Source organism: Serratia sp. FGI94 (assembly GCF_000330865.1).
Classification (GTDB): Bacteria; Pseudomonadota; Gammaproteobacteria; order Enterobacterales; family Enterobacteriaceae; genus Serratia_B; species Serratia_B rubidaea.
This window is the reverse complement of record NC_020064.1, coordinates 1,952,741-2,183,426: the sequence shown is the minus strand read 5'-3', so window position 1 is coordinate 2,183,426 and position 230,686 is coordinate 1,952,741. Positions and strand designations below refer to the sequence as shown.

Here is a 230,686-nt window from a genome sequence, read left to right as displayed (position 1 = left end):
ACGCTGGTGATCCTGGTGGTCGGTGAGACCGCGCGGGCGGAAAACTTCTCGCTGGGCGGCTACGAGCGGGACACCAACCCGCGGCTGCGGCAGGACAACGTGATCTATTTTAAAAATGCCGCCTCCTGCGGCACCGAAACCGCGGTGTCGGTGCCCTGCATGTTTTCAAATATGACGCGCAGCGAGTATGACGCTACCCGCGCCGAGCATCAGGAGGGGCTGATGGACGTGCTGGCCCACGCCGGAGTCAATGTGCTGTGGCGCGATAACGATAACGGCTGCAAGGGCGCCTGCGACCGAATTCCCCACATCGATATGACCAAACTGCAACTGCCGCAGGATTGCGATGGCGACGTCTGTATGGATAACGTGCTGCTATATCGTCTGAAGGACTATATTGACGGCCTGAAAGACGACGGCGTGATCGTGCTGCACCAAATGGGCAGCCACGGGCCGGCCTACTACCGCCGTAGCACGCCGGCGTTCCGCCGCTTTACCCCGACCTGCGACAGCAACCAGATCCAGGACTGCAGCCACCAGCAGCTGGTCAATACCTATGACAATTCGCTGCTGTACACCGACGCCATGCTCGACAGCACCATCAAGCTGCTGCAGCAGTACAGCGGACGTTTTAATACCGCGCTGGTTTACCTGTCGGATCACGGCGAATCGCTGGGGGAAAACGGCATGTACCTGCACGGCACGCCGTACCTGTTCGCACCGAGCCAGCAGACCCACGTGCCGTTCCTGATGTGGATGTCGGCGGACTATCAGCGCAGCTTCGGCATCAACCGCCAGTGCCTGCAAAACCGGGCGCAACAGGACGCCGTATCGCAGGATAACCTGTTCCACACCCTGCTCGGCATGCTGAACGTGCAGACCCGGCAGTACCAGCCGCAGCTGGATATTCTGCAGCGCTGCCGCAGCGACGGCGCTTAACTTCCCCGCGCCGCTGAGGCACAATACCCACCGTCACGGCCGGCGCCCGCAGCGCCGGTTTTTTTCTTTCCCTCTTGATCTAGACCAACTGGTCTATTATGCTCACCCTCATGACGACGAAACATACGCACGGCAACATCGATACACGTGAACACCTGCTCGCCACCGGCGAGTCGCTCAGCCTGCGCCTGGGGTTTACCGGCATGGGGCTGAGCGAGCTGCTGGCCACCGCCGGGGTGCCGAAGGGCTCGTTTTATCACTACTTCCGCTCGAAGGAAGCCTTCGGCGAAGCGATGTTGCAGCGCTATTTCGCCAATTATGACGTCGCCATGCAGGCGCTGTTCAACGACAGCGGCAACGATGCCCGCCACCAACTGCTGAGCTATTACGCGCAGGCCATCAGTTTCCACTGCCGCAGCGAATGCCATAACTCCTGCCTGGCGGTAAAACTGTCTGCCGAAGTCAGCGACCTGTCGGAACCGATGCGCCATGCGCTGGAAACCGGCAGCGCACAGGTGATCGGCCGTCTGCAGGACGCCATTGAGCGCGGCATTCGCGAGGGATCGCTGGCGATAGCCATGAGCCCGGCGGCCACCGCCGAAACGCTGTACGCGCTGTGGCTCGGCGCTTCGCTGCGCGCCAAGATCCGCCGTTCGGTTGCGCCGCTCACCAGCGCGCTGGAAAGTATTGAACTGCTGCTGCGCCCGGCGCAGCCTTAAACCCGCCCCTGCGATGCGCCAAACGGCGCCACAGGGGTTTTATTTAACACGTTACTAGACGACCGGTCTATTCAAGATAGGATGCGCTATGAAAGCTGAAAAATTGTTCACCCCGCTGAAGGTTGGCGCGACCACGTTGCCCAACCGCATCTTTATGGCGCCGCTAACGCGTCTGCGCAGTATTGAGCCGGGCGATATCCCCACCCCGCTGATGGCGGAGTATTATGCTCAGCGCGCCAGCGCCGGCCTGTTGATTACCGAAGCCACGCAGGTTTCCTTCCAGGCGAAGGGCTATGCCGGCGCGCCGGGGCTGCATACCCCTGAGCAGATCGCCGCATGGAAGAAAATCACCCAGGCGGTGCATGAAAAGAACGGTCATATCGCCGTACAGCTGTGGCACGTTGGCCGTATCTCCCACACCAGTCTGCAGCCGGGCCAGCAGGCGCCGGTCGCCCCGTCCGCCATCAACGCCGACACCCGCACCACGGTGCGCGATGAAACCGGTGCCTGGGTGCGGGTGCCAACCTCCACGCCGCGCGCGCTGGAAACGGCGGAGATCCCCGGCATCATCAATGACTTCCGCCAGGCAACCGCCAACGCGCGCGAAGCCGGTTTTGATTACATTGAGCTGCACGCCGCGCACGGCTACCTGCTGCACCAGTTCATGTCGCCGGCCTCCAACCAGCGCAGCGACCAGTATGGCGGCAGCATCGAAAACCGCACCCGTCTGACGCTGGAAGTGGTCGACGCCAGCATTAAGGAATGGGGCGCCGAGCACGTCGGCATCCGTATTTCCCCGCTCGGCCCGTTCAACGGCCTGGATAACGGTGAAGATCAGGAAGAAGCGGCGCTGTATCTGGTGGAAGAGCTGAACAAGCGCAACATCGCCTTCCTGCATATTTCCGAGCCGGACTGGGCCGGTGGCAAGCCTTACTCCGACGCATTCCGCGATGCGGTGCGCGCACGCTTCAGCGGCATTATCGTCGGCGCCGGCGCCTATACGGCGGAAAAAGCCGAAGCGCTGATCGACAAAGGCTATATTGACGCCGTGGCCTTTGGCCGCAGCTATATCGCCAACCCGGATCTGGTTGAACGTCTGCAGCAGAACGCGGCGCTTAACGAACCCCAGCCGGAGAGCTTCTACGGCGGCGGCGCACAGGGCTATACCGACTATCCGTTCCTGACGAAGTAACCCGCAACGCCTGCAATAAGGGCCGGCACGCTGCCGGCCTTTAGTTTTTTATCAATAATGATGTGCGCGATTAAGTGACAGCGTCACCAGAGGTTCACCCCCGCTGCGCCATTTGAATTCCCTTCTGCGACAACGCTATACTGAACGTCGTTTCAATAACTCAGCCGTTAACCACGGCGAACACCTGCTATTAGAGGAAATTATGCGCTTACTCCATACCATGCTCCGCGTCGGTGATCTGCAACGCTCTATCGACTTCTACACCAAGGTATTAGGCATGCGCTTGCTGCGTACCAGTGAGAACCCGGAATATAAATACTCGCTGGCCTTCGTCGGCTATACCGAAGAGAGCGACGGTGCGGTCATTGAGCTGACCTACAACTGGGGCGTCGACAGCTACGAGATGGGCAGCGCCTTCGGCCATCTGGCGCTGGGCGTCGACGACGTCGCCGCCACCTGCGACGCTATCCGCCAGGCCGGCGGCAACGTCACCCGCGAAGCCGGCCCGGTCAAAGGCGGCACCACGGTGATCGCCTTTGTGGAAGATCCGGACGGCTATAAAATCGAACTGATCGAGAATAAACACGCCGGCCACGGCCTCGGCAACTAAGTTTCCGTCGGGCGCGTTCAGCGCCCGTTTTATTATCCGCCTGATAACCGCCTGCACGCGGCGGCAAAATTTGCCATAATGCGCGCTGCATTCGATGAAGATAAGAAACTGATGGCCGAGAAAAGTGATCTTAACGCCCTGAGTGGTCGTTTTCGTGGGTTTTATCCCGTAGTAATAGATGTAGAAACCGCCGGCTTTAACGCCCAGAGCGACGCGCTGCTGGAAATCGCCGCCGTAACGCTGAAAATGGATGAGGACGGCTGGCTGCAGCAGGATGAGACGCTGCATTTCCACGTTGAGCCGTTTGAAGGCGCAAACCTGCAGCCGGAAGCCCTGGCGTTCAACGGCATCGACCCGCACAACCCGCTGCGCGGCGCGGTCAGTGAATATGACGCATTGCACGCCATTTTCAAGGCGGTGCGCAAAGGCCTGAAAGAGCAAGGCTGCAACCGGGCGATTATCGTGGCGCACAACGCTAACTTCGACCACAGCTTCCTGATGGCGGCGGCTGAGCGCGCCGGCCTGAAGCGTAACCCGTTCCATCCGTTCGCCACCTTTGACACCGCCGCGCTCAGCGGGCTGGTGCTGGGGCAGACCGTGCTGGCCAAAGCCTGCATTGCCGCCGGCATGACCTTCGACAGCAGCCAGGCGCACTCCGCGCTGTATGATACCGAGCAGACCGCCCTGCTGTTCTGCGAGCTGGTCAACCGCTGGAAACGACTCGGCGGCTGGCCGCTCGCGCTTGACGCCGGCGACGACGAGTAACGCAAAAAAATGGGCGCAGCCGGTTTGTGCCGGCTGCGCCCATGTGCTTTACGTCAGAAACAGCGCCGTTACGACTGCTGATCTTCCTGCTTATACTTTGCCGCCGTCTCTTTGATCAGCGACTGCAGTTCGCCGCGCTGATACATTTCGATGATGATATCGCAGCCGCCGACCAGTTCGCCGTCAACCCACAGCTGCGGGAAAGTCGGCCAGTTGGCGTACTTCGGCAGCTCGGCGCGGATGTCCGGGTTCTGCAGAATATCTACGTAGGCAAAACGCTCGCCGCAGGCGGACAGCGCCTGCACGGCCTGGGCGGAGAAGCCGCAGTTCGGCAGCTTCGGCGAACCTTTCATGTACAGCAGAATCGGGTTTTCTGCGATTTGTTGCTGAATTCTTTCAATCGTCGTCATTATTGCTTCCTCAAGCCATCGGATGGCTACAACATGCGTTACACCGGGCTATTGTAGCGGCTGCGGCCGTTGCAAAAAAACGCCATCTTTTGCAAGGACATTCCGCCGGCGACTCCGGCAACGCCCCTGCGCGCTAAACATGCTCGCAGAATAACATTTTTAATCCGACCATTTCACTAATATATTTTCAGCGCCGTCCGGCGGCGGAATATTAACCGGTGCGGGCAAGGCGACGCTTTTTTACCCGCCCGGCGATTAAATTTCAGTCAGGGGAAATGTTATTAACGTTTTCTCACAATATGGATTACGCTTTATTAAGTTCCGCGCTGTTTTATATCGCGGATTTGGGGAATACTGTGTTTAATTCAATCTCTGACTCGGGACCAAGGTTGGTAACGTCGACATGCGTCTAATTGTTACGCTTTTTGTGCTGCTGTTTACCCAGCTGTTTTTCAATCTGGCGCACGCTGCGCCACAGTCGCGCGTGGCCGCCGAACCGCGCAAAAGCCACGTCAGCGACGCGCGCCCGGACGAGCGCCGGAAAAAGAAAGCGCTGAAGAGCAATAAAAAAAGCCGCACCGCCGCGACGCCGAAAACCACCAAGGTTAAAACGGTTAAAAGCACGACGATTAAAACCGCCAAGAAAACCACCCGCGTTAAATCCACGCGTAAAGCAACGCATCTGGCAAAAATTAAAGTTACCCCGCCGAAGAAAGGTTATAAAAAAGGCTACGGACGTCACCGCACTCACGGCCAGGCCACCAGCAAACTGCTGAGTGACGATAAACCGCTTAAACTGACCGCCGCGCATAAAAAACGCTACCAGCGGGCGAAACAGACCGCGATGGCCAAGCTGATGAATCAGATGGGCAAGCCCTATCGCTGGGGCGGCGCCTCGCCGCGCACCGGTTTTGACTGCAGCGGATTAATTTATTACGCCTATAAAGACGTGATGAAAATTAAAATGCCGCGTACGGCAAATGAAATGTATCACCTGCGCGATGCGGCGCCGATTAAGAAAAGCGAATTGGAAAAAGGCGATCTGGTATTTTTCCGCATTAACAACCGCGGCGCGGCCGACCACGTCGGCGTTTATCTCGGCGACGGCAAGTTTATTCAGTCGCCGCGCACCGGCAAGGATATCCGCATCAGCCAGCTGGATAATGACTACTGGCAAAATCACTACGTCGGCGCCCGCCGCGTGATGACGCCGAAAAACGTGCGTTAGTTCCCCCATGGCTGAGCCAGACTCAGCCATTTATCCCCCGCCGGCGTCACTGTCGACGCTTTAAGCAGTTGAACACTTAGCACGTTTTAAACCTTCCCTTCCCTTTGAAAGTCGTTAGAATTAATAACCTTAAAAAAAACATAACAACTCGATGCCCGGATATACCCGCAATAGTTCGCGTGGCGGACAGCGGCAAGGGAAGGCATCCCGAAGGACTTACTGCGGGATGACTGAACGCAGCCAACGTCTCTGCAGCCTGAAGTATGACGGGGATAAACAGCACGGTTTCGTCTGAGGGGTCACCCGCACCACCACATCCCGCAGGCGGCCATGGGCATCTGGCGCTATATCAATAAGGAGAAAGCAATGTCGTTTGAATTACCTGCATTACCGTACGCCAAAGACGCTCTCGAACCGCACATTTCCGCTGAAACACTGGAATACCACTACGGCAAGCACCACAACACCTACGTGGTGAACCTGAACAACCTGGTGAAAGGCAGCGAGTTCGAAGGCAAAACCCTGGAAGAGATCGTGAAAACCTCTACCGGCGGCGTGTTCAACAACGCGGCGCAGGTGTGGAACCACACCTTCTACTGGCACTGCCTGTCGCCGCAGGGCGGCGGCGAACCTACCGGCGCGGTGGCTGACGCCATCAACCAATCCTTCGGCTCTTTCGCCAAGTTCAAAGAAGAGTTCACCAAATCCGCCGTCGGCAACTTCGGCGCCGGCTGGACCTGGCTGGTGAAAAAGGCCGATGGCTCGCTGGCGATCGTCAACACCTCCAACGCGGCTACCCCGCTGACCGGTGACGACAAACCGCTGCTGACCGTGGACGTGTGGGAGCACGCTTATTACATCGATTACCGCAATGCGCGTCCTAACTACCTGGAAAACTTCTGGGCGTTGGTTAACTGGGCATTCGTGGCGGAAAACCTGGCGTAATCACCGGTTTCCTGTGACTAGTCCTGATATAGGTTGACACTTTTCAGCCGGATAACGCCCGATGAACCTCATCGGGCGTTTTGTATTTCAGCGACAGGTGCGGCCGCTGTGTGTTGTAGATGTTCACCGACTCCCTGACCATCTTTTTTGCCTGTACGATGTCTTCTGGCCTGCCGAGCAGATATTCCGTTTTAAGTATCCCATTTACCCGTTCCGCCAGCGCATTCTGGTAACAGTCATACCCGTCCGTCATCGAGCAAGTGACACCATACCTTTGATGTAACGCCTGATATTCCTGCGAACAGTACTGGATACCCCTATCCGAGTGGTGCACCAGCGGCAACGTCGTGCGTCTGCCGGCCAGCGCCATTTTGAACGCGCAGGCGACGTGTCGGGTATGCAGACTGTCATGTACATGATACCCCACGATTTTTCTCGACCAGGCATCCGTTATCAGGCTGACATACGCCGTTCCCGTCCTCAGCGGCAGGTAGGTGATATCCGCCACCCACACCTGTTCCGGACGGCTGGCTATTACTTGATTGTCTCCTGCTTTCAGCAGGTTGGGATGGCGATAAAAACGATGATGGCTGTGCGTCGTCTTGTGATATGCCCGTTTAGGCATCACCAGTAACCGCGCGCAGCGCAGGATACTGAACAGCCGGTCGCGGCCCACATGCAACGCCGGTTCCGGGCGTTGCCGCAACAGGTGATGCAACTTACGCGTCCCCAGTCGGGGCTGATGCAAGCGGATAGCCGTTACCTGTGCGACGAGATGCCGGGCCTGCTCCTCTCTGCCTGCCTCTCGCTGCAGAGACTGATACCACGCTTGTCGGCTGATGCCCATCCATCGGCAGGCCCGCGTTACTGTGAGTCCCGGTACTTGTGTTTGCGCGATAAGGCGGTTAACTGCTTTTTTGTCAGCGTAGCACCAAAGTCGGTATTCATCACTTTTACGACGGCTTCGAAGAACTGGGCTTTGACTTCAGATTCAGCCAGTTGCTGCTCAAGTTCTTTAATTCGCTGTTCGGGCGTCAGGGGAAGTTTGGGCATGTTGCCTCCGCACTTTTGGGGGGAAGGAGAAGTCCGCCAGTCAAGTTGACCGTATTTGCGCAGCCAGTTCATGACGGTTGCGTTGCCTTGGATACCATAACGGTCTGCGGCCTGACGACAAGTCATTTCACCTTTTTCGACCTGTTCGACAACGGCTAACTTAAAGGATAGAGAGTAATCGCGTTGTGTGCGTTTAACATACTGGTTCATCACATTTTCCTCTGTACGTGAGTAAAATGTGTCAACGTTATTTAGGACGGGTCACTGCAAACAGAAAAGGCGCAGTATTTACTGCGCCTTTTTATATTTCGCTGAACAATCAGTTCAGCGCAGCGGTAAAACTAAAAGCGATAATCATCACCAGCGCGCAGGCGGTGGTGAACAGTGACAATTTTAACTCGGTTTCCATCAGAAACTCCCTTATCTGTTTCGCGACGCCAGCATAAATCCCACAGGATTAATAGGTCAAATTATTTTCCCACAGTTCGCGGCAATCCCCAATTGATTTTGCGCAACGCCCGATAATGTTGCGGCAAAAAAGGGGCCAAGATTAAAATATTCTCCGTTTTCCCGACGGATTATGCTGATTTGCTCTTCCACTTTTGCGCAATATACGCCAAAATTCGCAGTTCACTACTGCGTACCGGCCAGGCGCCCCGCCAAACTAAGCAAGCGGCTTACGACTTCCAAACTAAAAACTACGTTTTCGAGATTTTGGAGCAGGATATACGCAGGCAAACGATTAACAACATGCTTACATACTGCAAACATGTGAGTTCAGGAGTCATCTTTACATGGCAACGATTAAAGATGTGGCCAAACGCGCGGGCGTTTCCACCACCACCGTTTCCCACGTCATCAATAAGACCCGTTTCGTCGCCGAAGAGACTAAAGCGGCGGTCTGGGCCGCCATTAAAGATCTGCACTACTCGCCGAGCGCGGTTGCCCGCAGCCTGAAGGTCAATCACACCAAATCCATCGGCCTGCTGGCAACCTCCAGCGAAGCGCCCTATTTTGCCGAAGTGATTGAGGCGGTGGAAAACAGCTGCTACAGCAAAGGCTACACTCTGATTCTGTGCAACTCGCACAATAATCTGGACAAGCAGCGCGCCTATCTGGCGATGCTGGCGCAAAAGCGCGTCGACGGCCTGCTGGTGATGTGTTCCGAATACCCCGATCAGCTGCTCGGCATGCTGGAAGACCACCGCAATATCCCGATGGTGGTGATGGACTGGGGCGTAGCGCGCAGCGACTTTACCGACACCATTATCGATAACGCCTTCGAAGGCGGCTATCTGGCGGGCCGCTATCTGATCGAACGCGGCCACCGCGAGATCGGCGCCATCCCCGGCCAGCTGTCGCGCAACACCGGCGGCGGCCGCCATCAGGGTTTCCTGAAGGCCCTGCAGGAAGCCAATATCGAGTTGCGCAACGAGTGGATCGTACAGGGCGACTTCGAACCGGAATCCGGCTATAAGGCAATGCACCAGATCCTGTCGCAAAAGCATCGCCCGACGGCGGTGTTCTGCGGCGGCGATATTATGGCGATGGGCGCCATTTGCGCCGCGGACGAGCTGGGCCTGCGCGTACCGCAGGATATTTCGGTGATCGGTTATGACAACGTGCGCAACGCGCGCTACTTCACCCCGGCCCTGACCACGGTGCACCAGCCGAAAGAGCGTCTGGGTGAAATGGCCTTCACCATGCTGCTGGACCGTATTATCAGCAAGCGTGAGGAGTCGCAGGTGATCGAAGTGCATCCTAAACTGATCGAGCGGCGTTCCGTGGCCGACGGTCCCTTTATCGATTACCGCCGCTAAACGCGGCAGGCCGGCGCGTTTACGCCTCCGCCGGCCCCTGCTCCTCACTCAGCCACTCCTGATTCAAGGTTTCACTGTCCCCCAGATAATCCAGCAGCCAGGCAATGGCCGGCGACTGGTTAGGCTGCTGCCAGGTCAGGCAGCAGGCGCTGGGGGGAAACGGCTCCTGCAGTTGCAGCACCGCCAGTTCACCGCTTGCCACCAGCGGCAGCACCCGGTGCGCCGGCGCCATGCCGACGCATAAGCCGCCGCGCAGGCAATCTACCGCCGACACCCAGTCCGGCACCACCAGCCGCCGCTGGTTATCCAGCGACCAGGTGACGCGCTTGGGCAGGCTGCGCGAGGTATCCTCCAGCAGCAGCGCCGGATAGGGGCGCAGCTGTTCATCGCTGAGCGCGCCGCGCAGCCCGGCCAGCGGATGCTCGGCGCTGACCACGCACAGCCAGTTCATAAAGCCCATATCGCGAAAGGCGAACCCGCCGCCGGCGGGCACCGCGCGCGTGGCGCCGATCGCCATTTCGGCGCGGCCGTCCACCAGCGCATCCCAGACGCCGTTAAACACCTCTGGCTGCAGCAGCAGTTCAACGTCAGGAAAGTGGCGATAAAAATCCAGCACCAGCTGCCGGCAGCGCTGCGGCTTGACGATCAGATCGACGGCGATCTTCACCTGCCCGCGCCAGCCGTTGGCGACCTGCTGGCACTGACGCCGCGTGTCGAGCATTTTTTTGATGACAGCGCGCGATTCCTGTACAAACAGCGCGCCGGCCGGCGTCAGCGTCACGTCGCGATGGCGCCGTTCAAACAGCGGCACCGCCAGCCACTGCTCCAGCTGGCGCACGGTATAGCTGACTGCGGAAGGCACGCGGTGCAACTCCTGCGCCGCCGCGCTGAAACTGCCGGTACGCGCCACGGCGTCGACCACATCCAGAGAATATTCAGACCACATGTGTTTGCCTGCAAAATTTTTCAAACCAGTATGCAAATATTACCGTTTCACAACCAGAGATCCAGCCGGATACACTGCGCGGCGTGAAAACCTGCATCACAAATAACGACTGAGAACGACTATGCGAAACTTTGGATTTATGTGTTATCTGGCCGGCCTGAGTATGCTCGGCTTTCTGGCCACGGATATGTACCTGCCGGCCTTCGGCATGATGCAGCACGACCTGCAAATTTCTCCCGGCGCGATCAGCGCCAGTCTGAGTATCTTTCTGGCCGGCTTTGCCTTTGCGCAACTGCTGTGGGGCCCGCTCTCCGATCGGCTGGGGCGTAAACCGGTGCTGCTGATTGGCCTGGCGCTGTTCGGCCTCGGCTGTCTTGGCATGCTGTGGGCCACTAATGCGCTGCAGCTGTGGACGCTGCGCTTTATCCAGGCGGTCGGCGTCTGCGCCGCCGCGGTGACCTGGCAGGCCATCGTCATCGACCGCTATCCCGGCAGCCGCGCCAACCAGGTGTTCGCCACCATTATGCCGCTGGTCGCCCTCTCCCCGGCGCTGGCGCCGCTGGTTGGCGCCTGGCTGCTGAACCACCTGAGCTGGCGCGCCATTTTCGCCGTGCTGCTGGCGATCACGCTGCTGCTGCTGCTGCCAACGCTGCTGCTGCGTGACAAGCCGCGCCCGCGCGCCAACGAAGGCACCGCACCCGGCATCGGTTTCCTGCAGCTGCTGAAGTCGCCGCTGTACAGCGGCAACGTGCTGGTGTACGCCGCCTGTTCAGCCGGCTTCTTCGCCTGGCTGACCGGTTCGCCGTTTATTCTGGGTAGTATGGGCTACAGCCCGAACGATATCGGCCTGAGCTACGTGCCGCAGACGCTGGCGTTTCTGCTCGGCGGCTTCGGCTGCCGCAGCGCATTAAGCCGTACGAACGGCAATACGTTGCTGCCGTGGCTGCTGGTGACGTACGCCGTCAGCATGGTGGCGCTGTATCTGGTCGCTACCCTGACCACGCCGACGCTGACCACGCTGCTGATCCCCTTCTGCCTGATGGCACTGGTTAACGGCGCCACCTACCCGATCGTGGTGGCGAATGCGCTGACGCCGTTCCCGGAAAGCACCGGTAAAGCGGCTGCGCTGCAAAATACCCTGCAGCTGGGCCTGTGTTTCGTCGCCAGTATGCTGGTGTCCGCCTATATCGCGCAGCCGCTGCTGGCGACGGTAACGGTGATGGTTGCCACGGTCGTCCTGGCCGCCGCCGGCTATCTGCTGCAGCGCGGCAGCGGCGCACAACAACAGGACGCCGAGCGCCGTCAGCATGCTAACTCTGCGTCATAATTACCCATAATAATATTCACTTAAATGACATTTCTGCCGGGCACGATTTACGGTTGAGTAAGCGTCTCGGCAGGCCTATACTCAGAAAAGCGCTAAAAATAACATAGCAATTTCTCGTATTAACCCGTGGCGTTTTGTGGTCGCCAATGGCGTCACTTTTTTACTTTATTGATGAGTTTACCCTGCCGGTCGGTACGGGCTTCTCTTTTGAGTTTTCCTCTGTTCATGTCGGATATCGGACGCCGCGGTGCAATCTTCCGCAGGTATACGTATGTGCCTACCAAAATTGGCTAAGCTTTTTGGGTGGCCATAAGTCAGAAGAAAGGTGATGGAGAAACTAAATGAGTTCATCGTGTTTAGAAGATCTGAGCATCCAGGATAACCCATGGTATCGTATCGCCCATGAAATGCTCAGCATGGCCGATATAGAAATAAACGGCACCCGACCTTTCGATATTCAGGTAAAAAACCCCGAATTTTTTAAACGCGTGCTGCAGGAAGGCTCTCTCGGGCTGGGTGAAAGTTATATGGACGGCTGGTGGGAATGCGAACGGCTGGACTGTTTCTTTCAGCGCGTGCTGACCGCCGGCCTGGAAAGAAGACTCCCCCACCATTTTAAAGACACGCTGCGCATTGCCGCCGCGCGCCTGACCAATCTGCAGTCCAAAAAACGCGCGTGGATCGTGGGGAAAGAGCATTACGATCTCGGCAACGATTTATTTACCCTGATGCTGGATCCTTATATGCAATATTCCTGCGGCTACTGGAAAAGCGCCGACACGCTGGAACAGGCGCAGGAAAATAAATTGCGTATGATCTGCGACAAGCTGCAATTACAGCCGGGCATGCGCCTGCTGGATATTGGCTGCGGCTGGGGCGGGCTGTCGGCGTTTGCGGCCAAAAATTACGGCGTGTCGGTGGTGGGCGTCACTATTTCCGCCGAACAGCAGAAACTGGCGCAGGCGCGCTGCGCCGGGCTGGACGTGGATATTCAGCTGCAGGATTACCGCGATCTGCATCAGCAGTTTGACCGCATCGTCTCGGTCGGCATGTTTGAACACGTCGGGCCGAAGAATTACCGCACCTATTTCGAGGTGGTTGAGCGCAATTTAAAACCCGACGGTTTATTCCTGCTGCATACCATCGGCTCAAACAGAACCGATATGAATGTCGATCCGTGGATCAATAAATATATCTTCCCTAACGGCTGCCTGCCCTCCGTGGCGCATATTGCCCAGACCAGCGAAGGCCGCTTCGTGATGGAAGACTGGCACAATTTCGGCGCCGACTACGATCGCACGCTGATGGCCTGGTATGAGCGCTTCCAACAGGCGTGGCCACAGCTGGCCGAACGCTATTCCGAGCGCTTTGAGCGGATGTTCAGCTACTATCTTAACGCCTGCGCCGGCGCCTTCCGCTCGCGCGATATTCAGCTGTGGCAGGTGCTGTTCAGCCCGAAAGGCGTTGAAGGCGGCATCCGTGTCCCGCGCTGAGTGCCGCAAGCCAGCAGATGACCGGGCAATATAATGAAAAGCCGCAATTCATTGCGGCTTGAGGTTGATGACAAAGTGGCCTGAGAGTCCGAGATACTCGGGCCTAGCGTAACGAGGGGCACTCCGGCGGCTTACGCCGCTACGACCCCATCGCCACGCTCTCCCTAATAACAGACTTTGTCAGCAGTCTGAGGCCGCAATTCATTGCGGCTTTTTCGTCGGTAGCCGTCCCATTTTAGCGAGCATGCTGCGTATGGCCGGCATAAAAAAATCCGTAACCCCTGCAGGTTACGGATAGTCTTCACAGCGCGGCGTCGTCCTGGCGCGGCCGCACGTCATTACGCCGCTATCAGCCGCAGTATACGCGCGTGATTTTATCGTCCCGATCGCCGAGGAAGTTCAGGCGGGTCAGGTTGAAATCCATGGTGACCGCTGCATTATAAGGAATAGTGCGCACCTGACGGGCGTCGATCTGCACGCCGTCCAGCGAAGAGAGCGGCTTGCCCACGTAGTTTTGATACTGCGACGCGCCGCAGGTGTCATCCGCATCGACCGACGACGCCGTCGCGCCGTTTTCTGACGTACTGCTACAGGCAGCCAGCGTCATCAGCGCCGCCAACATCAACGTTTTCCGATAAAACTTCACGTTTAGCTCCTCTTTTTTGCGTTCAAACCCGTCACGTCCGCTCAGGGGTTCGGCGTAGCCGCGCCAAGATTCTGCGCCAGCGTCGCTTCACGGCTGGCCAGGACGCGCTCTACGGTATCCACCACCGCCTGCGTTTGCGGATCGATTTCAATATTCACCTTGTCGCCCAGGCGCTTTTTGCCCAGCGTCGTGCGCTCCAGCGTTTCCGGGATCAGATGCACGCAGAAGCGGTTGTTCACCACTTCGCCGATGGTCAGGCTGATGCCGTCAATACCGACAAAGCCCTTATGCAGCACATATTTCATCAGGTCGGCACTCGGCATGCGCAACCAGACCTGGCGGTTGTTTTCCGAGGTAAAGATCTTGGCGATTTCCGCGGTGCAGATAATATGGCCGGACATCAGGTGGCCACCGATCTCATCATTGAACTTCGCCGCCCTTTCCACGTTGACCTTGTCGCCGACCGTCAGGCTGCCCAGATTGGTCAGGCGCAGGGTCTCTTTAATCAGGTCGAAGCTGACGCGGTTGCCCTCCACCGCCGTGACGGTCAAGCAGCAGCCGTTATGCGCCACCGACGCGCCCAGTTCCAGGCCGGGCAGCAGCTCATCGGGCATTTCAATCACGTGGGTACGGAAATTGGGTTTTTCTTCTACTGCAACCAGCGGCGCAATGCCTTGTACGATACCGGTAAACATGGATGCCTCTTTCTGAAAATTGATATACAGCGCTGGTAGGCAGTGTGCCCCAGATGGCGGAGAAAACCAAACCCGCAGCGGTAAAAAATCGCTGTCTGCGCACGAAATAGACCCGCAGCGGCGCCGTTAACGGTTATTGTGCACTACACTGCGCCAGTGGCTTAAATAAGTCCGAACGGTTACAATACGCCGGTAATAATTCCGCGATTAAATTGCTGTCCATTCGCGACGGCCGTTCTTTCATTGCTTAATACTCAAAAAGGTGTATGCGTGCAGAAGTACTTTATTGAAGCGCGTAGTTTATTAGCCCTCGCTATTCCGGTAATTATCGCGCAAATCGCCCAGACGGCGATGGGCGTGGTGGATACCATTATGGCGGGTGCGTACAGCGCCACGGATATGGCTGCGGTTGCAGTCGGCACATCTATCTGGCTACCGGCTATCCTGTTCGGCCACGGCCTGCTATTGGCCTTAACGCCGGTGATCGCCCAGCTTAACGGCTCCGGCCGTCGCGACCGCATCGCGCATCAGATAAGCCAGGGGTTCTGGCTGGCGAGCGGCGTCTCGCTGCTAATTATCGTCGTGCTGTACAACAGCAAATATCTGATCGATATGATGCACAATGTCGATCCGCAGCTGGCGGAAAAAGCCGTCGGCTATCTGCACGCCATTATGTGGGGCGCGCCGGGCTATTTATTCTTCCAGGTGATGCGCAACCAGTGTGAAGGGTTATCAAAAACCAAGCCGGGGATGGTTATTGGTTTTATCGGTCTGCTGGTTAATATTCCCATTAACTATATTTTCATTTACGGCAAATTCGGCATGCCGGAGCTGGGCGGCGTCGGCTGCGGCGTAGCAACCGGCAGCGTCTATTGGGTGATGTTCCTGTTGATGCGCTGGTACGTGCGCCGAGCGCCGTCACAGCGCGACATCAAACCGGAGCGCGCCTGGTCGCCGGTCGACTGGGGCACGCTGCGCCGCCTGGTCGGCATCGGCCTGCCGGTCGCCCTGGCGCTGTTCTTTGAAGTGACGCTGTTCGCCGTGGTGGCGCTGCTGGTGTCGCCGCTCGGCATCGTCGCCGTCGCCGGCCACCAGATCGCGCTGAACTTCAGCTCGCTGATGTTCGTGCTGCCGCTGTCCCTCGGCGTCGGCTCCACCATCCGCGTCGGCCACCGGTTGGGAGAAGGTAACGTCGACGGCGCGCGCGTTGCGGCCTACAGCGCCATCGGCGTCGGCATCGCCATGGCCTGCTGCACCGCGCTGTTCACCGCCCTGCTGCGCGAACCCATTGCCTTGCTGTACAACGACACGCCGGCGGTGGTCGCCATGGCCTCCCACCTGATGCTGCTGGCCGCGATCTACCAGATCTCGGACTCGATTCAGGTGATCGGCAGCGGCGTACTGCGCGGCTATAAAGATACACGTTCGATCTTCTTTATCACCTTTATCGCTTACTGGGTGTTAGGGCTGCCGAGCGGCTATCTGCTGGCGCTGACCGACTACATCGTGCCGGCGATGGGGCCAAGCGGTTTCTGGATCGGCTTTATTATCGGCCTGACCTTCGCCGCCATCATGATGGTGCTGCGCATGCGTTGGCTGCAGCGTCAGCCGGCCGCGCTGATTTTACAGCGCTCCACCCGCTGATTTTTCCGCCGGCCCCTCCCCGGGCCGGCCACTTCCCAGCCGCAATCTGCGGAAAAAACCGCCTCACTGCGCATAAGCGCAGCAGTCGCGCGAAATCGCGGATAAAATTACGTTTTTCCCCTTGCCAGCAGGCAGCTTGCTCGTTAATATTCGTCCCCGCTGTCAGCCATGACAGACAGGAAAACGATGCGTCCGTAGCTCAGTTGGTTAGAGCACCACCTTGACATGGTGGGGGTCGGTGGTTCGAGTCCACTCGGACGCACCAAATTCCTACAGCAGTTCAGTGCGTCCGTAGCTCAGTTGGTTAGAGCACCACCTTGACATGGTGGGGGTCGGTGGTTCGAGTCCACTCGGACGCACCAAATTACTGCAGCAGTTCAATGCGTCCGTAGCTCAGTTGGTTAGAGCACCACCTTGACATGGTGGGGGTCGGTGGTTCGAGTCCACTCGGACGCACCAAATCATCTCTCCTGATTTGGCGCCCAGAATTCTCCCTTTATTTTATCTCCCTGCTCTATTCTTCCTACTTTCCCGATGCTATGGTGCAACCCTATCTGGAAGAGAGCCAGTTGGTTGAGGTCCTGGCCGACTGGTGCCCCTACTTCGCCGGTTTCCACCTGTATTCCCCCAACAGGCGCAACGCTTCCCCCGCGTTTTCCGCGCTGGTTGAAGCGATCCGCTACCGCAGTTATCCCCCGCTCGCCCGCTGATACCTCAACCGTCGCCAAACGGACGGTGACGCATTAAACACCGTCCGGTTTCTCAGGCCATTTACACTTCCAGTCCCGCTCTGTACTGTCCCCATTTCAATACCGAATTCACCCCTATCGATAAAAAAGGCTCCTGTGGCGGCTTATTCGGACCGGGTGACGCCAGCAGAAAATCGATCAGCTCATTACGCTGACCGGCGATCATATCGGCTAACAGCGTGCCGGTGGCGGTGCCGCGGGTGATCCCCAGCCCGTTGCAACACAGCGCCCCGTAAACATTCGGTGCCAACTGGCCGAAAAAGCCCTCATGGTTTTCCGACAGGCAGATCGCCCCGCTCCATGAATAGTCAAATCCCACATCAGGCAACATGGGGAAACGGCGCGCGAAAGACTGGCGATGCGCAATGATACAGCGTTGCAAATATTTATCGCGCGGGCGGCCGTCCGGCTGAAAACTGAAGCCGTTGCGGATCAGAATCCGGTTATCCGCCGTACGACGTACGGTACTGCCGAAGGGATGTGCGGGGATCACGCCCCAGACGGCCTTTCCGCCCAGGCGCTGCTGTTCTTCCGCGCTCAGCGGACGGGTCAGGCTGCCGTACAGAAAGGTCGACAACAACCGTCCCTGTAAAAAACCAAAATGGGCGGCAAAGGCGTTATTGGTCAAAATCAGTTTATCACTGGTGATACTGCCCTGGTTATGCACCAGCGTGATTTTGTCGCCATAATGGATCTTCGTGACCGGGGTATACTCATACAGCGTCACATTCGCCGGCAGGCTTTCCGCCAGGCCTTTCACCAGCGCTGCCGGCTGCAGCAAGACGGTGCCCGGGATATACAGCGCCTTTTGATAATAGTCGGTGCCGATATGGGCGGGCAGATCCGCCGCGCCAATCATTTCCGTATCCCGGCCGATTTTCTCCAGTCCGCGGCGGTAGGCCTCCAGCACGGCAATGCCCGCCTTGCCGACCGCCGCCTGATATTTCCCCGCCTCGCTCAACTGACAGGCGATCTTATTTTCCGCCACGATAGCGCGCAGGGAGTCCAGACCGAGCGTATTAAGCTTTAGCACCAAATTGGCAGTTTTAATATCGCCGATATAGTCTTTGGCGCCGATATCATGAGGTACATCAATAGCAAAACCGGCATTGCGGCCGGAGGAGCCAAACCCGACTTCCTGCGCCTCCAGCAGCACCACCTCATCGTCAGGAAAATTCAGCGCCAGCTGGCGGGCGGCGGCCAGCCCGGTCAGCCCCGCCCCGACAATCGTCCAGCGCGTCTGTTTCTGCCCGATATGCGCCGGCCGCGGCGCCCGTATCGGGCTGGTGTGATACCAGCCGGCCAGGGCATCATCGCCAGGCAGAGATGTAATATTTCGCACTTTCATCACTCCAGTTCACGTTATTATCGGTGCCTGCCAACGCTGTCGGCAGACCATCGTCAATAAGTCTCTGGACGGTATCGGATGTTCGGATTAAGGAGGGAAATGCCTGCCTGAGCGGGCAACGCTGGCCCGCCGGAGAAATTAACCGCCGATATTCATACGGTCATCGACGTGCAGCCCGCGCGGGGCGATAAACATCTCCATATTTTCACGTGACAGCTCCCAGTGCTCAAACACCAGGTCCACTACCGCATCTTCATTCCGCGCTTCCAGCGCACGGATAAAGGCGTCGTGATGATCTGCCGACAGCCGCAGCCGTTGCGCCATATCCTCATCCTGCGGCCGGAAGAAAGTATGGCCGATACGGCTATGGTCAATCAGCAGGCGTCCCAGACTCGGCTGCAAATAAGGATTGGCCGCCATTTCCCCCATAATTTCATGGAAGCGGTTATTCTCCAGCACCAGCGCCAGCGGATCCTGACTCTGCACCGCTTTACGAAAGCGCTTTTGCGTATCTTTCAACGCCTTCAGCTGCGCCGGCCTGTAATTTTGCACCGCCAACCGACCGGTGGCGGCATAAATCATCGGCGCCACCAGGAAGAAATTACGCAGGGTGGCATGGTTCATCGGGATCACCCTCACGCCTCTTTTTTCGATAATTTCCAGGTAGCCTTCGCCGGCCAGACGCTGAAACACCTCCCTGACCGGGGTACGTGAAAGCCCATACTGATTGCCCAGGCCGCTTTCATCCAACACCTCATCGGGATCGAGCTCCATTGTCAAAATAAGGCGTTTTAAATCCTCATACAGCGCGACCTTACCTGTGCTCACCGTGACCTCCTGAAAAATGACCTATAGTGACGGACGATTATCCGCAGCTAGCCAGACTAGCGGGTCACATTTATTCTATCTACTAAATAATAAAAAAACTCCGCGGCCGATGACTACGTCAGAGACTTATCTTGTTAAAGAGCATCACATATCGCTATTTCAAACCGCACGGCGTTTGCAACGCACAGGTCGTGTGGTAAATAAAACGCAACATCGGTTCCGGGTCGTTATCCGGTCCGCTACGGCGTATTTTTGTTTTTAGCCAGGCGATTTCATCACCCGCCTGATGGCCGAACAGCCGCTTCTCACCGGCATTTTTCAGCCACTTAATAATAAAGGCGTGCTTCTGCCGCACCGTTTTCACTCTTCCCTGCTTTCTGGACAGGGCTAATGCAATCAGCAGGCAAAAATAAATATGCCCCCTACGTTCCAGGTCGATATTCAGCATGGTTGCGCACCACCGCGCTCAGGCACCGGGGAAATGGCGTCATACCCCGGCGCCTTGGTTTACATAGCTTTAGCCGGACACATCTATCCAGATAGTTTTCAGCTCGGTGTATTGATCGTGAGCGAACACTGACTTGTCCCTGCCGCCGAACCCTGATTCTTTGTAGCCGCCGAACGGCGTGGTGGCATCCCCTTCACCGAAGCAGTTAACGGTGACGGTGCCAGCGCGCACCGCGCGCGAAACCCGCACCGCCCTGCGCAGGTTATCGGTATACACCGACGCCGCCAGTCCATAGGCAGTATCGTTCGCCAGAGCGATTACCTCTTCTTCGTTGCGAAAGGCGGTGACGCACAGCACCGGGCCGAAAATCTCCTCACGGAACAGCGCGCTTTGCGGGGTTACCCCGTCAACGATGGTCGGCTGCACGTAGATCTGCGCTTCCGTATCGCCGCCGTGCAGAATCGTCAGCCCCTCCTGCCGCGCGATAGCCAGGTATTCGCTGACTTTGCGGAAATGCGCGGCGCCGATCATCGTTCCGAGACGGTTGGCGGGATCGAGCGGATTGCCCAACGTCCAGCCGTCGATTTGCCGCGCCATACAAGCCAGCAGCGGCGCCTTTACCGCCTCATGCACCAACAGGCGGGAAGTGGCGGAACAGTTCTCCCCCATATTCCAGAAGGCGCCATTGAGCACCTGCTCCGCCACCTTTTCCAGATCCTCCGCATCGTCAAATACGATCGCCGGGTTCTTCCCGCCGCACTCCAGCACGACTTTTTTCAGGTTAGAGTCCGCCGCATAGCGCAGAAAGCGACGGCCGGTCGCGGTAGAGCCGGTAAAACTCACCATATCAACATCAGCGTGCAAGCCAATCGGTTCTCCCACCGCCTGCCCGGTACCGGTGACGATATTCAGCACCCCGGCGGGTATGCCAGCCTGCTGCGCCAGTTCCGCTACCCGCAGCGCCGTCATGGAAGTCTGTTCCGCAGGCTTGACGATCACGGAACAACCGGCCGCCAACGCGGGGCCGATTTTCCACGCCAGCATCAGCAGCGGGAAATTCCACGGCAGCACACAGCCCACCACGCCGATCGGTTCTCTGACCACCAGCGCCAGCGTTTCATTGCCGGTCGGCGCGCTCTGGTCATACAGCTTATCGATCGCCTCAGCATGCCATCTCAACACATGGACGGTTTCCGGTACATCGACCGCCAGACATTCCCCCAGCGGTTTTCCACTGTCGAGGCTTTCCAGCAGCGCCAGCCGTTCACTCTGCTGTTCGATCAGCGCGGCCAGTCGCAACAGCACCGCCTTGCGCTCGGCCGGCGCCTGCTGACGCCAGACGCCCAGCTCAAATGCCGCCCGCGCGCTACGCACTGCGTCATCGACATCAGCGGCATTGCAAGCGGCGATCTGCGCCAACACCTCACCGGTGGCCGGGTTGGTGGTCGCCAAGGTCTGACCGCTGGCGGCAGACACCCAGCGTCCGTTAATAAAAGCCTGCTGCGGAAAATCGATTTCCCGCGCTAGGGCCGCATAATGTTCTACGCTGCGTATATCGCTCATGTTGACCTCCTCACACCACCGATATGGCGGCCACATTGCGTTTCACCTCGGCGATCACCGCCTGCAGCTGTGCTTTTTCCGCATCATCCAGCGGTTGCAGTGGCGCACGCACTGGCCCCACGGCCAGCCCCTTCAGTTCGCACCCCTGTTTAATCGACTGTACAAACTTGCCGGCATCGAGGAAATTCATCAGCGGCATCATCGCGGCCATGATTTTGCGTCCTTTATCGAAATCCTTCTCCACCACGCAGGCCTGATACAGCGCAACATGTTCGCGCGGAATAAAATTCGAACCGGCGCACACCCAGCTGCGGGCGCCCCAGGCAAAGAATTCCAGCGCCTGATCGTCCCAGCCGCAGGAGAGCGCAATACTCGGATACCGACATGCCAGCAGGTGCAGGTTATTCATATCACCGGAACTCTCTTTAATCGCCACTACGTTCGGCGAACGGCTCACGGCGGCAAAGTAGTCGTCCCCCATACTGATGCCCATCCGCCCCGGATAGTTGTACAGCATGATCGGCAGCTGCGCGGCACGGTCCACCGTCAGCGCATGGTGGGCATTTTCCTGCTCGGTCGGCAGCGCATAAGGCGGCGACGTCACTAAAATCGCATCCGCCTTGATTTCCCGCGCGTGTCGGGCGTAAACCACCGCATCCTCAGTGCGGATCGCGCCGGTGCCGACGATCAATGGCAGGCGGTTGCCAATCACCTGACGCGCCCGCTCGGCCAGCGCCAAACGCTCCTCCACCGTTTGCGCGTAATACTCGCCCGTCGAGCCACCGATGATAATGCCGTGCACCCGCGCTTCGATCAGCGACTCCAGCACCTGATCAAAACGGCCGTAGTCGATGGCGCCGTCTGCCGCATAAGGGGTGACCGCCGGGGTATAGATGCCTTCAAATTTAAACACGTGACCTCCAGAGTAAGGCGCGAAACCCTTCCGCGCCGATAGCATTTGTTAAAAATTTGCACACAGCAGCCGGCCGGTCAATGCGTCAATACATTTTGTATACATGAAAAATACAACAAAAACACAACTTAATAGGATAAAATGTCAAATGAAAAACAAATTAACCTTTAAAATCAATGACAAAATAAAGATATTCATTATGTTTATTTTTCTATTTGTTTTCAGATAATGATCACATTCTTAGATAAACACCGCTTTAAACGTATTTACAGCGGCGTTCGAGCAGCATAATTTTGCAGCTGTTTTTAACGTTGATTTAACAGGAACGCCCGTTGAAGATCTCCGGGCAACATTCTGTTTACATACAGAGGTGTCGGGTCATGACCCAGAAGAAAGCAACCTTGATCGGACTGATCGCCATCCTTTTGTGGAGCGCTATCGTCGGATTGATTAAAAGCGTCAGTGAAGGCTTCGGCCCGGTAGCCGGCGCAGCCATGATTTATACCTGTAGTTCCGTGTTGCTGCTATTTACTCTGGGGTTTCCCAACATACGCAAATTTCCGCTGAGCTACCTGGTCTTTGGCAGCATACTCTTCGTGTGCTATGAACTGTGTCTCTCGCTCTCACTCGGTTTCTCAAACACCGGCAGGCAGGCTATCGAGGTCGGCATGGTGAATTATCTCTGGCCCAGCATGACGATGCTGTTGGCATTGGTGGTTAACCGGCAAAAAATAAGCCTTATGATCATTCCCGGCATGATAATTTCTATCGTGGGAATATGCCGCGTTCTTGGCGGCGAACGGGGTATTGCTTTTGATGAAATTGCCAGAAACCTGCAGTCAAACCCGTTAAGTTACGGTCTGGCATTTAGCGGCGCCGTTATTTGGGCGATCTATTGCGTTGTGACTAAAAAGCTTGCCAACGGTAATAACGGTATTACGCCCTTCTTTATTTTGACGGCGCTGGTGCTGTGGGCAAAATATTTCATTTCACCGCAACCGGCTTTTGCGCTGAACGGCCAGGTTTGGCTTAGCCTGGCATTATCGGCTGCCGCCATGGGCTTTGGCTATGCCGCCTGGAATACCGGCATTCTGTACGGTAACGTCGCGGTTTTGGCCAGTATTTCCTACTTCATTCCCGTGCTCTCCGCCATGCTGGCCGCAGTCATACTGCGTTCCGAACTGGGTGCCCCCTTCTGGCAAGGCGCCGCGATGGTCAGCCTGGGATCGCTAATCTGCTGGCGGTTCAGCGGCACACGCACCAGCAGCCTGAAAAGCATCAAAAAGCGTGCGCCGGATACACCATAATAAATATATCGGCGGCGAAAGATAAAAATAATATTCCGCCGCAGTATTAACCACAGCGATGTTATTTTCATGTCGGCCATGCGCTCTATGGTCAGTTTTTCTCCGCACCGAGGTAATTATATTATGAATCACGTAAAACTCAGGTAAATATCAGAGCGTCATTCTCATGTTGCGAAAGTTTACTATGCCGAAATGTCGCCGGCAGGCGACCCATTGTTTATCACCATTATTTTTCGGCGCTGGAAATAAATAAAAAATAGAATTACTGCCGGTCAGCATCCCGCCAGAACAAGACTGCCGGCACTGCCGTGAGTTTTATTTTTTACCCGCAGCGCCATAAATAAAACAGGAGTGAAACATGTCAAATACCGTTTCTGTTGAAGATGTGCCGCTTAACCGCTTTCACCGCCTACTGACCGTACGTTCCGGCGGTGGTTCTTATGTCGACGGCTATGTGCTCAGTATTATCGGCATCGCCATGACCCAGGTCTCCCCGGCGCTGGGCCTGAGTGCGCTCTGGGAAGGACTGATCGCCGCCTCCGCGCTGATCGGGATCTTTTTCGGCGGTTTTATCGGCGGCGCGTTGACCGACCGTCTGGGCCGCAAACTGCTCTACTTCGTCGGCCCGACGCTGTTTGTCGTCACCTCTGCCGCCCAGTTTTGGGTACAAAGCGGCGAAACCCTCTTTATACTGCGCTTCCTCAGCGGTGTGGCGGTCGGCATTGAATACCCGGTCGCCACCGCATTTTTGGTGGAGTTTCTGCCTAAAAAACAGCGTGGCCCCTGTTTGGCGACGCTGACGATTCTGTGGTTCGCCGGGGCGGCTACCGCTTATCTGACGGGGGAGATCATTCTGCATGTCGGCGGGGAAAATGCTTGGCGCCTGTGCCTCGCCAGCACCGCCATTATCGGCGCGGCACTGTTTATCGTTCGTCTGGGCACCCCAGAATCCCCGCGCTGGCTGCTGAGCAAAGGGCGCACCGCCGAGGCCGAAGCCATTATCCGGCAGGTATACGGCCCAACTTTCGGCCTGCGCAATCTGCCGGAAAGCAACGAAAGCGGCAAACTGTCATTTATCAGCCTGCTACATGCCGGCTATGGTAAACGCATGGCCTTTGTCACCCTGTTCTGGACCTGCTCGGTCATTCCGGTATTCGCCGTCTACGCCTTTGCACCGAAAGTGCTGGATGCGCTGCATCTAAGCGGCAACTGGGCGTCCTATGGCTCCATCGCCATTACATTGCTGTTTGTCATCGGCTGCATTATCGCTACCCGCCTGGTCAACAGTATGGGGCGGCGTAAATTATTACTGCGCAGTTTTCTCTGGTCGGGCCTGGCGCTACTGCTGCTCGGCTTCCTGCGCGATGGGCCGTCGTGGCTGATTCTGCTGCTGTTCGGCGCCTATGCCCTGTTTATCGGCGGCGCGCAGGTGCTGCAGCTGGTCTATCCCAATGAGATCTTCCCTACTCGCATTCGCGCCGGCGCCGTAGGCGTCGGTACCTCGATGTCACGCATTGGCGCGGCGGTCGGCACCTATCTCGTGCCGCTGTCGTTACAGAACATCGGCATCGGCCACACCATGTATATCGCTGCAGCCATTACCTTCATCGGTCTCGCGGTATCCTGGCTGCTGGCGCCGGAAACCAACGCCAAAAATCTGGAAGAGGCGGCGGCGCTCGACGAATCACCCGTCGCCAAGCGCGTGTTAACCCCCAACCTGCCCAAACGTAACTCTTGGTAGACCATCCTCGGCGGGGCAAGTCCCCGCATTATCCTTCACGCTTAATCAGGTACTCGACCTTACGCCGACGCTTACGATAAGCGCTCGGCGTTTCGCCGTATTGCTTGCGAAACCAGGCAATCAAATGCGAAGCGTCAGAAAAGCCGCAGTTTTGCGCAATAGCATTAATACTGTGACTGGTGTCAGCCATCAGTTTACGCGCATGAGTCAGACGCATGTTGCGCCAGTATACTGCGGCAGAACAGCCCGTACTGCGGGTGAAAACAGCATTAAGTTGGCGGAAAGGTACGCCGACAAACGCGGCGACATCGCCAATCGGCAATGGCGCATCAAGATGGTGCTGCATAAAATCGACCGCTTTACGCACCAGCTCGTTATCGTAACCGTCCAGTTCACCGGCATTTTCTCGTTTACGCCCGCGCACGCCGTTTCCATCCGGTTCATCGACCAACAGGTACTGCAGCACTTTACGCATTCTCAGGGCACCGCAATGCTGGCGAATCAGATCGGCCGCCAGATCGATGCCGGTGCCGCCGGGACACGAGATCACCCCGCCGTCGCGAATATAAGTTTTATCAATCACCGGCGTGGCTTTGGGAAAGCGCCGGCGGAATTCTTCACGGGTGGTGAAATGAATGGCGCAGCGCCTCCCGTCCAGCAGCCCGGCGTTGCCGGCGATAAAGGCGCCGCTGCACAGCGTAATGATCGGCACGCCGCGACGGTGCAGATCGCGCACCGCCTCCCGTAGCCAGAGCGGCGGATCGCGCGTCTCTTCCAGCAAACCGCCGGCCAACACGAAATAATCCCACTTCTGGTTAAAATCCAGCGGCGCGGTGGGCGTAACCGGCAGGCCGCAGCTGGCGGTAACCGGCTGATTGTCGCAGGTCATCCACTCCCAACGGCACAATATTTGTCGGCTGTCGAAGGACTCATCGGCAGCAAACCTCAGCGATTCCACCAGTCCGGCAACCGACGCTAGCGTAAAGTGGTTAATCAGCAGGAAACCGATGGTCAAATCGGGGGCTGGCTGCGGGCCTGCATCGCTGCAGCTTGGGGGAGAAATGTGCATAGGCAAAATCCGTCGGTAACTGGCTATATCGAATGCAACGCCGGATGGCGACACGACAGCATAACATGCAGCAACGCGCCGCCGAGCGCACCAACGCGGAAAAACGGCGAAAAAGGAAAGTATTTTTGGCGCCGCCGCACCGATCGGCTATCATCGGCGGCCTGATTTGCCAAGAGGGTATTATGTTGAAATTTATTGCCGCATCGGCGTTTAGCACGCCCGATAATGGCCAGTCCCGCCGTGAGGGACAGCTGAGCGATGGCCGTGCCGCCGCGGAAGTCCGCTTTGACGCCGGTGCCTTCGGCCAGTTGCAAAAGCGTGATGACGCCGTGCAAATCCGGGTGATCGACGGCGAATTCGAATTTACCGTCGGCAGCGATATTCTTCTGCTGCAGGCTGGTGAAAGCGTGACGGTTGCGGCGCAGGTGCCCAGCGGCTGTTTCTGCCTGGCCGCCGGCACCCTGCTGGAAATCCGCATAGTAGGTTAACGCCCGCGACGTTTTATTTACACCGTGATAATTTGCGCAACAAATTCGCCGCACCAGCGCGCATTTGCGCCACATTTGCTCTCTTTTTGACTAAACCTGCGCCAGTCATCGGTTTTTTGTTTTGTTTCCCACCCTGATGGCCTTATAATGCGCGCGTCTTTCAGTTGAATGGTTTCAGCCCTTGATCTGTGAAAACGCAATAACAACAATCTTATTTTCCGCACGTTTTCGCCGTATCCCCGCACGCCGGCGCGGGCTGAATTTTTCCGCCCCATCTCAGCCGTGGTCACCTATTCTTAACTATGCTCTGCCCTATCAGGCTCGACTCAAATTCCATACCGACGGTCTGACCGCCGGTTTTATTCGTTTTATTATCCATCACAACTTGTAGAAAAAATCGTCATGAAAAAGACCAAAATTGTTTGTACTATCGGTCCCAAAACCGAATCGGAAGAGATGCTGACCCAGTTGCTGAACGCCGGCATGAACGTCATGCGCCTGAACTTCTCACACGGCGACTATGAAGAGCACGGCAACCGCATCAAAAACATGCGTGCGGTAATGGCCAAGACCGGCACCACCGCCGGCATCCTGCTGGACACCAAAGGCCCGGAAATCCGCACCATGAAGCTGGAAGGCGGTAAAGATGCGGCGCTGGTGGCCGGCCAGACCTTCACCTTCACCACCGATCAGAGCGTGATCGGCAACAGCGAACACGTTGCCGTCACCTACCCTGGCTTCGCCGCCGACCTGAAAATCGGCAACACCGTGCTGGTTGACGACGGCCTGATCGGCATGGAAGTGACCGATATCAGCGAAAGCGAAGTGGTGTGCAAGGTGCTGAACAACGGCGACCTCGGCGAAAACAAAGGCGTTAACCTGCCGGGCGTATCCATCCAACTGCCGGCGCTGGCGGAAAAAGACAAGCGCGACCTGATCTTCGGCTGCGAGCAAGGCGTGGACTTCGTCGCCGCCTCCTTCATCCGCAAACGTTCCGACGTGCTGGAAATCCGTGAACACCTGAAGGCCCACGGCGGCGAGCAGATCCAGATCATCTCCAAAATTGAAAACCAGGAAGGCCTGAACAACTTCGACGAAATCCTCGAAGCGTCAGACGGCATCATGGTAGCGCGCGGCGATCTGGGCGTGGAAATCCCGGTGGAAGAAGTGATCTTCGCGCAGAAGATGATGATTGAAAAATGTAATCGCGCGCGCAAAGTGGTCATCACCGCTACCCAGATGCTCGACTCGATGATCAAGAACCCGCGCCCTACCCGCGCGGAAGCCGGCGACGTCGCCAACGCCATTCTGGACGGCACCGACGCGGTTATGCTGTCCGGCGAGAGCGCCAAGGGCAAATACCCGCTGGAAGCGGTCAGCATCATGGCGACCATCTGCGAGCGCACCGATAAAGTGATGCCGAGCCGCATCGACAGCCTGAACGACACCCGCAAACTGCGCATCACCGAAGCGGTATGCCGCGGCGCGGTGGAAACCGCCGAGAAACTGGCGGCGCCGCTGATCGTGGTCGCCACCAGCGGCGGCAAGTCGGCCAAATCCGTGCGTAAATACTTCCCGGACGCCAACATCCTGGCGCTGACCACCAACGAAGTCACCTGCCACCAGCTGGCGCTGAGCAAGGGCGTGATCCCGCAGATGGTCAAAGAGATCGCCTCTACCGACGACTTCTACCGCATTGGTAAAGAAGCGGCGCTGGCCAGCGGCCTGGCGCAAAAAGGCGACATCGTGGTGATGGTTTCCGGCGCGCTGGTGCCAAGCGGCACCACCAATACCGCTTCCGTTCACGTGCTGTAATTTAAAAAGTGACAGAAATCTGCTGGACAAAACGCCGCTCTGCGGCGTTTTTTTTTACCTGAGTAAACGATATTTCCGAAAACGCAATAGCTGGCGCGTCATTATTAAGGCAATAATGAATAGGAGCAGTCTGATGGAATCCGGCTGTTTTGCTTCACTTTTTTAACTATTGTGTAAAACAAGATGCAAGTTTGAGCGAACGATCAAAATAAAGCCCTCCAACGCAAAAAATTTATTCTCTTTCGAAAAAAGTTTGTGTAATACTTGTAACGCTACATGGAGATTAACTCAATCTAGAGGGTGTTATAATGAATCGTACTAAACTGGTACTGGGCGCTGTAATCCTGGGTTCTACTCTGCTGGCTGGTTGCTCTAGCAACGCTAAAATCGATCAACTGTCTTCTGACGTTCAGACTCTGAACGCTAAAGTTGATCAACTGAGCAACGACGTGAACTCTATCCGTTCCGACGTTCAAGCAGCTAAAGACGACGCAGCACGTGCTAACCAGCGTCTGGACAACCAAGCTCATTCTTACAAAAAGTAAGAGAGTTTCGGTAACTGAAAACGGCGCACCCTGTGCGCCGTTTTTTTATGCCTGTCGTTCCCGCTTCGCCCGCCCTTTCCTGACATCCCCAGCCAATGAGATAAAAAAAGCCCAGCGCCTGGCTGAGCTTTACCGTTTACGCGCGCTGTACGCTACTGTGCCTGGCTGATCGGCGCCGCCTGTACATCGGCCTGCTTACTGCCGCCAAACAGCTGTACCGACGGCAGAGGGACGTCTGCGGGGTTCTGCCCGACGCTCACCAGCACCGGCATGCCGGAACGGCGCGTCATCGCGCTGTCAAACACCGTTTGATCCGTTTCTGCGCTATCGACGAATTTCTGCTGCGACTTGGACAGCGTAATCGGCATCGTCTGCGGATCGTCGCTTTCCACTTTCGACAGCGGCTGATGCACTTCCGCATAGCGCTTACCGTCCGGCTCCACCGATACCTTCACCGGCTCGTTGATAATCTGCACGCGGGTGCCCCTCGGCACGCTGTTGAACAGCGCTTCGATATCGTCAGGGCGCAGGCGGATACAGCCGGAGCTAACGCGCATGCCGATGCCGAAGTTGGCGTTGGTGCCGTGGATCAGATATTCCCCGTGTCCCATCGCCAGGCGCATGGCGAACAGCCCCATCGGGTTATTCGGCCCGGCCGGCACCACCGCCGGCAGCGTCTCACCCTTCGCCGCGTAGCGCTTGCGAATATTGGCGGTCGGCGTCCAGGTCGGATTCGGGATCTTCTGGCTGACCGAGGTGACCTTCAGCGGCGTATGCATGCCGGTCTGGCCGATGCCGATCGGGTAGACAATCACCTTGTCTTCCCCTTTCGGGTAGTAATACAGCCGCAGCTCCGCCAGGTTGACCACAATGCCTTCACGCTTGGTGTCCGGCAGCAGCATCTGCGTCGGAATGGTCAGCACCTTGCCCGGCTTGGGCAGGTAAGGATCGGTGCCGGGGTTGGCCTCCAGCATGCCCAGCAGGCCAATTTGGTATTTGGCGGCGATCGCCTCCAGCGAGAGGCCCTCATTCGGTACGGTATAGGTGGTGTTTTCACCAATCAGACGGCTGTTCGCCGGCGGCAACGGATATTCGGTCGCGTTAGCCGCCTGACTGCCGGCTAACACGGAGGCGAATAGTACGCCCATCAATGTCAACGCACGTTTCATACTCTTCCCTATTTTTCAGTACGGTTCGGCCACAAGGCTAACTGCCGCCGGTTTACGGGTAAATCAGACATTCACCTGTTTAATACTAGCAACGTTGGGTATAAAGGCAATAAGTCGCCTAAAAATCAAGGTGTTATAACCCAACCCCAGGCAGGATTTGTCAAGATAACGTCAACAACTAAGCATTTGAAAAAACGTTGATTTGCGATGGACGGGGCTATTTGGCGACGTTTTGTAAAGGCTCATTGACATAATCAATGAGCCGGAACGACGGGCGGGAAAAGTATTACAGCTGTGCGGCTTTTTGCCGAATGGCGCGGATCATCGCCTCCAGCCCCTGCGAGCGCGACGGCGTCAGATGCTGGCTGAGCGCCAGATCGGCAAAGAAAGGACGCACGTCCAGCTCGACGATCTGCTGCGGCGTCAGGTCGCGGTAGACAATAAACACCACCGTCAACAGACCTTTGACTATCGCGGCGTCGCTGTCGCCGCTGAACTCGACCTGGCCCTGCGCGTTTTTGCGCATCAGGATCCACACCTGGCTCTGGCAACCCGAAATCAGGTTTTCCGGACGGTGCGCCTCCTCCGCCAGCGGCGGCAGGCGGCCACCCAGCTCGATCACATACAGGTATTTCTCTTCCCAATTCAGGCAGCGTGAAAAATTACGCGCCAGTTTATCTTTATCCGGCAAGTTGGCCATCAGGCTTCCTATCGTTGTTCCGCCGCCGGGCGCTTAGCCCAGCAGCCGCTGAATTCGCTGCAGACCGGCCACCAGCCGATCCACTTCCTCGCGGGTATTGTACATCGCCAGCGAAGCGCGACACATGCTCGGCACCTGATAAAACGCCATCAGCGGCATGGCGCAGTGGTGACCGGTGCGAATGGCGATGCCGTACTGGTCCAGGAAACTGCCGACGTCATAGGCATGGTGCTCCCCCAGGTTGAAGGCGATCACCCCGGCGCGCTGCGCCGGCCCGTAGACGCGCAGCTGCGGCACCTGCTGCAGCGCCTCCTGCGCATACTGCATCAGCGCCTGCTCATACTGCTGAATCTGCGCCAGCCCCAGCTGCGATACGTAGCTCAGCGCCGCGCCCAGCCCCATAATGCCGGCGGTATTGGGCGAACCGGCCTCAAAGCGCCACGGCGCCTCGGCATAGGTGGTGCCCTGCGTCAGGCTGACCTGCTGGATCATCGAACCGCCGCCTTCCCACGGCGGCATCTGCTGCAGCAGATCGGCCTTGCCGTACAGAATGCCGATGCCCGACGGGCCGTACAGCTTATGGCCGGAGAATACGTAAAAATCGCAGTCCAGCGCCTGTACGTCCACCTGCTGATGCATCACCGCCTGCGCGCCGTCCACCAGCACTTTCACCCCGGCGGCGTGCGCCCGGGCGATAATGTCGTGCAGCGGGTTGACGGTGCCCAGCACGTTGGAGACCTGGGTAATCGCCAGCAGCCGGGTGCTGGCGTCGATCAGACCGGGCAGATCGGCCAAATCCAGCGTACCGTCCGGCTGCAGCGGCCAGACGCGCAGCGTCACGCCGCGCGCCTGCGCCAGCATCTGCCACGGCACGATATTGGCGTGGTGCTCCATCTCGGTGATGATGATGCTGTCGCCCGGCTGCAGCAGGCTGCCGTAGCTGTTGGCCACCAGATTGATGCCCTCGGTGGTGCCTTTGACGAACACAATTTCTTCCGCCGACGCGGCATTGATAAAGCGCGCCGCCTGTTCACGCACCGCCTCCATCTGCTGCGTCGCCTCGGCGCTCAGGCTGTGAATGCCGCGGTGCACCGCGGCGTAGCCGTGGCGGTAGAACGCCATTTCGCGATCAATCACCGACTGCGGCTTTTGCGCGCTGGCGGCGCTGTCGAGGTACGCCAGCGGCTGACCGTTGACCTCACGCGCCAACAGCGGAAAGTCCCGGCGCACCTGTTCAATCGGAAAACTCATACGGCCTCCCGCGGCAGGCGCTGTGCAATATGCGCCAACACCCGCTCGCGAATCACGTCATTGCCGATGCCTTCGGTCAGTTCGGCGGCGAAGGCGAAGATAATCATCTGCTGCGCATCATGCTTGGCGATGCCGCGCGACTGCAGATAGAACAGCTGCTCTTCGTCGATGCGGCCCACGGTGGCGCCGTGGCTGCACTTGACGTCGTCGGCGTAAATCTCCAGCTGCGGCTTGGTGTCCACCTCCGCCACCTTGCCCAGCAGCAGGTTGTGGTTGGTCATCTGGCCGTCAGTCTTGATGGCGTGCTGCGCCACCTTGATCATGCCGTTAAACACCGCCCTGGCGCGGTCGCTGACCACGGTTTTATGCAGCTGACGGCTCTCACAATAGCCTTTGTTATGCTCCAGATAGCTGCGGGTATCGCAGATCTCTTTCCCCACCGGCAGCACCAGGCTGTTGAGCTGCAGATTGGCGCCTTCGCCGTTCAGCTGCGCGCTGGTGTTGTGCCGCGTCAGGCCGGCGCCCAGCAGGAAGCTGTCGCTTTTCACCCGCGCGTCGCGGCCAATCTTCAGGTCGTTATGGGCAAAGTGGTAACTCGGCTGATTCTCAAACGCCAGCTTGCAGTGGTGCAGTTGGGCATTGTCGCCCACCGTCGCGGTCAGGCGCGCGCCGGTAAAGTGCGCGTGCTCGTTCAGGCTGACGTAATGTTCGATCACCTCCGCCTGCGCGCCGGCCGCCACCTCCAGATGGTGGCGATGGTGCACGCTGTTGATCTCGCCGGCGCCGCTGCGCCCGCTGCTGATATGCAGCAGATAGAGCGGACGGGCGGCCACTTTGCCGGCCGGCAGGCGAATCAGGCTGCTTTCCGGCGCCAGGCTCTCGGTCAGGTGCAGGAAGATCTCCGGCTGAATCGGCTCCGGCAGCTGATACCCGGTCAGTTCCAGCTGGTAGTCGCCGAGATCGGCGTCGCTCAGATCCGCCTGATAGCGGCCGTCGACAAACACCAGCCGGTAGGCGTCGAGGGGCAGCGCCAGCTCGGCGCAGCGCTCGGCGCTCACCGTCGCCGGCTGCGGCGCATGGAACTGCTGCGCCAGCAGGCCGTCCAGCGGCGTGTATTTCCAGTTTTCATGTTTGCGCGTCGGCCAGCCCAGCCGCAGCGCCTGCTGCCAGTTGGTCAGGGCATGCGGGGAGTGCTCACCGCCCTGCGCCTCAAACAGGCTGTAGAGCTGTTGCAGCGCGCGTGAATTATTGTTGGTCGGCAAGCCAGCCATAGCCCTGCTCCTCCAACTGTTTCACCAGAGAGAAATCACCGGATTTCACGATGCGCCCCTGGGAAAGTACGTGGACGTAATCCGGTTTGATGTAATCCAGAATACGCTGATAGTGGGTGACGATAATAAAGGCACGCTTGCCGTCGCGCAGCGAGTTCACGCCGTTGGCGACGATTTTCAGCGCGTCGATGTCCAGCCCGGAATCGGTCTCATCCAGAATGCACAAATCCGGCTCCAGCGCGGCCATCTGCAGAATATCGTTACGCTTCTTCTCACCGCCGGAGAAACCGACGTTCACCGAGCGGCTCAGCAGGTCGGCCGGCATATCCAGCAGCGCGATCTTCTCTTCGATAAAATCGGCGAAGTCAAAACGATCCAGCGCCTCCAGGCCGCGGTATTTGCGCACCGCATTGACCGAGGTCTGCAAAAAGAAATGGTTGCTGACGCCGGGGATCTCCACCGGGTATTGGAAGGCGAGAAAGACTCCTTCGCCGGCGCGATCTTCCGGATCCAGCTCCAGCAGGTCTTTGCCCTTAAAGGTGACGCTGCCGCCGCTGACCTCATACTCTTCACGCCCGGCCAGCGTCGCGGACAAGGTGCTCTTGCCGGAGCCGTTCGGCCCCATGATGGCATGCACTTCGCCCGGTTTAATCTCCAGACTCAGTCCTTTCAGGATCTCATTGTCTTCCGCGCTGACGCGTAAATCTTTAATACTTAACATGCTGTATCCTCAGGTGGCGTTGTCACGCCCAAAATCTTGTCGCTGCCGCCAAACCGGCAGGGTTAACCGACGCTGTGCTCCAGGCTGATGGCCAGCAGCTTTTGCGCTTCCACCGCGAATTCCAGCGGCAGTTCGGAGAAAACGTCCTTACAGAAACCGTTGACGATCATCGAGATGGCGTCATCTTCGCTGATGCCGCGCTGCAGGCAGTAAAATAGCTGGTCGTCACCGATTTTCGAGGTGGTGGCTTCGTGCTCCAGCTGCGCGCTGTTGTTGCGCGCCTCGACGTACGGGAAGGTGTGCGCCCCGCTGTCCGGGCCGATCAGCATCGAATCGCACTGGGTGAAGTTACGCGCGTTTTCCGCCCCCGGCAGGATTTTCACCAGTCCGCGGTAGGTATTCTGGCTGTGACCGGCGGAGATGCCCTTGGCAATAATGGTCGATTTGGTGTTTTTGCCGATATGGATCATCTTGGTGCCGGTATCCGCCTGCTGATGACCGCTGGTCAGCGCCACCGAGAAGAATTCGCCGATCGAATTGTCCCCTTGCAGGATGACGCTGGGGTATTTCCAGGTAATGGCCGAACCGGTTTCCGACTGGGTCCAGGACATTTTGGAATTAGCGCCTTCGCACAGCGCGCGCTTGGTGACGAAGTTCAGGATGCCGCCTTTGCTTTCGCCGCCGGCGAACCAGTTCTGCACCGTCGAGTACTTCACCTCGGCGTCTTTATGCAGGATCACCTCCACCACCGCCGCGTGCAGCTGGTAGCTGTCGCGCACCGGCGCGGAACAGCCCTCGATATAGCTGACGTAGCTGCCCTCATCGGCAATCAGAATGGTGCGTTCAAACTGGCCGGTTTTCGCCGCGTTAATGCGGAAATAGGTGGACAGCTCCATCGGGCAGCGCACGCCTTTCGGCACATAGACAAAGGTGCCGTCAGAGGCCACCGCGGCGTTCAGCGCCGCAAAGAAGTTATCGTTGGACGGCACCACCCGGCCGAGGTACTGACGCACCAGCTCCGGATGTTCCTGAATCGCTTCGCCGAACGAGCAGAAGATCACGCCGCTCTCCGCCAGTTTTTCCCGGTAGGTGGTGGCGACGGACACCGAGTCGAAAATGGCGTCGACCGCCACTTCACTGCCCTCGCGCACCGGCACGCCCAGCTGTTCGAACGCCTGCTCCACTTCGCTGGTCAGGTAGCCGTTGTCGTTCAGCGCGGCGCCCGCCTGCTGCTCGGCCCCCGGCTGGGAGCCGCAGGCGTCGTCGCAGCTGCCGCAGGACGGCGCCGAGTAATAGCTGTAATCCTGATAGTTCAGTTTGTCGTAATTGGCCTTCAGCCAGTGCGGCTCCTCCATCTGCAGCCAGGCGCGGTAAGCCTCGAGGCGGAACTCCAGCATCCACGCCGGTTCGTTGCGCTTGGCCGAAATCGCCCGCACCACCTCTTCGTTGATGCCTTTGGCAAGCTCATCGGTCTGCAGCTGGGTAAAGAAGCCTTCCTTATAGCGTCCCTCGCTGACCCAGGCCTGCACGTTATCAGGAACTTCTACATTTACATTGCTTCGTGTCATGGCGATCACATCACTCAAACGCCAAAGCTCTCGCCGCACCCGCAGGCGTGCTGAGCTTTGGGGTTATTGAACTTAAATATCTGATTCAGCCCTTCGCGGACGAAATCCACCGTGGTGCCGTCGATAAACGGCATCGCTTTAAGCGGCACGTACAGTCTGGCGCCGTCGCGCTCAAACAGCAGATCGTCGTCGGCCGGCTCGCGGGTCAGATCCAGCACGTAGCCAAAGCCGGCGCAGCCGGACTGTTTTACGCTCAGCTGCAGCCCTTTGACCTGCGGGTCCTGCTGCATCAGCTTGATGATTTGCTGCACGGCGCTGTCGCTGAGCGAAATGCCCTGCCAGGTCTGCTCGTCCAGCGAAAAAGTGCCGACATTTTCTGTTTGCATATGACCTACCTCTTACTGGTCTCTGACGAGACGCATCATCCTCTTCCCGTCGTGTTACACGCGACGCGCGCACGCTGCGCGGGATATCTGCCAGCCATGTTAGTGATAATGATTATCACTTCAACCGTTGGTTTTGCAGGGGTATCGCCCCAGCGCACCAATTTTCCCGCTTCCGGTCGGCAAGCTACGCGGACACCCGCCGCCATCGCGGTCGTCCCTCGGCGCAAGCTCATCGCTAATCAACTGAATAACATGAACTTTATTTACCTCTGCGCCGCCTGACGCGCTGTCCCGTTTTGCTGCCGTGCGCGCCCTGGGACGCTGCCTTAAACATTCATAGAAAATACCTATTTCTGCGTGCTGTCTGGTTTAAAAATGCCCTCGCACGCCAAAACGCCACCGGCATCACACCGGCGGTAAATTTCCCTCACTGGTTAAAGTTTAGTCGCTCACGGGCAAATGGATCGCCGTGCCCTGAATGCCGGCGCAGGAAAAAAATTTATCGCGGATGATTGATCGCCGCCGCGGCTGCAAATATGATAATGATTATCATTTACTTTATCAGGCGTAGGCGAATGAATATTTCAATGAATGCATGGCTGCTGGGCAAGATTGATGACTACAAATTCAGTATCCGCGACGCCACGGTGGATTTCTATATGGCGGAAGCGGCGCTCAAGCGGCCGACGTGCAACGTCGACCACCTGAAGCGTTATAACAGCGTCTGCCTGAATATGGCCAATCTGTGTCTGGAAAACGGCGACGACGACAGCTACCTGCACGCCCTCAGCAAGTTGCATAACCGGCTGATCGTCGAGATCAACAACCCGCAGCGCTGTCAGCTGTTTCGGGTGCAGAGCTACCATTTTGCGCGCCATACCCTGACGCTGATCTGTCAGAAATACGCGATGGAGGGAACCTGGGAAAAGGCTAACGCCTATCAGAAGGACTTCGTCAAACGCGTGCCCTTTCAGCTGTAAGGGCGCGGCATAAGGCCCGGCGTTGAGCCGGGCCGTGACGCATTATTCAATCACCGCCGTGGTCAGGCGGGAGATACAGCACAGCTTGTCGCGCTTGTCGAAAATCTCGATCTGCCAGACCTGGTTGCGCCGCCCGGCGTGCAGCGCGCGGCAGACGCCGCGCACCCGGCCATCGAACGCCGGCCGCAGGTGGTTGGCGTTAATCTCCACCCCCACCACCTGCTGGTCGCCGGTGGTGCACAGGTAGCCGGCCATCGAACCCAGCGACTCCGCCAGCACCACCGACGCGCCGCCGTGCAACAGGCCGAACGGCTGCGTGGTGCGCGGGTCCACCGGCATGGTGGCTTCCAGAAAATCATCGCCGATTTGGGTAAATTCAATCCCCACATGGCCCACCATGCAGCCCTCACCGGAACGGTTTAACTGTTCCAGCGTTGTCTCTCGTTTCCACAGCTTCACGCAATCATCTCCAGCAGCGCCTGTAATGGATGCCGCACGCCGTTGCCCTCAATCCGTTTGACCTGGCTGCGGCAGGAATAGCCGGTAGCCAGGCAACGTTGACGCGGCAACCGCTGCAGCGCCTGGTGCCATGATAACTCATAAATCCCGAGCGAATTTTGCAGGTTCTTGCTTTCATGGCCGTAGGTGCCGGCCATGCCGCAACAGCCCACGCTGACGTTTTCCAATTTGGCGCCGAAGCGGGCGAAGATCGACGCCCACTGCTGGCTGCTGGCCGGCAGCGCGGTGGTTTCGGTGCAGTGGCCGAACAGATACCAGGCTTCGCCGGTCGCCGGCTGCTCGGCCCGCTCCGCCAGCAGCGTCTGCAGCCATTCATGCACCAGCTGTACGCGGAAATCGCCGCGCGACTCGCCGAGGATCTCCTGGTACTCATCGCGGTAACACAGCACCAGCGCCGGATCGACCCCGACCAGCGGCATGCCCAGCCGGGCGACGCGGTTGAGGAAATCGGCGGTCTTGCGCGCCGTTTTGGCAAAGCGCGTCAGGAAGCCTTTCACGTGCTGCGCCTTGCCGTTCGGCGAGAACGGCAGCAGCACCGGCCGGTAGCCGAGTTTTTCCACCAGCCGGACAAAATCCGCCACCACCACGGCGTCGTAATAACTGGTGAACGGATCCTGCACGATCAGCACATACTGGTCGCGCGCGGCATGCGGCAGCGCCTCCAGCTGTTCAAGCGTCATATTGATCGCCTGATGGCCGGACAGCTGCTGGCGCAGCGTCGGGCTGGACAGCAGCGGCACATCGACCATGCCGATGGCGTTACGATTGAGATCGCGCAGCCACGGCTGCTTCAGGAAGAAGTTGAACACCTTCGGCGCCTTGGCCATCAGCGGCGCATAGCTCTCCACGCCGGCCACCACGTAGTCGCTGGCGGGGCGCAGATAGCGCGTGTGGTACAGCTGCAGGAAGCGCGAGCGGAACCCTGGCACGTCGATCTTGATCGGGCACTGGGTGGAGCAGGCTTTACAGGCCAGGCAGCCGGACATCGCCGCCTTCACCTCGTGCGAAAAGTCATACTCGCCCTTACCGGCGTACCAGCTGTTGCGCGTTTTTTCGATCAGGTTGCGGAAGCTCATGCGCTGCTGCGGCAGCTGCTGCTCCAGCTGCACCGGATCGACGCCCTGTTCGCTCAGCAGGCGCAGCCATTCGCGCACCAGCGCGGCGCGCCCCTTCGGCGAATGAATGCGGCTGCCGGTAATTTTCATCGACGGGCACATCGGGCTGCGCGCGTCAAAGTTAAAGCACAGGCCGTTGCCGTTGCACTCCATGGCGCCGCGGAAGGCGCTACGCACGGCGATCGGAATGCGGCGATCCAGCGTGCCGCGCTTTACCGCGTCCACCTTCATCATCGGCGCATCGACGCCGAGCGGCGGACAGATTTTGCCGGGGTTCAGACGATTGTCCGGATCGAACGCCGCCTTGATGCGGCGCAGCTCTTCATACAACGTCTCGCCGAAAAACGCCGGGCTGTATTCGGCGCGGAAGCCCTTGCCGTGCTCGCCCCACAGCAGACCGCCGTATTTGGCGGTGAGCTCCACCACCTCGTCGGAGATCTGCTTCATCAGCATCTCCTGCTGCGGGTCGCACATATCCAGCGCTGGTCGTACGTGCAGCACCCCGGCGTCAACGTGGCCGAACATGCCGTAGCTGAGGCCGTGGCCGTCGAGCAGCTGGCGGAATTCGGCGATATAGTCCGCCAGATGCTGCGGCGGCACGCAGGTGTCTTCCGCAAACGGAATCGGTTTGGCCTGCCCTTTGGCGTTGCCCAGCAGCCCGACCGCCTTTTTGCGCATGCCGTAGATCCGCTCGATGCCGGCCAGATCGCCGCACACCTGGTAGCCGATCACGCCGGCCTGCCGCTCCGCCATCAGCGCGTCCAGCCGCTGACACAACGAGTCCAGCTGCTGTTCAATCAGCGCTTCGTCATCGCCGGCGAACTCGACGATATTCAGCCCCAGCATCTCTTGGTCCGGCACGTCGGCGATCAGCTCGCTGACCGAGTGCCAGACAATATCTTCCCGCGCCAGGTTCAGCACCTTGGAGTCGATGGTCTCCACCGACAGCGCCTTGGCCTCCACCATAAACGGTGCGTTGCGCAGCGCCGAGTCGAACGAATCGTATTTGACGTTCACCAGCCGGCGCACTTTAGGCAGCGGCGTGATATCCAGCCGCGCTTCGGTGATAAACGCCAGCGTGCCTTCGGCGCCGGTCAGAATGCGCGTCAGGTCGAAGGTCTGCAGATCGTCGCTCAGCACGTGGCGCAGGTCATAACCGGTCAGAAAACGGTTGAGCCGAGGGAATTTCTCCAGGATTAGCGCGCGCTGGTCGCGGCAGCGGTTCAGCACGGTGTGGTAGATGCGCCCTTCGGCGGTTTGTTCCTGAGCAATCGTTTCCGCCAGCGTCGTCGGCATGGCGCGGGTGTCGATCATATCGCCGCCCAACAGCACCGCACGCAGGCCCAGAACGTGGTCGGAGGTTTTACCGTACACCAGCGAGCCCTGCCCGGAGGCGTCGGTATTGATCATGCCGCCCAGCGTGGCGCGGTTACTGGTGGAGAGTTCCGGCGAGAAGAAGTAGCCGAACGGCTTGAGGTATTGATTGAGCTGGTCCTTGATCACCCCGGCCTCAACCCGTACCCAGCCCTGCTCCAGATTAATATCCAGAATGCGGTTCATATGGCGCGACATATCCACCACGATACCGCTGCTGAGCGACTGGCCGTTGGTGCCGGTGCCGCCGCCGCGCGGGCTGAAGGTCAGCGTATTGAAACGCTCCTCGCCGGCCAGACGGGCGATCAGCGCCACATCGGCGGTTGAGCGCGGAAACAGCACCGCCTCCGGCAGCAGCTGATAAATACTGTTATCGGTCGCCATCGTCAGGCGATCGGCATAGCTGGTGGCGATATCGCCGTTAAATCCGTTGTGCTTTAACGCTTCCAAAAAATCCAGCACCCGCTGAACCAACCCGGGCGCCTGAGCTATTTGTGGGATCATTGCTTTTGTAGACCCTGTCCGTCTCGTTTTGATGCGCTGATAAACGCGGAATCAGGTCCGTCGCGGGCCTGCCCTAAATTTTTGTTATCGCTATCTATGCTCTGCATAGTTCGAGTTACAGGAAGGCGGCAAGAGAAGGAGTTCCGCTGAGCTTGCTGCGGCAAGCGATCGGCTGACTGAACGTAGCCAACACGTCTGTAACTGGAAGTATGACGGGCATACACGACATATTGAAATGGATATTCAGGAAAAACAAGCGGAACGGGCCACCTTTAAGCAAACCGCCGTCTGACCGAGGCCATACCCGTTGCGGTCCGGCGCAGTTTCATCCAACGAATAACGCGGATATCGGACGACGGCCGAAATGAAAATGCACGCGCTTTATCAGGCTCAATGAGCCAATAGACCATTTCGCCGTTTCAGCGCATTGAAACCACCCTCTTCATTGGTTATGTTACGAACAAATGTCGTTGAGGATGTGAGTATGGATACTATTGAAGAGTCAGGTGGGACTTACTTCTACGCAGGAAGATACAATTTAAGTGCCAGCGAGCTGTTTTTCATCATTTTCTGTGAAGAAACGGCCAACCAATTAGGCATCGATGACTTTGCGGCTATTGTCGCGATTTATTCAGGACGTAATATCTCCAAAACAAGGGCCAAACCTGCAGGAACTATTAAGGACACCTCCTATGCTTCCCGAGGAGCAAGGCGAATATTTGGTCTGGCTACCTTTCCATGGGGAATCAAACTTCCATCGATAATTGGCGGTTACCCTCCAAGTACCATGAAATTCCGAATGACAGCAAAGATAGGTACCTTTACTGGCAGAGCAGTGCCCGTTGTCGGATGGATAATTCTTGCCAAGGATGTAACCGAAATTTCGTTCAAAACTGTAACTAAATACAACATGATAGCGAGAGGCGCCGACAAATTATGGTAGATGAAATCGAGGAACGGATTTATGCGTTGGTCCGCAAACATGATGGTGTCTATCTGTTTAAGGAAAAAACGCTCACCCCAGACACTGACCTGGACACGGATCTACAACTTGAAGACGATGAAGCGAAAGCGTTGATGAACGAGTTTTTTGAACAATTTGGCGTTGACCGGGGAAACTTTGCTCTGGAAACCTACTACCCACCCGAACCGCCGCTGAGTGAGCTGTTAAATCCGTTCAAGAAGAGGGATATCCCTATAGTCCCTGACTTCACTATTAATATGCTCATCGAATCCGCTAAGGCAGGTCGCTGGTTGTACTCATAAAGATCTCCATCATCCATCACCCCCGGCTATGGCCGGGGGGGGCTGCTCGACGAAAACAGCTTTCCGTATCCGCTTTACCATTCTGACTGCCCCGGCACAGCAGCAGGATAAGCCGAACCAGCCGGTGCTCCCACTCCCTCTCATCAGTATTAATTATCTGTCTCTCTGTGAAATTTAACCAAAATGCATCATGATTAATGGGAACAACGGAATCTATCCCCCGCCAGGCGCTGGCGGGCGGGTACTACCAACCATAGGATGAGAGCCTTTCATGACACTCCCACAACCTCGTTACGATTTACCAAGGCTAATTTTTGGCGTGCTGTTTATTGCCATTATGATCATCGCCTGCTTCTGGGTGGTGCAGCCCTTTATACTCGGCTTTGCCTGGGCCGGCATGGTGGTGATCGCCACCTGGCCGGTGCTGCTGAAACTGCAGAAGCTGCTCTGGGGACGACGCTCGCTGGCGGTGCTGGTGATGACGCTGCTGCTGGTGCTGCTGTTCGTAATGCCGATTGCGCTGCTGGTTAACAGCGTGGTGGACAACAGCGCGCCGCTGGTCGCCTGGGCCAGCACGCCGGGCAAGGTACATATTCCCGATCTGGCCTGGCTGCATGCGGTGCCGATGATCGGCGACAAACTGTATGACAGCTACCACACGCTGATCCAAAGCGGCGGCGGCGCGCTGATCGCCAAGGTTCAACCCTACTTCGGCCGTACCGCGACCTGGTTCGCTTCGCAGGCGGCGCATATCGGCCGCTTCCTGATGCATTGTTCGCTGATGGTGCTGTTCAGCGCGCTGCTGTACGCCCGTGGTGAACAGGTGGCGCTGGGTATCCGCCACTTCGCCGTACGCCTGGGCGCCGAACGCGGCGACGCCGCCGTACTGCTGGGCGGCCAGGCGATCCGCGCCGTGGCGTTGGGCGTGGTGGTCACCGCGCTGGTACAGTCGGTGCTGGGCGGCATCGGGCTGGCGATCGCTGGCATTCCGGCGGCGGTGCTGCTGGCGGTGCTGATGTTTATCTTCTGCGTCGCACAGCTCGGCCCCCTGCCGGTGCTGGTGCCGGCCATTATCTGGCTCTACTGGAGCGGCGACACTACCTGGGGCACCGTGCTGCTGGTCTGGAGCTGCGTGGTAGGCACGCTGGACAACTTCCTGCGGCCGATCCTGATCCGTATGGGCGCCGATTTACCGATGGTGCTGATCCTGTCCGGCGTCATCGGCGGTCTGCTGGCCTTCGGCATGATCGGGCTGTTTATCGGTCCGGTGGTGCTGGCCGTCTCCTACCGTCTGCTCACCGCCTGGATGAACGAAACGCCGGAGCCGACCGCCGATTTAGAAGAAGTCGCCAAAGATTTGGAAGAGATGTAATTCAATCGCGCCTGCCCGCAATGGGCAGGCGCGTTGATACAATTAATCACATTCCCCGCTGCGCTAACCAGTATTAATATAAAACCTACTTCGTCACGCCGAATGTCACGTCAATAAACATGCTGAAAGAATACATGTTCTATTGCGCTAAATACGAAGAAAAATAATCATTTAATGATTCAAAATTCAATTATTAGGACAAATCTTAATGACTAAATCACGCTAAGTGCTTAGTATCATTGCCATATCTTGCTTTAACTCGCTGAAGCCAAGCAAGTTTACGAACAATGTAATGCCATACATATGAATTGCTGTGTGTAGTCTTTGCCCATCTTTAAGATGGGCTTTTTTTTATTCTATTTTTCAACGCTATTATTTTCTCCCGCCGCCAAGTTACATTCAGAAATAAAATAGCCGCAACAAGGTTGCGGCTATGGCATTATTCTTAGTTTAATTAAAATGGCTTATTTTTGTTGCGCCAGATTAATCCAGGTCTGCACCACGGTATCCGGGTTCAGCGACAGGCTGTCGATGCCCTGCTCCATTAACCACGCGGCAAAATCTTCATGGTCGGAAGGCCCCTGCCCGCAGATGCCGACGTATTTGCCGTGGCGTTTGGCCGCCTGAATCGCCATCGCCAGCAGCGCTTTCACCGCCTCGTTGCGCTCATCAAACAGTTCCGAAACCACGCCGGAGTCGCGGTCCAGTCCCAGAGCCAGCTGCGTCATGTCGTTGGAGCCGATGGAGAAGCCGTCGAAGTGCTCAAGGAACTGGTCCGCCAACAGGGCGTTGGACGGGATTTCGCACATCATGATCACTTTCAGGCCATTTTCGCCGCGCTTCAGCCCCTGCTGCGCCAGTTCGGCCACCACCGCTTCCGCCTGCGCCACGGTGCGGACGAACGGCACCATGATTTCGACGTTGGTCAGCCCCATGTCGTTACGCACGCGTTTCACCGCTTCACACTCCAGCGCAAAGCAGTCGCGGAAGCTGTCGGAAACATAGCGGCCCGCACCGCGGAAGCCCAGCATCGGGTTCTCTTCGTGCGGTTCGTATTTGTCGCCGCCGACCAGGTTGGCGTACTCATTGGATTTGAAGTCGGACAGGCGCACGATCACCCGCTTCGGCCAGAACGCGGCGCCCAGCGTCGCTATGCCTTCCACCAGGCGGCCGACGTAAAACTCGACCGGATCGTCGTAGCCCTGCATCATGCCGCGGATTTCCGCCTGCAGTTCCGGCGTCTGCTGATCAAACTCCAGCAGCGCGCGCGGGTGCACGCCAATCATGCGGTTGATGATAAATTCCAGACGCGCCAGGCCGACGCCTTCGTTCGGCAGGCAGGCGAAGTCGAACGCCCGATCCGGGTTGCCGACGTTCATCATGATTTTCAGCGGCAGCGCCGGCAGTTCGGTCACTTCAGAGCTCTGCACGCTGAATTCCAGCTCATCCTGATAGACATAGCCGGTGTCGCCTTCGGCGCAGGAAACGGTGACCTTCTGGCCGTCTTTCAGCAGATCGGTGGCGTGGCCGCAGCCCACCACCGCCGGGATGCCCAGCTCACGCGCGATAATCGCCGCGTGACAGGTGCGGCCGCCGCGGTTGGTGACGATCGCCGCCGCCTTCTTCATGATCGGCTCCCAGTCCGGGTCGGTCATATCGGTAACCAGCACGTCGCCCGGCAGAATGCGATCCATTTCGCTGATGTCGTGGATCACTTTCACCGGGCCGGCGCCGATACGGTGGCCGATAGCGCGCCCTTCCACCAACACGCTGCTGCTGCCGTTCAGCTGATAGCGTTCCATCACCTGGCCGTTTGAGCGCACGGTCTCCGGACGCGCCTGCACGATCAGCAGCTTGCCGGTATGGCCGTCTTTGGCCCACTCAATATCCATCGGGCGGCCGTAGTGTTTTTCAATCAGCATCGCCTGGTGCGCCAGCGCCTGCACTTCGTCGTCGCTGAGGGAGAAACGGTTGCGCTGCTCGTCCGGCACGTCTTCGATTTGCACCTGCTTGCCGTGATCCTGCGACGGCGCGTACACCATGCGGATTTTCTTCGAACCGAGGTTGCGGCGCACGATAGCCGGCTTGTTGTTCTGCAGCGTCGGCTTGTGCACGTAGAACTCATCCGGGTTCACCGCACCCTGCACCACCATTTCTCCCAGACCGAAGGCGGAGGTGATAAACACCACCTGATCGAAACCGGATTCGGTGTCGATGGTGAACATCACGCCGGAAGAAGCCAGATCCGAACGCACCATGCGCTGTACGCCGGCCGACAGCGCCACGCCGCGGTGATCGTAACCCTGATGCACGCGGTAAGAGATGGCGCGGTCGTTAAACAGTGAGGCAAACACGTGTTTAATCGCCACCATCACGGCGTCGATGCCCTGTACGTTAAGGAAGGTTTCCTGCTGGCCGGCAAACGAGGCGTCCGGCATATCCTCAGCGGTGGCGGAGGAACGGACGGCAAACGAGGCCTCCGCTTCGCCGTCGGCCAGCTGCTGGTAAGCCAGAGTGATTTCGCGCTCAAATTCCGGGTGGAACGGCGTATCAATAATCCATTGGCGGATCTGCGCGCCGGCCTGCGCCAGCTGCGTGACGTCGTCAACGTCGGTGTTATCCAGCAGCTGGTAAATGCGTTGGTTAACGCCGCTTTGTTCCAGGAAATCGTTAAACGCCTGTGCGGTGGTGGCAAAACCGTTTGGCACGGCCACGCCCAGATCGGAAAGATTGGTGATCATTTCACCGAGCGAGGCATTTTTGCCGCCAACGCGGTCAACATCGTTCATGCCAAGCTGGTTATACCAAAGCACATTACGCAAGTCTGGGCCATTGTTGGGCATCGAGACAATCCTTATTGCTATCAGTAGGGTATAGACGGACTTTAGGCTGCGCATCGGCTGAGCACCCTGCCGACATAAATGCCGGGCCGGTTATTTCGCGTTGCTCATCGCTTATGGGGCCTGAGCGCAGCCTACTTCAATTGCGTTAACTGCTCGTTGGTTTGAGCGCAACCAGACTAGCACAATCATCCATGAGAAATGGAAAGGTGAATCGTTCAACCCAATGAAGAAAATGGATTTTAAGAGTATTACCCAAGTGTAATATTGCGGGTGGTATCGTTCCCTTTTTGGTCAACCGCGTTTTATTTCAATAAATTACATAATATTTAAACTTTAAATTGAAAAACTGCCCCCGCCGGCGCGAGGAAGCACGCTTTCCCCCTCCCCGAGCCTTCTCTACAGCCAGGATTAATATTTCATAAAAACAGAAAAAGTGTTTCAGACGGCAATCGGCTGCCGATTATTCCTATTTTGCCCCACCGCTGCCCATTCCCTGAGCAAGCGTCTCTTGTCGTCACACTTTTTTTGTTAGCCTCTTTACCGCCGAATCATCTGGAGCCCATTATGCTTAACCTTCAGGCAGCGCTATTGCCGCAGCAGCAGGATTACTGTTTCTCAATTAAGGAGTCACGGGTGGAAAGAAGCGTTTTCTATATTTCGGACGGCACCGCCATTACCGCAGAGGTATTGGGCCATGCGGTGCTGTCGCAGTTTCCGGTCACGGCGACCACCTATTCGCTCCCGTTTGTCGAAACCGAAGCGCGGGCGCGCGCCGTCAGCCAGCAAATCAACGCCATTTACCAGCAGACCGGCGAACGCCCGCTGGTGTTCTATTCGATTATTTCGCCGGAAGTCCGTCAGGTGATCGTGCAGAGCGAAGGCTTTTGCCAAGATATCGTGCAAGCGCTGGTCGGCCCGCTGCAGCAGGAGCTGAATGTCGATCCGACGCCGGTGCCGAACCGCACCCACGGCCTGACCGCCAGCAACCTGGGCAAATATGACGCGCGCATCGCCGCCATCGACTACACCCTGGCGCACGACGACGGCATCTCGCTGCGCAATCTCGATCAGGCGCAGGTGATCCTGCTGGGCGTCTCCCGCTGCGGTAAAACCCCCACCAGCCTCTATCTGGCGATGCAGTTCGGCATCCGCGCCGCCAACTACCCGTTTATCGCCGACGATATGGACAACCTGCAGCTGCCGGCGGCGCTGAAACCCTTCCAGCACAAACTGTTCGGCCTGACCATCGATCCGGAACGGCTGGCCGCCATCCGCGAAGAGCGGCGGGAAAACAGCCGCTACGCCTCGCTGCGCCAGTGCCGGATGGAGATTGCCGAGGTGGAGGCGCTGTTCCGCAAAAACCAGATCCGCTACCTCAACAGCACCAACTATTCGGTGGAGGAGATTTCCACCAAAATCCTCGATATCCTCGGCATGAGCCGTCGCATGTTCTGATCGCCCCGCCTCGCTCACGCCGCGCGAGCGGCGTGACGGTACGCCCACATTTTTTTGCCGTGTCAGGTCAATAAATCTCGTTTTGTACGGTTGAAATCAGCCGCTTTTGCGTTATTGTGATCGTCATCACTTCCCGGTACTCCCGCCGTAGAAGAAAAACAGATTCAGAGAACGTCATGCACAAAACAGATGAACTGCGGACCACGCGCATCGACAGCCTGATTACGCCGCAAACGCTGGCGGACAAGCTGCCGATTTCCACGGCGGTCGCCGCTAACGTGACAGCGTCACGTAAACGTATCGAACGCATCCTGTCAGGCGAAGATAAACGCCTGCTGGTGGTGATCGGCCCCTGCTCGATTCACGACATCGACGCCGCGCTGGACTACGCCGGCCGCCTGAACGCCATGCGCGAACGCTACCAGGATCGGTTGGAAATCGTGATGCGCACCTACTTTGAGAAGCCGCGCACCGTAGTGGGCTGGAAAGGCCTGATCTCCGACCCGTCGCTGGACGGCAGCTACCAGGTCAACCGCGGCATTGAAATGGCGCGCAAACTACTGCTGGACGTCAACCAGCTCGGCCTGCCGACCGCCACCGAATTTCTCGATATGGTGATCGGCCAGTATATTGCCGACCTGATCAGTTGGGGCGCCATCGGTGCGCGCACCACCGAAAGCCAGATCCACCGTGAGATGGCCTCGGCGCTCTCCTGCCCGGTCGGCTTCAAAAACGGCACCGACGGCAACACCCGCATCGCCATCGACGCCATCCGCGCCTCGCGCGCAGGCCATATGTTCCTGTCGCCGGATAAAAGCGGCCAGATGACCATCTACCAGACCAGCGGCAACCCGTACGGCCATATCATTATGCGCGGCGGTAAAACGCCGAACTACCACGCCACGGATATCGCCGCCGCCTGCGACAGCCTGCGCGAGTTCGACCTGCCGGAGCAGCTGGTGATCGACTTCAGCCACGGCAACTGCCAGAAGCTGCACCGCCGCCAGCTGGACGTGGCCGAGGACGTCTGCCAACAGATCCGCGCCGGCTCCTCCGCCGTCGCCGGGGTGATGGCGGAAAGCTTCCTGCTGGAAGGCACGCAGAAAATCGTCGCCGGCCAGCCGCTGACCTACGGCCAGTCCATCACCGACCCATGCCTCAGCTGGTCGGACAGCGAACAGCTGCTGGCGATGCTGGCGGACGCAGTGGATACCCGCTTCTGACCCGCCCCCGGCCGGGGTTTAGCGCCCCGGCCTGCCGCGACAGCGTCTTGCTCCTTCCGCCGGCGCGGCGCATTTTTTTTCCCCGACCCCATTTTTACGATAAATCCCCCACCGAGGTTTAAGGCATACTGCGGACTGTTTCAATCAGCCTTGACAGCCGACATGACCGAACAACTTCATATAACACTTGTCGTGGAGCTCAGCCGTTGGATAGAAAACCATCTGGGCCGAGCCATTCAGTTACCCGAACTCGCCGCCTACTCCGGCTATTCGCTTTGGTATATGCAGAAGGTTTTTAAGGAGATTTCCGGCTATTCGCTGGGGCGTTACATCCGCGAACGCCGACTGATGGGCGCGCTGCGCAAACTGCGTTTTTCCGAGCAGAGCCTGTTTGATATCGCCATTGATTTTGGCTTCGGCTCGCAGTCGCACTTTTGCTATATGTTTAAAAAGCGCTTCGGCTGCACCCCGTCCGAGCTGCGCAGCACGCCGGCGCTGCCGATCGCGCTGACGCCGCCGCTGCATGAGCAGCTGCCGCAGGCCGCTTAACCGGGTTTTCATCCATACGTAAGTTATGTCAGTGCCGGGTGCCGTCAACGCCCGCTGCTGCTCTGTCACCTCAGTCAACGGCAATTGCCGGGGCCGTAGACGCGGCACCCGCATTTAGGCACGTTCTGCCTGTGCCACCTCAACCGGACATCCTTGTCCGGTTGCCCCTGGCTCAGGTTCCTTGTTCGACAGCCCGTGATGCGCGCTGAAGGTCAACACCCGAATCTGTCGCTACCGGGCCACCTAACCTACCGCACTGACGTTAAGCCCCCTTTCACCTTAAAACTCATAGCTTACCGACACTTTCACCGTGCGCGGATCGCCCTGGAACAGGTAGGTGCCGGTGTCTTCAACCCCTGACCAATACTTCTCATTGGTCACGTTATCCACCCCGACGCGCCACACCATCTCATGGCGATCCTGATTAAGCCGCTGCCGGTAGCGCACCCCGAGATCCAGCGTGGTATAGCTGTCAAGCTTCTTGCTGTTGGCGGCATCAGCATATTGCGAACCGGAGTGCCGCAGCCGCGCGGTGGCAGTCAGCCCCTCGACCGGCTTGATATCGTATTCGGCCCCCACCACCGCGTAGAAACGCGGTACGCCGATCGCATCATGGCCATCGTTGACGCCGCTCTGGGTTTTGCTCAGCGTCGGCTGCAGCCAGGTGGCACTGCCGTTCAGCCGCAGGCCGTACAGCGGCTCGCCGAACACGTTCAGCTCTACGCCGCGGTTGCGCTGTTCGCCGTCCAGCCCGTAGCGCCCGCTGTCATCCTGCAACGCCGACGGTTTTTTAATCTCAAACAGCGCCAGCGCGCCGCCGATACGGCCGAAATCTACCTTCACGCCCACTTCGTTCTGCTTCGAATGGGCCACGCCGGTGCTCTGGCCGTAGTTGCTGGCGCCCAGCGGCGCAATGCTGCCCGGCTGCAGGGCCTCGGTATGGTTGGCATACAGCGACAACTGACGCCATGGCTTGTACACCACGCCGTAGGTCGGCATCCAGCGGCTGGCGTTATAGCGCGAATCGGCCTGCTCCGCGCCGCTGGCGTTATCGTAATCGCGCACCACCACTTTCTGATGACGCGCCGCCACGGTCAGCAACAGCCGGTCGTCCAGCAGCCCCAACGTATCGCTGAACAGCCAACCCTGCGTGCGCGAACGGCTGGTGGTCAGCGGATCGTCGTAGTTGCCGCCGAAGTAGCTGTTCTCGGGGATCGCCACCTTATCGGTATGGTAAATATTGGTGGTCGGGTTATTGGTCGACATGCGCCAGGCGGTTTTATCGCGCTTGGTCAGCGCGGAGTAACCCACGTTGACCTGATGCGTGATCGGCCCGCTGGCGAACCTGCCGCGCACGCCGGCCATCCCGCTGAATGCGTCGATAATACGGTTGGTATCCAGCCGGCCGATGGTGGCGTTGCCGCTGGTGTCCAGCAGCTTCGGCGCGCCGTAGACGCCGGTTTCATGGCCGTGCTGGCCACCGACGCCGGCGTACGCCGTCCAGGCGGCGTTCAGATCGAATTCGGCGCGCGCCATACCGAACTGGTTGTCGATATCGCTGTAGGCCCACGGCTGGCTGTAGTTATGGCCGCTGTCCGGCACCGCCGGCACGCTGTCGATACCGCTGATATTGACGCCCATAGTGCCGCCGTGGAAGCTTTTCTTCTGGTAGCCCAGATCCAGCGAGGCCCGCAGCCGCTCGCCGCGGTAGTCCAGCCCCAGCGATAGCATGGTGGTGCGCAGTTTACTGTCGTCAACCGCGGCTTCCCCTTCGCGGTGCACCAGATTCATCCGCGCGCCGAAGCGGTCGTCGTCGCCAAAGCGGCGGCCGGCGTCCAGCGTACCGCCAAGCTGCGACGCCGAGGTATAATCGACGCCCACCCGCGTCAGCGGCGTCTCTTCCGCATGCTTCGGCTCCAGATTGATCATGCCGCCGACGCCGGACGAGGCGGCGCCGTTAACCAACGAATTAGCCCCTTTAAAGATCTCGACGCGGTCGATCATCGCCATATCCACCACCTGACGCGGCAGCACGCCGGCCAGACCGCCGAGAGTCAGATCGTCGCCGTCCAACTGGAAACCGCGGATGCGATAGCCTTCGGCAAAGTTGCCGTAGCCCTGCACCGGCTGCACGCCGGCGTCATTGCTGACCACCTCGCTGACGGTCTTCGCCTGCCGGTCCTGCGCCATTTTTGCGGTGTAGCTGATGACGTTGAACGGCACGTCCATCGCCCGCTGCTCGCCCAGCATCCCCAGACGACCGCCATAGGCCACCTGCCCATCCAGATAGGCCGGCAGCGGATCGTTACCGCCGGGGGTAAAGCCGTCGTCGCGCGCGCCCTGCACGACCAGCGTCTCTTCCTGCGGCTGCGCCGCCTGTACGCCCTGGGTCAGCGCGCCTATCGCCAGCGCCAACAGCGTTTTGCCCAAACATTGAGTGTATGTGGTGTTGTGCATAATAGTTTCAGCAAAGTAAGCAAAAAATGGCCCGCATCAGCGGGCCTGAAAGATTATTGATTCAGCGGCAGCCGCACGATGCGGTCCGGCCCCTGGGTGGAGCCGTCTTTGTTGAACGCCTGCTTCACCGTGACGTACAGGGTTTGTCCGTCGGCGGACAGCAGCAGGCTGTTCGGGTGCGGCGGCAGGCTGACGCTGCGTTTTGTCGCGTAGCTGTGCGCATCCAGGATCAGCAATTTGCCCGATTCGCGCTGGGTGAGGTACAGCTCCTGGCGCTGCGGGTTAAACTTGACCGCCAGCGAATCGCCGTTGTCCAACTGCTTCAGCAATTTGCCGCTGCGGATATCCAGCACCAGCGTGGTTTTGGCTTTCGAGTTGTCGGTAACGAACAGCCGACCGTCGTGCGCATCTTCCGCCAGATTAAGCAGCAGCGCCGGCTTCTCCCCCAGCGGCCGCCAGCGCTGCTCAATCGCGTAGCTGTGCGGGTTGATCACCAGAATTTCGCCGCCGCCGTTGGCGGCATACAAGCGCCCGGTCTGCGCCGAATAGTGCAGGCCGGTCACCCACTTCCCGGCGTTGTTAATGCGCTTTTTCAGCTTCAGCGTTTTGGCATCCACCACCCAGATCACACCGGGATCCGCCACGCCGCCGATAAACAGCTGGCCGTCGTGCCAGAGAATTTCACGCGCGCCGTACGGGAAGCCCTTGTCATTACGCTCGCTGAAAAGCAGGCGGCCAGTGATTTTGCCGCTGGCGATATCCAGCGCGCTGACGCCGCCGTCGAGCGAGTTGGTGACATACAGCGTCTTGCCCTGCGGATCCATCGCTACGCCGAAGTTTTTCAGATCGGTATGGGTGATCCCCAGCACCTTCAGCGTGGCGGGATCCAGCTTATAGATCGCGCCGCCCTGCACGTCCTTAAAGCCCTGCGCGCTGGCGACGTACATCGCCTGCCCGTCCGGCGTCAGGGCCATTTCATACAGCCCTTCGCCCAGCGCGTTGTTTTGCAGCGGCGCGCCCTGCGCGGCCGCCGGCGCGTCTGCCGCCGCGGCGGAAACGTGGCCGCCCTGCTGGGCGCTGCAGCCGGCCAGCGCCAGCCCGATCAACAACATCAGCGCAGATTTTTTCTTATTCATCGGAACCCTCTTTTTCAGCATAAAAATTAGAAACTGTAGTTGGCGGTCACGGACAGATTGCGCGGCGCGCCGTACACCACGTACTGACTCACGCTGGTGTCGTAGCGTTTATCAAACAGGTTGTTAAGGTTGGCCTGTAGCGTCAGCCGTTTGGTCAGCTGATAACGGCCGAACAGGTTGACCAACGCATAGCTGCCCTGCTCGGCGTGCAGGGTGCCGTTGCCTTCCGGCCCGGCCACGTCCTGCCAGGTGTGCGCCTGCCAGTTCACCCCGCCGCCGACGGTCAGCTGGCGCAGCGCCGGCGGGTTGTAGGCGGCGAACAGCTTCACGCTGGTGCGCGGCAGGGTCGGATTGACCGCCTCGCCCTCGCCGTCCTGCGCCACATAGCGGGTCGCGCCGAAGGTCATCTGCAGGTTGTCGGTCACCGCCCCGTTGACTTCAAACTCAATGCCTTTACTGACGGTGCCCTGCGCCGCGTAGTAGGCCGTTTCGCTAGTGCCGGGGATCACATGGCCGCTGCTTTGCGCCACGTTGTCCTGTTCAATGCGGAAGATCGCCAGCGAGGTGGTCAGGCGGCTGCTCAGCCAGTCGCCTTTCAGGCCGGCCTCGTAGTTTTTACCGGTGACCGGCGACAGATAGCGGCCGCTGCTGTCGCGGTAGGTCTGCGGCTTGAACACCGAGGTGTAGCTGGCGTAGGCGGACCAGGTGTCGTTGATGTCATACACCAGCCCGGCGTACGGGGAGACGTTGTTTTTCGCCATATTCTGCGTCAGCGTGCTGGTGCTCCATTGGGTATAGCGCGCGCCGGCGATCAGATGCAGCGGATCCGCCAGTGAAATGCGCGTCGCGGCATAGGCCGATTTCTGGTGGATGGTGTCCTGCTGCGCCACGCTCATCTCGCCCCAGTCGGTTTCCGGGAACTGGCCGTTCCAGTGATTGAAGTTGCCGACGTCATCGGCCGACAGGTTGGCGAAGGCATTCAGGTAGCGGTTGGTCTGCCGGCTGTAGCTGACCCCGGCCATCAGCTGATGCTGGCGGCCGAACAGCTGATACGGCCCGCTGGCGAAGGCGTCAACGGCATGCACCTTGCGCGTGCCGGTGTTGTAGCCGGTGCCGCCGACCACCGGATAATCCGGGTAGGCGCTGACGCCGATGCCGCTGTTACGGTCGAAGAAGCCGTCGATATACAGCATTTTGCTGTCGAGTTTGGTTTCGCTGTGGGTGCCGTTCAGGGTGAACTGCCAGCCGTTGCCGAAGCGCTGCTTCAGCGTGGCGAACAGTTTGCGCGACTGCTTGTCGTTATAGGCCCAGTCCGGCGCGGTGTTGAACGAACGTGAATAGTTGGTTTTACCGCCGTCGCGATACCAGCGCGGCACGCCGCCCCAGGGCGGGCTGTCGGCGTTGGTTTCCTGATACTCATAGCCCGCCGACAGCGTGGTGCTGTCGCTCAGGTCGGCGTCCACCACGCCGTACAGGAACTTCTTGTTGGCGCTGTAGCGCTCGATATAGCTGTCGTTATCCTGATAGCCGGCTACCATGCGGCCGCGTACATTGCCCGAGGCCGTCAGCGGCGCGGAGAGATCCAGCACATAGCGCTGTTTGTTCCAGCTGCCGTAGCTGGCGGAGAGATTGCCGGTAAAGGTTTTGCTGTCCGCATGCTTGCGCAACATATTCACCGCGGCGGACGGGTTGCCCGCACCGGTCATCAGGCCGGTTGCGCCGCGCACCACCTCAATGCGCTCATACAGCGCGGTGTCCGAGGCAGAATCCCCCAGGTTCCAGCGCTCCTCGAACACCGTGGGAATATCATCCACCATGTAGTTATCGATCAGGAAACCGCGCGAATAGAAGGTGCTGCGGTCAAAGTCGGCCACTTTCTCCGACACGCCGGTGGTGTTTTTCAGCACGTCGCCCAGCGTTTGCATCTGCTGGTCCTGCATGCGCTGCCGGCCGATCACGCTGACCGACTGCGGAATATCGCGGGCGGTCAGATTCATCTTGGTGCCCGCCCGGGTAATCGGCACGCTGTAGTCCTGCTGCGTGGTGTCGTCGTCGCCGGCGGCGGCTTCCACCAGGATGGTATCTTCCTGTTCCGTCGCCTGCGCGGCGGCCTGCGGCAGGTGCAGCGCGGCGCTCACCAGTACGGCAAGGGCTGACAGCGCCGGCATCCCCCGGCCGCCGACGATCAGGGTACGGACGCGGCCAGGCCGGCTACGGCGTTTAGCCAAAATCATTATTTTATCCTTACGGGTTTTATTATTGTCAGTGGGCGACATGCGCCGGCGTGATGGCCGCCGCGCGCTGGCGCCGATTTTCCCTGTGCCCGTGTTCAATCACCTGCAAGCGCGGCGATCCCGGTATTGATGTCTTTCCCTGCGGCATATTAATCACGCGATAGCACAAAGGCCTCGCGAAGTAATACGAATGAGAACTATAATTATTTGTATTGTTGATGTAAAAACATATTGCAAAAAATCGTTAGTCAGCTAGCTATCGCCCTGCAGCCTGACGCGATGTATCTTTCAGTTTCGCTATCAAGGAGTGACCGGCCGTGCAGCCCTCGCGTTTATTTCCGCTATTTTCCCCCCTACTGACCTGTCTGCTGCTGTCCGCCCCGGCGGGCTATGCCGCGGACGCCGCCTGGCCGCGCACCCTGCATACGCCGCAGGGCGACGTGATGCTGCAGCAGCCGCCGCAGCGCATCGTTTCCACCAGCGTGACGCTGACCGGTTCGCTGCTGGCGATTAACGCCCCGCTGGTCGGCACCGGCGCCACCGCGCGCAACTCGACGGTGGCCGACGGCCAGGGCTTTTTCACCCAGTGGAGCCAGGCCGCGCAGGCGCGCCGACTGAAGCCGTTGTATATCAGCGAGCCCAACGCCGAAGCGATCGCCGCCGAAGCGCCGGATCTGATCGTGATGTCCGCCACCGGCGGCGACTCCGCGCTGAAGCTGTACGACCAGCTGTCGGCCATCGCCCCGACGGTGGTGATTGATTACGGCAATATCAGCTGGCAGGGCCTGACGCAGCAGCTGGGCAAGATCACCGGCCATGAGGCGGATGCGCAGGCCGCCGTCGCGCGCTTCGAGCGGCGGGTGGCAACGCTGAAACAGCGTATCGCCCTGCCGCCGCAGCCCACTTCGGCGCTGGTGTATTACGAAGACGGACGCGGGATGAATATCTGGACGCCGGCGTCGGCGCAGGGACAGCTGCTGCAGGAGCTGGGCTTTACCCTCGCGTCGCTGCCGCCGGGCATCAGCGGCAACAGCGCGCAGGGCAAGCGCAACGATATTATTCAGCTCAGCGGGGAAAAAATGGCGCGGGCGATCACCGGCGCTACCGTCCTGCTGTTTTCCGCCGACGGCCGGACGGTGAATAAGTTTGCCGGCAACCCGTTTCTATCGCAGCTGCCGGCGGTGCGCCGGCAGCGGGTTTACGCGATGGGTCTGGATACTTTCAGGCTGGATTATTACAGCGCCAACAACCTGCTGGACGCCCTGGAGCAACAGTTCGTCAACGTGACACCGTAACTCAAAGCGTGCAACTCAGGGCCGGGAGTCCGCCGCCGCCGGTTCCCCGCCCGCCGATTCCTCCTCTTCCTCCTGCGGTGACGCAGGCAGCGCACAGTGGCGCAGCGTACGCACGCAGCACGCCAGCAGCACGCCGATCGCCGCGGCCGCTCCGCCGAAAGTCAGCACGCTGAGCAGTGGCGTCAGCACCCTGCCGACCACGCCCAGCCCCAGCGCCCCCAACGAGTCGCCGGTGACGTCCTGCGCGGTGCCGAGGCTGTTCACCCGCCCCAGCAGATGGTCCGGCGTGTTGCTCTGGATCAGCGTAAACTGCAGCAGCGAGGCAATGGCGTTGGCATAGCCGTAGCACACCAGCGCGATCAGCGCCGGCAGCAGGCTGCTGAACACCCCCAGCGAGGCGATGGCGACAAACGCACAGATCGCCGCGCTCAGCATCAGCACCCCCGGCCGCGGGAAGCGCGGCACCCAGCCGCTGGTAAAGGCTCCCAGCATCGCCCCCAGCGGCACCGCCGAATACATCAGGCCGACGGCCGAGGTGCCCACCTGATAGGTCTCCTGTGCCAGCGCCGGAAACAGAATGCGCACCGCGCCGACGATGCTCATCAGCATCCCCAGCAGCACCACCGATCCCACCACTTTGTGCCGCCAGACAAACTGTACGCCGCTGGCCAGCGCCCGCAGCGGATGTTCCGGCTCCTGCGCCTGCGGCCGCAGCGTCGGCAGCCGCGTCAGCGGGATCAGCGTGCCCAGGGTGCCGGCCGCCGCCACGGCAAACGCCGCCCCCACGCCGCCGGCGACGATAATCACGCCCCCCAGCGCCGGCGCCAGAATCGCCCCCAGACGCACGGTGATCATGCTGAGCGCGCCGGCGGCGGCCAGATTTTCCCGCCCCACCAGCAGCGGGATCACCGCCATCAGCGCGGTCATACCCAGCGCGCCGAAGAAGCCGTCCCAGGCGGCCAGCAGATACAGCGCCCACAGCGACGGCGCCGGGGCGAAGGCGTTCAGACTCAGCGCCACAAAGCCCAGACCGCAGGTGCCGCGCGCAAACAGGATCAGCTTACGGCGGTCGAAGCGATCGGCCAGCACGCCGCCCAGCATCAGGCCGATAAACATGCCGACGCCGTCCAGCGCCACCGCCACCCCGACCTGCAGCGTCGAACCGGTCATCGCCTGGATCTGAATCGGCACGCCGACCGCCAGCATCCCCAGCGAAAACACCGACAGCATGCGGGCGCAGAAAATCGCCCGGAAATGCGCATTGTTTTTCAGCAAACTGAAATCAAGCAAAAAAGAGGGTTTAGCCATAATGTCTCACATTCAACCTTGTCATTATTGTCCGCACTCGTTAGCTGAGGCCGGCGGCCGCGGCAGCCGCCGGCCCGTCGGTCAGGCCAGTCGGTACTGGCGGGTTAACAGCGAATGCAGCAGCGGCCCGAGCGTTTCCAGCGATGCCGGCGACAGAATATCCGCATGTTCACAGGCCTGCGGGTAGCAGATCAGCCGCTGCAGATACGGCGCCCAGGCGGCGTTGACGTCCATCTCCGCCGGCAGCGTCCTGCTGGCGACAAACAGCGTCGCCGTGCCGTCGAAGCGCGCGCTGCGGGCCGTGGACAGCAGGCGCACCGCGTCCTGGTAGTTGGCGACGATGTCGTTGAACATCGCCGTCTTCTCCGCCCGCAGCGCCGGATCGCCATCATCCTCCGCCATAAACTCCGCCTGCTCCTGCGCCACTTCCTGCTGCGCCTGTTCCTCGCTCGGCCCGCTCCAGTCCTGACCTTCCGGCGGATAGGTATCGAGCATGCCGAGGAACGCCACCTCTTCCCCCTGCTGCTGCAGGCGCGCCGCCATCGCATGGGCCAGCGTGCCGCCCAGCGAGTAGCCCAGCAGGTAGTACGGGCCGTGCGGCTGCAGGCGGCGCAGGTTCGCCAGATGGCGATCGACCATCTGCTCCAGCGTATCGCAGCGGGCGATCGCCCCGTCCGGCCGCGGCGACTGCAGGCCGATCAGCGGGAAGGCGCCCGGCAGATGGCGCAGCAGGCCGGCGTACTGCCAGGCGAAGCCGGAGGCCGGATGCAGGCAAAACAGCGCCGGGCCGTCGCCGTCGCGCAGCCGCAGGATTTCGCCGGCGCCGCGGCTTTCGGCGCTGCCGCCCGGCTGCGCCTCATCCAGCAGCGCCGCCATATTTTCCACGCTGCGGGCAAACATAATCTGCCCGACCGACAGCGAGCGCCCCGACTGCTGACGCAGCTCCGCCGCCAGCCGCATGGCGAGCAGCGAATGCCCGCCCAGCGTGAAGAAATCGTCCCCGGCGCAGATGCCGTCGCGCTGCAGAATACGGCTGAACAGCCCGGCCACCAGTATCTCGCTGTCGCCGTGCGGCGGCCGCCCCGTCGCCTGCCGGTACTGCGGCTGCGGCAAGGCTTTGCGGTCCAGTTTGCCGTTGGCGCTGAGCGGGAAACTGTCGGTCAGCACGTAGCTGACCGGCAGCATATGCGCCGGCAGACGCTGCGCCAGCGCCTGCCGCAGCGCGGCGGTATCCAACTCAACGCCCGGCTGCGGCACCAGCCAGGCCACCAGCTGGCGCATATCCGCGCCGCCGGCGGGCGCGGCCTGCGGCGACAGCACAATGGCATGCGCCGCCGCCTGCGCCACGCCGGGCTGGGCCAGCAGCGCCTGTTCGATCTCACCCAGTTCAATGCGCTGGCCGCGGATCTTCAGCTGGTCGTCGCTGCGTCCCAGATATTCGACGCTGCCGTCCTCCAGCCAGCGGGCGATATCGCCGGTGCGGTACATACGTTGGCCGTCCCCCGCTGGCGACGCCACAAAGCGCTGGGCGGTCAGGTCGGCGCGCTGCAGATAGCCTATCGCCAGCTGTACGCCGCTGAGGTACAGATCGCCCGCGCAGCCGACCGGCACCGGCCGCAGCAGCGCATCCAGAATGTGCAGCTGGGTATTCCACACCGGCCGGCCAATCGGCACGCCGGCGCCGTCGATCGCCGCCAGCGCCGCGCCAAAGGCCGGCTGATAGCTGACGTCCACCGCCGCTTCGGTCGGGCCGTACAGGTTATGCAACGGCGCGCCAACCTGGGCCTGGTAGCGGGCCGCCAGTTCACACGACAGCGCCTCACCGCTGCAGAACACCTGCTTCAGGCTACGCACGCCGCGCGGCGACGCCTGTTCGGCCAACGCCTCCACCCAGATGGCCAGCATCGACGGTACAAAGTGCAGCGTAGTGACGCCGTAGTCGTCGATCAGCGCCGTCAGCGCCTGCGGATCGCGGTGCGCCTCCGGCGGCGCCATCACCAGCCGCGCCCCCACCATCAGCGGCCAGAAGAATTCCCATACCGAGACGTCGAAACTGCACGGCGTTTTTTGCAGCACCACGTCGCGCCCGTCGAGCGGATAGGCATGCTGCATCCAGTACAGCCGGTTGATAATCGCCCGATGGCTGACCACCACCCCTTTCGGCCGCCCGGTCGAACCGGAGGTGTACAGCACATAGGCCGCGGCGTCGGGGTCGACCACCGGCTCCGCGTCGTCCGCCGGCAACGGTTCGCCAGACGGCGACACCTCATCAAACGTCAGCACCGACGCCAGCGCGGCGAAGCGCGGCTCCAGCGTGCTGTCGCTGATAATCAGCCGCGGCTGCGCGTCCGCCACCATATAGGCCAGCCGTTCATCCGGGTAGCCGGTATCCAGCGGCAGCCAGGCGGCGCCAAGCTGCACGATGGCGCTCAGGGCCAGACTCAGCCGCACCGAACGCGGCAGGGCGACGGCGACGATATCCCCCGGCCGGATGCCGGCCTGATGCAGACGCAGCGCCAACTGCCGCGTCTGCTGCTGCATCTCACGATAGCTGAGGCAGTGCTGCGCATCCTGCAGCGCCACGGCGTCCGGCGTGCGCGCCGCCTGCTGCGCCACCGCCTGCGGCAGCGTGGTCGCCGCCAGCGGCTGCGCGGTCTGGTTCACCGCCGCGATCAGCGCCTGCTCCGGCGGCGTTTGCAGCTGCCACTGCGCCAGCGGCCGGTCCGGCTGCTCGATCCACTGCGTCAGCAGCAGCATCAGCCGATCGGCAAAGCGCTGCGGCTGCGGCACCGACGCGCGGTACTCCATCAGCAGACGCAGACGCTCGCCCGGCAGCACCAGCAGCGTCAGCGGGTAGTGGGTATAGCCTTTGTTGGCGATGGCGTCGCAGCGCAGCGCCCGATCGCCCCCCAGCAGCGCGCCGTTGTCGGGATAGTTCTCCACCACCAGCAGCGTGTCGAACAGCGTGCCGGCCCCTGCCAGACGCTGAATTTCGCCCAGCCCCAGATCGTCATGCTCCAGCAGCGCGATCTGCTGCTGTTGCAGCTCCACCATCTGCTCACACAGCGAACGCTGACCGTCCAGCCGCACCCGCACCGGCAGCGTATTGCTGAACAGGCCGACGTGCTCCTCCACGCCGTCAATCTGGCCGAAACGGCCGGACACCGGCGAGCCGAACACCACGTCCTGCTGGCCGCTGTGGCTGGCCAGCTGCAGCGCCCAAATGCCCTGCATCACGCTGTTCAGCGTCAGGCCGCGCTCGCGGCACAGGCTCAGCAGCCGCTGCTCCAGCGCCGGCGGCAGCGTCATCGCCAGCTCGTGCACCGCCTCATCGTGCGGACGATCGCCGAACAGCAGCGTCGGCCGCGCGTCCTGCAGCGTCTGTCGCCAGATCTGTCGTGACGCCGAGGCGTCGCGCGCCGTCAGCTGCCGCACAATATCGCCGTAACGCGTGCGCAGCGGCGTCAGCGCCGTCGGCCCCTGATACAGCGCGGTCAGCAGATCTCCCAACACCACCGGCGTCGACCAGCCGTCCACAATCAGGTGGTGAGCGTTAAGGAACAGCGTATAGCGCGCCTCATCGCCGTGCCTGACCAGCAGCGCATGCAGCATCGCCCCGCCCTGATTGAACAGATCGCGCGTCAGCTCTTCCTGCTCCAGCGTGTGCAGCGCCTGCGCTTCCTGCTGCGCCGACAGCGCCGGCAACTGCTGCACGTCCAGCGGCCATGGGCTGTCGCCCTCCGCCAGCAGCGGCAACAGCTGCAGCGGCTCGCCCTCATTGGCAAAGCGCGCCGCCAGCTGCGGATGACGACGCACCACCGCATCCAGCGCCTGCTGCAGACGCTGTTCATTCAGCTCGCCGCTGAGGCTCAGACGGGTCAGCGAGTTATAGCTGCCGCCGACCGCCGCGGTCTGGGCATGGAACAGCAAGCCGTGCTGCAGCGGCAACAGCGGCAGCGCGTCCGCCAGCGGCCCGTGACGCTGCTGCCACTGCTGCAGCTGTCCGTCGCTGACCGTCAGCGGCGCCAGTTCGGCCGCCACCAGCGTCGCCGCCGCCTGCGCCGGCTGACGCGCGGCAAATGCCGTCAGCTGGCTCAGCGCCTGTCCGATACCGTCGTGCAGCGCCGCGATATCCTGCTCGCTGAAAATCGCCGGCAGCCAGCGCCAGTTCACCGCCAGACGCGGCAGCGCCCCCTCCTCGACAAAAATATTCACTTCCAGCGAGTGGCTCAGCGTCTGCTGCTCATCCTGCGCCACCGCAAAGACGTCGCGGAAACGCTGCTGCGTGCGCTGCGGCGTCCACAGCGCCTGTTCCTGAGCAAAACGCCCGAGATAGTTGAACAGGATCTCCGGCGCATTGCGCGCCGCCAGTTCGCTCAGCTCAGCCCGGTGCTGCGGATGCAGATAGCGCAGCTGGCCATAGCCGATACCGCGATCGCGCACCGCACGCAGCACGCCCTTCACCGCGCGCACCGCCTGATGCGCCGGCGCGTCGTCCAACGGGATCAACAGCGGATACTCCGCCGTCAGCCAGCCCAGGGTGCGCGCCAGATCGTTGGCGCCGACGTCGGCGCGGCCGTGCGACTCGACGCCGATGCGCAGCTGCGCGGCGCCGAAACGCTGACGGCAGGCCAGCGCCAGCGCGCTGAGGATGATCTCCTCCACGTTGGCGCGGTAGCTGTGCGGCAGCGTTGCCAACAGCGCGGCGGTCAGTTCACCGTCCAGCAGCATGCGTCGCTCACGCAGCGCCGCCGGGCGATCGTGCGCCACATCCAGCGCGCGCGTTCCCAGCCGCGGCGCGCCGTCCGCCAGCATCGCCCGCCAGAACGGCAGCTCCGCCGTACGCGCCGCGCTCTCACTCTCTTCCCGCAGCCAGCACGACCATTCATACAGCGAGGTCTCTTCCGCCGGCAGCGTCGGCGTTTCGCCGCGCATCGCCGCCTCCGCCAGCTGGCGCAGCTCCTCCAACAGGATGCGCCAGGAGACGCCATCGGTCGCCAGATGATGAATGGTCAGCACCAGCCCCTGCGACCGGCCGTCGCCCTGCAGCAGCACCGCCTGCATCATGACGCCGGCGGCGGGATCGAGCCGGCTCAGCGCCTGGTCGAACGCCTGCTCGGCGGCCGCTTCCAGTTCCCCTTCCGGCGTCTGCACCCGCAGGCAGTCGGCCCCGGCGCTTTCCCCCACCCACAGCTGCCCGGCGCGGGTGCGCGCGTCCAATACCGGGTGCGCCGTGCGCAGTTGCGTCAGCGTCTGGCGCAGTTGGCCAGCCTCCAGCGCCGCCGGCACGCGCAGAAATACCCCGTGGGCAAACAGGCGGTTGATATCGCCCTGTTCGCCGAACGCATGCAGAATCGGCAGGCCGTCGAGCGGCCCGTGCTGCACCGCACGCGCCGGCTGGCGCTGCGCCGCCAGCGGCTGCATCGCTTTCGCCATCCGCGCCGGCGTAGGCTGCGCAAAGATATCGCGCGGCCGCAACAGATAGCCGGCGCGCCGCAGCGCGGTGCCCAGCCCCATCGCCGAGATGCTGTCGCCCCCCAGCGCAAAGAAATCATCGTCGGCGCCGACGCGCTCCATACCCAGCAGCTGCGCCATCGCCTGGCAGATCAACCGCTCGGCGTCGTTGGCCGCGGCGCGGCTGACGCGACTCACCGCCTGCTGCGGCTGCGGCAGCGCCTGACGGTCGATTTTGCCGTTAACGTTCAGCGGCAGCTCGTCCATCACCACCAGCAGCGCCGGCACCATATAGTCCGGCAGGCGGCTCGCCAGCGCCGCCAGCAGATCGTGTTGCAGCGTCGGCGACGCCCGCAGCGCCGCATCCTGCACCGAGCAGTAGCCGATCAGCCGGTGGGTGGCGCCGATCGCTTCGGCAATCACCACCGCGCGTCCCACCTGCGGCAGCGCCGCCAGCGCGCTTTCCACCTCGCCCAGCTCCACGCGGAAACCGCGCACTTTTATCTGGTGATCGGTGCGGCCGATAAACACCAGCTGTCCGTCGCTGCTCCAGCGCATCAGGTCGCCGCTGCGGTACATCACCTCGCCGCGGCTGAACGGGTTGGCGACAAAGCGCGCCGCTGTCAGGTCCGGGCGGCGCAGATAGCCGCGGGCAATGCCTTTACCGGCGATATACAGCTCGCCGGCGACGCCGATCGGCACCGGCTGCAGCCGTTTATCCAGCAGCCACACCTCGGTATTGGCCACCGCGCGCCCCACCACCGGCTGGTCGGCGGCGGCAACCGGCGCGCCCAGCGTATCCACGGTGTACTCCGACGGCCCGTAATAGTTGTGGATCTCCACCTCCGGGTGCTGCTGCATCAGGTTCCACAGCGTCGGCGTCGCCGCCTCGCCGCCGATCATCACAAACGACGGCAGCGGGAACTCGCCCTGCAGCAGCCCGCAGTCCACCATCTGCGAGAAGAAGGACGGCGTGATATCCAGCAGATCCACCGGCGTCCGGCGGGTCTGCTCCAGCAGCGCCCAGGCGTCGCGCCGCAGCTCTTCGTCGAAGATATACAGCTCGCAGCCCATGATCATGCAGAACAGCGGCTCCCAGGAGGAGTCGAACGAGAACGAAGCGGTGTGTCCGGCGCGCATGCGCCGCCCGTGGCGGGCCTGATACTTGGCAATCGCCGGGCCGAACAAATAGGCCTGATGGGACAGGAACAGATTCAGCAGGCCGCGGTGGGTCGACATCACCCCTTTCGGCCGACCGGTCGAGCCGGAGGTGTAGATCATATAGGCCAGATGGGCCTCATGCAGCGGTTCGCGGCGTTCGGCATCGTCAAGCGGATGAGACGCCGCCGCGGCGCACTGCGCACGGCAGTGCGCGTCATCCAGACACCACACCTGCGGCAGCTCCGGCATCTGCGGCAGCGTGCCGCGCTGCGTCAGCAGCAGCGCCGGCTTGGCGTCGTCACACATCAGCGCCAGACGCTCACGCGGGTAGTCCAGATCGAGCGGCATATAGGCCGCGCCGCTGGCCAGCACCGCAAACAGCGCCACCAGCGTGTCGACCGAGCGCGGAATGCCGATCGCCACCACGTCTTCCGCGCCGATGCCGTGGTCAATCAGCACCCGCGCCAGCTGCATCACCCGCTCCGACAGCTGACGATAGCTGAGGCTCTGGCCGTCGCACGCCACCGCCGTTTCCTCCGGCTGCTGCGCCACCCGCTGCAGCAGTGCGTCAACGATCGAGGTCATGCCGGCGGGAGCCGCCAGTTCGCGCCCCCGCCCCCAGGCGGCCAGCCGCTGCAGCTCCGCCTCGCCAATCAGCGGCAGTTCGCCGTTCGGCTGGTGCGGCTGACGCGCCAGCTGCTGCAACAGATGACCGATGCGCTCGGCATGCTGACGCAGCGTGGCGGCGGAATATTTCTGCGGGTTGGCCACCAGCGAGACGTACAGCGCCTCGTTGCGGAAACCCAGCTCAAACTCCAGATCGTCCACCGGCCCCATCGCCAACGTATGCGTCACCGCCGGCTGGCCGTCAAAGGATAAGGCGCTGTGATACACCTTGACGTTGATCACCGGGCCGTACAGCTCCTGCTGCTGCCCCACCAGCCCCAAATCCCGCCGGATCTGCTCCGCCTCATAGCGCTGATGGCGGCGCACCTGTTTGATCTCCGCCACCACCGCCCGACAGGTTTCCGCCAGCGACATCTGCGGCGTAACCGTCAGCTGCAGCGGCAACACATTCACCACCGGCCCGATCGCCGCCAGCGCCTGCGATCCCATGCGGCGCATAAACGGGAAGCCCACCGACAGGCGGCTTTCGCCGCTGATGCGCGCCAGATACACCACCAGCGCCGCGGTGACGATGTCCGCCGGCTGCGCCTGCTGCAACGCGTCATCCGCCTGCAGCGCGTCGAACAGCGCCGCCGGCAACACCAGCGACTGCTTGAGCGGCCGCGCATCGTCTGCCACGGCGCAGCTTTCGTGCGACAGCGACAGCGTCGGCGGCAGATCGCTCAGCCGCTGCTGCCAGAACAGCGCCGCCCGCTCCGCCGCCGGCGAGCTTTCCCACTGGCGGTACTCCGCCACCACCTCGCCGAACGGGGTAAACGGCGACGGCGACGGCGCTTCCCCCTGACGCAGCGCGCGATAAATATCGGCGATACGCCGGGTCACGGCGTCAAAGCTGAAGCCGTCCAGCATGATATGGTGGAAACGCTGATACCAGAACCAGCGCCCGGCGCCGACGCGGATCACCGCCTGACGATACAGCGGCCGCTCGCCGTCGGCGGGCAGCGGCTGCGCCAGATCGTCCTCCATCAGCGCCAGCGCGGCCTGCTCCGCGTCCGGCCGCTGGCTGAAGTCCAGCCACTCGGCAGGCGCGACCTGAGCCGGATCGGCCCGCAGCGGCAGGCGCTGCTGCGGCACGCCGTCCGCCGACTCATAGAACTGCGCCTGCACGGTGTCGGCCTCCGCCAGCCCCTGGCGGATGGCGCGCTCCAGGCACGAACGGTCAATCTCGCCGCGCAGTTCGGTGTAGTGCGCCACGGCAAAGCTGTTGCGCCGCTGCGCAATCTGATCGGCGATCCAGATGCCCGGCTGCGCCGCAACCAGCGGACAGGTTTGATAATCGAGCCGGGTTTCAGGCAGTGAAAGGGTTTCTGACATGCTTGCTATCCTTTTCCTTAAACGGAATCTATCGGAACTTGAGCGCGCGGGTTACTGCGCCGGCGTCACGCTGTTTTTCAGCGCCGCGGGGCGCATGTCCTGCCAATGCGCTTCGATAAACGCGATGCACTCGGCGCGCGTCGCCGGCCCCATCACCTCGTGCCAGCCTGCCGGCACGGCGGCAAACTGCGGCCACAGCGAATACTGCTGTTGCTGATTGATCAGCACCAAAAACGGCAGGCTTTCATCATCAAAAGGGTTTTGTTGTTCCTGAGTCATTTCCATCACCTGTTAGTCGAAATGTATGTCGTCCATAGCGGAGAGCAGCCAGTGCAATCCGTCCAGCAGCCCGCCACGCCAGCACAGCGCGTCGTGGCCGCCGGAAAATACCCGGTAGTTGACCCGATGCCCGGCGGCCTTCAGCGCCTGCTGCATCTGTTGATTAACGAATTCAATATCCTCTTCCCGGCTGCCGGCCTCCTGAAACACCGTCAGCGTGCCGGCGGCCACCCGGCCCTGGCGCACCTGCTGCGTCAGCCAGCCTTCGTCAAACTCCGCCCGCCGGGCGAAATCGGTGACGTACTGCACCGTCGGCCACCAGAACGAGCCGGACTGGCTCAGCACCCGGCCGAAACGCTGCGGCCAGTGCAGCCCGGCGTACATCGCCGCCAGACCGCCGTAACTCTGCCCCGCCACCACGGTGCGCGCGCCGCTGTCGCTGAATGCCATGCGTTGCCGCACCAGCGGCAGCAGTTCCGCCTGCAGCGCCAGCCAGAAGTCGGCATTGCAGGGCAGCTCCCGCTCGCGGTGCTGCCCGTCAATCACGTCAACCAGCAGATAACAGGCGGCCGGCAGGCGGCCCGCCGCCGTTTCACGCGCCAGCACCGGCAGCAGCGGCTGGCCGTCAACCCAGTTCTGGCCGTCCAGCAGGATCACCAGCGGCCGCTCCGCCGCAGCGGCGCCCTCGCCGCTGGCGTAGGCCCAGATGCGGCGCTGATTGCCCAGCGCTTCGCTGCGCCAGAGGAACGGGTGTATATGCGCCGGATCCAACGGCGGCGGCGCGGTCAGCCAGGCGCGCTGATCGGCGGCGTCCGGCCCCTGCGCCAGCGACAGCGGTTGACCGATGCGGGTCGACGCGGCGGGATACGGGTTTAACGGGTCGGCAATCGCCAGCGGGAAAAGGGAGACCCACCAGGCGCGCTGCTGCTGGCGGCACTGCGCCCGATCGGCGCTGAAAAGCGGAGGAAGCTGCGCGTCCTGCACCGGGATCAGGCTGTAACTGCCGCGCCAGTCGCGCGGCAGCAGGAATGAGCCGTGCCAGATATCCGTACCCGCCAGGCGCTGTAACGTGCTTGGCTCGGTACTGTGGTGGTCGGTCACGCCGTTGATATCGAGATAGACCCGCCGGATCGGCGAGCGGCGTTCGTCCCCGTGCGGATCGCGCCACAGCCAGGTAAAACGCACCTGTTGCCGGTCATGCTCTTCGACCATCGGTGTTCCCCGCTGGGCAACCTGTCGCCACCACGCCGGCTGCCCGGCCGTCTCGGCCTGCAGCCAGCGGCTGACCGTCCCTGCCGCTACCGTGCTCTGTGCGCTTACTGCCGCTCCCTGCCGGGCGGCTGGCAAAATATGCATGTAATTCCTTACGGTAAAATGAGCTACTTTTACGAAGATTTACAATCGTATTGATAATCATTCTTATTTTCAATATCATTTGCGAGCTTTTTTGCTGTGGCGGAAATGACAGCAAATCAGCGACGGCCAACGGGTGGGATAAACGGGGCCGCAGCAGGCGGCGTGGACAGCCACATACGCCTCCATACAGCAAAAAATTGACTCAGGGGTTAAAATGAGATTGAAAAACAAAGGGATAATTAGAAAACAACCGGCCGCGCCCGGGCAGCTGTTCTATTTGTTATTTTCACCTTCCCTCATCCTGTTGCCGGCGCTGCCGGGCCATGCGGCGGACGAAGAGAACATCATCGTGACCGCGCAAAGCGTCACCGCGCCGCTGAAAGGACCGGTAGCCAAAGACAGCGCCGCCGGCACCAAAACCGCCACGCCGCTGCGCAAAACGCCGCAGGCGATTTCCGTGATCACCCGCCAGCAGATGGACGACCAGGCCGCCCTCTCCGTTTCCGACGCGCTGAACTACACCAGCGGCCTGCTGACCAACTACCGCGGCGGCTCCAACCGCAACGACGAGGTGATCGCCCGCGGCTTTCGCTATATGCCCAAGTTTCTTGACGGTCTGAGCTACGGCCTGTCCGGCCAGGCCGGCGCGGCGGGCCAGATCGATCCCTGGCTGCTGGAACGCGTTGAGGTGGTGCACGGCCCGGCCTCCGTGCTGTACGGTCAGGTAAACCCGGGGGGCATTATCAGCATGACCAGCAAGCGCCCTACCGCCGAGAGCATTCATAAAATCCGCCTCAGCGGCGGCAACCGCCACTACGGCGAGGCGGCGTTTGACTTCGGCGGTCGGCTGAACGATGACAATACGCTGTTCTACCGGCTGAACGGCGTCGCCAGCACCCAGCACCAGTCGATGAAAGACAACAAGCAGCAGCGTCTGGCCATCGCCCCGGCGCTCACCTGGCTGCCCAATGCCGACACCAGCTTCACGCTGCTGACCAGCTACCAGAATGAGCCGAAGGCCGGCTTCCGCAACTTCCTGCCCGCCAACGGCACGGTGTTTTCCACCAGCGCGGGGCGGATCCCCTACGACTTTAACGTCAGCGACCCGAGCTACAACCAGGCGAAGCGCGAGCAAACCTCGGTGGGCTATATTTTCGACCACAGCCTCAGCGACGCGCTCACCTTCCAGCAGAACCTGCGCTACACCAATATGGATGAGTCCTACAAATATCTGGTGTATACCTTCGACGCCGACGACCGTAACGACCACTCCATCAACCGCCGGCCGCAGCACGATAAAATCGAGTCGCAGGAGCTGGGCATCGACAACCAGCTGAAGGCCGAATTCGCCACCGCCGACGTCAGCCACACGCTGCTGGGCGGGCTGGATTACAAATGGAGCGACGTGGACAGCAAGCTGTGGCGCGACAGCGGCGACCAATACATTCTCGACTGGGCGCACCCGACCCCGGTGCATATCGATGAAAGTACCTTCAGCCTGGCCACCAGCAGCCGCAAAAAGCTGGATCAGTTGGGGATTTACCTGCAGGATCAGCTGGAGTGGCAGCGCTGGAACCTGCTGCTGTCCGGTCGGCAGGACTGGTCGGAAGTCCGCACCCAGGATCGCGTGGCGGACAGCGACGTGCAGCAGAACGACAGCAAGTTCAGCGGCCGCGCCGGCCTGCTGTACGCGTTTGATAACGGGCTGTCGCCGTACGTCAGCTACAGCACCTCCTTCGAACCCAACCTGAGCAGCGGCGCGCCGGGCAGCGATCCGTTCAAGCCCACCACCGGCGAGCAAACCGAAATCGGCCTGAAATATCAGCCGCCGGGCAGCAACACGCTGCTGACCCTGTCGGCCTTTGATATCACCCAGAAAAACATCACCGCCTACAACAGCGTAACCGGCTATAACGAGCAGGTCGGCAAGGTGCGTTCCAAAGGGATTGAGGCCGAAGCGCACGCCCAACTGACGCCGTCCATCAACCTGATCGCCGCCTACAGCTACACCGATGCGGTGACCAAGGAGAGCGCCATCAGCGGCCAGGTCGGCCATACGCCCGCCAGCATTCCGCGCCACGCCGCCTCCGCCTGGGGCAGCTACCGCTTCCGCCACGGCGCGCTGCAGGGGCTGACGCTCGGCAGCGGCGTACGCTATACCGGCACCAGTTGGGGGGATTCTGAAGGTGGGTTTAAAATTCCGCACTACACGCTGTACGACCTGATGGCGAAATATGAGTTGGAACAGGCCAGCCCGGCGCTGCGCGGCGCCACGCTGCAGCTGAACGTCAACAACGTGGCGGACAAACACTACGTCGCCTCCTGCGGCAACACCTCCGCCTGCTTTTACGGCAGCGGCCGCAGCGTTATCGCTTCGCTGGCTTACAGCTGGTAAGCGCCACGCCGGCGGCCGTGATAACGCGGCCGCCGGCGTTTTGGCTTGAGAGAGGGGGAATATGAGGGCAAGACACAGTGTGCCTGACGATGATGGGCGTTAACGGGTGAGTTATGGCTTACAGATCCCTATCCCTGCGGGGAAAATAACGTAGTCGCAAATTTACACCTGGCGTAGCAAGCGGCAGCAACAGGCAACCTCCTCTGAACGTGAGAGCGAACTCGCCGCTGAGAATGCCCGCCTCAAACGCCAACGGGCTGAACGGGACGAGGAGCTGGTGTTCTTACCCACATAATGTGGACACGGCCCTAAGCGAGGTTTTGGTTTTCAAACTGTTCCGGGCTAAGACCGCCACAGGCACTGTGACGACACCAGCGATTGTGTTCGGCGCATACTGGTACAGATTCAGTCCGCCCTGCAGCCCTATCGGATCCTGGATAGTAAAGCGACCTACCTCCGGCTCGTAGTAGCGGAACAGATTATAGTATAGTCCGCTCTCGCTATCCTGGTACTGTCCGGCGTAGCGCAGCGGCTGCTCATAGGCCGCGCCCCGGCGCTGCAGGATACCCGCCGCCGTCTGCCCCTTCAGCCTGCCGAAGGTGTCGTAATCCCCCGACCAGAGCAGCCCGCCCTCGCCGTCCGTCACCTCCAGCGGCGCGCCGTTCTGCTCGCTGTGCAGCCAGAAGATATCCGCCTGCCGGCTCTCCCCTGCCTGTTCGATGGCCGCCAGCGGCGTCCACGGGTTGTCCGGCTCGTAGCTCCAGCTGCGGCGCGTGCCATCGTCCCGCTGCTCCTGCAACAGCCGGTAGCCCTGCCACAGGAAACGCGTGCTCTGCGCCGCCTTGCCCTTGTAGTCCACCTGCTTGCGCGTGCGCCTGCCCAGCGCATCGTAGTGATACTGCGCCCAGAACTCGCCCTGCGGGCCACGGCCGTGCGCCGCCGTCAGCTGGTTATCCCCCAGCGGCGCCGGCGGCAGTTGCTCCTCCAGCCCGCGGCTGGCGCTCTGCGCGCCCAGCAGGTTGTCCGCCATGTCGTACTGCAGGCGGTGGCCCGGCTTGCCCTGCTGCGCCTCGCGGTGCTGCAGCAGGCGTCCTTCCGCATCGTAGCCGTAGCGGATTTCTCCGCGCAGTTCATAGAACCAGAAAGAGCTGAAAAGATCTTTCTGGCGTTATACAATTAAGAACGGTTTAATTCTATTATTCATTCTTTAAAAACCCCCTAAGCATATAAATGTTTTATATCCGAGAATAGATAAATCTATCGCATCCAATGCCTCCAGAAAACTAGACATCAATGGTTCCAACATCCTTAAATAACCTTCTATATTGATTCACCATAAAAATAAATAGCATATTCATCTTCGTTGAAGGCTAACATCTGAGATGGCGATTCAATAAAAACAACCAGATCCCTATTACCACTTTCAAGATAAAGACTTACCAAAAAATCAAACACATTGAATAATTTCAATCTTACAAAAAAATAATCATTAATCTCAAATAACAAACTCTTTCCTATAACACTCTTTAGACAATCCGATTGCCATTGAACAATAGCATCATTAGAGTTATCTAAAGAAAAATCAGCTATTGGCTCAAGGTCACTATCATAACTGAAAATCTCTTTTTGTTTAGCACGATACGCCACTAAATCCAGCACATCAACGTCAATGACTTCAACGTTACTGACACCATTAATTTTTCTCAAAAAAACCTTTGTTTTCTGTAAGGCAATCTTTTTCTTAAGAGCTTCATTTTTAGTCATAATCATAATATATGTGATGGTCTCCTGAACTATCCGCCGGAACCTTACCATACCTTTCGGTCTTAAAATCATAAGTGTGCGGTGATGTTTTTGCTCTGCCGGCATGGAAATGTGCATCACCAATCTTGTTTCTCGGATCGCTCGTATGTTCTACCACTACAACTTTATGTCCCTCAGCATTTCTATATTGGTAAAATTTCCCATGCTCTGCCGGGTTTTCAGAATAAATATAATTACTATACCCCTGCTTTCTACGATCATTACCTATCTGCCAATGACTTTCATGTTGCTGTGATCTAGGAATTCCAGCCGTATCCTTCGCTTTATTCATCGCCATTCGGCGATTACGTCCGGCCTTAATAGAACAAGCAGTCAACCCCAACGGATCCACCCACCCATACGGGTTCGGCGCATACTGGTACAGGTTCAGCCCACCCTGCAGCCCTATCGGATCCTGGGTAGTAAAGCGACCTACCTCCGGCTCGTAGTAGCGGAACAGATTATAGTGTAGTCCGCTCTCGCTATCCTGATACTGCCCGGCGTAGCGCAGCGGCTGCTCATAGGCCGCCCCCCGACGCTGCATGATGCCCGCCGCCGTCTGCCCCTTCAGCCTGCCGAAGGTGTCGTAATCCCCCGACCAGCGCAGCCCGCCTTCACCGTCCGTCACCTCCAGCGGCGCGCCGTTCTGCTCGCTGTGCAGCCAGAAGATATCCGCCTGCCGGCTCTCCCCCGCCTGCTCAATGGCCGCCAGCGGCGTCCACGGGCTGTCCGGCTCATAGCTCCAGCTGCGGCGCGTGCCATCGTCCCGCTGCTCCTGCAACAGCCGGTAGCCCTGCCACAGGAAACGCGCGCTCTGCGCCGCCTTGCCCTTGTAGTCCACCTGCTTGCGCGTGCGCCTGCCCAGCGCATCGTAGTGATACTGCGCCCGGAACTCGCCCTGCGGGCCGCGACCGTGCGCTGCCGTCAGCCGGTTGTCCGCATCGTAGACATAGTGCTGCTCGTACAGCCCGTTGCGCCGGCTTATCAGGTTGCCCCAGCCGTCGTAACGGTAGAACAGCTGCTGCCAGTGCGTCAGCCGGTTATCCCCCAGCGGCGCCGGCGGCAGCTGCTCCTCCAGCGCGCGGCTGGCGCTCTGCGCGCCCAGCAGGTTGTCCGCCATGTCGTACTGCAGGCGGTGGCCCGGCTTGCCCTGCTGCGCCTCGCGGTGCTGCAGCAGGCGTCCTTCCGCATCGTAGCCGTAGCGGACTTCTCCGCGCAGCGCGTCGTCGACGCCGGCTATCTCGCCGCGGCCGCTGTAGTGGTACACCCGACACAGCACGCCGTCTTCCGGCTTCGTCAGTTGCCCGTGGCTGAAGCCGCTGCTCTGCCAGCTGCGGCGGCCCAGCGCATCGTACTGCCGCCGCTGGTGCAGCGCCCCCTGCGTACGTCCGGTCTCCCGGTGCAGCCGGTCGCGGCTGAACTCGCTCACCAGCTGCTGATTGAACCTGATGGCGCTGGCGTGGCCGGAACCGTAATAGAGCCACTGCAGCCGGTCGCCCTGCGGCAGCGTCAGCGCCTGCAGGTTGCCCAGCGCGTCCCACTGATACTGCAGCTCGCCGTTAACGCCTTGCTCGCTCAGCAGGTTGCCGGCGCGGTCGTAGCGCAGCCGGATACTGTCCGGCTCGATGCCCAGCGCCGCACCGGCGGCGGTCGGCGTGCGCGTCAGCGTCGTCAGCCGTCCGCCGGCGTCGTAGTCGTAGCGCCATTCGGCGCTGTCGGTGGTGCGCGCCGTCAGCTGGCCCGCCTCATCAAAGCGGAAGTGCTGCCGCCGCTCTGCCACCGCGCCATCGGCGACCGGTGCGCCGGTTTCCAGCAGCGTCGTCGGCAGCCCGTCGGCGCCGTAATGGTAGTAACGGCGCTGCCCGTCCGGCCGCTGTTCCACCTGCAGGCGGCCTGCCGCGTCGTAGCTGAACTGGTAGTCGGCGCCGTTGCCGTTCTCCAGCCGCATCAGCCAGCCGCGCGGGCCGTAGTGATAACGACGCGTGCGGTTGATGCGGTCGGTGATGCTGTCCGGCAGGCCCAGCGGGGTGTACTGCCAGCGCGTCTCGCTGCCGAGCGGGTCCCGGTGCGCGGCCAGCTGGCCCTGCGCGTTCCAGTCAAACTGCTCGTCGCTGCCGTCCGGATGGCGCAGCTGCTGCAGCCGGCCGGCGGCGTCCCAGCGGTAGCGGGTCAGGTGGCCTTCCGCATCGGTGCGGTGCGTCAGCTGGCCCAGCGCGTCATAGGTGTAGGCGGTGACGCTGCCGGAACAGTCGGTATGGCGCGTCAGCTGCCCCTGTGCGTTCCACACCAGCTGCACTTCACCGCCCAGCGCGTCGGTGATGCGCTCCGGCAGGCTCTCTTCCGGGTCCGGGTAGTGGTAATGCGTGCTCTGCCCCTGCGCGTCCGTCTGTCTGACCAGACGCCCCTGCTCGTCCCAGTGCTGGAACGCCTGGCTACCGTCAGGCCCGGTGACCGAGAACAGGCGGCCGCTGTTGCGGGAATATTGGTAGGTGGTGGTGCGGCCCAGCGGGTCGGTCTCGCTCAGCATGCGGCCGTACGGGTCCCACTCGCTCTGCCGCTGCGCACCGCCCGGCAGCACCACGCTGCACAGTTCGCCGCGCGCGTAGATAAGGCCGTAGCGACGGCTGTCATAGTCGGTGAACTGCGCGACGTTGTCGTCATCATCCAGCTGCCACAGCGCCTGTTTGCCGTCGTCACGCACCGCCCGGCGCGTCCCGTTGGCGAAATCATAATAGACGGACAGCTGCTCGCCGGCGCTGTTGCGGTAGGCCACCACCCGCGGCAGGCCGTCAATCTCCTGCCAGCGGTATTCGTTCAGCAGGCCGTTCTGGTCCTGATGGCTGACCATCAGCCCGTCCTGCCAGCCAAAACGCCGCGTCACCTCGCCGGCGCGGTTGCGGACGGTGACCAGCTGCCCCGCGTCGTCGTAGCCGTAACTCGCCAGCACCTGCTCATCCTGGCCGTTTTGCCACGCTACCGCCGCCAGCCGCAACGCACCGTTGGCCGTCGTCAGGTAGCGGCAGACCAGACGCTGCCCGGCGCTGTCCACCAGCTCACTCAGTTGCCCCGCGTCGTTATAGAACAGCGAGGTGGCGTTGCCGACGGCGTCGGTCATCATGCTCAGCCGGCTCGGCTGCTGCGCCTCCAGCCGCGGATAGTGCCACGCCTGTTCGCTGACGTCGAACACCTGCCAGCTGCCGTCGGCGTTATGCATCAGCCAGCATTTTTCCGCTTCGCAGTAGGTCTTGTGGCCACGCGGCACCATCGGGAAGGAGACATAATCGCCGGACGGCGCGCGCCACACCAGCCCCTCCTGCCAGATTTGCAGGCTGCTCTCCCAGAACAGGCTCCAGCCGCGCCCCAGCACGCCCTCCGCCGGGTTGCCGCTGCGCCAGTAGCGCTGCCACGCCACCGGCAGGCGCGACGGCAGCACAAAGTCCAGCTCGTCGTCGCCGTCGAGAAATTTCTGGCCGCTGACCACGTCCAGCGGACGGGCGATAATGCCCGTCGCCGCGGTGGCGGTCATCAATGCACCGGCGCGGCAGGCCACGCGGCCAAGCTTGTTGATGCCCGGCGCCTTGCTGAGCATGCGCCCGAGCGCCCCCAGCTTGCTGGCCGCGCCGCCGACGCCGCCTATCAGGCCGGCGAACAGCAGCGTCAGGTCAGAGATTTTATACAGCCAGTCGGGCACTTCCGGTTTGATGGGCAGCGTGGTGACGGTGCCGCCGCCGATGCGCACATCGGGCGAGCCGGCCATCACCTGCGCGTCGCAGTTGGTCTTGTCCCCGCTGCGCACCGCCGGGTAGCCGTTGATAAACACCTTGTCCGAGCCCTGCGCCATCTGCATGCTCGGGCCGTCATCCTCGCAGACCACGCGGCTGACGGTGGCGATGGCCGCCGGTTTGCCGTTGATAAACACGTTGCCGGAGCCGGTCAGTATCGTGCCCTTGGGCGACAGACTGCCGGCGCCGGCGGCGGCAATGCCGTCGCGCGCCTGGGTGGCCAGCTCGCCGGAGAGGTAGCCCACCGCCAGGCTGGCGCCAATCAGCAGCACGCCGACGCCCACGCAGGAGGCCGCCAGCCCGGCGACAAACAGGGCGCCCGCCGCCACCGCACCGGCGGCGGCAATCAGGCCGCCGATAAGCGTGCCGCCAATCATCCCTGCCAGCGCATGGGAATGGCCGATGCTGTCCCCGACGCGCGCTGCTTCACCCATGTTCCTGCTCCTTTACGCAACATCCTTTTGCTTAACCGCGGGCAAGAATGACATAAGCGACTGCGGATGGAAATATGAGTTAAGGCTGCCGAGGATTCATATTAGAAATAACCGAATCCCCCAGCGCATAAATCCGGCAACATTGCGTAAAAATCCAGCTTAATCATAAGATTGATAGAGAATTAACCTGGATGATATTTTCTCTGTCAGCCACCCATCGCCTATCGACACCGGACGGATGCCGACCATTTTGATCCATCAGAAATTCAGCAAACATGACCGGAACGCCGCACTTTGCTGCGGAGGCCATCATCTCCTACCGCAACAATCCCCACAAACTTTCCGGAAAAATTGCCTACGCTTTATGTGATTGCGGATACGCAAAACCCGTAGCCGCCGCCATGGCGAACCACTAAATGACAAAGAAAGCGGCTATCGAATCCGTAGGCCAATTCAAATATCTCTTACTAAAACCAAAGGATATCTTAACGGTATTCATCGAGTGCAAAGGGAGTAAGAAATGAGCAATCCAACCGACAAATCAACGTCTTCACCGACCGCGAAATGCCCTTTCCATGCCGACGTGCCTGAGCAGTACGCCGGCGGCGGCACCACCAATCAGGACTGGTGGCCCGACCAACTGCGTGTGGATCTGCTGAACCAGCACTCCAACCGCTCTAACCCGTTGGGCGAGGATTTCAACTACCGCGAAGAGTTCAAAAAGCTGGACTACGCCGCGTTAAAAGCGGATATCCACCATCTGCTGACCGATTCACAGTCGTGGTGGCCGGCGGACTGGGGCAGCTATATCGGCCTGTTTATCCGCATGGCCTGGCACGGCGCCGGCACCTACCGCGCCGTTGACGGTCGCGGCGGCTCCGGCCGCGGACAGCAGCGCTTCTCGCCGGTCAACTCCTGGCCGGATAACGTTAGCCTCGATAAGGCGCGCCGCCTGCTGTGGCCGATCAAACAGAAATACGGCCAGAAAATCTCCTGGGCGGATCTGTATATTCTGGCCGGCAACGTGGCGCTGGAAAAATCCAGCTTCCGCACCTTCGGCTTTGGCGCCGGCCGCGAGGACGTCTGGGAACCGGATCTCGACGTCGACTGGGGCAATGAAAAAACCTGGCTGGCGCACCGCCACCCGGAAAGTCTGGCGCACCAGGCGCTGGGCGCCACCGAAATGGGGCTAATCTACGTCAACCCGGAAGGCCCGGAAGCCAGCGGTGAACCGCTGTCGGCCGCCGCCGCCATCCGCGCCACCTTCGGCAATATGAGCATGGACGATGAAGAGACCGTCGCGCTGATCGCCGGCGGCCACACGCTGGGTAAAACCCACGGTGCGGCGTCCGGCGACCTCCTCGGCCCGGAACCGGCCGCGGCGCCGCTGGAGCGTCAGGGTCTCGGCTGGGCCAGCAGCTACGGCAGCGGCTCCGGTCCCGACGCCATCACCTCCGGTCTGGAAGTGATCTGGTCGCAAACCCCGACCCAGTGGAGCAACAACTTCTTCGAAAACCTGTTCAAATATGAGTGGGTGCAGACGCGCAGCCCGGGCGGCGCCATCCAGTTTGAAGCCAAAGACGGACCGGACATTATTCCCGATCCGTTTAACCCGGGAGTGAAACGTAAGCCGACCATGCTGGTGACCGACGTTACGCTGCGCCTCGACCCCGAGTTTGAGAAGATCTCGCGTCGCTTCCTGAATGACCCGCAGGCGTTTAACGAAGCCTTCGCCCGCGCCTGGTTCAAACTGACCCACCGCGATATGGGGCCGAAAGCGCGCTACCTGGGGCCGGAAGTACCGAACGAAGATCTGATCTGGCAGGATCCGCTGCCGCCGGCGGTGCACCAGCCAAGCGCTGCCGATATCGACAGCCTGAAGACGGCGATCAAAGCCTCCGATCTCAGCGTCAGCCAGCTGGTCTCGGTCGCCTGGGCGTCGGCCGCCACCTTCCGCGGCGGCGATAAGCGCGGCGGCGCCAACGGTGCACGACTGGCGCTGGCGCCGCAGCGGGACTGGGAGGTCAACGCCATTCCGGTCAGCGTGCTGCCGACCCTGAAGGCGATTCAGCAGGCCTCCGGCAAAGCGTCGCTGGCGGACGTGATCGTGCTGGCCGGCGTGGTGGGCATTGAACAGGCCGCCGCCGCCGCAGGCGTACAGGTCAAGGTGCCGTTCACCCCGGGCCGCGTCGATGCGCGTCAGGATCAGACCGACGTTGAAGCGTTCAACCTGCTGGAACCGCTGGCCGACGGCTTCCGTAACTACCGCCGCTCGCCGAACGGCCCAACCACCGAAGAGCTGCTGATTGACCGGGCGCAGCTGCTGACGCTGACCGCGCCGGAAATGACCGTTCTGGTCGGCGGCCTGCGCGTACTGGGCGCCAACTTCGACGGCAGCCAGCACGGCGTCTTTACCGACCGCGTCGGCGTACTCAGCAACGACTTCTTCGTCAATCTGCTGGATATGCGCACCGAATGGCAGGCCACCGACGACAGCGCAGAGCTGTACGAGAGCCGCGACCGCCAGAGCGGGGAGGTGAAATACACCGGCACCCGCGCCGATCTGGTGTTCGGCTCTCACTCGGTGCTGCGCGCGCTGGCGGAAGTTTACGGCAGCAGCGACGGGCAGGAGAAATTCGTCCGCGACTTCGTCGCCGCCTGGACCAAGGTGATGAACCTGGATCGCTTCGATCTGGCGTAACTGAACGATAACGGCAATACTCAAGCCTCCGCATGCGGAGGCTTTTTTATTTGCTGTTATTACGCCGCGACTAAGGCTAACTGGCCGGCAGAGGATACGAAGGACCATCAGGGAGCAGCATATGGGATTTCTGGGATTTATCAGCCAACGGGCCTGTCGGCGCTGGCAAGAGGCGTCGCCATTTCTGCCGGCGTTCAGCTTTTACGAAAGGCACCAATCGGCGCCGATCGACGCCGCGCCGCAGGCCATTATTCACGCGGTGCAGACGCTGGACATGATGGAGGATCCGCCGATCCGGCGTCGCACCCTGAGTGCGGTCCGGCGTAAGCTGGCGGCAAACGCCTCATCGTTCCAGCCGTAGAACACTCTGACTTACTCTCGCCAACTACCTGCCTTTACCCGCCTGAGCTAAGGTTATCAACAGAGCGCGGCAGCGGGTCGCGCCCTCCCTGCCGGCGGCGTTTGCGCCGGCGTCCTGCACCAATATCGTCATCATTAAAGGAGTAAATTATGGGCAAGCCTTATGTCAGACTGGATAAAGAGCAGGCGGCGGTACTGTTGGTCGATCATCAAACCGGGCTGCTGTCCCTGGTGCGCGATATCGACCCGGATAAATTTAAAAACAACGTGCTGGCGCTGGCCGATCTGGCCGCCTATTTCAACTTACCCACCATCCTGACCACCAGCTTTGAAACCGGACCCAACGGCCCGCTGGTGCCGGAGCTGAAGGCGCAGTTTGCCGACGCGCCCTATATCGCCCGTCCCGGCAATATCAACGCCTGGGATAACGAGGATTTCGTCAAAGCGGTGGAGGCCACCGGCAGAAAACAGCTGATTATCGCCGGCGTGGTGACCGAAGTGTGCGTGGCATTTCCGGCGCTGTCGGCGATTGAAGCGGGCTATGAGGTGTTTGTGGTGACCGACGCCTCCGGCACCTTTAACCCCATCACCCGCGATGCCGCCTGGCAGCGCATGACCCAGGCCGGCGTGCAGCTGATGAACTGGTTTGGCGTGGCCTGTGAGCTGCACCGAGACTGGCGCAACGATGTCGAAGGGCTGGGTAAACTGTTCAGCGAGCATATTCCCGATTACCGCAACCTGATGAGTAACTTTGATTACCTGATGCAGAAATAATCCCCCCTGCGGCAGACGCCGGGCGTCTGCCGTTTTTACTGCGAATCCGTGACCTGATACGGGCGCTTGCTCTACACTATGGAGGCCATTTACCGAGACAGGATCCGCCGCATGCTCCCATCGCTGTTATCCATTCCCTGCACCACCTTACAGGGCGAAGCCAAAACCCTGGGCGACTTCCCGGCGCGCGCCTATCTGGTGGTGAACACCGCCAGCAAATGCGGCTTTACCCCGCAATACCGCGGGCTGGAAAATCTGTGGCGCTACTATCGCGATCGCGGCCTGGTGGTGATGGGCTTTCCCTGCAACCAGTTCGGCGCGCAGGAGCCGGGCGACGCGCAGGAAATCGCCAGCTTCTGCAGCCTCAACTACGGCGTCAGCTTTCCGCTGTTCGCCAAGATAGCGGTCAACGGCCCGGAAGCGCATCCGCTGTTTAACGAGCTGAAGCGCCGCGCGCCCGGGCTGCTGGGCAGCCAGCGCATCAAATGGAACTTCACCAAATTCCTGCTTACCGCCGACGGCCAGCGCGTCACGCGCTTTGCACCGCTGACCAAGCCGGAACGCCTGTTCGAGCGTATTGAGACGCTGCTGAAATAACCCTTCCGCCGGGCGGCCGCCCTTGCCCGCCGCCCCCGCTTATCACGTTAAAACCCCGATCGCGCCGGTAAGCAAATTTTCCTTGCTGTAACCGAATGTTCACATGATAATGATTATCACTACGATAAACATTATCAGTTAACCCCTTATTTTTCAGACGGCCATTATGGACAATAAACAGCACGCAGCGCCCGTCGCACCTGCCGCTCCCCGGCAGGAAACGGCCACCCTACCCAGCTATGACAGCCAACAGCTGCTCGGCCGCGACGGCGTGGCGATTATTACGCATCAGGGTCAACGCTATCAGCTGCGCCAGACCAAAGCGGGCAAGCTGATTCTGACCAAGTAACACCCACAGTTCCCATGCCAGCCACCCCGATCGGGCACGATCCAGGCAGCCAGCAAATCATTTGATATGTTGTAAAACATACGGAGAGTTGCACTATGCCTGCTATTTTCGCCACCCCGCGGCGTCTGTCCGCCCTGAGCCTGGCCATTGCCTGCGCCCTGCCTACGGTGGCTTTTGCCGACGCCAGCACAGTTTCCCACGCCGAACCGCAGCCCGCGGCCGACGACACCATGACGGTGGTCGCCACCGGCAACCCACGCAACAGCTTCAGCGCGCCGATGATGGTCACGGTGATCGACGGCGCATCGCCGCAGGCGCAGACCGCCGGCAGCGCTGCCGATCTGCTGCGTCAGGTGCCGGGCATTACCGTCACCGGCACCGGCCGCAGCAACGGCCAGGATATCATGCTGCGCGGCTATGACCGCCGCGGCGTGCTGACCCTGGTGGACGGCGTGCGTCAGGGCACCGATACCGGTCACCTTAACGGCACCTTCCTCGATCCGGCGCTGATCAAACGGGTGGAAGTGGTACGCGGCCCGTCGGCCCTGCTGTACGGCAGCGGCGCGCTGGGCGGCGTGATCGCCTATGAAACCGTCGACGCCGCCGATCTGCTGCTGCCGGGGCGCAACAGCGGCTTCCGGGTGTACGGCAGCGCCGCCAGCGGCGATCACAGCCTCGGCATGGGCGCCAGCGCCTACGGCCGCAGCGACAGCCTGGACGGCCTGCTGTCGTTCGGCACCCGCGACGTCGGCAACCTGCGTCAGGGCAACGGCTTTGACGCACCGAACGATGAAAATATCAATAATCTGCTGGCCAAAGGCACCTGGACCATTGATGAAAACCAGTCCCTGAGCGGCAACCTGCGCTATTACAACAACCGCGCGCAGGAGCCGAAAAACCCGCAGACGCCGGCCGCCTCCGCCAGTAATCTGCAGACCGATCGCTCCACCATTCAGCGCGACGGGCAGCTGACCTACAAATTGAAACCAACGGGCCAAGCGTGGCTGGACGCGCAGGCGCAGCTGTATTACTCCGAAGTGCAGATCAACGCCCACCGCGACGGCAGCGAGGACGAGGCGCGCAAGCAAACCACCCGCGGCGCCAAACTGGAAAACCGCACCCGGCTGTTCAGCGACAGCGCGGCGGCGCACCTGTTCACCTACGGCGGTGAGGCGTACAAGCAGGAACAGACGCCGGGCGGCGCCACCGAAAGTTTCCCGCAGGCCAAGATCGACTTCACCTCCGCCTGGCTGCAGGATGAGATCACCCTGCGCGATCTGCCGGTGACGATCCTCGCCGGGACGCGCTACGACAACTATAAGGGCAGCAGCGACGGCTACGACGACGTCAACGCCGATAAGTGGTCGTCGCGCGGGGCGGTCAGCATTACCCCCACCGACTGGCTGATGCTGTTCGGCTCCTATGCGCAGGCGTTCCGCGCGCCGACCATGGGGGAAATGTACAATGACGACAAACACTTCTCGATCCCGATGGGTCCCACCACCATCACCAACAACTGGGTGCCGAACCCGAACCTGAAGCCGGAAACCAACGCCACTCAGGAGTATGGTTTCGGCCTGCGCTTCGACGACCTGCTGCTGGCCGACGACAGCCTGCAGTTCAAGGCCAGCTACTTTGACACCAAAGCCAAAGACTATATCTCCACCGCCGTCACCATGGAGATCGGCGCCGGCCCGCGCGGGCCTTATTGCATCAGCTGTACCACCTACTCCACCAATATCGACCGCGCCAAAATCTGGGGCTGGGACGCCGCGCTGAACTATAAAACCCGCTGGTTCGGCTGGGATCTGGCCTATAACCGCACCCGCGGCAAAGATGAAACCAGCGGCGATTGGATCGCCAGCATCAACCCGGACACCGTCACCAGCGTACTGGACGTGCCGCTGGGGGAAAGCGGCTTCGCCACCGGCTGGGTCGCCACCTTCACCCAGCGCTCGACCCACGTGCCCAGCGGCACCGCCGAACAGGCCGGCTACGGCGTCAACGATTTTTACCTCAGCTACAAAGGCCGCGCCGGGCTGCAGGGGCTGACCACCACCGTGGTGCTGGGCAACGCCTTCGATAAAGAATATTACTCGCCGCAAGGCATTCCGCAGGACGGACGTAACGCCAAACTGCTGGTCAGCTATCAGTGGTAACGACAGGAGAATAGCCATGAACAACGATCTCTATGCCCGCTATCAGCAGGCGAAACAGGATCACCCCGGTAAATACGCGCGCGATCTGGCGGCGCTGCTCGGCGTCAGCGAAGCGGAGCTGACCCACGCCCGCGTCGGCCACGATGCGCGCCGTCTGCAGGCCGACGCCCGTACGCTGCTCGCCGGACTGGAGCAGGTCGGCGTCGCCAAAGCGCTCACCCGCAATGACTATGCAGTGCATGAGCAGATGGGCCGCTATTGCAACCAGCGGTTAGACGGTCACGCGGGGCTGATCCTCAACCCGCGCGAACTGGATCTGCGGCTGTTTCTCGGCCAGTGGGCCAGCGCCTTCAGCCTGAGCGAAAGCAACCAGCGCGGCGTACGCCACAGCATTCAGTTTTTCGATCGTCAGGGCGATGCGCTGCATAAGGTGTACAGCAGCGATGAAACGGACCTCAGCGCCTGGCTGGCGCTGGTGGAACGCCACGCCGCGCCGGACAATCCGCCGCTGGCGCTGCAGCCGGCAGAGCCAGCCCGGGCGGAAAAGCGCGACGCCGACGCCGCGCGCATTGACGGCGAATGGCGCGCCATGACCGACGTGCATCAGTTTTTCCAGCTGCTGAGCCGCCATCAGATTGGCCGTCAGCAGGCGTTCCGCGCCGTCGGCGACGATCTGGCCTACCGGGTCGATAACGGCGCGCTGGCGCAGCTGCTGAACGCCGCGCAGCAGGCGCAGAACGAAATCATGATCTTCGTCAGCAACCGCGGCTGCGTGCAGATCTTTACCGGCCAGATTGAACGCCTGCTGCCGCAAAACGGCTGGCTTAACGTGTTCAACCGGCGCTTTACCCTGCACCTGATTGCAGACGCCATCGCCGAAAGCTGGATCACCCGCAAACCGACCAAAGACGGCATCGTCACCAGTCTGGAGCTGTTCGCCGCCGACGGCACGCAGATCGCCCAGCTGTACGGCCAGCGCAGCGAGGGCCAGCCGGAACAGACCCTGTGGCGCGAACAGATCGCCGCCCTGCAGACGCGGGGCATCGCCGCATGACGCGCTCACTCTCGCGGGCGCTGGCGCTGTGCGCGGCGCTGATAACGCCGCTGGCCGGGGCGGCGGAACGCATCGTCTCCATCGGCGGCGACGTCAGCGAAATCGTCTATGCGCTCGGCGCCGGCGATGAGCTGGTGGCGCGCGACAGCACCAGCCTCTCCCCCGCCGCGCTGCAGAGCCTGCCGGACGTCGGCTATATGCGTCAGCTGAACGCCGAGGGCATTCTGGCGCTGCGGCCAACGCTGGTGCTGGCGAGCGATCTGGCGCAGCCGGCGCTGGTGTTCCGCCAGTTGGCCGACAGCGGCGTGCGCGTGGTGCATATCCCGGCCGACAGCGCGCCGGAGGCGGTCAGCGAAAAAATCACCGCCGTGGCCGCCGCGCTGGATCGTAAACCACAGGGCAAACGGCTGATCGCGCACTATCGTCAGCAGCTGGCGGCGCTCAACGCCCGACCGCTGCCGGTCAAGGTGCTGTTTATCATGAGCCACGGCGGCATGACGCCGATGGCCGCCGGGCAGGACACCGCCGCCGACGCCGCCATCCGCGCCGCCGGGCTGCGCAATGCGATGCAGGGCTTCAGCCACTACCGGCCGCTGTCGCAGGAAGGGGTGATCGCCAGCGCGCCGGACCTGCTGCTGGTAGGCCGCGACGGCGTGAAAACCCTCGGCGGCGTGCAGCAGCTGTGGCAACTGCCCGGCGTCGCGCTGACGCCGGCGGGGAAAAAACGACGCGTGCTGGTGGTCGATGATATGGCGCTGTTGGGATTCGGCCTGCAGACGCCGGACGCCCTGATTAAACTGCGCCGTGCCGCGGAGCAGCCGTAATGCCGTGCCGTCGCTCACCACGGCTGGCGCTGGCGACATTACTGGCTCTGCTGACCGTGCTGTCGCTGGCTGCCGCCAACTACGGCGCGCTGACGCTGTCGCTGCGCACCCTGTGGCAGCAGCCGTTCAGCGACGCCGCCTGGCATATCTGGCTGAATATCCGCCTGCCGCGGGTGCTGCTGGCCGTGCTGATCGGCTGCGCGCTGGCGCTGGCCGGCGCGGTGATGCAGGGGCTGTTCCGCAACCCGCTGGCGGATCCCAGCCTGCTGGGGATCAGCAGCGGCGGCGCGCTGCTGGTGGCGCTGTCGATCGTGATGCCGTTCACCCTGCCGGCGGTGCTGGCGCTGTACGGCCAGATGCTGGCGGCGTTTATCGGCAGCCTGCTGGTGTCGGTGCTGATTTACGCCATCAGCCGCGGCGGCCACGGCAGCCTGTCGCGGCTGCTGCTGGCCGGCATCGCCATTAACGCGCTGTGTATGGCGGCGGTCGGCGTGCTGTCATACCTCAGCAACGACCAGCAGCTGCGTCAGTTTTCCCTGTGGATGATGGGCAGCCTGAACCAGTCGCAATGGCCGACGCTGGCGGTGGCGGCCTCGCTGATCCTGCCCGCCGGCCTGCTGACGCTGCTGCAGGCGCGCCGCCTCAACCTGCTGCAGCTGGGGGATGAGGAAGCACACTATCTGGGGGTGAACGTGGCGCGGGTCAAGCTTCAGCTGCTGCTGCTCAGCGCCCTGCTGACCGGCGCGGCGGTCGCCGTCAGCGGTGTGATCGGCTTTATCGGCCTGGTGGTGCCACACCTGATGCGGCTGCGGCTGGGCGGCGATCACCGCTGGCTGCTGCCCGCCTCGGCGCTGGGCGGCGCCTGCCTGCTGCTGGTCAGCGATACGCTGGCGCGCACGCTGGTGGCGCCGGCGGAGATGCCGGTCGGCCTGATGACCAGCCTGCTGGGCGGCCCCTATTTTTTATGGCTGGTGATGCGCCAGCAGGAGCGTAACCGTGGCTAAACCCGCCAGCCTGACGGCGCAGCAGCTGCGCTATCGCCTGGGCGAACGCCGACTGATTCATGATGTGTCGCTGAGCATCGCCAGCGGCGAAATGGTGGCGATTATCGGCCCCAACGGCGCCGGCAAATCAACCCTGCTGCGCCTGCTGACCGGCTATCTGCAGCCGGACTGCGGCGAATGCCGCCTGCTGGAGCGGCCGCTGGAGCTGTGGACGCCCGAGCAGCTGGCCAGAGTGCGCGCGGTAATGCGCCAGCACAGCGAGCTGGCCTTTCCGTTCAGCGTCGAGGAGGTGGTGGCCATGGGGCGCGCGCCGCACGGCATGCGCGACGCGGCGCAGGCGGTGCAGGCGGTGATGGCGCAGACCGACTGTCTCAGCCTGGCGGCGCGGGATTACCGCCAGCTCTCCGGCGGCGAACAGCAGCGGGTGCAGCTGGCGCGGGTATTGGCGCAGCTGTGGCAGCCGCAGCCGGCGGCGCGCTGGCTGTTTCTCGACGAGCCGACCTCGGCGCTGGACCTCTACCACCAGCAGCATACGCTGCGCCTGCTGCATGACCTGACGCGGCGGCAGCCGCTGGCGGTATGCTGCGTACTGCACGATCTCAACCTGGCGGCGCTGTACGCCGACCGCATCCTGCTGCTGCATCAGGGACGGCTGGTGGCCGACGGCACGCCGGCCGAGGTGCTGCAGGCCGAGACCCTCACTCGCTGGTATCAGGCGGATCTCGGCGTGATGGCGCACCCGGAATCCGCCACGCCGCAGGTGTATCTGCGCCGCTGAACCGCCATCAGCTGGAGCAGGAGATCTCCAGGTGCTTGCCCCACTCCGGCGGCAGCGCCGCCAGCGCGTCATAGCGCGCGTCGTCGTCATACGGCTTCAGCAATGCCTGGTGCAGATGCGCCAGCTTGCTGGCGTCGTCCTGCTCCGCCGCGGCGATCGCCTCCTGCGCCAGGTAGTTGCGCAGGATCAGCTTCGGGTTCACCGCCTGCATCGCCTGCCGGCGCTGCGCATCGCCCACCTGCTCCTGCTGCAGCCGCTCGCGGTAGCGGCGGTACCAACCGTCAAACGCCTCGCGGTCGATAAACTCATCGCGCAGCGGCGTCTGCGCCTGCTGCTGTTCCACCTCGCTCAGCAGGCGGAAGGTGCGGGTATAGTCGCGCCCCTCCTGCGCCATCAGGCTCAGCAGCTCGGTAAGCAGATCGTTATCCTGCCGCTGCTGGCTGAAGAAGCCCAGCTTGGCGCGCATGCGGTCGCCATAGGCGCGCATCAGCGCCGGCTCATACGCCGTCAGCGCCTGCTGCAGCTGCTGCGGGGTCATCAGCGGCGACAGCGCCTGCGCCAGGCGGTGCAGATTCCACAGCGCCACCGCCGGCTGGTTGTCAAAGGCATAGCGCCCCTGATGATCCGAGTGGTTGCAGATATAGCCCGGCTGATAGTCGTCGAGAAAACCGTAAGGGCCGTAGTCGATGGTCAGGCCGAGAATCGACATATTGTCGGTATTCATCACGCCGTGGGCGAAGCCGACCGTCTGCCAGTCCGCCATCAGCCGTGCGGTGCGCTCCGCCACGTCGGTGAACCAGAGCAGATATTTATCCTGCTGGTCGGCCAGCTGCGGCCAGTGACGTTCAATGACAAAGTCGGCCAGTTGCCGCACCTGATCCGGCTGCTGGCGGTAGTAGAAATGTTCGAAATGGCCGAAGCGCACGTGGCTTTCCGCCACCCGCAGCAGCATCGCGCCGCGCTCGGGCTGCTCGCGGTAGACCGGCTGGTCGCTGGTGACCACCGTCAGCGCACGCGTGGTGGCGATGCCCAGGTGGTGCATCGCCTCCGACGCCAGAAACTCGCGGATCGCCGAACGCAGCACCGCGCGGCCGTCGCCCATGCGGGAATACGGCGTCAGGCCGGCGCCCTTCAGGTGCCAGTCGAGGTGCGTGCCGTCCGGCAGGCGCTGTTCCCCCAGTAAAATACCGCGCCCGTCGCCCAGCTGTCCGGCCCAGACGCCAAACTGATGGCCGCTGTAGACCTGCGCCAGCGGCTGCATGCCCGGCAGCAGGCGCTCTCCGCTCCAGACCGGAGTATTTTCCGCGTTAAACCAACTGTCATCCAGCCCCAGCTGCTGCGCCAGCGGCGCACTGTGGTACAGCAGGCGCGCCCCTTCCAGCGGGGTGGGCGTCAGGGCGGTATAGAAACCGGGTAGCTGTCGGTAATAGGCGTTATCAAACTGCGGCATAGGATCTCCGTGGCAACGGGACGCGCCGCCTCTGACGGCGGTGCGCGGGCATTCCGCCTACTCTACTGCCTGCGACGGCGGATTAACACGGAGTAATTGCAAGGAGATAAGGAATAGCCAGGAAAAGCCGGCGGGTTTTCAGCGTGCGTCACGACTATCCGCGGTTAAATTAACGCCGGTTACGCACTTTATTTATGTGGATATATTGACGGTATTAAATACTTTTAGGGCTATTTATTATCCGGTGAACCGGCGGTAATAAATTCTGTCGGTATTATACGCAGCGTATCCAACCGTTCTGCATCGACGGCCGGCCATAAGAAACCTTGCAGGCCTAAAACACCGGCGCGATCCAGGTGATTAAAATAGGCTTTGTTTTCTATACCGCTGACGATAATGCCCTTACACAGCAAATTGATATTTCTTAACAGCGAATCCAGCACCGTATCGGAACCGGGGTGGGAAAACAGCCGCCAGTAAAAACGTTTGTCTATTTTTACATAGCGGAACAGGCCGTCGTACAGCGGCGTCAGCGTAGCCTGTCCGGAGCCGAAATCATCCAACCACAGCGTGAAATTCTCGCTGAGACGGCGGATAGTCTCATTGTTTTTCCCGTCCGACAGCCGGGGAAAGCTTTCGCTGATTTCAATCACAATAAACGGCTGCCGCCGCAGGCGCTGACGCAGTTCATTATCCTGCAGCAGTAATCTCGCCTGCGCATCGTCAACATTAATCGTTAATAACACCTGGTGCATAATAAACCAGTCTGCCCTGGCCTCTATCAGCGCCAGCTGCTCATAAAATAACGCGGCCTTCTGCGCGGCAGACAATAAATTAACGCCAATCTCCGTCGGCATCGCTAAAGCGCCGTCCTGGCTATTGAAACGGCTTTGCATGTCTACCGCCAGCAGTCGTCCTCCGAGGGTATAGACAGGCTGAAACACGTGGCGAATGATAAAGTCGGTTTCAAATTGGATTTTCATTTTAATGCCGGAATAAAAATGGCGAGCACCTCATCGTATATCAATAATTTTTATCGATCAATCACCGGTGTATTGATCGGAAATAACGATGCGCATACCAATAAATAAGTATTAGATTGATAGCTTTAAACGATAAGAAAGTCACGCACGCGGCCGAAAAATGAGAAAAAACTGAGAGTAATAATAGTTTACAGTACGCAACTCTGCGCTATATCCCAGTTAACGCCTCGCAGTATGCTAACAATTTGAGTTAATTATTTTAATTAACCAGAAACACCCGTCACCACCAAGAAATATCTTATCTTTTGTTTTTTCACGCACGCCGATTTGCGTTACGTCGGATTTAATCTGATTAGAGAACAATTATCGCCGTTATTCGCGGCATTGAATGACGGGGAAAATGCTCGTCTGTTTTTTGCCGCGGCGCAACCCGCAACAGGCGATAAATCACGGGCAACGGCGGACAAGATGCGCCGTCGCCCGGCCTGAACGACGATTATTTGATGGTTTCACTGAGCCAGTCGCACAGCTGCGTCAGCTCCGCCCGCTGGGCCGGATACTCATCAGCCAACTGCCGGCAGCACGCCGCCACCGCGTCGCTGCGGTAGGCGCAGCCCACCAGCAGTTCAGCCAGCCGCTGCAATGCCGCCGGCTGCAGGCTGTCGGTAAAAATCTGCGAGCGGCTGATCGCACCCTGCTCAACGTCAAAAAAGATATCCACTCCGCCCCAGCTGAAACGCTCGTTCAGCAGATGGCTGAAGGCCGGCGCCTTGCCGAAATTCCACGCCCAGCTGCTCTGTTTGGCAAACTGTTCGGCAAAATTAGGCAGGTCGGGATACACATCGGGCGAGATCACTTCCGCCACGGCGCTGCCGCCGTAATAGGCGAAAAACGCCTGCACGATGGCGTCACACACCTGCTGGTGGCCGATCGTCGGTAAAAACTCCGCCAGGTTGGCCACCCGTGAACGCACCGAGGTAATGCCTTTGGCCTGCAGTTTTTTCTCATCGGGGTTCAGGTAGTCCGCCAGGCGGTTCAGATCGGCGTTCAGCAGCAGCGTGCCGTGGTGGAAGCCGCGATCCTGCGTTTCACGGTAGGCGGAGCCGGAGATCTTGCGCGGGCCTGCGGCGGTGTCGATCACCAGATCGTTGCGCCCGGACGCCGTAGCCCGGATGCCCAGCGTCGCCAGCGCCTGCAGGATAATCTGCGTCGATACGCTTTTATCGTAGCCCGGCTTGCCGGCCATAAAGGTAAAGCAGGTGTTGCCCAAATCATGGAACACCGCCCCGCCGCCGCTGCTGCGGCGCGCCAGCCGGATGCCGTCCTGCTCCATACGCCGGGTGTTGCACTCTTTCCACGGGTTTTGCGACTGGCCGATCACCACCGTTTCCGCATTGCGCCACAGAAACAGGATTTTTTGCGTGCTCATCTCGCGGAAGATGCACTCTTCCACCGCCAGATTGAACCAGGGATCGTAAGAATCAGAAATCAATACGCGCAGGGTCGTCATTGCCGTTACCAGTCAGAACATCATGCCGCCATGATAACGGAATACGACATTTTCGCTTACCGAAAAAAGCGGGCGCCTAGATGCGGCGCGCCTGCCAGTACACTTTTTTCCAATACACGTTGTTCAGCGAGGAGCGGATCACCCCGCGGCTGGTAGAGGCGTGAATAAACTGATCGTTGGTGTCATAAATCCCGACGTGCAGGCCGTTTTCTCCGTGGCCGGTTTTGAAGAACACCAGATCGCCCGGCATCAGTTCATCGCGCGAGACTTTATTGCCGATTGAGGTCTGATCTTCCGTCGAGCGCGGCAGCTGCATATCGAAACGGTCGCGGAAGGTGCGGTAGACAAAGCCGGAGCAGTCAACGCCGCCGCGATCCAGCCCGCCGTAACGGTAAGGCGTGCCGTGCCACTGCTGCAGCTGTTCGTTCAGCTGCGCTACCACCACGATGGAATCCGCCAGCCGGCCGCTCGGCGGCGGCGCGTGGCTGCTGCAGCCGGCCAGCACCAGGCTGAGCAGTAAGAACCAGGTACGCATTGTTATCATCCCTTGCTTGCCTAGATTGCCGCATTGCCCGCGCGGCGGGAAGTCACGGCGCCATGCGGCTAATTTATCCTCGCCGGCGTAAAAAAGGCAAGTTTCAACCGGGATAATTCTGATATCACGCCAATTTTTAGCGCTGCCGCGCCTTCCGCCGCGTAATCAGCCAGACCCCCAGCAGAATCAGCAGCGTCCCCAGGCTTTTTGACAGGCTGGCGGATTCGTTAAACCACGGCAACGCCACCGCCGCCAGATACACCAGCGCGTAGCTGATGCTCAACAGCGGATAGGCGCGGCTCAGCGCCAGGGTGCGCAGCGCCATCAGCCAGCACAGCATCGACAGCCCGTAGCCGGCGATGCCGGCGGCCACCGCCAGCAGCGGCGTCAGGCTCTCCGCCGTCGGCAGCGTCATGCTCAGCGACAGCGGCGGCAATTGCATCATGCCCCACTTCATCAGCAGCTGCGCGACGCTGACCAGCAGCACGCTGGCGATGCCCCAAACGTAGCCCTTGCTCATAGCGGCAGGCTCATCAGCACAATCCCCGCGACAATCGTCACCACGCCGCACCAGTGGCGCGGCGTAATCGACTCCTTAAACACACGACGCGACGCCAGCGTCACCAGCACAAAATTCAGGCTGAGCATCGGATAGGCCTGGCTGAGCGGCAGCCGCTGCAGCACCGCCAGCCAGACCGCCATCCCCGCCGCCAGCAGCGTCAGCGCCAGCGCCAGCCAGCGCAGCAGGTAGCGACGGCGCACCGCGGCCGGCAGCCGCCAGCCGCGCGCCGCCTGTTTCTGACACAGCTGTCCGCCACAGGTCAGCAGACACGCCAGCAGCACCAGCAGATAGCCGCTCATGGCCGCTGCTGATACCAGTACAGTACGTAGCGGTTCATGCGCTGCACCTTATCCGGCGGCGGCAACCGATCGGACAGCTGCTCCCCGCGCGACAGCTGCAGCGCCAGCGATACGCTGCCCTGCCGGCGCGCCTGTGCCAGCCACGCGGCGAATTCGTCGCCGCCGATAAACCGCTCACGCGCATCGGCATAGCCCAGCCCATACCCCACCTCGCCCTGTTCGTTGTACATCAGCACGTCGCTGCGCTTTAGCTGCCAGGATAAACCGGCGGCCAGCCCGACGCTGTCGCTCAACACGTAGCGGCTGTGCGTCAGCAGAACCTGATTGGCGCGGATAAAGTTCTGCGGCTGTTTGGCGTCGATCACCTGCTGCGGAATGGCATAGCCGATCAGCAGACACAGCAGCAGCGGACAGGCTGCCGCCCACGGCCAGCGGCGGGCGCCGTTGCCGAGCGACAGCACGGCGAACAGCAGCCAGCCGGCAAACGCCGTCGCCCCCAGCGCCAGTTTTATCCCCTCGTGCGTGCCGTATAACGGCGTGCCCGGCAGCAGGCCGCTGCCGAGCAGCAACAGCGCCATCAGCCCCAGCGCGCCGAACAGGCCGTTCAGCAGCGCGTTCACCCGGAATACCCGGTTGCGCAGCGCGCTCAGCCGCTCTTCGGCATACTCCGCCATCAGCAGCGCCAGCGGCGCCATACAGGGCAGAATATAGGTCGGCAGTTTACCCTTGGCGATGCTGAAAAACAGCAGCGGCATCAGCACCCAGCTGAGCAGGAAAAACAGCTCCGGCCGCGCGGCACGCTCGCGCCAACCCTTCAGCAGCGAACCCGGCAACAGCGCCAGCCACGGCAGCACGCCGGCCATCAGCACCGGCAGGTAATACCAGAACGGCGCCTTATGCTGCGCATTATCCTCGGCAAAGCGCTGGATATGCTCAATCCAGAAAAAGTAGTGCCAGAAGTCCGGCTCACGTTCGGCGATCGCCAGCGCCCACGGCAGGCTGAGTAGCGCCGCCGTAACGATCGCCAGCGGGCCGTAGATCAGCAGATCGCGCACGCGCCGCTGCGCTATCGCGATCGGCAGCACCGCGATCACCGGCACCGCCAAAGCCAGAAAGCCTTTGGTCATAAACCCCATGCCGCAGGCCAGACCGAGCAGCGCATAAGCGCCCAGCTTGCCGCGCACCGAGGCCGCCTGCAGCGCCAGATAGTAACTGACCATCGCCGCCGTCATCCACAGCGCGATCATCGGGTCGAGCACGCTGTAGGTGCCGATGCTGAACACCAGCACCATCGACAGGAATATCAGCGCCGCCAGGCCGGCGCGGCGCGCGTTGCGCCACATCAGCAGCGCCAGCGCAAACACCAGCAGCGCACTGACGCCGCTGCAAAACGCCGAGCCGAAGCGCACGGCAAAGTTGGAGTCGCCAAACAGCCACTGGCTGATATTGTTAATCCAGTAGCCCGCCACCGGTTTTTCAAAGTAGCGCAGCCCCAGCAGATGCGGCACCACCCAGTCGCCGCGCTGCAGCATTTCACGGCTGATTTCCGCATAGCGGGTTTCATCCGGCTGCCACAGCAGACGACCGTTCAGCGGCAGCAGATACGCCAGCGCAAAAAACAGCGCGGCAACGATGGCCCAGGCGTGTTTTAACGACTTCATGCAACGTCCTTCACTTCAGTTTGACGGCCCAGCCAACCTTCACGGCCGGGAAACGGCGCGCGCTCAATGTCGCCGACCGGCAGCGACGCCACATCCGCAGGCAACAGCGCGCTCAGCGGGCAGAATTCAATGCCCTGCCGCTGCGCCCGCTGCAGTAGCTGCTCAAACATCACCGCCTGCGACATGCCTTCCACCTCGGTGTGGATGGTGTACACCGGCACGCCGGCGTCCCGTTCTATCGCCTGCAGAATGTAATCATTAAAGCCCGCCATACTGACTTCGCGGCCGATCGCCTCATCAAAGGTCGGCAGCGTCACCGGGATTTGCACCGTCCCCAGCGAACCGTCGTCAAGACGCGGACGGAACGGCCGCGTACCGCGGCAGTCGCTGTTGTAGTCAAAGCCGAAGCGCTCTTTCACCGTCAGCACGCGCCGGTCGGCGCGCCAGCCGGCGACTGCCGAACAGCGCACCGGCTGGCCGATGGCGGCGCTCAGCGCATCAACGCCCAACTGCACCTGCCGCGCCAGCTGCGCTTCGGACCAGCGGCCGGCGTTGGCCTGCCAGCCCTGGTGATCCCAGGCGTGCAGCCCGACCTCATGGCCGGCGGCGGCGGTCTGCTGCATCAGCGGCGCCAGCGTGCGCGCAATATGGCGGCCGGGCCAGGCGGTGCCCGCCAGCAAAATATCCCAGCCGTAAAGTGAGGCGGCGTTGGAGCGCAGCATCTTCCACAGAAACTGCGGCCGCAGCAGGCGCCATAAATGGCGCCCCATATTGTCCGGCCCGACGCTGAAGAAGAAGCTGGCGCGGATACCGTACTGCTCAAACAGCGCCAGTAGGCGCGGCACCCCGCCCCGGGTGCCGCTGAAGGTGTCAACATCCACCCGCAGGCCGACTTTCCTCATGCCTCCTCGCTCTCCTGCACGGTGGTGCGCAGGAAGTAGTCCAGCGTTTCGGCGACGGTCTGCTGCATGGCGATGGTCGGCTGCCAGTCCAGCAGGCGGCGGGCGTTGCGGATACTCGGCTTACGGTGTTCCACATCCTGATAGCCCTGGCCGTAATAGCTGCTGCTTTCCACGTTTTTAAAGCCGGCAAACGGCGGGAAACGGTCGCGCAGCGGGTGGTCGTTAAAGCTGGCCAGCAACATCTCCGCCAGTTCACGAATGCTCGCCTCGTTGGTGGGATTGCCGATATTGACAATCTGGCCGTCGCACAGCCCGTCGCGGTTTTCAATAATGCGGTACAGCGCCTCGACCCCGTCGTTAATATCGGTGAAGCAGCGCTTCTGCGCCCCGCCGTCCATCAGTTTGATCGGCGAGCCTTCCACCAGGTTGAGGATCAGCTGGGTGATGGCGCGCGAGGAACCGATACGCGCGGCGTCCAGGTTGTCCAGCCGCGGCCCCATCCAGTTGAACGGCCGGAACAGCGTGAACTTCAGCCCCTCTTTAGCCCCGTAGGCCCAGATCACCCGGTCGAGCAGCTGCTTGGATACCGAATAGATCCAGCGCTGTTTGTTGATCGGCCCGACGATCAGGCGGGAGCGATCTTCGTCGAACTCCTTATCGTCGCACATGCCGTACACTTCCGACGTGGACGGGAAGATGATGCGTTTGTTGTACTTCACGCAGTCGCGCACGATCTTCAGGTTCTCTTCAAAATCCAGTTCGAACACCCGCAGCGGATTGCGGGTATATTCGATCGGCGTGGCGATCGCCACCAGCGGCAGCACCACGTCGCATTTCTTGATGTGATATTCGATCCACTCGGAGTGAATGCTGATATCGCCCTCGACAAAGTGGAAGCGCGGATTGTCCAGAAAACGGCTGATGGCGTCGGAGCCGATATCCAGCCCGTAGATCTCATAGCGGTCTTCCCGCAGCAGACGCTCGGTCAGGTGGTTGCCGATAAAACCGTTCACCCCCAGGATCAGCACGCGGGTGCGACGCTTCAGCGCCGACTGCGGTTTGGCCAGCAGGCGCACATCGGCCACGATGCCCATCTCCTGCGCCAGCCGGCTGCCCTGCACGTACAGGCCGGCCTCATTCTGCCCGGCGATAATCTCCAGCGCGCCTTCGCCGCAGGCCACCACCAGCGGCGCGATACTGAGCACCGTGCCGGGCTGTTTGTCATGCTCAATCGCCAGCGGACGCGAGCGCCAGACGATCAGTTTGCGCTGCCCCAGATAGCTGAACGCGCCGGGATACGGCTCGGTCACCGCCCGCACCAGGTTATGGATGGCGCCGGCGCTGTGGTGCCACTGGATTTCACCATCGGCGGCGCTGCGGCGGCCGAAATAGCTGGCCTGAGATTCATCCTGCGGGCTGAAGGTTGCGCTGCCGTTTTTCAGCTTCGGCAGTTGCTCTTCCAACAGGTGCGCGGCCGCCGCCAGCACTTTTTTGTGCAGCGTCAGCGCGCTGTCCTCCTCGGCGATCGCCACCCGCTGCTGGCCGACGATATCGCCGGCGTCCGGCCGTTTGACCATTTTATGCAGCGTAACGCCGGTTTCGCTTTCGCCGTTGACCAGCACCCAGTTCACCGGCGCGCGGCCGCGGTAGCGCGGCAGCAGCGAACCGTGCAGGTTGAAGCCGCCCAGCGGCGCCAGCGACAGCACCTCGTCGCTCAGCAGGTTACGGTAGTAGAACGAGAAAATAATCTCCGGCTGCAGCTCGCGGATACGCTCGACCCACAGCGGGTGGTTGACGTCCTCCGGCGCATAGACCGGCAGACCCAGCTCGGCCCCCAGGCGCGCAACCGAAGAGAAAAAGTGGTTTTCGCCAGGCGCGTCGGTATGGGTAAACACCGCCTGAATGTCGTAACCTGCGTCAGTCAGCGCCTGCAGACCGGCGCAGCCAATATCATGGTAAGCAAATACAATCGCTTTCATCGTTCTTCTTCCTGAGTCTTTGGGTCTGACCGTTTGCCGACCACTTTCTGAACAAAATAACGCGGGCGCGCACGCACGTCGGTGTAGATACGCCCGATGTACTCACCGAGCAGCCCCATGCCGACAAACTGCGCGCCGATAAAGGTGAACAGCACGGCAAACAGCGTGAAGACCCCGCCCTCCGCCCACTCCGGCCCCAGCACCAGACGCAGCGTGAACAGCAGCAGCGCCAGGACAAACCCGCACAGCGCCACCACGCTGCCGACCACGCTGAGCAGACGCAGCGGCGTGGTGGTCAGACAGGTGAGCAGGTCGTACATCAGGTTAATCAGCTTCATCAGGCTGTATTTGGAGTCGCCGAACTCGCGCTCGGCGTGCCGCACGTCTATTTCCGTCGTGCGGCGGGCGAAGGTGTTCGCCAGAATCGGAATAAAGGTGCTGCGTTCGTGGCAGTGCAGCATCGCCTCGACGATATGACGCCGATAGGCACGCAGCATGCAGCCGTAATCGCCCATCGATTTGCCGGTGGCGCGCTGGATCATCAGATTGATCACTTTGGAGGCGCTTTTACGGAACCAGGAGTCCTGCCGGTTGGCGCGCACGGTGCCCACCACGTCGTACCCCTGCTCCGCCACGCTGACCAGCCGCGGGATCTCTTCCGGCGGGTTTTGCAGATCGGCGTCCAGCGTGATCACCAGATCGCCGCTCACCTGATTAAAACCGGCCATAATCGCCGAATGCTGGCCGTAGTTGCGGTTCAGCAGCACCGCGATGACATGGCTGTCCGGCCGCTCGGCCGCCGCGGTCAGCATATCGGCGGAGGCGTCGCTGCTGCCGTCGTCCACCAGAATGATTTCATACGCCTGCGTCAGCTGATGACAGGCCGCCGTGGTGCGTTCCAGCAGCGCCGGCAGGCTCTCCTGTTCGTTATAAACCGGGATGACGACTGAGACTTTGTTGATCGGTTCAACCTGCGACACGGGACGCCTCCAGTAAGCTGAACAGCGCGCTGACCACGCGGTCGACGTCCGCCTCGCTCATATCCGGGAACAGCGGCAGCGTACACAGCCGCGCCGAGTTCCATTCGGTATGCGGCAGGCGCAGCTGCGGATAGCGCTCACGGTAGAATTTTTGCGTGTGCGCAGCGCGAAAATGCAGCCCGGTGCCGATGCCCAGCGCCTTCAGGCGCGCCATCAGCGTATCGCGGTCGAAACCGCAGCGTTCGGCGTCCACCCGCACCATAAACAGGTGCCAGGCGTGGTCGTGCGGATAGTCCGGCAGCCCCAGCGGCAGGAACGGCGTACCCTGCAGCGCCTGCAGGTAGCGCTCGGCCAGCGCCTTGCGGCGCGCGTTCAGCTGCGGCAGCCGCGCCAGCTGCACCACGGCGATCGCCGCATGAATGTCGGACAGGTTGTATTTGTAGCCGGGCTCCACCACTTCCGCCTGCGGCGTGCGTCCCTGGGTCTGGCGGTCGAACGCATCCACCCCCAGACCGTGAAACTTCAGACGCCGCACGCGCTCGGCCAGTTCCGCGTCGTCGGTGGCGATCAGGCCACCTTCGGCACAGGTCAGGTTTTTTATCGCATGGAAGGAGAAAATTGCCGTGCCGCGCGCGCCGACCCACTCGCCCTGATAGCGGGCGCCCACCGCGTGTGCGGCGTCCTCAATCAGCGGCAGCTGGTGTCGCTGCGCCACCTCGCGCAGTGCATCCAGCGGCAGCGGCGCGCCGGCGTAATGCACCGGCACAATGGCTTTGGTCCGGGGGGTTATCGCAGCCTCCACCGCGGCGGCGCTGACCATCAGCGTCTCGCGGTCAACGTCAATCATCACCGGCGTTGCGCCCAGTAATTCGATCATATTGAGGGTCGATACCCAGGTTTGCGACGGGGTAATCACCTCATCGCCCGGGCCGATGCCGAGCGCCATCAGCGTAATATGCATGCCCGCCGTGGCGGAACTGACCGCTACCGCATGCCGGCAGCCAAAGGTGCGGCAAAAATCCGCTTCCAGCTGCTGATTTTGCGGCCCGGTGGTGATCCAGCCGGACGTCAGCACCTTGCCTACCGCCGCAATTTCTTCATCGCCAATTGCCGGACGAGAGAAAGGCAAGAATTGATCCATAGTAAACCTCAAAGATTGCAACGTGATTTCAATTACAATGTAAGGCGTTTTTATTTAACGGATAGTAAACGCCGGAGAAAGTCGTTTCCGGTTGTTCCATGGTCAATGTACGGCGACAAGCTTAACTGAACCTTAAGATGAAATTCATTTTCTGCGGAAGTTTTGACGGCGGACTCGCCGAAGGGGAAAGTGCAAATCCACCAAAAAACAATAAGTTATAATTATTAACAATTATCCCTTAAAATAAGTGAACTTATTTAGCCTAGCACGCGAGGCGTGTTTTTCAAGGAAATGGGTGTATTTAAGTCAAATATAAACCGGCGCTGCGCCGGTAATTAGCCGGCTATTTTATCCAGTCTGTTGATATTTCGTTTATACAGAAGAGACGGCAAGAGAAGGAATCGCAACGCGCTTACTCCGGTCGATGGTTCGGCTGACTGTGCGCAGTTGCAGCCTGCGGTATGACCGACCGGAATAATACGCTCAGGCGGTGGTCGTCATAATCCAGCGCCGGTCGCCCACCGCCTGCATATGAAACTCCACGTCATAAATCTGCGACAGCAGCGCCGGCTCCATCACCTCACGCGTGGCGCCCTGCCGCAGCACCTGCCCGGCCTGCAGCAGCCAGACGCGATCCGCCTGCTGCAGCGTATGGTTAAGATCGTGCGCGCACACCAGCGCGCTGCGCCCGCTGCGGCAAAACTCATGCAGCAGGCGATCCAACGCCACTTTCTGCGCCACGTCGAGCGCGCTGGTCGGTTCGTCCAGCAGCAGCAGCCGGCCGTGCGGATTAATGCTGGGCCATACCTGCAGCAGCGCCGCCGCCAGCCGCACCCGCTGCCACTCGCCGCCGGAAAGCTGCTGCAGCATGCGCGACAGCTTATCGCTCAGTTTCAGCTGCTGACACAGGTAAAAAATCGCGTTTTCCACCGCCTGCGGCGCAGCGCCCGCCGGCTGGTGCAACGCCAGGTACTGAAATACCGGCATCAGCGCCGCCGGCGGCTGTTGCTGGCTCAGATAGGCGCGCCGCCGCGCCAGCTCTGCGGCCTGATAGTCGTCCAGCGGCCGACCGTCCAGCGCGATCGCGCCTTCTCCCGGCAGCAGCCCCGCCAAGCGCGCCAGCAGGCTGCTCTTGCCGGCACCGTTCGGGCCGATCAAATGCACCTGCCATCCCGCCTCGACCTGCGCGTTAAACGGGGCCAGACGCCCCGCGACCCCAACCTGGCTGAGCTGCAGCATCGTCATCCGCTTCCTTAACGGCCCAGCGCCTGCTCAACCGCCGCCGTCAGCTGCGGATCTTCCGGCGTCATATCCGGCGCAAAGCGCTGGATCACCTGGCCGTCGCGGCTAATCAGGAATTTTTCAAAGTTCCACAGGATATCGCCGGGCTGTTTCGGCCCCTGATCCTTACTGATGCGTCGCGCCATAAACTCGCTGCCCTGCGGCGCCAGCGCAACGGGCTGCGCGGCAATCAGCGCCTGGTACAGCGGATGGCGGTTGGCGCCGTTCACCTCAATCTTGCTAAACAGCGGGAACTGCACGCCGAAGGTGGTCTGGCAAAACGCCTGGATCTGTTCATTGCTGCCCGGCTCCTGCGCCAGGAACTGATTGCACGGGAAGCCCAGCACCGTCAGTCCCTGTTGGCGATAGGTTTCGTACAGCGTTTCCAGCCCGGCGTACTGTTTGGTCAGCCCGCACTCAGAAGCCACATTGACCACCAGCAGCACATCGCCCTGATACGCCTGCAGCGTGGTCTGGCGATTGTCGATCGTGGTCAGCGGAATGTCATAAATAGCCTGCGTCATCATCGTTATCCTGTCAGTTTGCGAGTCGTTATGGGTAAAAGTCCGGCGTCGGGGCCGGATGTCAGCCCCAGCTTACGCCCTCACCCGGGTCAGTAGCCAGATAAACAGCGGCGCGCCGAGGGTGGCGGTCACCACGCCGATCGGCAACTCCGCCGACAGCAGCGTAATACGCGCCAGCACATCGGCGGCCAGCAGCACGCCGGCGCCGGCCAGCGCGCAGCCCGGCAGCAGATAGCGCTGATCGGTCAGGCCGCTCAGCCGCAGCATATGCGGGATCACCAGGCCAACAAAGCCGATGACCCCCGCCAGCGCGACGCTGACGCCCACCAGCCAGCCAACGGCCAGCACCAGCAGGTTGCGCCACAGATGCAGCGGCAGACCCAGCTGACGCGCCTGGGTTTCCCCCAGCGTCATCAGGTTAAGCGCCTTGCCCTGCCGGCACAGCCACAGCACCGCCGGCAGCAGCGCCAGAATCAGCCACTTCTGCCGCCAGTCGACGCCGCCAAAGCCGCCCATCATCCAGTACATCAGCTGGCGCAGATCCAGACTGGAGCTGAAGTAGACCGCCCAGGTCATCACGGCGCTGCAGACGATGCCCAGCGCCACCCCCACCAGCAGCAGACGCGCATTGGTCAGACGCCGCCGACGGGCAAAGCCGAGCAGTAAAAAGGTCATCGCCAGCGCGCCGACAATCGCGCTGAGGCTCATCCACGCCACCGGCAGCAGGCCGTGGCTCAGTAAGACCGTCAGCACCAGGGCTACGCCGGCGCCGTTGGCCACTCCCAGCAGCCCCGGCTCCGCCAGCGGGTTTTCAAACAGCGCCTGCATCACCGCGCCGGCCACCGCCAGGCTGGCGCCCACCAGCATCACCGCCAGCGCGCGCGGCAGGCGCAGCTGCCAGACAAATAGCTTGGCGGCATCGCCAAACCACTGGTTCGGCCACAACCAAAGATCGCCGGCGCTCAGGCTGAACATCAGCGCCACCGCCATACCCAGGGCCAACAGTGTCAGGTAGCGCCGGTCGCGCCGGCGCTGGTGGTTAAGTAAAAGTGTGAAGGTCTGGCTGGTCGGCATAAACGCGGCAATTCCCTGTGGGCCGAAGGCGTCGGCCGAACGTTAACATCTGTAGTTAAATATTAGGGGGTTAACGTCGTCAGGGAAAGCCTTTGTCGCCCGGCGGCGGGGAAAAGGCGGCGGCAGGCGCGTACCTGCCGTGCAACGGACGGGCGCGCCTGCCCGCTGGAGTGAAAAGCAATCAGCGCTGTTCATCGCCTCGCGCCGGATACGGCCGAGCGTCGTGTTGCGCGCCGCGGCCGCCATCATGACCATCGCGGCGCTCGTGCGACGACGTCTGCCGTTCTGGCGCACCGTGCCGGCCGCGTTCGCCGTCGGCATGATGCGCATCACCGTGGAACGGGTTGTCGCCGCGGCGCCCTTCCCCATGCGGCGCCGAAGGCCGCCAGCGGCCGCCGTCCCAGTAATCACCGCGCTCGTTGCGTTCACCAATGCCACGCCCCTGATGCGCATGCCACCACTGCGGCGGACGCCAGTCATAGCCGTCCCAGTAGTAGCCTCGATTATCCCGATCGCCCAGATGCAGCGACACGCCGGGCACATTGATATCAATAGACACGTCCGCCTGCGCCGCCACCGGCAGCAGTAAACACATCAGCAACAGCATTTTATTCATGGGATAGTCTCGGGTTATTTTTAGTCGGCGCTGTTATAGCAGGCCGGTTATTTATCGACTATCGCAACGGCTCCTATTTGCAGATTGTTTTCGTCATCCTTACGCCATACTGACATTTCACTGCCAGCGTCAACATAAATATGGCTGCTAACAGCGCTTAACGATTTACTGACGGACGCCGCCGCCGGCCGCGATTTATAATTCGTTAAACCTTGCAACCGGGAAATTGATTATGACTAAACGTATTGTCGCTCTGGCCGGCGTCGTCCTGCTCACCACCCTGCTGAGCGCCTGCTGCTTCGGCCCGCATGGCGGCGGTGGACCGCACGACGGAGGCCACGGCGGCCCGCGTGGGGACTATCGCCACCGCTAATATCAGGGGCTGCGGCCCCGTTTTTTAGTCTATTTATGAAGGTTAATTAACGTCACCCTCTTATTTTAACGCTACGCGTGGAAATACATATTATCGCCCCATGTGGATTAAGATATTAATTTACTACCAATCTGCACATCCCACGGGAGGATTTTACGGTTCAGCGCTCACCTCTGACATAACTGCATACGCCAACAGTGACTATGACCAGCGCCATAAAAAACGCAGCGCTTAAAACCCGTTGCCACCAGTCATCGAACCAAAAGAATGAGACAAACACGCCAATAGAGAAAATTCCGCCAACAATAGCCTCAATGAGATGCAAAGCCCCTTTCCCCGCAACCATTCCTTTGGCTATTGATTTTACATCCATGTATTCCTCTGCAACTTGTTGAATTTCTCCTAACAATACAAACAACTTGAAGAAAAATCCACCTATCTCCTAACCAGCACCGGCCCGACACGTCCTTCTTGTTAAATTAAAAGAGCCGCTATGCAAGACATGAAAAAGGCCGCATCAGCGGCCTTTTTAGTGTTACTACCCGTGTCAGCTTTTCGGGCTCGCGTTTTCCACCCGGCTTTTTAACTTCTGCCCCGGACGGAAGGTCACCACGCGGCGCGCCGTAATTGGGATGTCTTCGCCGGTTTTTGGGTTACGCCCCGGACGTTGATTCTTGTCGCGCAGGTCGAAATTGCCGAAACCGGACAGTTTGACCTGTTCACCGTTTTCCAGAGCCCGTCGGACTTCTTCAAAAAACAGTTCTACCAAATCTTTCGCATCCCGTTTGCTAAGCCCCAGCTTTTCAAACAGGTGTTCAGACATTTCAGCTTTAGTAAGCGCCATAGGTTCAATCCCTCAAGGATGCTTGGAATCGCTGTTTTAGAGCCTCTACGCATTTTGCAACGGTAGCGGCGATCTCCTCTTCTTCCAGTGTACGGGCGGTATCCTGCAATACCAGACTGATAGCCAGGCTCTTATAACCCTCTGCTACGCCCTTGCCGCGGTACACATCAAACAAGTTTACGCCAACTATCTGATTTGCGCCAACTTTCTTACACTCCGCCAAAATATCTTCTGCCGGCACGTTTTCAGCCACCAGAACGGCGATATCACGACGGTTTGCCGGGAAGCGAGAAATCTCCCGCGCCTGAGGCACGACGCGGCTTGCGACCTTATCCCACTCCAGTTCAAACACCACGGTGCGACCGTTAAGATCCAGTTTACGCTCAAGTTCCGGGTGAACCACACCGATGAAACCAATGCGCTCGCCGTGTAAATAAATGGCCGCACTCTGCCCCGGGTGCAACGCCGGATTGGCCTCCGCCTTGAACTGAATGTCGGACAATTTACCGGTCAGCTCCAGGACAGATTCCAGATCCCCTTTTAAATCATAGAAGTCCACCGGCTTTCTTGCCAGATCCCAGTGTTCATCATGGGTATGGCCGGCGATCACCCCTGCCAGCATGACATCCTGACGGATACCCAGATCTGCTGAACTATCAGGAACAAAGCGCAGGCCGCTTTCAAACAGACGCAGACGCGTCTGCTGACGGTTCTGGTTGTAGACCACCGCCGACAGCAGGCCGGTCCACAGCGACAGACGCATCGCCGACATCTCGACCGAGATTGGGCTTGGCAGGATCAGCGCCTCTTCGTTCGGGTGCAGCAGCGCCTGAACTTTAGGATCGACAAAGCTGTAGGTGATCGCTTCCTGGAAGCCGTGATCGACCAGCAGGGTTTTCACCCGCTTCAGCGTCAGGTCGGCCTCGCGGTGACGGGTCATCACCAGGTCGGCGCGCACCGGCACGTCAGGAATATTGTTGTAACCGTAGACGCGGGCCACTTCTTCCACCAGGTCTTCTTCGATTTCCATATCGAAACGCCAGCTCGGCGCTACCGCCTGCCAGTCGTCGCCCTGCTCGGTCACTTCACAGCCCAGACGACGCAGAATATCGCTCACCTGTGCGCTCGGCACCACGTGGCCAATCAGGCGGTCCAGCTTCTCGCGGCGCAGCGTGATGGTCGCGCGCTGCGGCAGTTCGCCTTCGTGCGTCACGTCGATCACCGGGCCGGCCTGGCCGCCGCAGATATCCAGCAGCAGACGGGTGGCGCGTTCCATCGCCTGGTACTGCAGCGCCGGATCCACGCCGCGCTCGTAGCGGTGGGAGGCATCGGTATGCAAACCGTGACGACGCGCGCGGCCGGTAATGGCCAGCGGGCTGAAGAATGCGCACTCCAGCAGCACGTCCTGCGTTTCTTCATTCACGCCGGAATATTCGCCGCCGAAGATACCGCCCATCGCCAGCGCTTTTTGCTCGTCGGCAATCACCAGGGTATCGGCCTGCAGTTTGGCTTCATTGCCGTCCAGCAGCGTAATGGTTTCCCCTTCGCTCGCCATGCGCACGTTGATGCCGCCGCTGATGCGGTTGAGATCGAAGGCGTGCATCGGCTGGCCCAGTTCCATCAGCACGTAGTTGGTGATGTCCACCACCGCGTCAATGGAGCGAATGCCGCAGCGACGCAGCTTTTCGCGCAGCCACAGCGGGCTTGGCGCCTTAACGTTGATGCCTTTTACCACGCGGCCCAGATAGCGCGGGCACGCCTGCGGCGCGGAAACGCGGATCGGCAGGGTCGCGTCGATGGTGGCGGCGACCGGCGTCATATCCGGCACGTTCAGCGCCAGTTGGTTCAGGACGCCGACGTCGCGCGCCACGCCGATGATGCCCAGGCAGTCGGCGCGGTTCGGCGTCACGCTGATTTCGATCGCATTGTCGTCCAGCTGCAGGTATGCACGGATATCGGTGCCGACCGGCGCATCCGCCGGCAGTTCGATAATGCCGTCGTGATCGTCGGAAACGCCCAGCTCGGAGAAGGAGCACAGCATGCCTTCGGACGGCTCGCCGCGCAGCTTGGCCGCCTTGATTTTAAAATCGCCCGGCAGCACGGCACCCACGGTCGCGACCGCCACTTTCAGGCCGGCGCGGCAGTTAGGCGCGCCGCAGACGATGTCCAACAGACGGTCGCCGCCAACGTTGACCTTGGTGACGCGCAGTTTATCGGCGTTAGGGTGCTGGCCGCACTCGACCACCTCGCCCACCACCACGCCGGTAAACGCGCCGGCAACCGGCTCCACGCCGTCCACTTCCAGACCGGCCATGGTGATTTGTTCGGATAATGCTTCGCTGCTGATGGCCGGGTTTACCCACTCGCGCAACCAGAGTTCACTGAATTTCATGTGATATTCCCGCCTTACTTAAACTGTTTGAGGAAACGCAGATCGTTTTCGAAGAATGCGCGCAGATCGGTAACGCCATAGCGCAACATCGTCAGACGCTCCATGCCCATGCCGAAGGCGAAGCCGGAATACACTTCAGGGTCGATGCCCACGTTACGCAATACGTTCGGGTGCACCATGCCGCAGCCCAGTACTTCCAGCCATTTGCCGTTCTTGCCCATCACGTCGACTTCGGCGGAAGGCTCGGTGAACGGGAAGTAGGACGGACGGAAACGCACCTGCAGATCTTCTTCAAAGAAGTTGTTCAGGAAGTCGTGCAGCGTGCCCTTCAGGTTGGTGAAGCTGATGTCTTTATCGACGATCAGGCCTTCCATCTGGTGGAACATCGGGGTGTGGGTCTGATCGTAGTCGTTACGATAGACGCGGCCCGGCGCGATGATGCGGATCGGCGGCTGCTGGTTTTTCATGGTGCGGATCTGCACGCCGGAGGTTTGGGTGCGCAGCAGACGCTTGGCGTCGAACCAGAAGGTATCGTGGTCGGCGCGCGCCGGGTGGTGGCCCGGGATATTCAGCGCATCGAAGTTGTGGTAGTCATCTTCAATTTCCGGCCCGGTCGCCACGGAAAAGCCCAGCTCGCCGAAGAAGGTTTCGATGCGGTCAATGGTGCGGGTGACCGGGTGCAGGCCACCGTTTTCCATGCGACGGCCCGGCAGGGAAACGTCGATGGTTTCCGCCGCCAGACGCTCGTTCAGCGCCGCGCTCTCCAACGCGTTTTTGCGTGCGTTAAGCGCTTCCTGAACCTGCTGTTTCGCCTGGTTGATCACCGCCCCTGCGGCCGGACGCTCTTCCGCCGGCAGTTCACGCAGCGACTGCATCTGCAGGGTAAAATGGCCTTTTTTGCCTAAATATTCGACGCGCACCAAATCTAACGCGGCAACATCCTGGGCATCTTCTACGGCTGCCTTGGCATTGGCAACCAGCTCTGCGAGATGTGGCATTGCTTTCCTCTTCCTCTGGCCGGTGTGGCCCGCTAAATAGTCGTTAAGGGATTACCGTTTAATAATACCTTGATAAATAAGTAGTTATCTATCTTTTCGTCCGCCTTTTGGGCAAAAAATCACGTTTTCTTTCGCCCAAAACAAAAAAAGCCTCCACAGGGGAGGCTTAGGCGCTACTTTCCGTTTCTTTTCTTACGCGCAAAGCCTCCTGAAGTCAGGCGCTAAAGTAAAAAAAGAAACGGAAAATAGCAGCGTGCATGCTTGCATTACCTTGTTGGTTGCGGTTGACCACATTGATAAAACGCGGGTCAATAAAAGTCAACATCTGCCCGACGGGCAAAGATTAAAAGAGGGAGCAAGCTCCCTCTTCCACTGACTTACGCCAGAGCTGCTTTCGCTTTTTCAACCAGTGCGCCGAAGGCCACTTTGTCGAATACTGCGATGTCAGCCAGGATCTTACGGTCAATTTCAATAGAGGCTTTTTTCAGGCCGTTAATGAATTTGCTGTAAGACAGACCGTTCTGACGAGCAGCTGCGTTGATACGTGCAATCCACAGCTGACGGAACTGACGCTTACGCTGACGACGGTCGCGGTAAGCATACTGACCTGCTTTGATTACTGCCTGGAAGGCAACACGATATACGCGCGAACGGGCACCGTAGTAGCCTTTCGCCTGCTTCATGATTTTCTTGTGACGTGCGCGTGCAATTACACCACGTTTTACGCGAGCCATATGCTCTCTCCTAAAGTCTTATTCTTGAATCAAAAAATGTGGCTTATGCGTACGGCAGGCACGCGGTAACCAGGACCAGATCGTTTTTAGACACCATGCCTTTCGGACGCAGGTGACGTTTACGCTTGGTTGCTTTTTTGGTCAGAATATGACGCAGGTTAGCATGTTTACGCTTAAAACCACCGCTGCCGGTTTTTTTGAAGCGCTTGGCTGCACCACGTACAGTTTTAATTTTTGGCATTTTAATTAAATCCACTTCGCATTGTTAAACAACGAATCAGTGAGGCGAATAAAACCCACACAACGCAAGCGCTGCGCGGGTTCGATTACTTGGAAGCCTTACTGTTTCTTCTTGGGTGCGAGCACCATGATCATCTGGCGGCCTTCGATCTTCGTAGGGAAGGACTCGACCACTGCCAGATCCATATCTTCACACAGGTCTTTACGGACGCGGTTAAGCACTTCCATGCCGATCTGCTGGTGCGCCATTTCACGCCCGCGGAAACGCAGGGTGATTTTGGCTTTATCGCCGTCTTCCAGAAAGCGAATCAGGTTGCGTAGTTTGACCTGATAGTCGCCATCATCGGTACCAGGCCGGAATTTGATTTCCTTGACCTGAATAACTTTTTGTTTCTTCTTCTGCTCTTTCGTCGACTTGCTCTTCTCGTAGAGGAATTTGCCGTAATCCATGATTCGGCAAACCGGCGGTTCGGCGTTAGGACTGATCTCGACTAGATCGACGCCAGCTTCCTCAGCCTTTTCAAGAGCTTCTCTCAGACTGACAATACCAATCTGCTCGCCATCCAAACCTGTCAAGCGAACCTCTTGGGCGCGAATCTCTCCGTTGATGCGATTAGGGCGCGCCGGTTGAACTCGTTTTCCGCCTTTAATACTTTATTCCTCCAGTTGATGAAGACTACGGCTGCGAATCTCGTGCAGCAGCTTGTCTACGACTTCACTTACGTCCAGGCTTCCCAGGTCTTTGCCACGGCGGGTACGAACGGCAACTTTGCCTGCTTCGACCTCTTTGTCGCCGCACACCAGCATATAGGGAACCCGACGTAAAGTATGTTCGCGAATTTTAAAGCCAATCTTCTCATTTCTCAAGTCCGCTTTAACACGAATACCTGCATCTTGCAGTTTTTTGGTTAATTGCTGGACGTAATCAGACTGACCGTCGGTGATATTCATCACCACCACCTGCACAGGGGCGATCCAGGTTGGGTAGAACCCGGCGTACTCCTCGGTCAGAATACCGATGAAGCGCTCCATGGAGCCCAGAATAGCGCGGTGAATCATTACCGGCACCACGCGTTCGTTGTTTTCGCCAACGTACGACGCGCCTAAACGGCCCGGTAAGAAGAAATCGAGCTGCACGGTACCACATTGCCATGCACGATCCAAACAATCATGCAGAGTAAATTCAATTTTTGGTCCGTAGAACGCGCCCTCACCCGGCTGATATTCAAACGGAATGCCGTTCTCAGTCAGCGCGGCCGCCAGGTCGTCTTCCGCTCGGGTCCACATTTCGTCGGTGCCGATGCGTTTCTCCGGACGGGTGGATAATTTCACCGCAATCTTTTCGAAGCCAAAGGTGCCGTACATATCGTAGACCATTTTGATGCAGTCGTTCACTTCGGCGCGCACCTGATCTTCAGTACAGAAGATATGGGCGTCGTCCTGGGTGAAGCCGCGCACGCGCATCAGGCCGTGCAGCGAGCCTGACGGCTCATTACGGTGGCAGCTGCCGAACTCGCCCATGCGCAGCGGCAGGTCGCGGTAGGACTTCAGGCCCTGGTTAAAGATCTGCACGTGGCCCGGGCAGTTCATCGGCTTGATGCAGTATTCACGGTTCTCCGAAGAGGTGGTGAACATCGCGTCCTTGTAGTTATCCCAGTGGCCGGTTTTTTCCCACAGCACGCGGTCCATCATAAACGGACCTTTCACTTCCTGATACTGGTACTCTTTGAGCTTCACGCGCACAAAGGCTTCCAGCTCGCGGAAGATCGTCCAGCCGTCGTTATGCCAGAACACCATGCCCGGCGCCTCTTCCTGCATGTGGTACAGGTCGAGCTGCTTGCCGATTTTACGGTGGTCGCGCTTGGCCGCTTCTTCCAGACGCTTCAGGTAGGCGTTCAGCTGCTTTTTGTCCGCCCAGGCGGTGCCGTATACGCGCTGCAGCATTTTATTTTTGCTGTCGCCGCGCCAGTAAGCGCCGGAGGTCTTCTGCAGCTTGAAGTGGTGGCAGAAACGCATGTTCGGCACGTGCGGACCGCGGCACATGTCGATATATTCTTCGTGGTGATACAGGCCCGGATGGTCATCGCGGCTGATGTTTTCATCCAGAATCGCCACTTTGTAGCTTTCGCCGCGGGCGGCGAAGGTGTCGCGGGCCTCTTGCCAGCTGACCTTTTTCTTGATGACGTCATAATCCTTGTCAGCCAACTCATGCATCCGCTTTTCCAGCAGATCCAGGTCTTCCTGCGTCAGGGTATGGTCCAGGTCAACGTCATAATAGAAACCGTTGTCGATCACCGGGCCGATGGCCATTTTGGTGTCCGGCCACAGCTGTTTGATGGCATGGCCCAGCAGGTGCGCGCAGGAGTGGCGCAGAATCTCCAGCCCCTCTTCGTCCTTGGCGGTGATGATCGCCAGTTGCGCATCGGATTCAATCAGATCGCAGGCGTCGACCAGTTCGCCGTTCACACGGCCGGCAATGCAGGCTTTCGCCAGGCCAGGGCCGATATCGCGGGCAACGTCCAGGGGGGATACGGCGTGGTCGTAATGACGCTGACTGCCGTCAGGAAGCGTAATAACAGGCATTAATCATTCCTTATCTACAGTGGTGACCCACACGACAGATCACATATAGAAAAACATTTTTGTTTAACATCGATGCGTTATTGGCGCTATTTAGCTTCACTCTGCCAAATATATACACGCACCGGCACAGAATTTGCGATGTGCCGAGGGTGTGACGCGATAACGGCGCACAGTGTAGCACCTTGCACGGGCGGACGGCTACCCGCGGCTTTCTCATCCAGGCCTGTTGACCGCGGATAAAAACGCAACCATGCCCGGACGCAGGCTCCGGGCATGGACAGCGTTCAATCACGCGCGTCGTTTACAGCGTCCCCCACTCACGCCGCTTGATTTCGCCCTGGTAGTTCTGGTCCAGATAGCTGCGATAGTCGCCATCCGCATACTGCCCGCCATCCCAACGCTTCAGCCTTCTTTGCGTCGCGGTATGCCCCGCCTCCACCAGGTACGTCTCCCCGTTAATCAGCAGATATTCGCCCGGCGCCGCCGTGGCCAGAATTTCCGTATAGCCGTCGCCGCGGTAATTATATAAGGCGTAGCCTTTCCAGTCCGGGTGGTACTGCAGCACCAGGCTGCCGCGCGTGAAGTTGATTTCTCCCGCGCCGTTTAAGTCAGAATAATGCCCGCGTTCGCAGGTGCCGATCGAGAAACGACTCGGGAAGTTGCCCGGGCTGCCCAGCGGCGATATCAGCGCCGGGAAGCCGTTTTTCTGCCCACCCATAATAAACTGCCGGCCGACCAGGCTTCTGAGCGCGGCGATCGGATAGTCCGCCGTCGCCCCCAGCTCAATGATAAAACGTTCAATCGCGGCGTGGGTATTTTCGCCAATACAGACCCGCGTCGCCATGCCGTTAAGCTTGATAGCGCTCTGCAGGCTGGAGAAAAAGTTGCCCTGAATCAGACAGTTGCCGGAGCTGTTAATCACCCTCAGGCCATAGGCCGTTTTACCGGCCGTACCGGCAATTTTGTTGTTGGTAATCACGTTATTGAATGAGCCGGAATGAATCCGGTTGCTGACAATGCCGATCCCCGCCACCTCGGCAATATCATTGCCGTTGATAACGGCGCCCGAACAGGACTCGATAAATATGCCGTTCTTGTTATTTCTTAAAATATTGCCGCTGATATTCATTTGGCGGGCGGTGCCTGACGCATTCTCCGGCGTATTACCTTCAATATCGATGCCATTATCCCCCGTATTCATCACGTAGTTCCCCGCGATGATAATCCCGTCGGGGCGCTCGGCCTGAATACCGATAAAGGCGACATCCTGAACATAACACGCGGTAACCTGGCTCTCTTTACAGCCATACGCCGACGTTGAACTGCCGCTGCGGCGTAAATAAATACCGCCGGCCTGGCCGACATTATTGTTATGCACCCGAACCTGATGAATGCGCACGCGTTGGGAATCGACGATATTGATCGCCACCATACTGGCAGCGGTGACCTGGGAGGCATTGCCGTCAAGGGTGATGCCTTCAATGCTGATATCGGTGCAGGCGCCGCTCCAGTTGGTCACGAGCGCGCCGGGGACGTTTCCTGCCGTACCGGGCATCAGTTTAATCGTCCCGTTGCCGCACAGCGTCACGCCCGAACGCATATTCAGGCAGCCAAAACCGGCGGCCACCTCACCGGCGATCACGGTTGAAGCCGGATTTTTCGACACCATGTACGTTCTCGCCCCCAGCGTGACGCAACAGGGCGTTCCGTACGACAGATAAGACTGATGCGCCGCATCGATCGCCGCCTGAATTGCTGTGCGATCATCGGTCGCGCCGTCACCGGCGGCGCCGAACATTTCCGGGGTGTAATTCCCCTCGCCCACGGCGGCATACCTTTCCTGGTTCCCAGTCTGAACATGTTCCATATTGACTCTCCTCGTCGATATTGCTCTGTATAAACCTCATGCCCGGCTCACGAACCGGGCAGCGCCAGAGTATTTAAGAGGAAAGAGGAGAAAAAACAGAGTCAATCGGGGCTGGTGAGTCACCACACAACATGCGCTATCGCGCCGTTAACGCCCCCACCGCCAGCAAAGTCCGCCCAGCATCACCAGGAAAACCAGCAGGGAAATCAACAGCCGCCGCCACAGCTGCCCTTTCAGGCAGGAGAAAACCAGATCGGTAATATCAAAGATGAACGTCAGTAGCACGCCGATAATATTGATAATGACGTTTGCAATTATCTCAATCATGTCCCGGCTCATCGCTGCGCTGCGGGAAATCCGGCCATCTATAGGATGCCGGGAAAGCACGGCGCTTTCCCGTTTTTCCGGTGATGTTACTTGCCGCCCGGCGCCTGCGCGCCGAGAACGCCCTTGCCTTCGGGCACTTCGGTAAAGTTCTTCAGGATTTCGCTGTAGGTTTGCGCCGGATCCAGCGTTTTAAACTGCGCCGGGTAGATAAATTTCGCCAAATACTCCAGCCCGACGATATTGTACGGATGGTTGTAGAAGTTATGGTAGATACCGTAGAAGCGCCCCTGTTTCACCGCGTCAATCTGAGCAAAGCCCGGGCGCTGCTTCATCCGCGTAAAGGCGTCGTCCACCTGCTTTTGCGTGACACCGTAACCAAACGGCACCGCGGCGTTGGTTTTACTCGCCCACTGCGAACCGGACACAATATACACCTGCGGCTTCATGCTGATAACTTTCTCCAGCGAAACGTCACCGGTAGCGCCGGGCAGCAGCTCAGAGCCGATATTACGGGCGCCGACCGCCTCCACCAGCCCGCCCCAGCCGACATGCGCATGGGTAAAGCAGCAGGACTCCAGACCGTTCAGCCCGGCTTTCGCTTCAATAAACACCAGCGGCTTGGGTTCAATCGCCTGGGTTTTCGCCACGATATTCTGATAGTGCTGCTGATAATAATCGGTGTACTGCTTGGCTTCTGGTTCGCGATCCAGCGCCTCTCCCAGCAAGGTCACGCTTTTCGGCGTGTTCTCCACCGGTTTGAGCATGGTGTCGATAAACAGTACCGGCACCCCCAGCGCTTTCAGCTGTTTGAGCACGCCGGTCTGTTCCAGCGACGGCTTGGAGCGCAGCTGGGCGATCATCAGGTCCGGCTGTTTGGCGATCACGCTTTCCAGGTTCACCTCGCCATGGTCGCTAAAGCCCATATCGAGGATGTTATTGGCCGCCGGCCATTTGCTTTTCAGGATGTCCCAGGTTGCTCCGTCGCTCTTTTTCAGCAGGTTATTCCAGGCCACCAGGCGGCTGAACGGATCGGCGCGGTCCAGCAGCGCCAGCGTCAGAATATCACGGCCGTCCTGCACCACGACGCGTTTAGGCTCCTGCTTCAGCGTTACGCGCTGGCCGGAAGTGTCGGTTAAGGTTAACGGATATTGGGTCGCCAGGGCCTGGGCGGAGAAAACGCTGGCGCAGGCTAACACCAGCGGGATAATTCGACGGGACACACGCTGCTCCTTAGTAAAATATCAACCAGGAAAGCATAATGAGAATTACTTTTATTATCAAAATCCAACGGTGCTTTTCAGCGCCTTAATTGCAAACAGGTGTTAACCGGCAGCGGAAAGCGGCGCATCCTGACGATGCGCCGGCGGTGTTACATCAGGCCGTAAATCAACGCCGACAGGGCAATCAGCCCCATCACCAGAACAAAAACATTGCTCAGGGCGCGGTACTTATGCATCGACGGCACGGCCCGCACCGCGTACATCGGCAGGATAAACAGGATCACCGCGATCAGCGGGCCGCTGATGGTCTCGATGATATGCAGCGCGCTCGGGTTCCATACCGTCGCCGCCCAGGTGAGCAGGAACAGCACCAGCGCAGAGACACGGTGCGTAGTGCGTGAGCTCAGCGGCTTACCCAGCGCCCGGGTGACGCCGTCAATCAGGCTGGTCGCCCCTTCGGTAACCCCCAGCGAGGTGCCGAGGTAGGATTTCGCCATCGCCAGCATCGCCATGACCGGCCCCAGATAGGCGATCAGCGGGTTGGAGAACTTGTTCGCCAGCGTGGTCAGCACGGTAATGTTCTGCGCTTTGGCCTGCTCCATATCCTGGTAAGACAGGCTCAGCACGCAACTGAAGACGAAGAACAGCACGGTAACGCAGATCAGCACATAGCTATAGCGCATAATCCGCGCGCAGCGGCGCTCCGCCCTGTCGCCGTACAGGCTTTTCTGCGTCGAGGCGAAGGAAGAAATGATCGGCGCATGGCTGAAGGAGAACACCATCACCGGCACCGCCAGCCACAGCGAATGCCACAGCGACGGGCTGTCAAACTGCGTGCTCATCAGCCCCTGGGTGAAATGCGCGGTATTCCAGCTCGGGACCAGATACAGCGAAATGCCCATCAGGAACACCAGCAGCGGGAAGACCAGCATGCCCATGGCGGCGACAATGCCGTCCTTGCCGCGCAGCAGCACCAGATTCAGCACCACCACCACCGCCAGGCTCAGCCACAGGCGCGGCGGCGGCGCGACGTGGAACTGGTGAATCAGGAAGCTGTCCAGCGCATTGGTGATCGAAATGCTGTACACCAACACAATCGGGAAAAATGCCAGCAGATAAAGCACCATGATAATTTTGCCGGCCAGCACGCCAAAGTGCTCCACCACCACATCATGGATATTGCCGTCGCGGCTGGAGCCGGACAGCACAAACCGGCTCAGGGCGCGATGCGGCAGATAGGTCAGCGGAAAGGCGAACAGCGCCATCAGCAGCAAGACCAGCGGGCCGTTCAGGCCGGCGTTAATTGGCAGAAACAGCGTGCCGGCGCCCACCGCCGTAGCATATAACCCGAACATCCATACGGTGTCCGTTTTGTTCCAACGCGACGATGGCGGGGTCGCCAGCGCGCCGGTATCCGGAGAAATAGAACTCATGAGACAGCTTACCTTAATCTGTAACGACAACGATTGCGCTCAACGGAACTTCCCTCTCCGTGATATTTTATTTTATAATTCAATTGGTTAACAAGAAGAACCATCTGATTGCCTGTTGAAAGGACGGCAAAGGATAATTAAAAATGCAGGATGGGTCTATGTTTATGCGGTTAACTGCGCGCTTCGTGAACGATTAATCCATAGTTACCGCGTGGGTTCAGCATAATCATGCACGGTTAGCGCAAAAAACAGGGAAAGTATCAGGGAGGGGTGACGAGGGTTGATATGCGGTTTTTTACGCCGACGCTAAACCCTTAGAACGCGCAGGAGCAGGCGTCGCGGCTTAGTCGTTGACGCCCATGCCGCCGCATGCGGGCATTAAGAGTGCCGGGTGGCTATATAAAAAAGGCCCCTTGCGGGGCCTGTACGTTCATCGATAAGCAATCGTCGTTATTTATGCGCGTCCGGATGATCCGGCACCGCGGCGCTGCCCATCTCTTTCTCGTCGCGGATCATTGAGCGGTCCTTACGCACCGCGGCAACGTCCGCCGCGCTGACCGCGTCGGCCTTGTTGCCCCAACTGGTGCGGATAAAGTTCACCACGTCCGCCACCTGCTGGTCGTTGAGACGCCAGCCGAACGGCGGCATGGTGATGTTGGATACCGCCCCTTTCACCGCCGGCGTGGTGTTGCCGGTCAGCACGATGTGGATCAGCGAGGTGGCGTCCTCGGTCTGCACGACCGGGTTGCCCTTCAGCGCCGGGAAGGCGCGTTTATAGCCCACGCCGTCGGTGCGGTGGCAGGCCGCGCAGTTATCCACGTACAGCGCCGCACCCGGCTTGCTGTCGTCGCCACGCCACAGATCTTTAGCGACGCTGTCTTCCACTGGCGCCGCCTGCTGCTTACCACCCTTCGGCGGCAGCGTTTTCAGGTAGCGGGCGATGGCGGTCAGGTCCTCGTCGCTCAGATACTGCAGGCTGTGCTCTACCACGTCGCTCATGCCGCCAAATACGATCGCCTTGTCGTTACGGCCGGTTTTCAGGAACTCGGTCAGCTCGGCTTCGCTCCAACTGCCCAGGCCGTCGCGGTTCTCACCGCGCAGGCTGGAGGCGACCCAGCCGTCAATCGGCGCATTGCTGCCGGACAGGTAGTCGTCGCCCTCTTTCTCGTTCAGCGCCTTTTCCTGCATGGTGATGCTGCGCGGCGTGTGGCAGGCGCCGCAGTGGCCCAGCCCTTCAACCAGATAACGACCGCGCTCCGTCACCGGATCGGCTTGCGCATCCGCCACGAAATCGGCCGGCGCCGGCGCAAACATGCCGCGCCAGATGCTCAGCGGCCAGCGCATTGACAGCGGCCACGGAATATCGGAGTCCTTGTTGGCCTCTTCCACCGGCTGTACGCCGTGCATAAAGTAGGCGTACATGGCGCGCATATCGTCTTCTTTGATCACCGCAAACGACGGGAACGGCATCGCCGGGTACAGCGTGCTGCCATTTTTGGCGACGCCCTTGCGTACCGCGTTGTCGAAGTCTTCGAAGCTGTAATCACCGATGCCGGTTTTCTTGTCCGGCGTAATGTTGGTGGAGTAAATGGTGCCGATCGGCGTCTCCATCGCCAGACCGCCGGCAAACTCTTTGCCGCTTTTGCCGTTGGTATGGCAGGCCACGCAGTCGCCGGCGCGCGCCAGATACTCGCCCCGTTTGATCAGCTCGCTGCTGACCGTGGCGTCCTGCGCGAACGCAGAGAAACTCAGAGCACTGGCGACCAGTGCGGGAATTATTGCTTTCATCATCAGCCGTCCTTATGCCTGCACCAGTGGGCCCGGGTTCTTCAGATACTGCTCGCGGATCGCGCGCGCAGACCAGTACGCCAGCGCCGCAACGGTGCCGGTCGGGTTGTAGCCCAGCCCCTGCGGGAAGGCCGACGCGCCGATAGAGAACACATTGTGTACATCCCAGCTCTGCAGGTAACGGTTCACCGCGCTGGTCTTCGGATCTTCCCCCATCACCGCGCCGCCGTTCATATGGGTGGTCTGGTAACTGGTGGTATCGAAGTGGCTGTCGGCATTTTTCGGGCTGCCGATGATATGTTTCGGGTTCATCGCCTTGGCAATCGGTTCCATCTTATTGAACATGAACTGCGCCATCTTGATGTCGTTTTCCTGCCAGTCGAAGGTCATGCGCAGCAGCGGCTGACCGAACACGTTTTTGTAGTTCGGGTCCAGATCCAGATAGTTGTTGCGATAGGACTGGTGCGCGCCGTGGGCGTCCATCGACACGTGGTGGGTGTAGGCATCCGCCACCGCCGCTTTCCACTCACTGCCCCAGTTTGGCGTGCCCGCCGGCGTTGGTACGCCGGAGATCGGTTTGGTGCCCGCCTGGTTGACCCAGAACGGCGAACCGCCGACGAAGCCCTCTTTCGCATGGTCGAAGTTGTCGGCGTTGAAGTCATCCACCCCGACGCCGTTGCCGCCGGCGCCGATAAACGGGTTGGTGTGCACATTCTTGTCGAAGAACGCCTTGATGGTGGTCATGTTCTGGTAGGCGAAGTTACGCCCGACCACGCCTTCGCCGGTCACCGGATCGTACGGTTTGCCGATGCCGGACAGCAGCATCAGGTGCACGTTGTGGAACTGGAAGGCGCCGAGGATCACCAGATCGGCCGGCTGTTCCACTTCACGCCCCTGCGCGTCGACATAGGTCACGCCGGTGGCGCGCGATTTATCGTCGGTCAGGTTCACTTTCAGCACGTTGGCGTTGGTGCGCAGCTCAAAGCGTTTTTCCATCCGCAGCGCCGGCAGAATGTTTACGTTCGGCGAGGCTTTGGAATACATATAGCAGGCGTAGCCGCTGCAGAAACCACAGAAGTTGCACGGCCCCATCTGCGCGCCGTACGGGTTGGTGTAGGAATCTGAGGTGTTGGCGGACGGCAGGTTATACGGGTGATAGCCCACTTCGCGTGCAGCCTTTTCAAACAGCTGCGCGGAATAGGTGTTTTTCTGCGCCGGCAGTGGGAAGTCGTCGGAACGATCCGGCGCAAAGCGGTTGCCGCCCTTGCCTTCGCCGACCACTTTACCCTTGATCGACCAAGCGGTGCCGGAGGTGCCGAACACCTTCTCCGCCTTATCGAAGTACGGCTCCAGTTCGTCGTAGGTCACGCCGAAATCCTGGATGGTCATATCCTTCGGAATAAAGTTCTTGCCGTAGCGCTCTTCATAGTGACTGCGCATCCGCAGTTCGATCGGATCGACACGGAAATGGACGCCCGACCAGTGCAGACCGGCCCCGCCGACGCCGGTGCCCGGCAGGAACGCCGCCAGCTGACGGTACGGCACCGCGGTCTGGCTGCTGTTGTGACGGATAGTAACCGTGCTTTTCGACAGGTCCTGGAACAGTTTACGGCGAATATTGTAGGTCAGCTCGTCGATCACCTGCGGGTAAGAGCCGTCCGGATAGGTATCGCGCATCGGGCCGCGCTCCAGCGCCACCACATTCAACCCGGCTTCGGTCAGCTCTTTCGCCATAATGGCGCCGACCCAGCCGAACCCGACGATTACCACGTCCTTTTTCTTCATTAGCGTTGCCATTGTTATCCCCTTTCCCCACGAATTGATACCGGCGGGAAGGGATAACGTTCCCCTCGCTCAACCCAGTCCATAAAGTCGGCGCGAGCGCCCGGAAAATTAATCAGCTTCCAGCCGACCATGTCTTTGTTGCCGCCATGGATCGGATCGCTGAAGAAGCCTTCACGGGTGTTTTGCAGCAGGTAGGAGAAAAACAGTTTGGACGGCAGCTGCTCGAACGCCGCTTTACCGGCCTCCATATCCTGCAGCAGCGCATCTTTCTGCGCATCCGTCAGCTCGGCAAACACTTTACCGTGCTGTTTTTTACTGTAGGCGTCCGCCTCGGCGATGCCCAGGTTATAAATCTGCTTCGGCACCAGCGGCAGCTGGTAGCCCATCTCTTTCGGCACGTCAGGGTTGAATGGCCCCTGCATATACCAGATGGAGCCGGTAGCGTACGGCGTATTCATCTGACGATCGATAAACTCCGGCACGCCGGCTTCCAGCGCCCCCGGGCCGCGATCGTCAGCCGGAATCAAACGCGCCACCGCGGCGTTGATGAAGGCCCACTCTTCAGGTGTGAAGAAGGTCGGTTGGTAATCATGGTTTTTTGGTGCGTCATCAGCGGCAACGGCCGGTGCGGGGGCCGTCAGCGCGCCAACGCTGCTGCCACCAATCACCGCTGCAGGAATCAAGGTCACCGATTTCAGTAAGAAATCGCGCCGAGAATTGTTAGTTTTATTGTCCGACATATCACATTCCATCCAAATATAATCACAACTATTTAACCTCAACCGTGCGGTTGATGCGGGTTTTAAAAATATTTTGTAACCTTTTTGTCTATTTATTGAAGGCCAAAAAGTAAACTTTAGCAAAAATGTTACCGGTAACTTATTGAATGAACGCAAAGAATTGCCTTGCCGACCCGCATGAACTTTTCGTGCGGTTTTTTCATAATTCTCGGCAAGAATGATTAGAAATGGGAGCTTGGTCGCTTTTTTTAGCTACTAAAGGGAGAAAAACCGGTCAATTTGCAACCGGTTTGTAACATTTATCACAGACTATTCCATCGCCTGATAGGCGGTGGTCACTTTCCACAGGTAACGCGGTGCCTGCGGCGCCGGATGCTTCTTTTGAATATGTTGGTAAAACTCGTCCGGGGTCAGCTGATTAATGCGGTTGACCGCCACGCGCCGGTCCGAGGAAAACGTACGCAGCATAGCGCCCGCACCGTTGGCGTAAGAGACGATGGTGGCGTATTGCCGCGTTTTCGGATCGTTGATCCCGGCCAGCTGCGCCTGGAGGATATTGATATAGGCCGCGCCCAGATCGATATTCACCGCCGGATCTTTCAGCTCCCGCGAACTTGGCTGCCCACGTCGCCCTTTCATCCGGTAGGCGTCGCGCCCGGCCGTCGACGCCTTGAGCTGCATCAGCCCTACCGCGTTCGACTTGCTCACCGCCAGAGGATTAAAACCGGATTCCACCTGAATAATGGCCTTAATCAGGTTTTCATCCACGCCGTAATTGCTGGCGGCCTGGCGAATATAGTCGCTGTACGCCACCGGCGTACCGGTGTGGTTGCTCGCTGTCTGCCGCGGCGACGGCGGCTGCAGCCAGCCCCCGGAAGGGGTGCCGCCAGCGCCCGTTGTGCTGCTGGTGGTCTGCGGGTCTTTCGCACAGCCCGCTAAAAGCGTAATTGCCATCAGGCAACCAATCTTGGTTCTCACGGAATCCTTCACTCCTTTCAATGAGTTGCGTCGCATAGACAACGGTTAAGGACGCCTGCATCACTTTTTTGGTCTATTCTCAAGCTATCCATATACCAAGAGGTGATTTATGAGTCAATCGGCAACCATGTGTTTTGTGGTGACTTTTCACTATCAGGAGGCCGGATTAACCGATTTGGCGAAGCTCACCGGCCAGCTGACCCGCGAGGGTTTCACCACCACCGTGGTAGATGAAAACGGGGTTTCTCACGAGCTGGGCAGCAATAGCTATGCGATTATTACTGCGCTAAATCAACAGGATGTCGAAAGGCTGGCGCAGGGAATGGGACAGGTTGCGTTGGGAAAAACGCCGCAGGTCACGCTGATCGCCTGGGATGAATATGTCAGACAGTTACATGAGGATACATAAAACCGCCGCCGTTAATCCGATGAAAATAATTCGCCACCAGCGACATGTGACGCTTGACCTGCGCCCAATTGATATTGATAATCATTTTCATTTAACCTCTAGGGAGTCACCATGCCGCTGAAACACCACGTGTTACCGCCGTTGCGCCGGTTAGTCCGCGCCGCCCGTCCGCTTACCCTGTGCGCCCTGCTGTGCGCCGGCGCCCTGCTCAGCCCCACCGCCTTGGCGGAAAAGAAGCTGCACGTGGTGACCACCTTCACCATTATTCAGGATATTGCGCAAAATGTGGCGGGCGACGCCGCGGTGGTGGAATCCATCACCAAGCCCGGCGCGGAAATCCACGATTACCAGCCCACCCCGCGCGATATCGTCAAGGCGCAGCACGCCGATTTGATCCTGTGGAACGGCATGAATCTGGAACGCTGGTTCCAGCGCTTCTTTGAAAATATCAAACAGGTGCCCGCCGCCGTCGTCACCGAAGGCATTACCCCGCTGCCGATCCGCGAAGGGCCTTACAACGGCAACCCTAACCCGCACGCCTGGATGTCGCCCACCAACGCGCTGGTCTACATCGAAAATATCCGCCAGGCGCTGGTCAAACACGATCCGGCCAATGCGCAGGTCTACAACCGCAACGCCAAGGCCTACAGCGCAAAGATCGCCGCGCTCGACGCGCCGCTGCGTGAGCGCCTGGCGCGTATTCCCGCCGCGCAGCGCTGGCTGGTCACCAGCGAAGGCGCCTTCAGCTATCTGGCGAAGGATTATCAGTTGAAAGAGATCTATCTGTGGCCGATCAACGCCGATGAACAGGGCACGCCGCAGCAGGTGCGCCGGGTGATTGACGCGGTGCGCAGCCACCATATCCCGGTCGTGTTCAGCGAAAGCACCATTTCCGATAAGCCGGCCAAACAGGTCGCCAAAGAGACCGGCGCACAGTACGGCGGCGTGCTGTATGTCGATTCGCTCTCCGCCGCCGGCGGGCCGGTGCCGACCTACATCGATCTGCTGAATGTCACCGTGCAGACCATCGCCAAAGGATTTAAACAATGAGCGCCGAGACCTTTATCCGGCCGGCGCTGCGCGTCGACGATGTCACCGTGACCTATAACAACGGCCACACCGCCATTTTCGACGCCAGTTTTACCCTCGACGGCGGCGCCATCTGCGCGCTGGTCGGCGTCAACGGCAGCGGCAAGTCAACGCTGTTTAAAACCATTATGGGGCTGGTGCGCCCCACCCGCGGCCAGGTGGCGCTGAACGATAAACCGATCGCCGCCGCGCTGAAGAAAAACCTGATCGCCTACGTGCCGCAAACCGAAGACGTGGACTGGAACTTCCCGGTGCTGGTGGAGGACGTGGTGATGATGGGGCGCTACGGCAAAATGAACTTCCTGCGTATCCCCACGCGTGAGGATCGCGAGCGGGTCGCCGCCGCGCTGGAGCGCGTGGGGCTGACCGCCCTGCGCCACCGGCAGATCGGCGAGCTGTCCGGCGGCCAGAAAAAGCGGGTGTTCCTGGCGCGCGCGCTGGCGCAGCAGGGCACGGTGCTGCTGCTGGACGAACCCTTTACCGGCGTGGATGTGAAAACCGAGAACGCCATTATCGACCTGCTGCGGGCGCTGCGCGATGAAGGGCATCTGATCCTGGTGTCCACCCATAACCTCGGCAGCGTGCCCGAGTTCTGCGACCGGGTGATCCTGATCAACCGCACCGTGCTGGCCGCCGGGCCGACGGCCACCACCTTCACCCAGAGCAATCTGGAGCAGGCCTTTGGCGGCGTACTGCGCCATATCAATCTCTCCGGCACCGACCTGCACGATGATAACGACCCGCGCACCCTGACGGTGCTGACCGATGACGAGCGTCCGGCGGTGTTCTACGGCCACAGCAAAAGCGATCCGCCGGCCAAAAGCCAGCCGCAAGGGAAAAAGGAGCAACGGTCCTGATGGTGGAAATCCTGCTGCAGCCCTTTAACTACAACTACATGGTGAAGGCCATCTGGGTCAGCGCCATCGTCGGCGCGGCCTGCGCCTTCCTCTCCGCCTACCTGATGCTGAAGGGCTGGTCGCTGATGGGCGACGCGCTGTCGCACTCGGTGGTGCCCGGCGTGGCCGGCGCCTACGCGCTGGGGCTGCCCTACGCCGCCGGCGCCTTCTTCACCGGCATGCTGGCGGCGCTGGCGATGACGCTGGTGCGCCATATCACCCGCCTGCGCGAAGACGCGATTATCGGCTTTATCTTCTCCACCTTTTTCGCCGCCGGCCTGCTGATCGTCTCCCTGAACCCGACCTCGGTCAACGTCCAGTCGATTATCTTCGGCAATATTCTCGGCATCGCCGATGAAGACGTGCTGCAGGTGGAAATTATCATCGGCGTTTCGCTGCTGATCCTCTGCCTGTTGTGGAAAGATCTGCTGGCGGTGTTTTTCGACGAAAGCCACGCCGTCTCCATCGGTCTGTCGCCGCTGCGGCTGAAAATTCTGTTTTTCACCCTGCTCAGCGCCTGTACCGTCGCGGCGCTGCAAACCGTCGGGGCGATACTGGTGATCGCCATGGTGATCACTCCCGGCGCTACCGCCTATCTGCTGACCGACCGCTTCAGCCGGCTGATCGTCATCGCCCTGTGCATCGGCGCGCTGACCAGCGCCGCCGGCGCCTACCTGAGCTTCTTCCTTGACGGCGCCACCGGCGGCGTGATCGTTACGCTGCAAACCCTGGTGTTTCTGCTGGCGTTCGTCCTTGCGCCCAAACATGGCCTGCTGGCGTCCCGACGCCGGGCCGCACACCACGCCGGCCCGCAGGAGGAAGAGTGATGGAGCTGCTGTATCAATGGCTGAGTGAGCCGTTCGCCTACCTGTTTATGCAGCGGGCGATTATTGCCGCCATCGTCACCGGCGTCGTCTGCGCAGTGCTCTCCTGCTATCTGGTGCTCAAAGGCTGGTCGCTGATGGGCGACGCCATCTCACACGCGGTGCTGCCCGGCATCGTGGTGGCGTTTGTCACCGGTATTCCGCTGGCCATCGGCGCCTTTCTGTCCGGAATTTTCTGCGCGCTGGCTACCGGCTATCTGAAAGAGCACAGCCGGGTCAAAGAAGACACCGTGATGGGCATCGTCTTTTCCGGCATGTTCGCCTTCGGCCTGGTGCTGTTTTCTCGGGTGGATACCGACCAGCACCTCAGCCATATCCTGTTCGGCAATATGCTCGGCATTACCGACGGCGAGCTGCGGCAAACGCTGTGGATTGCCGGCATTACGCTGGCGGTGGTGCTGCTCAAGCGCAAAGACTTCATGCTGTACTGCTTTGATCCCAGCCACGCGCGCGCCGTCGGCCTGCCGGTCAAACTGCTGCACTACGGCCTGCTGTGCCTGCTGGCGCTGACCATCGTCGCCGCGCTGCAGGCGGTGGGGGTGATACTGGTGATCGCCATGCTGATCGCGCCGGGCATTATCGCTTTCCTGCTGTGCCGTAGTTTTGATCGCATGCTGCTGGTCGCCATCGTGGCGTCGGTCTTCTCCTGTGTGCTTGGTACGCTGATCAGTTTCCAGATAGACGGCGCCACCGGCCCCTGCATCGTCCTGGTGCAGGCGGTGCTGTTCGTGCTGGCGCTGCTGTACAGCCGCTGGCGCACGTTACGCCGTCACGCCACCGCGACGTTGGAAACCGCCGCGCGCCGCTGATAATGGACCAATAAAAATGGTGGTAACCGGCTCTTTCTTTAGGCCGGTTACGCCGCAAAATGGTGCCAATTACGGTTTTCGCCCATCGTATGGAGCACCATCGCATGAACACACCTACCCGCTCAGTTGCTGCCGCGCGTCCGGCGTAGAAAATCGCCCGCGACCGCCGAGCTGTACTTAAATTAATCAATAGCGTATATACTTTGAGCGATGGCGGGCGGTAAAAAAACCGGCAAATGATTAATGCCGGCTGTGCGCCACATCGAGTTTTCACGCCGTTAAAGACGCTAAGCTATTCAAACAGCAGGCAACACAGAGGGGGAATACCATGTGGCAAGCCGTTAGCCGTCTGTTAAGTGAACATCTTGGCAGCGCAGAAATCCGCGAAAGGACTGAACTGCCCGGTGGCGAAATCCACCCGGCATGGCGCGTGAGTTACGGTGACAACGCGGTGTTCGTGAAAAACGACGCCCGGGAGTTACTGCCTGTTTTTACCGCAGAAGCCGATCAGCTGGCATTGTTGGCCCGCAGCAAAACGGTGCGCGTGCCGGAGGTGTACGGCGTGGGCAGCGATCGCGACTACAGTTTTTTACTGTTGGAGCATCTGGAACTCAAACCGCTGGATGCGCACGGCGCCTACTGCCTGGGACAGCAGCTGGCGCATCTGCACCGCTGGAGCGAACAGCCGCAGTTCGGCCTCGACTTTGACAACCATCTGGCCACCACGCCGCAGCCCAATGCCTGGCAGCGCCGCTGGGCGGAATTCTTCGCCGAACAGCGCATCGGCTGGCAGCTGCAGCTGGCGGCGGAGAAAGGCATGTCCTTCGGCGATATCGATGAGCTGGTGGATATTGTCTACCTGCGTCTGCAGCACCACCAGCCGCAGCCTTCGCTGCTGCACGGCGATCTCTGGCCGGGCAACTGCGCCATGACCCGCGACGGGCCGCTACTGTTCGACCCCGCCTGTTACTGGGGCGACCGGGAGTGCGATCTGGCGATGCTGCCGCTCTACCCGGAGCTGCCGCCGCAAATCTACGACGGCTATCAAAGCGTCTGGCCGCTGCCGACAAACTTTATCGAGCGCCAGCCGCTGTACCAGCTCTATTATCTGCTCAACCGCAGCAACCTGTTCGGCGGGCAGCATCTGGTGGCGGCGCAGCAGGCCATCGACGCTCTGTTGCACCCGCAGGGCGCCTAAAGCAAAACGGGGCCGTTAAGGCCCCGTCACGTCCAGCTGTCTCCGCCTCGCCCGCTAGGCGCCCGCGGCCAGCTTGCCCAGCAGGCTAATCACGAAGTAGGCCACCACCGCAATCGTCACCGGCAGCACATACAGCGGGAAATACTGCAGGAAAATGCTGTGATGCGGCAGCGAAATACGCGACTCCAGCTGTTCGCGCGTCAGGCCTTCCGTCCCTTTCGCCTGTTCCAGAATCAGCTGGTCTTCCAGACGTTCGCGGATAAACTTCACCTGCCGCGTCATCCGCGCGCCGGAAGCGCGCAGCGCCAGGCCGACGAAAATCAGCAGATAGATAATAATAAACATCAGGTTGCCGCCGCTGAACAGGCTCTTATCCAGCCCCGGCACCGGCGAGTTATACCAGAACAGGTTGAGGAATGGCGTATTAAAGCGCACCATATCGACGATGACATGTACGAAGTCGATCACCACCGCGTTGATGCCTTTGGTTTTTTCACTGTATTGGTAAACAAAATTCAGCAATGAAATCAGCGTCGACAGCAGCGCCAGAATAAACAGCACCCACCCCAGAATTTGTTTAATAATGCCAATACGCCCTGCCTGTTGATACGTCATGTGTTCCCCTTGTTAACGACGCAGCGGTAATAAACCGCGAGTTTACCCGTAGTTGCCCGGCCAAGCCCACCGTTTTCTTTGCGCCGGCGCCTCACCCGGCCGGGCTATTTTGGTCGCGGCGCAGGCAATGGTAGAGTAACGCAGAGATTCCATCCACCGCTGCGGCAGGAGTTAACGCACCCATGGCTTATTCACAACGCATTGAAAGCGCAATTTTTGATATGGACGGCTTGCTGATTGATTCAGAACCTTTATGGTTGCAGGCCGAACTGGATATTTTCGGTTCGCTCGGTCTGGATCTTTCCGACCGTGACAAACTGCCGGATACCCTGGGGCTGCGCATCGATCTGGTGGTGGAGATGTGGTATCAGGCCATGCCGTGGCAGGGCACCTCGCGGGAGCAGGTTTCCGCCCGCATTATCGAACGCGCCATTGAGCTGGTGCAGGAACGTCGCCCACTGCTGCCCGGCGTGCGGCAGGCGCTGGAACTGTGCCGCAGCCTCGATCTGCATATCGGCCTGGCGTCCGCCTCGCCGCTGCATATGCAGCAGCATGTGCTGAACATGTTCGGCCTGGAACACTATTTTGACCAGTTGGTCTCCGCAGAATATCTGCCGTACAGCAAACCTCACCCGGAAGTGTACCTGATTGCCGCCGAACGGCTGGGCAGCAACCCGCTGCGCTGCATCACGCTGGAAGACTCGTTCAACGGCATGATCGCCACGAAGGCGGCGCGCATGCGCTCCATCGTGGTGCCGGCCGCCGAGTATCGTCAGGACCCGCGCTGGGCGCTGGCTGACCATCAGCTGACGTCGCTGGAGCAGCTGACGCCGTCCCACCTTGCCTGAGCCTCTCCCGCCTTCTCCGCCCCGCCCCTGCACGTCGCGCTGACGTGGCAGGCGGGGCGTCTGGTTTAAAAAACGTCGACGCACGTCAAAAAATAAATAAAACGCAATTTCATTTTTATTGAATTCATATGCCGTGCGCTCTATGCTGTCAACACCACAGAAAACGCCGGGCGGCGGCTTTGCTGTCACTGCCACGCGGCACGTCAGCCGCCCGGCTTTTTCTTCCCTCTCACCACAGCGAGGCCCTGAGATGGACGTCCGTCAAAGCATTCACAGCGATCATGCCAAGCAGCTCGACACCGCCGGATTACGCCGCGAATTTCTGATAGAGAAGATTTTCGAGGACGACCGGTACACCATGACCTACAGCCATATTGACCGCATTATCATCGGCGGCATCCAGCCGCGCCTGCGCAGCGTCACTATCGGCGATGAGGTCGGCAAACAGCTGGGCGTCGGTTACTTTCTCGAGCGGCGGGAGATGGGCATTATCAATATCGGCGGCGCCGGGCTGATCGAGGCCGACGGGCAGCGCTACGAGATCGGTACGGAAGAAGCGCTGTATATCGGCCAGGGCGCCAGACAGCTGACCTTCAGCAGCGTCGACGCCGAGCGGCCGGCCAAGTTCTATTACAACAGCGCACCGGCGCATACCCGCTACCCCAATAAGAAAATCACCCTGGCCGAGGCCGCACCGCAAACCCTCGGCGACGACGCCACCAGCAACCGGCGCACCATCAACAAATTTATCGTGCCCGACGTGTTGCCGACCTGCCAGCTGACGATGGGGCTGACCAAACTGGCCGCTGGCAGCCTGTGGAACACCATGCCGTGCCACACCCATGAACGGCGTATGGAGGTCTATTTCTACTTCGATATGGCGGAAGAGAGCGCGGTGTTCCATATGATGGGGCAGCCGCAGGAGACCCGCCACCTGCTGGTGCACAACGAGCAGGCGGTCATTTCACCCAGTTGGTCGATCCACGCCGGCGTCGGCACCAGTCGCTACACCTTTATCTGGGGCATGGTGGGCGAAAATCAGGTGTTCGGCGATATGGATCACCTGGCCGTCAGCGAACTGCGCTGACCCTCGTCGCCGGCTGCGCGCCGGCCGTCAAGCAGCAACCCTGTCCGTGCGGCCGGCCCGCACGGCGCGAGAATATGTCTATGACCATCAACCCTTTTGATTTAACCGGCAAAGTCGCCATGGTGACCGGCTGCGACACCGGGCTTGGACAAGGTATGGCGATCGGGCTGGCGCAGGCCGGCTGCGATATTGTCGGCGTCAACCGCAGCGATCCCGCACACACCAGCGCACAGGTCAGCGCGCTGGGGCGGCGCTTTCTCAAACTGCATGCCGATCTCGGGCGTACCGAAGCCATCCCGGCGCTGATTGACAGCGCCGTCGCCGAGTTCGGCCATATTGATATTCTGGTGAACAACGCCGGCATTATCCGCCGGCAAGACGCGATCGATTTCAGCGAGCAGGACTGGGACGACGTGATGAATATCAACGCCAAGACGCTGTTTTTCCTGTCACAGGCGGTGGCCAGGCAGTTTATGCTGCAGGGCGGCGGCGGCAAGATTATCAACATTGCCTCCATGCTGTCGTACCAGGGCGGCATCCGCGTGCCGTCTTACACCGCCTCCAAAAGCGCGGTAATGGGCCTGACCCGCCTGCTGGCCAACGAGTGGGCCAAACACGGTATTAACGTCAACGCGCTGGCGCCCGGCTATATGGCGACCAACAATACGCAGCAGCTGCGGGCCGACGAGGCGCGTAATCAGGAGATACTGGAACGCATTCCCGCCGGCCGCTGGGGCGTGCCGCAGGACATGATGGGGCCGGTGGTCTTTTTGGCGTCGGCGGCCTCCGACTATGTTAACGGCTACACGTTGGCGGTCGACGGCGGTTGGCTGGCGCGCTGAGCAATCCGCCCCCGGCTGCGGTGCGCTGCCGGGGGCGACATGGCGGACAATTCTGGCGCAATGTGCGAAAAATAACTCAACCCTTTGTAAAGCAGAGTAAAACACACAATTAGTTACAGCGTCACCTATTCCATTACTGGGAAAATCCCCATATACTGGATAAATTACCAGTTTACCAGTCGGAATAGCAACCAGCATGACCGCGGAAGGACACCTTATTTTTTCTGTCGCTTGCGCGATCTTCGCCAAGAAAGCGGAAGTGACGCCGGTTCTCGCCGGCGGCGACTGGTGGCATATCATCCCCGCCGCCCTGCTGACGTCGCTGCTGCCCGATATCGATCACCCCAAGTCGGTGCTCGGCCAGCGCCTGAGCTGGATCGCCAAACCGATCGCCCGCGCCTTCGGCCACCGCGGCTTTACCCACAGCCTGCTGGCCATTGCCGGCGGCATGATGCTGTTCCAGCTGGACGTGCCGCGCAGCTGGCCCATCCCCGCCGATGCGCTGCACGCCATGATTATCGGCTATTTCAGCCATCTGCTGGCCGATATGCTCACCCCGTCCGGCGTGCCGCTGCTCTGGCCCTGCCGCTGGCGCTTTCGTCTGCCGCTGCTCAATGCCCAGCAGGGCAATCAGCTGGAGCGCGTACTGTGCCTCGCGCTGGTCGCCTTCGCCATCTACTGGCCGGGCGGCTGCACCATCCCGGTGCAGTCATATTTTGAACAGCTGAAAAATATCAGATGGTGATCACAAAAAAACGCGCGTTTTATCACCCGATCGCTCAGATTACAGACAAAAACAAAATAAAAGTTATATGACATTCCATTTGGGTATAAGTGGGTGCCCCGGCAAACTGTTACGATATTTACATCGCTACACACTGGTGCGTAGCCATTTTTATATAAGAAAAGATTTGGAGACACGGGGATGAATTTACCGCTCGTCATTAACGTGGTGGTTTTTGTCGCCCTCCTTTTGCTGTTGGCGCAAACCCGCCATAAGCAATGGAGCCTGGCGAAAAAAGTACTGGTAGGTCTGGTGCTCGGCGTAGTGTTTGGCCTGGCGCTGCAGCTGATCTACGGTGCGGAAAACCCACTGCTGAAAGAATCCATTAGCTGGTTCAATATCGTCGGCAACGGCTATGTGCAGCTGCTGCAAATGATCGTCATGCCATTGGTGTTCGTCTCTATTCTGAGCGCGGTCGCCAAACTGCATAACGCCTCATCGCTCGGCAAGATCAGCTTCCTGTCCATCGGCACGCTGCTGTTCACCACGCTGATCGCCGCGCTGGTGGGGGTGCTGGTCACCAACCTGTTCGGCCTGAGCGCGGAAGGCCTGGTGCAGGGCACGCAGGAAAGCGCGCGTCTGGCGGCGATTCAGAGCAACTATGTCGGTAAAGTCGCCGACCTGACGGTGCCGCAGCTGGTGCTGTCGTTCGTACCGAAAAACCCGTTTGCCGATCTGACCGGCGCCAGCCCGACCTCGATCATCAGCGTGGTGATCTTCGCCGCCTTCCTCGGCGTGGCCGCGCTGCAGCTGCTGAAGGACGATCAGGCGAAAGGCCAGCGCGTGCTGACCGCCATCGATACCCTGCAGTCCTGGGTGATGAAGCTGGTGCGTCTGGTGATGAAGCTGACGCCATACGGCGTGATGGCGCTGATGACCAAAGTGGTCGCCGGCTCCAACATTCATGAAATCATCAAGCTGGGCAGCTTTGTTGTCGCCTCTTACCTCGGCCTGGCGATTATGTTCGGGGTACACGCCCTGCTGCTGAGCTTTACCGGCGTTAATCCGGTGAAATTCTTCCGCAAAGTGTGGCCGGTTATCACCTTCGCCTTTACCAGCCGCTCCAGCGCCGCCAGCATTCCGCTGAATGTGGAAGCGCAGACCCGTCGTCTGGGCGTGCCGGAGTCAATCGCCAGCTTCTCGGCATCGTTCGGCGCCACCATTGGCCAGAACGGCTGTGCCGGCCTGTATCCAGCGATGCTGGCGGTGATGGTTGCGCCAACCGTCGGCATCAACCCGCTGGATCCGGTGTGGATTGCCACGCTGGTGGGGATTGTCACCGTCAGTTCCGCAGGCGTTGCCGGCGTGGGCGGCGGCGCCACCTTCGCCGCGCTGATCGTGCTGCCGGCCCTCGGCCTGCCGGTCACGCTGGTCGCCCTGCTGATCTCCGTCGAACCGCTGATCGATATGGGGCGCACCGCGCTGAACGTCAGCGGCTCCATGACCGCCGGCACCGTCACCAGCCAGCTGATGAAGCAAACCGACAAGTCCGTGATGGACAGCGAAGACGACGTGGAGCTGGCTCACCAGTAACTCCCCTTCGTCACCACAAAAAACCGGCGCCAAGACGCCGGTTTTTTTATGCCCGCCGCGCTACGGCCGCTCCCCCGCCGCCAACCGTCGGTTAATCGCCGCTACCACTCCGGGCAGCTCCGCCAGCGTATCAATCACGTAATGCGCGCCGGCGGCATAGAGCTTCTCCGTCGCCCGCGTCCGCCGGCGCTCTACCTCGGCGTCATCCATCCGCTGGTACTCCTGCCACTGGGCGCCGAACTCATTGCCCGACAGCGCCAGCCCCACGCTCCACATGCCGGCGTTCAGCCCTTCGGCAATGCCCGGTACGGCATCATCCACCTTTACGCAATGGGCAACGGCGTCAATCCCCAGCGCAATCACATTCTGCAGCGCCATCCACGGCCCCGGACGGCCGCCGGCCGCCAGATCGTCCGTCGCCACCCAATAATCCGGCGCGTAGCCGCGTGCGGCGGCGGCCGGCGCCAGCACCTCCATCACCGCGCGCGGGTAGCCGGAGCAGGAACCGATCCTGATCCCCTGCCGTCGCAGTTCGGCAATCGCCTCCGGCACGCCGGCAATCGGCTCGGCGAAATCCACCACCTTGGCAATCTGCAGCGGCATAAACGCCGCGTACAGCGCATCAATATCCTGCGGGCTCATGGCGCGCCCCAGCGTTGCCCGCCAGCGCGCATCAACCGCCGGCAGTTTACCCAGCGCCTCGATATGCTGCCATTTGCCCAGCCCCATCGGAATACGCGCCTCCTCCAGACTGATGGCGATGCCAAAGGCCTGCTGGAAGGCCTCGACGAAAATCTGCGTCGGCGCAAAGGAGCCAAAATCCACCGTGGTGCCGGCCCAGTCGAGAATAACGGCGTTAATCTGTGGCATGCTGCCCTCCTAATGTTGCCAGTACATGGCGCGGCTAACGGCGTCCAGCAGACGATCGATATCCTGCGGATAGACCTCGCCGATATTGCCGATGCGGAAACAGTCGCTGTGCGACACCTTGCCGGGATAGATAACAAATCCCTGACGTTTGAGCCGCTGGTAAAACTCGCCGAAGCGGTAGTTTTCCGCCTGCGGCGAGTAGAACGCGGTGATAATCGGCGAGTGCAGCCCATCATCCAGCAGGGTGTCAAACCCCAGCGCGCGCATCCCCGCCACCAACCGGCGCTGATTCTCGCCATAGCGCGCATAGCGTGCGGCGATGCCGCCCTCCAGATCCAGCTCGCGCAGCGCCTGCGCAAAGGCCAGCACGCTGTGGGTCGGCGAGGTAAAGCGCCATTTCCCGGCGTGCTCTTCCATACAGCGCCATTGGGCATACAGATCCAGCGACAACGAGCGCGAACGACCGGCGCATTTTTCCAGTTCGCTGCGCCGGGCGATCACGAAGGCAAAGCCCGGCACGCCCTGAATGCATTTGTTGGCCGAGCTGATCAGAAAATCAATGCCCAGCTGGTCAACATCCAGCGGAATGCCGCCGAAACTGCTCATCGCATCCACAATCAAGGTCTTTCCCCGGCGCGCCGCCAGCGCCGCCACCTGCGCCAGCGGATTCAGCATGCCGGTGGTGGTTTCACAATGCACCAGCGCGATATGGCTGATACGCGCGTCGGCCAGCAGCAGCGCCTCCATCGCCGTTATGTCCGGCGCCGCCGTCTCACCGCAGTCATAGCAGTGGTGATCGATGCCCATCAACGCCGCCATCTCCGCCATCCGCGCGCCATAGGCGCCGTTGCTGACGATCAGCAGCTTATCCTGCGCGCCGAGCGCCGTGCCCAGCACCGCTTCCACCGCATAGCTGCCGCTGCCCTGCAACAGTACCGAGGTGTAGCCGGATGTCGCGCTGGCCAACGCCTCCAGGCGGGTGCGAATCGCCTGAACGACGCCGATGTTGTAATCCTCATCCCAGGTACAGCTGTCGAACAGCATCGCCTGCTTCACCGTATCCGAGGTGGTCAGTGGGCCGGGCGTCAACAGCAGGTAATCACGATCGTTCATCTTTTTTACCCTTTTCCAATTGGTCTATACCAGATGCGCGCATTGTGACGGCTAACCGCACGGCAGGTCAAACGCCAACCGGCGGTGAAACAAAAAATTCATCCGGACATGTATAATGGAGCCAGCCGACATGCCATAGCGAGACAACATGAAACACCCTCAGGGCGATCTTCCCCACTATCTGCAGATCAAAGCGCAGCTACAGTCACGGATTACCAGCGGAGCGCTGAAGGCCGGGGATAAACTGCCCTCCGAACGGGAGCTGTGCGCCGCCTTCGCCACGACGCGCATCACCATTCGCGAAAGCCTGGCGCAGCTGGAAGCCAGCGGCGCCATCTACCGCGCCGATCGCCGCGGCTGGTTTGTCACCCCCGCACGGCTATGGCTGGATCCGACGCAGAACACCAACTTCCACCGTTTGTGTCAGGAACAGGGGCGGCAGGCGCGCACCGCGCTGCTGGCGGCCGAACACACCGCCGCGCCGCCGGACGTGGCGCAGGCGCTGCAGCTGGAGCCGGAGGCGCAGATCTACCTGCTGCGCCGCGTGCGCTATGCCGATGAGCGGGCGATCTGTTATTGCGAGAACCACTGCTTGCCGCAGCGGGTGCCGGGACTGCTGCAGCACGATCTGGGCGGCAGCCTGACCGAGATTTATCAGCAGCACTATCAGCTGATCTACAGCAGCATGCACCTGACGTTTTACCCGACCGCGCTGCCGCCCGAGGCCGCCGCCGCGCTGGGGGCGATGGTCGGCCTGCCCGCCCTGCTGCTGCGCCGTCTCAATTACGATCGGCAAGGGCGTATACTTGATTTTGATATTGAGTACTGGCGTCACGACAGCCTGCGCATTGAGGTTGATACGCAGTGAACGCCGCATAGGGCGGGAATGGGCGCAGGATAACCGCGCCACGGCGGGGATGTGGCGTCAGTTAATCATACAGCCAGCGCCCGGCTTTGGCAGAAGCGATCAACATATTGATAGTCAGCGGCAGTGGGTCGTTGTGGTCGGTTTGCATATGCTTTGGCAAAAGGCAATTTGGGATAAAGGGAATGCCCGCTTGGGGAAAGTAGTTATTCCATTGCATATCCTTAAAACTAACGTTGAATACTTTTGAAAATTTCGCAAGAATCTCATCGGCATCGTCTGAATACAGTGCACGTTCTCCGGTACTCAACGAGTAATCATGGCTGATAATTTCCTTCGAATATCCTACCTTGTTGAATATTTCTATTTGAAAAAAATGCAAGACATCGACTGCTATATCGTCACTCATCACAATCTATCCTCTGGCCTCACTAGCAGGTTATAGCGCTTCAGCGACCTTGTTCCAATCATCGTAAGATCATATGCAGTAATAAATACCCCAATCCAAGGAAGCCAACGGCCGACAAATGCCCCTAAACTCTTTGTCGGCGTCCATTTTCCTTTTAGCATCTTCTTCCAGGTTAATGTTTTCCAAGAACTATTTAGCTGATAGGTGATAAGTTTTCTCGAGGCCAGAGATAAATAAGATGTCCCTTTGGTTGTTCGTTTGGCATCTAGTTTGCCGGGAACAGGCACCAGAGGTAAACCACCAATAATCAGCGCAAGTGACAAGATATCACTCACGCCAAGCTGCTTCCTGGCTTCATCGACCACTATCCAAAATGCTAATTCACTCGCAGACAATCCAATCATCCCATCAAAAAAATAGCTGCCACCTAACTCTTCAACCGTATCCATTTGTCGCCTCAGTCCTTTACCGTACTCCTTGCAAGGATACTAGCGTGCAGAAAAGCGGCCGACAATCAGAGGGTTCTCGGGCGGATCGCCGATGGCGCAGGGGAACGGCAAATACAAAAAAACCTGCCGTAAAGGCAGGTTGTTGGGCATTCGCGTCGTGCAGGGCGTGACTATCAGAACGGGTAGTCGTGATAGCCCTGCTGCTCGGAAATAATACGCGCCGCATGATGCAGCTGGCGCACGTAGTCGGCCTTGGCCTCCTCCGAGAAACGGATGGTCGGGAACGAGATGCTCAACCCGGCGATCACCACGCCGAAGCGGTCAAACACCGGCACCGCGATACAGCGCAGCCCCTCTTCCTGCTCCTCCACGTCTTCGCCAAATCCCTGCTGACGCACCTGCGCCAGCACCGGCAGCAGCTGCGCCGCGCTGGTGAGGGTATGTGCCGTGCTGCGGGTGAATTCCAGCTGCGACAGGATATCGTCCACCTCGGCCTCATCGCGCCACGCCAACAGCACCTTGCCGATCGCCGTGCTGTGCAGCGGGTTGCGGCGGCCGATACGGGAATACATGCGCAGGTTGTATAAAGAATCGATTTTATGGATGTAAACGATACTGTCTTCATCCAACGCGCCCAGGTGGATCGTCTCACGGGTCAGCTGCGACAGCTCGCGCATCTGGATATCCGCACTGCGGATCAGATCCACATTCTGCAGCGATTTGGCGCCCAGTTCGAACAGCTTCAGCGTCAGGGCGTATTTTTCCGACTCCCCTTCCTGCGCCACATAGCCGAGCGATTTCATGGTTTGCAGAAAACGGTAAACGGTGCTTTTGGACATCATCACCCGCTGAGAAAGCTCGGTAATGCCGATTTCACGTTCCTCGCCCAGCGCCTGCAAAATACCAAACACTTTCAGCACCGATGAAACCGCGTCCGGTTGCTTATCTAGATCCGTATTCGCCATCAACAATCCCAGCCTGTTTCCGTTTTAAGAAATTTAAACAAGGGTTTCAGTATAAGCGGAACGTTTCGCCCTGCGCAATGCACAACCCGCAGAACACGCGTTCCCCCTCACTGCTGTTTACAATTGCTCGCGATCGAACGGATACAAGGCGCGAAAAAATTGTTAGCATGCTCACATTCCGCACGTTGACCTATGATTTCACTATGACGCTCTCCAATTCCGACGGCTTGCCCGTGCCGCAGCGCTACGGCGCCATTCTGGCGATTGCCCTCGGCCTTACCGTTTCCGTGCTCGACGGGGCCATCGCCAACGTCGCGCTGCCCACCATCGCCCGCGACCTGAACGCCAGCGCGGCCAACTCCATCTGGGTGATTAATGCGTATCAGTTGGCGATTACCATTTCGCTGCTGTCGCTGGCCTCGCTGGGGGATTTGCTCGGCTACCGCAGGATCTATCTGTGGGGGCTGATGGTCTTCAGCCTGACGTCGCTGTTTTGCGCCCTGTCCGACAGCCTGACCACCCTGACCATCGCCCGCGTGCTGCAGGGCTTCGGCGCCGCGGCGGTTATGAGCGTCAATACCGCGCTGATCCGCATTATCTATCCGTCGCGCCATCTCGGCCGCGGCCTGGCTATTAACGCGCTGATCGTCGCCTTCTCGTCCGCCGCCGGCCCCACGGTCGCCGCGGGGATTCTGTCGTTCGCCTCCTGGCCGTGGCTGTTCGCAATTAACCTGCCGATCGGTCTGGCGGCGTGGCTGCTGGGCATGCGCTACCTGCCGGCCAACGGACAGAAAAGCCGCGGACGCTTTGACCCGCTCAGCGCCGTGATGAATGCGCTGACCTTCGGCCTGTTGATCGCCGCCCTCAGCGGCTTCGCGCAGGGGCAAAGCCCGACGCTGGTGGCGGCGGAACTGGCCGCCCTGCTGGTGATTGGCTGGTTCTTCGTGCGCCGTCAGCTGCAGCAGAGCGCGCCGCTACTGCCGGTCGATCTGCTGCGTATCCCGATCTTTGCGCTATCGATGGGCACCTCGGTCTGCTCGTTCGCCGCCCAGATGTTGGCGATGGTGTCGCTGCCGTTCTTTTTGCAGCAGGTGCTGGGGCGTGACGAGGTCGCCACCGGTCTGCTGCTGACGCCCTGGCCGCTGGCGATCGTGGTGGTGGCGCCGCTCGCCGGCCGGCTGATTGAACACGTTCACGCCGGGCTGCTAGGCGCGCTGGGCCTTGGCCTGTTCGCCCTCGGGCTATTCCTGCTGGCGACGCTGCCGCATAACCCGGCCGATCTGGACATCATCTGGCGCATGGCGCTGTGCGGCGTCGGTTTCGGCCTGTTTCAATCGCCGAACAACCACACCATTATCTCTTCGGCGCCGCGTCACCGCAGCGGCGGCGCCAGCGGCATGCTGGGTACCGCACGTCTGCTGGGCCAGACTTCCGGCGCGGCGCTGGTGGCGCTGATGTTCAACCTGTTTCCGGACCACGGCACGCACGCCTCGCTGCTGCTGGCCGGCAGCTGCGCCGCCTGCGCCGCGCTGGTCAGCGCCCTGCGCATCAGCCAGCCGCGCGCGGAGGCATAAAAAAACCCCGGCAGGCCGGGGTTTTTGGTGATTCGCTCGCGCTTACTTCAGATACTGACCGGAACGCAGCGCTTCAATACGCTTGTCCAACGGCGGGTGCGACATAAACAGCTCGCTGAAGGTCTTGGATTTGCCGTTGATGCAGAATGCCATCATGCTGCCCGCTTCCTGCGGTTCGTAGCTGGTTTTCAGACGCTGCAGCGCGGCAATCATCTTCTCACGACCCACCAGCTTGGCGGAACCGGCATCCGCATGGAACTCACGGTGACGCGAGAACCACATGGTGATGATGCTCGCCAGAATGCCGAACACCAGTTCCAGCACCATGGAAACCGCAAAGTAGATCATCGGGTTGCCGTTACCTTCCCCTTCACCTTCGCCGTCACGGTTGCCCAGGAAGCCGGCGGCCACCTGCGCCAGCAGGCGCGAGATAAAGATAACGAAGGTGTTCACCACCCCCTGAATCAGGGTCATGGTCACCATATCGCCGTTGGCGACGTGGCTGATTTCGTGGGCGATGACCGCTTCCGCTTCATCGCGGCTCATGCTTTGCAGCAAACCGGTACTGACCGCCACCAGCGATGCGTCACGTCGCGCGCCGGTAGCGAAGGCGTTGATATCCGGCGCGTGGTAAATCGCCACCTGCGGCATAGCAATGCCCGCCTGCTGGGACTGGCGGCGCACGGTTTCCAGCAGCCAGTTTTCGGTTTCATTACGCGGCTGTTCAATCACTTCCCCGCCAACGGAGCGCAGCGCCATCCATTTGGACATCAGCAGAGAGACAAACGCACCGCCGAAACCGAACAGACCGGCCATAATCATCAGGCCCTGAACGCTACTGGATTGAATTCCTGTCAGGCTGAGCACCAGCCCGAAAACCAACATCACCGCCAGGTTGGTGAGCAGGAACAGAGCTATACGCATCATAAAATGTTTACTTCCTCATAAAATGTTAACAAGACGCTGCTGTAGATACCTTTAACAAGTATGGGCATCCGGCACAGTTTCAAGCCGGAACCGCCATTAACCCACTAAAAATACGAAACTTTACAAAAACGGCGCTTTGCGCCGGATTGTCGAATTGTAAACGATTGTTGCGAACGCCGGGAAGGTTTTCGGGTATTGTCACGGCAACTGCCGGTTTTTCATGCAGGAATACAGCACTTACCGCTTGATGCCAAGGCGGTATAACATGATAAGGTGAAGTCAAACGGCATATTGCATGAATCATGCGCCGCTTCGTGAAGTATTATCACGGGAAGATATTTAATAACAGCAGGAAATGCCCAACAATAATGATGGCGGCGCAGGTTAAACGAAAGAGGCGCATGTTGCTTCACTCACCCTGGAAGATACGTCGATATTTACAGCTAACCGATAAGAAAACAACTGGAAAAAGTCTGATAAGACCCACCATCATAATGGATTGAAAGAGTATATTTATGACGTTTAACAAAGGATTTATACGGCTAGCGGGTGTGATATCCATCGTCTCCGTTGTCAGCGGTTTTACCCGCTGGCCTGACGTGATGTTTATCTCCAGCTGCGCGATGATCGCGATCTGGCTCCATGCCGAATGGGACTGGCGCCGGAAGGATAAACCCTGATCGCCCGTGCGCAGCGGGTCGTGTGGTATTGGCTTCTCCGGCACAAGACGAACGTCGTTTGTGTTCGCCAAGCGCGCCGCTGGCGGGCAGGTTTTAACTGGTCGACGGCTCACCTTGCAGCGTCTGTAAGCGCCGATCGTTCTCTGAAGCCTGACAGAGATCCGACTGCAGCTTAAAAGCGCTGCTGCGCCGGTCCATCCCCGTTGTCAGATAGGCGCAATAGTCCGTTTTATAACGCTCCCAAGAGGTCTGTGCGGTTTCACAAGCGGCGCTATATTCGGCATCGCCAAGGTTCGCCAAATCCTTCCTTATCTCCGCCAGTCGCACATCGAGCCTCTGCGCCGAACGTGCAGATAAACGCGTAACGCACGTCAGCAACACCGGATAGTTTTTATCAATCTTTATCGCCTGGCATGCCGCCGGATCTCTGGACATCAACCCTTCAACGTCTGAAGCGGTCTGTGCTGCGGAAAAAAATGGCGCGCAGGCCAAAACGATAACGCCGTATCTTTTCATTCTTCCTCCCTCCCGTGAGCGCCCCTGCGAGGAGACCAGGCATTCCTGCCCTATGTCGCCAGGCAATTTAACCGATAACCGTTAGCCTGTCTGCACTCCCGCTCACCGGCTGCTGTTTCAAACACGCCCATAAAAAAACGCACCTTCTTTCAGGTGCGTTTTTCACGTTTATCAACCGGAGGCCGTTATTTGCCGGCGGTGGGCTGCTGCGCCGGCTGCCCCTGCTCCAGATGGGCCAGATCCAGCGCGATATGCACGCTTTCATCCAGATACGGATCCGGTTCCTTGTAGTCTTTCGGCAGGTTGTCGAGCGACTTCAGCGGCTTTTTACCGGCGCGCTGCAGGCGTTCGTTAATCCGCTTCAGGCGCGTGGCGTCATCGTCGTGGTTCTCTTTCTCGCGCTGGGCCAGATTGAGCGAGACAATGTTGCGCTTGTCTTTCAGCGCCTTGTAGTGAGCGATATCCTGCGCAATGTACTGGAACTCCGGATCCTTGGCGATGCGCTGCTCGTGGTCCTTCAGCAGTTGCGGTTCAAACGGTTTCAGATCGCCAACCCGGCTGTAGGTGGCAGCGTTAATGCTGTCCCACGGCATCGCATTGTCTTCGAAGCTTTCACCGGTTTCCGCCGGATCGACGCCGGTCGGCATCAGGATATCCGGCGTCACGCCCTTACGCTGGGTACTGCCGCCGTTGACCCGGTAGAATTTCTGAATGGTGTACTGCACCGATCCCAGCGCCGGCCACTCAGGGCGCAGCATCTGATCGTAGATACGGCTCAGCGAACGGTATTGCTGCACGGTGCCTTTACCGAAGGTCGGCTCGCCGACGATCAGCGCACGGCCGTAGTCCTGCATCGCGGCGGCGAAGATTTCCGACGCCGAGGCGCTGAAGCGGTCAACCATCACCACCAGCGGCCCTTTGTAATAGGTCACGCCGTCGGTATCCGCATCTTCACGGATTTTGCCGTTGTTATCACGCACCTGCACCACCGGGCCGCTCGGGATAAACAGGCCGGACAGCGATACCGCCTCGGTCAGCGCGCCACCGCCGTTGGTGCGCAGGTCGATAACCACGCTCTTGACGTGCTGTTTGGCCATCTTCTGCAGCTGCACCTTGACGTCATCGGTCAGGCCAACGTAGAAACCGGGAATGTCCAGCACCGCGACTTTCTCTTTGCCGACGGTCTTGATGGTCATTTTCACCGCGCGGTCTTCCAGGCGGATGCGTTCACGCGTCAGGGTCACCACGCGGGTTTTGCTGCCCTTGCCGGCCGGCAGAATTTCCAGCCGCACCTTGCTGCCCTTCGGCCCCTTAATCAGGGAAACCACATCGTCCAGGCGCCAGCCGATCACATCGACAATCGGCTTGCCGGTCTGGCCGACGCCGACGATGCGGTCGCCGACGGTAATCGACTTGCTTTTCGCCGCCGGGCCGCCCGGCACCATCGAATTAATCAGGGTGTAATCGTCGTCCATCTGCAGTACCGCGCCGATGCCTTCCAGCGACAGGCTCATTTCAGTGTTGAACTGCTCGGTATTGCGCGGCGAGAGGTAGTTGGTATGCGGGTCGATTTCATGCGCAAAGGCATTCATCGCCAGCTGGAACACGTCTTCGCTGTTGCTCTGCGTCAGCCGCTTGATCGCGAACTGATAGCGCTTGGTCAGCGTTTCACGAATTTCCTTATCATTTTTGCCGGCCAGTTTCAGGCTCAGCTCATCGTACTTGACCTTGGCGTCCCACAGGCGGTCAAGTTCGGCGGTATCTTTCGGCCACGGCGCTTTGCTGCGGTCGACGTCGATCGTATCGTTGCCGGTGAAATTCATCGGTTTGTTCAGCAACGACAGCGCGTAGGTGTAACGCTCGAAGCGGCGTTTCTGCGCCAGGTTGAACAACGCGTATGGCGTGGTCAGCTTGCCGGTCTTCAGCTCTTCGCCGAAGGCGGTGCGCTTATCGGCAAACTGCGCGACATCGGAGGCCAGCAGAACGTTGTGGTTGTAGTCGAGCATGTTCAGGTAGCGATCGAAGATCTTGCCTGAAAACGCCGCGTCCAACGCGAACTGACGATAATGAGAGCGAGTGAAGCGCGCCGTAACGCGCTCACTCACCGTAGCATGCTGCGGTTCCTGATGCAGCTGCGGCAGTTGGTCGATGCGGATGTTGGCGGTATCCGCACCGTAACTGACGCCAGCCCACATCAAGGCAGCGACTGCCGTTAATCTGACAAATTTGTTCATGCCTTAGTTGGCCTCCGTATCAGAACTGCAAGTGTTCTGCGCGCACAATCATCGCCAGACCGGAAGAGAGCTGTACACGTACGCCATCTTTAGCGATTTCGAGTACGGTAGCATCCATCGCGCTCTTGCCTGCTCTGACCTTGATTTCCTGGCCGATCTGCAGTGCGGAGATATCCGTGACGGGCACATGACGCTGCTGACTTTCTTCTTTGGCAGCGCGAGGCTTGCGGGCCTGCTGAGGACGCGGCTTGCGGTTTTCCGGCGCAGCGCCTTCACGACGTGCGGCCGGTTTTTTGCCGGCGGGACGCGGACGGCGCGGCGCAGCGGCATCGCCGGCGGCTTCACGCTTCTTGGCATTCTGTTCGGCACGCTGGGCCTGAACGCGCGCTTTCGCTTCTTCAAGCTGCTGACGCGCGTGGTCGACGTGCTGCTGTTCCAGCTCGCCGCACGGGTTGCCGTCCAGGTCAACGCGCTGCGCGCCGACTTTAACGCCGTACAGATAACGCCAGCTGGAGGTATACAAGCGCAGTGCAGAACGCAGTTGCGTTTTGCTCAGGTTTTCTTCCCCCTGTACGCGCTCCACCAGATCCTGAAAAATACCGATTTTGAGCGGACGTGCTTCGCCCTCGGCGCTAAAGCAGAGCGGAAAACGCTCGGCAAGAAAAGCAATAACTTCTTTACTAGAGTTCAACTTAGGTTGATTTTCCATGAAATTTCCTGATTACAACGGTGTTGCCAACAAGCCGCAGGCATGAACAGGCGTCATTATAATGACGCCATCGCTAAATGCCACGTTAACCGTAGATCAACTTGCCGCTACAGTGACGTATTTCGCACAATCGCACTGTTCCAACTGTGCGCAAAGCCCCGCCACCACTGCTTTCAGGCCTGCTTCGTCCTGTTCGTCGAAGCGTTGATAAACTGTGCTGTCGATATCGAGAACGCCGATAACCTGACCGCCGACTTCCAGCGGCAGCACGATTTCAGCGTTGCTGGCGGCGTCACAGGCGATGTGTCCGGGGAACGCATGCACATCGCCGACGCGCTGCACGGCGTTTTCCGACACCGCGGTGCCGCATACGCCCTTACCTACGGGGATCCGCACGCAGGCGATTTTGCCCTGGAACGGCCCCAGCACCAGCTGCTGACCGTCCATCAGGTAGAAACCGGCCCAGTTCACCGACTCCAGGCGTTCGTTAATCAACGCGCTGGCGTTGGAAAGCGCGGCGATAAAGTTGGTTTCACCATCCAGCAACGCACAGAGATCGCGTTTGAATTCCGCGTAGAATTGTTCTTTTGTCATGTCATAACCATTAAAACGCTGTAGATAACTTTAAGCCCGGGGCTTAACCCCTATAAAATAAGCATTAAATGCGTATAGTCACAAGGTTAATCATCTGTTACTTCACAAAACCCCGTCCGGCAGGGTATGTTTGCCTCGCATAAACCGCGCTTTGCCGCGCTTTTTTATCCCCCGGGCGAAGACAGGGTAATTTTCCAGCTACGCTAAGTAAACCGGCGGGCTTCAGAGCTATTGTTAACGATGAAAATACAGGCAATCACCGCCCCCCTTTCCAAGGCGCGCTACCAGCGCTGTTGCGAATGCGATCTGCTGTTCAGGCTGCCGGCGCTGAACGGCAGACAGGCGGCCTATTGCCCGCGCTGCAACGCCAAGGTGGTCAACGGGCGCGACTGGTCGATGGCGCGGCTGACGGCCATGGCGGTCACCATGCTGCTGCTGATGCCGTTCGCCTTTGCCGAACCGCTGATCAATATCCGCCTGCTCGGCACCGCGATTCACGCCAGCCTGCTGGAGGGCATCTGGCAGATGAGCCGCCAGGGCGACCCCATTACCGCCAGCATGGTGGCGTTCTGCACCATCGGCGCGCCGTTGACGCTGTCGCTGTCGCTGTTGTACCTGCGCATCGGCCACCGGCTGGGGATGAACCTGCGCCCGGTGCTGCTGATGCTGGAGCGGTTAAAAGAGTGGGTGATGCTAGATATTTATCTGATCGGCATGGCGGTGGCGGCGATTAAAGTCAAAGAGTACGCCGATATCGAAGCCGGCAACGCGCTGCTGGCCTATCTGGCGCTGACGCTGCTCAGCATCCTGACGCTGATTCATATGAATCTGGAGCAGCTGTGGGAGCGTTACTACCCGCAGCAGCAGCCGGAAGGCGCGCCGAGCGCGCTGCACGTCTGCCTCTCCTGCCATTTCACCGGCTATCCGGATGCGCGCGGCCGCTGCCCGCGCTGCCATATTCCGATGTGCCGTCGCCAGCCCTACAGCCTGCAGAAGACCTGGGCGGCGCTGATCGCCGCGATGATCCTGCTGCTGCCGGCCAACCTGCTGCCGATCTCCATTATTTACGCCAACGGCGCACGCATGGAAGACACCATCTTCTCCGGCGTAGTATCGCTGGCCACCTCCGGCAATATGCCCATCGCCGCGATCGTCTTTATCGCCAGCGTGCTGGTGCCGTTTACCAAGGTGATTGTGCTGATTACGCTGCTGTTCAGCGTACACTTCAAAACCTGCCACAGCCTGAAGACCCGTATTCGCCTGCTGCGGCTGGTGAGGTGGATCGGCCGCTGGTCGATGCTCGATCTGTTTGTTATCGCGTTGATGATGTCGCTGGTCAACCGCGAGCAGTTATTGTCATTTACTATGGGACCGGCAGCCTTTTACTTTGGCTCTGCGGTTATTTTAACTATTCTTGCCGTTGAGTGGCTGGATAGCCGACTGATTTGGGATGCACATGCAACAGGAAACGCCGAATACGCCGACTGAAGCGCGGGTTAAAAACAAACGCCGCATTTCACCCTTTTGGTTACTGCCGTTTATCGCTCTGCTGATCGCCGGCTGGCTGGTGTACAACAATTTTCAGGAGCGCGGCACCACCATCACCATCGATTTCCAATCGGCGGCGGGCATCGTCGCCGGCCGTACGCCGGTGCGTTATCAGGGGGTGGACGTCGGCACCGTCCAGTCAATCCGCCTGAGCGAAGATCTGGGCAAAATCGTGGTTGAGGCCAGCATCAAAAGCGAGCTGGAAGACTCCCTGCGCGACGGCACCCAGTTCTGGTTGGTGACGCCGAAAGCCTCGCTGGCCGGCGTTTCCGGGCTGGATGCGCTGGTCGGCGGCAACTATATCGGCATGATGCCGGGCAGCGGCAAGGCGCAGACCCACTTCTCGGCGCTCGATACGCAGCCCAAATATCGCCTCAACACCGGCGAACTGATGATTCACCTGCATGCGGAAGACCTCGGTTCGCTGAACACCGGCTCGCTGGTGTACTACCGCAAGATCCCGGTCGGCAAGGTGTATGACTACACCATCGCCGACGGCAATAAGGGTGTCACCATCGACGTGCTGATCGACCGCCGCTTCGCCAATCTGGTGAAAACCGACAGCCGCTTCTGGAACGTTTCCGGCTTTAAGGGCGACTTCAACCTGTCGGGTGCTTCGGTGCAGATGGAGAGCCTGGCGGCGCTGGTCAACGGCGCCATCGCCTTCGACTCGCCGGAAAAAGGCCAGCAGGCCAAGGCCGACCAGAGTTATCAGCTGTACCCCGATCTGGCCCGCAGCCAGCGCGGCGTCAGCATTACGCTGGATCTGCCGAGCGGCAGCAACCTGAGCGCCAACCATACGCCGCTGATCTATCAGGGGCTGCAGGTCGGCACCCTGACCAAGCTGACGCTGCAGCCGGACAATAAGGTGACCGGCGAGCTGACCATCGACCCGTCGGTGGTGGATCTGATGCGCAGCGGCACGCGCATCGCCATGCGCAGCCCGAAAATCAGCCTTAACGACGCCAAACTCAGCCAGCTGCTGACCGGCAATACGCTGGAGCTGATCCCGGGCGACGGCGAGCCGCAGCACCACTTCAACGTGCTCGACAGCAGCGAAACGCTGCTGCAGCAGCCGGGCGTGCTGACCCTGTCGCTGCAGGCGCCGCAAAGTTACGGCATCGACGTCGGCCAGCCGGTGATTATCCACGGCATCAAGGTCGGCCAGGTGCTGAGCCGCAGCCTGACCAACAGCGGCGTCACCTTCCGCGTTGCCGTCGACGCGCAGTACCGCGCGCTGGTGCATAAGGACAGCAAGTTTGTGGTCAACAGCCGACTGGACGTGAAGCTGGGGCTGGACGGGATGGAAGTGGTCGGCGCCAGCGCGCAGGAGTGGCTGGACGGCGGCATCCGCATTATGCCCGGCAGCCAGGGGGCACCGGCGGCACAGTACCCGCTGTACGCTAACAGCGAGCGAGCCAAGGCCGGCATCACCGGCAACACGCCGACGCCGACCCTGACGCTCACCGCCTCCAGCCTGCCGGACGTGCAAACCGGCTCGGTGGTGCTGTACCGCAAATTCCAGGTCGGCGAAATTCTCGATATCCGCCCGAAGGCCAATGCGTTTGAGGTCGATGTGTATATCGATCCGCAGTACCGCAAACTGCTGGGCAAACAGACCATTTTCTGGGCCGAAGGCGGCGCCAAAGTCCAGCTGAACGGCAGCGGCCTGACGGTGCAGGCGTCACCGCTGAACCGGGCGCTGAAAGGCGCGATCAGCTTCGACAACCTGCAGGGCGTGGTGCCGGGCAAAGGCGACAAGCGGGTGCTGTACAGCAACGAAACCGCCGCCCGCGCGGTCGGCAGCCAAATCACCCTGCGCACCTACAACGCCAGCAAACTGGCCGCCGGCATGCCGATCCGCTATCTGGGCATTGATATCGGCCAGGTGGAGTCGATGCAGCTGTCGCCTGACCGCACCCAGGTGCTGGCGAAAGCCGTTCTGTATCCGGAATACGTGGAGAACTTCGCCCGCTTCGGCACCCGCTTCTCCATCGTGTCGCCGGAAATTTCCGCCGCCGGGGTCAATAACCTCGATACCCTGCTGCAGCCGTACATCAACGTCGAACCGGGCCGCAGCAGCCGCCCGTTGCGCAGCTTTGAACTGCAGGAAGCCAGCATTACCGATTCACGCTATCAGGACGGGCTGAGCGTGGTGCTCGACGCCGCCGAAACCGGCTCGCTGCAGATTGGCACGCCGGTGCTGTTCCGCGGCGTGGAGGTCGGCACCGTCACCGGATTCTACCTGGGCGCAATGTCCGACCGGGTGCATGTCGCCCTGCGCGTCAGCAAGAAATATCAGCATCTGGTACGCAACAACAGCGTGTTCTGGCTGGCCTCCGGCTATAACCTGCAGTTCGGCCTGACCGGCGGTGTCATCAAGAGCGGCACCTTCCAACAGTTTATCCGCGGCGGCATCGCCTTCGCCACGCCGCCGACCATCCCGCTGGCGCCGAAAGCCACCGCCGGCAAGCACTTTATGCTGAACGCGGAAGAGCCGAAGGGTTGGCAAGAATGGGGCACCGCCATTCCGCGCGATTGACCCTGTCTCACGCATTTAACCATAACGGGGCCTGTACTATCAGGCCCGTTTTTTTAGCGCGCTGTGCTACAATTCCCCTTCCTTCTTATTTCTCGCAAGAGTTTTCTGTGGTTAAACCTGCTTCCGTAGTTCTGCCGCCGGCGTTTCTCGACGCCACGCGCGCCATCATGCCCGCCGAATTGTCAATGGACGACTTTATCGCCGCCTGTCAACGCCCGTTACGCCGCAGTCTGCGCGTCAATACGCTGAAAATCAGCGTCGCCGATTTTCTGGCTCGGGTAAAAGAGTACGACTGGCAGTTGGAGCCTATCCCTTGGTGCGCCGAGGGCTTCTGGATCGCCCGTGACGATGAAAGCCTGCGGCTGGGCAGCGCGGCCGAACACCTCAGCGGCCTGTTTTATATCCAGGAAGCCAGCTCAATGTTGCCGGTCAGCGCGCTGTTTGCCGGCGGCGATGCACCGACGCGGGTGCTGGACGTCGCCGCCGCGCCGGGCTCAAAAACCACCCAAATCGCCGCGCTGATGCATAATCAGGGCGGCATCGTCGCCAATGAATACGCCGCCAGCCGGGTTAAAGTGCTGCATGCCAATATCAGCCGCTGCGGAGTCAGCAACTGCGCGCTGACCCATTTTGACGGCCGAGTATTCGGCGCTGCGCTGCCGGAAGCCTTTGACGCCATCCTGCTGGACGCCCCCTGCTCCGGCGAAGGCGTGGTGCGTAAAGATCCCGATGCCATGAGCAACTGGTCGCCGGAGAGCGTCACCAGCATCGCCGACACGCAGCGCGAGTTGATCGACAGCGCTTTCCACGCGTTAGCGCCGGGCGGCATGCTGGTCTACTCCACCTGCACCCTGAATGAACAGGAGAACCAGGCGGTGATCCGCAGCCTGCTGGCCAGCTATGGCGATGCGGTCAGCATCGAGCCGCTGGGCGAACTGTTCCCCGATGCGCAACGGGCGCTGACGGCGGAAGGTTTTCTGCACGTGTTCCCGCAAATCTACGACAGCGAAGGTTTTTTCGTCGCCCGCCTGCGCAAACACCGTTCGGTGCCGCCGCTGGCAAAGCCGAGCTATAAGGTGGGCAAGTTCCCCTTCACGCCGATGTCGCGCAAAGACGGCGCACTGGTGCGTCAGGCCGCCAACGCCGCCGGCTTGAGTTGGGATGACGCCGCCCACGCCCTGTGGACGCGCGACAAAGAGATCTGGCTGTTCCCGACCGCGCTGGAAGCGCTGATCGGCAAAGTGCGCTTTTCACGCATCGGTGTGAAACTGGCCGAGCGCTTCCCCAAAGGCTATCGCTGGCAGCATGAGGCGGCGATCGCGCTGGCGGACGGCCAAGGGTCGCAGGCGTTCGAGCTGGATGCCGCGCTGGCGCAGGAGTGGTATCACGGCCGCGATCTGTACCCGGCGGAGCCGCCGCAGGGTGAAGAGTGCATCGTCACCTACCAGCAGCAGCCGCTGGGCATCGCCAAACGCATCGGCAGCCGGATTAAAAACAATCTGCCGCGTGAACTGGTGCGCGACGGCGCGCTCGACTTCCACCAATAGTTCCCTTCCCCAAACCGATGGCGGCCAGCCCGCCGCCATCGCTGCACGCACGCGGATAAAATTTTTCGGTGACATTTTGTTCACCCTTGTCTATGCTCATTGATGACGAGCCAACTGGTCGTACCTCCTGCATTTGGCTGAAAAGGAGCATTCATGAGCGTATCCGTAGTGAAAATTGGTAGTTTTGAGGTCGATGACGCCATCCATTCCGCCGCCGAACAGGCGGAAAGCGATGGCTTACTGACCATTCCGTGCAAGTCGGACCCGGATTTGTGCATGCAACTGGATGGCTGGGACGAACACACCAGCATTCCCGCCACCCTGAACGGTAAACAGCTGTTGCTGTATAAGCAGCATTATGATCGTCAGCAGGACGCCTGGATTATGCGTATCGGCTGAACGGCGGTAAGGAGCGTTAAAAACGCGCTGTGCAATCATGCAGCGCGTTTTTATTTCACCGTGATGGCGCGCCCGGCAAAGAAGCGGCTAAACGTCTCGGGTGACATTGTCACGTCCTCCTGCGTCGCCGGACGATCGCCGGACGGGTTATGGAATTGCAGCTGCCCCGCCGGTGCCGCGGTGATCAGCACCAGATGCCCGCCGCGCTGCGGCGGCGTCTGCAGCGGCTGGCGAATGGAAGGATGCACCGACGCGATGATATAGCGCCATTCGGCCAGCAGCGCCGGCAGCTGCTCGGCCGTAATATCGACCTGCACCGCCGCCTGCAGCGCAAACTGTTCGCCCACGTAACGGACAAAAGGCGCGTAAATCAGCCCCTTGATCCCGCCGTCATCCTGCCGCACATAGGCGCCGTAAGGCAGACTGCGGCGCGCCAGCGCCAGCAGTGATGGCGCGCTGCCGTCGCGGTGGCGCAGAATCATGCGCAGGCAGGCCATGCCGCACACGTGGTTGGCCCACTCCAGGTATTCCGCCTGCGTCAACGCGCCGCTGGCCGCCCAGTTCGGGTCATCCGCCAATGCGGCGCGGCCGGCGATCAGATCGGCCGCCAGCTCCGGCGTGGCCCACTGGCAGCAATAGGGCACCGTGCGCATCGGCCTAAAACGCCTCTACCACGGCAAAATGCATCAGGATCAGCGTCATATCCGGCGTAAACAGATCGTATGCCTCAAAGAAGCGCCGGTGTTCGCGGCGCCAATAGGCCAGCGTGCGGTCGCCTTCCCCTTCAGCAAAGGCATGCGCCTCGTCCACCCGATCGTAGCTGCGCACGTCGACCGAGGTCAGCCTGATCGCGCAGGCCGGCTCTCCCCGCCCGTCCACCACCACAAAAATATCGCCGGCCTGCGGGATGCCGTCTTCATCCAGATTGGAGCAGGTGGCGGTTTTAGTGCCGTTGAGAATCAGCTGCACCAGCTCATCCGCCAGCGCTTCGTTATCGCCGAACGCCCAGCGCTCCGCATGTTCATATTGTGCCGGTATTGTCTTGGCCATGGTTATCTGCCTGTCAGAAAAGAAGTTAATACGGAGAGCATACTACAAAGCCGCCGGAGCGTCGCCGACCAATCTTTACCTGATATTTACCGAACGCCCCTGTGACTGCCGGCTGATGACAGGCATACTGGGGCCTCATTCACGGCCGGCGAATAGCCTAGGCGAGCAGTACCATGAAAGAGTATGACAAAGATCCCGACGATACCTTCAGCGACCTGTTGCAGGCCGTCACGCTGGTTGTACTGGTAGTGGCCGGGCTGGGCATCGGTCTTCTCAGCGTCTGAACTCCGGGAGGCGCCATTGGTCACCAAACGTATGCGCGCCAAGCATGGGAAAGTCCTGCTGGTGCTATTGGGCATCTGTCTGGCCCTGCTGCTACTGCGCTGGGCGGCGATCGCCTTCGGCTAAGCGGCCGGCAGGCCGGCCGCCTGGTTACTTAGCGCCGTGCAGCGGACGATCCAGCCGCCGGCTCCAGCAGTTCACGTAAATAGGCCACCCGCGCCTCTCCCTGCGGCAGCCACCAGCGGCAAATCGGATGCCGGACTTCCGCCGCGTTTGATGCACGGTAATACTCCATCAGTTGCTCCACCAGACTCATCATTTCACCCTCCGCGGTTTGACCCTTTAAGTATTAAGCGGCGAAAGCAGAAGAAATACGGATGGCCTGTTTTTTATACTTCCGGTTTTACGGTTGCCCGTGAGCAGCGCTGGCGTCCTCGTCGGCCAACTGCTACATTGAGCAAAAAATCACCGACCGAGGTAAGCGATGAAGTTCTCGGAGCAGGAGATAAAACCCGTTTGGGACGAAGTCGCCCGCCTGATTGGCGACGGCGTGATGCAGCTGCGCCATCGCGGCGAAGCACTGTCGGTGGAAAGCCTGGCCCAACAGCTGGCACGTCAGTCGGCAGACAGTCAGGACATTGAGCAGCGTATTCTGCTGGGAGCGGCGATCAATATGCTCAAAGGGGGAAAATGAATCGCCAACCGTATGGCTGGCGACTCGGCAGGCGTCCAAGGTATGCAAGCCCAGACGCCTGACAAAAATTATCTCATGAACAATCTGAAAATTTAATCAGAATTATCAGCATTAAGCAGAAAAGCTGGTTTTTTCCTGATTTTACCTCAGCGTGTCAGCCAGCCCAGTAGCAGCGTCGCGCCAATGACCGTCGACGCCCCGCCGATGCGCGTAGCGATCTGCGCAAACGGCATCAGCCCCATGCGGTTCGACGCCGACAAAATTGCCACGTCGCCGGTGCCGCCCAGCCCGCTGTGGCAACAGGTGACGATCGCCGCCTCCACCGGAAACATCTTCAGCCGTGGCGCAATCAGGAAACTCACCAACCCCATCGACAGCACCACCGAGCCGCAGACGACAACGTAGCCGACGGAGAACACCGCCACCACGTTCTCCAGCGGCACGTACAGCATGCCCAGGCCGATCATCAGCGGCCACACCAGCGCGGCGGAAACGAATTTATAAAAACTGTGCGCGCCATTCTCCATGCTGGCGGGAATAATGCGGCAGTATTTGCACAATACCGCAAACAGGATCATCAGCACCGGGCCGGGAATATGCACCAGATGCTCAAACAGCCCGCCGACGATAAAAAAGGCGCAAATCACCAGCAGCCCACCGCCCATCCAGTGAAAATTCACCGCGCCGCCGCCCTCCTGACGTGTAAACAGCGCGTTGTCCTGCGCAGAGCGAATCAGCATCCCGTCGCCGCTCAGCGTACGGCGCTGCATGCCGATGCGCGCCAGCACCCCGGCGCTGACGATGGCGAAAATGTTCCCCAGCACCGCCGCCGGCGCCAGCTGCGCCACGTACAGGTCCGGCGTGCCGCCCAGGATCGCCGAGTAGGCCAGCGACAGCGGTAAAATCCCCTCACCGATACCGCCGCCGATAATCGGCACGATAATAAAGAAGAAGGTGTGATAGACGCCGTAGCCGAACAGCTGCCCCACCAGCAGGCCGGTCGCCACCGCGCTCAGCGTCCCTGCCAGCAGCGGCACAAACATGCGAATCATCCCCTGGATCAGGATCACCCGGTTCATGCCGAGAATACTGCCGACCACCAGGCTGGCGATCACGAAGTACAGCAGGTTGGCCTCTTTCATCAGCAGATTAACCGTCGCCAGCACATTCGGCTGGAAGGCATTAAAATAGACCAGCACCGACGGCACCATCAGGCATAAAATCGCCGGCCCGCCAATTTCCCGCAATAGCGGAATAGACTTTCCCAAATGCGCCAGCGCAAAACCCAGCGTCATGATCACCGCCAGGCCACCGATCATATTTTTCGGTAAAAAGTTGGCATAGGCCGAAATGGCAACGATGGCGCAAATAGTGATAAACAGCGCGATCGGCACCGCACCGATATCCATTCTGCGTATTTTTTGTATTATTCCGGAAGAATCTGATGGTGACGTTTGTCGTTGGTAACCGAGTTGTGCATTTATCTGTTTCATTATTCACCCTGTCCGCAAGTGTCTGATAAACCACGGGCGCACTTCGCCCGCAGGAAAATAATTAATAATTAAAAACATGAGATTACCGCCCGGAACAGCGCGAGGATCCGGGTTATTGGAGGCAGATAAAACAGTAGACAAGGCCGAAGATATGATAAAAAATAAAAAAGCAGAACAAAATTAACCCGGCTTAATTAAATAGTGTGACACCCCGCTAAGGTTGGCTTTAATTAATTATCGTCAGCATTTTGTAATTAAATTAATCGGGATAATTTTTGCCGTCATGCTATAGGCAACGGCAAACATCTGCGGACTTGCAGAAATAAGAACCGGAAATAGCCCGGCTGAATCCGGTCAGCAAAATAAAACGTCCGCTGTCGTTACGCGCGCAGCCGGACACACTATCACGATACCCCAGGCAGTTGACCCGGCGGTTTACACAACGGCGGCGTCGCACCGAAAGGTATGATAAGGACGTAGACTATGTCTTCAACCGCTGTAACCCCGCAAACCCTTGCCCGCTACGGTATCCATCAGGCCAGCGATATCGTTTACAACCCTGACTATGACCTGCTGTTTAACGAAGAAACCCGCGCCGACCTGCCGCCGCTGGAGCGCGGCACCCTAACCAACCTCGGCGCGGTCGCCGTCGATACCGGCGAGTTTACCGGCCGTTCGCCGAAGGATAAGTATATTGTGCGTGACGACGTCACGCGCGACACCGTCTGGTGGTCAGACAGCGGCACCGGCAAAAACGACAACCAGCCGATGTCGCCGGCGGTCTGGCAGCAGTTGAAAACCCGCGTGGGCGATCAGCTGTCCGGCAAGCGTCTGTTTGTGGTTGACGCCTTCTGCGGCGCCAACGCCGACACGCGCCTCAAGGTGCGCTTTATCACCGAGGTCGCCTGGCAGGCGCACTTCGTGAAAAACATGTTTATCCGCCCGAGCGATGCCGAGCTGGCGGACTTTGAGCCGGACTTCGTGGTGCTGAACGGCGCCAAATGCACCAATCCGGACTGGCAGCAACAGGGGCTGCACTCGGAAAACTTCGTCGCCTTCAACCTGACGGAGCGTATGCAGCTGATCGGCGGCACCTGGTACGGCGGCGAAATGAAAAAGGGCATGTTCTCGATTATGAACTACCTGCTGCCGCTGAAGGGCATTGCCTCCATGCACTGCTCGGCCAACGTCGGCGAACAGGGCGACGTGGCGGTCTTCTTCGGCCTGTCCGGCACCGGCAAGACCACGCTGTCCACCGACCCGAAACGCCAGCTGATCGGCGATGACGAACACGGCTGGGACGACGACGGCGTGTTCAACTTCGAAGGCGGCTGCTACGCCAAGACCATCAAGCTGTCGCCGCAGGCCGAGCCGGAAATTTATCAGGCCATTCGCCGCGACGCGCTGCTGGAAAACGTCACGGTGCGCGCCGACGGCAGCATTGATTTCGACGACGGCGCCAAAACCGAGAACACCCGCGTCTCCTACCCGATTTATCATATCGACAATATCGTCACGCCGGTATCCAAGGCCGGTCACGCGCAGAAGATCATCTTCCTGACCGCCGACGCCTTCGGCGTGCTGCCGCCGGTATCGCGCCTGACGCCGGAGCAGACGCAGTATCACTTCCTGTCTGGCTTCACCGCCAAACTGGCGGGCACCGAGCGCGGCATCACCGAACCGACGCCGACCTTCTCCGCCTGCTTCGGCGCCGCCTTCCTGACGCTGCACCCGACACAGTACGCCGAAGTGCTGGTGAAACGCATGCAGGCCGCCGGCGCACAGGCCTATCTGGTGAATACCGGCTGGAACGGCAGCGGCAAGCGTATTTCCATCAAGGATACGCGCGGCATTATCGACGCCATCCTCAACGGCGAGATTGAGCAGGCCGATACCTTCACCCTGCCGATCTTCGGCCTGGCGGTGCCAACCGCGCTACCGGGCGTCGACCCGGCGATCCTCGACCCGCGCAAAACCTACGCCGACGCGTCATTGTGGCAGGAAAAAGCGCAGGATCTGGCGCAGCGTTTTATCGACAACTTCGCCAAATATACCGTCACCCCGGCGGGAGAACGCCTGCTGGCCGCCGGCCCGCAGCGCTAACGCCGCAGACCTCCACAAGGGCGCAGCCACTGCGCCCTTTTTTATCCCCGTCCGCCAGACAAATAAATAAAACTCATACCTCGTTAATCATTTTCCGGCAGACAACCCGCGGCGCACTCCCTAACGTGGTTAACGAGGCGTCAGCAACATTCAACATAATTTATTGATACACATCAATTTAATGCTATAAACATTTAAAACACATCGGCTGACGCTCATCCAATACGTTTCCGGCCTGCGGCCAAAGTTTTAATCCGATCACATATTAATAAAAAAAACAGAGAGCGTACCCGATGAGCAACCACAACATTGTTGACGTCAAAGCGTGGATCGATTCGCGCCCCATCTCCGGCTATCAGTGGCTGGTATTACTCCTGTGCTTCATCATTATCATGTTCGACGGTTACGACGCCGCGGTCATGGGGTTTATCGCGCCGGCGCTGATCGAGGACTGGGGCATTTCACGGGGTGAAATGGGGCCGATCCTCGGCGCGGCGATGCTCGGCGTTGCCCTCGGCGCGTTAATCGCCGGCCCCTACTCCGACCGCTTCGGCCGCAAAAAGGTGCTGCTGCTGTCGATCCTCTGTTTCTCGCTGTTCAGCCTGCTCAGCACCTTTGCCCGCACCCCGCTGGAAATGGCGGTGCTGCGCTTCCTGACCGGCCTCGGGCTGGGGGCGGTGATGCCCAACTGCGTGACGCTGGTGTCCGAATATATGCCGGAGCGCCGCCGCAGCCTGATGATTACCCTGATGTACAGCGGCTTTAATATCGGCTCCGGCGCCGGTGGCTTTATCGCCGCCGGCATGCTGCCGAGCCTGGGCTGGAAAGCGGTGCTGTTTCTCGGCGGCCTGCTGCCGCTGCTGATGCTGCCGCTGCTGATGTGGATCCTGCCGGAATCCACCCTGTATATGGTGGTGCGCAACCAGCATAAGGACAAAATCGCCCGCATCCTGCGGCGCGCCGGCGGCGTCTTCAGCGCCGGCACCACCTTCGTGTTAAAAACACCGGTGATCGCCAAAAAGGCCCGGGTGCTGCAGCTGTTCAGCAACGGCTACGCCAAAGGCACGCTGGTGCTGTGGCTCACCTATTTTATGGGGCTGTTCGTGATTTATCTGCTCAACGGCTGGCTGCCGACCATCGTGCGCGGCGCCGGTTTTTCGCTGGAGCGAGCAGCGATTATCGCCGGTTTATTCCAGCTGGGCGGCACCATCGGCGGGCTGCTGGTGGGCAATCTGATGGACCGTTTCGTCGCCAAACGGGTGATCGCCCTGTTCTATCTGATGGGCATGTGCTGCCTATTGGCGCAGGGCATCTGGGGCTTCGGCCCGACGGCGCTGGCGGTGCTGGTGTTTATCAGCGGCGTCTGCATCAACGGTGCGCAGACCGGTCTGCAGGCATTCTCCCCGGCGTTCTACCCGACGGAAATGCGCGCCACCGGCGTCAGCTGGATGCACGGCATCGGCCGCAGCGGCGCGATTATCAGCTCGTCGCTCGGCGGCGTGCTGCTGGGGATGTTCCCCGGCGCCACCAGTATTTTTATTATCCTCGCCACCCCGGCTCTGCTGGCGGCGATTACCATTATCAATCATCAGCATGCGCGCCCGGCGGAAAGGATAAAAGGCATCGGCCTTAACGATCTGCCCGCACTGTCGCGCACGATGAATAACCGCTAAACACTTTCAGACAGAGGTATCAGGATGGCAACGATTATTGGCGGACTGGCCGTGTCCCACACCCCCACCATCGGCTTTGCGGTGGATCATAATAAACAGCAGGAGAGCGCCTGGGCGCCGATTTTCGACGGTTTCGCCCCGATGCAGCAGTGGCTGGCGGAGAAAAAGCCCGACGTACTGCTGTACGTGTTCAACGACCACGTCACCTCATTCTTCTTCGACCATTATTCGGCGTTTGCGCTGGGGATTGACGACAGCTACGCCGTCGCCGACGAAGGCGGCGGCCCGCGCGATCTGCCGCCCGTCGCCGGCCATGCGGCGCTGTCGCAGCATATCGGCGCCAGCCTGATGGCGGACGAATTCGACATGGCGTTCTTCCAGGATAAACCGCTGGACCACGGCCTGTTTTCACCGCTGTCCGCCCTGCTGCCGTGGCAGGACGGCGGCTGGCCGACCCGGGTGGTGCCGCTGCAGGTCGGCGTGCTGCAGTTCCCGATCCCGTCCGCCCGCCGCTGTTACAAGCTGGGCCAGGCGCTGCGGCGGGCGATCGAAAGCTTCCCGGAGGACCTGAAAGTGGCGGTGGTCGCCACCGGCGGCGTTTCGCATCAGGTGCACGGCGAACGCTGCGGCTTCAATAACCCGGAGTGGGATGCTCAGTTCGTCGATATGCTGGTGAACGACCCGCAGCGTCTGACCGACATCACCCTGGCGGAATACGCCACCCTCGGCGGCCTGGAGGGCGCGGAGGTGATTATGTGGCTGATTATGCGCGGCGCGCTCTCCGCCAACGTGGAAAAGCTGCATGAGGCCTATTACCTGCCCTCGATGACCGGCATCTCCACGCTGATTCTGGAAAACCGCGCGCGCGAAGCGCCGGTCGACGTGCAGCAGCGCCAGCACGATAAAATTAACCAGCAGCTGGCCGGGGTGGAAAAACTGGCGGGCACCTACCCGTTCACCCATGCCCGCAGCCTGAAGGCGCTGCGTATCAACCGCTTCCTGCACCGGCTGATCCAACCGGACTGGCGCGCCCGCTTCCTGGAGCAGCAGCAGGCGCTGTTTGACCAGGCGGCGCTGAGCGACGAGGAGCAACGCATGCTGCGCGAACTCGACTGGCGGGCGATGATCCGCTACGGCGTCAGCTTCTTCCTGCTGGAGAAGCTCGGCGCGGTGGTCGGCTGCTCCAACCTGCATATCTACGCCGCCATGCGCGGCGAAACCCTGGAGGAATTCCAGAAGACGCGTAACCAGCAGGTGCTGTACTCCGTAGCGGGGAAAAACGCATGACGACGCTATTTACCCAGCCGAAAATCGACTGCCACCACCACCTGTTCGACCCGGCCAATTTCCCCTATGCGCCGGACAGCGCCTATAACCCGGCCGGCCATGAGCTGGCGACCCCGGCGCACTATCGCGCGGTGATGCGGGCCTATGGCATTCGCCATTCGCTGATTGTCGGCCCCACCTCGGGCTACAACACCGACAACCGCTGTCTGCTGGCGGCGCTGGCCGCCGGTGAAGGCCGCCACAAAGGCATCGCGGTGGTGCCGTTCGACAGCAGCAGCGAAACGCTGGCGCAGCTGCAGGCGCAGGGCGTGGTCGGCATCGCCCTTAACGTCGCCATGCTCGGCGTCGCGCCGTTTCTGCAGCTTGACCGGCTGATGGCCCAACTGACGGAGCTGGGGCTGTACGCGCAAATTCAGGTGCAGGACGACCAACTGCCGGCGCTGCTGCCGCTGCTGCAGCGCAGCCGCGCCAAACTGCTGTTTGACCATTGCGGCCGACCCGATGTCGACGCCGGGCTGACACAGCCGGCCTTTCAGGCGCTGCTGCGGCTGGCGGAGCGTGAACACGTCTATATGAAACTGTCCGGGCTGGCGAAGTTTTCCCGCCGGCACTACCCGTTCAGCGACGCGCAGCCCTACCTGCAGGCGCTGCTGAGCGCCTACGGTGCGGAGAAGTGCATGTGGGGATCGGACTGGCCGTTCCTGCGCGCCACCGAACGGATGGACATGGGCACACTGCTGATGCTATGCGAAAGCCTGTTCCCCGACGAACAGACGCGTCGGCACATTCTGTGGCAAACGCCGCAGCGCCTGTTTGGCTTTGCTGATTAACGGAGAGATGATGAAAACCATTTACGTGCTCAACGGCCCCAACCTCAACCTGCTGGGCAGCCGTGAACCGGACACCTACGGCCGCGACACCCTGGCCACCATCGAAGCGCTGTGCCATCGGACGGCGGCGGAGCTGGATATCGGGATCGTATTTCTGCAGACCAACCATGAAGGGCAGATGATCGACTGGATCCAGGAGACGCGCGCCAAGGCGCAGGCGCTGGTGATCAACCCGGCGGCCTGGACGCACACCTCGGTGGCCATTCGTGATGCGGTGACCGCCGTCGCCCTGCCGCTGTTTGAGGTGCATATCACTAATGTGCACAAACGCGAACCGTTCCGCCATCACTCCTACCTGTCCGACGTGGCGCACGGCGTGATCTGCGGCTTTGGCATTCAGGGCTACCGCTACGCGCTGATGCAGGCCGCCAGCCTGCTTTAAGCGATATTGGCGCACTGCGCGCGCAGGCTGTCGATCAGCGCCTGCGCCGCCGGCGAATGCAGGCTGCCGGTGCGGAACGTCAGGCCGATGGCGCGGCCGGTATTGGGCAGCGCCAGCGGCAACTGCACCAGCTCCCCCGATGCCAGCTCATGTTCCAGCTGGTGCGCCGACACCGCCGCCAGCATATCGGAATTCAGCAACAGCCCGCGCACCAACGCCAGATCGCCGCTCTCCACCACCGGCGACGGCGGCGGCATCGCCATTGCCTGAAAACAGTCGTCCAGCAGGCGGCGCGCCGGAGTGGCCGAACGCGGCAGCACCCAGCGCGCGCTTTTCAGCTGTGACGGCTGCAACCCGGCCTGCGCCAGCGGATGGCCACGGCGCGCCAGCAGCACCATCTCCTCGGTAAACAGCGTTTCGCTGTACACATCCGCCGCATAGTCGCTGTCGCGCAGCGCGCCGAAAATAAAGTCGATATCGCCGGAGCGCAGTTCAGACGCCAACACGGAAAATGCGCTCTCGTTAGTCACCACGCTGACGCCGGGATAGCGCGCGGTCAGCTGGACGATCGCCTGCGGCAGCAGCCGGGTGCGCCCCAGCGGCAGCGCGCCGACCCGCACCGCGCCGGTCAGCACCCCGCGCCGGGCGGCGATATCCGCCGGAATATGCTGCAGCTCATTCAGCGCGCGCCGGATGCTGGCTTCAATCTCCCGCCCGGCCAGCGATGGCACCATGCCGTGCGGCGTGCGTTCCAGCAGCGGCGCGCCGGCACCGTTTTCCAGCACCTTCAACGCCGCGCTGATCGCCGGCTGGCTCAGGCCCAGCAGCGTCGCCACGGTCTGCATATGCCGCGTTTCGCACAGGCAGACGAAAATCTGCAGCCGGCGCACGTTAAACAGGTACAGCGGTTCGCTGTCGGCGCGCGCCGCCCCTTTCCCCTGCAGACGGGCCAGCAGCGCCGGCACCTGATGCAGCTCCGCAATCGCCCGCCGCGCGCGCGGCAGCACGCACTTGCCGAAATCGGTCAGCAGCATGCCGCTGGCATGGCGCTCAAACAGCGGCACCGCCAGTTTTTGCTCCAGATCGCGAATCGAGCGGGTGATGGCCGACTGCGTTCTGAATAACTCATCGGCGGCGCGCGAAACGCTGCCCTGCGCAACAACCTGGCTGAATGCTCTGATTTGCATCAGGTTTGTCAGCCCGTCTTCTTCATAGTCCATGCTCAGTCTCCCGGACGGCGGTCGAGGCAATATAAATAAAACGCATACCTGCTGCAATCAAATGAATTATCCGCCGCAGCGGGAAACTGACAGCATGAGGTCATTCTAACCAGCCAAGGAATCCGAACATGAGTGAGATAACCGCAAACAAAACCGCCCTGGTGGTCAGCGCCCATTCCGCCGACTTCGTCTGGCGCGCCGGCGGCGCCATTGCGCTGCACGGCCAGCAGGGTTATCAGGTGCATATCGTCTGCCTGTCGTTCGGCGAACGCGGCGAATCCGCCAAACTGTGGCGCAAAGGCGCGATGACCGAGCAGAAAGTGAAGGCCGCCCGCCAGGAAGAGGCCTGCGCCGCTGCCGAGATCCTCGGCGCCAGCATTGAGTTCTTCGATCTGGGCGACTACCCGCTGCGCGCCGATAAAGAGCAGCTGTTCCGCCTGGCGGACGTATTCCGCCGGGTACAGCCGCACTTTGTGCTGACCCATTCACAAAAAGACCCGTACAACTACGACCACCCGCTGGCCTGCAACCTGACTCAGGAGGCGCGCATCATCGCGCAGGCGGAAGGCTACCGCCCGGGCGAACCGATCGTCGCCGCGCCGCCGGTGTATCTGTTTGAGCCGCACCAGCCGGAACAGTGCGAATGGAAACCGGACGTGCTGCTGGATATCACTTCGGTGTGGGATAAAAAGTATCAGGCCATTCAGTGCATGGCCGGTCAGGAACACCTGTGGGAATACTACACCCGCGTCGCCCAGCAGCGCGGCGTGCAGGCCAAGCGCAACGTCGGCATCGCCAGCGGTAAAAACATCGTGTATGGCGAAGGCTATCAGAGCATCTTCCCGCGGGTGACGGAGGATCTGGCATGAGCATCATCGGCAAGAAAGGCGTGGTGGTGCGCAATATTCCCCGCAGCAGCGACGACACGCTGACGGCGCTGGCGACGTTCGGCGTCGCGACGGTGCATGAGGCGCAGGGGCGCAAAGGGCTGCTCGACCCGGCCATCCGGCCGATTCAGCAGGACCGCGCCATCGCCGGCAACGCGGTCACCGTGCTGACGGCGCCGGGCGACAACTGGATGTTCCACGTGGCGGTGGAGCAGTGCCGGCCGGGGGATATCCTGGTGGTGGCGCCGACCTCGCCCTGCGTCGACGGCTACTTCGGCGATCTGCTGGCCACCTCGCTGCAGGCGTACGGCGTGCGCGGGCTGGTGGCGGACCTCGGGGTGCGCGACACCCGCACGCTGCGCGAAATGGGCTTTCCGGTCTGGTCGCGGGCGGTGTACGCACAGGGCACGGTCAAAGAGACGCTGGGCTCGGTCAACGTGCCGCTGGTGTGCGCCGGGCAGCTGATTTACCCGGGGGACGCGGTGATCGCCGACGATGACGGCGTGGTGGTCGTGCGCCATGCTGACGCCGAAGCGACGCTGGCGGCCAGCCGCCGCCGCGCCGATCTGGAGGAGAGCAAACGCCTGCGGATGGCCAGCGGTGAGCTGGGGCTGGATATCTACCAGATGCGCCCGCGGCTGGCGGAAAAGGGTCTGACCTACTACGACTCGCTGGATCAGCTGGAGGAGTAATATGCGTCAACGCCGAATCCCCTGCCTGCTGATGCGCGGCGGCACCTCAAAAGGCGCATTCTTTCTGGCGGACGACCTGCCGTCGCAACCGGCGGCGCGCGACCGCGCCCTGCTGGCGGCGATGGGTTCGCCGGATATCCGTCAGATCGACGGCCTCGGCGGCGGCGACCCGCTGACCAGCAAAGTGGCGATCGTCAGCCGCTCGCAGCGCGCGGACGCCGACGTCGACTATCTGTTCGCCCAGGTTAACGTTGACCGGCCGCTGGTGGATTACGGCCAGAACTGCGGCAATATTCTGGCGGCGGTCGGGCCGTTCGCCATCGAGCGCGGCCTGGTGGCCGCCGGCGCAGAATTTACCGAGGTGCGCATCTTTATGCAGAACACCGGCCAGGTGGCGGTGGCTCGCATCCCCACCCCGGACGGCGAGGTGCGCTACGACGGCGATCTGTCCATCGACGGCGTACCCGGCAGCGCCGCCGAAATCGTGCTGACCTTCCGCGATATCGCCGGCTCCAGCTGCGGCGCCCTGCTGCCCAGCGGCCGGGCCAGCGATCTGATTGACGGCGTGGCGGTCACCTGTATCGACAACGGCATGCCGGTGGTACTGCTGCGCGCCGCCGACCTCGGCCGCAGCGGCTACGAAAGCCGTGAACAGCTGGATGCCGATCAACAGCTCAAACAGCGGCTGGAGAGCATTCGCCTGCAGGCCGGCCCGCTGATGAACCTTGGCGACGTCAGCCAGCGCAGCGTGCCGAAGATGACCCTGCTGGCCGCGCCACGCGCCGGCGGCGCCATCAGCAGCCGCACCTTTATCCCCCACCGCTGCCACGCGTCGATCGGCGTGCTGGGCGCGGTCAGCGTCGCCAGCGGCTGCCTGCTGGCGGGCAGCGTGGCGCAGCCGCTGGCGCAGGTCGGCGACGGTGAGCAACAGCGCGTCAGCGTGGAGCATCCCAGCGGCGAATTCAGCGTGCTGCTGAGCCGCACGCCGGACGGTGAGCTGACGCAGGCCGGCCTGTTGCGCAGCGCCCGGCTGATTTTTGCCGGCGAAGTGTGCATTCCCGGCGCGGTCTGGCCGGCTTAAAATGGAGAACCCAATGACAACCTTTTCCCCACGGGTAGCGCTGATCGGCTTTGGCGAGGTCGGCGGCATTCTGGCCCAGGAACTTGGCGCCCAGGGCGCGCGCGTGACCGCCCATGACCGACAGATAACGCCGGCGATGATTGCCGCCGCCGAGCGCTGCGGCTGCCGGTTGGCCGAACGGCTACCGACGGCGCTGGCCGACGCCGAACTGATTTTTTCCGTCGTCACCGCCGGCAATACGCTGGCGGTCGCCGAGCAGTGCGCCCCGCTGTTGCACGCCGGCCAGTACTTTTTCGATCTGAACTCCGCCGCGCCCCATACCAAACGCGCCGCGGCGCAGGTCATCCAACGCGCCGGCGACGCGCGCTATGTCGAGGTGGCGGTGATGGCGCCGGTGCCGCCCAAACGGCTGCAAACGCCGCTGCTGCTTGGCGGTCCGGCGGCGGCCGAGGGCGGCGAACGGCTGCAGCGGCTGGGGTTTAACGCCAGCGTCTACAGCGAGCGCATCGGCGAAGCCTCGGCGATCAAAATGTGCCGCAGCGTGATGATCAAGGGGCTGGAGGCGCTGACCGTCGAATGCCTGCATGCCGCTCGGCGCTACGGCGTCGAACAGCCGGTGCTGGATTCACTGCATGCCAGCTTCCCGTCGCTGGGCTGGGACGACCGGCTGCCGCACTACCTGATTAGTCGGGTGGCGGAACACGGGCGACGCCGCGCCGAAGAGATGGGCGAAGTGGTGAAAACGCTGCAGGACGTCGGCGTGGAGCCGCACCAGAGCCGCGCCACGGTGCTCTCGCAGTTGGGGCTGGTTGAGGCGATGAAAGCGCAAGAAATCGGCTATTCGCAACTGGAACCTTTCGTTTGGCAACAGGCACTTGAGGCGATCTACGGCAAATTGTGATCGGTCTCTAATAACGGTTGGTTTTCGTTAACTTCACATTGTTAACAAACATGCAACGGAGTAAATTGAACCAAAAGGTACATAAAGCAGAGCGCGCGGGAAAATCACACCAGACGGCTACGCCCGCGCGCTCAGGTTGATTCTCTATCAGCACTGGAAAAACACCGTAATGAAAAAAATGCTTCTGTTAACCGCCGCGCTGCTCACTGTCAGCGCCGGCCACGCCGTGGCGGCTGCCGCCGCGCCGCTGACCAACCAGCAGGCCAATCAGCTGATCGACAACGTGCGCCACAGCCTGCAGGCGCAGCACAGCACCGGCTGCATCGCCGTGGTGGACCGCGCCGGCCTGCTGCTGGCCTTCCAGCGTTTCGACGGCGCACCGCTCGGCTGCGTGGACGCCGCGCTCGGCAAAGCACGCACCTCCGCCCTGTACCGCACGCCTTCACTGAAATTTATGCAACGCCTGCAAAACGGCGAAACCACCGTCCTCGCCATCCCGCATGCGCTGGCGCTCGGCGGCGGCTACCCGCTGACGCGTGACGACGACGTGGTCGGCGCAATCGGCGTCAGCACGCCAAAGCAAGAGCTGGATAATCAGGCGTCGCAAACCGCCGCCGCTACCCTGCAGTAACCCCCTGCCAGAAGGAATTTTTATGTTCGCTATTTCACGCCGCCGGCTGGTGCTCGGCTCGGCGGGGTTGCTGGCGGCCGGCGCCCTCGCTCAGAACCTGTTGGGGCGCGCCGCGCTGGCGGCCCCTGACGCCGCGCCGACGCCGGGTAATTTCTTCGCCGTTTCCCGCGCCCTGACCGGTATGCCGCTGCCCGACCCGCAGCTGGCGCAGCGGCTGTATCAGGCCCTGCTGCCGCGTTTCCCGCAGCTCAACCCGCTGCTTGACGCGCTGGCGACGCTGCTGCAACGGCATGACGTCCAGGACGGCGCGGCCCTGCAGCGGCAGCTGGCCCAGCACGCCGCCCCGCTGACGCAGCTGTATCACGCGTTAATCAGCGGCTGGTATCTCGGCGTGATCGGCGATGCCGACCACCCCGAGTGCATCGCCTTCGAAAATATCGTCAGCTATCAACTGGTGCACGATTCGTTAATGCCCCCCAGCTATTGTCCGGGTGAGCCCAACTTCTGGGTCCGGCCGCCGCAGAAGGAGAGTAACCATGTCTGATTCATTAAGCGCCGATGTGGTGGTGATCGGCGCCGGCATCGCCGGTTCGCTGGCGGCGCTAAAGATGGCGCAGGCCGGCGCCTCGGTGCTGATGCTGGAGTCCGGCCCGGAGATCAAGCGCGATCACGCGGTGGCGCTGTTTCGCGATTCGCCGTTTAAAGGCGACTTTACCGAACCGTTTCCGCCGCAGCCCTGGGCGCCGCAGCCCAAGTTCATCCCGCACGATAACAACTACCTGATCCAGAAAGGGCCGGATCCCTATCGCGCCCAGTATCTGCGCGGCATCGGCGGCACCACCTGGCACTGGGCCGGCCAGGCGTTCCGCCTGCTGCCGAACGATATGCGCCTGCAGAGCCTGTACGGCGTCGGGCGCGACTGGCCGATCGGCTACGCCGATCTGGAGCCTTATTACTGCGAAGCCGAATACCAGATGGGGGTTTCCGGCGACAGCGATCTGGATTCGCCGCGTTCGCGCCCTTACCCGCTACCGGGGATCCCGCTACCCTACGGGTTTGAGCGGATTAAACAGCGCGTCGCCGGGCTGGGCTACGAGGTCGGCATCGGCCCGCAGGCGCGCAACAGCATAGCCTACGACGGCCGCCCGGCCTGCTGCGGCAATAACAACTGTATGCCGGTCTGCCCGATCGACGCCCAGTATCACGGCGGCATCTCCGCACGCAAGGCGCTGGAAGCCGGCGTGCGCATCGTCGCTAATGCGGTGGTGTACCGCATTGAGGCCGATGACAAAGGCAACATCGTGGCGGTGCACTATCTGGACCGTAATAAACACAGCCACCGGGTCAGCGGCAAACGCTTTGTTCTGACCGCCAACGGTATTGAAAGCCCGAAAATCCTGCTGCTGTCGAGCAGCGAGCGCTATCGCCACGGCATCGCCAACAGCTCCGGCATGGTGGGCCGCAATCTGATGGACCATCCGGGCAGTTCGGTGGAGTTCTACGCCGACGAGCCGGTGTGGTTCGGCCGCGGGCCGATGCGCCCCGGCAGCATCAACAACCTGCGCGACGGCGCGTTCCGGGCGCAGCGTTCGGCGCTGCGGGTCGATCTGGCCAACACCTCGCCGGTACGCTACCTCACCGAACGTCTGATCCGTCAGGGCTATTACGGCAAGGCGCTGAATGACAAGCTGGCGTTCCAGTCTGCGCACTATGTACAGCTGAAATGCCTGCTGGAGATGCTGCCCGAGCCGGAAAACCGCGTGCAGCTGAGCACTACCGAGAAAGACGCCTGGGGCATTCCCAAACTGGAGGTCTACTACCGCTTCCCGGAGTATGTGCACCGCGGTTACGACCAGTCGATGCTCGACTTCCGGCACATCGTTAAACAGATGGGCGGCAGCGAGGCGGTATACAGCCAGCGCGGCGTCTATGACAACAATCAGCACATCACCGGCACGATGATTATGGGGCGCGACCCGCGTGATTCGGTGGTTGACGGCGACTGCCGCAGCCACGATCACCCCAACCTGTTTATCGCCGGCACCGGTATTATGCCCTCCGCCTCAACGGTCAACTCGACGCTGACCGGCGTGGCGCTGGCGCTGCGCATGGCGGACAGCGTTCTGGGCAGTCTGCAGGGGGGCATGGCATGAACAAGAAAACGCTACTGGCGCTGATGCTGACCGCCGCGCCGCTGTGGGCGCACGGCGACCAAGCGCTGATCAAACGCGGAGAATATCTGGCGCGCGCCGCCGACTGCACCGCCTGCCATACCGCGCCGGGCGGCCCGGCGTTTGGCGGCGGCTATCCGGTCAGCACGCCGTTCGGCGTGATTTACGGCAGCAATATCTCCTCCGACCGGCAGTTCGGCATCGGCAACTGGAGCGACGATGAATTTGTCGCGGCGGTGCGCGACGGCGTGGGTAAAAACGGTCAGCAACTCTACCCGGCGATGCCGTACGACGCCTTTACCAAAATGAAGCGCGACGACGTGCTGGCCATCAAGGCCTACCTGCTGGCGCAGCCGGCGGTGCACCAGGCGACGCCGCGCACCGATCTGGCTTTCCCGTTCAACCAGCGCTGGGGCATGCGGCTGTGGAAGCTGTTTAACTTCAGCGCCGGCGAACTGCAGCCGGATCCAGCCAAAAGCGACCAATGGAACCGCGGCCGTTACCTGGTGGAGGCGCTGGCGCACTGCGGTACCTGTCATACGCCGCGCACCCTCACCATGGGGATGGACGAGGACAACGCCTTTGCCGGCGGCGATCTCGGCGGCTGGACGGCGTACAACATCACGCCGGATCAACGCGCCGGCATCGGCAGCTGGTCGCAGCAGGAGTTGGTCGATTACCTGAAAACCGGCAACGTTGCCGGCCGCGCCTCGGCCGCCGGGCCGATGGCGGAGGCTATCGAGCATAGCCTGCAATACCTGCCGGACGGCGATCTGCACGCCATGGCGAGCTATCTGCGCAGCGTGAAGCCCATCGCCGACGACGCGCAGAGCAAGGCCCGCGACGCCTGGGGGCGGCCGACGCAGGACTACCTGGCGCTGCGCGGCGCCAGCGCTGAGGACGCCTCTGGCGCGGCGCTGTTCAACCGCCACTGCGCCAGCTGCCACGGCGCCGACGGCGCCGGCAAGGGAAACGGCTTTAATGCCTATCCGTCGCTGCTGCGCCACGGCAGCACCGGCGCGGCGGACAATAAAAATCTGGTGGCGGTGATCCTCGGCGGCGTACGGCGCCATATGCAGCAGGGTGAGATCCTGATGCCGGCCTTCGCCGGCGAACTGAAGGACGACGAAGTGGCAACGCTGAGCAACTACGTCAACCGCCAGTTCGGCAACCCGGCGGCGGCCAACGCCAGCGCCAAACAGGTCGCGCGCCAGCGGCAGGACGCCGGGCTGCCGCAGCCGCCGACGGTGCTGCAGGGCGACCGGCCATAACCCCTGCATTTCTGCGCCCCCTCAACCGGAGGGGGCCAGAATTACCGTGGCGATCGCCATCCATGCCATGTTGCATGCCCTACACATTCAAAGTATGAAGGCCTCTTGCGTCAGTTCTTGCGTCACGCCGACAAGTTGAATTTGAAACAGCTCCGCACTCGGTTCAACGAAGGGATCCACTTCAACGTTGGTGCCTTCTGCCGTATGCTCCAGCCGCACTTCCTTGCCATTGCCGCTGAACGGCTGATAGCCGATAAAGGTCAGGTCGCTGTCTACCTCCCAGCCGATCAAGTTGTCATAGTATTCATAACCGCTCTCATTGAGCTCACGGAGGTTAATCTTATCTTGTTCCTGCTCGTTGAAGGTGAAATCGGTGATAATGTCGGGATCTTTAGCGCTGGTTGCGCCAACCCACTCATATAAAAAGACATCATTGCCGCTACCGCCGGTCAGCGTATCACCACCGGACGAGGAAGAGAGCAGCAAATCATTGCCGGCCCCGCCGTCGAGATTAAAATGGGTGCCTAACTGGCCAATGTTATAGCCGGGGAACGGCTCATTCACGATATAAATTTTATCGTCCCCGTCATCACCGTATAAACGCCCGTTATCCGTGGGTGTCTGCAGCAAGAGTTCGACGCTAATCAGATCGTTGCCTTCATCGCCATGCACCAGATTGTTCTCACCCATCGGCTTTATCCAATCATCGCCGGCGCCGCCGTAGATGACATCGTCTTCCGGCATAATCTCTCTTGGGGGATCGTCGATGCCATAATGAATCCCCCAGTATATGTTGTAGTTAAAATCGATGCGGTCATTGCCATCGCCGCCAAACACCGTGTTGTGCCCATGAACATCCAGCCCGGCGTCGACCCGGTCATCCCCGTCGCCCATAAAGATCGTGCTGCTCTCGGTCATGCGCAGAGAGTCGTTGCCCGCGCCGGCAAAAACCGTTGCGTTATCGCCGGTGTAAATTTCATCGTCACCGTCGCCGGCAAATACCGTATCGGCATCATTTTCCGGCGTATTAAGTTTGATAATGTCATTCCCGGCAAAACCAAACACCCAATCCTTACCGTTACTTCCTTTCAGGAGATCATCGCCTCCGGTACCCAGGATAATATTGGGTAGTTGCGGTAATAATGCGCCGATACCCTGGCTGAGCGCATTATTCTCCTGCCAGGGCAAGGTGGTTAATTTCAGATTATTCATACCGATACCTTTATGCATTCAGATAAGGTTATGAGGTATTCTCCCGCATGGCGCACTGGCCCAAGCACGCCCCACAGCATGCAGGTGGATCCTCTGCTCACGCTTCTCCATAGAGATAGGGTATAACCCAATCTGTACACAAAATAAACTAACCGCCCTGCCAGTTTGCCACCCCGAGCACATCATCACTCCTTAACTGCCGCTGTTTGCTCTACTTTTCCGCGGCTACCGTTTCCTTGATCACGATCCGGACAATCCATTGTCAGCCTGCCGACAAAACGTGCAATCATTGAGTCATAGCGTTTCCCCCGATGATTCAGGTTAAGGAACAGCATGACAGCACACTCCGCCGTGATAGACAGCCGCCGTTCACGTCAGGCGCTGCTGGCCGGTTCGGTCGGCAACTTTATTGAGTGGTACGAATTTGGCGTCTACGGCTTTCTGGCCACGGTGATCGCCGCCAACTTCTTCACCCTGCAGGGCGAAAACGCCGTCACCAGCCTGATCCTGGCCTACGCCGCCTTTGCGCTGGCGTTTTTCTGCCGCCCCATCGGCGCGGTGATCTTTGGCCGCATCGGCGACCGGATTGGCCGACGGCCGACGCTGATCGTGGTGGTGTTGCTGATGACGCTGACCACCGCGCTGATCGGCGTGATGCCGACCTACGCCTCGATCGGCGTCGCCGCCCCGCTGCTGCTGACGCTGCTGCGCATGCTGCAGGGGCTGTCCGCCGGCGGCGAGTTCGGCGGTGCGGTGGCGCTGATGACCGAGTTCGCTCCGCCCGGCAAGCGCGGCCGCTTCGGCGCCTGGCAGTCGCTGACCGTCGCGTTCGGACTGCTGGCGGGCGCCGGGCTGGTGGCGCTGCTCAGCGCGCTGCTCACCGTCGAGCAGCTGCACGACTGGGGCTGGCGCATCCCGTTCCTGCTGGCGCTGCCGCTCGGCGCACTGGCGCTGTGGCTGCGGCTGAAACTGGAGGAGACGCCCAGCTTCACTCAGGCGCAGCAGCAGCCTGCCGCCGCTGAACGTCCGGCCGCGGCCGCACCGCTCGCCGTGGCCAAAACCATTGCCGTCGGCATTGGCCGGATGATGGGCTGGTCGGCCGCCGGCTACACCTTTCTGGTGGTGATGCCCGCCTACCTGCAAACCTCGCTGCACGCCACGCTGCAACAGGCGCTGGCGGCCACCGTGCTGGCCAACGTCGGCTTTGCCCTGACCATTCTGCCCGCCGGCATCCTCAGCGATCGGCTGGGGCGCAAAACGGTGATGGTCGGCGCAATCAGCGCGGTGATCCTGTTTACCTTCCCGCTGTTGCATCTGCTGCAGGACGCCGAGGCGGCGCTGTGGCAAAAAGGCGCGGCGGTGCTGGTGGCCGGGGCGGTGGTCGGGCTGCTGGCCGGCCCCGGGCCGGCGATGCTGGCGGAAATGTTCCCCACCAGGGTGCGCTATACCGGGCTGGGGCTGGCCTATTCGCTCTCCAATGCGGTGTTCTCCGGCTCCGCCGGGCTGATTATTACCGGCCTGATCCGCGAAACCGGCAATATCGATATGCCGGCCTATTACGTGGTGGCCGCTTCGCTGGTCAGCCTGCTGGCGCTGATGACGCTGCGGCGCGACGACCATCTGCGGCCGCTCGACGCGGCCTGACCTCCCCGCCCGACGCACGTGATAGCGATCACAGCGTCAAAATGTTAACGTTAACTTTTGTGATTAACATCGCAATCATCACCGAAGGTGACTTCCAACCGGCAAAAGTTAACGTTAACAATCAGGCTATCTTCCTCTACCAGGGCATCATCGTGAACCGCAAAACAAAAAAATATTACCTTCTGCTGAGTGGCCTGCTGTTCTTCTTTTTCTTTACCTGGTCATCCAGCTTTTCGCTGATTTCGCTGTGGCTGAACCAAAAGATCGGCCTGAAAGGCGCAGAAACCGGGCTGATCTTCTCTGCAATCTCACTGGTGGCGCTGTGCGCCCAGCCGCTGTACGGGTTTATTCAGGATAAGCTCGGCCTGCGCAAACATCTGCTGCAGTACCTCGGCGTGATGCTGCTGCTGACCGGCCCGTTCTTTATCTATGTCTACGCCCCGCTGCTGGCGAGCAACCTGCTGCTGGGGGCGCTGGTCGGCGGCGTGTTTATCGGCGCCACCTTCTTCGCCGGCATCGGCGCGCTGGAGTCCTATACCGAGCGCGTCAGCCGCATCGTCGGCTTCGAATTCGGCCGCGCCCGCATGTGGGGCTCGCTCGGCTGGGCCAGCGCCACCTTTCTGGCCGGCTTTCTTTTTAATATCAACCCGAACATCAATTTCTGGTTGGCGTCGGCGTCCGCGGTGGTGTTCCTGCTGCTGCTCAGCCAGGTACGCGAGCTGAAGGCCAACGCCATGGCCGAGCTGGAGTACGGTAAAGCAGAAAACCTGCGGCTGCAGGACGCCGTGGCGCTGCTGCGCCTGCCCGGCTTCTGGGCGCTGGTGATTTTCGTTCTCGGCATCAGCGTATATAACGTATTCGACCAGCAGTTTTCGGTCTACTTCGCCGCCCAGTTCGCCACGCCGCAGCAGGGCAATGAGATGTACGGTTTTCTTAACTCGCTGCAGGTGTTTCTGGAGGCCGGCGGCATGTTTTTAGCGCCGCTGCTGGTTAACCGCATCGGCGCCAAACAGGGGCTGCTGCTGGCGGGCGCCGTCATGGCGCTGCGCATGGTCGGCTCCGGCCTGGTCAGCGGCGCGCTGCTGATCTCGCTGATGAAGCTGCTGCACGCCGTTGAGCTGCCGATCCTGCTGATCGCCATTTTCAAATATATCGCCACGCGTTTCGACAGCCGCCTCTCCTCCACGCTGTATCTGGTGGGGTTCCAGTTTATTACCCAGGTGATGGCCAGCTTCCTGTCGCCGCTGGCCGGTTACGGCTATGACCGCATCGGCTTTGCCGATACCTATCTGCTGATGGGCTGTGCGGTGGCGGCCACCACCCTGCTCTCCTGCTGGCTGCTGCGCGGCGAAACTGCCGGCGGCAAGCACAACATTCATCCTTTAAGCGAGCCAAGCCAATGAAAGAACTTTTAGCCCAGGCCGACCACGCCGTAGAAAAGCTGCGCGCCGCGCGTCAGGACGACCTGTACCCGCGTTTCCACCTGGCCGCGCAGGCCGGCTGGATTAACGACCCCAACGGACTGATTTGCATCGACGGGGTGTACCACGCGTTTTATCAGCACCACCCCTTCGATGAGCACTGGGGGCCGATGCACTGGGGGCACGCCACCAGCCGCGATCTGGTGCACTGGCAGCATCAGCCGATCGCGCTGGCGCCCGGCGACGCCGACGACCGCGACGGCTGTTTCTCCGGCTGCGCGGTCGATGATTACGGCGTGCTGACGCTGCTGTATACCGGCCACGTCTGGCTCGGCGAGCCGGGCGACGACTCGCAGCTGCGCGAGGTGCAGTGTCTGGCCACCAGCGAGGACGGCATCCATTTCACCAAGCATGGTGCGGTACTGACGCCGCCGGAAGGCATTATGCACTTCCGCGATCCGAAAGTGTGGCAACAGGACGGGCAGTGGTGGATGGTCATCGGCGCCAAAGAGGACGATCTGGGTCAGGTGCGGCTGTACCGTTCCGACGATCTGCGTAACTGGCGCTTTGAACGGGTGCTGGCCGCCGCCGAGCACGCCCGGCAGGGCTATATGTGGGAGTGCCCGGACTTCTTCCCGCTGGGGGAACGCCAACTGCTGGTCTTTTCGCCGCAGGGGCTGGCGGCGCAGGGCTACCGCTATCGCAACCGCTTCCAGAGCGGCTACCTGCTCGGCAACTGGCAGCCGGACGGCGCATTCACGGTCACCCAGCCGTTTAGCGAGCTGGACGCCGGGCATGATTTTTACGCGCCGCAGACCTTCACCGCCGCCGACGGCCGTCGCCTGCTGTTCGGCTGGATGGATATGTGGGAGTCGCCGATGCCCAGCAAGGCGCACGGCTGGGCCGGTGCGCTGACGCTGCCGCGTGAACTGTCGCTCGGCGCCGACGGCCAGGTGCGTATGCAGCCGGCGCGCGAACTGACGGCGCTGCGCGGCGCCGTACGCCAGTTTGACGCCGTGCGCTGCCGCAACCAGCGGCTGCCGCTGGGGGATGAGCTGCACGAACTGCAGCTGACGCTGGATACGGCCGACAGCGACGCCGAACGCTACGGCATCAGCCTGGGCGGCGCGGCACGGCTGTATGTGGATAATCAGGCGCACCGGCTGGTGCTTGAGCGGTTCAGCGACGATCCGGCGCTGTGCGGTTGCCGCAGCGTGCCGCTGCCCGCCGGCGTATCTTTGCAGCTGCGGCTGTTTATCGATCGTTCTTCACTGGAGGTGTTCGTCAACGACGGCGAGGCCTGCCTGACCAGCCGCATCTACCCGCTGGACGGCGACCGCCGGCTGAACCTGTTTGCCGAAGGCGGCGCGGCGTACTTCAGCGCGATCGCCGGCTGGACGCTGGACAGCATCTGGCGCTAACCCTTACGGCCCGGTGCGCCGGGCCGCACAGCCAACCTACAGCGACGCGCGCAGCAGCAGGGGACACGGCACCTTGACGCTCTCAAGGTGCTCGCGCTGTTCGATCAGGTGCAGCGCCGCCTGACGGCCCAGCTCGTAATGCGGCAGTTGCACGGTGGTGAGCGGCGGCTGGAACAGATCGCCAATCCCCACCATGTTGTCATACCCCAGCACCGCCACCTGCTGCGGGATGCGCCACCCCTGCGCCAGCAGCGTCTGATACACCAGAAACGCCACCCGGTCGTTACCGCACACCACCACATCGCACTCCTGCCGCCCGGGCGAAAAATGGCGCGCCAGCAGCTCGACGCAGTCGCGGTAATGCTCATCGCCGCCGCTCAGGTTGAGGTGATACTGGCGCAGCTGCGCGATGTCGCCGCCGCCGTCCCGCCAGGCGCGCTCCAGCCCGCGCCGGCGCAGCACCGCCGCCGGCACGTCTTCCGGCAGGTAGATGCACAGCGGCGCGCGGTAGCCTTTGGCGATCAGCGCGCGCGCCGCGTCATACTGCCCTTGCTCATCATCAGGGATATAGCTGGCGATGCGCTGCGTGCGGCTGAAACAGTTGGCCAGCACCAGCCGCTTATCCAGCAGCTTGGCCGGCAGCGTGACCTGACGCAGCCCCATGGCGGTGAAAATCACGCCGTCCGGCCGGTGCGCCAGCAGCAGATCCACCGTATGCTCCGCCGATTCATCGTCAAACAGGTTGACGACAAAGCTGTTCCAGCCGTGTTCGCGCGCGGTTTTTTCTATCGACAGGATCATTTCGACCGAGAACGGCGTGGTGGCGGTATCCAGCGCCAGCACGCCGATGGTCTGCACCCGGCCGCCGTCGCCGCGGATACGGCGGGCGGCCAGATCCGGCACATAGTCCAGTTGATCGATAGCCTGCTTTACCCGGCGGTAGGTTTCCGCCCGCAGTTTATCGGGTTCGTTGATGGCGCGGGACACCGTCATCAACGACACCCCGGCCAATTTTGCAACGTCTTTCAGCGAAGCCATGTATCCTTCTCTGTCCTGACGGGGAACATCCCCCCAAGACCCCGCATAATCCCATAACTCAGCCGCAGAGACTACCGGCGTTTACAGCCGGCTGAGATCGGCCCACAGCGCCAGCGCATCGTCGCTCTGCGGCACCGCCGACCCGCCCTGGGCGCCCTCCGGCCACCAGCCGCCCTGCCGGACGCCGAGCCGGACATCCGCCGGCAGCCGCCAGTCGCCGCGCAGCACGTACCAGACGCCGGCCTGGCCGGCCGGCAGCTCGCACGCCGCCGTCTGCCGACGCACCGTGGCGCGCCAGCGTCCGCGCCGGGTCATAATATTGAAATCCTGGCTGACGCCCCCCAGCAGCTGCGCCTGCAGCGCCACATCGCCGGAGAAGGCGAAGGGTTCGCCCGGCATCACCAGCCGGTGGTCGATGCCGTCGCCGACCAGCCGCACGCCGTCGCCCTCCAGCAGGGTAATCGAGCGGTCGATACCGTCGAAGGCGGAAAATGGCCCGTCCTGTGCGATGGTGGCGATGCTGGCCCGCCAGTCGAAGTTCGCGCCCTCCGCCGGCTGGCAGACAATTTCACGCGTCTCGCCGCCGCCGTTGCGCCACGGGCTGACCGGCAGCGAGGCAAAATCAAAACGGTTAATCTGCATCACGCCTCCTGCTGGAAGGTTTTCAGCACCTGCATAAACGCGGCGCGGCTCTGCTGCTGCAGCGCATGGCACCCCTGCTCAATCACCTGTTTGCCGGCGACAAACACGTCGCGGATCTGCGCCTTGCCGCCGGCAAACAGCCAGCGGTTGAGGATTGCCGCGTCCGGCGCCGCCGCCAGATAGGGATCGTCGCCGTCCAACACCAGCCAGTCGGCGCGGTAGCCGCTCTGCAGACGGCCGATCGGCGCGCCGCAGGCCTGAGCGCCCCCTTGCAGCGCCTGCTGATACAGCACATCGCCCACCGACGACTGAGCCGCCGTGGTCAGGCGGTTGCGGCGCTGGTCGCGCAGCCGCTGGCCATATTCAAACCAGCGCAGCTCTTCCACCACGTTCAGCGAGACGTGGCTGTCCGAGCCGATGCCCCAGCGCCCCTGACGCTGCAGATAGGCGTCGCCGGGGAAGATGCCGTCGCCCAGGTTGGCCTCGGTGGTCAGGCACAGCCCCGCCACCGCCCGGCTGTGCGCCAGCTGCTCCAGCTCGGCGTTATCCAGATGGGTGGCGTGCACCAGACACCAGCGGCTGTCGACCGGCAGGTGTTCATACAGCCACGCCACCGGACGCTGGCCGCTCCACTGCAGACAGTCGTTCACTTCTTTTTGCTGTTCGGCGATATGAATATGCACCGGCAGCGTGCGGTCGGCCTGCGCCAGCACCTGCTGCATCTGCGTCAGCTCCACCGCGCGCAGCGAATGGAAGCACACCCCCTGATTCTGCAGCGGCATCTCCGCCAGCTGGCGGGCGATGATCTGCTGCTGGGCCAGGTAGCCGTCCACATCCTGGATAAAGCGCCGCTGCCCCGCCTGCGCCGGCTGCGCGCCGAAGCCGGCGTAGCTGTACAGCACCGGCAGCAGCGTCATGCCGATGCCCGCCTGCTGCGCGGCGCGGCTGAGGCGGCCGGTCATTTCGCCGCGGTCGGCGTACGGCTTGCCGTCGGCGTCATGATGCAGATAATGGAACTCCGCCACTTGGGTGTAGCCGCCCTGCAACATTTCGATATACAGTTGGCGGGCGATGATTTCGACCTGCTCCGGCGTCAGGAGCTGCACCAGGCGGTACATCAGATCGCGCCAGGTCCAGAAACTGTCCTGCGGATCGCCCGCCACTTCGGCCAGCCCCGCCATCACCCGCTGAAACGCGTGCGAGTGCAGGTTCGGCATGCCGGGCACCACGTCGCCATGCAGCAGCGCGCAGCCTTCTGGGCTGGCATCCGGGGTAACCTGGGTAAGAAAACCGTGAGCGTCGACGTCCAGCCGGACGGCGTGCGCCCAGCCGGTGGGAAGCAGTGCGCGTTTAGCGTAGTAAGCAGGCATAGCAGTATTCCAACGTTGGTGTGACGGCGAAAGCGCGCGGCGCGCGCACAGGTAAATGTTTCAAGCCGGTAACATTATTCTGGAGAATCGGCTATTACTTGTATATACATATACAGATGCCCTAATCAACAGTAAACTGATGTTAGTATTTTTTTATTTGACGAGGTTAACGTCGTGGTTGATCAACAGAGCGTGTTACAACTGGCTACGGCCATGAGCGATACCCCCGCCCCCATCTACCAGCGGGTGAAACAGGCGATCGTGGATCAAATCCGCGCCGGCCACTGGCAGCCGCACCAGCGCGTCCCGTCGGAGAGCGAAATGGTGGCGGAGCTGGGCGTCAGCCGCATGACCATCAACCGTGCGCTGCGCGAACTGACCAGCGAAGGCTTTCTGGTGCGCATGCAGGGCGTCGGCACCTTCGTCGCCGAAGCCAAGGCGCACACCGCACTGCTGGAAGTGCATAACATCGCTGACGAAATCGCCGCCCGCGGCCACCGCCACAGCAGTAAGGTGCTGCAGGTAACGGCGCGCACCGCCAGCGACGAAGAGGCCACCGCGCTGGGCATGGCGCCGGGCCAGCAGCTGTTCTATTCGCAGATCGTCCACTATGAAAACGAGATGCCGGTGCAGTTGGAAAACCGCTGCGTCAACCCGCTGGCCGCCCCCGACTATCTCCAGCAGGATTTCGACCGGGTGACGCCCTATACCTACCTGACGCAGGCCGCCCCCATGACCGCTGGCGAGCATATCGTCGAGGCGGTGGTCGCCAGCAAACAGGAACGCGAGCTGCTGCAACTGGAAGAGCGCGAACCCTGCCTGCTGATCCATCGCCGCACCTGGTCGGGCAAAACCGTGGTCACCTCGGCGCGGCTGCTGTATCCCGGCAGCCGCTATCAACTGTTCGGCCGCTTCGACGTCTAATCCTGCCTGCGGGGTGCCGCGCCGCCCCGCCGCTTATGCCCGCCATAGCGCAAATTCCATCATCCAAATCACTTACCGCGGGATCCCTGCATTTGCCGCCTCCTTCTATTTGAATGATTTCGGCTATGGCGATCACATTTCAGTAACAAATTATCCCTTCCGCCTCTTGCCCGCCGCCGATGAATGCGCTAGCTTGTGTTTAATTGTATATACAAGCAAGCGGAGCGGGAAAAGATGACCAGCGAGATTCACTGCGACAGCCTGTGGCACGGGGCGGATATCGTCACCATGCGCGAGGGCAAATACCATATTCTGCACGACGGCGCGCTGGCGGTGCGCGACGGTAAAATCGTCTGGATCGGCGAATACGCCGCGCGTCCGGCGATTACCGCAGATGAAACGGTGAAATTCGAGGGCGGCATCATCACTCCCGGCCTGGTGGATTGCCATACCCATCTGGTGTTCGGCGGCGACCGCAGCGCGGAATTTGAACAGCGGCTGAACGGCGTCAGCTACGCCGAGATCGCCGCGCAGGGCGGCGGGATTATCTCCACCGTCAACGCCACCCGCAACGCGCCGGAAGAGCAGCTGCTGGCGCAGGCGCAGTTCCGCCTGCGGCCGCTGCTGGCGGAAGGCGTAACCTGCGTGGAGGTCAAGTCCGGCTATGGGCTGACGCCGCAAAGCGAGCTGAAAATGCTGCGGGTGGCGCGCCGGCTGGCCGAGACGCTGCCGGTCGAGGTGAAAACCACCTGTCTGGCCGCCCACGCCCTGCCACCGGAATATGCCGGCCGCGCCGATGACTATATCGATCTGGTGTGTGACACCATTATTCCCGAAGCCGCCGGCGCCGGCCTGGCCGACGCGGTCGACGCCTTTTGCGAACATCTGGCCTTTTCGCCGCAGCAGGTGGAAAAAGTGTTTACCGCCGCCGAGCGCGCCGGGCTGCCGGTGAAACTGCACGCCGAGCAGCTGTCCGCATTGGGCGGCAGCGCGCTGGCGGCGCGCCACCGTGCGCTCTCCGCCGACCATCTGGAGTACGCCACCGAGCAGGATGCGCAGGCGATGGGCGCCGCCGGCACCGTCGCGGTACTGCTGCCGGGCGCTTACTACCTGCTGCGCGAAACCCAGTGTCCGCCGGTCGAGCTGTTCCGCAAGCATCGGGTGCCGATGGCAATCGCCAGCGACGCCAACCCCGGCACCTCGCCGGCGCTGTCGCTGCGGCTGATGATGAATATGGCCTGCACCCTGTTCCGCCTGACGCCGGAGGAGGCGCTGGCCGGCGTTACGCTGCACGCCGCCAGAGCGCTGGGGCTGCAGGAGAGCCACGGCTCGCTGGAGAGCGGCAAGGTGGCGGACTTCGTCCACTGGCCGCTGTCGCGACCGGCTGAACTGACTTATTGGCTGGGCGGACAGCTGCCCTGTACGGTGATTTTCCGAGGAGAGGTACGTTAATGACCATTCGCGATCCGTTTCATTTCCAAACCGGCAGCCTGCCGCTGCTGATCAGCATTCCCCATGCTGGCACGCAGCTAACGCCAGCCGTTGAGGCCGGGCTGACGCCCGATGCGCACGCGCTGCCGGATACCGACTGGCACATTCCCCAGCTGTATGATTTTGCCCGCGACCTCGGTGCCAGCATACTGGTGGGCAACTACTCGCGTTTCGTTATCGATCTCAACCGCCCGGCGGACGATAAGCCGCTCTACAGCACCGCCACCACCGGGCTGTATCCCGACGTGCTGTTTAACGGCGACCCCAGCTTCCTGCCCGGCAAAGCGCCGGACAAGCAGGAGCGCGCCGGCTATCTGCAGCAGATCTGGCAGCCGTATCACCAGCAGTTGCAGGATGAACTAACCCGGTTGAAGGCGCAGCACGGCTATGCGCTGCTGTTTGACGCCCACTCCATCGCCTCGGTGATCCCACGCCTGTTCGACGGCAAGCTGCCGGATCTTAACCTCGGCACCAACGACGGCGCCAGCTGCGCCGCCGCGCTCAGCGACCGGCTGGTGGCCTGCTGCGAACGGCAGCAGCAGTTCAGCCACGTGCTGAACGGACGCTTTAAAGGCGGCTATATCACCCGCGCCTACGGCAAGCCGGCGGAAAATCAGCATGCGGTGCAGCTGGAGCTGGCGCAGGTCAATTATATGTCCGAACGGTATCCGTTCGCCTTCGACGCCGCGCGCGCCGCGCCGCTGCAGCGTCTGCTGAGCCAGATGATCGACAGCATGGTCGACTGGGGCGCGCAGCAGCGCTGAGCCGTCCCTCCAGCCCGGAGAACCGCAGCCGGGCTGGCACTCTCCCCCGCCTCTGCACGGCGTAATCTGCGCTCTGTATCGCAAATTTCGACAAACTTCTCCGATCTGCCGCCAACACCGCACAAAACGGCGGATGCCGTGCGGATGGCTGCGCCACAATCGAAGCAAAAGCGCCGCTGACGCGGCGAGATAACAGACCGGCCGACGCCTTTGCCTGCGCGTACGGACCGGCGGTGGCGGCGTTTTGCGCCCTGTTTGACACAACTCTGGAGGATAACTATGTCTGACACCCAGCTACGCTGGCGTGACGCCCGGGCTACGGCCGAGCGATTGCTGGCCGACTGGCGCCTGCCGGGCGAACCCGGCGGCGCCATTACCCTGTTCGATACGCAGCGTACGCAGGCGGTGGTGTGCGCCGGTCAGGCCGATCTGGCGCGCGGCGAACCCTTTACCGCCGACAGCGTGGTGCGCTACGCCTCGCTGACCAAGCATATCTTCGCCGCGCTGGCGCTGAATGCGACCGAAGGCACGCTGCGCCTTGACCAGCCGTTGGGAGAACTGCTGCCGCAGCTGCGCGGTGAGCCGGCCGCGGTCAGCGTCGGCCAGGCGCTGGACATGACCGGCGGCCTGCCCGACGTGCGTGAAACGCTCGGGCTGCTCGGCATTTCCGGCTACAGCGTCAGCCACGCGGAGCCGGTGATGACGTTTATCCAGGGACTGAACCGCCTGAACTTTCCGGCGGGCAGCGAAGTCAGCTACAGCAATACCGGTTACCGGCTGGTGGAGGCGGCGCTGCAACAGCGGGGCTATCGCTTTGCGCAACTGGTTCAGCAGCATATTTCGCAGCCGCTGCAGCTGGGCTGGCAGGCGCCGGAAAGCTGGTTCGATATCGTCCCCGGCCTGTCGCCCGGCTACTGGCGCGCGCCGCAGGGCTGGCAGCAGAGCAGCGCCGGTCTGCATCTTTCCGCTTCGGGCAGCCTGACCGGCAGCATCGGCGATCTGACCCGTTGGCTGCAGGCGCTGCTTGGCGACCGCGACGTGGCCGCCGGCGTCCTGCAACAGCTGAGCGCACCGCGCTATCTGACCAACGGCCAGCCCAGCGCCTACGGGCTGGGGTTGGCGCGCACTCCGCTCGGCCCGCATCTGTTATTGGGCCACGGCGGCTCACTCGCCGGTTATAAAACCTATTTTCTGCTGGCGCCGGAGCGGCAGGTTGGTATGGCGCTGGTCGCCAACCGCGAAGACTGCGACAGCACCAGCATCGCCCTGCAGGTGATGGCCGCCCTGCTGGGGGAAGCGCTGCCGCCGCGCAGCCGCGCCATTCCGGACGGCATCTACGCAACGCTGGCGGATCCCTACTGGCTGGAGGTCAGCAACGGCAACGTCGCCTACCTCGGCTGTGCGGAGACCTTGTATCAGGCGGAGGATGGCTATGCGGTTTCGCTCCGCGCCCAGCGGCCGATGCGGCTGAAATGGAACGGTGAAAGCATTGACGGTGAAGTGGGCCACGTCGCCCGCACCTTCTGGCCGGTGCAGACCAGCGGCCGCTGTTTGCAGCACGTGCAAGGCACCTGGTACCACCCGCACTACCGCACCGCCTTTGAAATCCGCGGCGACCAGGTGCATATCGGCGTCGGCCCGGCGGCGCATATCGGCACCCTCAGCCCGCTGGGCGACGGCCGCATGCTGGTTGAAAGCCGCGACGGGCCGTGGTTAAAACGTTTTTGTCTCTACTTCCGCGGTTACAGCGTCGATCTGATCGCCGAGGGCAGCCGGGTGCTGACCTTCAGGCGCGGTAGCGGCAGCCACGCGGCATAACGCGCCCTGCTTAACGGCCATTGAGCCTGACCATCAACAGCGCATCAAACAGCCGCTGCTTATCCGCAGCGGTTAAATTCACTTGCTGAATCGCTTGAATAAAGGCCTGACGCTCGCTCTCGGCGATCGGCCCCTGCCGCAAGCGCTGCGCCAAGCGCTGCAGAATCTTGTCGCTCAGACGGGCAATCTCTGGCCGGACCTTCTCCAGCGGCTGCGGCTGCCAATCCGTTTCCGGCTGCGCCAGCCAGTCAGCCCGGTAGCGATACTGGATGGCCTTGGCCGCATCCATCTGCGCGACGATAAACGGCTTCACCGACTGCGGCTCCAGCCCCAGCTTTTCCGCCTGCGCCTGCGTGTTGGCCAGCACCTTGCTTTCCTGCGCCAGATCCTCAATCGGCAAATGCTGCTGCGCCTTATAACCGGCCACGTCTTTCATCAGCGCCAGACGCTGGTTCACCACGTCGGCGATCGACGCGCTATTATCGGCAAGCGCGGAAAAGCTGCACAGCAGCCCCGCCATCAGACAGATTTTCAGCATAATTCCTCGTTTATCCTCATTGTTCGTCCGGCAAATATAATCCACCGCCTGCGACGGGTCACATCATTTATTGAACCGCAGAAAAAAGCCCCGCGCGAGAGCTGAAAACGTTAACTCACTGACGGCTCACCTTTCAATGTTGCAAGACGTTTGTAATTTTCCGATGCGCTGCACAACGCGATGCGATAGGCGTAATGATTGCTCTGCTCATCCACCCCAATAGCCACATAAGCACAACGGTTTTTACGGTATGCCTCCCAGGATTGCTGGTCACGCTCGAAAGCGTCCTGGTAAAGGCCGGCGTGGGTTTTCTTTAATTCAGCCCGGATTTGCGCAACTCGCGTGGTTAATTTCGTCTCAGAATCGTCAAGCAGACGCCCGGCACATTCCATATCGCCGTAATAGCCATCTTCTTGTTTGATATCCTGGCACATGCTGGGATGATCCGTTTTCAACTCATCCAGAGATTGCGCCGCGAATGAAAACATTGGCAAGACCGCTAAGACTAACAGGTATTTTTTCACTTACCGCTTCTCCCTCGGTTCAATTCCAAATGCCCTATCCGATTTCTGTTCTTCTCATCGGTAATCAGCTCACTACTTTTTATAAATTGAATAAAATAATCGATATCGTTTTTAGCCGCCGCAGGCATCGTTGTTACACCTTTGTACCCTTGATATACCACATCAACCAGAACGTCACGAATAGCGGGGTGAAGATCCTTCCACGCCGCGCGGCCTTCAATGTGTACCGTCTTGGCGTTATAAACCGCTTCAGCACGTCGTTCATAAACAGGATAAGTCGAATTAAATAAATTAACTTGCTGCTGCTCCGTTATCTCACCAATTCTGTTCCTGTTCCGTTTTACAAAATCATCAGCCTGCTTCCCTCTAAGCCCTACACCTAATGATATTGCCTGTGCTTGAGCCGGAGCGATCCCCGCACGGGTTAAATCGACAAACACTTCCTGCTGTGAACGACTGCCGATATCATACCCACGCCCGATGGTAACGCCTGAGATCCCCATCCGTGGAAAATGAATAACCCGGCTATAGAACAATGATTCCCTTATATTATTACCTTCCGCGTTAAACGTTAACAAACCACGATTAACGCCGATACTTGCCGTATCCGCCACCATTAACCTCCTTATTCACATGGTTTTAGGCAATTTATGTCTCTTCCCGGTCATTGGCAAGTCATGTCATTAAATTCAAAAGGTTAAACCATGTAAGTGCGAATGGGCCGGTCAAAATCCGCCCAATAACATACTTAATAGCCTTTAAACCGGAGCCGGCTTATGCAGAGTGCCAAATAGGCGTTAACAGGCTGAGGGACAGGTATGACGGAGCACGTCATTAGGGAAAGAGAAAGCGATAGCAGGCAGGGATTTTCAAGCATCAATAAAGCCGCAGCTCAATACGTTGTTCAACGTTTCAGCTGCGGCTTGGGAAAGCGATTACGGCAAACGGCTTAGTCAAATACACCGTTAATCACCGAGGCGACCAGCGCGGTGCTCAGAGCGATCAGCACCAGGTTGTCGCCCACTACGCGCCACTCATAGCCCGGGTATTGCGGCAGCTGACCCAGCAGTGAGGCCGGTACGGTTTTCTTGGCGATGCCCGGAGGCAGCGGCTTGCCGCGCGCCAGGTTTTTCGCAATCCCCGGCGGCAGTGACTGATAGCCGGTCAGGCCGTAGTTCAGCGCCAGCGCGCGGGCGCGGTCATAGGACAGATCGACATGCACCAGGCCACGGTCATCCGCGTAGTTGCCGCGTTTGCCTTTGTTGCCATGCTCGTCGCTAAAGCCTTTACCATTGCCTTTACCGTTACCGTGCGGGTTATCGAACCCTTTGTTGCCATGGTTACCGCCGTTACCGTGGTTACCGCTGTTGCCGTGGCCGTTACCGCCGTTGCCGTTTCCGCCCTTATCGGCGAACACCGGTGCGCTGCTGACGCCCAGAGAAGCGATCAGCGCCAATGCCGTGATGGTCATACGACGTTTTTTCATGTTGTAACATCCTCGTTTGGGGAATTGTGCTGACTATAAGTATAATTTACCCCACAAAGAATGAGGAAAACTCTTATATTTGCACTATTGCTTTCCTAATCATCCATGCATCGGCGTTAATCATCCGTCTGACGGAGGATTATCCCGCCATCCGCTGATAATAGCGTATCAACGCATAATTATTCAGCGCTGCTGACGTCATAACTAAAATGTACTTGCGACGCCGCCGGTGTTCCAGTAGTTTGAATCATGCGCCGCTGGAGGGAGCCATCCTTACCGTCATGGCGCGCCTCACACAGCGTCATTTCATCTATACAGTCTATTAATCATCCGTTTCCCGCGCGGTATGCGGGATCTTTTTTCTATGGTAATCAATACCCTTAGCAAAACTAAGTGTTGAGATTTTGTTGTCGATATCTTAAATTTGTTCTCGGAGAAACCTTACCTCCCGTAACGCGCTGACAGGCCGTTCTCGGGCGCTCAGGAGCAAAAGCAATGCAAATGACACTCATGGAATACATCACGCGGCATTTCAACGGCGACCTTAATCGTTATGCACAAGCGGAAGGCGTAAGCTGTGAACAAATCATCAAGTGGATTGACAACGAATGCTATGTCATTAAAGGGCGGCTCTTTATGCCGGTCAAACACTTGCCCAGCCAGAAAGCCTAAGTGATAAACAAAAAACCCCGCTGTGCGGGGTTTTTTATTGCGCGGGATCAGAAGTTGTAGCCCACCACCAGGTAGTAACCCCAGCCGGTTGACTTGATCGGCCCCTGCGGCGTGCCGATGTCCACGCCATCCTGCCACTGACCGCCGTTATGGAAGTAACGCGCCACGACCGAGTAGTGCCAGTGGTCATAGTTCAGCGCCAGAATATGGCTGGAGGCGATGGAGTTGCTGGTGCGCGCCTGACGGCCGTTCACCGTAAAGTCATCCTTGCCCAGATCGGAGCCAAAATCGAAGTTGGTGAAACCGATATAGCTCAGGTTACCGCCCCAGACCTGGGTCAGCGGCACGAAGTACTTAATCTTGAAGCGGTAGCCGTCCCAGCTGTTTTCATTGGCCGCACCGTAGTTCTGCCACTGGTATTTGGCATAGATGTTCATCGACAGGCTCATCGGCAGGCCGGTATCGATATCGGTGCCCAGACCCATATACCAGGTGTTCTGACGCGACGCCTTGTTGCGGCCCATATCGTAGATATAGTTGTTGGCGAAGTACCACTCTTTAAACGGCCCAAACGCCAGGCTGGTGCCGGTCAGCTTGTCGATGGAGAAACGCGGTTCGATCTCCATAAACATCGGCGAACCTTTATCCCAGATGCCGCGGTCCGGAGTGTTGCCGACGCCGAAGAATTTCGGCACGTCAATGTAGCCGTAGAAATCGAACCATTCGTGCTTGGCGAAAGCTTCATATTCCAGGTAAACGTCGTTGTTAAGCTGTGGTCCGAAGCGGGTATGGTAACTCCCCACCACGTTCACACTCTGGTGCCACCAGTCTGAAACAAACTCGCTGTCTTTGCTATCCGCCATTGATGATGCGCTGTAAGACGTCGCAAGAAGTACGCCTGCTGCGAGAGCTATTTTTTTCATTTCATTACCACATGCTTAAAGGGCTATTCGCTGCCCGTTAGAAAAAGATGACAAATAAGTCTGAACCCTACAGGGTGTAAACAAGCGTTAACCACTCAGCTCACCGGCGCATTATAGAAATCTCCGGCGGTAGGAATCTGTGATCCAGGCACCTGTTTTGCGAATAGGTAATCGATTGCGTTCACATTTGTCAAATTATGTTTCACGAAAATTCATAATCAATGTGATTTTTATCATCAGTGGCGTTTTTTCAGACAAAAACATGGTTCTGACAGCCAGGCAGGCGGAGGACGCGTCAAGGATAAGCAACGTTTATGGAGAGCATCTGAAGTTTCGTCGGCCGGCCTGCGCCGCCGACGAAAAGAGAAGAGTGACACAGAGCGCCGCACGCGCTGAGCAAACTGCCTCAGCGTGCGCCCGGCACCGCCTTGGCGATATTTTCTTCGCGGAAGACCACCTCGTCGCCGCGCGCTATCTCCCACTCCTGCGGCGGGATATCTATTTTCGGCGCGGCGGCCACCACCGCGCCATAAATCTGCCGGCCTTCGCGACGCAGGATGTTTACATCAAGTTGATATTCATGCCGTAAATTGGCCGTCGTCAGCCGTACGGTGTCGCCGTACATAAACGTCTGATCGTCAATCGCCGGCTGGGGAAGAAACTGGATATCACTGCGCATGGTTCACGTTCCTTCAACAAGAAGACGTTCTATGAGCTTAGCCTAATTTTTCCGCCAGGACGCTGTTTGCGGACGAAAATCGCTCGCTTTGCGCACCGGCGTACGGCGCGCTCGGCAAACAATTACGGCAGCGGCTGACGCTCAAACTGCGGCGGCGGCTGGCGGAAGCGTCGGGTCAGATAGGCCAGATACGCCACGCCCATGCCGGCCCAGCACAGCCCCATGGTCAGCGAGCTTTTCTCCAGGTTCAGCCACAGCACGCCGACGGTCAGCGCCCCCACCAGCGGCAGGAACAGAAACTGGAAGCGGTCCTTCCAGGTTTTGTTACGCCCTTCGCGGATAAAGAAGTGGCTGATCACCGACAGGTTAACAAAGGTGAAAGCCACCAGCGCGCCGAAGTTGATCAGCGCGGTGGCGGTGACCAGGTCGAACGACAGTGCAGAAAGCGCCACCGCGCCGACCATCAGCACATTCAGCGCCGGGGTGCGCCATTTCGGGTGCACATAGCCAAACAGCTTTTCCGGGAAGACGTTGTCGCGCCCCATCACATACAGCAGACGCGAGACGCTGGCGTGCGACGCCAGTCCGGAGGCCAGGGTGTTGATAAAGGTGGTGCAGAGAAAAATCGACTGGAACAGCTTGCCGCCCACGTACAGCGCAATTTCCGGCAGCGCCGCGTCCGGCTCCTTGAAGCGCTCGATAGTGGGGAAGAACAGCTGGATAAAGAACGATACGCTGATAAAGATTACGCCGCCGTACAGCGCGGTGAGGAAAATGGCGCGCGGGATCACCCGGGCGGCATCGGGCGTCTCTTCGCTCAGGGTGGTGACCGCATCAAAGCCCAGAAATGAAAAACAGAGGATGGTGGCGCCGGTAATAATCGGCAGCAGGTGCGCATTTTCGCTGATAAAGGGCTGCAGACTCCAGACGGTGCCGACCCCTTCCCCCTTATGCAGCCCGTGTACCACCAGCACAATAAACACCACGATGATCATCACCTGCGCCAGGACGAACAGCGTATTAAAGTTCGCCACGATATTGACGCTCTTCAGGTTGATGGTGGTCATGATCGCCACAAAGCCGACCACCCATACCCACGGAGGGACTTCCGGGAACAGCGCGGTCAGGTAGATTTTCGCCAACAGGGTGTTAATCATCGGCAGGAACAGGTAGTCCAATAGCGACGACCAGCCGACCAGAAAGCCGACGTGCGGGTTGATCGCCTTTTGCGCGTAGGTGTAGGCCGAACCGGCGGTGGGAAACTGACGCACCAGCTTGCCGTAGCTGATGGCGGTAAACAGCACCCCGGCCAGCGCAAACAGATACGACGCCGGCACGTGGCCGTCGGTAACGCCGGACACAATGCCAAAGGTATCAAACACCGTCATCGGCGTCAGATATGCCAGCCCCATCATTACCACTTGCCATAGCTTCAGCGATTTACGCAGTTGCGGTTTGCCCGCGCCGTTACAGTCGATGGCCTCTGCCGTCATGGGTCGTTCCTCGTCGGCGTCCTGTACGCCTGATTAGGAATAGTACCGGGCGCGCGGCCTCGCCGGCCACAGGAGAGCCGGCGAAATGCGCCAGACGCGCGCGGTGCGTGACATTGAGCGGATCAGGCGTTTTTCAGCATCCACTCAATCTCGGTTTCGGTGATCAGACGCTCAAACTGCAGCAGCTCATCGTTTTTACAGGCCAGATACACATGGCTGAAGCGCTCGCCCAGCAGCGTTTTCCACAGCGGCTGTTGGGCAAAGGCGCTGAGGGCCGTCGCTCTGGCGGATCGGGAACGGCAGCCCTTCCTGCTCGAGGCCGTTGCCGGTAACCGGTTCAGGCAGCGGCAGCGGGTTTTCCAGGCCGTATACAATCCCCGCCAGCAGCGCCGCCATCACCAGATACGGGTTGGCGTCCGCGCCGGCCACGCGGTATTCCACCCGGTGGCTGTCGCGGTCGCCGCAGGGAATGCGCAGCGCCACGGTGCGGTTGTTATGCCCCCAGGACGCCTGAGTCGGCACGTACATGCCCGGCTGGAAACGGCGATAGGCGTTAACGTTCGGCGCCAGCAGCGCCATCGAGGACGGCATCAGCGCGATCATCCCCGCCAGCGCCTGCTTCAGCAGCGCGGAATCTTCGCCCTGCTCATCGGCAAACACGTTCTCGCCGTCGGCATCCAGCATGCTGATATGGATATGCATGCCGCTGCCGGCGTGTTCTTCATAGGGCTTGGCCATAAAGGTGGCCTGCATCTCATGCTTTTCCGCCACCGTGCGGATCAGACGCTTAAGCGCCAGCGCATGGTCGCAGGCCTGCAGGACGTCGCCGGTATGATGCAGATTCACCTCAAACTGACCGGGCGAGGCTTCCGCCACCGCGCCGTCCGCCGGAATGCCCTGCAGCCGCGCCAGCTCATCGATCTCACTCAGCACGTCGGCAAAGTGGTTCAGGTTATCCACCGAATACACCTGGCTCTGGGTGTTGCGCTCCTGGGTGCCCGGCGCACACGGCGGCTGCAGATAACCTTCCGCATCGCGCTGGCGATCGATGAGATAGAACTCCAACTCTACCGCTACCACGGGCGACAACCCGCGCTGCCGCAGGCGCTGCCAAATCCGGTTCAGCACATTGCGTGGTTCAACGTCAAAGGGAGTGCCATCTTCATCCAGCATGGTGAGCTGCACCTGGGCGATATACTCCGGGTCGCTGGCGGAGGGCGTCAGCGTGCCCGGCACCGGCACGCAGACCCGATCCGGCTCGCCCAGCTCCTGCCCCAGCCCGCTCTCTTCCACCACATTGCCCAGAATATCCATGGCGAACACCGAAGCCGGGAAATAGCAGCCCTTCTCCAACTTGTTCAGGCCCGCCACCGGAATGCGTTTACCACGGAAGCCGCCGTTCAGGTCGGTCAGCAGGACATCAATATGCTGGGTCAAAGGATAACGTTCCAGATAGTGATTCACCTCCCGCTGGAAGGTGGTACTTCGCCGTTCTTCGTTGTGCTGCACAAAGTTTTCCACTGTTACGATATTGGTCTGCATGAGTCACCCGCCGTTGTTGAGATTGCTATCGATGATTACGACCGTACTGCTCAATATAATTTCCACTCAATGAAACATAGATGCAACAAAAATGTTTTTCAAGTGTTAATTATGGTTTGAATATTGTCCACCCCACTGCTAGATTTAGTTAATATTGAACAAAAAGGCCATTTTTACGCCATCTCGTTCATAATTTCGAACAGGCCAAGGGGAAAACAATGGGCAATATATTTAACAGACCAGTCATCGGCGTGGTGATGTGTCGCCACAGGATAAAGCAGCATCCCACGCAGACCTTGCAAGAAAAGTACCTGAATGCGGTATTGGCCGCCGGCGGTCTGCCGATCGCCCTGCCGCACGCGCTGGCGGAGCCGGAGATTCTGGCGGACCTGCTGCCGCGCCTCGACGGCATTATGCTGCCGGGCAGCCCCAGCAATGTGCAACCGCACCTTTATGGTGAAAACGGCGATGAGCCTGATGCCGACCCCGGACGTGACGCCTTGAGCCTGGCGTTGATTCGTCTGGCGCTCGACAGGCGCATTCCCCTTTTCGCCATCTGCCGCGGCATGCAGGAAATGGTGGTGGCCACCGGCGGCACGCTGCATCGCCGGCTGTATGAGCTGCCGGAACTGCAGGAACACCGCGAAGACCACGACCTGCCGCTGGAGCAACAGTACGCCCCCGCCCATGAAGTCATCGTGCGCGAAGGCGGGATGCTGTCGCAGCTGATCCCGGACTGTAACCGCTTCTGGGTCAACTCGCTGCACGGCCAGGGTGCCAAAACCCTCGGCCCCAGCGTGCGTATCGAAGCGCACGCCGCCGACGGGTTGGTCGAGGCGATCAGCATCCGCGACCAGCCGTTCGCGCTGGGGGTGCAGTGGCATCCGGAGTGGAACAGCGACGAATACGCGCTGTCGCGCCTGCTGTTTGCCGGTTTTATCAACGCCTGCCGGGAGTATCACAAGGAACCACGCCCATGAGCGAAATCAGTCTGGCGCCGGGAAAACGGCTGTCGCAAATCCGTCAGCAGCTCGGCCTGTCGCAGCGCCGCGTAGCGGAACTGTCCGGACTGACGCACAGCGCGATCAGCACCATCGAACAGGACAAGGTCAGCCCGGCCATCAGCACGCTGCAGAAGCTGCTGACGGTATACGGCCTGTCGCTGTCGGCATTTTTTGCCGAACCGGAAAAGCCGGCTGAACCGCAGATTGTGATCGAACAGGAAAACCTGATTGAAATCGGCAGCCAGGGCGTCTCGATGAAACTGATCCATAACGGCGACCCCAACCGCACGCTGGCGATGATGATAGAAACCTACGAGCCGGGCACCACCACCGGCGAACGCATTAAACACCAGGGGGAAGAGATCGGCACACTGTTGGAAGGCGACGTGGTGCTGCAGGTCAACGGCCAGAACTACTACCTGACCGCCGGCCAAAGCTACGCCATCAACACCGGCATTCCCCACAGTTTCAGCAACACCTCGACGCGCATTTGCCGCATCGTCAGCGCGCATACGCCGACGACATTCTGATTAACGGAGCAAGGTATGGATTTCCACCACTTGCAGTACTGGCAACAACGGGCGCAGGCCCTGACTATTGAGAACCGACTGTTTATTAATGGCCGCTATCAGCCGGCCGCTGAGGGAGGCACCTTTGCGGTGGAAGATCCTGCCGGGCAGCGTGAGCTGACGCAGGTGGCCCGCGCCGGCGACGCCGATATCGAGCTGGCGGTCAGCGCCGCGCGCGCCGCCTTTGAGCGTGGCGACTGGTCGCGCGCCGCCCCGTCCCGGCGCAAAGCCGTGCTGCTGGCGCTGGCGGAGCAGATAGAGCTGCATGCGGAAACGCTGGCGCTGCTGGAGACGCTGGACACCGGCAAACCCATTCGCCACAGCCTGCGGGATGATATTCCGGGCGCCGCCCGCTGCCTGCGCTGGTACGCCGAAGCCATTGATAAGGTATACGGCGAGATCGCCCCAACGGGCGCCGATGCCCTGGCGCTGATCGAGCGTGAGCCGGTCGGCGTCGTCGGCGCCATCACGCCGTGGAACTTCCCGTTGCTGCTGGCCTGCTGGAAGCTCGGCCCGGCGCTGGCAACGGGCAACAGCGTAGTGCTGAAGCCGTCGGAAAAATCGCCGCTGAGCGCGATTTACCTCGGCCGGCTGGCGCAGCAGGCCGGGCTGCCGGACGGCGTACTCAATATCGTCAGCGGCTTCGGCCATGACGCCGGCAAGGCGCTGGCGCTGCATCACGATGTGGATGCCCTGACCTTTACCGGCTCGACGCTGGTGGCCAAACAGCTGATGGTGTACGCCGGCGAATCCAATATGAAGCGTGTCTGGCTGGAAGCCGGCGGCAAAAGTGCCAATATCATTTTCGCCGACTGCCCGGATATTGATAAAGCGGCGCAAGCCGCCGCGGCCGGCATTTTCTACAACCAGGGGCAGGTCTGCATCGCCGGCACGCGCCTGCTGGTGGAAGAGAGCATCCAGCAGACCTTCCTGCAGGCGCTGCGCAAACACGCCGCCGCCTTTGCGCCCGGTAACCCGCTGGATCCCGACACGCAGATGGGCACGCTGATTGACCGCGGGCACAGCGCTAAGGTTGTCGGCTTTATCGACAACGGGCTTGAACAGGGGGCAACGCTGTTTCTTGACGGGCGCGGCAACGGCCCGCACGACGCCTACCTTGGCCCGACCGTGCTGACCCAGGTGGATAACGCCATGCAGGTGGCGCGTGAGGAGATCTTCGGCCCGGTGCTGGCCGTCACCCCGTTCAACGGCGAGCAGCAGGCCGTCGCGCTGGCCAACGACAGCGATTACGGCCTCGGTGCCGCGCTGTGGACCCGCGACCTGTCGCGCGCGCACCGCCTGGCGCGTCAGTTGCGCGCCGGCTCGGTGTTTATCAACAACTACAACGACGGCGATATGACGGTGCCCTTCGGCGGCTATAAGCAGAGCGGCAACGGCCGCGACAAATCGCTCCACGCGCTGGATAAATTTACCGAACTGAAAACCACCTGGATTTCGCTGGAATAAGGATTAACACGATGACTGAACATGTAAAAAGCTACTATGCGGCCAGCGCCAACCCGCACCAGCCCTATCCGCAACTGAATGAGTCCATCGAGTGCGACGTCTGTATCGTCGGCGGCGGCTATACCGGCCTTTCTTCGGCGCTGTTTCTGGTGGAGGCCGGCTATGACGTGGTAGTGCTGGAATCCGCGCGTATCGGCTTCGGCGCCAGCGGCCGCAACGGCGGCCAGCTGGTCAACTCTTACAGCCGCGATATCGACGTGATTGAACAGCGCTACGGCACCGACAGCGCCCGCCTGCTCGGCAGCATGATGTTTGAAGGGGCGGAGATTATCCGCAGCCGCATCAAACGCTATGCCATCGAGTGCGATTACCGTCCCGGCGGCATTTTCGCCGCGCTGAACAATAAGCAGTATCACACGCTGATCGAACAGAAAGGCCACTGGGAGCGCTACGGCAATAGCCAGCTGGAGCTGCTGGATGCCGACCGCATCCGCCAGGAGGTGGCCAGCGATCGTTACGTCGGCGCCCTGCTCGACCACAGCGGCGGGCATATCCACCCGCTGAACCTGGCGCTCGGCGAAGCGGAAGCCATCCGCCTGCAGGGCGGACGGATCTTTGAACAGTCGGCGGTCACCCATATTCGCCACGGCGACCCGGCGCGGGTCAGCACCGCCCACGGCCAGGTCAGCGCCCGCTATGTGATCGTCGCCGGCAACGCCTACCTCGGCGACAAACTGGAGCCGCGGCTGGCCAAACGCAGCATGCCCTGCGGCACTCAGGTGGTCGCCACCGAACCGCTGGCGCCGGAGGTGGCCCAGTCGCTGATCCCGCGCAATTACTGCGTGGAGGACTGTAACTACCTGCTGGATTATTACCGCATCACCGCCGACCACCGGCTGCTGTACGGCGGCGGCGTGGTCTACGGCGCACGCGATCCGGATGATATCGACAACCTGATCCGCCCCAAACTGCTGAAAACCTTCCCGCAGCTGAAAGGGGTACGCATCGACTACCGCTGGACCGGCAACTTCCTGCTAACGCTGTCGCGTATGCCGCAGTTCGGCCGTCTGGAGAATAACGTCTATTACATGCAGGGCTACAGCGGCCACGGCGTGACCTGCACCCATCTGGCGGGCAAGCTGATCGCAGAGCTGCTGCGCGGCGATGCGGAACGTTTCGACGCCTTTGCCAAGCTGCCGCATCTGCCGTTTTTCGGCGGCCGCAACCTACAGATCCCGTTTACCGCTATCGGCGCGGCCTATTACACGCTGCGCGATCGGATCGGCGTTTAACAAAAACAGGCCCGGCAAGCCGGGCCATGATAACCAATCAGACGATTTTCGGCTGGCCGTCGGAGGCGGTCGCCCCGCCGTCAACCGGGATGTTGGCGCCGTTGATAAAGCTGGCATCCTCGCTGGCGAGAAACGCCATCACCGCCGCCACTTCTTCCGGCTCCGCCGCGCGTCCCAGCGCGATACGCTCATTAAACTTATCGCGGATCGCCTGCGGCCAGCCGTTGGTCATATTGGTTTTCACCAGGCTCGGGCACACGGCATTCACCCGCACGCCGTCGCCGCCGTGGTCCAGCGCCATGGCGCGCGTCAGGTTGACCACCGCCCCCTTCGCCGCGCAGTAGTAAGCCGCGCCCCAGTCGCCGCCCAGGCCGGAGACCGACGCGGTATTGACGATGCAGCCTTTGCTTTTCAGCAGATAAGGCAGCGCGAATTTGGAGCAGAACACCACGCCGTCGATATCCACCCCGGCGATGCGCCGCCAGTCGGCGACGCTGGTCTCCAGCACGCTGCCGGCAACATGCACCCCGGCGTTATTCAACAGCACATCGATATGGCCGAAGCGCGCGGCGATCTCATTCATCATGGTTTCTACCGCGTCGGCGTCGGAGACATCAATATGCACCGCGTGAGCCTTGCCGGCCGGCAGCGAGGCCGCCACCGCATCCACCGCCTCCTTGGCCCAGTCCGCCAACACCACCGTTGCGCCTTCCGCAGCAAAACGGCGCGCCGCCGCTTCCCCCATGCCGTTTCCCGCCCCGGTAATGATCACTACTTTGTCATCAAAACGCATAGAACCTCCTCCGTGTGAATTAATTTGTATTAATCATAAAAATTAATAATCAATCACAGGGTAATTCCGTGCATCGTCCTCAGGAAAGACAAAATGTGCGCTTTTATAACCAAAAAGAGGTAATCGTGATTTTCTATGATCTCGATAAACAAAAGGGCTTATTTGGTCACGGCCTGTCGGCAAGCGGTTATTATCCCAAGGGGAAATTAAAAGCCGGCATGTAGTTACCTGGCGGGAATAAATGGCATCACCGCCGGCGTATGCTGCCCGCGGCGGTGATGGTAATCAGTCCTCGATGGGGATAACCAATACGTCGATCTGCAGGTTGTTGATCGCCTGACGCGTGGCGGAAAATAAACGGCTCCAGAGATCGTGATGATGGCCGAAAATAATCAGGTCAAATCCCTTCTCCTGCGCCGCGTTGTTTAATTCCTCGCTTAATTCACCGCGGCCAATCACCACCTCCGTAATAGGATGCGGCGACTGGTTTTTGAACGACGCCAGGATGCTCGCCGCCCGTTCGGAGAATTTTTGATCGGTGTAGTTATAAGCGCCAATCCCCAGCTCGGCGTAATAACCGGTGTGGTGGATATCGATATAGATCAGAGAGAGTTTGGCCTGTAGCGTGCTGGCCAACTCGGCGCCCTTTTTCAGCAACTGCGCCGCGTTTTCTCCCAGGTCCGTTGCTACCACAATATGTTGATATGCCATGATTGTCTGCCCTCCGCATTGCCCTGACAAACCGCAGCGGCCCTCCAGCCCCAGTGTTTCAGCATGCCATGCCGATAGCTTAAGTGTAGGCTAGCCCTGACCGGCATTCCTGTTTATCGCACGCCCGGCACACGGGTAATATCGGCAAAAAACCATCGCTGATTTTATAACAATTTAGCTATTAACACCGATAGTTATAATCACCAGGTGAATTATATAACTTATTTTCTCACGTTAAATTAGCCATTGTGTCTTTGCTCCCGATCAAGAAACAGCAAAAAGAAATCCAATAAGATTATTCCTATCATAATTCCAATAAGTTTTCAGGGAGAACCCATGAGATGAGTCGAGTGATTTATCGCATTGAAGAGATCGTTATCTTTAGTCCTGAAGATACGGGACTTTACCACCCTAATCAGACGGATAACGTCGTCGCCATTTCCAGCGCTGCCACCAGGCTGTTTACCCTGTTGATCAAAAACAGAGGGAATATCGTTGAACGGGATATCATTCTGGAAAAGGTCTGGGATGAATACGGGCTGCAGGCCAGTAATAATAATCTCAATCAATGCCTAAGTACATTGCGTCGTATTATCAAAAAAATGGGCATTGATAAAAATATTATTGAAACTATTCCCAAAGTTGGGCTGAGGATCTCCCATACCATTCAGATAGAAGAGATTAATCTACAGCCGCCCACGCTGCCGGCGCCGGACAACGTGCCGGCCGTCAGCGAACGCGCCAGGAAAAAAATCAAAAAGAAGCTCTTTTACTCCGCGCTATTGGTTGGCCTGCTGCTGATGCTATCCCTCTTTTTTAACGTTTTTCATCTCTATAACAACCGCCAGGACACGCAAACGTCACTGTCACACATTCATTCCCCTCTGTGCGCCACGCCGCCGGCGGAGATGCCGCTGCTGTCGACACTCTCTTTTCACTAGTTTCGCCGGCCCGGTATCTGCCGGGCCGTCTGCGGACAGCTCCCCCTTCTCCTGTCTGATTTCATTCTCTGGCTAACCAATATAGATTCATTATCATGAAGCATTTATGCATCGTTAAGATGAATTTATGCATCAATTAAATTATTGAAACTCATGTCTCAAAAGACCTATAATTTTTGAAGGTAATCTAATTACCTTTTCCCTGGTGTTGTTGTATTTTTGCCCTTCATGTGAAGGGCTTTTTTCTTTTCCGCTGCCGGTCCCTCCCTCCTGCGCCACGACGCCACGCCCGTTTACGCCGCTCTCCGATATCACGCATCATCCTGCCGTCATTCGCCGGCGAGCAATCTTTACACGCTCTGCTATTCTCAGTGTTGGGCCTACAATCACAAGGAGCGAAATATGTTTGGTAAAGCTGAAGATAAAGCAAAAGAAGTTGCCGGTGCTGCGCAAGAAGCGTTTGGTGAAGCCACGGGTTCACCGGAGCATGAGATAAAAGGTGCGGCCCGTAAATATGCCTCACAGGCCAGTTACGCGGTCCGCGATGGCGCTGAGGTTGTCAAACACCGGGTGGAATCAAATCCGCTGGCCGGCGTGGCGGTTGCCGCTGCCGTCGGCATCGTCTTTGGTTACCTGCTTGGGCGCAAGTAACGGCGATTACGCCTGATTAACAAGGCCTGCGGGCCTTTTTTTCTCGGAGATAAGCAATGGAATCACTGGACTATCTGACATATTTACCGGTCGCCATCGTGCTTAACCTGGTGGCGATTGTCGCCGTCGCCGGCATTTCTCTGTGGAAAATCTGGCGCAGAAAACTCCGCGCCTGACCACGCCTGCATCGCTGCCGTTCCCCCCACTATTGCCTCATAACGCCACCGCTGCTGCGACCTTCAACGTCTCTGCGGCTGGCGTTTAACGCCGTGCCATATCTGCCTCGTCCATCCTCGTTTACAGTTTCTACGCCCTTCGCTGCACGGCACCGCTCCGTCGCGTCGGCACAAAATTGATCTGCCAGAATGGTCGTCTACAATTTAAACGGAATACCTCCCTACAACGTCAGTATTACTTCACATCTGAGGTGATTATGTTACCTGGACACGAGAATGTAGTAAGTATGACTACTCTTAGCCATCAAGCTACGCAGCAATTAATGCCGTCGTTTTCCGCTTTACCCCATACCCAGCATGCGGATGGCAAATACCGCCTGCGTCGCTATTCCGTCGTGGCCTTCCGTAATAACCAGATCGAAGATATCGGGCAGCATGATTTCGTACAGTCGGATGAGTTCAACCACTTTCAGGGCAACGTGATGCGCCACTTCGAGCCGATTGACAGCGCCGTATTGCAAAGCGACGGCATGGCTGAGCTGTGCGCCCTGTTCGCCGAAGCCAACGCCCTGCCCGACGGCGCGAAGATAGAGATCCACCAGATGCGCGTGGTAGCAATTTACGATGAGACCCAGGTGGCGCCGGAAGGTATCCATCAGGATGGCTTCGACCATATCGCCATGACCTCCATCAGCCGGCACAATATTGTCGGCGGTGAAATCATGCTGTATGACGACAATCACAGCATGCCGTTCTTCAGGCGTATACTGGCCGATGGCGAAACCGTATTGCTGGCAGACAATAGGCTGTGGCATAACGCCACGCCGATCACCGCCGTGGCGCCGGGAGAAGAAGGACACCTGGATCTGTTTGTCCTGACCGCACGGAGAGAACAGGCATGACGTTTACCCCCGAGCGCGCCCGCGCGCAATTCGGCGCGCTGGTGCAGCACTATCAGGATAAGCCGGTGATATTTTTCGACGGCCCCGGCGGTTCCCAGGTTTCCCGCGGCGTGCTGGAAAAAATGACCGGCTATCTCGGCCGCTATAACGCCAACCTGGGTGGGCACTACTTTTCCAGCAAGGTAACGGAACAGGTGATGCATAACGCGCGCGAATCGGTACGCGCGCTGTTAAACGCCCCTGCACCCGATAATATCGTCTTCGGCATGAACATGACGTCGCTGACCTTCCACCTGAGCCGCATCATCAGCCGGGACTGGCAGCCCGGCGATGAGATGATCGTCACCGCGCTGGACCACTACGCCAATGTCTCCAGCTGGCAGCAGGCGGCGGAGGATAAGCAGGCCATCGTGCACCATATTCCGCTGCGCCCGGAGGACTGCTCGCTGGACACCGAACGGCTGTGCGCGCAGATTACCGACAAAACCCGGCTGGTGGCGGTGACGCACGCCTCCAACGTGACCGGCAGCGTAGTGGATATCCGAGCCATTACCGCCGCCGCGCGGCGGGTCGGCGCGCAGGTCTACGTCGACGCCGTGCACTATGCGCCGCATAACCTGATCGACGTCCAGACGCTGGGCTGCGACTTTCTGGTCTGCTCCGCCTATAAGTTTTTCGGCCCGCATATCGGCATGGCCTATATCGCCCCGCAGTGGTTACAGCGTCTGCGTCCGTATAAGGTAGAGCCGGCGACCGATAGCGGCCCGGGGCGCTTTGAAACCGGCACGCAAAGCTTTGAGGGACTGGCCGGCGTCACTGCCGCCATTGACTATCTGGCGCAGTGGGGCACGCCGGACGCGCCGCTCAGGCAGCGTTTGGAGGAGAGTTTCGCCGCCTACCGCCGACATGAAGAAGATCTGTGCCGCTATTTTCTGCAGCGTCTGCGGCAGCTGGACGGCGTCCGGCTTTACGGCCATCCCGACGCGGACAGCACGCGCCGCACGCCGACCTTTGCCTTAACCTTTACCGACTTCTCGCCGGAGCAGATTGCCATGCTGTTAGGTCAGCGCAATATCTGCGCCGGCAGCGGGCATTTTTACGCGCAGGGTCTGATACGGCAGCTCAACCTGCAGGAGCACGGCGGCGTGCTGCGCATCGGCATGATGCACTACAACACCCGCCAGGAGATCGACCGCCTGTTTGAAGTATTGGAGGATGTGCTGGCCGCGGCGGGCAGCCCGGCCGTCGTGGGCGGGCGCTGACGCTTCTGCAGCAACGATGGCTCATCGGCAACGGGAACCTTGAGGTTCCCGTTGTTTATGCGGCTTGCCGGAATGGTCAAAGGCGCGCTTTATTTAATCTGACCGTTTATCGTTTTCGTTAAACCAAACGATACACCACCCCATCAGCCGAAATAAATTAAGAAAGCCCAGCAGAACAATCCCCGACAGGAAAACATCCATCAGTGAGTTGTTTGCTCCCATAATCTTCAGTGATGAGAACGACACACACAGTAGGGTTAACGGTAAACTTAGAATAGCGGATAGTCTATTTAACATTTCCACTCCCTATGCAATTCTTCATATCAATGATTTTTTTACAGGCCCCATAGGACACGAAACCTCTGTTAGTTTGTCTGCTTCAAACTTAAAGCCCGCCTTCTCGCCCAATCGAGTTGTGATATAGTATTCACCACCAATTCTTGCCACAATAGATAATTTCACGATATCGATTCGAATGGTTTGATACACCATATCCTGCGGTATGTCATACCTCGTCAGATCTTTGGCATAAAAACACTCATTTAAATTACCGAACCCTATGACTGAGGACACTCTCGGCGCAATAAAATCTGACAGCAAAAAAGGGCTAGCAAATATACCTTCTGCTACGATAAGAACAATAGCCATACTTCTAACAGCATGTCTATTCTTTTTCATGATGTTTTTTGTTTTAACAGTACCCTTCCCTTTGAATGGCCCAGAAGGCATAGATAACGTGATAAAAACCGCCATCACTATAAATGCTTTCAATACATTATTAATGCTTTTTATTTCTGCAGGAAAAAGAAGGTAAATAGTAATTAGAATAGAAAAACATATCAGAGTATCTATCGTATAATAGAACAAAAATGAAACAACAGACCTGGTCCTCTCCTCTTTAAAATCTTTAAATGTAATAATGGCCGCAACTACGCTTAAGACAAAGACAATCGAAGAATAAAAATAAACTGGCAAAGAGTCAAAGTACAAACATAATCCGAATGATGAGAACTGAAATATTTTAATAAAGAAATAGACCAGCAATTCTTTATCTCGGAAAATACACTGTGTCAAACCACTGACCAAACGATCATGTTCTTTCTCCGCAAGAAACTCCCCACTGAAAGTCAATATGATAGGTAAAACTAAAACGGACATGATAATTACAAGGGACAATATACCAAAAACCAGCATATAATTTGCAGTGTAGACATTTATGAACGGAACGCTGTAATCCACACAATAATTAAACAACAATAAAGAGCCGTACAATGTAGAAAATACCACCAATACAGGGAAATATTTTTTTACCATATCAACCATAAAGTCCAAACTTTCACGTATACTCGTAGTCCTTTTTTTCCTATACTTCATACCTATGATCCATCGCACATTAACCAAAAATTCAAAGTGTAGCACTTCGTAATGGATCGGCTAGTTAATTTTAAAGCTAAAAAACCAGCCAGTGATAGATAAAAATACCGATTATTCATCGAGAGTAGCACATTTATCTCTTCGCATTTATCAGTTAATTCACACCTACTGTACTGTGCAAAATTATCAGGTCTTATATCAATGGCATGTACGGCAGTGAACGCCCAGCCTTTTTTTATCGACTCCCAAACATTTTTCTAAGCTGCCTGTACGGCAGTGAACCTTTTCCCCGGGGTGATTGGCGTCATCCAGCAATTTCTAAGCTGCCTGTACGGCAGTGAACGTACGCCTGCGCCAGTAGCGGGTATGTCGCCGTTTCTAAGCTGCCTGTACGGCAGTGAACGCTACCGAGCGCCGCGAACTGGATATCGACGATTTCTAAGCTGCCTGTACGGCAGTGAACTAACCATCGCGAAGCATGGCTGGTGGGTTTTCTTTCTAAGCTGCCTGTACGGCAGTGAACCGCGCCTGGGCAATATCATTAAGCGGATACTGCTTTCTAAGCTGCCTGTACGGCAGTGAACCTGTTAGAGTTTAAGGCCAGCGGCTTAATAATTAAAGCTTTTTCCCCTTTTCAGCCGCTGACACCCTTTTTTTACGCCCGCTCAGACGCCCATTAAATATCAATAGGTTACGCATAGTGCTAAAAAAAGGGTTATTGGCGCAGCCCTACATTGCCGCGCTCTGGCGCGGAGCCCTCCTCGCTTAGCACACTATTTATTGTTACCTCCACTTGTAAATTTCTGTAAGCGTGTCATTATCCGCACTCTTTACATTGATTAATTAAAAGGGAATTGAAAATAATGAAAAAATTACTCGCCACCGTAGTGCTTGCCATGACGGTTACCGGCTGTGCGCAGCAGACGTTCACCATGAAAAACCAAACGGTTGCCGCACCTAAGCAGACCACCACGCATCACTTCTTTGTCGCCGGTATTGGCCAAAAGAAAACCATTGATGCCGCAGCGGTCTGCGGTGGCGCAGATAAAGTGGTACGCACCGAAGTGCAGCAAACCTTCCCGAATATCCTGCTGGGCGTAGTGACCTTCGGCATCTACACCCCGCGCGAAGCCCGTATTTATTGCGCCCAATAAATCACTGCGGCACATAAACCAACGGCCCGCTTATCGCGGGCTGTTTCTCATCTAAACGTTATCCGCTGCCGACGACTGCCTCAAACCGCGAAGCGGCGTAGGAGCATCAAAGAATAAACGCCTCTTGCGTCAGCTCCTGTGTCACACCGGCTAACTGGATAATCACCGGATCGTAGAAAGAGGTGCCTGGAATAACCTCAACGTTAGTCCCCTCTTCGGTATGAACCAACCGTACTTCTGAACCATGACGGCTAAATTCGTTATAGCCAATAAACGTCAGATTTGAGAACTTGCCGTCATAGTCATAGGCGCAGAGATCGTCCATCTTTGATAAATCTATTTTGTCCTGTTCCTGGTCATTGAAGGTGAAATCGGTAATCACATCGGGGTCGTCAGCTGAGCTTACCCGCTCCCATTCATAAAAGAAGGTGTCGTTACCTGCACCGCCGGTCAGCGTATCACCGCCCATTGACGAGGAAATAATCATGTCGTTCCCGGCGCCGCCGTCAATCTCAAAATGCGTTCCTTCCTGACCAACCACCTGATACGCGTCATTATTGGCAATAAAGATAAAATCGTCACCGTCGCCGCCGTCAATTTTGCCGTTATCACTCGGCGCCAACAGCATCAGGCGAACCATAATATCATCGTTGCCGGCGTCCCCCTTCACCCGGAAGTTCTGCCCCATGACATCGATGCGATCGTCGCCATCACCGCCATAAATAACATCGTTGACCGGCACGACGCTGACGCCATCCGGCGGATTGTTGAGGTCAACCGGATGGAGCGTGCTGATGGTGTCATTACCATCACCGCCCAGAATAATATTATGGCCATCGGTAAAACGTTCACTTTGCAGAACGTCGTCACCGGCCCCCAGATCGACAAAACTGTTGTTGGTAATATAAGCCGCATCGTTATCATTACCGGCAAAAATCACCGCGCCGCTGCCGGTGTAAATCGTATCCTCACCGCTGCCGGCAAACACAATGTCGGCATTATTGCCCTCGGTATTCAGCTTGATGGTATCATTACCCGTATAGCCAAAGACCAGATCCTTGCCGATAGTGCCATTCAACAAATCGTCCCCTGCCGTGCCGGTGATAATGTTCGGCACCAAAGGTAACAACACATCCCAATCCTCCTGCACGGCCGCCTTTTCGGGCAGATATGCGGCGGTCAGCCTGTTGTTATTCATAACCCTATCCTCTTGATATTTATCATCCGGCGGCATCGTTCATCGCCGGTTTATCCTGCACCATCTTCTGTCACAACATCGTTTATGGTATGCAGGCCCATAGCCATCTCGATGGACCGTGATAAATAGGGTATAGCCAAAGGTGGCGAATAAATAAACGACGGAAGGATTTATCTGGCTGTGGAGCGCTGCCGTGGCAGGGAATCGTGTGGTTGGTATTTAATTTAACCTCCCCCTGAAATCAGAGGAGGTTTTCTACCTGTTTACCGCTTGGCAAACTCCGCCTTGGCTTTGGCCAACGCATCGTTAAAGCCTTGATTGCCGTGCAGCGCGGCTACCACCGCAGCCCCCATCAAACGCCCGTTATCCACATCGCTTTGCCAGTGGGCGCCGCACACCACGCGGCTCTGACCAAAGTCATAACCCCGTTTCAGGATCTCGGTTTCACGCGCCGGGTTAATCTCCGTCAGCACCAGCGCCGTCGCCCAGCCAAACGAGGCGTGTCCGGAAGGATAGGAGCCCGTTTTTGCCATAGACTTATCCTTTTCCGGCGTACAGGTGCTGTCCTTGTACACCACAAAAGGCCGCATGCGCATATAGTGATCTTTGGCCGCCCTCATCGCATAGTCGTGGCTGTCCTGCAGTACGCCCTGCAGCAGCGCATAGAGGGCCGGGGTTTTTTCTGGCGAAATCTCTTCGCCAAAGGCGGCGGAAAACGCGGCGGAGATATTTTTATAGTCCGCATCGCTGGCCGCCAGCGCCTGACGCTGCGCATCTTTTAACGTTTTGCCCGTCTCATAAGCGGCCTTATCGTTTAAAAACGCCGTGGTGTTTTCCGCCGGCGGCGGCGGTAAGATCTGCAGGCTGTCGGGCGCGGTTTCCGGCGTCAGAAATCCTGGCGTCTGCGCAGCGAATGCGCCGGAGGCGGAGAACAACAGAGCGGCAACTGAACATACGGCAACGCGTTTCTTAAAATGTAATCGCATACTTTTTTATCCCTTGTTAACAAGTCCCGCAGCAAACGGTAGAGGCCCCCCGGCGCATGCGCTTAACAAAATATGCTATCAACGCCCACAGTAAAATATTGTTACCTAACAGGTAAATATTGAGATAACGCTTTACCGCGTGACGGCGGATAGTATGAAAAATCCTAGAGCCAGACGAGCAAAAACCTTCCTATTTTCCAGCAAGTAAAAAGAAGTGAGTTTAACAAGATTCGTTATGGCATTTATGTACTTATTAATATATAAAAGGGACGTCCCCGACAAAGGGTCTTTAATAAATGACGACCGATCGCATGATGAAAATCTATCCAAAGTAACAACACCACAGACTGCGATTTTAATTCATTAAAAATAGCAAAAGTAAAAAACCCACCAAATAGTGGGTTTACTCACTGTATGAATACTCATTAGGCATACTTTTTCTCGAAATGACTATTTACTTCATCAAAAGCAAGATCAGGGTGTTCTCGAGATGTACCTAATAAAATAATATCACGAGACGCTATCCCTACAGGGTCGATACGATATACAGTAACATCCGCTGTCAACTCGCTGTAGTTGTCATATACCTCATATTTTACACGCGAAGGTTTTTCTCCAGTAAAAACATAAGTATCCAGAAGTTCATTCGTAGTAATTTTTTTCATTTTCATTCTCTCCTTTGTATGTCGAACACTATTCTTAGCGTTTCACAGCAACGTCCACAACTATCTTATGTTGTTAGTTTCCTCACACATCATTTACAAAAATGACAATAAATATTCAACCACATCTATCATAGAGAGGCGCCTACAACACTATGACAACGCAAAGGTGATGTTTTTTTGTACATTTAGTGAAAGGTGTGACGGCAAGAGAATTAATACGCCAAACAGATTAAACATACTTAATTATTTTAGCGCAAAATATTAATATTTAAGCATATTGGCGTCTTCCATAAAGCTTTTCAAGTCATAGATCACGCACTTGACGGTGCTGTTATAGCCCTATTTTTAACGTTTTGGTCAATCAATGATTGATAATAAGACAACCGCTAAAATCAAATGGTAATTTAAATTCACTTATGAATAATTACTAATGCTTGCCATAACCCTGACAAATGTTAATATCCCACACCAAAAATATGGTTACCTTTTATGAACTACACACCACTGGAAGCCAGTCTGGAACAAAAATATCCCGCTGAGGGAAACATGGATATTAAAAATGAAGAAAAATATTTTTTTTGGAATCACAGGACTTAGGGCCATTGCTGCCTCTCTTGTTTTGATTGTTCATTCATCAGCAATGTTATCTTTTGGCCACAGCATCAGCCCGCTAGTTATTCTAACAAACTCTGGGGTGGATATATTCTTTATAATAAGTGGTTTTATAATAACATACGCACACTGGAATGATTTCGGTGGGGGAATGGCAAATATTCGCAAGTTCTTTAAAAAAAGAACCATCAGAATATATCCCATGTATGTTATTTTTACATTAATAACAACCGGTATCCTTATTGCAATACCATCGTTATTCTTTAGCTTAAAATATAGCAATAGCCTGCTGCTTTCATCGTTATTTTTCATCCCCTCACAAATGGATAATGGAGATGTCACGCTTATTCTTGCGGTTGCATGGACGTTATCATATGAAGTTGTTTTCTACCTCATATTTGCAATAGCGATGATCTTCCCAAGAAGATATGGCTTAGCATTGATATGTGTCTCTCTAGCACTATGGTCTATATCTCACACAGTATACCAAGGGGAATATATATCAGAATATTTTTTATCAACACTTCCTCTTGAGTTTTTATTTGGGGTATTGCTGTGCTCAGTATTTATGCACAGTGAAAATGGTTTGAGAGTAAATAAACCACTGTCTTACTTTTTAGTTTTGTTATCCATAACGTCCATTCTGACGATACCATTCCATTTTCCTTATGATATAAGTGAGTTGCGCGGAAATGGTCGTTTCATTTATTTTGGAATTCCATCTCTGATTCTCTTCCTTGCCCTATTCAATACAGGGAGGCCTAAGACCCCCATTGTTAGCACATCAATTGAGTTAATTGGAAATGCATCATACGTAACATATCTTTCGCACTTCCTTACTATCGGTGTGATAAAATTCATAATGAAGCGGATTGAAATAATTCAATCAATACCTTTTTCTATTATCGTTATTTTTTCCTGCATCACGTGTACCACTGTGGGAATTTTAGTTCATATTTTTGTCGAGAGAAAAGTTCTAGGATTTCTAAACTCTAGAGCTTAACATTGCAAACAGCGTACGTTAGTGGCGGGATCCCGCCACTAACTCTCACAACACTAACACTCCACCAGAGCATGTCACCGAGACGTAAGCAAGCCATTTCCGGGTTGCCATCTTCTCCAACGAAGACTAAAAACCAATAATAGTTTGACTTAAATTATATTTTTTTCTCTTTCCACCCAGCCAGCCAACCCACATTCCGCCCATTTTTAACCCACCGAGTTTTAAACATCTTCAGAGATTTTGATAACCAATATTCACTCGCTCTAGCACACTCTTGCCCGTGGCAAATCGCTCACGCGCGTCGTGTACGCCGGCGACAGCATTTCGCGCTTCATCGACCACGCTTGTTGCGTGCCCTGACCGGCGAACCATAACGTGGCTCTTCCGGAATTATTGATCCGGTCCAGAACGCTCATCAGTTGCTCACTGTTATGCCTCGGCTGGTACTCATCGAACAATCCGAGCTGTGCAACGCCGTGGCTGAAGAAGTCCTGCAACATAACGCCCGCTTTTTGATAGCGATGCCCGGGCTGCCAAATAGCGTCAAAGCAGCGCACGGCCGCTGCGATAATGTCGCGGCTATCTTGCGTTGGCGTGCTCAGTTTTATACTTGCCGAATTACCGTAGTATTGCTCATTGATAGCGAACGGGCTGGTTTTGAGCCAGGCGCTGATGTGCATGCAGTACTGATGCTCCTTACGGAGTTTTTCTGCCGCCCGCGTCGCGTACATGCAGATAGCCTGGCGCATATCGTCATATTCGGTGATGCGCTCGCCAAACGAACGCGAGCAGAGGATCTGCTGCTTCGTTGGCGCAAATTCTTCAAGTTCCAGGCACGGTTCACCGCGCAGCTCACGCACCGTTTTTTCTATCACCACGCTAAAATGCTTTCGTATCATTGCCGTGCTGGTATCGGCTAACTGCAGCGCCGTGTCGATCCCCATGATCTGCAGCTTTTTCGCTAGCCGCCGGCCGATGCCCCACACCTCTGCGACAGGCACCAGCCCCATCAGTTTGCGTTGGCGTCCGGCACTGGACAGATCCACCACGCCCCCGGTCCCCGGCCACTTTTTCGCCGCATGGTTGGCCAGTTTTGCCAGCGTCTTGGTTGGGGCAATGCCGATACCCACCGTCAGGCCGGTATCGCGCAGCACTCTCGCCCTCACCTGGCGGCCGAAGTTTTCCAGTTCAACGCAGCAACGCACGCCGGTCAGATCTATAAAGCTCTCATCAATTGAGTAAATCTCAACGCGCGGCGCCATCTCTTCCAGTACAGACATCACGCGCATCGACATATCAGCGTACAGCTCATAATTGCTGCTGAAGGCGATGCCGCCAGCACGCTCAAAAGGGTGCTTAACCTTGAAGTAAGGCACTCCCATTTTAATGCCGAGAGCCTTTGCCTCTTCGTTTCTGGCCACCACGCAGCCGTCATTATTTGAGAGCACGACGACCGGACGGCCGCGCAGGTCCGGGCGCCACAGCGTTTCGCAGCTCGCGTAAAAGCTGTTCACATCCGCAAGCGCGTACATTATTTGAGCCTCGTAATCGAAGACACGACAACCCCCACCACCTCCAGGCTATCCCCGTCATCCTGTAGAACGATCGGCTCATACTTTGCATTCATCGGCTCCAACTGGGCGCGCGGATGCAAACAAAGACGCTTTACCGTGAACTCCCCGGCAATACTCGCGATAACGATATCGCCATGTGCCGGAGCAATGCTGCGATCGACAACCAGCATCGAGCCTTCGGTGATCCCCGCCTCAAGCATCGAGTCGCCGGTCGCATAGAGAAAATATGTCGCATTAGGATGGCTGATACAGTATTCGTTCAGATCGATGCGCGAGCTAACGTAATCCGCGGCGGGGCTGGGAAAACCAGCGGGCACTTTGTCAGAGAACAGCGGTAGTTCAAGTTTTACCGGGTTTGGCGTTGGAGAAAAGAGAGTCATAATGTTGCCTTGATACTGTGTTTTTATACAGTATAAGCGCAAAATTTTAACGGCGGGAAGTTCGGATATTACTTAGAAATGTAGGGTATTGATCGGTAAAGAAAGATAGATTTTATGGATGAATATGAGGTTCTATCGCTATCTCGGACTGACCCCATAACGTTGCAATGGGCATAAAAAACGGGAGCACTCAGGCTCCCGCTTTCAATCAACCGCTCAACACATTACATGTGTTCGACGATAGCGTCGCCAAACTCTGAACATTTCAGCAGCTTAGCGCCTTCCATCAGGCGTTCGAAGTCATAGGTCACGGTCTTGGCGGCGATGGCGCCTTCCATGCCTTTAACGATCAGGTCGGCCGCTTCGAACCAACCCAGGTGACGCAGCAGTAGTTTGATACTACACTATTAATACATTGATTAATATAGAAAATAAAACAAAAAACATGTCATTGCCGGCTGTCTTACCATTTTCATAACATTCTGAATTGAAAAGCTTAATGTTAGGTTTTGATAACTTGTTTTTCCGGAACTCCAGCGTACATTCCCCTCTTCTAACCTATAATTAGCCAAGGTAGCTAAACATGTGTAGTCGCTTTGCTCAGATACAGATTTGAACCGATTACCTTATAGAACTACCTTTTTAGTAATGCTAATCCACTGGTTTTAATTCAACAATAAACTCAGCGAATTCGTTATAGTACTCAAAATAGTTGTTTAATTGTTCTTGCGTAACTTTTCTTACGGTTTTTCTTGGTCCGTTAACCAATGGTATTATTGTTGTTAAAAGGTACTGTCTATTATAAGACTCATTTTCACACTCTTCATTTGAAATCTCGCACTCACTTATTATTTCACCACTTGCATAATTAGACTCAATGTCATAACTCAACTCTTCAAGCAAAATCATTCCTGAGCTAATAACTCGCTCTTGGTCCTCTTCATCTATGTCAGCACCATGGATTGCTCTATTTGATATTGAGATAACATCGAGTAATGGCTTCCCCAAGTTCTCGGCTATAACACCTTTTTCAATCAAAGACATGATTGATTGTTTTAGTGGCGGTATTTTAATACCATCAGATTCACCCAAGAATTTCATATACATATGAATTCTTTTTTCAATCTCAATTCTAAGCTTCGCGAAAGCTAACGTTGGATCACGCCCCTTCAACTCATTTATTATCTCAATGTCTTTTTCTAGCTTATATATTCTTTCGTTTGGATTCCTTTCTTGAGGCAACGACTCCTCCACTTGAAATACCAACTCATCAATTTCTTGACTGTCTATTTTTTCAACTTCAAAATCACCATATTTTATTCTTTTTATTTCTTTCACATATGGAGATGACAGAATCACAAGCAATAAGAATACTGATATGACATCGACTTTTAAAAATGACAAATTCAAAGTATTAATGATTAGCAACATAGCTGAAAAAATGACAACTAGTTGCCATATCCTTAAATCCCGAATTTTCACCAAACCTCTTGAGGTTAAACCTTTTAAATGCGATTTAATATTGTTCATTATATCAATAAAATTCATCACCGATGTCCATTTTGAAATCCTATAAAATCAATGATTATGATACAGTTATAAATTATTTTCTCAATATACTTTAGCCATAGGGAGATCAGTTATGCGAGTTGTATAAACTGGTGATAGTAGCTCACGCTTCATTGACCACACCTGTTGCGCACCTTGTCTGGACTGCTGCCACTAGATTGTCTATGAGGCATGGGTCAAAACCCATGCCCAATCAGACCTGCAGAGAATGCGATAGAAAGGCTTCACGCGGCATTTCACAAAATCAATAATGTCTGCCTCCTTCATCGCTGAGGCCTTAGAGGGATATCCAGGCCCCCAATCATCATAGAGATCATCGTATATGCGGTAAAACTGCCAGCAGATGTTGCTGAGGATACGAGAACCCGGAGATGAGTGAAATGCAGGGATTTGATGCAGCCGTAACTCTAATTCTTTGGAAGTCTCGGCATGCATAAGATACCAGGCTTTGATCCTTAGCCACGTCATTGCACTAGCGTTGATGCTGGGCATAATGATGTTTTGTTCAAGCATATATGCATAAAGGTAGCGCTCAATTTCATCTGGATCAGGACGTTTATCTAAATTGAGGGAGGCTAAAATTAGCAATGATTCAGAATTATTGCCCGATAGTAGCTTTCTTTCTGCCCACTCAAGGACCATCTTGTCATAATCATCGACGCGATAAGCCTCGAAAGATTCACCAATCGTTTTCAAACAAAGAATTTCGTGAAGGTCATGTTTGTATTTATTTTCCATAACGTCATTCAATCCATGTCGTTAAGAGGGGTCAAGTGGATGGCTTGGTTGTGACGACCCGGTGCAAATTGAGCGTACCCCATTACCATCTTAATGTCAGCGTTATCATCCCTACAAAACTACCGATCCACTATCATAGAATCTCCAGCACTCCAACGTCCGCTTCTAGCACAGAGCTGCCTGTCGGATTGGGTTTGACTCTGTGCCGTGTCGGGTCTGAACTAATAAACTGAGGGTCCCCCTCAAGCTTTTACTCTTTCTCAAACCCAAACGTCACACGGTGCCGTTTTAAGTATTTTTTATTCTCACCAAACAGCCCATCAATTTTTGAGTCCAAGGGAATTTTTAAATCACGAAGCAGACTTGCAAATTCTTTCTTGTGCAATAAGTGCCCATTATCATCAAAACTGATCATACCCCGATCAAACAATCTGTCCAGGTTAGGAATGAGGGGGAATCCGTTGTAAGGGTCAACTTTCTCTTTGTCATTTGAGATAGACCACGAAACAATATGGGACGCGGTTAGCATTGACTCAAGCGCAATGCCTGTTACCGCGCATTTTCCGCCCCACTTCTTAAATAATTTATCTCGGTAGGGACCGTGACCAACGCGAGCCTGAATGACTGTTGATTTAGTACTTCCTCTCGCCTCTTTCACCGTGGCAGTCTGCTTATTGAAGTCTATTGAAATATTGTCGTTAATAAAACTTGCTATCATTTTTGCTGCAGTTTCGGGTATTTCGCACATGTAGGTCTGCGTGCAAAACCCGTTCTCAGCAAAAACTGTTGGCCGACTTAACTCATTAAACGCAGCCATAAACGTATCTCTGAACTGCAAAATATCGATTGGATGCTCTAAAACGGTCAAATCTACATCTACCTTGGTTCCTTCACGCTCCCACTTATCAAAAGATCGATTAGGTGGCCGCGGTGCATCATCAGCATCGGCTGTAGCAGTCGCTACATAGACAATCTCTCGATCCTTATTACAAAAGATGACGTCACCTACTTTTACATCCTTCACTGTTTCCCAAGAGGCATTATTAAACTTTTTCCCATGCTTATTCATGCCATATTGCGGAGCCCAGAGGAAATTATGTTCTTTAACCTCATTAAAACTGCTACCAATATTCACCCAAAAAAAGCTCATTAACACTCCTTGTAGAATTTTATCTCATGCTAAAAAAATGCAGTTGCAGGTAGTTTATCGTCCATTTCATAGCAAAGTTTAGACGCAGCTCAACCTTTAGATCTATACGCTCAAAAGCGCCAAAATGGCCGAGTTTTGATAACTTATTTTGATAACGTTTTGATAACCGTTGCAATTTGAATAATAAAAAACGGGAACCATCAGGCTCCCGTTATCATTTAACGCTTAAACACCATTACATATGTTCGACGATAGCGTCGCCAAACTCTGAACATTTCAGCAGCTTAGCGCCTTCCATCAGGCGTTCGAAGTCATAGGTCACGGTCTTGGCGGCAATGGCGCCTTCCATGCCTTTAACGATCAGGTCGGCCGCTTCGAACCAGCCCAGGTGACGCAGCATCATTTCTGCAGACAGGATAACGGAACCTGGGTTCACTTTGTCCTGGCCGGCATATTTTGGTGCGGTGCCGTGGGTAGCTTCGAACAGCGCGCACTCGTCGCCGATGTTGGCGCCCGGCGCGATGCCGATGCCGCCAACCTGCGCAGCCAGTGCGTCAGAGATGTAGTCGCCGTTCAGGTTCATACAGGCGATCACGTCGTACTCCGCCGGACGCAGCAGGATCTGCTGCAGGAAGGCGTCGGCGATCACGTCTTTAACCACGATCTCTTTACCGGTGTTCGGGTTTTTGATTTTCAGCCACGGGCCGCCGTCAATCAGTTCGCCGCCGAACTCTTCGCGCGCCAGTTCGTAGCCCCAGTCCTTGAAGGCACCTTCGGTGAACTTCATGATGTTGCCTTTGTGAACCAGAGTCACAGAGTCACGGTCGTTGACGATCGCATATTCGATCGCCGCACGTACCAGACGCTTGGTGCCTTCTTCTGAACATGGCTTCACGCCGATGCCGCACTGCTCTGGGAAACGGATTTTCTGCACGCCCATCTCGTCGCGCAGGAATTTGATCACTTTATCCGCTTCGGCAGAGCCGGCTTTCCACTCGATACCGGCGTAGATGTCTTCGGCGTTTTCACGGAAGATCACCATATCGGTCAGTTCTGGGTGTTTAACCGGGCTAGGGGTGCCCTGATAGTAACGCACCGGGCGCAGGCAGACATACAGATCCAGCTGCTGACGCAGGGCAACGTTCAGAGAACGGATACCGCCGCCGACCGGGGTGGTCAGTGGGCCTTTGATGGCAACGCGGTAATCGCGGATCAGGTCCAGAGTTTCTTCCGGCAGCCACACGTCTTTCCCGTAAACGTGGGTAGATTTTTCGCCGGTGTAGATTTCCATCCAGGAGATTTTACGCTCGCCGTGGTAAGCCTTCTCAACTGCAGCATTAACCACATTAATCATGGCAGGGGTCACGTCAACGCCGATACCGTCGCCTTCGATGAACGGAATGATCGGGTTATGCGGAACAACCAGTTTACCCTGGGCATCGACCGTAATTTTTTTACCTTCTGCCGGAACAACTACTTTGCTTTCCATCAACCTCTCCTTCAAGCGCAATTTTTGTTAATGCTTTGTAAGATGCGTGTCAATACTACTCGAATATTCAATCCGCGCCAATCCGAAACGGATTCAGTTATAATGCGCCTATCATTCGCAAGTACAATAGATATGAATAAATTCCCTGTTAAAAAACACCAAGTTAAACGATTCAGCCGACCGAATAGCGCCAAACGCCCCGCGGCGTCGGGGCCGCGCCGGGTGGTGTTATTCAACAAGCCCTTCGATGTGCTGCCGCAGTTCACCGATGAAGCCGGCCGCGCCACGCTAAAGGAATTTATTCCCTTTAACGACGTCTACGCCGCCGGCCGCCTGGACCGCGACAGCGAAGGGCTGCTGGTGCTGACCAACGACGGCAAACTGCAGGCGGCGCTCACCCAGCCGGGCAAACGCACCGGCAAAGTCTATTACGTCCAGGTGGAAGGCGATCCGCAGGAGAGCGATCTGGCGCCGCTGCGCAGCGGCGTGACGCTGAAGGACGGCCCCACCCTGCCCGCCGGCGTCGAACGGGTGGCGGAACCCGCCTGGCTGTGGCCGCGTACGCCGCCGATCCGCGAGCGTAAAAGCATCCCCACCAGCTGGCTGAAAATCACGCTGCATGAAGGACGAAATCGTCAGGTGCGTCGCATGACGGCGCATATCGGGTTCCCTACCCTGCGCCTGATTCGCTACAGTATGGGTAATCTTTCATTGGGCGACTTGCAGCCCGGTGAATGGAAAACCACGGATTCACCGTAGCCAATCGGAGAGTTGCGCCATGAAAACGTTACCTACCCTGCTGTTAACCACGCTGCTGTGCGCCGCCGGCGCGCAGGCCGCCAGTTTCGACTGCCGCCAGGCGGTCGCCAAGGATGAACAGGCGATTTGCGCCAGCCGCTCGCTGAGCGATAAAGACGTTGAAATGGCCACCAAGTATCAGTTTCTGCGCGGCCTGTTCGCCATGGGCTTCCGCGGCGAAATGCAGGACCAGCAAAGCCGCTGGCTGGCAACGCGTAAACAGTGCGGCGGCGACGTCGCCTGCCTGAGCAACAGCTACCGCCAGCGCATCGGCGAGCTGGACGCGATTTACAACAAAATCGACCGGCCATTGTAAGGAGGCGCCATGTTCAAACCGCACGTTACCGTCGCCAACGTGGTGCACGCCGCCGGCAAGTTTTTAATCGTCGAAGAGACCGTGAACCATAAGGCGCTGTGGAACCAGCCCGCCGGCCACCTGGAGGCCGACGAGACGCTGCTGCAGGCCGCCGAGCGCGAACTGTGGGAAGAGACCGGCATCCGCGCCGCGCCGCAGTCGTTCCTGAAGATGCATCAGTGGATCGCGCCGGACGGCACGCCGTTCCTGCGCTTTTGCTTCGTCGTCGAACTGCCGGAGATCGCGCCGACCGCGCCGCAGGACAGCGATATCGACCGCTGCCTGTGGCTCAGCGCCGACGAGATTCTGCACGCCCCCAACCTGCGCTCGCCGCTGGTGGCAGAGAGCCTGCGCTGCTACCGGCAGCCCGAGCGCTACCCGCTCTCGCTGATCGGCAGTTTTAACTGGCCGTACTGAAGCACAATAAGTGCCGTGCGCGCAGGCCGCCATCGTGGTAAAATCCTGCGCCTGTTTTTTTATCAGCACGGTTCGTGTTCAAGTTCGTGAGATCCCCATGTCAGACAACAGCCAGAAAAAAGTAATCGTCGGTATGTCCGGCGGCGTCGACTCTTCCGTTACCGCCTATCTGTTACAGCAACAGGGCTACCAGGTCGCTGGGCTGTTTATGAAGAACTGGGAAGAAGACGATGACGAAGAGTACTGCTCCGCAGCGACCGATCTGGCCGACGCCCAGGCGGTCTGCGACAAGCTCGGCATTGAGCTGCACACGGTCAACTTCGCGGCGGAATACTGGGACAACGTGTTCGAGCTGTTTTTAGAAGAGTACAAGGCCGGCCGCACGCCGAACCCGGACATCCTGTGCAATAAAGAGATCAAGTTTAAAGCCTTCCTGGAATTCGCCGCCGAAGATCTGGGCGCCGACTATATCGCCACCGGCCACTACGTGCGCCGCCAGGACGTTGACGGCAAAAGCCGCCTGCTGCGCGGCGTCGATGGCAACAAAGACCAGAGCTACTTCCTGTATACCCTGAGCCACGAGCAGGTAGCGCAGAGCCTGTTCCCGGTCGGCGAGCTGGAAAAGCCGGAGGTGCGCCGCATCGCCGAACAGCTGGAGCTGGTCACCGCCAAGAAAAAAGACTCCACCGGCATCTGCTTTATCGGCGAGCGCAAGTTCCGCGACTTCCTCGGCCGCTACCTGCCGGCGCAGCCCGGCCCGATTATGACCGTCGACGGTCAGACCATCGGCCAGCATCAGGGGCTGATGTACCACACGCTGGGCCAGCGTAAAGGGCTCGGCATCGGCGGCATGAAAGACAGCAGCGAAGATCCGTGGTACGTGGTCGACAAAGACGTCGCCAACAACGTGCTGATCGTCGCTCAGGGCCACGATCATCCGCGCCTGATGTCGGTCGGCCTGATCGCCCAGCAGCTGCATTGGGTTGACCGCCAGCCGCTGACCGCCCCGCTGCGCTGTACGGTGAAAACCCGCTACCGCCAGCAGGATCTGCCGTGCACCATCACCCCGATCGACGAGCAACGCATCGAAGTGCGCTTCGACGAGCCGGTAGCGGCGGTCACGCCGGGCCAGTCGGCGGTGTTCTACCAGGGCGAAATCTGCCTGGGCGGCGGTATCATCGAACAGCGCCTGCCGCTCACCGCGGAGTAATCGCCGGCCATCGCCCGGCGCGGACGCAATGCGCGCTGGGTTTGGCCCGCGTTTTATGGCATGATTTGCAACATTCACGATCATTATCGTTACCGGCGCGGGCAGAGGTTATTATTTTACCGCCACGCAGCCTGTCACCGTAAGCCATGTACCGTATACAGGAGTATTCGTGGCGAAGAATTATTATGACATCACGTTGGCCATGGCCGGAATCAGCCAGTCAGCGCGTTTGGTTCAGCAGTTGGCGCATGAAGGGCAATGCGACCGCGAAGCGTTGCACACCTCGCTCAGCAGCCTGTTGCAGATGAACCCCGCCTCCACGCTGGCGGTATTCGGCGGTGAAGAGCGTAATTTGAAAGTCGGCCTGGAAACGCTGATGGGCGTACTGAACGCCAACAATAAAGGCCCCGGCGCCGAACTGACCCGCTACACCATCAGCCTGATGGTGCTGGAGCGCAAGCTCAACGCCAACAAGCAGGCGATGAATACCCTCGGCGAACGCCTTGAACAGCTGGAACGCCAGCTGGCGCACTTCGAGCTGGAATCCGACACCATTATCAGCGCGCTGGCCGGCATCTATGTCGACGTGGTCAGCCCGCTGGGGCCGCGCATTCAGGTCACCGGTTCACCGGCCATTTTGCAAAACAGCCAGGTGCAGGCCAAGGTGCGCGCCACGCTGCTGGCCGGCATCCGCGCCGCCGTGCTGTGGCAACAGGTCGGCGGCAGCCGCCTGCAGTTAATGTTTTCCCGTAATCGTCTGTTCACGCAGGCGCAAAATATCGTTGCTCATTGTTAATTTTCCCAGGAGTTGCTACCGATGGAATTATCCTCACTGACCGCCGTTTCCCCCGTTGACGGACGCTACGGTGATAAAGTCAGCGCACTGCGCACCATTTTCAGCGAATTCGGCCTGCTGAAATTCCGCGTACAGGTTGAAGTACGTTGGCTGCAAAAACTGGCGGCCTGCGCAGAAATCAAGGAAGTTCCTGCTTTTGACGCCGACGCAAACGCTTTCCTCGACAAGATCGTGGCAGAATTCAGCGAAGAAGACGCCCGGCGCATCAAAACCATCGAGCGCACCACCAACCACGATGTGAAAGCGGTCGAATATTTTCTGAAAGAGAAAGTGGCGGCAGTACCGGCGCTGCACGCGGTGTCCGAATTTATCCACTTCGCCTGTACCTCCGAAGATATCAATAACCTGTCCCACGCGCTGATGCTGAGTACCGCCCGCCAGGACGTGGTGCTGCCTTACTGGCGTCAGACCATCGACGCCATCGCCAAACTGGCGCAGGAATACCGTGATATCCCGCTGCTGTCCCGCACCCACGGCCAGCCGGCCACGCCGTCTACCGTCGGTAAAGAGCTGGCCAACGTGGCGTACCGCATGGAGCGTCAGTACCGCCAGCTGGAGCGCGTCGAGATCCTCGGTAAAATCAACGGCGCCGTCGGCAACTACAACGCGCACATCGTCGCCTACCCGGAAGTGGACTGGCACCGCTTCAGCGAAGAGTTCGTCACCTCACTGGGCATTACCTGGAACCCGTACACCACCCAGATCGAACCGCACGACTATATCGCCGAACTGTTCGACTGCATCGCGCGCTTCAACACCATCCTGATCGACTTCGATCGCGATATCTGGGGCTACATCGCGCTGAACCACTTCAAGCAGAAGACCATCGCCGGCGAAATCGGCTCCTCCACCATGCCGCACAAGGTTAACCCGATTGACTTCGAAAACTCCGAAGGCAACCTGGGCCTGGCCAACGCCGTGCTGGGCCACCTGGCGAGCAAACTGCCGGTTTCCCGCTGGCAGCGCGACCTGACCGACTCCACCGTGCTGCGCAACCTGGGCGTGGGCATCGGCTATGCGCTGATCGCCTATCAGGCCACCCTGAAGGGCATCAGCAAGCTGGAAGTGAACCAGGCGCACCTGCTGGATGAACTGGACCACAACTGGGAAGTGCTGGCCGAGCCGATCCAGACCGTAATGCGCCGCTACGGCATTGAAAAGCCGTACGAGAAGCTGAAAGAGCTGACCCGCGGCAAACGCGTGGACGCCGCCGGCATGCAGGCGTTTATCGACGGCCTGGCGCTGCCGGAAGACGAGAAAACCCGTCTGAAGGCGATGACGCCGGCCAACTATATCGGCCGCGCCACCACCATGGTGGACGAGCTGAAATAATCCGCGCTGACGCGCAGCCAGGCGGCCTCCGGGCCGCCTTTTTTTATCCCCCCGCCCTCGCCCCCCGTTCCGTTTAAGTTTGGTTTAGCTTCACCCCGCCGTCGTTGAATCAACGTTTACCGGCCGCTGCCGATAATTAAGCCGTAATCCGCTCCCGCAATCCGGGAAAACCGTGCTTAATTGCGTGATACCTATATAATTTGGGTGATTGGAGCCGCACCCGCGCGAAAACAGGAGATTATCGATGCGAATACTGGTGGTTGAAGATAATGGTCTGCTGCGTCATCACCTTTCGGTGCAGATGCGCGAGATGGGGCATCAGGTCGACGCGGCGGAAGACAGCAAGGAAGCGGACTATTTCCTGCAGGAACACGCGCCGGATATCGCCATTGTCGATCTTGGCCTGCCGGGCGAGGACGGGCTGGCGCTGATCCGCCGCTGGCGCGCGCACCAGGTCAAACTGCCGATTCTGGTGCTGACCGCCCGCGAAAGCTGGCAGGACAAAGTGGCGGTGCTGGAAGCCGGCGCCGACGACTATGTCACTAAACCTTTCCACCTGGAAGAGGTGATCGCCCGTATGCAGGCCCTGATGCGCCGCAACAGCGGCCTCGCCTCGCAGGTGATCGTGCTGCCGCCCTTCCAGATCGATCTGTCGCGCCGCGAACTGTGCGTCAACGAGCAGCAGATCAAGCTGACGGCGTTTGAATACACCATCATCGAAACGCTGATCCGCAACGCCGGCAAGGTGGTGAGCAAAGATCTGCTGATGCTGCAGCTCTACCCCGACGCCGAACTGCGCGAAAGCCACACCATCGACGTGCTGATGGGCCGGCTGCGTAAAAAGCTCCAGGCTGAACACCCGCAGGAGGTGATCACCACGGTGCGCGGCCAGGGATACCGCTTCGACATTAAGTGAGAGTTATGTTCAACAGGGATAAAAAACCGTTCTCGCTGCGCGCCCGCTTTCTGATGGCGACCGCCGGCGTCATTCTGGCGCTGTCACTCTCCTATGGTCTGGTGGCGGTGGTCGGCTATATTGTCAGCTTCGACAAAACCGCCTTCCGCCTGCTGCGCAGCGAGAGCAATCTGTTTTTCAGCCTGGCCCAGTGGAAGGACCAAAAACTCACCATCGCCATTCCGCCGGATATCGATCTGAACTCCCCGACGCTGGTGTTTATCTATGATCAGCACGGTCACCTGCTGTGGAGCCAGCGCCAGATGCCCGAGCTGGAAAGGCTGATCGACAAAAAATGGCTGAAAGAGGCCGGATTTTACGAAATCGACACCGACACCCGCATCAGCAGCGAAGTGCTGGGCGATAACCCCAAGGCGCAGGATCAGCTGAAGGACTACGACGCCTCCGACCAAAATGCGTTAACCCACTCGGTGGCGGTCAATACCTATGCCGCCACCGCGCGCCTGCCGGCGCTGACCATTGTAGTGGTCGACTCCATTCCACAGGAGCTGCAGCGCTCGGACGTGGTGTGGGAGTGGTTCAGCTACGTGCTGCTGGCCAACCTGCTGCTGGTAGTGCCGCTGCTGTGGCTGGCCGCCTACTGGAGCCTGCGGCCGATCAAAACGCTGATCCATCAGGTCGGCGATCTGGAAAACGGCGAACGCGAGCAGCTGGATGAAAATCCCCCCAGCGAACTGCGCGGCCTGGTGCGCAACCTCAATATTCTGGTACGCAATGAGCGTCAGCGTTACACCAAGTACCGCACCACGCTGTCCGACCTGACCCACAGCCTGAAAACGCCGCTGGCGGTGCTGCAGACGACGCTGCGCTCGCTGCGTTCCGGCAAGCAGACCACTATCGAAGAGGCGGAGCCGATCATGCTGGAGCAGATCGGCCGCATCTCGCAGCAGATTGGCTATTACCTGCACCGCGCCAGCATCAACTCCGGGCAAACGGTGCTGACGCGCGAGATCCACTCGGTGCCGGCGCTGCTCGACAGCCTGAGCCTGGCGCTGAACAAGGTCTACCAGCGCAAGGGCGTGGTGATTACGCTGGATATTTCGCCGGAGGTCACCTTTATCGGCGAGAAAAACGACTTTATGGAAGTGATGGGCAACGTGCTGGAAAACGCCTGTAAATACTGCCTGGAGTTTGTCGAAATCACCACCAAGCACTCCGACGAACACCTGACCATCGTAGTGGACGATGACGGCCCCGGCATCCCGCAGAGCAAACGCTCGCTGATCTTCCAGCGCGGCCAGCGCGTCGACACCCTCAGCCCCGGTCAGGGGCTGGGCCTGTCGGTAGCGGCGGAAATTATCGAACAGTACGACGGGGAGATCGCCATCGCCGACAGCCCGCTCGGCGGCGCGCGCATGATGGTCACCTTTGCCCGCCAGTACGACGCACACGGCGAATAATGCCGCACACCGGCGCGCCACGCGCCGGATCTCTGCCGACAATGCTGCAGCTTCAGCGACGAAGAGTATATAATCCTCTACAGGCACACTCCTCTCCTGGAATACAACATGGATTATCAATTAGATCTGGACTGGCGCGATTTTCTGCAGCGTTATTGGCAAAAGCGTCCGGTGATTCTCAAGCGCGGCTTTAAAAACTTTATCGATCCGATCTCTCCGGACGAACTGGCCGGGCTGGCAATGGAAAATGAGGTAGACAGCCGAGTCGTCAGCCATCAGGACGGGCGCTGGCAGGTGGCGCACGGGCCTTTCGAAAGTTATGACCACCTGGGTGAAAACAACTGGTCGCTGCTGGTGCAGGCGGTGGACCACTGGCACGAGCCCTCCGGCGCGCTGATGCGCCCGTTCCGCCAGCTGCCGGACTGGCGCATGGACGATCTGATGATCTCCTTCTCGGTGCCGGGCGGCGGCGTAGGACCGCACCTCGACCAATACGACGTATTTATCATTCAGGGCACCGGCCGCCGCCGCTGGCGCGTCGGGGAAAAGGTGCCGATGAAGCAGCACTACCCGCATCCGGATCTGCTGCAGGTGGAGCCGTTCGACGCCATTATCGATGAAGAGATGGAGCCGGGCGATATTCTCTATATTCCGCCGGGCTTCCCGCATGAGGGCTACGCGCTGGAAAACGCGCTCAACTATTCGGTCGGTTTCCGCACGCCCAACGGCCGGGAGCTGATCAGCGGCTTCGCCGATTACGTACTGGCGCGCGAGCTGGGCAGCCAGCGCTATAGCGATCCCGATATTCAGCTGCGTGAGCATCCGGCCGAGGTGCTGCCGCAGGAGGTGGATGCGCTGCGGACGATGATGTTGGATCTGGTGCAGCAGCCGGAGCACTTCCAGCAGTGGTTCGGCGAGTTTATCTCGCAATCGCGCCACGAGCTGGACGTCGCGCCGCCGGAGCCGCCGTATCAGGCCGGTGAAATCTACGAACTGCTGCAACAGGGCGAAGCCCTGCAGCGTCTGGGCGGACTGCGTGTGCTGCGCGTCGGCGACCGCTGCTTCGTCAACGGGGAGCTGATTGATACCGAGCATCTGCAGGCCGCCGATGCCCTGTGCCAGCACTTCAGCGTCGATGCCGGGCTGCTGGGGGACGCCGTCGACGATCCGTCCTTCCTCGCCCTGCTGACCGCCCTGATCAACAACGGCTACTGGTATTTTAACGACTGACGCCGCCGCTACGATGCGTTATCAGCCCCCGCTTGCCGGGGGCTTTTTTTCGCCGCTGGCTAGCCCAGCACGGCGGTAAACGCATGAATATCAAAATTCATCGCCACCTTCTCCGCCGGCTCAATATCCCGTACCGCGGCGCGAAACCATTCGATATACGCCGGCCCGCCCTCTTCCTCGATATAGCGCGTCACGTAGCTGGTGGATAAAAAGAACAGCGCTACCTCTTCCGGCGTCAGGAAAATGATATTGGCGAACACCTCGCGCCGCGCCTGTTGCAGATGGCTGCAGCCCTGCATAATTTCCAGCGTGTCATCGTACTGCGTCAGCCGGGGGTCGCGGTGGCGCGCCCATTTGGTTACCAGCTCCCGCTCGATAAAATCGCGCAGTGGCCCGTACGCCAGCGGAAAGTCATACTTGTAGGCGCAGAACAGCCCGCCGGGGTTCAGCCATACCGGCAGTTTCATCAGCACCGCCTTGCGGTCCATCCAATAAAACGACGTGGCGCTGGTGACAACGTCAAAACGGCGCGCCGGCGCGAAGTCTTCCGCGCCGCTGACGCTGAAGGTCAGCGCCGGATAGTTCTGCCGCGCCTTCTCGATCAGCGCCGCGCCGATATCACAGCCTGCCACCTGCTGAAACAGTCCCTGCAGACGCACGGTGGAGACGCCGTTGCCGCAACCGATATCCAGCGCGGCGTTACGCCCCGGCGCTCTGGCCGCCAGCGACGCATACAGCGCATCGGGATAGCTAATTTTGCTGCGCACCGCGTTATACGCCTGCGCATGCGTATTAAACTGCTGCATTTCGTTCCCTCAATATTTTGAATAGCCGACGTCGGCCGTATTACGCGGATGCGGCCCGCGCCAGCGCGCGATAGCCTTCAAGCTCGGCCGGCGGCATACCGGCCGCTTGCGCCGCGGCGCAAATCTGCTGCCAGGTATTGCCGTCAATCGGGATGCCGTCCTGCAGGCGCAGCGCACGGTTCATCTCTTCCCACTCTCCCGGCACCTGAATCGGCTCGTCGCCGCTTTCCGGCGAGGCCTTCACCCAGTCGACAAAGGCTTCGGCCTCGGCCTGCATCGCCGGCGCCTCAAAGGCGTCCGGGCTGAGGATAATGGTAGTCATGCCGTTGATGATCGCGTCGTTGGTCACCTGCAGCGTGTCGTCATGGGTAGTTTGTCCGCCGGAAAGCGCGCCGCCCAGGATTTCGCACAGCGTCGCCAGCGCATAGCCCTTATGGGCGCCGAACGGCAGCAGCGAACCAAACGGCGCTTCATGCATCACCTTCGGTTCGTTGGTCGGCCGTCCCTGCTCATCGATCAGATAGCCAGGCGCCACCGTCAGGCCTTTGTTGTACGCGACGCGCGTTTTGCCATAGGCAATGCCGCTGGTAGCAAAATCCAGCAGCAACGGCGCCTGGCCGGGACGAGGGAAAACAACGCAGAAAGGGTTGGTGCCAAAGCGGCGATCGCTGCCGCCAAACGGCGCCACCATCGGATCGCCCATCACGTTGACGAAGTGAATGGAAACCAGACCGGCGCGCGCGCACTGCTCCGCCCAGTGGCCAATGCGGCCGATATGGTGGGCGTTATGCAGCGCCACGGCGGCGATCCCCAGCTGGTGCGCGCGTTCAATGCCGCGCTCCATGGCCTCGCAGGCGACCACCTGGCCAAAACCTTTGCCGCCGTCCAGCGTCAGCACCGCTCCGGCATCCTTCACCACCCGGGCATGGGTATTCAGCTGCAGATGCCCCTGCGCCAGCGATGACATATAGCGCGGGATCATGCCGACGCCGTGCGAATCGTGCCCGGCCAGATTGGCCTGCACCAGGTGCTCTGCCACCAGCTCGGCCTCACGGGCAGAACTGCCGGTATGACGCCAGATAGCCTGAACAAACTGCCCCAACCGCTGGCTGTCGATACGATACTCAGAACTCATGCCGCGAATCTCCTTGTGCGTGAATGTCTTTCCACCCTAAGCACAAAAAGTCATTGCGGCAAGTTAGCAACTCACTCTTTAGCGCGCTCCGCCGTCAGGGTTGCGATACGCATGATCACCGCCACCGCCTGCTCCATGCCCTCCAGCGTAATAAACTCGTGTTTGCTGTGGAAATTGTAGCCGCCGGTAAACAGATTAGGACACGGCAGCCCCTTGAAAGAGAGCTGTGCGCCGTCGGTGCCGCCGCGGATCGGCTTGAGCACCGGTTCAATCCCGCAGTCGCGCATTGCCCGCTGCGCCAGCTCAACCACGTGCGGATATTCGGCCACCTGCTCGCGCATATTGTAGTAGCTGTCCTCAATGGTGACGTCGATGCGACACTCACGCGGCAGCCCTTGGCCCACGTGCTCCGCCGCCGCCATCAGCTTACGTTTGCGGGCGGCAAAGCCGTCGCGTTCAAAGTCGCGCAGGATATAGTGCATCTCGGCGCGGTCGACCTGCCCCTTGATGCTGCTCAGATGATAGAACCCCTGATAATCCGCGGTGTTTTCCGGCGTTTCCTCCGCCGGCAGGCATTGGTGGAAACGGGTCGCCAGCGTCAGTGCGTTGACCATCACGCCCTTGGCGCTGCCGGGATGCGCATTGTTGCCGACGATTTTCACCACCGCTGAGGCGGCGTTGAAGTTCTCGCACTCCAGCTCTCCCACGCCGCCGCCGTCAATGGTATAGGCCCAGGCGGCGTTAAAGCTTTCGACGTCAAAATAACGGGCGCCTTTGCCGACCTCTTCATCCGGCGTAAAGGCGATGCGGATATCACCGTGCGGAATGTGCTGCTGCCGCAGACGCACCATGGCGGTAATGATTTCGGCAATGCCGGCCTTATCGTCCGCGCCAAGCAGCGTTTTGCCATCGGTAGTGATCAGCGTCTGGCCCAACAGCTGGTGCAGCACCGGGAAACGCACCGGCGACAGCACCTCATCGCCGATACCCAGCGCGATATCGCCGCCGCGGTAATTTTCCACAATTTGCGGGTTCACCTGCTTGCCGCTGACGTCCGGCGAGGTATCAAGGTGGGAGATAAAGCCGATGGCAGGCACTGGCCAGGCGACGTTGGATGGCAGGGTCGCCGTGACGCAGCCCTGTTCACTCTGCATCACCTGCGCAAACCCCAGTTCCAGCAGCTCCTGCTGTAACGCGCGCGCCAGTTTCAGCTGCCCGTCCGTACTTGGCACATGTTTAACGTTCGCTTTGGATTGCGTATCAAAGGTGACGTAGTTAAAAAAACGATCGAGTAGTTTATCCATGATGGCGCCCTTCAAATTATCGCAAGTCATTATGCAAAAGCGCCTGGCGGAAAATATTGCGTCAGGTCATTTTTAACCAGAATTAGCGAGAATCATTACCGGTGCTAATAATTCATTGATTCCGCGAATGCGTTAAACTGTCGCATAGTGCGGCTATAATGGTAAAAATCAGCGCGTTGTCGGCGGTTCGGCTTTCAATTCACTGCCACAGCGTCTATCATGCGCCCTCTAAAAATTTCGAGCGGCGCCACTGGTTTTGAGCTTTTAGTACGGCGAGGTATTTCGCTAGCTCTCGCAGTCTTTTCCAGCGGCGGTTCTATCTGCAAGAGTTCACGGGATAGAGTGACACCATAAATGACTGAGACATCCTCTCTAAAGCCACTTGTTGAATTAAAAGCGTTAAGCAAAGGGTTCGACGGCAAAACTATCATCGGCGATCTTGAACTCACCATTAATAACGGCGAGTTTGTGACGATCCTCGGCCCCTCCGGCTGCGGCAAGACCACCGTATTGCGCCTGATCGCCGGCCTGGAAGATGCCGACAGCGGCCAGATCGTGCTCGACGGTCTGGATATTACCGACATTCCGGCCGAACACCGTCACGTCAATACCGTCTTCCAGAGCTACGCGCTGTTCCCGCATATGACGGTGTTTGACAACGTCGCCTTCGGCCTGCGGATGCAGAAAACGCCGGCGGCGGAGATTCCCCCCCGGGTGGAAGAGGCACTGCGCATGGTGCAGTTGGACGCCTTCGCCCAGCGGCGTCCCAGCCAGCTGTCCGGCGGCCAGCAACAGCGCGTCGCCATCGCCCGCGCGGTGGTGAACAAACCGAAAATTCTGCTGCTGGATGAGTCGCTGTCGGCGCTGGACTATAAACTGCGCAAGCAGATGCAGAACGAGCTGAAAGCGCTGCAGCGCAAGCTCGGCATCACCTTTGTGTTTGTCACCCACGATCAGGAAGAGGCGCTGACCATGTCCGACCGCATCGTGGTGATGCGTGAGGGCCGCATTGAGCAGGACGGCACGCCGCGCGAGATCTACGAAGAGCCGCGCAACCTGTTCGTCGCCAGCTTTATCGGCGAGATCAATATCTTCGATGCCACCGTGCTGCAGCGCATCGACGCACAGCGGGTGCGCGCCAACGTCGAAGGACGCGAATGCGATATCTACGCCAGTCTGCCGGTCAGCGCCGGCCAGCGCCTGAAAGTGCTGCTGCGGCCGGAGGATCTGCGCGTTGAAGAGATTAACGGCGCCGAACAGGTCGACGGCCTGATCGGCTACGTGCGCGAGCGTAACTACAAGGGAATGACGCTGGATTCGGTCGTTGAGCTGGAAAACGGCAAGATGGTGATGGTCAGCGAATTCTTCAACGAAGACGACCCGGACGTCGACCATTCGCTGAATCAGAAAATGGCGGTGACCTGGGTTGAAAGCTGGGAGGTGGTGCTGGCCGATGAAGACCTCGCGTAAACGGTTCCAGAATGTGGTGATTGCCGGGGTGGTGGCCTGGCTGGTGCTGTTCGTCTTTATGCCGAACCTGATGATCATCGGCACCAGCTTCCTGACCCGCGACGACGCCAACCTGATTCAGATGGTGTTCACGCTGGATAACTACACCCGGCTGTTCGATCCGCTGTACGCCGAAGTGCTGCTGCACTCGCTGAATATGGCGGTGATCGCCACCCTGTGCTGCCTGGCGATCGGCTATCCGTTCGCCTTTATTCTGGCGCGCCTGCCGCAGAAAGTGCGGCCGCTGCTGCTGTTTCTGCTGATTGTTCCCTTCTGGACCAACTCGCTGATCCGCATCTACGGCCTGAAGCTGTTTCTCAGCACCCGCGGCTACCTGAACGATTTCCTGCTGTGGCTGGGGGTGATCGACAAGCCGTTTCGCATCATGTACACCTCCGAGGCGGTGGTGCTGGGCCTGATCTATATTCTGCTGCCGTTTATGGTGATGCCGCTCTACTCCAGCATCGAGAAGCTGGATAAATCCTGCCTGGAGGCGGCGCGCGATCTCGGCGCCAGCAAGCTGCAGACCTTTATCCGCATCATCGTGCCGCTGACCATGCCGGGCATTATCGCCGGCTGCCTGCTGGTGATCCTGCCGGCGATGGGGCTGTTCTTCGTCGCGGACCTGATGGGCGGTGCGAAAAACCTGCTGATCGGCAACGTGATCAAGAGCCAGTTCCTGAATATTCGCGACTGGCCGTTCGGCGCCGCCACCAGCATCTGCCTGACGCTGGTAATGGGCCTGATGCTGCTGGTGTATTACCGCGCGGCGAAACTGCTGAACAAGAAGGTGGAGCTGGAATGATCGGACGCCTGCTACGCGGTGGTTTTATGACCATCATTTACGCCTATTTGTATATTCCGATCGTGATTCTGATCGTCAACTCGTTCAACGCGTCGCGCTTCGGCATTAACTGGCAGGGCTTTACGTTCGACTGGTACTCGACCCTGCTCAACAACGACAGCCTGCTGCAGGCGGCAGGCCACTCGCTGACCATGGCGGTGCTGTCGGCCACCTTCGCCACGGTTATCGGTTCGCTGACCGCGGTGGCGCTGTACCGCTACCGCTTCCGCGGCAAGCCGTTCGTCAGCGGCATGCTGTTTGTGGTGATGATGTCGCCGGATATCGTGATGGCGATCTCCCTGCTGGTGCTGTTTATGCTGCTGGGCATCTCGCTGGGCTTCTGGTCGCTGCTGTTTTCGCATATCACCTTCTGCCTGCCGTTTGTGGTGGTAACCGTCTACTCGCGGCTGAAAGGCTTCGACGTCAAGATGCTGGAAGCGGCGCGCGACCTCGGCGCCGGCGAGGTGACGATTCTGCGTAAAATCATCCTGCCGCTGGCGATGCCGGCGGTCGCCGCCGGTTGGCTGCTGAGCTTTACCCTGTCGATGGATGATGTGGTGGTGTCCTCGTTCGTCACCGGGCCAAGCTATGAGATCCTGCCGCTGAAGATCTACTCAATGGTCAAGGTCGGCGTCTCGCCGGAGGTGAACGCCCTGGCCACCATCCTGCTGCTGATGTCGCTGGTGCTGGTACTCGCCAGTCAGTGGGTAATGCGCGATCGCAATGTCAAATAATCAGGTGGGCACATTCATTTTGTGAATGTGCCCATTTTTATTCTGCTATCCTGTTTTTGGCTAAAAAACCGCTATTTGCCAAGAAGATAACTACCTTTACCCCACGTTGCACGCCGCCTATAATGGCCACTTTCTGGGGTATAGGGCCGCCGCGCCGCTATTCGGCCTATACTGTTAAACGCGATAACTGCTGAAGGATACGCTGCATGAAAAAGTGGTCACACCTGCTCGCAGCCGGGATGATGGCACTGAGCATCGGCTCTGCAACCGCCGCCGATGACGGCAAAACCCTCTATTTCTATAACTGGACTGAATATGTGCCGCCAGGCCTGCTCGATCAGTTCACCAAAGAAACCGGGATTAAGGTGATCTATTCCACCTATGAATCCAATGAAAGCATGTACGCCAAACTGAAAACCTATAAAGACGGCGCGTACGACCTGGTGGTGCCTTCCACCTATTTCATCGCCAAGATGAGCAAGGAAGGCATGCTGCAGAAGATCGACAAAAGCAAGCTCAGCAACTTTAAGGATCTCGATCCCAACCTGCTGAACAAGCCGTTCGATCCGAATAACGACTACTCGATCCCCTATATCTGGGGCGCCACCGCCATCGGCGTCAACAGCGACGAAATCGATCCGAAAACCATCACCTCATGGGCCGACCTGTGGAAGCCGGAATACAAAAGCAGCCTGCTGCTGACCGACGACGCGCGTGAAGTGTTCCAGATGGCGCTGCGTAAACTGGGCTATTCCGGCAATACCACCAATCCGCAGGAGATTGAGGCCGCCTATAACGAGCTGAAAAAGCTGATGCCGAACGTGCTGGCCTTTAACTCCGACAACCCGGGCAACCCGTTTATGGAAGGGGAAGTCAATCTGGGGATGGTGTGGAACGGTTCAGCCTTTGTCGCCCGTCAGGCCGGCACGCCGCTGGAGATCGTCTGGCCGAAAGAAGGCGGCATTTTCTGGATGGACAGCCTGGCGATCCCGGCGAACGCCAAGAACGTCGACGGCGCGCTGAAGCTGATTAACTTCCTGCTGCGACCGGAAATTGCGGTGCAGGTGGCGAAAACCATCGGCTACCCAACGCCGAACCTGGAGGCGAAAAAGCTGCTGCCGCCGGAGATCGCCAACGACAAATCCCTGTATCCGGACGAAGCGGTGATCAAAAACGGCGAATGGCAGAACGATGTCGGCGACGCCAGCACGCTGTACGAAACCCAGTTCCAGAAGCTGAAGGCCGGCCGTTAACGCCAGCCTCACTCCTGTCAGGCCGGGCGCTCCGCCCGGCCCTGTTCTTTTTCCCCACCCAGCGACAACAACCCCTACGGGGTTACGGCCGGTCGGCGCGTTCGATTTTCCCCATCAGGAACTTATGCACGAAGCGCGGCACCACTTCGCTGGCCGGGCCATAGTGCTTCTCGGCAAACTGGCTTTCCACCTGGCTCGGCTCCAGGTTCAGCTCCATGGTGTGCGCGCCGCCCAGCCGCGCCTCGTGTACAAACCCGGCCGCCGGATACACATGGCCGGAGGTGCCGATAGCGACGAAGAAGTCCGCACTTTCCAGCGCCTGATAGATATCGTCCATGCCGATCGGCATTTCGCCGAACCACACCACATGCGGACGCAGCGGCGCCGGGAACTGGCAGCAGTGGCAACGGTCATCGACGTTCAGATCGCCGGGCCAGTCAACCACCTGGCCGGACTGCGTACAGCGCGCCTTCAGCAGTTCGCCATGCATATGCACCACCCGGCGGTTGCCGGCGCGTTCGTGCAGGTTGTCGATATTTTGCGTAATCAGCAGGAAATTGTCCCCCAGCCACTCTTCCAGACTGGCCAGCGCGCGGTGCGCGGCGTTCGGCGCGAT

Annotated in this window: 207 protein-coding genes, 3 tRNA genes, 1 other RNA gene, 7 pseudogenes, 1 CRISPR repeat array and 1 other annotated feature (2 of these 220 cut by a window edge); of the genes and pseudogenes, 106 read left to right on the top strand and 112 right to left on the bottom strand. The window is 59.4% G+C overall.

Features of this window, described 5'->3' with window-relative positions; translation table 11 throughout:
* The 5 genes from eptA to rnt all read left to right on the top strand — a co-directional run.
* Nucleotides 1-939, top strand: the 3' portion of a protein-coding gene (eptA, locus tag D781_RS09925) for a phosphoethanolamine transferase EptA (protein WP_015672183.1). It extends 702 nt beyond the left edge of the window; the window shows 939 of its 1,641 coding nt (coding positions 703-1,641); its start codon lies off the left edge, out of view; its stop codon occupies nt 937-939.
* A 98-nt stretch (nt 940-1,037) separates the two neighbouring features.
* Nucleotides 1,038-1,658: a TetR/AcrR family transcriptional regulator gene (locus D781_RS09920; protein ID WP_015672182.1), complete on the top strand. Its 621-nt coding sequence runs from the start codon at nt 1,038-1,040 to the stop codon at nt 1,656-1,658.
* 88 nt (nt 1,659-1,746) lie between these two features.
* Entirely contained in the window at nt 1,747-2,850 is a 1,104-nt protein-coding gene (locus tag D781_RS09915; RefSeq protein WP_015672181.1) for an alkene reductase, read from the top strand.
* 202 nt (nt 2,851-3,052) lie between these two features.
* Nucleotides 3,053-3,460: a lactoylglutathione lyase gene (gloA, locus tag D781_RS09910; protein ID WP_015672180.1), complete on the top strand. Its 408-nt coding sequence runs from the start codon at nt 3,053-3,055 to the stop codon at nt 3,458-3,460.
* Between the two features lie 78 nt (nt 3,461-3,538).
* Nucleotides 3,539-4,225 carry a ribonuclease T gene (rnt, locus tag D781_RS09905; RefSeq protein ID WP_015672179.1) on the top strand — a complete coding sequence of 229 codons (687 nt, stop codon included), beginning with the start codon at nt 3,539-3,541 and terminating at the stop codon, nt 4,223-4,225.
* Nucleotides 4,226-4,293: 68 nt separating this feature from the next.
* On the opposite strand, the gene D781_RS09900 is transcribed toward rnt, so the two are convergent.
* The gene (locus tag D781_RS09900) at nt 4,294-4,638 is read right to left on the bottom strand and encodes a Grx4 family monothiol glutaredoxin (protein WP_099050080.1); all 345 of its coding nucleotides are present in this window, start codon (nt 4,636-4,638) and stop codon (nt 4,294-4,296) included.
* A 400-nt stretch (nt 4,639-5,038) separates the two neighbouring features.
* Between D781_RS09900 and D781_RS09895 the strand changes: the two genes are divergently transcribed.
* Nucleotides 5,039-5,863: a C40 family peptidase gene (locus D781_RS09895; RefSeq protein WP_015672177.1), complete on the top strand. Its 825-nt coding sequence runs from the start codon at nt 5,039-5,041 to the stop codon at nt 5,861-5,863.
* A gap of 366 nt (nt 5,864-6,229) precedes the next feature.
* Nucleotides 6,230-6,808, top strand: coding sequence for a superoxide dismutase [Fe] (gene sodB, locus D781_RS09890; RefSeq protein ID WP_041412084.1), 579 nt, complete (start codon nt 6,230-6,232; stop codon nt 6,806-6,808).
* Between the two features lie 17 nt (nt 6,809-6,825).
* Here sodB and D781_RS09885 read toward each other — a convergent pair.
* Both D781_RS09885 and D781_RS23425 read right to left on the bottom strand, forming a co-directional pair.
* Nucleotides 6,826-8,071 (bottom strand): annotated as a pseudogene (locus D781_RS09885) (IS3 family transposase).
* Between the two features lie 109 nt (nt 8,072-8,180).
* Nucleotides 8,181-8,270, bottom strand: coding sequence for a YnhF family membrane protein (locus tag D781_RS23425; protein WP_102024970.1), 90 nt, complete (start codon nt 8,268-8,270; stop codon nt 8,181-8,183).
* A gap of 385 nt (nt 8,271-8,655) precedes the next feature.
* Here D781_RS23425 and purR point away from each other — a divergent pair, with 385 nt between their 5' ends.
* Nucleotides 8,656-9,681: an HTH-type transcriptional repressor PurR gene (gene purR, locus D781_RS09875; RefSeq protein WP_015672174.1), complete on the top strand. Its 1,026-nt coding sequence runs from the start codon at nt 8,656-8,658 to the stop codon at nt 9,679-9,681.
* A gap of 19 nt (nt 9,682-9,700) precedes the next feature.
* Here the strand turns inward: purR and punR are convergent, their stop codons facing one another.
* Nucleotides 9,701-10,627: a DNA-binding transcriptional activator PunR gene (punR, locus tag D781_RS09870; RefSeq protein WP_015672173.1), complete on the bottom strand. Its 927-nt coding sequence runs from the start codon at nt 10,625-10,627 to the stop codon at nt 9,701-9,703.
* Nucleotides 10,628-10,748: 121 nt separating this feature from the next.
* Here punR and punC point away from each other — a divergent pair, with 121 nt between their 5' ends.
* Together punC and cfa are read left to right on the top strand one after the other, a co-directional pair.
* Complete coding sequence (gene punC, locus D781_RS09865; protein WP_015672172.1) at nt 10,749-11,954, top strand: purine nucleoside transporter PunC; 1,206 nt, start codon at nt 10,749-10,751, stop codon at nt 11,952-11,954.
* A gap of 341 nt (nt 11,955-12,295) precedes the next feature.
* Complete coding sequence (gene cfa / locus D781_RS09860) at nt 12,296-13,447, top strand: cyclopropane fatty acyl phospholipid synthase (protein WP_015672171.1); 1,152 nt, start codon at nt 12,296-12,298, stop codon at nt 13,445-13,447.
* A 349-nt stretch (nt 13,448-13,796) separates the two neighbouring features.
* Here cfa and D781_RS09855 read toward each other — a convergent pair whose 3' ends face one another.
* Nucleotides 13,797-14,093, bottom strand: coding sequence for an I78 family peptidase inhibitor (locus D781_RS09855; RefSeq protein ID WP_015672170.1), 297 nt, complete (start codon nt 14,091-14,093; stop codon nt 13,797-13,799).
* Between the two features lie 41 nt (nt 14,094-14,134).
* On the bottom strand, nt 14,135-14,788 hold the full coding sequence (locus D781_RS09850) for a riboflavin synthase (RefSeq protein ID WP_015672169.1): 654 nt from the start codon (nt 14,786-14,788) through the stop codon (nt 14,135-14,137).
* Nucleotides 14,789-15,058: 270 nt separating this feature from the next.
* On the opposite strand from D781_RS09850, the gene D781_RS09845 reads away from it, so the two are divergent.
* The 4 genes from D781_RS09845 (at nt 15,059) to D781_RS09830 (ending at nt 16,891) form a co-directional block, all read left to right on the top strand.
* Complete coding sequence (locus tag D781_RS09845; RefSeq protein WP_015672168.1) at nt 15,059-16,432, top strand: MATE family efflux transporter; 1,374 nt, start codon at nt 15,059-15,061, stop codon at nt 16,430-16,432.
* Between the two features lie 188 nt (nt 16,433-16,620).
* Nucleotides 16,621-16,697 (top strand) — tRNA-Val (locus D781_RS09840).
* Nucleotides 16,698-16,717: 20 nt separating this feature from the next.
* Nucleotides 16,718-16,794, top strand: a tRNA-Val gene (locus D781_RS09835).
* A gap of 20 nt (nt 16,795-16,814) precedes the next feature.
* Nucleotides 16,815-16,891, top strand: a tRNA-Val gene (locus D781_RS09830).
* Between the two features lie 312 nt (nt 16,892-17,203).
* Here D781_RS09830 and D781_RS09820 read toward each other — a convergent pair.
* The 5 genes from D781_RS09820 to D781_RS09800 form a co-directional block, all read right to left on the bottom strand.
* A complete protein-coding gene (locus D781_RS09820) occupies nt 17,204-18,529 on the bottom strand; it encodes an FAD-binding oxidoreductase (RefSeq protein WP_041411789.1) in 1,326 nt (441 codons plus the stop codon).
* A 138-nt stretch (nt 18,530-18,667) separates the two neighbouring features.
* Entirely contained in the window at nt 18,668-19,357 is a 690-nt protein-coding gene (locus D781_RS09815; RefSeq protein WP_015672166.1) for a GntR family transcriptional regulator, read from the bottom strand.
* A gap of 154 nt (nt 19,358-19,511) precedes the next feature.
* The gene (locus D781_RS09810) at nt 19,512-19,805 is read right to left on the bottom strand and encodes a hypothetical protein (RefSeq protein WP_015672165.1); all 294 of its coding nucleotides are present in this window, start codon (nt 19,803-19,805) and stop codon (nt 19,512-19,514) included.
* A gap of 69 nt (nt 19,806-19,874) precedes the next feature.
* Nucleotides 19,875-21,368, bottom strand: coding sequence for an aldehyde dehydrogenase (locus D781_RS09805; RefSeq protein WP_015672164.1), 1,494 nt, complete (start codon nt 21,366-21,368; stop codon nt 19,875-19,877).
* A 10-nt stretch (nt 21,369-21,378) separates the two neighbouring features.
* Nucleotides 21,379-22,281 (bottom strand): dihydrodipicolinate synthase family protein, encoded by a 903-nt coding sequence (locus tag D781_RS09800; protein WP_015672163.1) that lies wholly within the window; start codon nt 22,279-22,281, stop codon nt 21,379-21,381.
* Between the two features lie 380 nt (nt 22,282-22,661).
* Here D781_RS09800 and yddG point away from each other — a divergent pair, with 380 nt between their 5' ends.
* Together yddG and D781_RS09790 are read left to right on the top strand one after the other, a co-directional pair.
* The gene (gene yddG / locus D781_RS09795; protein ID WP_015672162.1) at nt 22,662-23,588 is read left to right on the top strand and encodes an aromatic amino acid DMT transporter YddG; all 927 of its coding nucleotides are present in this window, start codon (nt 22,662-22,664) and stop codon (nt 23,586-23,588) included.
* A gap of 358 nt (nt 23,589-23,946) precedes the next feature.
* On the top strand, nt 23,947-25,329 hold the full coding sequence (locus D781_RS09790; protein WP_015672161.1) for an MFS transporter: 1,383 nt from the start codon (nt 23,947-23,949) through the stop codon (nt 25,327-25,329).
* Between the two features lie 28 nt (nt 25,330-25,357).
* Here the strand turns inward: D781_RS09790 and D781_RS09785 are convergent, their stop codons facing one another.
* The gene (locus D781_RS09785) at nt 25,358-26,398 is read right to left on the bottom strand and encodes a GlxA family transcriptional regulator (RefSeq protein WP_015672160.1); all 1,041 of its coding nucleotides are present in this window, start codon (nt 26,396-26,398) and stop codon (nt 25,358-25,360) included.
* Nucleotides 26,399-26,580: 182 nt separating this feature from the next.
* Here D781_RS09785 and D781_RS09780 point away from each other — a divergent pair, with 182 nt between their 5' ends.
* Nucleotides 26,581-26,886 (top strand): hypothetical protein, encoded by a 306-nt coding sequence (locus D781_RS09780; protein ID WP_015672159.1) that lies wholly within the window; start codon nt 26,581-26,583, stop codon nt 26,884-26,886.
* Nucleotides 26,887-26,903: 17 nt separating this feature from the next.
* On the opposite strand, the gene D781_RS23630 is transcribed toward D781_RS09780, so the two are convergent.
* The gene (locus tag D781_RS23630; RefSeq protein WP_124014447.1) at nt 26,904-27,176 is read right to left on the bottom strand and encodes a hypothetical protein; all 273 of its coding nucleotides are present in this window, start codon (nt 27,174-27,176) and stop codon (nt 26,904-26,906) included.
* Nucleotides 27,177-27,288: 112 nt separating this feature from the next.
* Between D781_RS23630 and pykF the strand changes: the two genes are divergently transcribed.
* Nucleotides 27,289-28,701: a pyruvate kinase PykF gene (gene pykF, locus D781_RS09775; RefSeq protein ID WP_015672158.1), complete on the top strand. Its 1,413-nt coding sequence runs from the start codon at nt 27,289-27,291 to the stop codon at nt 28,699-28,701.
* Between the two features lie 308 nt (nt 28,702-29,009).
* On the top strand, nt 29,010-29,246 hold the full coding sequence (locus tag D781_RS09770; RefSeq protein ID WP_015672157.1) for a major outer membrane lipoprotein: 237 nt from the start codon (nt 29,010-29,012) through the stop codon (nt 29,244-29,246).
* A 245-nt stretch (nt 29,247-29,491) separates the two neighbouring features.
* On the opposite strand, the pseudogene D781_RS09765 reads toward D781_RS09770, so the two are convergent.
* From D781_RS09765 to sufA, 7 genes and pseudogenes are all read right to left on the bottom strand, one after another.
* Nucleotides 29,492-30,415, bottom strand: a pseudogene (locus tag D781_RS09765) (L,D-transpeptidase family protein); the annotation flags it as partial.
* 286 nt (nt 30,416-30,701) lie between these two features.
* Nucleotides 30,702-31,115, bottom strand: coding sequence for a cysteine desulfuration protein SufE (gene sufE / locus D781_RS09760; RefSeq protein ID WP_015672155.1), 414 nt, complete (start codon nt 31,113-31,115; stop codon nt 30,702-30,704).
* A gap of 33 nt (nt 31,116-31,148) precedes the next feature.
* Nucleotides 31,149-32,366 (bottom strand): cysteine desulfurase SufS, encoded by a 1,218-nt coding sequence (gene sufS / locus D781_RS09755; protein WP_015672154.1) that lies wholly within the window; start codon nt 32,364-32,366, stop codon nt 31,149-31,151.
* On the bottom strand, nt 32,363-33,637 hold the full coding sequence (gene sufD, locus D781_RS09750; protein WP_015672153.1) for a Fe-S cluster assembly protein SufD: 1,275 nt from the start codon (nt 33,635-33,637) through the stop codon (nt 32,363-32,365). The genes sufS and sufD overlap by 4 nt, the downstream gene beginning before the upstream one ends.
* Nucleotides 33,612-34,358: a Fe-S cluster assembly ATPase SufC gene (gene sufC, locus D781_RS09745; RefSeq protein ID WP_015672152.1), complete on the bottom strand. Its 747-nt coding sequence runs from the start codon at nt 34,356-34,358 to the stop codon at nt 33,612-33,614. The genes sufD and sufC overlap by 26 nt, the downstream gene beginning before the upstream one ends.
* Nucleotides 34,359-34,420: 62 nt before the next feature.
* Nucleotides 34,421-35,926: a Fe-S cluster assembly protein SufB gene (gene sufB / locus D781_RS09740; RefSeq protein ID WP_041412083.1), complete on the bottom strand. Its 1,506-nt coding sequence runs from the start codon at nt 35,924-35,926 to the stop codon at nt 34,421-34,423.
* Nucleotides 35,927-35,940: 14 nt separating this feature from the next.
* Nucleotides 35,941-36,312, bottom strand: a complete 372-nt coding sequence (gene sufA / locus D781_RS09735; protein WP_015672150.1) for a Fe-S cluster assembly scaffold SufA — start codon at nt 36,310-36,312, stop codon at nt 35,941-35,943.
* A 575-nt stretch (nt 36,313-36,887) separates the two neighbouring features.
* Here sufA and D781_RS09730 point away from each other — a divergent pair.
* Entirely contained in the window at nt 36,888-37,292 is a 405-nt protein-coding gene (locus D781_RS09730; RefSeq protein ID WP_015672149.1) for a hypothetical protein, read from the top strand.
* A 42-nt stretch (nt 37,293-37,334) separates the two neighbouring features.
* On the opposite strand, the gene menI is transcribed toward D781_RS09730, so the two are convergent.
* The gene (menI, locus tag D781_RS09725) at nt 37,335-37,751 is read right to left on the bottom strand and encodes a 1,4-dihydroxy-2-naphthoyl-CoA hydrolase (RefSeq protein ID WP_015672148.1); all 417 of its coding nucleotides are present in this window, start codon (nt 37,749-37,751) and stop codon (nt 37,335-37,337) included.
* Nucleotides 37,748-40,804, bottom strand: a complete 3,057-nt coding sequence (locus D781_RS09720) for an FAD-binding and (Fe-S)-binding domain-containing protein (RefSeq protein WP_041411788.1) — start codon at nt 40,802-40,804, stop codon at nt 37,748-37,750. The genes menI and D781_RS09720 overlap by 4 nt, the downstream gene beginning before the upstream one ends.
* A gap of 484 nt (nt 40,805-41,288) precedes the next feature.
* Between D781_RS09720 and D781_RS09715 the strand changes: the two genes are divergently transcribed.
* From D781_RS09715 to rprA, 4 genes are all read left to right on the top strand, one after another.
* Nucleotides 41,289-41,747, top strand: a complete 459-nt coding sequence (locus D781_RS09715; RefSeq protein WP_015672146.1) for an STM2901 family protein — start codon at nt 41,289-41,291, stop codon at nt 41,745-41,747.
* Nucleotides 41,738-42,070 (top strand): DUF1493 family protein, encoded by a 333-nt coding sequence (locus D781_RS09710; RefSeq protein ID WP_102024968.1) that lies wholly within the window; start codon nt 41,738-41,740, stop codon nt 42,068-42,070. The genes D781_RS09715 and D781_RS09710 overlap by 10 nt, the downstream gene beginning before the upstream one ends.
* Nucleotides 42,071-42,341: 271 nt before the next feature.
* Complete coding sequence (gene ydiK, locus D781_RS09705; RefSeq protein WP_015672144.1) at nt 42,342-43,442, top strand: AI-2E family transporter YdiK; 1,101 nt, start codon at nt 42,342-42,344, stop codon at nt 43,440-43,442.
* Nucleotides 43,443-43,688: 246 nt separating this feature from the next.
* Nucleotides 43,689-43,797, top strand: an RNA gene (gene rprA, locus D781_RS22685) — antisense sRNA RprA.
* A 109-nt stretch (nt 43,798-43,906) separates the two neighbouring features.
* Here rprA and ppsA read toward each other — a convergent pair.
* The gene (ppsA, locus tag D781_RS09700) at nt 43,907-46,285 is read right to left on the bottom strand and encodes a phosphoenolpyruvate synthase (protein WP_015672143.1); all 2,379 of its coding nucleotides are present in this window, start codon (nt 46,283-46,285) and stop codon (nt 43,907-43,909) included.
* Between the two features lie 564 nt (nt 46,286-46,849).
* Between ppsA and D781_RS09695 the strand changes: the two genes are divergently transcribed.
* The 3 genes from D781_RS09695 (at nt 46,850) to D781_RS09685 (ending at nt 49,512) form a co-directional block, all read left to right on the top strand.
* On the top strand, nt 46,850-47,740 hold the full coding sequence (locus D781_RS09695) for a pyruvate, water dikinase regulatory protein (RefSeq protein WP_015672142.1): 891 nt from the start codon (nt 46,850-46,852) through the stop codon (nt 47,738-47,740).
* A 176-nt stretch (nt 47,741-47,916) separates the two neighbouring features.
* A complete protein-coding gene (locus D781_RS09690) occupies nt 47,917-48,963 on the top strand; it encodes a 3-deoxy-7-phosphoheptulonate synthase (RefSeq protein WP_015672141.1) in 1,047 nt (348 codons plus the stop codon).
* Between the two features lie 162 nt (nt 48,964-49,125).
* A complete protein-coding gene (locus D781_RS09685) occupies nt 49,126-49,512 on the top strand; it encodes a helix-turn-helix domain-containing protein (protein WP_015672140.1) in 387 nt (128 codons plus the stop codon).
* Between the two features lie 279 nt (nt 49,513-49,791).
* On the opposite strand, the gene D781_RS09680 is transcribed toward D781_RS09685, so the two are convergent.
* Genes D781_RS09680 through fhuE form a run of 3 tightly spaced genes read right to left on the bottom strand, consistent with a single transcriptional unit; the run spans nt 49,792 to nt 55,273 of the window.
* Nucleotides 49,792-51,969 carry a TonB-dependent siderophore receptor gene (locus D781_RS09680; RefSeq protein WP_015672139.1) on the bottom strand — a complete coding sequence of 726 codons (2,178 nt, stop codon included), beginning with the start codon at nt 51,967-51,969 and terminating at the stop codon, nt 49,792-49,794.
* Between the two features lie 53 nt (nt 51,970-52,022).
* Nucleotides 52,023-53,105: a YncE family protein gene (locus tag D781_RS09675; protein WP_015672138.1), complete on the bottom strand. Its 1,083-nt coding sequence runs from the start codon at nt 53,103-53,105 to the stop codon at nt 52,023-52,025.
* 26 nt (nt 53,106-53,131) lie between these two features.
* A complete protein-coding gene (fhuE, locus tag D781_RS09670; RefSeq protein WP_233494135.1) occupies nt 53,132-55,273 on the bottom strand; it encodes a ferric-rhodotorulic acid/ferric-coprogen receptor FhuE in 2,142 nt (713 codons plus the stop codon).
* Nucleotides 55,274-55,695: 422 nt separating this feature from the next.
* Here fhuE and fepB point away from each other — a divergent pair, with 422 nt between their 5' ends.
* Nucleotides 55,696-56,634 (top strand): Fe2+-enterobactin ABC transporter substrate-binding protein, encoded by a 939-nt coding sequence (gene fepB / locus D781_RS09665; RefSeq protein ID WP_102025007.1) that lies wholly within the window; start codon nt 55,696-55,698, stop codon nt 56,632-56,634.
* A gap of 15 nt (nt 56,635-56,649) precedes the next feature.
* Here fepB and entS read toward each other — a convergent pair whose 3' ends face one another.
* From entS to fes, 4 genes are all read right to left on the bottom strand, one after another.
* On the bottom strand, nt 56,650-57,942 hold the full coding sequence (gene entS, locus D781_RS09660; protein ID WP_015672135.1) for an enterobactin transporter EntS: 1,293 nt from the start codon (nt 57,940-57,942) through the stop codon (nt 56,650-56,652).
* 81 nt (nt 57,943-58,023) lie between these two features.
* Nucleotides 58,024-66,558: a non-ribosomal peptide synthetase gene (locus tag D781_RS09655; RefSeq protein WP_015672134.1), complete on the bottom strand. Its 8,535-nt coding sequence runs from the start codon at nt 66,556-66,558 to the stop codon at nt 58,024-58,026.
* A 51-nt stretch (nt 66,559-66,609) separates the two neighbouring features.
* Complete coding sequence (locus D781_RS09650) at nt 66,610-66,837, bottom strand: MbtH family protein (protein ID WP_015672133.1); 228 nt, start codon at nt 66,835-66,837, stop codon at nt 66,610-66,612.
* A gap of 12 nt (nt 66,838-66,849) precedes the next feature.
* Nucleotides 66,850-68,193, bottom strand: a complete 1,344-nt coding sequence (fes, locus tag D781_RS09645) for an enterochelin esterase (protein ID WP_015672132.1) — start codon at nt 68,191-68,193, stop codon at nt 66,850-66,852.
* Nucleotides 68,194-68,407: 214 nt separating this feature from the next.
* On the opposite strand from fes, the gene D781_RS09640 reads away from it, so the two are divergent.
* Both D781_RS09640 and D781_RS23415 read left to right on the top strand, forming a co-directional pair.
* A complete protein-coding gene (locus D781_RS09640; protein WP_015672131.1) occupies nt 68,408-70,588 on the top strand; it encodes a TonB-dependent siderophore receptor in 2,181 nt (726 codons plus the stop codon).
* Nucleotides 70,589-70,724: 136 nt separating this feature from the next.
* A pseudogene (locus D781_RS23415) lies at nt 70,725-70,865 on the top strand (IS3 family transposase); the annotation flags it as partial.
* Nucleotides 70,866-70,970: 105 nt separating this feature from the next.
* Here D781_RS23415 and D781_RS23205 read toward each other — a convergent pair.
* The 3 genes and pseudogenes from D781_RS23205 to D781_RS09625 all read right to left on the bottom strand — a co-directional run.
* Nucleotides 70,971-71,717 (bottom strand): annotated as a pseudogene (locus tag D781_RS23205) (RHS repeat-associated core domain-containing protein); the annotation flags it as partial.
* A gap of 191 nt (nt 71,718-71,908) precedes the next feature.
* Nucleotides 71,909-72,352 carry a hypothetical protein gene (locus tag D781_RS09630; RefSeq protein WP_041411786.1) on the bottom strand — a complete coding sequence of 148 codons (444 nt, stop codon included), beginning with the start codon at nt 72,350-72,352 and terminating at the stop codon, nt 71,909-71,911.
* A complete protein-coding gene (locus D781_RS09625) occupies nt 72,345-76,607 on the bottom strand; it encodes an RHS repeat-associated core domain-containing protein (protein ID WP_015672130.1) in 4,263 nt (1,420 codons plus the stop codon). The genes D781_RS09630 and D781_RS09625 overlap by 8 nt, the downstream gene beginning before the upstream one ends.
* Nucleotides 76,608-77,127: 520 nt before the next feature.
* Between D781_RS09625 and katG the strand changes: the two genes are divergently transcribed.
* The 10 genes from katG (at nt 77,128) to D781_RS09575 (ending at nt 87,207) form a co-directional block, all read left to right on the top strand.
* Complete coding sequence (gene katG, locus D781_RS09620; RefSeq protein WP_015672129.1) at nt 77,128-79,308, top strand: catalase/peroxidase HPI; 2,181 nt, start codon at nt 77,128-77,130, stop codon at nt 79,306-79,308.
* A 121-nt stretch (nt 79,309-79,429) separates the two neighbouring features.
* On the top strand, nt 79,430-79,669 hold the full coding sequence (locus tag D781_RS09615; protein WP_199557143.1) for a hypothetical protein: 240 nt from the start codon (nt 79,430-79,432) through the stop codon (nt 79,667-79,669).
* Between the two features lie 149 nt (nt 79,670-79,818).
* A complete protein-coding gene (gene ycaC, locus D781_RS09610) occupies nt 79,819-80,442 on the top strand; it encodes an isochorismate family cysteine hydrolase YcaC (RefSeq protein ID WP_015672128.1) in 624 nt (207 codons plus the stop codon).
* Nucleotides 80,443-80,553: 111 nt separating this feature from the next.
* A complete protein-coding gene (locus D781_RS09605; protein WP_015672127.1) occupies nt 80,554-81,039 on the top strand; it encodes a glutathione peroxidase in 486 nt (161 codons plus the stop codon).
* Nucleotides 81,040-81,205: 166 nt separating this feature from the next.
* A complete protein-coding gene (locus D781_RS09600; RefSeq protein ID WP_015672126.1) occupies nt 81,206-81,388 on the top strand; it encodes a hemin uptake protein HemP in 183 nt (60 codons plus the stop codon).
* A 95-nt stretch (nt 81,389-81,483) separates the two neighbouring features.
* Nucleotides 81,484-83,547 carry a TonB-dependent hemoglobin/transferrin/lactoferrin family receptor gene (locus D781_RS09595; protein ID WP_015672125.1) on the top strand — a complete coding sequence of 688 codons (2,064 nt, stop codon included), beginning with the start codon at nt 81,484-81,486 and terminating at the stop codon, nt 83,545-83,547.
* Between the two features lie 16 nt (nt 83,548-83,563).
* Nucleotides 83,564-84,601: a hemin-degrading factor gene (locus tag D781_RS09590; RefSeq protein ID WP_015672124.1), complete on the top strand. Its 1,038-nt coding sequence runs from the start codon at nt 83,564-83,566 to the stop codon at nt 84,599-84,601.
* The gene (locus D781_RS09585) at nt 84,598-85,425 is read left to right on the top strand and encodes an ABC transporter substrate-binding protein (protein WP_015672123.1); all 828 of its coding nucleotides are present in this window, start codon (nt 84,598-84,600) and stop codon (nt 85,423-85,425) included. Before D781_RS09590 ends, D781_RS09585 begins: the two co-directional genes overlap by 4 nt.
* Nucleotides 85,425-86,429, top strand: coding sequence for an iron ABC transporter permease (locus tag D781_RS09580; RefSeq protein WP_015672122.1), 1,005 nt, complete (start codon nt 85,425-85,427; stop codon nt 86,427-86,429). Before D781_RS09585 ends, D781_RS09580 begins: the two co-directional genes overlap by 1 nt.
* The gene (locus D781_RS09575) at nt 86,422-87,207 is read left to right on the top strand and encodes a heme ABC transporter ATP-binding protein (RefSeq protein WP_015672121.1); all 786 of its coding nucleotides are present in this window, start codon (nt 86,422-86,424) and stop codon (nt 87,205-87,207) included. The genes D781_RS09580 and D781_RS09575 overlap by 8 nt, the downstream gene beginning before the upstream one ends.
* A gap of 7 nt (nt 87,208-87,214) precedes the next feature.
* Here the strand turns inward: D781_RS09575 and D781_RS09570 are convergent, their stop codons facing one another.
* From D781_RS09570 to D781_RS09500, 15 genes are all read right to left on the bottom strand, one after another.
* Nucleotides 87,215-88,657 carry a YdiU family protein gene (locus D781_RS09570; protein ID WP_015672120.1) on the bottom strand — a complete coding sequence of 481 codons (1,443 nt, stop codon included), beginning with the start codon at nt 88,655-88,657 and terminating at the stop codon, nt 87,215-87,217.
* Nucleotides 88,658-88,887: 230 nt separating this feature from the next.
* The gene (locus D781_RS09565) at nt 88,888-89,640 is read right to left on the bottom strand and encodes an EAL domain-containing protein (RefSeq protein WP_015672119.1); all 753 of its coding nucleotides are present in this window, start codon (nt 89,638-89,640) and stop codon (nt 88,888-88,890) included.
* A 496-nt stretch (nt 89,641-90,136) separates the two neighbouring features.
* Nucleotides 90,137-91,150, bottom strand: coding sequence for a lipoate--protein ligase A (locus tag D781_RS09560; protein WP_015672118.1), 1,014 nt, complete (start codon nt 91,148-91,150; stop codon nt 90,137-90,139).
* Nucleotides 91,151-91,226: 76 nt separating this feature from the next.
* Entirely contained in the window at nt 91,227-91,685 is a 459-nt protein-coding gene (locus D781_RS09555) for an NlpC/P60 family protein (protein WP_015672117.1), read from the bottom strand.
* Nucleotides 91,686-91,821: 136 nt separating this feature from the next.
* Nucleotides 91,822-92,205 carry a 4-amino-4-deoxy-L-arabinose-phosphoundecaprenol flippase subunit ArnF gene (gene arnF / locus D781_RS09550; RefSeq protein WP_015672116.1) on the bottom strand — a complete coding sequence of 128 codons (384 nt, stop codon included), beginning with the start codon at nt 92,203-92,205 and terminating at the stop codon, nt 91,822-91,824.
* Nucleotides 92,202-92,546 (bottom strand): 4-amino-4-deoxy-L-arabinose-phosphoundecaprenol flippase subunit ArnE, encoded by a 345-nt coding sequence (gene arnE / locus D781_RS09545; RefSeq protein ID WP_015672115.1) that lies wholly within the window; start codon nt 92,544-92,546, stop codon nt 92,202-92,204. The genes arnF and arnE overlap by 4 nt, the downstream gene beginning before the upstream one ends.
* Nucleotides 92,543-94,207: a lipid IV(A) 4-amino-4-deoxy-L-arabinosyltransferase gene (arnT, locus tag D781_RS09540; protein WP_015672114.1), complete on the bottom strand. Its 1,665-nt coding sequence runs from the start codon at nt 94,205-94,207 to the stop codon at nt 92,543-92,545. Before arnT ends, arnE begins: the two co-directional genes overlap by 4 nt.
* A complete protein-coding gene (gene arnD, locus D781_RS09535) occupies nt 94,204-95,109 on the bottom strand; it encodes a 4-deoxy-4-formamido-L-arabinose-phosphoundecaprenol deformylase (protein ID WP_015672113.1) in 906 nt (301 codons plus the stop codon). The genes arnT and arnD overlap by 4 nt, the downstream gene beginning before the upstream one ends.
* On the bottom strand, nt 95,106-97,088 hold the full coding sequence (arnA, locus tag D781_RS09530) for a bifunctional UDP-4-amino-4-deoxy-L-arabinose formyltransferase/UDP-glucuronic acid oxidase ArnA (protein ID WP_015672112.1): 1,983 nt from the start codon (nt 97,086-97,088) through the stop codon (nt 95,106-95,108). The genes arnD and arnA overlap by 4 nt, the downstream gene beginning before the upstream one ends.
* Nucleotides 97,085-98,068, bottom strand: coding sequence for an undecaprenyl-phosphate 4-deoxy-4-formamido-L-arabinose transferase (gene arnC / locus D781_RS09525; protein WP_015672111.1), 984 nt, complete (start codon nt 98,066-98,068; stop codon nt 97,085-97,087). Before arnC ends, arnA begins: the two co-directional genes overlap by 4 nt.
* The gene (gene arnB, locus D781_RS09520) at nt 98,055-99,209 is read right to left on the bottom strand and encodes a UDP-4-amino-4-deoxy-L-arabinose aminotransferase (protein ID WP_015672110.1); all 1,155 of its coding nucleotides are present in this window, start codon (nt 99,207-99,209) and stop codon (nt 98,055-98,057) included. Before arnB ends, arnC begins: the two co-directional genes overlap by 14 nt.
* A 483-nt stretch (nt 99,210-99,692) precedes the next feature.
* Nucleotides 99,693-100,448, bottom strand: coding sequence for a vitamin B12 ABC transporter ATP-binding protein BtuD (gene btuD, locus D781_RS09515; protein ID WP_041412077.1), 756 nt, complete (start codon nt 100,446-100,448; stop codon nt 99,693-99,695).
* A 14-nt stretch (nt 100,449-100,462) separates the two neighbouring features.
* Nucleotides 100,463-101,014: a glutathione peroxidase gene (locus D781_RS09510; RefSeq protein ID WP_041411785.1), complete on the bottom strand. Its 552-nt coding sequence runs from the start codon at nt 101,012-101,014 to the stop codon at nt 100,463-100,465.
* 72 nt (nt 101,015-101,086) lie between these two features.
* The gene (gene btuC / locus D781_RS09505) at nt 101,087-102,088 is read right to left on the bottom strand and encodes a vitamin B12 ABC transporter permease BtuC (protein WP_015672107.1); all 1,002 of its coding nucleotides are present in this window, start codon (nt 102,086-102,088) and stop codon (nt 101,087-101,089) included.
* Nucleotides 102,089-102,269: 181 nt separating this feature from the next.
* Nucleotides 102,270-102,704, bottom strand: coding sequence for a DUF2502 domain-containing protein (locus D781_RS09500; protein ID WP_015672106.1), 435 nt, complete (start codon nt 102,702-102,704; stop codon nt 102,270-102,272).
* 232 nt (nt 102,705-102,936) lie between these two features.
* Between D781_RS09500 and D781_RS23970 the strand changes: the two genes are divergently transcribed.
* A complete protein-coding gene (locus D781_RS23970) occupies nt 102,937-103,077 on the top strand; it encodes a hypothetical protein (protein WP_015672105.1) in 141 nt (46 codons plus the stop codon).
* A gap of 160 nt (nt 103,078-103,237) precedes the next feature.
* On the opposite strand, the gene D781_RS09490 is transcribed toward D781_RS23970, so the two are convergent.
* From D781_RS09490 to D781_RS09415, 17 genes are all read right to left on the bottom strand, one after another.
* The gene (locus D781_RS09490; RefSeq protein WP_124014446.1) at nt 103,238-103,495 is read right to left on the bottom strand and encodes a hypothetical protein; all 258 of its coding nucleotides are present in this window, start codon (nt 103,493-103,495) and stop codon (nt 103,238-103,240) included.
* A gap of 129 nt (nt 103,496-103,624) precedes the next feature.
* On the bottom strand, nt 103,625-103,921 hold the full coding sequence (ihfA, locus tag D781_RS09485) for an integration host factor subunit alpha (RefSeq protein WP_015672103.1): 297 nt from the start codon (nt 103,919-103,921) through the stop codon (nt 103,625-103,627).
* 4 nt (nt 103,922-103,925) lie between these two features.
* A complete protein-coding gene (gene pheT / locus D781_RS09480) occupies nt 103,926-106,313 on the bottom strand; it encodes a phenylalanine--tRNA ligase subunit beta (RefSeq protein WP_015672102.1) in 2,388 nt (795 codons plus the stop codon).
* A gap of 14 nt (nt 106,314-106,327) precedes the next feature.
* The gene (gene pheS, locus D781_RS09475; RefSeq protein ID WP_015672101.1) at nt 106,328-107,311 is read right to left on the bottom strand and encodes a phenylalanine--tRNA ligase subunit alpha; all 984 of its coding nucleotides are present in this window, start codon (nt 107,309-107,311) and stop codon (nt 106,328-106,330) included.
* 140 nt (nt 107,312-107,451) lie between these two features.
* Nucleotides 107,452-107,575, bottom strand: a sequence feature (Phe leader region).
* Nucleotides 107,526-107,570: a pheST operon leader peptide PheM gene (pheM, locus tag D781_RS23965; protein WP_121626058.1), complete on the bottom strand. Its 45-nt coding sequence runs from the start codon at nt 107,568-107,570 to the stop codon at nt 107,526-107,528. Its footprint overlaps the feature before it by 45 nt.
* A gap of 113 nt (nt 107,576-107,688) precedes the next feature.
* Entirely contained in the window at nt 107,689-108,045 is a 357-nt protein-coding gene (gene rplT, locus D781_RS09470; protein WP_004931417.1) for a 50S ribosomal protein L20, read from the bottom strand.
* A 43-nt stretch (nt 108,046-108,088) separates the two neighbouring features.
* Nucleotides 108,089-108,286, bottom strand: a complete 198-nt coding sequence (gene rpmI / locus D781_RS09465) for a 50S ribosomal protein L35 (RefSeq protein ID WP_004931418.1) — start codon at nt 108,284-108,286, stop codon at nt 108,089-108,091.
* A gap of 98 nt (nt 108,287-108,384) precedes the next feature.
* Nucleotides 108,385-108,936, bottom strand: coding sequence for a translation initiation factor IF-3 (gene infC / locus D781_RS22665; RefSeq protein ID WP_015672100.1), 552 nt, complete (start codon nt 108,934-108,936; stop codon nt 108,385-108,387).
* A 3-nt stretch (nt 108,937-108,939) separates the two neighbouring features.
* The gene (gene thrS / locus D781_RS09455; RefSeq protein ID WP_015672099.1) at nt 108,940-110,868 is read right to left on the bottom strand and encodes a threonine--tRNA ligase; all 1,929 of its coding nucleotides are present in this window, start codon (nt 110,866-110,868) and stop codon (nt 108,940-108,942) included.
* A 301-nt stretch (nt 110,869-111,169) separates the two neighbouring features.
* The gene (locus D781_RS09450) at nt 111,170-112,735 is read right to left on the bottom strand and encodes a right-handed parallel beta-helix repeat-containing protein (RefSeq protein ID WP_015672098.1); all 1,566 of its coding nucleotides are present in this window, start codon (nt 112,733-112,735) and stop codon (nt 111,170-111,172) included.
* A gap of 147 nt (nt 112,736-112,882) precedes the next feature.
* Nucleotides 112,883-113,062: a hypothetical protein gene (locus D781_RS09445; RefSeq protein ID WP_015672097.1), complete on the bottom strand. Its 180-nt coding sequence runs from the start codon at nt 113,060-113,062 to the stop codon at nt 112,883-112,885.
* An 86-nt stretch (nt 113,063-113,148) separates the two neighbouring features.
* Nucleotides 113,149-114,282 carry an ABC transporter substrate-binding protein gene (locus D781_RS09440; protein ID WP_015672096.1) on the bottom strand — a complete coding sequence of 378 codons (1,134 nt, stop codon included), beginning with the start codon at nt 114,280-114,282 and terminating at the stop codon, nt 113,149-113,151.
* 149 nt (nt 114,283-114,431) lie between these two features.
* Nucleotides 114,432-115,715 carry an amino acid permease gene (locus D781_RS09435; protein WP_015672095.1) on the bottom strand — a complete coding sequence of 428 codons (1,284 nt, stop codon included), beginning with the start codon at nt 115,713-115,715 and terminating at the stop codon, nt 114,432-114,434.
* Between the two features lie 450 nt (nt 115,716-116,165).
* Nucleotides 116,166-117,503, bottom strand: a complete 1,338-nt coding sequence (locus D781_RS09430; protein WP_041412076.1) for a cytochrome c — start codon at nt 117,501-117,503, stop codon at nt 116,166-116,168.
* Nucleotides 117,504-117,515: 12 nt separating this feature from the next.
* Nucleotides 117,516-119,300 carry a GMC family oxidoreductase gene (locus tag D781_RS09425; protein ID WP_015672093.1) on the bottom strand — a complete coding sequence of 595 codons (1,785 nt, stop codon included), beginning with the start codon at nt 119,298-119,300 and terminating at the stop codon, nt 117,516-117,518.
* A gap of 2 nt (nt 119,301-119,302) precedes the next feature.
* Nucleotides 119,303-120,028 carry a gluconate 2-dehydrogenase subunit 3 family protein gene (locus D781_RS09420; RefSeq protein WP_015672092.1) on the bottom strand — a complete coding sequence of 242 codons (726 nt, stop codon included), beginning with the start codon at nt 120,026-120,028 and terminating at the stop codon, nt 119,303-119,305.
* 309 nt (nt 120,029-120,337) lie between these two features.
* A complete protein-coding gene (locus tag D781_RS09415; protein WP_041411781.1) occupies nt 120,338-121,006 on the bottom strand; it encodes a transglycosylase SLT domain-containing protein in 669 nt (222 codons plus the stop codon).
* Between the two features lie 109 nt (nt 121,007-121,115).
* Here D781_RS09415 and ghoS point away from each other — a divergent pair, with 109 nt between their 5' ends.
* The 6 genes from ghoS (at nt 121,116) to D781_RS09385 (ending at nt 126,291) form a co-directional block, all read left to right on the top strand.
* Nucleotides 121,116-121,415, top strand: coding sequence for a type V toxin-antitoxin system endoribonuclease antitoxin GhoS (gene ghoS / locus D781_RS09410; RefSeq protein WP_015672090.1), 300 nt, complete (start codon nt 121,116-121,118; stop codon nt 121,413-121,415).
* Nucleotides 121,416-121,526: 111 nt separating this feature from the next.
* Nucleotides 121,527-122,465, top strand: a complete 939-nt coding sequence (locus D781_RS09405) for a metal ABC transporter substrate-binding protein (protein ID WP_015672088.1) — start codon at nt 121,527-121,529, stop codon at nt 122,463-122,465.
* Nucleotides 122,462-123,361, top strand: coding sequence for a manganese/iron ABC transporter ATP-binding protein (locus D781_RS09400; protein WP_015672087.1), 900 nt, complete (start codon nt 122,462-122,464; stop codon nt 123,359-123,361). Before D781_RS09405 ends, D781_RS09400 begins: the two co-directional genes overlap by 4 nt.
* Nucleotides 123,361-124,227, top strand: coding sequence for an iron/manganese ABC transporter permease subunit YfeC (gene yfeC, locus D781_RS09395; protein ID WP_015672086.1), 867 nt, complete (start codon nt 123,361-123,363; stop codon nt 124,225-124,227). Before D781_RS09400 ends, yfeC begins: the two co-directional genes overlap by 1 nt.
* On the top strand, nt 124,227-125,093 hold the full coding sequence (locus tag D781_RS09390; RefSeq protein ID WP_015672085.1) for a metal ABC transporter permease: 867 nt from the start codon (nt 124,227-124,229) through the stop codon (nt 125,091-125,093). Before yfeC ends, D781_RS09390 begins: the two co-directional genes overlap by 1 nt.
* 328 nt (nt 125,094-125,421) lie before the next feature.
* Nucleotides 125,422-126,291: a fructosamine kinase family protein gene (locus tag D781_RS09385; protein ID WP_015672084.1), complete on the top strand. Its 870-nt coding sequence runs from the start codon at nt 125,422-125,424 to the stop codon at nt 126,289-126,291.
* Nucleotides 126,292-126,345: 54 nt separating this feature from the next.
* Here the strand turns inward: D781_RS09385 and D781_RS09380 are convergent, their stop codons facing one another.
* Nucleotides 126,346-126,906 carry a YniB family protein gene (locus tag D781_RS09380; RefSeq protein ID WP_015672083.1) on the bottom strand — a complete coding sequence of 187 codons (561 nt, stop codon included), beginning with the start codon at nt 126,904-126,906 and terminating at the stop codon, nt 126,346-126,348.
* Between the two features lie 182 nt (nt 126,907-127,088).
* Between D781_RS09380 and hxpB the strand changes: the two genes are divergently transcribed.
* From hxpB to D781_RS09355, 5 genes are all read left to right on the top strand, one after another.
* Nucleotides 127,089-127,754 carry a hexitol phosphatase HxpB gene (gene hxpB, locus D781_RS09375; RefSeq protein ID WP_015672082.1) on the top strand — a complete coding sequence of 222 codons (666 nt, stop codon included), beginning with the start codon at nt 127,089-127,091 and terminating at the stop codon, nt 127,752-127,754.
* A gap of 250 nt (nt 127,755-128,004) precedes the next feature.
* Nucleotides 128,005-128,841, top strand: a complete 837-nt coding sequence (kduI, locus tag D781_RS09370; RefSeq protein ID WP_015672081.1) for a 5-dehydro-4-deoxy-D-glucuronate isomerase — start codon at nt 128,005-128,007, stop codon at nt 128,839-128,841.
* Between the two features lie 80 nt (nt 128,842-128,921).
* Complete coding sequence (gene kduD / locus D781_RS09365; RefSeq protein ID WP_015672080.1) at nt 128,922-129,683, top strand: 2-dehydro-3-deoxy-D-gluconate 5-dehydrogenase KduD; 762 nt, start codon at nt 128,922-128,924, stop codon at nt 129,681-129,683.
* Nucleotides 129,684-129,879: 196 nt separating this feature from the next.
* Entirely contained in the window at nt 129,880-130,428 is a 549-nt protein-coding gene (locus D781_RS09360) for a metal-dependent hydrolase (protein ID WP_015672079.1), read from the top strand.
* Between the two features lie 180 nt (nt 130,429-130,608).
* Entirely contained in the window at nt 130,609-132,000 is a 1,392-nt protein-coding gene (locus tag D781_RS09355) for an L-cystine transporter (RefSeq protein WP_015672078.1), read from the top strand.
* 60 nt (nt 132,001-132,060) lie between these two features.
* Here D781_RS09355 and phnX read toward each other — a convergent pair whose 3' ends face one another.
* Together phnX and phnW are read right to left on the bottom strand one after the other, a co-directional pair.
* Nucleotides 132,061-132,870 (bottom strand): phosphonoacetaldehyde hydrolase, encoded by an 810-nt coding sequence (phnX, locus tag D781_RS09350; RefSeq protein WP_015672077.1) that lies wholly within the window; start codon nt 132,868-132,870, stop codon nt 132,061-132,063.
* Between the two features lie 9 nt (nt 132,871-132,879).
* On the bottom strand, nt 132,880-133,983 hold the full coding sequence (gene phnW, locus D781_RS09345; protein WP_015672076.1) for a 2-aminoethylphosphonate--pyruvate transaminase: 1,104 nt from the start codon (nt 133,981-133,983) through the stop codon (nt 132,880-132,882).
* Between the two features lie 148 nt (nt 133,984-134,131).
* Between phnW and phnR the strand changes: the two genes are divergently transcribed.
* Entirely contained in the window at nt 134,132-134,851 is a 720-nt protein-coding gene (gene phnR / locus D781_RS09340) for a phosphonate utilization transcriptional regulator PhnR (RefSeq protein WP_015672075.1), read from the top strand.
* A gap of 61 nt (nt 134,852-134,912) precedes the next feature.
* Here phnR and D781_RS09335 read toward each other — a convergent pair whose 3' ends face one another.
* The 3 genes from D781_RS09335 to kdgR form a co-directional block, all read right to left on the bottom strand.
* Complete coding sequence (locus D781_RS09335) at nt 134,913-135,257, bottom strand: DUF1493 family protein (RefSeq protein WP_015672074.1); 345 nt, start codon at nt 135,255-135,257, stop codon at nt 134,913-134,915.
* Nucleotides 135,257-135,706 (bottom strand): STM2901 family protein, encoded by a 450-nt coding sequence (locus tag D781_RS09330; RefSeq protein ID WP_015672073.1) that lies wholly within the window; start codon nt 135,704-135,706, stop codon nt 135,257-135,259. The genes D781_RS09335 and D781_RS09330 overlap by 1 nt, the downstream gene beginning before the upstream one ends.
* Nucleotides 135,707-135,879: 173 nt before the next feature.
* On the bottom strand, nt 135,880-136,671 hold the full coding sequence (kdgR, locus tag D781_RS09325; RefSeq protein ID WP_015672072.1) for a DNA-binding transcriptional regulator KdgR: 792 nt from the start codon (nt 136,669-136,671) through the stop codon (nt 135,880-135,882).
* A 203-nt stretch (nt 136,672-136,874) separates the two neighbouring features.
* On the opposite strand from kdgR, the gene D781_RS09320 reads away from it, so the two are divergent.
* On the top strand, nt 136,875-138,245 hold the full coding sequence (locus D781_RS09320; RefSeq protein ID WP_041412074.1) for an MFS transporter: 1,371 nt from the start codon (nt 136,875-136,877) through the stop codon (nt 138,243-138,245).
* A 42-nt stretch (nt 138,246-138,287) separates the two neighbouring features.
* Here D781_RS09320 and htpX read toward each other — a convergent pair whose 3' ends face one another.
* Nucleotides 138,288-139,172: a protease HtpX gene (gene htpX, locus D781_RS09315; protein WP_015672070.1), complete on the bottom strand. Its 885-nt coding sequence runs from the start codon at nt 139,170-139,172 to the stop codon at nt 138,288-138,290.
* Between the two features lie 79 nt (nt 139,173-139,251).
* Entirely contained in the window at nt 139,252-139,476 is a 225-nt protein-coding gene (locus D781_RS23620; protein WP_124014444.1) for a hypothetical protein, read from the bottom strand.
* A gap of 211 nt (nt 139,477-139,687) precedes the next feature.
* Here D781_RS23620 and D781_RS23855 point away from each other — a divergent pair, with 211 nt between their 5' ends.
* Nucleotides 139,688-139,852, top strand: coding sequence for a hypothetical protein (locus D781_RS23855; RefSeq protein WP_015672069.1), 165 nt, complete (start codon nt 139,688-139,690; stop codon nt 139,850-139,852).
* Between the two features lie 93 nt (nt 139,853-139,945).
* Here the strand turns inward: D781_RS23855 and D781_RS09305 are convergent, their stop codons facing one another.
* The 4 genes from D781_RS09305 to D781_RS09290 all read right to left on the bottom strand — a co-directional run bounded on the left by D781_RS09305 (nt 139,946) and on the right by D781_RS09290 (nt 143,905).
* A complete protein-coding gene (locus D781_RS09305) occupies nt 139,946-140,368 on the bottom strand; it encodes a lysozyme inhibitor LprI family protein (protein ID WP_015672068.1) in 423 nt (140 codons plus the stop codon).
* A gap of 185 nt (nt 140,369-140,553) precedes the next feature.
* The gene (prc, locus tag D781_RS09300) at nt 140,554-142,602 is read right to left on the bottom strand and encodes a carboxy terminal-processing peptidase (protein ID WP_015672067.1); all 2,049 of its coding nucleotides are present in this window, start codon (nt 142,600-142,602) and stop codon (nt 140,554-140,556) included.
* Nucleotides 142,603-142,621: 19 nt separating this feature from the next.
* Nucleotides 142,622-143,311: an RNA chaperone ProQ gene (gene proQ, locus D781_RS09295; protein ID WP_015672066.1), complete on the bottom strand. Its 690-nt coding sequence runs from the start codon at nt 143,309-143,311 to the stop codon at nt 142,622-142,624.
* 96 nt (nt 143,312-143,407) lie between these two features.
* Nucleotides 143,408-143,905, bottom strand: coding sequence for a GAF domain-containing protein (locus D781_RS09290; RefSeq protein WP_015672065.1), 498 nt, complete (start codon nt 143,903-143,905; stop codon nt 143,408-143,410).
* A 240-nt stretch (nt 143,906-144,145) separates the two neighbouring features.
* Between D781_RS09290 and yebS the strand changes: the two genes are divergently transcribed.
* The 4 genes from yebS (at nt 144,146) to D781_RS09270 (ending at nt 149,941) form a co-directional block, all read left to right on the top strand.
* Nucleotides 144,146-145,393 carry a membrane integrity lipid transport subunit YebS gene (yebS, locus tag D781_RS09285; protein ID WP_015672064.1) on the top strand — a complete coding sequence of 416 codons (1,248 nt, stop codon included), beginning with the start codon at nt 144,146-144,148 and terminating at the stop codon, nt 145,391-145,393.
* The gene (locus tag D781_RS09280) at nt 145,362-147,995 is read left to right on the top strand and encodes a PqiB family protein (protein WP_015672063.1); all 2,634 of its coding nucleotides are present in this window, start codon (nt 145,362-145,364) and stop codon (nt 147,993-147,995) included. Before yebS ends, D781_RS09280 begins: the two co-directional genes overlap by 32 nt.
* Nucleotides 147,996-148,102: 107 nt before the next feature.
* On the top strand, nt 148,103-149,542 hold the full coding sequence (gene rsmF, locus D781_RS09275; protein WP_015672062.1) for a 16S rRNA (cytosine(1407)-C(5))-methyltransferase RsmF: 1,440 nt from the start codon (nt 148,103-148,105) through the stop codon (nt 149,540-149,542).
* 153 nt (nt 149,543-149,695) lie between these two features.
* Complete coding sequence (locus D781_RS09270) at nt 149,696-149,941, top strand: DUF1480 family protein (RefSeq protein ID WP_015672061.1); 246 nt, start codon at nt 149,696-149,698, stop codon at nt 149,939-149,941.
* A 50-nt stretch (nt 149,942-149,991) separates the two neighbouring features.
* Here the strand turns inward: D781_RS09270 and D781_RS09265 are convergent, their stop codons facing one another.
* Both D781_RS09265 and D781_RS09260 read right to left on the bottom strand, forming a co-directional pair.
* Nucleotides 149,992-150,594 (bottom strand): hypothetical protein, encoded by a 603-nt coding sequence (locus D781_RS09265; RefSeq protein ID WP_015672060.1) that lies wholly within the window; start codon nt 150,592-150,594, stop codon nt 149,992-149,994.
* Between the two features lie 4 nt (nt 150,595-150,598).
* On the bottom strand, nt 150,599-150,991 hold the full coding sequence (locus D781_RS09260; protein WP_015672059.1) for an ASCH domain-containing protein: 393 nt from the start codon (nt 150,989-150,991) through the stop codon (nt 150,599-150,601).
* Between the two features lie 300 nt (nt 150,992-151,291).
* On the opposite strand from D781_RS09260, the gene yniD reads away from it, so the two are divergent.
* Complete coding sequence (gene yniD, locus D781_RS24115) at nt 151,292-151,399, top strand: small membrane protein YniD (protein ID WP_225365479.1); 108 nt, start codon at nt 151,292-151,294, stop codon at nt 151,397-151,399.
* 28 nt (nt 151,400-151,427) lie between these two features.
* On the opposite strand, the gene D781_RS23850 is transcribed toward yniD, so the two are convergent.
* The gene (locus D781_RS23850; RefSeq protein ID WP_015672057.1) at nt 151,428-151,592 is read right to left on the bottom strand and encodes a hypothetical protein; all 165 of its coding nucleotides are present in this window, start codon (nt 151,590-151,592) and stop codon (nt 151,428-151,430) included.
* Nucleotides 151,593-151,757: 165 nt separating this feature from the next.
* Here D781_RS23850 and D781_RS09255 point away from each other — a divergent pair, with 165 nt between their 5' ends.
* A complete protein-coding gene (locus tag D781_RS09255) occupies nt 151,758-151,967 on the top strand; it encodes a hypothetical protein (protein WP_015672056.1) in 210 nt (69 codons plus the stop codon).
* A 146-nt stretch (nt 151,968-152,113) separates the two neighbouring features.
* Here the strand turns inward: D781_RS09255 and D781_RS09250 are convergent, their stop codons facing one another.
* Nucleotides 152,114-153,460 carry a 2-hydroxycarboxylate transporter family protein gene (locus tag D781_RS09250; protein WP_041411779.1) on the bottom strand — a complete coding sequence of 449 codons (1,347 nt, stop codon included), beginning with the start codon at nt 153,458-153,460 and terminating at the stop codon, nt 152,114-152,116.
* Between the two features lie 483 nt (nt 153,461-153,943).
* On the opposite strand from D781_RS09250, the gene pckA reads away from it, so the two are divergent.
* From pckA to aroQ, 5 genes are all read left to right on the top strand, one after another.
* Nucleotides 153,944-155,563, top strand: a complete 1,620-nt coding sequence (gene pckA, locus D781_RS09245; protein ID WP_015672054.1) for a phosphoenolpyruvate carboxykinase (ATP) — start codon at nt 153,944-153,946, stop codon at nt 155,561-155,563.
* A 293-nt stretch (nt 155,564-155,856) separates the two neighbouring features.
* Entirely contained in the window at nt 155,857-157,236 is a 1,380-nt protein-coding gene (locus D781_RS09240; RefSeq protein WP_015672053.1) for an aromatic acid/H+ symport family MFS transporter, read from the top strand.
* A gap of 24 nt (nt 157,237-157,260) precedes the next feature.
* Nucleotides 157,261-158,523, top strand: coding sequence for a gallate dioxygenase (locus D781_RS09235; protein WP_015672052.1), 1,263 nt, complete (start codon nt 157,261-157,263; stop codon nt 158,521-158,523).
* Nucleotides 158,520-159,353, top strand: a complete 834-nt coding sequence (locus D781_RS09230; RefSeq protein ID WP_015672051.1) for an amidohydrolase family protein — start codon at nt 158,520-158,522, stop codon at nt 159,351-159,353. Before D781_RS09235 ends, D781_RS09230 begins: the two co-directional genes overlap by 4 nt.
* Before the next feature lie 10 nt (nt 159,354-159,363).
* A complete protein-coding gene (aroQ, locus tag D781_RS09225) occupies nt 159,364-159,795 on the top strand; it encodes a type II 3-dehydroquinate dehydratase (protein ID WP_015672050.1) in 432 nt (143 codons plus the stop codon).
* Here the strand turns inward: aroQ and D781_RS09220 are convergent.
* Nucleotides 159,792-161,015 carry a LysR family transcriptional regulator gene (locus D781_RS09220; RefSeq protein ID WP_015672049.1) on the bottom strand — a complete coding sequence of 408 codons (1,224 nt, stop codon included), beginning with the start codon at nt 161,013-161,015 and terminating at the stop codon, nt 159,792-159,794. The genes aroQ and D781_RS09220 overlap by 4 nt on opposite strands.
* Nucleotides 161,016-161,143: 128 nt before the next feature.
* Between D781_RS09220 and galB the strand changes: the two genes are divergently transcribed.
* From galB to D781_RS09180, 8 genes are all read left to right on the top strand, one after another.
* Nucleotides 161,144-161,884 (top strand): 4-oxalmesaconate hydratase, encoded by a 741-nt coding sequence (gene galB, locus D781_RS09215; protein ID WP_015672048.1) that lies wholly within the window; start codon nt 161,144-161,146, stop codon nt 161,882-161,884.
* Nucleotides 161,881-162,594, top strand: coding sequence for a 4-carboxy-4-hydroxy-2-oxoadipate aldolase/oxaloacetate decarboxylase (locus tag D781_RS09210; RefSeq protein WP_015672047.1), 714 nt, complete (start codon nt 161,881-161,883; stop codon nt 162,592-162,594). Before galB ends, D781_RS09210 begins: the two co-directional genes overlap by 4 nt.
* Nucleotide 162,595: 1 nt before the next feature.
* Nucleotides 162,596-163,675 carry a 4-oxalomesaconate tautomerase gene (locus tag D781_RS09205; protein WP_015672046.1) on the top strand — a complete coding sequence of 360 codons (1,080 nt, stop codon included), beginning with the start codon at nt 162,596-162,598 and terminating at the stop codon, nt 163,673-163,675.
* Between the two features lie 13 nt (nt 163,676-163,688).
* On the top strand, nt 163,689-164,576 hold the full coding sequence (locus D781_RS09200) for a DUF1932 domain-containing protein (RefSeq protein WP_015672045.1): 888 nt from the start codon (nt 163,689-163,691) through the stop codon (nt 164,574-164,576).
* Between the two features lie 178 nt (nt 164,577-164,754).
* Nucleotides 164,755-165,207, top strand: a complete 453-nt coding sequence (locus D781_RS09195) for a heme-binding protein (protein WP_051032625.1) — start codon at nt 164,755-164,757, stop codon at nt 165,205-165,207.
* Nucleotides 165,208-165,229: 22 nt separating this feature from the next.
* Complete coding sequence (locus D781_RS09190; protein WP_015672043.1) at nt 165,230-165,751, top strand: sugar dehydrogenase complex small subunit; 522 nt, start codon at nt 165,230-165,232, stop codon at nt 165,749-165,751.
* Nucleotides 165,744-167,360, top strand: coding sequence for a GMC family oxidoreductase (locus D781_RS09185; RefSeq protein ID WP_015672042.1), 1,617 nt, complete (start codon nt 165,744-165,746; stop codon nt 167,358-167,360). The genes D781_RS09190 and D781_RS09185 overlap by 8 nt, the downstream gene beginning before the upstream one ends.
* Nucleotides 167,357-168,649, top strand: a complete 1,293-nt coding sequence (locus D781_RS09180) for a cytochrome c (protein WP_015672041.1) — start codon at nt 167,357-167,359, stop codon at nt 168,647-168,649. The genes D781_RS09185 and D781_RS09180 overlap by 4 nt, the downstream gene beginning before the upstream one ends.
* A gap of 87 nt (nt 168,650-168,736) precedes the next feature.
* On the opposite strand, the gene D781_RS09175 is transcribed toward D781_RS09180, so the two are convergent.
* Nucleotides 168,737-169,861 (bottom strand): calcium-binding protein, encoded by a 1,125-nt coding sequence (locus D781_RS09175; protein ID WP_015672040.1) that lies wholly within the window; start codon nt 169,859-169,861, stop codon nt 168,737-168,739.
* Between the two features lie 333 nt (nt 169,862-170,194).
* Here D781_RS09175 and D781_RS09170 point away from each other — a divergent pair, with 333 nt between their 5' ends.
* From D781_RS09170 to D781_RS09160, 3 genes are all read left to right on the top strand, one after another.
* Nucleotides 170,195-171,505 carry an MFS transporter gene (locus tag D781_RS09170; RefSeq protein ID WP_015672039.1) on the top strand — a complete coding sequence of 437 codons (1,311 nt, stop codon included), beginning with the start codon at nt 170,195-170,197 and terminating at the stop codon, nt 171,503-171,505.
* Between the two features lie 152 nt (nt 171,506-171,657).
* Nucleotides 171,658-172,908 (top strand): MFS transporter, encoded by a 1,251-nt coding sequence (locus D781_RS09165; protein WP_051032624.1) that lies wholly within the window; start codon nt 171,658-171,660, stop codon nt 172,906-172,908.
* The gene (locus D781_RS09160) at nt 172,905-174,347 is read left to right on the top strand and encodes a glycoside hydrolase family 32 protein (protein ID WP_015672037.1); all 1,443 of its coding nucleotides are present in this window, start codon (nt 172,905-172,907) and stop codon (nt 174,345-174,347) included. Before D781_RS09165 ends, D781_RS09160 begins: the two co-directional genes overlap by 4 nt.
* A 36-nt stretch (nt 174,348-174,383) precedes the next feature.
* On the opposite strand, the gene D781_RS09155 is transcribed toward D781_RS09160, so the two are convergent.
* From D781_RS09155 to D781_RS09145, 3 genes are all read right to left on the bottom strand, one after another.
* A complete protein-coding gene (locus D781_RS09155) occupies nt 174,384-175,385 on the bottom strand; it encodes a LacI family DNA-binding transcriptional regulator (protein ID WP_015672036.1) in 1,002 nt (333 codons plus the stop codon).
* Between the two features lie 81 nt (nt 175,386-175,466).
* On the bottom strand, nt 175,467-176,027 hold the full coding sequence (locus D781_RS09150) for a HutD family protein (RefSeq protein WP_015672035.1): 561 nt from the start codon (nt 176,025-176,027) through the stop codon (nt 175,467-175,469).
* Entirely contained in the window at nt 176,027-177,397 is a 1,371-nt protein-coding gene (locus D781_RS09145; protein WP_015672034.1) for a formimidoylglutamate deiminase, read from the bottom strand. The genes D781_RS09150 and D781_RS09145 overlap by 1 nt, the downstream gene beginning before the upstream one ends.
* A gap of 174 nt (nt 177,398-177,571) precedes the next feature.
* On the opposite strand from D781_RS09145, the gene hutC reads away from it, so the two are divergent.
* From hutC to D781_RS09125, 4 genes are all read left to right on the top strand, one after another.
* A complete protein-coding gene (hutC, locus tag D781_RS09140; protein WP_015672033.1) occupies nt 177,572-178,321 on the top strand; it encodes a histidine utilization repressor in 750 nt (249 codons plus the stop codon).
* A 234-nt stretch (nt 178,322-178,555) separates the two neighbouring features.
* Complete coding sequence (gene hutI, locus D781_RS09135) at nt 178,556-179,773, top strand: imidazolonepropionase (protein ID WP_015672032.1); 1,218 nt, start codon at nt 178,556-178,558, stop codon at nt 179,771-179,773.
* Complete coding sequence (gene hutG, locus D781_RS09130) at nt 179,773-180,576, top strand: N-formylglutamate deformylase (protein WP_015672031.1); 804 nt, start codon at nt 179,773-179,775, stop codon at nt 180,574-180,576. The genes hutI and hutG overlap by 1 nt, the downstream gene beginning before the upstream one ends.
* Before the next feature lie 279 nt (nt 180,577-180,855).
* Nucleotides 180,856-182,394 carry a serine hydrolase domain-containing protein gene (locus D781_RS09125; protein WP_015672030.1) on the top strand — a complete coding sequence of 513 codons (1,539 nt, stop codon included), beginning with the start codon at nt 180,856-180,858 and terminating at the stop codon, nt 182,392-182,394.
* A 10-nt stretch (nt 182,395-182,404) separates the two neighbouring features.
* Here D781_RS09125 and D781_RS09120 read toward each other — a convergent pair whose 3' ends face one another.
* The 4 genes from D781_RS09120 to D781_RS09105 form a co-directional block, all read right to left on the bottom strand.
* The gene (locus D781_RS09120; protein WP_015672029.1) at nt 182,405-182,932 is read right to left on the bottom strand and encodes a chorismate mutase; all 528 of its coding nucleotides are present in this window, start codon (nt 182,930-182,932) and stop codon (nt 182,405-182,407) included.
* A 110-nt stretch (nt 182,933-183,042) separates the two neighbouring features.
* A complete protein-coding gene (locus D781_RS09115; RefSeq protein WP_015672028.1) occupies nt 183,043-183,456 on the bottom strand; it encodes a lysozyme inhibitor LprI family protein in 414 nt (137 codons plus the stop codon).
* Nucleotides 183,453-184,073: a pesticin C-terminus-like muramidase gene (locus D781_RS09110; protein WP_051032579.1), complete on the bottom strand. Its 621-nt coding sequence runs from the start codon at nt 184,071-184,073 to the stop codon at nt 183,453-183,455. Before D781_RS09110 ends, D781_RS09115 begins: the two co-directional genes overlap by 4 nt.
* 332 nt (nt 184,074-184,405) lie before the next feature.
* Nucleotides 184,406-184,942, bottom strand: a complete 537-nt coding sequence (locus tag D781_RS09105; protein WP_015672027.1) for an anti-virulence regulator CigR family protein — start codon at nt 184,940-184,942, stop codon at nt 184,406-184,408.
* A 495-nt stretch (nt 184,943-185,437) separates the two neighbouring features.
* On the opposite strand from D781_RS09105, the gene D781_RS23960 reads away from it, so the two are divergent.
* A complete protein-coding gene (locus tag D781_RS23960; RefSeq protein WP_015672026.1) occupies nt 185,438-185,614 on the top strand; it encodes a hypothetical protein in 177 nt (58 codons plus the stop codon).
* 47 nt (nt 185,615-185,661) lie between these two features.
* Here the strand turns inward: D781_RS23960 and D781_RS09100 are convergent, their stop codons facing one another.
* From D781_RS09100 to D781_RS09085, 4 genes and pseudogenes are all read right to left on the bottom strand, one after another.
* A complete protein-coding gene (locus D781_RS09100) occupies nt 185,662-186,537 on the bottom strand; it encodes a nucleoside-specific channel-forming protein Tsx (RefSeq protein WP_015672025.1) in 876 nt (291 codons plus the stop codon).
* A 406-nt stretch (nt 186,538-186,943) separates the two neighbouring features.
* Nucleotides 186,944-187,216 carry a hypothetical protein gene (locus D781_RS09095; protein WP_015672024.1) on the bottom strand — a complete coding sequence of 91 codons (273 nt, stop codon included), beginning with the start codon at nt 187,214-187,216 and terminating at the stop codon, nt 186,944-186,946.
* Between the two features lie 122 nt (nt 187,217-187,338).
* Nucleotides 187,339-188,709 carry an APC family permease gene (locus tag D781_RS09090; protein WP_015672023.1) on the bottom strand — a complete coding sequence of 457 codons (1,371 nt, stop codon included), beginning with the start codon at nt 188,707-188,709 and terminating at the stop codon, nt 187,339-187,341.
* Nucleotides 188,710-188,831: 122 nt separating this feature from the next.
* Nucleotides 188,832-190,251, bottom strand: a pseudogene (locus D781_RS09085) (glutamine synthetase family protein).
* A gap of 218 nt (nt 190,252-190,469) precedes the next feature.
* Here D781_RS09085 and puuD point away from each other — a divergent pair.
* The 4 genes from puuD to D781_RS09065 are packed head-to-tail and all read left to right on the top strand — an operon-like array spanning nt 190,470 to nt 194,583.
* Nucleotides 190,470-191,231, top strand: coding sequence for a gamma-glutamyl-gamma-aminobutyrate hydrolase (puuD, locus tag D781_RS09080; protein WP_015672021.1), 762 nt, complete (start codon nt 190,470-190,472; stop codon nt 191,229-191,231).
* The gene (puuR, locus tag D781_RS09075; RefSeq protein WP_015672020.1) at nt 191,228-191,785 is read left to right on the top strand and encodes an HTH-type transcriptional regulator PuuR; all 558 of its coding nucleotides are present in this window, start codon (nt 191,228-191,230) and stop codon (nt 191,783-191,785) included. The genes puuD and puuR overlap by 4 nt, the downstream gene beginning before the upstream one ends.
* Nucleotides 191,786-191,800: 15 nt before the next feature.
* The gene (gene puuC / locus D781_RS09070; protein WP_015672019.1) at nt 191,801-193,291 is read left to right on the top strand and encodes an aldehyde dehydrogenase PuuC; all 1,491 of its coding nucleotides are present in this window, start codon (nt 191,801-191,803) and stop codon (nt 193,289-193,291) included.
* 11 nt (nt 193,292-193,302) lie between these two features.
* A complete protein-coding gene (locus tag D781_RS09065) occupies nt 193,303-194,583 on the top strand; it encodes an FAD-binding oxidoreductase (protein ID WP_015672018.1) in 1,281 nt (426 codons plus the stop codon).
* A gap of 37 nt (nt 194,584-194,620) precedes the next feature.
* On the opposite strand, the gene D781_RS09060 is transcribed toward D781_RS09065, so the two are convergent.
* Complete coding sequence (locus D781_RS09060) at nt 194,621-195,376, bottom strand: SDR family oxidoreductase (RefSeq protein WP_015672017.1); 756 nt, start codon at nt 195,374-195,376, stop codon at nt 194,621-194,623.
* A gap of 68 nt (nt 195,377-195,444) precedes the next feature.
* On the opposite strand from D781_RS09060, the gene D781_RS23845 reads away from it, so the two are divergent.
* Nucleotides 195,445-195,600 carry a hypothetical protein gene (locus D781_RS23845; protein ID WP_158497479.1) on the top strand — a complete coding sequence of 52 codons (156 nt, stop codon included), beginning with the start codon at nt 195,445-195,447 and terminating at the stop codon, nt 195,598-195,600.
* A 61-nt stretch (nt 195,601-195,661) separates the two neighbouring features.
* Here the strand turns inward: D781_RS23845 and D781_RS09055 are convergent, their stop codons facing one another.
* Entirely contained in the window at nt 195,662-196,087 is a 426-nt protein-coding gene (locus tag D781_RS09055) for a universal stress protein (protein WP_015672016.1), read from the bottom strand.
* A 341-nt stretch (nt 196,088-196,428) separates the two neighbouring features.
* Between D781_RS09055 and D781_RS22240 the strand changes: the two genes are divergently transcribed.
* The 4 genes from D781_RS22240 to D781_RS09035 all read left to right on the top strand — a co-directional run bounded on the left by D781_RS22240 (nt 196,429) and on the right by D781_RS09035 (nt 200,019).
* Complete coding sequence (locus D781_RS22240; protein WP_015672015.1) at nt 196,429-197,028, top strand: winged helix-turn-helix domain-containing protein; 600 nt, start codon at nt 196,429-196,431, stop codon at nt 197,026-197,028.
* Between the two features lie 402 nt (nt 197,029-197,430).
* Nucleotides 197,431-197,679: a CsbD family protein gene (locus D781_RS09045; RefSeq protein WP_015672014.1), complete on the top strand. Its 249-nt coding sequence runs from the start codon at nt 197,431-197,433 to the stop codon at nt 197,677-197,679.
* A 463-nt stretch (nt 197,680-198,142) separates the two neighbouring features.
* Nucleotides 198,143-198,757, top strand: a complete 615-nt coding sequence (locus tag D781_RS09040; RefSeq protein WP_233494124.1) for a 2OG-Fe dioxygenase family protein — start codon at nt 198,143-198,145, stop codon at nt 198,755-198,757.
* Nucleotides 198,754-200,019, top strand: coding sequence for a cysteine desulfurase-like protein (locus tag D781_RS09035; RefSeq protein ID WP_015672011.1), 1,266 nt, complete (start codon nt 198,754-198,756; stop codon nt 200,017-200,019). Before D781_RS09040 ends, D781_RS09035 begins: the two co-directional genes overlap by 4 nt.
* 318 nt (nt 200,020-200,337) lie before the next feature.
* Here the strand turns inward: D781_RS09035 and D781_RS09030 are convergent, their stop codons facing one another.
* A complete protein-coding gene (locus tag D781_RS09030) occupies nt 200,338-201,342 on the bottom strand; it encodes a hypothetical protein (protein ID WP_124014443.1) in 1,005 nt (334 codons plus the stop codon).
* Nucleotides 201,343-201,587: 245 nt separating this feature from the next.
* Nucleotides 201,588-201,977: direct repeats of the CRISPR family, unit length 28 nt; unit sequence TTTCTAAGCTGCCTGTACGGCAGTGAAC.
* Between the two features lie 279 nt (nt 201,978-202,256).
* Here D781_RS09030 and D781_RS09025 point away from each other — a divergent pair.
* Entirely contained in the window at nt 202,257-202,547 is a 291-nt protein-coding gene (locus D781_RS09025) for a Bor family protein (RefSeq protein WP_015672008.1), read from the top strand.
* A gap of 106 nt (nt 202,548-202,653) precedes the next feature.
* On the opposite strand, the gene D781_RS09020 is transcribed toward D781_RS09025, so the two are convergent.
* From D781_RS09020 to D781_RS23615, 3 genes are all read right to left on the bottom strand, one after another.
* Nucleotides 202,654-203,745, bottom strand: coding sequence for a calcium-binding protein (locus tag D781_RS09020; RefSeq protein ID WP_015672007.1), 1,092 nt, complete (start codon nt 203,743-203,745; stop codon nt 202,654-202,656).
* Between the two features lie 263 nt (nt 203,746-204,008).
* Nucleotides 204,009-204,731, bottom strand: a complete 723-nt coding sequence (locus tag D781_RS09015; protein ID WP_015672006.1) for a phosphatase PAP2 family protein — start codon at nt 204,729-204,731, stop codon at nt 204,009-204,011.
* A 425-nt stretch (nt 204,732-205,156) separates the two neighbouring features.
* Entirely contained in the window at nt 205,157-205,396 is a 240-nt protein-coding gene (locus D781_RS23615) for a hypothetical protein (protein ID WP_015672005.1), read from the bottom strand.
* 559 nt (nt 205,397-205,955) lie between these two features.
* On the opposite strand from D781_RS23615, the gene D781_RS22655 reads away from it, so the two are divergent.
* The gene (locus D781_RS22655; RefSeq protein WP_015672004.1) at nt 205,956-207,011 is read left to right on the top strand and encodes an acyltransferase; all 1,056 of its coding nucleotides are present in this window, start codon (nt 205,956-205,958) and stop codon (nt 207,009-207,011) included.
* A 263-nt stretch (nt 207,012-207,274) separates the two neighbouring features.
* Here D781_RS22655 and umuC read toward each other — a convergent pair whose 3' ends face one another.
* The 8 genes and pseudogenes from umuC to icd all read right to left on the bottom strand — a co-directional run bounded on the left by umuC (nt 207,275) and on the right by icd (nt 213,911).
* Entirely contained in the window at nt 207,275-208,543 is a 1,269-nt protein-coding gene (umuC, locus tag D781_RS09005) for a translesion error-prone DNA polymerase V subunit UmuC (RefSeq protein WP_015672003.1), read from the bottom strand.
* Nucleotides 208,543-208,965: a translesion error-prone DNA polymerase V autoproteolytic subunit gene (gene umuD, locus D781_RS09000; protein WP_015672002.1), complete on the bottom strand. Its 423-nt coding sequence runs from the start codon at nt 208,963-208,965 to the stop codon at nt 208,543-208,545. Before umuD ends, umuC begins: the two co-directional genes overlap by 1 nt.
* Nucleotides 208,966-209,189: 224 nt before the next feature.
* Nucleotides 209,190-209,360 (bottom strand): annotated as a pseudogene (locus D781_RS22650) (isocitrate/isopropylmalate family dehydrogenase); the annotation flags it as partial.
* 256 nt (nt 209,361-209,616) lie between these two features.
* Nucleotides 209,617-210,513 carry a hypothetical protein gene (locus D781_RS08995; RefSeq protein ID WP_015672001.1) on the bottom strand — a complete coding sequence of 299 codons (897 nt, stop codon included), beginning with the start codon at nt 210,511-210,513 and terminating at the stop codon, nt 209,617-209,619.
* Nucleotides 210,514-210,576: 63 nt separating this feature from the next.
* Nucleotides 210,577-210,663: pseudogene (locus D781_RS22645) on the bottom strand (DUF4113 domain-containing protein); the annotation flags it as partial.
* A 33-nt stretch (nt 210,664-210,696) separates the two neighbouring features.
* Nucleotides 210,697-211,272, bottom strand: a complete 576-nt coding sequence (locus tag D781_RS08990; RefSeq protein ID WP_015672000.1) for a hypothetical protein — start codon at nt 211,270-211,272, stop codon at nt 210,697-210,699.
* A gap of 250 nt (nt 211,273-211,522) precedes the next feature.
* The gene (locus D781_RS08985) at nt 211,523-212,422 is read right to left on the bottom strand and encodes an HNH endonuclease signature motif containing protein (RefSeq protein WP_015671999.1); all 900 of its coding nucleotides are present in this window, start codon (nt 212,420-212,422) and stop codon (nt 211,523-211,525) included.
* Between the two features lie 235 nt (nt 212,423-212,657).
* Nucleotides 212,658-213,911, bottom strand: coding sequence for an NADP-dependent isocitrate dehydrogenase (icd, locus tag D781_RS08980; RefSeq protein WP_015671998.1), 1,254 nt, complete (start codon nt 213,909-213,911; stop codon nt 212,658-212,660).
* Nucleotides 213,912-214,043: 132 nt separating this feature from the next.
* On the opposite strand from icd, the gene rluE reads away from it, so the two are divergent.
* The 9 genes from rluE (at nt 214,044) to D781_RS08935 (ending at nt 222,485) form a co-directional block, all read left to right on the top strand.
* Nucleotides 214,044-214,670 (top strand): 23S rRNA pseudouridine(2457) synthase RluE, encoded by a 627-nt coding sequence (gene rluE, locus D781_RS08975; protein ID WP_041411775.1) that lies wholly within the window; start codon nt 214,044-214,046, stop codon nt 214,668-214,670.
* A 19-nt stretch (nt 214,671-214,689) separates the two neighbouring features.
* A complete protein-coding gene (locus D781_RS08970) occupies nt 214,690-215,025 on the top strand; it encodes a hypothetical protein (RefSeq protein ID WP_015671996.1) in 336 nt (111 codons plus the stop codon).
* A gap of 9 nt (nt 215,026-215,034) precedes the next feature.
* Nucleotides 215,035-215,481: an NUDIX hydrolase gene (locus tag D781_RS08965; RefSeq protein WP_015671995.1), complete on the top strand. Its 447-nt coding sequence runs from the start codon at nt 215,035-215,037 to the stop codon at nt 215,479-215,481.
* Nucleotides 215,482-215,578: 97 nt separating this feature from the next.
* Nucleotides 215,579-216,691: a tRNA 2-thiouridine(34) synthase MnmA gene (gene mnmA / locus D781_RS08960; protein ID WP_015671994.1), complete on the top strand. Its 1,113-nt coding sequence runs from the start codon at nt 215,579-215,581 to the stop codon at nt 216,689-216,691.
* A 169-nt stretch (nt 216,692-216,860) separates the two neighbouring features.
* Nucleotides 216,861-217,487, top strand: a complete 627-nt coding sequence (gene hflD, locus D781_RS08955; RefSeq protein WP_015671993.1) for a high frequency lysogenization protein HflD — start codon at nt 216,861-216,863, stop codon at nt 217,485-217,487.
* A 21-nt stretch (nt 217,488-217,508) separates the two neighbouring features.
* A complete protein-coding gene (gene purB, locus D781_RS08950) occupies nt 217,509-218,879 on the top strand; it encodes an adenylosuccinate lyase (RefSeq protein ID WP_015671992.1) in 1,371 nt (456 codons plus the stop codon).
* 244 nt (nt 218,880-219,123) lie between these two features.
* Nucleotides 219,124-219,795 (top strand): two-component system response regulator PhoP, encoded by a 672-nt coding sequence (phoP, locus tag D781_RS08945; RefSeq protein ID WP_015671991.1) that lies wholly within the window; start codon nt 219,124-219,126, stop codon nt 219,793-219,795.
* A gap of 5 nt (nt 219,796-219,800) precedes the next feature.
* Nucleotides 219,801-221,255, top strand: a complete 1,455-nt coding sequence (gene phoQ / locus D781_RS08940) for a two-component system sensor histidine kinase PhoQ (RefSeq protein ID WP_015671990.1) — start codon at nt 219,801-219,803, stop codon at nt 221,253-221,255.
* A gap of 108 nt (nt 221,256-221,363) precedes the next feature.
* Entirely contained in the window at nt 221,364-222,485 is a 1,122-nt protein-coding gene (locus tag D781_RS08935; RefSeq protein ID WP_015671989.1) for a cupin domain-containing protein, read from the top strand.
* Nucleotides 222,486-222,544: 59 nt separating this feature from the next.
* Here D781_RS08935 and D781_RS08930 read toward each other — a convergent pair whose 3' ends face one another.
* The 3 genes from D781_RS08930 to pepT all read right to left on the bottom strand — a co-directional run bounded on the left by D781_RS08930 (nt 222,545) and on the right by pepT (nt 225,730).
* Nucleotides 222,545-223,291 carry a class I SAM-dependent methyltransferase gene (locus D781_RS08930; protein WP_015671988.1) on the bottom strand — a complete coding sequence of 249 codons (747 nt, stop codon included), beginning with the start codon at nt 223,289-223,291 and terminating at the stop codon, nt 222,545-222,547.
* Nucleotides 223,292-223,331: 40 nt separating this feature from the next.
* Complete coding sequence (locus D781_RS08925; protein WP_015671987.1) at nt 223,332-224,426, bottom strand: malate/lactate/ureidoglycolate dehydrogenase; 1,095 nt, start codon at nt 224,424-224,426, stop codon at nt 223,332-223,334.
* 71 nt (nt 224,427-224,497) lie between these two features.
* Complete coding sequence (gene pepT / locus D781_RS08920; RefSeq protein WP_041412065.1) at nt 224,498-225,730, bottom strand: peptidase T; 1,233 nt, start codon at nt 225,728-225,730, stop codon at nt 224,498-224,500.
* A gap of 354 nt (nt 225,731-226,084) precedes the next feature.
* Here pepT and potA point away from each other — a divergent pair, with 354 nt between their 5' ends.
* The 4 genes from potA (at nt 226,085) to potD (ending at nt 230,070) form a co-directional block, all read left to right on the top strand.
* Nucleotides 226,085-227,200 (top strand): spermidine/putrescine ABC transporter ATP-binding protein PotA, encoded by a 1,116-nt coding sequence (gene potA, locus D781_RS08915; protein ID WP_015671985.1) that lies wholly within the window; start codon nt 226,085-226,087, stop codon nt 227,198-227,200.
* On the top strand, nt 227,184-228,044 hold the full coding sequence (potB, locus tag D781_RS08910; protein ID WP_015671984.1) for a spermidine/putrescine ABC transporter permease PotB: 861 nt from the start codon (nt 227,184-227,186) through the stop codon (nt 228,042-228,044). Before potA ends, potB begins: the two co-directional genes overlap by 17 nt.
* Nucleotides 228,041-228,817 (top strand): spermidine/putrescine ABC transporter permease PotC, encoded by a 777-nt coding sequence (gene potC, locus D781_RS08905; protein WP_015671983.1) that lies wholly within the window; start codon nt 228,041-228,043, stop codon nt 228,815-228,817. Before potB ends, potC begins: the two co-directional genes overlap by 4 nt.
* Nucleotides 228,818-229,023: 206 nt before the next feature.
* Entirely contained in the window at nt 229,024-230,070 is a 1,047-nt protein-coding gene (gene potD / locus D781_RS08900; RefSeq protein ID WP_015671982.1) for a spermidine/putrescine ABC transporter substrate-binding protein PotD, read from the top strand.
* A gap of 82 nt (nt 230,071-230,152) precedes the next feature.
* Here the strand turns inward: potD and cobB are convergent, their stop codons facing one another.
* A protein-coding gene (cobB, locus tag D781_RS08895; protein ID WP_015671981.1) for a Sir2 family NAD+-dependent deacetylase crosses the window boundary here: on the bottom strand, nt 230,153-230,686 show its 3' portion. It continues 303 nt past the right edge of the window; 534 of the gene's 837 nt are visible here — the last part of the coding sequence; its start codon lies beyond the right edge, outside the window; its stop codon occupies nt 230,153-230,155.

Excerpts from the sequence above, each read along its gene's own strand:
- potC (WP_015671983.1), top strand. The coding sequence starts at position 228,041 with ATGATCGGACGCCTGCTACGCGGTGGTTTTATGACCATCATTTACGCC.
- ghoS (WP_015672090.1), top strand. The coding sequence starts at position 121,116 with ATGAGTCAATCGGCAACCATGTGTTTTGTGGTGACTTTTCACTATCAG.
- D781_RS09915 (WP_015672181.1), top strand. The coding sequence starts at position 1,747 with ATGAAAGCTGAAAAATTGTTCACCCCGCTGAAGGTTGGCGCGACCACG.
- D781_RS09630 (WP_041411786.1), bottom strand. The coding sequence starts at position 72,352 with ATGACTAAAAATGAAGCTCTTAAGAAAAAGATTGCCTTACAGAAAACA.
- D781_RS09565 (WP_015672119.1), bottom strand. The coding sequence starts at position 89,640 with ATGAAAATCCAATTTGAAACCGACTTTATCATTCGCCACGTGTTTCAG.
- D781_RS09595 (WP_015672125.1), top strand. The coding sequence starts at position 81,484 with ATGCCTGCTATTTTCGCCACCCCGCGGCGTCTGTCCGCCCTGAGCCTG.
- D781_RS09625 (WP_015672130.1), bottom strand. The coding sequence starts at position 76,607 with ATGGGTGAAGCAGCGCGCGTCGGGGACAGCATCGGCCATTCCCATGCG.
- D781_RS09580 (WP_015672122.1), top strand. The coding sequence starts at position 85,425 with ATGCCGTGCCGTCGCTCACCACGGCTGGCGCTGGCGACATTACTGGCT.
- D781_RS09810 (WP_015672165.1), bottom strand. The coding sequence starts at position 19,805 with ATGCTGAATATCGACCTGGAACGTAGGGGGCATATTTATTTTTGCCTG.
- D781_RS09205 (WP_015672046.1), top strand. The coding sequence starts at position 162,596 with ATGCGTCAACGCCGAATCCCCTGCCTGCTGATGCGCGGCGGCACCTCA.
- D781_RS09170 (WP_015672039.1), top strand. The coding sequence starts at position 170,195 with ATGACAGCACACTCCGCCGTGATAGACAGCCGCCGTTCACGTCAGGCG.
- D781_RS23620 (WP_124014444.1), bottom strand. The coding sequence starts at position 139,476 with ATGATTCATGCAATATGCCGTTTGACTTCACCTTATCATGTTATACCG.
- D781_RS09590 (WP_015672124.1), top strand. The coding sequence starts at position 83,564 with ATGAACAACGATCTCTATGCCCGCTATCAGCAGGCGAAACAGGATCAC.
- D781_RS08930 (WP_015671988.1), bottom strand. The coding sequence starts at position 223,291 with ATGCAGCAGTTTAATACGCATGCGCAGGCGTATAACGCGGTGCGCAGC.
- D781_RS23970 (WP_015672105.1), top strand. The coding sequence starts at position 102,937 with ATGACTAAACGTATTGTCGCTCTGGCCGGCGTCGTCCTGCTCACCACC.
- D781_RS09695 (WP_015672142.1), top strand. The coding sequence starts at position 46,850 with ATGCTTAACCTTCAGGCAGCGCTATTGCCGCAGCAGCAGGATTACTGT.
- D781_RS09280 (WP_015672063.1), top strand. The coding sequence starts at position 145,362 with ATGCAACAGGAAACGCCGAATACGCCGACTGAAGCGCGGGTTAAAAAC.
- sufA (WP_015672150.1), bottom strand. The coding sequence starts at position 36,312 with ATGCAAACAGAAAATGTCGGCACTTTTTCGCTGGACGAGCAGACCTGG.
- prc (WP_015672067.1), bottom strand. The coding sequence starts at position 142,602 with ATGAACAAATTTGTCAGATTAACGGCAGTCGCTGCCTTGATGTGGGCT.
- rnt (WP_015672179.1), top strand. The coding sequence starts at position 3,539 with ATGCGCGCTGCATTCGATGAAGATAAGAAACTGATGGCCGAGAAAAGT.
- pepT (WP_041412065.1), bottom strand. The coding sequence starts at position 225,730 with ATGGATAAACTACTCGATCGTTTTTTTAACTACGTCACCTTTGATACG.
- pykF (WP_015672158.1), top strand. The coding sequence starts at position 27,289 with ATGAAAAAGACCAAAATTGTTTGTACTATCGGTCCCAAAACCGAATCG.
- D781_RS08970 (WP_015671996.1), top strand. The coding sequence starts at position 214,690 with ATGAAAACGTTACCTACCCTGCTGTTAACCACGCTGCTGTGCGCCGCC.
- purB (WP_015671992.1), top strand. The coding sequence starts at position 217,509 with ATGGAATTATCCTCACTGACCGCCGTTTCCCCCGTTGACGGACGCTAC.
- D781_RS09445 (WP_015672097.1), bottom strand. The coding sequence starts at position 113,062 with ATGATTGAGATAATTGCAAACGTCATTATCAATATTATCGGCGTGCTA.
- proQ (WP_015672066.1), bottom strand. The coding sequence starts at position 143,311 with ATGGAAAATCAACCTAAGTTGAACTCTAGTAAAGAAGTTATTGCTTTT.
- D781_RS09180 (WP_015672041.1), top strand. The coding sequence starts at position 167,357 with ATGAACAAGAAAACGCTACTGGCGCTGATGCTGACCGCCGCGCCGCTG.
- D781_RS09600 (WP_015672126.1), top strand. The coding sequence starts at position 81,206 with ATGGACAATAAACAGCACGCAGCGCCCGTCGCACCTGCCGCTCCCCGG.
- D781_RS09675 (WP_015672138.1), bottom strand. The coding sequence starts at position 53,105 with ATGAATAAGAAAAAATCTGCGCTGATGTTGTTGATCGGGCTGGCGCTG.
- D781_RS09790 (WP_015672161.1), top strand. The coding sequence starts at position 23,947 with ATGTCAAATACCGTTTCTGTTGAAGATGTGCCGCTTAACCGCTTTCAC.
- D781_RS08965 (WP_015671995.1), top strand. The coding sequence starts at position 215,035 with ATGTTCAAACCGCACGTTACCGTCGCCAACGTGGTGCACGCCGCCGGC.
- D781_RS09500 (WP_015672106.1), bottom strand. The coding sequence starts at position 102,704 with ATGAATAAAATGCTGTTGCTGATGTGTTTACTGCTGCCGGTGGCGGCG.
- D781_RS09015 (WP_015672006.1), bottom strand. The coding sequence starts at position 204,731 with ATGCGATTACATTTTAAGAAACGCGTTGCCGTATGTTCAGTTGCCGCT.
- D781_RS09385 (WP_015672084.1), top strand. The coding sequence starts at position 125,422 with ATGTGGCAAGCCGTTAGCCGTCTGTTAAGTGAACATCTTGGCAGCGCA.
- D781_RS09235 (WP_015672052.1), top strand. The coding sequence starts at position 157,261 with ATGGCAACGATTATTGGCGGACTGGCCGTGTCCCACACCCCCACCATC.
- D781_RS23615 (WP_015672005.1), bottom strand. The coding sequence starts at position 205,396 with ATGAAAAAAATTACTACGAATGAACTTCTGGATACTTATGTTTTTACT.
- D781_RS09805 (WP_015672164.1), bottom strand. The coding sequence starts at position 21,368 with ATGAGCGATATACGCAGCGTAGAACATTATGCGGCCCTAGCGCGGGAA.
- D781_RS09355 (WP_015672078.1), top strand. The coding sequence starts at position 130,609 with ATGAATTTACCGCTCGTCATTAACGTGGTGGTTTTTGTCGCCCTCCTT.
- sufB (WP_041412083.1), bottom strand. The coding sequence starts at position 35,926 with ATGACACGAAGCAATGTAAATGTAGAAGTTCCTGATAACGTGCAGGCC.
- phnX (WP_015672077.1), bottom strand. The coding sequence starts at position 132,870 with ATGCCACAGATTAACGCCGTTATTCTCGACTGGGCCGGCACCACGGTG.
- htpX (WP_015672070.1), bottom strand. The coding sequence starts at position 139,172 with ATGATGCGTATAGCTCTGTTCCTGCTCACCAACCTGGCGGTGATGTTG.
- katG (WP_015672129.1), top strand. The coding sequence starts at position 77,128 with ATGAGCAATCCAACCGACAAATCAACGTCTTCACCGACCGCGAAATGC.
- sufD (WP_015672153.1), bottom strand. The coding sequence starts at position 33,637 with ATGGCTGGCTTGCCGACCAACAATAATTCACGCGCGCTGCAACAGCTC.
- D781_RS09265 (WP_015672060.1), bottom strand. The coding sequence starts at position 150,594 with ATGCGCACGGTGCCCTATTGCTGCCAGTGGGCCACGCCGGAGCTGGCG.
- D781_RS09510 (WP_041411785.1), bottom strand. The coding sequence starts at position 101,014 with ATGACGCAGGCTATTTATGACATTCCGCTGACCACGATCGACAATCGC.
- D781_RS09330 (WP_015672073.1), bottom strand. The coding sequence starts at position 135,706 with ATGGATACGGTTGAAGAGTTAGGTGGCAGCTATTTTTTTGATGGGATG.
- D781_RS08985 (WP_015671999.1), bottom strand. The coding sequence starts at position 212,422 with ATGAGCTTTTTTTGGGTGAATATTGGTAGCAGTTTTAATGAGGTTAAA.
- arnE (WP_015672115.1), bottom strand. The coding sequence starts at position 92,546 with ATGAGCGGCTATCTGCTGGTGCTGCTGGCGTGTCTGCTGACCTGTGGC.
- D781_RS09430 (WP_041412076.1), bottom strand. The coding sequence starts at position 117,503 with ATGAAAGCAATAATTCCCGCACTGGTCGCCAGTGCTCTGAGTTTCTCT.
- D781_RS09435 (WP_015672095.1), bottom strand. The coding sequence starts at position 115,715 with ATGAGTTCTATTTCTCCGGATACCGGCGCGCTGGCGACCCCGCCATCG.
- ydiK (WP_015672144.1), top strand. The coding sequence starts at position 42,342 with ATGACACTCCCACAACCTCGTTACGATTTACCAAGGCTAATTTTTGGC.
- D781_RS09380 (WP_015672083.1), bottom strand. The coding sequence starts at position 126,906 with ATGACGTATCAACAGGCAGGGCGTATTGGCATTATTAAACAAATTCTG.
- D781_RS09850 (WP_015672169.1), bottom strand. The coding sequence starts at position 14,788 with ATGTTTACCGGTATCGTACAAGGCATTGCGCCGCTGGTTGCAGTAGAA.
- D781_RS23850 (WP_015672057.1), bottom strand. The coding sequence starts at position 151,592 with ATGATGAGTCTGGTGGAGCAACTGATGGAGTATTACCGTGCATCAAAC.
- yfeC (WP_015672086.1), top strand. The coding sequence starts at position 123,361 with ATGGTGGAAATCCTGCTGCAGCCCTTTAACTACAACTACATGGTGAAG.
- D781_RS09030 (WP_124014443.1), bottom strand. The coding sequence starts at position 201,342 with ATGGTTGATATGGTAAAAAAATATTTCCCTGTATTGGTGGTATTTTCT.
- D781_RS09685 (WP_015672140.1), top strand. The coding sequence starts at position 49,126 with ATGACCGAACAACTTCATATAACACTTGTCGTGGAGCTCAGCCGTTGG.
- D781_RS09400 (WP_015672087.1), top strand. The coding sequence starts at position 122,462 with ATGAGCGCCGAGACCTTTATCCGGCCGGCGCTGCGCGTCGACGATGTC.
- btuD (WP_041412077.1), bottom strand. The coding sequence starts at position 100,448 with ATGCTGCAGCTCAGCCAGGTTGGGGTCGCGGGGCGTCTGGCCCCGTTT.
- D781_RS08925 (WP_015671987.1), bottom strand. The coding sequence starts at position 224,426 with ATGAGTTCTGAGTATCGTATCGACAGCCAGCGGTTGGGGCAGTTTGTT.
- D781_RS09255 (WP_015672056.1), top strand. The coding sequence starts at position 151,758 with ATGAAGTTCTCGGAGCAGGAGATAAAACCCGTTTGGGACGAAGTCGCC.
- sufS (WP_015672154.1), bottom strand. The coding sequence starts at position 32,366 with ATGAGTTTTCCGATTGAACAGGTGCGCCGGGACTTTCCGCTGTTGGCG.
- punC (WP_015672172.1), top strand. The coding sequence starts at position 10,749 with ATGCGAAACTTTGGATTTATGTGTTATCTGGCCGGCCTGAGTATGCTC.
- potD (WP_015671982.1), top strand. The coding sequence starts at position 229,024 with ATGAAAAAGTGGTCACACCTGCTCGCAGCCGGGATGATGGCACTGAGC.
- D781_RS09100 (WP_015672025.1), bottom strand. The coding sequence starts at position 186,537 with ATGAAAAAAATAGCTCTCGCAGCAGGCGTACTTCTTGCGACGTCTTAC.
- btuC (WP_015672107.1), bottom strand. The coding sequence starts at position 102,088 with ATGCCGACCAGCCAGACCTTCACACTTTTACTTAACCACCAGCGCCGG.
- mnmA (WP_015671994.1), top strand. The coding sequence starts at position 215,579 with ATGTCAGACAACAGCCAGAAAAAAGTAATCGTCGGTATGTCCGGCGGC.
- D781_RS09730 (WP_015672149.1), top strand. The coding sequence starts at position 36,888 with ATGAATATTTCAATGAATGCATGGCTGCTGGGCAAGATTGATGACTAC.
- D781_RS09155 (WP_015672036.1), bottom strand. The coding sequence starts at position 175,385 with ATGGCTTCGCTGAAAGACGTTGCAAAATTGGCCGGGGTGTCGTTGATG.
- D781_RS09420 (WP_015672092.1), bottom strand. The coding sequence starts at position 120,028 with ATGTCGGACAATAAAACTAACAATTCTCGGCGCGATTTCTTACTGAAA.
- D781_RS09720 (WP_041411788.1), bottom strand. The coding sequence starts at position 40,804 with ATGATCCCACAAATAGCTCAGGCGCCCGGGTTGGTTCAGCGGGTGCTG.
- D781_RS09025 (WP_015672008.1), top strand. The coding sequence starts at position 202,257 with ATGAAAAAATTACTCGCCACCGTAGTGCTTGCCATGACGGTTACCGGC.
- D781_RS09640 (WP_015672131.1), top strand. The coding sequence starts at position 68,408 with ATGAGATTGAAAAACAAAGGGATAATTAGAAAACAACCGGCCGCGCCC.
- D781_RS09405 (WP_015672088.1), top strand. The coding sequence starts at position 121,527 with ATGCCGCTGAAACACCACGTGTTACCGCCGTTGCGCCGGTTAGTCCGC.
- D781_RS09090 (WP_015672023.1), bottom strand. The coding sequence starts at position 188,709 with ATGACGGCAGAGGCCATCGACTGTAACGGCGCGGGCAAACCGCAACTG.
- icd (WP_015671998.1), bottom strand. The coding sequence starts at position 213,911 with ATGGAAAGCAAAGTAGTTGTTCCGGCAGAAGGTAAAAAAATTACGGTC.
- phnR (WP_015672075.1), top strand. The coding sequence starts at position 134,132 with ATGAAACACCCTCAGGGCGATCTTCCCCACTATCTGCAGATCAAAGCG.
- D781_RS09820 (WP_041411789.1), bottom strand. The coding sequence starts at position 18,529 with ATGAAAGTGCGAAATATTACATCTCTGCCTGGCGATGATGCCCTGGCC.
- D781_RS09320 (WP_041412074.1), top strand. The coding sequence starts at position 136,875 with ATGACGCTCTCCAATTCCGACGGCTTGCCCGTGCCGCAGCGCTACGGC.
- D781_RS09390 (WP_015672085.1), top strand. The coding sequence starts at position 124,227 with ATGGAGCTGCTGTATCAATGGCTGAGTGAGCCGTTCGCCTACCTGTTT.
- punR (WP_015672173.1), bottom strand. The coding sequence starts at position 10,627 with ATGTGGTCTGAATATTCTCTGGATGTGGTCGACGCCGTGGCGCGTACC.
- D781_RS09200 (WP_015672045.1), top strand. The coding sequence starts at position 163,689 with ATGACAACCTTTTCCCCACGGGTAGCGCTGATCGGCTTTGGCGAGGTC.
- D781_RS09110 (WP_051032579.1), bottom strand. The coding sequence starts at position 184,073 with ATGGTGGCGGATACGGCAAGTATCGGCGTTAATCGTGGTTTGTTAACG.
- kduD (WP_015672080.1), top strand. The coding sequence starts at position 128,922 with ATGACCATCAACCCTTTTGATTTAACCGGCAAAGTCGCCATGGTGACC.
- hxpB (WP_015672082.1), top strand. The coding sequence starts at position 127,089 with ATGGCTTATTCACAACGCATTGAAAGCGCAATTTTTGATATGGACGGC.
- arnT (WP_015672114.1), bottom strand. The coding sequence starts at position 94,207 with ATGAAGTCGTTAAAACACGCCTGGGCCATCGTTGCCGCGCTGTTTTTT.
- D781_RS09650 (WP_015672133.1), bottom strand. The coding sequence starts at position 66,837 with ATGACTCAGGAACAACAAAACCCTTTTGATGATGAAAGCCTGCCGTTT.
- D781_RS09195 (WP_051032625.1), top strand. The coding sequence starts at position 164,755 with ATGCTTCTGTTAACCGCCGCGCTGCTCACTGTCAGCGCCGGCCACGCC.
- D781_RS09770 (WP_015672157.1), top strand. The coding sequence starts at position 29,010 with ATGAATCGTACTAAACTGGTACTGGGCGCTGTAATCCTGGGTTCTACT.
- rpmI (WP_004931418.1), bottom strand. The coding sequence starts at position 108,286 with ATGCCAAAAATTAAAACTGTACGTGGTGCAGCCAAGCGCTTCAAAAAA.
- D781_RS23855 (WP_015672069.1), top strand. The coding sequence starts at position 139,688 with ATGACGTTTAACAAAGGATTTATACGGCTAGCGGGTGTGATATCCATC.
- pheS (WP_015672101.1), bottom strand. The coding sequence starts at position 107,311 with ATGCCACATCTCGCAGAGCTGGTTGCCAATGCCAAGGCAGCCGTAGAA.
- phoP (WP_015671991.1), top strand. The coding sequence starts at position 219,124 with ATGCGAATACTGGTGGTTGAAGATAATGGTCTGCTGCGTCATCACCTT.
- D781_RS09895 (WP_015672177.1), top strand. The coding sequence starts at position 5,039 with ATGCGTCTAATTGTTACGCTTTTTGTGCTGCTGTTTACCCAGCTGTTT.
- arnA (WP_015672112.1), bottom strand. The coding sequence starts at position 97,088 with ATGAAAGCGATTGTATTTGCTTACCATGATATTGGCTGCGCCGGTCTG.
- D781_RS09690 (WP_015672141.1), top strand. The coding sequence starts at position 47,917 with ATGCACAAAACAGATGAACTGCGGACCACGCGCATCGACAGCCTGATT.
- purR (WP_015672174.1), top strand. The coding sequence starts at position 8,656 with ATGGCAACGATTAAAGATGTGGCCAAACGCGCGGGCGTTTCCACCACC.
- D781_RS09615 (WP_199557143.1), top strand. The coding sequence starts at position 79,430 with ATGGGATTTCTGGGATTTATCAGCCAACGGGCCTGTCGGCGCTGGCAA.
- D781_RS09125 (WP_015672030.1), top strand. The coding sequence starts at position 180,856 with ATGTCTGACACCCAGCTACGCTGGCGTGACGCCCGGGCTACGGCCGAG.
- D781_RS09305 (WP_015672068.1), bottom strand. The coding sequence starts at position 140,368 with ATGAAAAGATACGGCGTTATCGTTTTGGCCTGCGCGCCATTTTTTTCC.
- D781_RS09035 (WP_015672011.1), top strand. The coding sequence starts at position 198,754 with ATGACGTTTACCCCCGAGCGCGCCCGCGCGCAATTCGGCGCGCTGGTG.
- D781_RS23425 (WP_102024970.1), bottom strand. The coding sequence starts at position 8,270 with ATGGAAACCGAGTTAAAATTGTCACTGTTCACCACCGCCTGCGCGCTG.
- D781_RS09220 (WP_015672049.1), bottom strand. The coding sequence starts at position 161,015 with ATGGACTATGAAGAAGACGGGCTGACAAACCTGATGCAAATCAGAGCA.
- D781_RS09715 (WP_015672146.1), top strand. The coding sequence starts at position 41,289 with ATGGATACTATTGAAGAGTCAGGTGGGACTTACTTCTACGCAGGAAGA.
- D781_RS09270 (WP_015672061.1), top strand. The coding sequence starts at position 149,696 with ATGAGCGTATCCGTAGTGAAAATTGGTAGTTTTGAGGTCGATGACGCC.
- D781_RS09240 (WP_015672053.1), top strand. The coding sequence starts at position 155,857 with ATGAGCAACCACAACATTGTTGACGTCAAAGCGTGGATCGATTCGCGC.
- D781_RS09785 (WP_015672160.1), bottom strand. The coding sequence starts at position 26,398 with ATGCACATTTCTCCCCCAAGCTGCAGCGATGCAGGCCCGCAGCCAGCC.
- D781_RS08990 (WP_015672000.1), bottom strand. The coding sequence starts at position 211,272 with ATGGAAAATAAATACAAACATGACCTTCACGAAATTCTTTGTTTGAAA.
- D781_RS22655 (WP_015672004.1), top strand. The coding sequence starts at position 205,956 with ATGAAGAAAAATATTTTTTTTGGAATCACAGGACTTAGGGCCATTGCT.
- D781_RS09780 (WP_015672159.1), top strand. The coding sequence starts at position 26,581 with ATGTTGAAATTTATTGCCGCATCGGCGTTTAGCACGCCCGATAATGGC.
- D781_RS09655 (WP_015672134.1), bottom strand. The coding sequence starts at position 66,558 with ATGTCAGAAACCCTTTCACTGCCTGAAACCCGGCTCGATTATCAAACC.
- arnB (WP_015672110.1), bottom strand. The coding sequence starts at position 99,209 with ATGGATCAATTCTTGCCTTTCTCTCGTCCGGCAATTGGCGATGAAGAA.
- D781_RS09065 (WP_015672018.1), top strand. The coding sequence starts at position 193,303 with ATGACTGAACATGTAAAAAGCTACTATGCGGCCAGCGCCAACCCGCAC.
- D781_RS09150 (WP_015672035.1), bottom strand. The coding sequence starts at position 176,027 with ATGCAGATTAACCGTTTTGATTTTGCCTCGCTGCCGGTCAGCCCGTGG.
- pckA (WP_015672054.1), top strand. The coding sequence starts at position 153,944 with ATGTCTTCAACCGCTGTAACCCCGCAAACCCTTGCCCGCTACGGTATC.
- phoQ (WP_015671990.1), top strand. The coding sequence starts at position 219,801 with ATGTTCAACAGGGATAAAAAACCGTTCTCGCTGCGCGCCCGCTTTCTG.
- hutG (WP_015672031.1), top strand. The coding sequence starts at position 179,773 with ATGACCATTCGCGATCCGTTTCATTTCCAAACCGGCAGCCTGCCGCTG.
- D781_RS09560 (WP_015672118.1), bottom strand. The coding sequence starts at position 91,150 with ATGACGACCCTGCGCGTATTGATTTCTGATTCTTACGATCCCTGGTTC.
- rluE (WP_041411775.1), top strand. The coding sequence starts at position 214,044 with ATGAATAAATTCCCTGTTAAAAAACACCAAGTTAAACGATTCAGCCGA.
- umuD (WP_015672002.1), bottom strand. The coding sequence starts at position 208,965 with ATGACTCTCTTTTCTCCAACGCCAAACCCGGTAAAACTTGAACTACCG.
- D781_RS09555 (WP_015672117.1), bottom strand. The coding sequence starts at position 91,685 with ATGCGTACCTGGTTCTTACTGCTCAGCCTGGTGCTGGCCGGCTGCAGC.
- D781_RS09230 (WP_015672051.1), top strand. The coding sequence starts at position 158,520 with ATGACGACGCTATTTACCCAGCCGAAAATCGACTGCCACCACCACCTG.
- D781_RS09570 (WP_015672120.1), bottom strand. The coding sequence starts at position 88,657 with ATGCCGCAGTTTGATAACGCCTATTACCGACAGCTACCCGGTTTCTAT.
- D781_RS09060 (WP_015672017.1), bottom strand. The coding sequence starts at position 195,376 with ATGCGTTTTGATGACAAAGTAGTGATCATTACCGGGGCGGGAAACGGC.
- kduI (WP_015672081.1), top strand. The coding sequence starts at position 128,005 with ATGGACGTCCGTCAAAGCATTCACAGCGATCATGCCAAGCAGCTCGAC.
- D781_RS09185 (WP_015672042.1), top strand. The coding sequence starts at position 165,744 with ATGTCTGATTCATTAAGCGCCGATGTGGTGGTGATCGGCGCCGGCATC.
- D781_RS23960 (WP_015672026.1), top strand. The coding sequence starts at position 185,438 with ATGCAAATGACACTCATGGAATACATCACGCGGCATTTCAACGGCGAC.
- D781_RS09605 (WP_015672127.1), top strand. The coding sequence starts at position 80,554 with ATGCTCCCATCGCTGTTATCCATTCCCTGCACCACCTTACAGGGCGAA.
- D781_RS09335 (WP_015672074.1), bottom strand. The coding sequence starts at position 135,257 with ATGAGTGACGATATAGCAGTCGATGTCTTGCATTTTTTTCAAATAGAA.
- aroQ (WP_015672050.1), top strand. The coding sequence starts at position 159,364 with ATGAAAACCATTTACGTGCTCAACGGCCCCAACCTCAACCTGCTGGGC.
- cfa (WP_015672171.1), top strand. The coding sequence starts at position 12,296 with ATGAGTTCATCGTGTTTAGAAGATCTGAGCATCCAGGATAACCCATGG.
- D781_RS09425 (WP_015672093.1), bottom strand. The coding sequence starts at position 119,300 with ATGGCAACGCTAATGAAGAAAAAGGACGTGGTAATCGTCGGGTTCGGC.
- arnF (WP_015672116.1), bottom strand. The coding sequence starts at position 92,205 with ATGAGCAAGGGCTACGTTTGGGGCATCGCCAGCGTGCTGCTGGTCAGC.
- D781_RS09290 (WP_015672065.1), bottom strand. The coding sequence starts at position 143,905 with ATGACAAAAGAACAATTCTACGCGGAATTCAAACGCGATCTCTGTGCG.
- sodB (WP_041412084.1), top strand. The coding sequence starts at position 6,230 with ATGTCGTTTGAATTACCTGCATTACCGTACGCCAAAGACGCTCTCGAA.
- D781_RS22240 (WP_015672015.1), top strand. The coding sequence starts at position 196,429 with ATGAGTCGAGTGATTTATCGCATTGAAGAGATCGTTATCTTTAGTCCT.
- D781_RS09920 (WP_015672182.1), top strand. The coding sequence starts at position 1,038 with ATGCTCACCCTCATGACGACGAAACATACGCACGGCAACATCGATACA.
- D781_RS09040 (WP_233494124.1), top strand. The coding sequence starts at position 198,143 with ATGACTACTCTTAGCCATCAAGCTACGCAGCAATTAATGCCGTCGTTT.
- D781_RS09680 (WP_015672139.1), bottom strand. The coding sequence starts at position 51,969 with ATGCACAACACCACATACACTCAATGTTTGGGCAAAACGCTGTTGGCG.
- D781_RS09020 (WP_015672007.1), bottom strand. The coding sequence starts at position 203,745 with ATGAATAACAACAGGCTGACCGCCGCATATCTGCCCGAAAAGGCGGCC.
- umuC (WP_015672003.1), bottom strand. The coding sequence starts at position 208,543 with ATGTACGCGCTTGCGGATGTGAACAGCTTTTACGCGAGCTGCGAAACG.
- sufC (WP_015672152.1), bottom strand. The coding sequence starts at position 34,358 with ATGTTAAGTATTAAAGATTTACGCGTCAGCGCGGAAGACAATGAGATC.
- D781_RS09175 (WP_015672040.1), bottom strand. The coding sequence starts at position 169,861 with ATGAATAATCTGAAATTAACCACCTTGCCCTGGCAGGAGAATAATGCG.
- sufE (WP_015672155.1), bottom strand. The coding sequence starts at position 31,115 with ATGGCCAACTTGCCGGATAAAGATAAACTGGCGCGTAATTTTTCACGC.
- ihfA (WP_015672103.1), bottom strand. The coding sequence starts at position 103,921 with ATGGCGCTTACTAAAGCTGAAATGTCTGAACACCTGTTTGAAAAGCTG.
- D781_RS09120 (WP_015672029.1), bottom strand. The coding sequence starts at position 182,932 with ATGCTGAAAATCTGTCTGATGGCGGGGCTGCTGTGCAGCTTTTCCGCG.
- pheT (WP_015672102.1), bottom strand. The coding sequence starts at position 106,313 with ATGAAATTCAGTGAACTCTGGTTGCGCGAGTGGGTAAACCCGGCCATC.
- D781_RS08935 (WP_015671989.1), top strand. The coding sequence starts at position 221,364 with ATGGATTATCAATTAGATCTGGACTGGCGCGATTTTCTGCAGCGTTAT.
- yddG (WP_015672162.1), top strand. The coding sequence starts at position 22,662 with ATGACCCAGAAGAAAGCAACCTTGATCGGACTGATCGCCATCCTTTTG.
- D781_RS09145 (WP_015672034.1), bottom strand. The coding sequence starts at position 177,397 with ATGCCTGCTTACTACGCTAAACGCGCACTGCTTCCCACCGGCTGGGCG.
- D781_RS09095 (WP_015672024.1), bottom strand. The coding sequence starts at position 187,216 with ATGCGCAGTGATATCCAGTTTCTTCCCCAGCCGGCGATTGACGATCAG.
- gloA (WP_015672180.1), top strand. The coding sequence starts at position 3,053 with ATGCGCTTACTCCATACCATGCTCCGCGTCGGTGATCTGCAACGCTCT.
- D781_RS09585 (WP_015672123.1), top strand. The coding sequence starts at position 84,598 with ATGACGCGCTCACTCTCGCGGGCGCTGGCGCTGTGCGCGGCGCTGATA.
- potB (WP_015671984.1), top strand. The coding sequence starts at position 227,184 with ATGAAGACCTCGCGTAAACGGTTCCAGAATGTGGTGATTGCCGGGGTG.
- puuC (WP_015672019.1), top strand. The coding sequence starts at position 191,801 with ATGGATTTCCACCACTTGCAGTACTGGCAACAACGGGCGCAGGCCCTG.
- hutI (WP_015672032.1), top strand. The coding sequence starts at position 178,556 with ATGACCAGCGAGATTCACTGCGACAGCCTGTGGCACGGGGCGGATATC.
- D781_RS09210 (WP_015672047.1), top strand. The coding sequence starts at position 161,881 with ATGAGCATCATCGGCAAGAAAGGCGTGGTGGTGCGCAATATTCCCCGC.
- D781_RS09250 (WP_041411779.1), bottom strand. The coding sequence starts at position 153,460 with ATGAAACAGATAAATGCACAACTCGGTTACCAACGACAAACGTCACCA.
- thrS (WP_015672099.1), bottom strand. The coding sequence starts at position 110,868 with ATGCCTGTTATTACGCTTCCTGACGGCAGTCAGCGTCATTACGACCAC.
- arnD (WP_015672113.1), bottom strand. The coding sequence starts at position 95,109 with ATGAGGAAAGTCGGCCTGCGGGTGGATGTTGACACCTTCAGCGGCACC.
- D781_RS08995 (WP_015672001.1), bottom strand. The coding sequence starts at position 210,513 with ATGAATTTTATTGATATAATGAACAATATTAAATCGCATTTAAAAGGT.
- ppsA (WP_015672143.1), bottom strand. The coding sequence starts at position 46,285 with ATGCCCAACAATGGCCCAGACTTGCGTAATGTGCTTTGGTATAACCAG.
- D781_RS09450 (WP_015672098.1), bottom strand. The coding sequence starts at position 112,735 with ATGGAACATGTTCAGACTGGGAACCAGGAAAGGTATGCCGCCGTGGGC.
- entS (WP_015672135.1), bottom strand. The coding sequence starts at position 57,942 with ATGGCTAAACCCTCTTTTTTGCTTGATTTCAGTTTGCTGAAAAACAAT.
- D781_RS09045 (WP_015672014.1), top strand. The coding sequence starts at position 197,431 with ATGTTTGGTAAAGCTGAAGATAAAGCAAAAGAAGTTGCCGGTGCTGCG.
- potA (WP_015671985.1), top strand. The coding sequence starts at position 226,085 with ATGACTGAGACATCCTCTCTAAAGCCACTTGTTGAATTAAAAGCGTTA.
- D781_RS09360 (WP_015672079.1), top strand. The coding sequence starts at position 129,880 with ATGACCGCGGAAGGACACCTTATTTTTTCTGTCGCTTGCGCGATCTTC.
- D781_RS09160 (WP_015672037.1), top strand. The coding sequence starts at position 172,905 with ATGAAAGAACTTTTAGCCCAGGCCGACCACGCCGTAGAAAAGCTGCGC.
- galB (WP_015672048.1), top strand. The coding sequence starts at position 161,144 with ATGAGTGAGATAACCGCAAACAAAACCGCCCTGGTGGTCAGCGCCCAT.
- kdgR (WP_015672072.1), bottom strand. The coding sequence starts at position 136,671 with ATGGCGAATACGGATCTAGATAAGCAACCGGACGCGGTTTCATCGGTG.
- yebS (WP_015672064.1), top strand. The coding sequence starts at position 144,146 with ATGAAAATACAGGCAATCACCGCCCCCCTTTCCAAGGCGCGCTACCAG.
- rplT (WP_004931417.1), bottom strand. The coding sequence starts at position 108,045 with ATGGCTCGCGTAAAACGTGGTGTAATTGCACGCGCACGTCACAAGAAA.
- D781_RS09190 (WP_015672043.1), top strand. The coding sequence starts at position 165,230 with ATGTTCGCTATTTCACGCCGCCGGCTGGTGCTCGGCTCGGCGGGGTTG.
- fhuE (WP_233494135.1), bottom strand. The coding sequence starts at position 55,273 with ATGCCGGCGCTGTCAGCCCTTGCCGTACTGGTGAGCGCCGCGCTGCAC.
- D781_RS09055 (WP_015672016.1), bottom strand. The coding sequence starts at position 196,087 with ATGGCATATCAACATATTGTGGTAGCAACGGACCTGGGAGAAAACGCG.
- puuD (WP_015672021.1), top strand. The coding sequence starts at position 190,470 with ATGGGCAATATATTTAACAGACCAGTCATCGGCGTGGTGATGTGTCGC.
- D781_RS09105 (WP_015672027.1), bottom strand. The coding sequence starts at position 184,942 with ATGAAAAAACGTCGTATGACCATCACGGCATTGGCGCTGATCGCTTCT.
- ycaC (WP_015672128.1), top strand. The coding sequence starts at position 79,819 with ATGGGCAAGCCTTATGTCAGACTGGATAAAGAGCAGGCGGCGGTACTG.
- phnW (WP_015672076.1), bottom strand. The coding sequence starts at position 133,983 with ATGAACGATCGTGATTACCTGCTGTTGACGCCCGGCCCACTGACCACC.
- puuR (WP_015672020.1), top strand. The coding sequence starts at position 191,228 with ATGAGCGAAATCAGTCTGGCGCCGGGAAAACGGCTGTCGCAAATCCGT.
- D781_RS09260 (WP_015672059.1), bottom strand. The coding sequence starts at position 150,991 with ATGGCCAAGACAATACCGGCACAATATGAACATGCGGAGCGCTGGGCG.
- fes (WP_015672132.1), bottom strand. The coding sequence starts at position 68,193 with ATGCATATTTTGCCAGCCGCCCGGCAGGGAGCGGCAGTAAGCGCACAG.